Source organism: Bacteroidia bacterium, from assembly GCA_033391075.1.
GTDB lineage: Bacteria > Bacteroidota > Bacteroidia > J057 > J057 > JAWPMV01.
Genome location: JAWPMV010000001.1, coordinates 1613047 through 1843732 on the forward strand (window position 1 = coordinate 1613047; position 230686 = coordinate 1843732).

The 230686-nt window shown below is 42.1% G+C and carries 180 protein-coding genes and 1 tRNA gene (2 of these 181 running past the window's edge); 56 read left to right on the plus strand and 125 right to left on the minus strand.

The genetic code is table 11. The annotated features are described in order from the left end of the window. Positions 1 to 2, minus strand: partial view of a glycosyl hydrolase gene (locus tag R8P61_06455; GenBank protein ID MDW3646681.1) — a 2-nt sliver only. It extends 1381 nt beyond the left edge of the window; only 2 of the gene's 1383 nt are visible here; its start codon straddles the left edge of the window (only 2 of its three bases are visible, at positions 1 to 2); the stop codon falls past the left edge of the window. A gap of 97 nt (positions 3 to 99) precedes the next feature. Then, on the minus strand, positions 100 to 1182 hold the full coding sequence (locus R8P61_06460) for a LacI family DNA-binding transcriptional regulator (protein MDW3646682.1): 1083 nt from the start codon (positions 1180 to 1182) through the stop codon (positions 100 to 102). Between the two features lie 578 nt (positions 1183 to 1760). On the opposite strand from R8P61_06460, the gene R8P61_06465 reads away from it, so the two are divergent. Together R8P61_06465 and R8P61_06470 are read left to right on the plus strand one after the other, a co-directional pair. Then, on the plus strand, positions 1761 to 4799 hold the full coding sequence (locus R8P61_06465) for a TonB-dependent receptor (protein MDW3646683.1): 3039 nt from the start codon (positions 1761 to 1763) through the stop codon (positions 4797 to 4799). 11 nt (positions 4800 to 4810) lie between these two features. Then, positions 4811 to 6505 (plus strand): RagB/SusD family nutrient uptake outer membrane protein, encoded by a 1695-nt coding sequence (locus tag R8P61_06470; GenBank protein MDW3646684.1) that lies wholly within the window; start codon positions 4811 to 4813, stop codon positions 6503 to 6505. Between the two features lie 66 nt (positions 6506 to 6571). Here the strand turns inward: R8P61_06470 and R8P61_06475 are convergent, their stop codons facing one another. Next, on the minus strand, positions 6572 to 7966 hold the full coding sequence (locus R8P61_06475; GenBank protein ID MDW3646685.1) for an enolase C-terminal domain-like protein: 1395 nt from the start codon (positions 7964 to 7966) through the stop codon (positions 6572 to 6574). Positions 7967 to 8145: 179 nt separating this feature from the next. Here R8P61_06475 and R8P61_06480 point away from each other — a divergent pair, with 179 nt between their 5' ends. The 3 genes from R8P61_06480 to R8P61_06490 are packed head-to-tail and all read left to right on the plus strand — an operon-like array spanning position 8146 to position 13302. After that, on the plus strand, positions 8146 to 9537 hold the full coding sequence (locus tag R8P61_06480) for a Gfo/Idh/MocA family oxidoreductase (protein ID MDW3646686.1): 1392 nt from the start codon (positions 8146 to 8148) through the stop codon (positions 9535 to 9537). Between the two features lie 10 nt (positions 9538 to 9547). Beyond that, positions 9548 to 11833 carry a PSD1 and planctomycete cytochrome C domain-containing protein gene (locus R8P61_06485; GenBank protein ID MDW3646687.1) on the plus strand — a complete coding sequence of 762 codons (2286 nt, stop codon included), beginning with the start codon at positions 9548 to 9550 and terminating at the stop codon, positions 11831 to 11833. Beyond that, on the plus strand, positions 11830 to 13302 hold the full coding sequence (locus tag R8P61_06490) for a DUF1501 domain-containing protein (protein MDW3646688.1): 1473 nt from the start codon (positions 11830 to 11832) through the stop codon (positions 13300 to 13302). The genes R8P61_06485 and R8P61_06490 overlap by 4 nt, the downstream gene beginning before the upstream one ends. A gap of 226 nt (positions 13303 to 13528) precedes the next feature. Here R8P61_06490 and R8P61_06495 read toward each other — a convergent pair whose 3' ends face one another. Beyond that, a complete protein-coding gene (locus R8P61_06495) occupies positions 13529 to 14812 on the minus strand; it encodes a hydroxyacid-oxoacid transhydrogenase (GenBank protein ID MDW3646689.1) in 1284 nt (427 codons plus the stop codon). 5 nt (positions 14813 to 14817) lie between these two features. Then, a complete protein-coding gene (locus R8P61_06500) occupies positions 14818 to 16374 on the minus strand; it encodes a carbohydrate-binding family 9-like protein (GenBank protein ID MDW3646690.1) in 1557 nt (518 codons plus the stop codon). Positions 16375 to 16540: 166 nt separating this feature from the next. Between R8P61_06500 and R8P61_06505 the strand changes: the two genes are divergently transcribed. Continuing rightward, positions 16541 to 17347, plus strand: coding sequence for an SDR family oxidoreductase (locus R8P61_06505; GenBank protein ID MDW3646691.1), 807 nt, complete (start codon positions 16541 to 16543; stop codon positions 17345 to 17347). Here R8P61_06505 and R8P61_06510 read toward each other — a convergent pair. Next, the gene (locus R8P61_06510; GenBank protein ID MDW3646692.1) at positions 17344 to 17790 is read right to left on the minus strand and encodes a hypothetical protein; all 447 of its coding nucleotides are present in this window, start codon (positions 17788 to 17790) and stop codon (positions 17344 to 17346) included. The two genes, R8P61_06505 and R8P61_06510, sit on opposite strands and share 4 nt — an antisense overlap. Before the next feature lie 321 nt (positions 17791 to 18111). Between R8P61_06510 and R8P61_06515 the strand changes: the two genes are divergently transcribed. From R8P61_06515 to R8P61_06545, 7 genes are all read left to right on the plus strand, one after another. Then, entirely contained in the window at positions 18112 to 18438 is a 327-nt protein-coding gene (locus tag R8P61_06515; GenBank protein MDW3646693.1) for a hypothetical protein, read from the plus strand. A gap of 38 nt (positions 18439 to 18476) precedes the next feature. Then, positions 18477 to 19883, plus strand: coding sequence for a glucuronate isomerase (uxaC, locus tag R8P61_06520; GenBank protein ID MDW3646694.1), 1407 nt, complete (start codon positions 18477 to 18479; stop codon positions 19881 to 19883). A gap of 176 nt (positions 19884 to 20059) precedes the next feature. Further along, complete coding sequence (locus tag R8P61_06525; GenBank protein ID MDW3646695.1) at positions 20060 to 21058, plus strand: TRAP transporter substrate-binding protein; 999 nt, start codon at positions 20060 to 20062, stop codon at positions 21056 to 21058. 9 nt (positions 21059 to 21067) lie between these two features. Further along, positions 21068 to 22510 carry a sulfatase-like hydrolase/transferase gene (locus R8P61_06530; protein ID MDW3646696.1) on the plus strand — a complete coding sequence of 481 codons (1443 nt, stop codon included), beginning with the start codon at positions 21068 to 21070 and terminating at the stop codon, positions 22508 to 22510. A 4-nt stretch (positions 22511 to 22514) separates the two neighbouring features. Then, positions 22515 to 23972: a tagaturonate reductase gene (locus tag R8P61_06535; GenBank protein MDW3646697.1), complete on the plus strand. Its 1458-nt coding sequence runs from the start codon at positions 22515 to 22517 to the stop codon at positions 23970 to 23972. Positions 23973 to 23977: 5 nt separating this feature from the next. Continuing rightward, entirely contained in the window at positions 23978 to 25630 is a 1653-nt protein-coding gene (locus tag R8P61_06540) for an altronate dehydratase family protein (GenBank protein ID MDW3646698.1), read from the plus strand. A gap of 269 nt (positions 25631 to 25899) precedes the next feature. Then, positions 25900 to 27690, plus strand: a complete 1791-nt coding sequence (locus tag R8P61_06545; GenBank protein MDW3646699.1) for an arylsulfatase — start codon at positions 25900 to 25902, stop codon at positions 27688 to 27690. Between the two features lie 86 nt (positions 27691 to 27776). Here the strand turns inward: R8P61_06545 and R8P61_06550 are convergent, their stop codons facing one another. Together R8P61_06550 and R8P61_06555 are read right to left on the minus strand one after the other, a co-directional pair. Continuing rightward, positions 27777 to 28634, minus strand: coding sequence for a PIG-L deacetylase family protein (locus R8P61_06550; GenBank protein MDW3646700.1), 858 nt, complete (start codon positions 28632 to 28634; stop codon positions 27777 to 27779). Between the two features lie 21 nt (positions 28635 to 28655). Next, on the minus strand, positions 28656 to 29030 hold the full coding sequence (locus R8P61_06555; protein MDW3646701.1) for a hypothetical protein: 375 nt from the start codon (positions 29028 to 29030) through the stop codon (positions 28656 to 28658). A 135-nt stretch (positions 29031 to 29165) separates the two neighbouring features. Here R8P61_06555 and R8P61_06560 point away from each other — a divergent pair, with 135 nt between their 5' ends. Together R8P61_06560 and R8P61_06565 are read left to right on the plus strand one after the other, a co-directional pair. Next, complete coding sequence (locus R8P61_06560; protein ID MDW3646702.1) at positions 29166 to 29885, plus strand: hypothetical protein; 720 nt, start codon at positions 29166 to 29168, stop codon at positions 29883 to 29885. Between the two features lie 105 nt (positions 29886 to 29990). Beyond that, on the plus strand, positions 29991 to 31274 hold the full coding sequence (locus R8P61_06565; protein MDW3646703.1) for a Gfo/Idh/MocA family oxidoreductase: 1284 nt from the start codon (positions 29991 to 29993) through the stop codon (positions 31272 to 31274). A 74-nt stretch (positions 31275 to 31348) separates the two neighbouring features. Here the strand turns inward: R8P61_06565 and R8P61_06570 are convergent, their stop codons facing one another. From R8P61_06570 to nosZ, 8 genes are all read right to left on the minus strand, one after another. Then, positions 31349 to 33673, minus strand: coding sequence for a DNA topoisomerase 3 (locus tag R8P61_06570; GenBank protein ID MDW3646704.1), 2325 nt, complete (start codon positions 33671 to 33673; stop codon positions 31349 to 31351). An 81-nt stretch (positions 33674 to 33754) separates the two neighbouring features. Continuing rightward, positions 33755 to 34537, minus strand: a complete 783-nt coding sequence (locus R8P61_06575) for an ABC transporter permease (protein MDW3646705.1) — start codon at positions 34535 to 34537, stop codon at positions 33755 to 33757. Continuing rightward, positions 34534 to 35283 carry an ABC transporter ATP-binding protein gene (locus tag R8P61_06580; GenBank protein ID MDW3646706.1) on the minus strand — a complete coding sequence of 250 codons (750 nt, stop codon included), beginning with the start codon at positions 35281 to 35283 and terminating at the stop codon, positions 34534 to 34536. The genes R8P61_06575 and R8P61_06580 overlap by 4 nt, the downstream gene beginning before the upstream one ends. Positions 35284 to 35300: 17 nt before the next feature. After that, complete coding sequence (locus tag R8P61_06585) at positions 35301 to 36542, minus strand: nitrous oxide reductase family maturation protein NosD (protein ID MDW3646707.1); 1242 nt, start codon at positions 36540 to 36542, stop codon at positions 35301 to 35303. A gap of 25 nt (positions 36543 to 36567) precedes the next feature. Further along, complete coding sequence (locus R8P61_06590) at positions 36568 to 37137, minus strand: fasciclin domain-containing protein (protein MDW3646708.1); 570 nt, start codon at positions 37135 to 37137, stop codon at positions 36568 to 36570. 39 nt (positions 37138 to 37176) lie between these two features. Continuing rightward, positions 37177 to 37614: a nitrous oxide reductase accessory protein NosL gene (locus tag R8P61_06595; protein ID MDW3646709.1), complete on the minus strand. Its 438-nt coding sequence runs from the start codon at positions 37612 to 37614 to the stop codon at positions 37177 to 37179. Next, on the minus strand, positions 37607 to 38182 hold the full coding sequence (locus tag R8P61_06600; GenBank protein ID MDW3646710.1) for a hypothetical protein: 576 nt from the start codon (positions 38180 to 38182) through the stop codon (positions 37607 to 37609). Before R8P61_06600 ends, R8P61_06595 begins: the two co-directional genes overlap by 8 nt. Before the next feature lie 26 nt (positions 38183 to 38208). After that, on the minus strand, positions 38209 to 40203 hold the full coding sequence (gene nosZ, locus R8P61_06605) for a Sec-dependent nitrous-oxide reductase (GenBank protein ID MDW3646711.1): 1995 nt from the start codon (positions 40201 to 40203) through the stop codon (positions 38209 to 38211). Between the two features lie 274 nt (positions 40204 to 40477). Here nosZ and R8P61_06610 point away from each other — a divergent pair, with 274 nt between their 5' ends. The 4 genes from R8P61_06610 to R8P61_06625 all read left to right on the plus strand — a co-directional run bounded on the left by R8P61_06610 (position 40478) and on the right by R8P61_06625 (position 44921). Further along, the gene (locus R8P61_06610; protein MDW3646712.1) at positions 40478 to 40939 is read left to right on the plus strand and encodes a cytochrome c; all 462 of its coding nucleotides are present in this window, start codon (positions 40478 to 40480) and stop codon (positions 40937 to 40939) included. A 21-nt stretch (positions 40940 to 40960) separates the two neighbouring features. Further along, positions 40961 to 42211 carry a hypothetical protein gene (locus R8P61_06615; GenBank protein MDW3646713.1) on the plus strand — a complete coding sequence of 417 codons (1251 nt, stop codon included), beginning with the start codon at positions 40961 to 40963 and terminating at the stop codon, positions 42209 to 42211. 75 nt (positions 42212 to 42286) lie between these two features. Beyond that, on the plus strand, positions 42287 to 43861 hold the full coding sequence (locus R8P61_06620) for an arylsulfatase (GenBank protein MDW3646714.1): 1575 nt from the start codon (positions 42287 to 42289) through the stop codon (positions 43859 to 43861). Positions 43862 to 43952: 91 nt separating this feature from the next. Continuing rightward, positions 43953 to 44921 (plus strand): NUDIX hydrolase, encoded by a 969-nt coding sequence (locus tag R8P61_06625; GenBank protein ID MDW3646715.1) that lies wholly within the window; start codon positions 43953 to 43955, stop codon positions 44919 to 44921. A gap of 11 nt (positions 44922 to 44932) precedes the next feature. Here the strand turns inward: R8P61_06625 and R8P61_06630 are convergent, their stop codons facing one another. Then, positions 44933 to 45877 carry an ROK family protein gene (locus tag R8P61_06630; GenBank protein MDW3646716.1) on the minus strand — a complete coding sequence of 315 codons (945 nt, stop codon included), beginning with the start codon at positions 45875 to 45877 and terminating at the stop codon, positions 44933 to 44935. A gap of 69 nt (positions 45878 to 45946) precedes the next feature. Here R8P61_06630 and R8P61_06635 point away from each other — a divergent pair, with 69 nt between their 5' ends. Continuing rightward, positions 45947 to 47182, plus strand: coding sequence for a sugar MFS transporter (locus tag R8P61_06635; GenBank protein MDW3646717.1), 1236 nt, complete (start codon positions 45947 to 45949; stop codon positions 47180 to 47182). A gap of 176 nt (positions 47183 to 47358) precedes the next feature. On the opposite strand, the gene R8P61_06640 is transcribed toward R8P61_06635, so the two are convergent. Both R8P61_06640 and R8P61_06645 read right to left on the minus strand, forming a co-directional pair. After that, positions 47359 to 48696, minus strand: coding sequence for a cytochrome c peroxidase (locus R8P61_06640; GenBank protein MDW3646718.1), 1338 nt, complete (start codon positions 48694 to 48696; stop codon positions 47359 to 47361). Between the two features lie 98 nt (positions 48697 to 48794). Further along, a complete protein-coding gene (locus R8P61_06645) occupies positions 48795 to 49538 on the minus strand; it encodes a hypothetical protein (protein MDW3646719.1) in 744 nt (247 codons plus the stop codon). A 541-nt stretch (positions 49539 to 50079) separates the two neighbouring features. Here R8P61_06645 and R8P61_06650 point away from each other — a divergent pair. Beyond that, a complete protein-coding gene (locus R8P61_06650) occupies positions 50080 to 51087 on the plus strand; it encodes a polysaccharide deacetylase family protein (GenBank protein ID MDW3646720.1) in 1008 nt (335 codons plus the stop codon). Positions 51088 to 51090: 3 nt separating this feature from the next. On the opposite strand, the gene R8P61_06655 is transcribed toward R8P61_06650, so the two are convergent. The 3 genes from R8P61_06655 to R8P61_06665 form a co-directional block, all read right to left on the minus strand. After that, the gene (locus tag R8P61_06655) at positions 51091 to 52290 is read right to left on the minus strand and encodes an FAD-dependent oxidoreductase (GenBank protein MDW3646721.1); all 1200 of its coding nucleotides are present in this window, start codon (positions 52288 to 52290) and stop codon (positions 51091 to 51093) included. A gap of 18 nt (positions 52291 to 52308) precedes the next feature. Continuing rightward, a complete protein-coding gene (locus R8P61_06660) occupies positions 52309 to 52893 on the minus strand; it encodes a Uma2 family endonuclease (GenBank protein ID MDW3646722.1) in 585 nt (194 codons plus the stop codon). Positions 52894 to 53051: 158 nt separating this feature from the next. Continuing rightward, complete coding sequence (locus R8P61_06665) at positions 53052 to 53999, minus strand: L,D-transpeptidase (GenBank protein MDW3646723.1); 948 nt, start codon at positions 53997 to 53999, stop codon at positions 53052 to 53054. A 159-nt stretch (positions 54000 to 54158) separates the two neighbouring features. Here R8P61_06665 and R8P61_06670 point away from each other — a divergent pair, with 159 nt between their 5' ends. The 3 genes from R8P61_06670 (at position 54159) to R8P61_06680 (ending at position 60554) form a co-directional block, all read left to right on the plus strand. Continuing rightward, positions 54159 to 57419 (plus strand): DUF1553 domain-containing protein, encoded by a 3261-nt coding sequence (locus R8P61_06670; protein ID MDW3646724.1) that lies wholly within the window; start codon positions 54159 to 54161, stop codon positions 57417 to 57419. A gap of 18 nt (positions 57420 to 57437) precedes the next feature. After that, positions 57438 to 58931: a DUF1501 domain-containing protein gene (locus R8P61_06675; protein MDW3646725.1), complete on the plus strand. Its 1494-nt coding sequence runs from the start codon at positions 57438 to 57440 to the stop codon at positions 58929 to 58931. Positions 58932 to 59171: 240 nt separating this feature from the next. Next, a complete protein-coding gene (locus tag R8P61_06680; protein MDW3646726.1) occupies positions 59172 to 60554 on the plus strand; it encodes a sulfatase in 1383 nt (460 codons plus the stop codon). Positions 60555 to 60637: 83 nt separating this feature from the next. Here the strand turns inward: R8P61_06680 and R8P61_06685 are convergent, their stop codons facing one another. The 9 genes from R8P61_06685 to R8P61_06725 form a co-directional block, all read right to left on the minus strand. Next, positions 60638 to 61291 carry a hypothetical protein gene (locus R8P61_06685; GenBank protein ID MDW3646727.1) on the minus strand — a complete coding sequence of 218 codons (654 nt, stop codon included), beginning with the start codon at positions 61289 to 61291 and terminating at the stop codon, positions 60638 to 60640. A 150-nt stretch (positions 61292 to 61441) separates the two neighbouring features. Further along, positions 61442 to 62128, minus strand: coding sequence for a DUF1080 domain-containing protein (locus R8P61_06690; GenBank protein MDW3646728.1), 687 nt, complete (start codon positions 62126 to 62128; stop codon positions 61442 to 61444). A gap of 85 nt (positions 62129 to 62213) precedes the next feature. Then, positions 62214 to 63566: a DUF4407 domain-containing protein gene (locus R8P61_06695; GenBank protein ID MDW3646729.1), complete on the minus strand. Its 1353-nt coding sequence runs from the start codon at positions 63564 to 63566 to the stop codon at positions 62214 to 62216. A gap of 11 nt (positions 63567 to 63577) precedes the next feature. Next, a complete protein-coding gene (locus R8P61_06700; protein MDW3646730.1) occupies positions 63578 to 64345 on the minus strand; it encodes a hypothetical protein in 768 nt (255 codons plus the stop codon). 11 nt (positions 64346 to 64356) lie between these two features. Further along, positions 64357 to 64896: a hypothetical protein gene (locus tag R8P61_06705; GenBank protein MDW3646731.1), complete on the minus strand. Its 540-nt coding sequence runs from the start codon at positions 64894 to 64896 to the stop codon at positions 64357 to 64359. Between the two features lie 5 nt (positions 64897 to 64901). Then, positions 64902 to 70547, minus strand: a complete 5646-nt coding sequence (locus tag R8P61_06710) for a hypothetical protein (protein ID MDW3646732.1) — start codon at positions 70545 to 70547, stop codon at positions 64902 to 64904. 227 nt (positions 70548 to 70774) lie between these two features. Then, positions 70775 to 73588 (minus strand): hypothetical protein, encoded by a 2814-nt coding sequence (locus R8P61_06715; protein ID MDW3646733.1) that lies wholly within the window; start codon positions 73586 to 73588, stop codon positions 70775 to 70777. 27 nt (positions 73589 to 73615) lie between these two features. Continuing rightward, positions 73616 to 76723: a hypothetical protein gene (locus tag R8P61_06720; GenBank protein ID MDW3646734.1), complete on the minus strand. Its 3108-nt coding sequence runs from the start codon at positions 76721 to 76723 to the stop codon at positions 73616 to 73618. 159 nt (positions 76724 to 76882) lie between these two features. Further along, the gene (locus R8P61_06725) at positions 76883 to 77581 is read right to left on the minus strand and encodes a hypothetical protein (protein MDW3646735.1); all 699 of its coding nucleotides are present in this window, start codon (positions 77579 to 77581) and stop codon (positions 76883 to 76885) included. Between the two features lie 816 nt (positions 77582 to 78397). Here R8P61_06725 and R8P61_06730 point away from each other — a divergent pair. Beyond that, on the plus strand, positions 78398 to 78997 hold the full coding sequence (locus R8P61_06730; protein ID MDW3646736.1) for a hypothetical protein: 600 nt from the start codon (positions 78398 to 78400) through the stop codon (positions 78995 to 78997). 94 nt (positions 78998 to 79091) lie between these two features. Here R8P61_06730 and R8P61_06735 read toward each other — a convergent pair whose 3' ends face one another. Then, the gene (locus R8P61_06735; protein MDW3646737.1) at positions 79092 to 79550 is read right to left on the minus strand and encodes a hypothetical protein; all 459 of its coding nucleotides are present in this window, start codon (positions 79548 to 79550) and stop codon (positions 79092 to 79094) included. 240 nt (positions 79551 to 79790) lie between these two features. Here R8P61_06735 and R8P61_06740 point away from each other — a divergent pair, with 240 nt between their 5' ends. The 6 genes from R8P61_06740 (at position 79791) to R8P61_06765 (ending at position 88383) form a co-directional block, all read left to right on the plus strand. Continuing rightward, entirely contained in the window at positions 79791 to 80954 is a 1164-nt protein-coding gene (locus R8P61_06740) for an MFS transporter (GenBank protein ID MDW3646738.1), read from the plus strand. A 106-nt stretch (positions 80955 to 81060) separates the two neighbouring features. Further along, positions 81061 to 82611: a trehalase family glycosidase gene (locus tag R8P61_06745; GenBank protein ID MDW3646739.1), complete on the plus strand. Its 1551-nt coding sequence runs from the start codon at positions 81061 to 81063 to the stop codon at positions 82609 to 82611. A 216-nt stretch (positions 82612 to 82827) separates the two neighbouring features. Continuing rightward, the gene (locus R8P61_06750; GenBank protein ID MDW3646740.1) at positions 82828 to 86199 is read left to right on the plus strand and encodes a helix-turn-helix domain-containing protein; all 3372 of its coding nucleotides are present in this window, start codon (positions 82828 to 82830) and stop codon (positions 86197 to 86199) included. A 215-nt stretch (positions 86200 to 86414) separates the two neighbouring features. After that, the gene (locus R8P61_06755; GenBank protein MDW3646741.1) at positions 86415 to 86807 is read left to right on the plus strand and encodes a VOC family protein; all 393 of its coding nucleotides are present in this window, start codon (positions 86415 to 86417) and stop codon (positions 86805 to 86807) included. A gap of 133 nt (positions 86808 to 86940) precedes the next feature. Beyond that, on the plus strand, positions 86941 to 87462 hold the full coding sequence (locus R8P61_06760; GenBank protein MDW3646742.1) for a hypothetical protein: 522 nt from the start codon (positions 86941 to 86943) through the stop codon (positions 87460 to 87462). 111 nt (positions 87463 to 87573) lie between these two features. Next, the gene (locus R8P61_06765; GenBank protein ID MDW3646743.1) at positions 87574 to 88383 is read left to right on the plus strand and encodes a hypothetical protein; all 810 of its coding nucleotides are present in this window, start codon (positions 87574 to 87576) and stop codon (positions 88381 to 88383) included. Here R8P61_06765 and R8P61_06770 read toward each other — a convergent pair. The 19 genes from R8P61_06770 to R8P61_06860 form a co-directional block, all read right to left on the minus strand. Continuing rightward, entirely contained in the window at positions 88380 to 89294 is a 915-nt protein-coding gene (locus R8P61_06770; GenBank protein MDW3646744.1) for a GIY-YIG nuclease family protein, read from the minus strand. The genes R8P61_06765 and R8P61_06770 overlap by 4 nt on opposite strands. A gap of 25 nt (positions 89295 to 89319) precedes the next feature. Continuing rightward, positions 89320 to 90780, minus strand: coding sequence for an NAD-dependent succinate-semialdehyde dehydrogenase (locus tag R8P61_06775; protein ID MDW3646745.1), 1461 nt, complete (start codon positions 90778 to 90780; stop codon positions 89320 to 89322). Between the two features lie 103 nt (positions 90781 to 90883). Further along, the gene (locus tag R8P61_06780; protein ID MDW3646746.1) at positions 90884 to 92200 is read right to left on the minus strand and encodes a hypothetical protein; all 1317 of its coding nucleotides are present in this window, start codon (positions 92198 to 92200) and stop codon (positions 90884 to 90886) included. Positions 92201 to 92254: 54 nt separating this feature from the next. After that, positions 92255 to 93871 (minus strand): alkaline phosphatase D family protein, encoded by a 1617-nt coding sequence (locus R8P61_06785; protein ID MDW3646747.1) that lies wholly within the window; start codon positions 93869 to 93871, stop codon positions 92255 to 92257. A gap of 5 nt (positions 93872 to 93876) precedes the next feature. Continuing rightward, entirely contained in the window at positions 93877 to 95364 is a 1488-nt protein-coding gene (locus R8P61_06790; GenBank protein ID MDW3646748.1) for a sulfatase-like hydrolase/transferase, read from the minus strand. A 140-nt stretch (positions 95365 to 95504) separates the two neighbouring features. Next, a complete protein-coding gene (locus R8P61_06795) occupies positions 95505 to 96941 on the minus strand; it encodes an aldehyde dehydrogenase (protein ID MDW3646749.1) in 1437 nt (478 codons plus the stop codon). 358 nt (positions 96942 to 97299) lie between these two features. Continuing rightward, positions 97300 to 97743, minus strand: coding sequence for a RidA family protein (locus tag R8P61_06800; protein MDW3646750.1), 444 nt, complete (start codon positions 97741 to 97743; stop codon positions 97300 to 97302). A 26-nt stretch (positions 97744 to 97769) separates the two neighbouring features. Continuing rightward, entirely contained in the window at positions 97770 to 98531 is a 762-nt protein-coding gene (locus tag R8P61_06805; GenBank protein MDW3646751.1) for a cyclase family protein, read from the minus strand. Then, complete coding sequence (locus tag R8P61_06810) at positions 98528 to 99874, minus strand: NAD(P)/FAD-dependent oxidoreductase (GenBank protein MDW3646752.1); 1347 nt, start codon at positions 99872 to 99874, stop codon at positions 98528 to 98530. The genes R8P61_06805 and R8P61_06810 overlap by 4 nt, the downstream gene beginning before the upstream one ends. An 8-nt stretch (positions 99875 to 99882) precedes the next feature. After that, the gene (kynU, locus tag R8P61_06815) at positions 99883 to 101166 is read right to left on the minus strand and encodes a kynureninase (GenBank protein MDW3646753.1); all 1284 of its coding nucleotides are present in this window, start codon (positions 101164 to 101166) and stop codon (positions 99883 to 99885) included. Further along, positions 101167 to 102255, minus strand: a complete 1089-nt coding sequence (locus tag R8P61_06820; GenBank protein ID MDW3646754.1) for an amidohydrolase family protein — start codon at positions 102253 to 102255, stop codon at positions 101167 to 101169. 34 nt (positions 102256 to 102289) lie between these two features. Then, complete coding sequence (locus tag R8P61_06825; GenBank protein ID MDW3646755.1) at positions 102290 to 102805, minus strand: 3-hydroxyanthranilate 3,4-dioxygenase; 516 nt, start codon at positions 102803 to 102805, stop codon at positions 102290 to 102292. 38 nt (positions 102806 to 102843) lie between these two features. Continuing rightward, positions 102844 to 103947, minus strand: coding sequence for a tryptophan 2,3-dioxygenase family protein (locus tag R8P61_06830; protein ID MDW3646756.1), 1104 nt, complete (start codon positions 103945 to 103947; stop codon positions 102844 to 102846). A gap of 3 nt (positions 103948 to 103950) precedes the next feature. Next, on the minus strand, positions 103951 to 104727 hold the full coding sequence (locus tag R8P61_06835) for an IclR family transcriptional regulator (protein ID MDW3646757.1): 777 nt from the start codon (positions 104725 to 104727) through the stop codon (positions 103951 to 103953). A 297-nt stretch (positions 104728 to 105024) separates the two neighbouring features. Further along, on the minus strand, positions 105025 to 107190 hold the full coding sequence (locus tag R8P61_06840) for a molybdopterin cofactor-binding domain-containing protein (protein MDW3646758.1): 2166 nt from the start codon (positions 107188 to 107190) through the stop codon (positions 105025 to 105027). Positions 107191 to 107207: 17 nt separating this feature from the next. Next, positions 107208 to 107675, minus strand: coding sequence for a (2Fe-2S)-binding protein (locus tag R8P61_06845; protein MDW3646759.1), 468 nt, complete (start codon positions 107673 to 107675; stop codon positions 107208 to 107210). A gap of 31 nt (positions 107676 to 107706) precedes the next feature. Next, positions 107707 to 108324 (minus strand): hypothetical protein, encoded by a 618-nt coding sequence (locus R8P61_06850; GenBank protein MDW3646760.1) that lies wholly within the window; start codon positions 108322 to 108324, stop codon positions 107707 to 107709. Positions 108325 to 108383: 59 nt separating this feature from the next. Continuing rightward, positions 108384 to 108908, minus strand: a complete 525-nt coding sequence (locus tag R8P61_06855) for a helix-turn-helix domain-containing protein (GenBank protein ID MDW3646761.1) — start codon at positions 108906 to 108908, stop codon at positions 108384 to 108386. Between the two features lie 166 nt (positions 108909 to 109074). Further along, positions 109075 to 109701: a hypothetical protein gene (locus R8P61_06860; GenBank protein ID MDW3646762.1), complete on the minus strand. Its 627-nt coding sequence runs from the start codon at positions 109699 to 109701 to the stop codon at positions 109075 to 109077. 370 nt (positions 109702 to 110071) lie between these two features. Between R8P61_06860 and R8P61_06865 the strand changes: the two genes are divergently transcribed. The 5 genes from R8P61_06865 to R8P61_06885 all read left to right on the plus strand — a co-directional run bounded on the left by R8P61_06865 (position 110072) and on the right by R8P61_06885 (position 116635). Beyond that, positions 110072 to 111409 carry an NAD(P)-binding protein gene (locus R8P61_06865; GenBank protein MDW3646763.1) on the plus strand — a complete coding sequence of 446 codons (1338 nt, stop codon included), beginning with the start codon at positions 110072 to 110074 and terminating at the stop codon, positions 111407 to 111409. Between the two features lie 81 nt (positions 111410 to 111490). Then, entirely contained in the window at positions 111491 to 111973 is a 483-nt protein-coding gene (locus tag R8P61_06870) for a hypothetical protein (GenBank protein MDW3646764.1), read from the plus strand. Positions 111974 to 112062: 89 nt separating this feature from the next. Continuing rightward, positions 112063 to 113454, plus strand: a complete 1392-nt coding sequence (locus R8P61_06875; protein MDW3646765.1) for an alginate export family protein — start codon at positions 112063 to 112065, stop codon at positions 113452 to 113454. A 302-nt stretch (positions 113455 to 113756) separates the two neighbouring features. Continuing rightward, positions 113757 to 114092 carry a hypothetical protein gene (locus tag R8P61_06880; protein ID MDW3646766.1) on the plus strand — a complete coding sequence of 112 codons (336 nt, stop codon included), beginning with the start codon at positions 113757 to 113759 and terminating at the stop codon, positions 114090 to 114092. A gap of 101 nt (positions 114093 to 114193) precedes the next feature. Further along, positions 114194 to 116635 carry a TonB-dependent receptor gene (locus R8P61_06885; GenBank protein ID MDW3646767.1) on the plus strand — a complete coding sequence of 814 codons (2442 nt, stop codon included), beginning with the start codon at positions 114194 to 114196 and terminating at the stop codon, positions 116633 to 116635. 64 nt (positions 116636 to 116699) lie between these two features. On the opposite strand, the gene R8P61_06890 is transcribed toward R8P61_06885, so the two are convergent. The 11 genes from R8P61_06890 to R8P61_06940 form a co-directional block, all read right to left on the minus strand. Continuing rightward, positions 116700 to 117860 (minus strand): hypothetical protein, encoded by a 1161-nt coding sequence (locus R8P61_06890; protein MDW3646768.1) that lies wholly within the window; start codon positions 117858 to 117860, stop codon positions 116700 to 116702. A gap of 9 nt (positions 117861 to 117869) precedes the next feature. Continuing rightward, positions 117870 to 119018: a hypothetical protein gene (locus R8P61_06895; GenBank protein MDW3646769.1), complete on the minus strand. Its 1149-nt coding sequence runs from the start codon at positions 119016 to 119018 to the stop codon at positions 117870 to 117872. 3 nt (positions 119019 to 119021) lie between these two features. Then, positions 119022 to 120464 carry a hypothetical protein gene (locus R8P61_06900; GenBank protein MDW3646770.1) on the minus strand — a complete coding sequence of 481 codons (1443 nt, stop codon included), beginning with the start codon at positions 120462 to 120464 and terminating at the stop codon, positions 119022 to 119024. A gap of 35 nt (positions 120465 to 120499) precedes the next feature. After that, positions 120500 to 121804, minus strand: coding sequence for a glycosyltransferase family 4 protein (locus R8P61_06905; GenBank protein ID MDW3646771.1), 1305 nt, complete (start codon positions 121802 to 121804; stop codon positions 120500 to 120502). Beyond that, a complete protein-coding gene (locus R8P61_06910; GenBank protein ID MDW3646772.1) occupies positions 121797 to 122984 on the minus strand; it encodes a hypothetical protein in 1188 nt (395 codons plus the stop codon). The genes R8P61_06905 and R8P61_06910 overlap by 8 nt, the downstream gene beginning before the upstream one ends. Next, positions 122965 to 124113: a hypothetical protein gene (locus R8P61_06915; GenBank protein ID MDW3646773.1), complete on the minus strand. Its 1149-nt coding sequence runs from the start codon at positions 124111 to 124113 to the stop codon at positions 122965 to 122967. Before R8P61_06915 ends, R8P61_06910 begins: the two co-directional genes overlap by 20 nt. Next, positions 124101 to 125003 carry a polysaccharide pyruvyl transferase family protein gene (locus R8P61_06920; protein MDW3646774.1) on the minus strand — a complete coding sequence of 301 codons (903 nt, stop codon included), beginning with the start codon at positions 125001 to 125003 and terminating at the stop codon, positions 124101 to 124103. The genes R8P61_06915 and R8P61_06920 overlap by 13 nt, the downstream gene beginning before the upstream one ends. After that, positions 125000 to 126232, minus strand: coding sequence for a hypothetical protein (locus R8P61_06925; GenBank protein ID MDW3646775.1), 1233 nt, complete (start codon positions 126230 to 126232; stop codon positions 125000 to 125002). Before R8P61_06925 ends, R8P61_06920 begins: the two co-directional genes overlap by 4 nt. Beyond that, positions 126229 to 127992, minus strand: a complete 1764-nt coding sequence (locus R8P61_06930; protein ID MDW3646776.1) for an ABC transporter ATP-binding protein — start codon at positions 127990 to 127992, stop codon at positions 126229 to 126231. Before R8P61_06930 ends, R8P61_06925 begins: the two co-directional genes overlap by 4 nt. A gap of 14 nt (positions 127993 to 128006) precedes the next feature. Then, positions 128007 to 130574 (minus strand): glycosyltransferase, encoded by a 2568-nt coding sequence (locus tag R8P61_06935; protein ID MDW3646777.1) that lies wholly within the window; start codon positions 130572 to 130574, stop codon positions 128007 to 128009. A gap of 440 nt (positions 130575 to 131014) precedes the next feature. Next, positions 131015 to 131251 (minus strand): hypothetical protein, encoded by a 237-nt coding sequence (locus tag R8P61_06940; protein ID MDW3646778.1) that lies wholly within the window; start codon positions 131249 to 131251, stop codon positions 131015 to 131017. Positions 131252 to 131663: 412 nt separating this feature from the next. On the opposite strand from R8P61_06940, the gene nhaA reads away from it, so the two are divergent. The 3 genes from nhaA to R8P61_06955 all read left to right on the plus strand — a co-directional run bounded on the left by nhaA (position 131664) and on the right by R8P61_06955 (position 135684). Next, positions 131664 to 132968, plus strand: a complete 1305-nt coding sequence (nhaA, locus tag R8P61_06945) for a Na+/H+ antiporter NhaA (protein MDW3646779.1) — start codon at positions 131664 to 131666, stop codon at positions 132966 to 132968. 235 nt (positions 132969 to 133203) lie between these two features. Next, the gene (locus R8P61_06950) at positions 133204 to 134601 is read left to right on the plus strand and encodes a TIGR00341 family protein (GenBank protein ID MDW3646780.1); all 1398 of its coding nucleotides are present in this window, start codon (positions 133204 to 133206) and stop codon (positions 134599 to 134601) included. 96 nt (positions 134602 to 134697) lie between these two features. After that, the gene (locus tag R8P61_06955) at positions 134698 to 135684 is read left to right on the plus strand and encodes a 2-hydroxyacid dehydrogenase (GenBank protein ID MDW3646781.1); all 987 of its coding nucleotides are present in this window, start codon (positions 134698 to 134700) and stop codon (positions 135682 to 135684) included. A gap of 1 nt (position 135685) precedes the next feature. Here the strand turns inward: R8P61_06955 and R8P61_06960 are convergent, their stop codons facing one another. From R8P61_06960 to R8P61_06975, 4 genes are all read right to left on the minus strand, one after another. Then, the gene (locus tag R8P61_06960) at positions 135686 to 136144 is read right to left on the minus strand and encodes a cytochrome C (protein ID MDW3646782.1); all 459 of its coding nucleotides are present in this window, start codon (positions 136142 to 136144) and stop codon (positions 135686 to 135688) included. Positions 136145 to 136427: 283 nt separating this feature from the next. Further along, positions 136428 to 136649 (minus strand): universal stress protein, encoded by a 222-nt coding sequence (locus tag R8P61_06965; GenBank protein MDW3646783.1) that lies wholly within the window; start codon positions 136647 to 136649, stop codon positions 136428 to 136430. Positions 136650 to 136727: 78 nt separating this feature from the next. Beyond that, complete coding sequence (locus tag R8P61_06970; protein MDW3646784.1) at positions 136728 to 137579, minus strand: universal stress protein; 852 nt, start codon at positions 137577 to 137579, stop codon at positions 136728 to 136730. A gap of 130 nt (positions 137580 to 137709) precedes the next feature. Then, a complete protein-coding gene (locus R8P61_06975; GenBank protein MDW3646785.1) occupies positions 137710 to 139911 on the minus strand; it encodes a hypothetical protein in 2202 nt (733 codons plus the stop codon). A gap of 221 nt (positions 139912 to 140132) precedes the next feature. Between R8P61_06975 and R8P61_06980 the strand changes: the two genes are divergently transcribed. After that, positions 140133 to 140903, plus strand: coding sequence for an ATP-binding cassette domain-containing protein (locus R8P61_06980; GenBank protein ID MDW3646786.1), 771 nt, complete (start codon positions 140133 to 140135; stop codon positions 140901 to 140903). 164 nt (positions 140904 to 141067) lie between these two features. On the opposite strand, the gene R8P61_06985 is transcribed toward R8P61_06980, so the two are convergent. Further along, positions 141068 to 144034 carry an adenylate/guanylate cyclase domain-containing protein gene (locus tag R8P61_06985; protein MDW3646787.1) on the minus strand — a complete coding sequence of 989 codons (2967 nt, stop codon included), beginning with the start codon at positions 144032 to 144034 and terminating at the stop codon, positions 141068 to 141070. Between the two features lie 142 nt (positions 144035 to 144176). After that, complete coding sequence (locus R8P61_06990; GenBank protein MDW3646788.1) at positions 144177 to 145775, minus strand: serine hydrolase domain-containing protein; 1599 nt, start codon at positions 145773 to 145775, stop codon at positions 144177 to 144179. Positions 145776 to 145955: 180 nt separating this feature from the next. Between R8P61_06990 and R8P61_06995 the strand changes: the two genes are divergently transcribed. From R8P61_06995 to R8P61_07010, 4 genes are all read left to right on the plus strand, one after another. After that, positions 145956 to 146942 carry a histidine kinase gene (locus R8P61_06995; protein MDW3646789.1) on the plus strand — a complete coding sequence of 329 codons (987 nt, stop codon included), beginning with the start codon at positions 145956 to 145958 and terminating at the stop codon, positions 146940 to 146942. After that, positions 146939 to 147679: a LytTR family DNA-binding domain-containing protein gene (locus R8P61_07000; protein ID MDW3646790.1), complete on the plus strand. Its 741-nt coding sequence runs from the start codon at positions 146939 to 146941 to the stop codon at positions 147677 to 147679. The genes R8P61_06995 and R8P61_07000 overlap by 4 nt, the downstream gene beginning before the upstream one ends. 162 nt (positions 147680 to 147841) lie before the next feature. Then, positions 147842 to 149443 carry a M14 family metallopeptidase gene (locus R8P61_07005; GenBank protein MDW3646791.1) on the plus strand — a complete coding sequence of 534 codons (1602 nt, stop codon included), beginning with the start codon at positions 147842 to 147844 and terminating at the stop codon, positions 149441 to 149443. A 197-nt stretch (positions 149444 to 149640) separates the two neighbouring features. After that, positions 149641 to 150861 carry an alginate lyase family protein gene (locus R8P61_07010; protein MDW3646792.1) on the plus strand — a complete coding sequence of 407 codons (1221 nt, stop codon included), beginning with the start codon at positions 149641 to 149643 and terminating at the stop codon, positions 150859 to 150861. A 374-nt stretch (positions 150862 to 151235) separates the two neighbouring features. Here R8P61_07010 and R8P61_07015 read toward each other — a convergent pair. The 7 genes from R8P61_07015 to R8P61_07045 all read right to left on the minus strand — a co-directional run bounded on the left by R8P61_07015 (position 151236) and on the right by R8P61_07045 (position 160531). After that, positions 151236 to 151309, minus strand: a tRNA-Asp gene (locus R8P61_07015). A gap of 231 nt (positions 151310 to 151540) precedes the next feature. Continuing rightward, positions 151541 to 152503 (minus strand): hypothetical protein, encoded by a 963-nt coding sequence (locus R8P61_07020; protein MDW3646793.1) that lies wholly within the window; start codon positions 152501 to 152503, stop codon positions 151541 to 151543. Positions 152504 to 152508: 5 nt separating this feature from the next. Then, positions 152509 to 154215, minus strand: a complete 1707-nt coding sequence (locus R8P61_07025) for a SusD/RagB family nutrient-binding outer membrane lipoprotein (GenBank protein MDW3646794.1) — start codon at positions 154213 to 154215, stop codon at positions 152509 to 152511. Positions 154216 to 154226: 11 nt separating this feature from the next. Next, on the minus strand, positions 154227 to 154418 hold the full coding sequence (locus R8P61_07030; GenBank protein ID MDW3646795.1) for a hypothetical protein: 192 nt from the start codon (positions 154416 to 154418) through the stop codon (positions 154227 to 154229). A gap of 180 nt (positions 154419 to 154598) precedes the next feature. Further along, complete coding sequence (locus tag R8P61_07035) at positions 154599 to 155567, minus strand: hypothetical protein (protein MDW3646796.1); 969 nt, start codon at positions 155565 to 155567, stop codon at positions 154599 to 154601. A 43-nt stretch (positions 155568 to 155610) separates the two neighbouring features. Then, positions 155611 to 157329, minus strand: coding sequence for a SusD/RagB family nutrient-binding outer membrane lipoprotein (locus R8P61_07040; GenBank protein MDW3646797.1), 1719 nt, complete (start codon positions 157327 to 157329; stop codon positions 155611 to 155613). A gap of 22 nt (positions 157330 to 157351) precedes the next feature. Continuing rightward, positions 157352 to 160531 (minus strand): SusC/RagA family TonB-linked outer membrane protein, encoded by a 3180-nt coding sequence (locus R8P61_07045; GenBank protein MDW3646798.1) that lies wholly within the window; start codon positions 160529 to 160531, stop codon positions 157352 to 157354. 507 nt (positions 160532 to 161038) lie between these two features. On the opposite strand from R8P61_07045, the gene R8P61_07050 reads away from it, so the two are divergent. Then, positions 161039 to 162448 (plus strand): HD domain-containing protein, encoded by a 1410-nt coding sequence (locus R8P61_07050; GenBank protein ID MDW3646799.1) that lies wholly within the window; start codon positions 161039 to 161041, stop codon positions 162446 to 162448. Between the two features lie 55 nt (positions 162449 to 162503). After that, on the plus strand, positions 162504 to 163133 hold the full coding sequence (locus R8P61_07055) for a hypothetical protein (GenBank protein MDW3646800.1): 630 nt from the start codon (positions 162504 to 162506) through the stop codon (positions 163131 to 163133). A gap of 618 nt (positions 163134 to 163751) precedes the next feature. Here R8P61_07055 and R8P61_07060 read toward each other — a convergent pair. The 6 genes from R8P61_07060 to R8P61_07085 form a co-directional block, all read right to left on the minus strand. Further along, a complete protein-coding gene (locus R8P61_07060; protein MDW3646801.1) occupies positions 163752 to 164174 on the minus strand; it encodes a hypothetical protein in 423 nt (140 codons plus the stop codon). Positions 164175 to 164278: 104 nt separating this feature from the next. Then, on the minus strand, positions 164279 to 165193 hold the full coding sequence (locus R8P61_07065) for a nucleoside phosphorylase (protein ID MDW3646802.1): 915 nt from the start codon (positions 165191 to 165193) through the stop codon (positions 164279 to 164281). A 183-nt stretch (positions 165194 to 165376) separates the two neighbouring features. After that, the gene (locus R8P61_07070) at positions 165377 to 166414 is read right to left on the minus strand and encodes a hypothetical protein (protein MDW3646803.1); all 1038 of its coding nucleotides are present in this window, start codon (positions 166412 to 166414) and stop codon (positions 165377 to 165379) included. Positions 166415 to 166739: 325 nt separating this feature from the next. Further along, the gene (locus R8P61_07075) at positions 166740 to 169361 is read right to left on the minus strand and encodes a carboxypeptidase-like regulatory domain-containing protein (GenBank protein ID MDW3646804.1); all 2622 of its coding nucleotides are present in this window, start codon (positions 169359 to 169361) and stop codon (positions 166740 to 166742) included. Further along, positions 169352 to 170353, minus strand: coding sequence for a FecR domain-containing protein (locus R8P61_07080; protein ID MDW3646805.1), 1002 nt, complete (start codon positions 170351 to 170353; stop codon positions 169352 to 169354). Before R8P61_07080 ends, R8P61_07075 begins: the two co-directional genes overlap by 10 nt. A 64-nt stretch (positions 170354 to 170417) precedes the next feature. Then, positions 170418 to 170984, minus strand: coding sequence for an RNA polymerase sigma-70 factor (locus R8P61_07085; protein MDW3646806.1), 567 nt, complete (start codon positions 170982 to 170984; stop codon positions 170418 to 170420). 452 nt (positions 170985 to 171436) lie between these two features. On the opposite strand from R8P61_07085, the gene R8P61_07090 reads away from it, so the two are divergent. Continuing rightward, a complete protein-coding gene (locus tag R8P61_07090; protein ID MDW3646807.1) occupies positions 171437 to 172657 on the plus strand; it encodes a T9SS type A sorting domain-containing protein in 1221 nt (406 codons plus the stop codon). A 364-nt stretch (positions 172658 to 173021) separates the two neighbouring features. On the opposite strand, the gene R8P61_07095 is transcribed toward R8P61_07090, so the two are convergent. From R8P61_07095 to R8P61_07140, 10 genes are all read right to left on the minus strand, one after another. Then, positions 173022 to 173486 carry a GNAT family N-acetyltransferase gene (locus R8P61_07095; protein MDW3646808.1) on the minus strand — a complete coding sequence of 155 codons (465 nt, stop codon included), beginning with the start codon at positions 173484 to 173486 and terminating at the stop codon, positions 173022 to 173024. A 52-nt stretch (positions 173487 to 173538) separates the two neighbouring features. Continuing rightward, the gene (locus R8P61_07100; protein MDW3646809.1) at positions 173539 to 174195 is read right to left on the minus strand and encodes a hypothetical protein; all 657 of its coding nucleotides are present in this window, start codon (positions 174193 to 174195) and stop codon (positions 173539 to 173541) included. 123 nt (positions 174196 to 174318) lie between these two features. Next, complete coding sequence (locus tag R8P61_07105) at positions 174319 to 175926, minus strand: alanine/glycine:cation symporter family protein (protein MDW3646810.1); 1608 nt, start codon at positions 175924 to 175926, stop codon at positions 174319 to 174321. Between the two features lie 162 nt (positions 175927 to 176088). Next, positions 176089 to 177333, minus strand: coding sequence for a hypothetical protein (locus tag R8P61_07110; protein ID MDW3646811.1), 1245 nt, complete (start codon positions 177331 to 177333; stop codon positions 176089 to 176091). A 566-nt stretch (positions 177334 to 177899) separates the two neighbouring features. Beyond that, a complete protein-coding gene (locus R8P61_07115) occupies positions 177900 to 178646 on the minus strand; it encodes a hypothetical protein (protein MDW3646812.1) in 747 nt (248 codons plus the stop codon). A gap of 29 nt (positions 178647 to 178675) precedes the next feature. Beyond that, on the minus strand, positions 178676 to 179008 hold the full coding sequence (locus R8P61_07120) for a TfoX/Sxy family protein (GenBank protein MDW3646813.1): 333 nt from the start codon (positions 179006 to 179008) through the stop codon (positions 178676 to 178678). Positions 179009 to 179039: 31 nt separating this feature from the next. Then, positions 179040 to 180209, minus strand: coding sequence for an alanine--glyoxylate aminotransferase family protein (locus R8P61_07125; protein ID MDW3646814.1), 1170 nt, complete (start codon positions 180207 to 180209; stop codon positions 179040 to 179042). Between the two features lie 87 nt (positions 180210 to 180296). Next, positions 180297 to 181028 carry a L,D-transpeptidase family protein gene (locus R8P61_07130; GenBank protein ID MDW3646815.1) on the minus strand — a complete coding sequence of 244 codons (732 nt, stop codon included), beginning with the start codon at positions 181026 to 181028 and terminating at the stop codon, positions 180297 to 180299. Continuing rightward, positions 181012 to 181524 carry a DinB family protein gene (locus R8P61_07135; GenBank protein ID MDW3646816.1) on the minus strand — a complete coding sequence of 171 codons (513 nt, stop codon included), beginning with the start codon at positions 181522 to 181524 and terminating at the stop codon, positions 181012 to 181014. Before R8P61_07135 ends, R8P61_07130 begins: the two co-directional genes overlap by 17 nt. Positions 181525 to 181542: 18 nt before the next feature. Further along, positions 181543 to 182352: a GNAT family N-acetyltransferase gene (locus R8P61_07140; protein MDW3646817.1), complete on the minus strand. Its 810-nt coding sequence runs from the start codon at positions 182350 to 182352 to the stop codon at positions 181543 to 181545. 164 nt (positions 182353 to 182516) lie between these two features. On the opposite strand from R8P61_07140, the gene R8P61_07145 reads away from it, so the two are divergent. Next, positions 182517 to 183881 (plus strand): D-arabinono-1,4-lactone oxidase, encoded by a 1365-nt coding sequence (locus R8P61_07145; protein ID MDW3646818.1) that lies wholly within the window; start codon positions 182517 to 182519, stop codon positions 183879 to 183881. Between the two features lie 157 nt (positions 183882 to 184038). Here the strand turns inward: R8P61_07145 and R8P61_07150 are convergent, their stop codons facing one another. The 13 genes from R8P61_07150 to R8P61_07210 all read right to left on the minus strand — a co-directional run bounded on the left by R8P61_07150 (position 184039) and on the right by R8P61_07210 (position 195090). Beyond that, positions 184039 to 184509: a GAF domain-containing protein gene (locus R8P61_07150; protein ID MDW3646819.1), complete on the minus strand. Its 471-nt coding sequence runs from the start codon at positions 184507 to 184509 to the stop codon at positions 184039 to 184041. A 96-nt stretch (positions 184510 to 184605) separates the two neighbouring features. After that, a complete protein-coding gene (locus R8P61_07155) occupies positions 184606 to 184980 on the minus strand; it encodes a DUF2809 domain-containing protein (protein ID MDW3646820.1) in 375 nt (124 codons plus the stop codon). Positions 184981 to 185101: 121 nt separating this feature from the next. Beyond that, positions 185102 to 185818 (minus strand): LytTR family DNA-binding domain-containing protein, encoded by a 717-nt coding sequence (locus tag R8P61_07160; GenBank protein ID MDW3646821.1) that lies wholly within the window; start codon positions 185816 to 185818, stop codon positions 185102 to 185104. Beyond that, positions 185815 to 186831, minus strand: a complete 1017-nt coding sequence (locus R8P61_07165) for a histidine kinase (protein MDW3646822.1) — start codon at positions 186829 to 186831, stop codon at positions 185815 to 185817. Before R8P61_07165 ends, R8P61_07160 begins: the two co-directional genes overlap by 4 nt. 153 nt (positions 186832 to 186984) lie before the next feature. Then, entirely contained in the window at positions 186985 to 187662 is a 678-nt protein-coding gene (locus R8P61_07170; protein ID MDW3646823.1) for an SCO family protein, read from the minus strand. Next, positions 187649 to 188281 (minus strand): membrane-binding protein, encoded by a 633-nt coding sequence (locus R8P61_07175; protein ID MDW3646824.1) that lies wholly within the window; start codon positions 188279 to 188281, stop codon positions 187649 to 187651. Before R8P61_07175 ends, R8P61_07170 begins: the two co-directional genes overlap by 14 nt. Before the next feature lie 64 nt (positions 188282 to 188345). Then, positions 188346 to 189230: a YHYH protein gene (locus R8P61_07180; protein ID MDW3646825.1), complete on the minus strand. Its 885-nt coding sequence runs from the start codon at positions 189228 to 189230 to the stop codon at positions 188346 to 188348. Positions 189231 to 189286: 56 nt separating this feature from the next. Then, entirely contained in the window at positions 189287 to 190324 is a 1038-nt protein-coding gene (locus tag R8P61_07185) for a hypothetical protein (GenBank protein ID MDW3646826.1), read from the minus strand. Between the two features lie 215 nt (positions 190325 to 190539). Then, positions 190540 to 191400, minus strand: a complete 861-nt coding sequence (locus tag R8P61_07190) for a hypothetical protein (protein ID MDW3646827.1) — start codon at positions 191398 to 191400, stop codon at positions 190540 to 190542. Further along, on the minus strand, positions 191397 to 191930 hold the full coding sequence (locus R8P61_07195) for a DUF4199 domain-containing protein (protein ID MDW3646828.1): 534 nt from the start codon (positions 191928 to 191930) through the stop codon (positions 191397 to 191399). The genes R8P61_07190 and R8P61_07195 overlap by 4 nt, the downstream gene beginning before the upstream one ends. A 104-nt stretch (positions 191931 to 192034) precedes the next feature. Continuing rightward, positions 192035 to 192466 (minus strand): LuxR C-terminal-related transcriptional regulator, encoded by a 432-nt coding sequence (locus R8P61_07200; GenBank protein ID MDW3646829.1) that lies wholly within the window; start codon positions 192464 to 192466, stop codon positions 192035 to 192037. Positions 192467 to 192588: 122 nt separating this feature from the next. Next, positions 192589 to 193425, minus strand: coding sequence for an energy transducer TonB (locus tag R8P61_07205; GenBank protein MDW3646830.1), 837 nt, complete (start codon positions 193423 to 193425; stop codon positions 192589 to 192591). 108 nt (positions 193426 to 193533) lie between these two features. Next, on the minus strand, positions 193534 to 195090 hold the full coding sequence (locus R8P61_07210) for an FAD-binding protein (protein ID MDW3646831.1): 1557 nt from the start codon (positions 195088 to 195090) through the stop codon (positions 193534 to 193536). Positions 195091 to 195212: 122 nt separating this feature from the next. On the opposite strand from R8P61_07210, the gene R8P61_07215 reads away from it, so the two are divergent. The 6 genes from R8P61_07215 to R8P61_07240 all read left to right on the plus strand — a co-directional run bounded on the left by R8P61_07215 (position 195213) and on the right by R8P61_07240 (position 204080). Beyond that, a complete protein-coding gene (locus R8P61_07215) occupies positions 195213 to 195656 on the plus strand; it encodes a methylglyoxal synthase (protein ID MDW3646832.1) in 444 nt (147 codons plus the stop codon). Between the two features lie 139 nt (positions 195657 to 195795). Then, positions 195796 to 196926 (plus strand): acyl-CoA dehydrogenase family protein, encoded by a 1131-nt coding sequence (locus tag R8P61_07220; GenBank protein ID MDW3646833.1) that lies wholly within the window; start codon positions 195796 to 195798, stop codon positions 196924 to 196926. Between the two features lie 176 nt (positions 196927 to 197102). After that, positions 197103 to 197702, plus strand: a complete 600-nt coding sequence (locus R8P61_07225; protein MDW3646834.1) for a sigma-70 family RNA polymerase sigma factor — start codon at positions 197103 to 197105, stop codon at positions 197700 to 197702. A 135-nt stretch (positions 197703 to 197837) separates the two neighbouring features. Then, the gene (locus tag R8P61_07230; protein MDW3646835.1) at positions 197838 to 198869 is read left to right on the plus strand and encodes a FecR domain-containing protein; all 1032 of its coding nucleotides are present in this window, start codon (positions 197838 to 197840) and stop codon (positions 198867 to 198869) included. A 108-nt stretch (positions 198870 to 198977) separates the two neighbouring features. Continuing rightward, positions 198978 to 202283: a TonB-dependent receptor gene (locus R8P61_07235; GenBank protein ID MDW3646836.1), complete on the plus strand. Its 3306-nt coding sequence runs from the start codon at positions 198978 to 198980 to the stop codon at positions 202281 to 202283. Between the two features lie 105 nt (positions 202284 to 202388). Continuing rightward, positions 202389 to 204080, plus strand: coding sequence for a T9SS type A sorting domain-containing protein (locus R8P61_07240; GenBank protein ID MDW3646837.1), 1692 nt, complete (start codon positions 202389 to 202391; stop codon positions 204078 to 204080). Between the two features lie 185 nt (positions 204081 to 204265). On the opposite strand, the gene R8P61_07245 is transcribed toward R8P61_07240, so the two are convergent. The 3 genes from R8P61_07245 to R8P61_07255 form a co-directional block, all read right to left on the minus strand. Continuing rightward, a complete protein-coding gene (locus R8P61_07245; GenBank protein ID MDW3646838.1) occupies positions 204266 to 205144 on the minus strand; it encodes an SDR family NAD(P)-dependent oxidoreductase in 879 nt (292 codons plus the stop codon). A 57-nt stretch (positions 205145 to 205201) separates the two neighbouring features. After that, a complete protein-coding gene (locus tag R8P61_07250; protein MDW3646839.1) occupies positions 205202 to 205615 on the minus strand; it encodes a VOC family protein in 414 nt (137 codons plus the stop codon). Between the two features lie 62 nt (positions 205616 to 205677). Continuing rightward, positions 205678 to 207627 carry a sialate O-acetylesterase gene (locus R8P61_07255; protein ID MDW3646840.1) on the minus strand — a complete coding sequence of 650 codons (1950 nt, stop codon included), beginning with the start codon at positions 207625 to 207627 and terminating at the stop codon, positions 205678 to 205680. 170 nt (positions 207628 to 207797) lie between these two features. Between R8P61_07255 and R8P61_07260 the strand changes: the two genes are divergently transcribed. After that, positions 207798 to 208517 carry an alpha/beta hydrolase-fold protein gene (locus R8P61_07260; protein ID MDW3646841.1) on the plus strand — a complete coding sequence of 240 codons (720 nt, stop codon included), beginning with the start codon at positions 207798 to 207800 and terminating at the stop codon, positions 208515 to 208517. A 115-nt stretch (positions 208518 to 208632) separates the two neighbouring features. On the opposite strand, the gene R8P61_07265 is transcribed toward R8P61_07260, so the two are convergent. Both R8P61_07265 and R8P61_07270 read right to left on the minus strand, forming a co-directional pair. Next, on the minus strand, positions 208633 to 209709 hold the full coding sequence (locus tag R8P61_07265) for a DJ-1/PfpI family protein (GenBank protein MDW3646842.1): 1077 nt from the start codon (positions 209707 to 209709) through the stop codon (positions 208633 to 208635). 71 nt (positions 209710 to 209780) lie between these two features. Further along, positions 209781 to 210737 (minus strand): DJ-1/PfpI family protein, encoded by a 957-nt coding sequence (locus R8P61_07270; protein MDW3646843.1) that lies wholly within the window; start codon positions 210735 to 210737, stop codon positions 209781 to 209783. A gap of 74 nt (positions 210738 to 210811) precedes the next feature. Here R8P61_07270 and R8P61_07275 point away from each other — a divergent pair, with 74 nt between their 5' ends. Further along, complete coding sequence (locus R8P61_07275) at positions 210812 to 211579, plus strand: hypothetical protein (GenBank protein ID MDW3646844.1); 768 nt, start codon at positions 210812 to 210814, stop codon at positions 211577 to 211579. Here the strand turns inward: R8P61_07275 and R8P61_07280 are convergent. The 16 genes from R8P61_07280 to R8P61_07355 form a co-directional block, all read right to left on the minus strand. Next, complete coding sequence (locus R8P61_07280; GenBank protein ID MDW3646845.1) at positions 211576 to 213048, minus strand: DUF1501 domain-containing protein; 1473 nt, start codon at positions 213046 to 213048, stop codon at positions 211576 to 211578. The genes R8P61_07275 and R8P61_07280 overlap by 4 nt on opposite strands. Positions 213049 to 213052: 4 nt before the next feature. Beyond that, entirely contained in the window at positions 213053 to 215851 is a 2799-nt protein-coding gene (locus R8P61_07285) for a DUF1553 domain-containing protein (GenBank protein ID MDW3646846.1), read from the minus strand. 67 nt (positions 215852 to 215918) lie between these two features. Further along, positions 215919 to 217259 (minus strand): VOC family protein, encoded by a 1341-nt coding sequence (locus R8P61_07290; protein MDW3646847.1) that lies wholly within the window; start codon positions 217257 to 217259, stop codon positions 215919 to 215921. Positions 217260 to 217577: 318 nt separating this feature from the next. After that, positions 217578 to 218498 (minus strand): glycosyltransferase, encoded by a 921-nt coding sequence (locus R8P61_07295; GenBank protein MDW3646848.1) that lies wholly within the window; start codon positions 218496 to 218498, stop codon positions 217578 to 217580. A 10-nt stretch (positions 218499 to 218508) separates the two neighbouring features. Beyond that, positions 218509 to 220173: a S8 family serine peptidase gene (locus R8P61_07300; protein ID MDW3646849.1), complete on the minus strand. Its 1665-nt coding sequence runs from the start codon at positions 220171 to 220173 to the stop codon at positions 218509 to 218511. A 327-nt stretch (positions 220174 to 220500) separates the two neighbouring features. Then, complete coding sequence (locus R8P61_07305; GenBank protein ID MDW3646850.1) at positions 220501 to 221724, minus strand: hypothetical protein; 1224 nt, start codon at positions 221722 to 221724, stop codon at positions 220501 to 220503. Positions 221725 to 221745: 21 nt separating this feature from the next. Further along, positions 221746 to 222744: a hypothetical protein gene (locus tag R8P61_07310; protein ID MDW3646851.1), complete on the minus strand. Its 999-nt coding sequence runs from the start codon at positions 222742 to 222744 to the stop codon at positions 221746 to 221748. Then, the gene (locus tag R8P61_07315; GenBank protein ID MDW3646852.1) at positions 222744 to 223496 is read right to left on the minus strand and encodes a DUF4956 domain-containing protein; all 753 of its coding nucleotides are present in this window, start codon (positions 223494 to 223496) and stop codon (positions 222744 to 222746) included. Before R8P61_07315 ends, R8P61_07310 begins: the two co-directional genes overlap by 1 nt. Before the next feature lie 217 nt (positions 223497 to 223713). Continuing rightward, positions 223714 to 224823, minus strand: a complete 1110-nt coding sequence (locus R8P61_07320) for a serine hydrolase (GenBank protein MDW3646853.1) — start codon at positions 224821 to 224823, stop codon at positions 223714 to 223716. A 50-nt stretch (positions 224824 to 224873) separates the two neighbouring features. Next, positions 224874 to 225608, minus strand: a complete 735-nt coding sequence (locus R8P61_07325) for a hypothetical protein (GenBank protein MDW3646854.1) — start codon at positions 225606 to 225608, stop codon at positions 224874 to 224876. A 69-nt stretch (positions 225609 to 225677) separates the two neighbouring features. Next, the gene (locus R8P61_07330; protein MDW3646855.1) at positions 225678 to 226847 is read right to left on the minus strand and encodes an acyltransferase family protein; all 1170 of its coding nucleotides are present in this window, start codon (positions 226845 to 226847) and stop codon (positions 225678 to 225680) included. 112 nt (positions 226848 to 226959) lie between these two features. After that, the gene (locus R8P61_07335) at positions 226960 to 228126 is read right to left on the minus strand and encodes a helix-turn-helix domain-containing protein (protein ID MDW3646856.1); all 1167 of its coding nucleotides are present in this window, start codon (positions 228124 to 228126) and stop codon (positions 226960 to 226962) included. 100 nt (positions 228127 to 228226) lie between these two features. Further along, positions 228227 to 228925 carry an SDR family oxidoreductase gene (locus tag R8P61_07340; protein ID MDW3646857.1) on the minus strand — a complete coding sequence of 233 codons (699 nt, stop codon included), beginning with the start codon at positions 228923 to 228925 and terminating at the stop codon, positions 228227 to 228229. 364 nt (positions 228926 to 229289) lie between these two features. Continuing rightward, positions 229290 to 230039 carry a glucose 1-dehydrogenase gene (locus R8P61_07345; protein MDW3646858.1) on the minus strand — a complete coding sequence of 250 codons (750 nt, stop codon included), beginning with the start codon at positions 230037 to 230039 and terminating at the stop codon, positions 229290 to 229292. Between the two features lie 35 nt (positions 230040 to 230074). Continuing rightward, positions 230075 to 230527 carry an SRPBCC family protein gene (locus tag R8P61_07350; protein ID MDW3646859.1) on the minus strand — a complete coding sequence of 151 codons (453 nt, stop codon included), beginning with the start codon at positions 230525 to 230527 and terminating at the stop codon, positions 230075 to 230077. Between the two features lie 147 nt (positions 230528 to 230674). After that, positions 230675 to 230686, minus strand: partial view of a TetR family transcriptional regulator C-terminal domain-containing protein gene (locus tag R8P61_07355; GenBank protein ID MDW3646860.1) — the end only. It continues 570 nt past the right edge of the window; 12 of the gene's 582 nt are visible here — the last part of the coding sequence; its start codon lies beyond the right edge, outside the window — the gene reads right to left on this strand; the stop codon is at positions 230675 to 230677.

Genomic DNA, 230686 nt, shown 5'->3' on the forward strand with positions numbered 1-230686 from the left:
ATATAGTTAGACTTTCTTGCTTAGTAAGCTGTTAATTTACGGTATGGAATTGGCTAAATCTAATAGAAAAAACCGCATATAATTAAGCATTCAATCTACTCAGGGAGCCAAATGGCCATTCATGTAGAATTCCGCATTTTCCCTTACAATGATATCTATCGGAATATCAATATTAAGTTCGGTTTGATCTTGAGAAGTAAGAAATTTATATAAGCCCTTGACTGCTGCGTAGCCCTGATATTCTGGTTTTTGATTTATCAGGAATTGAATTTTCCCCGCATTCAGGTAAGCCAGATTTTGTTCGTTTAAGTCAAAGCCTACCAAATAGAGTTCAGGATCATCATAATTTGCCAGTAAGTCCAACAACCTGAATGAACGGGCATTCGTGACAAAAATGCCTTTAGGTTCTTGACGTTCAATAAGTTTAGGAATTACTTCTTGCAGGTCGACATGATCATCAAAGGGGAGATTGATGGTGTAAATTTCATCCTGACTATGCCTGGATTTTTTTTCGAAATAAGCTCGAAATCCCTGCTCCCTTTGCAGATTGTTTACCTGGATTCCTCTTTCATTCAATATATTGATGACGAAATAAAGTCCCTTTCCCTTTAACAAACCTTCTAACAATCTGCCTGCGACTTGGCCCGCTTTAAAAGAATCCTGGTTTATATAATTGGCCTTGAAATTTAACTCCTGCCTACTATCCAAAAAAACCACAGCTATCTCGAATTCTTCCAGTTTTTGTAAAAAGAGATCACTTTCACTTTTGAAAAATGGGACACTGATAATGGCATCATATTCCCTCTTCAAGATTTCATTGGACTGCTCCTCAAAACTGCTGGGGTCAAAGGAATTGAAATAATAATAACTGACGGAGATTCCCTGCTCCTTTAGCTCCTCAACGGCTTTATTTATGCCATACTGGGGAAGTTTCCAGTAGCTAAACTCATCTTTTATCTCAGGAATCAGGCAAGCGATTTGGATCTTACGGGTAGCTGCCAATTTAAGCCTGCTGGCCAAAATATTTTTCTTATAACCCGTCTTTTGAATGATTTTAAGAACCTTCTGTTTTGTTTTTTCTGATACCCCCGGTCTGTTATGAAGAACCCGATCAATAGTCCCTATAGATACACCAGCAAGTTTGGCGATCTCTTTGATTCCGGGGCTATTTTTATTTTTCAAATCGGGAAATTAAAATTTCTAAAAAAAAGTAAATTAAATAAAAATAATCTTTATCTTATTAATCGTTAACGTTAACGAAGAGCTTTTGGATGTTTTTACTCCCGGATATATGGAGGGTCAAAACATCAATTATTTTTGATACCGGACTGATTTTTAGCGGGATAGACTTCTACGGATAAGAAGCACATGAAAAGTCTGGAAAATGATCCTGGGGTATGAAATTTTGGATTCATACTTCAATGCAAGAGAACACAACGCACATTTCACTTGCTTTTGAATTTTACACGCTTACACGCAGCCAAACAAAAACTACTCAAAAGAAATCAAGCTATGGAAAGTACTACTACACTCCACTGGATTTCCTTACCTATTTTCTCGGACTGCCTCTACTAGGTCACGTCTGTCGTTTCGGACAGACATAGACTTCCAGGCAGCATAATTCCGGGAACTCCAAAACTAAATGATGCTTCGTCACGCCTATGTTTGGCTGACGAATGCACATGGCTTATGCTTTGGAAATTTTGCGTCCAATTATAAAGGACTCAGATATAATTCTCAATATCTAATTATTAACTACTATGAAGTACTTATTTAAGCCAAGATCCATATGGAAAAGCCTTATGATGCTTTGCACCTTGGCATTTTTCATGTGTACCGGATATACGGTCCATGCGCAATCCAGAACAGTCACAGGAACTGTAAGTGATGAAGCTGGAAACGGATTACAAGGGGCATCAGTAGCAGTACAGGGAACTACCGTTGGAACCTTAACTAATGCTGACGGAAATTTTAGCCTGGAAGTACCTGGCAATGATGCTGTATTGTTGATCTCTTATGTAGGCTACGCCCAACAACAGATTACAGTAGGTAGCACCAACAATTTCTCCATCTCTATGAAGGAAGATGTTACCCAACTTGACGAAGTTGTGGTAGTAGGTTACGGAACCCAAAAGAAAAGGGATGTAACAGGAGCTATTTCTACCATAGATGGGGAAAAGATTGGAAAAATCCCTGTAGCATCCAGTGTTCAATCCATGCAAGGGCAAGTAGCCGGTGTGGATATTCAGAGTGCTGGAGGACGTCCCGGACAGGCACCAACCATCAGGATAAGGGGACGTAGGTCTATTTCAGCTTCTAACGACCCATTATTTGTGATAGATGGTATTCCTCAAACCAGTGGTACTTTTGCCATAGTAGATATCAATCCTCAAGACATAGAATCAATGGAGGTATTGAAGGATGCCGCGGCAACTGCGATTTATGGGTCCAGAGGGGCAAATGGGGTAGTAATCATTACGACAAAAAGAGGCTATGTAGGAAAAACCACTGTCTCATATGATGGCTATGTGGGCATGACAGAAGCCATTACCAATATTGATATGATGAATGCGGATCAATGGTCAGCCATGAGAAGAGAAGCATTCAGAAATGGATTTGATGGTCAAATTCCTCCGGATAATGAAGTCTTTGATGTAATTCATGAGGAGGCTCGTGCAAATGGAGTTGATGTAGATTGGCAAGACCTGGTATTAGAAGATGGATGGCAAACAAACCATCAGATTGGAGTACGTGGTGGATCTGCAACTACCCAATTCAATCTATCCGTAGGTTATTTTAATGAAGATGGAATTATTGATGGAATGGATTACGAACGGGTAACTGGTCGTTTGAATCTGGATCATAAAATCAATGATATTTTCAAAGCAGGTGTTTCTTTTACCGTTTCTAGCTCTACTCAAAACTGGGGTTCAAGCGCAGTAATGGGAGAAGCTCTGGGTAATGTACCTTTAGCAATCGTTTATCAGGAAGATGGTGTAACTCCTCGTTTCCTGCCTACAAATGATGGTATTCGTACAAATCCATTGAATGAAATTCTTCCTAATGCTTATGTAGATGAAAGAAAAGCCACTCGTATCTTTTCTCCCGTTTACTTGCAAGTATCACCATTTGAAGGATTTACCTTTACTTCTACTTTTGGGCCGGACATCCGCTTCCGTCAGAGAGGAGAATTTAGAGGAAGCTTGACCAATGATAACAGAGGGGGTCCTGCTGATGCTGAGATTGAAAATAATATGGACGTAGGGTTTACTTTGGAAAACCTTGTCAACTATAAAAAAGATATAGGCAATAGTATCCTTGGTGTTACTTTCCTGCAAAGTATCCAGACCTTCCGGGCAGAAGATCATTATTCTTCAGTAGCTAACCTACCTTATGAGTCTCAGTTGTTCTACAATCTGGGAACTGGTGCTGTGAAAGGAAATATAGCATCTGATCTTACCGAATGGTCTCTGGCTTCTTTTATGGGCCGTGTAAATTATGACATTGCGGGTAAATACAATATCCAAGCTACTTTGAGGGCTGATGGTTCTTCCAGGCTTTCAGGAGACAAATGGCGTTACTTCCCCGGCCTTTCTGTAGGATGGCAAATCGGAGATGATCTCTTTAGTGGAGTTGATGCATTGAGCTCACTCAAACTGAGAGCTTCTTATGGAGAGGTAGGTAATACTTCCGTATCTCCTTATCAGACTGCAGGACGTTTGGCACGTACCGTTTATTCCTTCGGAGGATCAAATGCTTTTGGATTTGGACTTAATGAAATTCCGAATGCTGACCTGGACTGGGAGGTTTCTAAAACCATAGATGTAGGGCTTGACTATGACTTCATGAATGGTAGATTTAGAGGATCTTTGGATTGGTACAGAACCAATACAGAGGACATCCTCCTTGCACGTAACCTGCCACCAACTTCTGGATATAATAGCATTCTCCAGAATATCGGTTCTACCCGTTCTACAGGATTAGAATTTGCTTTGAGTGCGAATATTATTGAATCTCGCGACTTCAGCTGGTCGATTGACTGGAATATTTCTGGTTATAGAGAAGAAATTACGGAATTGGCCCTTACAGATGCAGATGGAAACCCAACGGATGATATCGGTAACAGATGGTTTATTGGTGAACCTATCAGAGTATGGTTCGACTATAATAATATAGGAATCTATGGTACCGCTGAAGCTGATTTAGCTGCTTCTGCCGAGCAAAAACTTCCCGGAGAAATTAAACTGGAAGACATTGATGGAGATGGAATTATTACTGCAAATGACCGTACGATCATAGGTACAGATGTACCTGACTTTTTAGGAGGTGTGACTACCAACTTTAGCTACAAAGGCTTTGATCTAAGTGCATTCTTCTTCTATCGTCAAGGTCAAACAATCTATTCAAATTTCCATGTGGGTAATAACTCTCTCTTTGCCCGTTATAACAACTTGAATGTTGATTATTGGACCGTTGACAACCAAAGTGGTACCTATCCAAGACCTAATCAGAACCAGGAAAGACCTAGAAATAATACCACTATGGGATATTTCGATGGTTCATACGTGAAACTGAGAAATGTTACACTGGGATACACCTTCCCATCAGCTGTAACAGAAAAACTTGCGATGAGTGGATTGAGAATCTATGTATCAGGTCAGAACCTATGGTTCATTACCAACTTCGATACCTTCGATCCAGAAGTTGATAACCCAACTACTAGTAGCAATCCTTCTTTGGGCTCAGGTACAACTCCGAGTTCTCGCTTGATCCTGGCCGGTCTTAAAATTGACTTTTAATTCTTACTGAAATGAAAAATAAATTATATATCATCCTGTTTTTTGTGCTGGCTATGGGAAGCCAGTCTTGTCAGGACTTCCTGACTGAAGAATTGGTGTCTGACGTTTCTGCTTCTTCTTACTATACCACAGCAGCTGGATTTGAAGATGCGGTAAAAGCCACCTATTGGTGGAATAAAAGGTTCTTTGGACCGGAGCGTGGATTTACCATGTCTGTTTTTGGTACCGATACCTATACCGAAGGTGCTGATGGTGGCCATAAAGTATTGAATCGATATGACGGGGGATTGAATCCTCAACAAGGTTTTGTCAGGCTTACCTGGAATGAATTCTATAGAGGAATCAATCAGGCCAATGCGGTGATAAATCGTTCTGAAGGCCTGGATATAGACGCAGGCCTCAAAACCCAACGCATTGCTGAGGTTCGTTTTCTTCGCGCCATGTTTTACTATATGTTGACCTCTCATTATGGAGATGTTCATTTGACATTGGAAGAAACGGAAGGGGTAGAAATTGAAGCCAATAGAACAGATATTGAGGAAGTATATAACCAGGCAATTATTCCTGACCTTGATTTCGCTATTGCTAACTTACCCGATTCAGATAGTGATTTTGGCCGTGCTATTAAGCCTGCTGCAGAATTTCTCAAAGCTAAAGTCATGCTGAGAAGAGCGCATCGCACCAATTCTACTGCAGATGCAGCTACTGCTGAAGGCCTATTGAACAATGTGATCAACAATTACGGCTATGCCCTTTTGGATGATTTTGCTGATCTATGGGAAATTGGTAATGAGGAGAACTCGGAAATCGTTTGGTCGATCCAAAACAGCAAATCTCAGGTGGATGAAGGACTTGATCCGGAAGGACACCGTGGACACCTCTACTTCCTCTTTGAATATGATGTACGTCCTGGCATGACCCGTGATATCAACAACGGTCGCCCATGGAAACGTTTCCGCCCAACGGACTTTCTCTTGAACCTCTGGGATGTAAGCGTTGATGCTCGTTATGACAAATCCTATAAGCATGCCTGGATTTCAAATAATCCTGGAACAATACCTACCTGGACTGCTGCAGATGCAGCTGCTGGGCGTGGGATTGAAGGAGAACCCAAATATGCATTGGGAGATACGGCTCTTCGTATGATTCATCCACAGAGAGAAGATGAGTGGACAGATGAAAGAATTGCTGATACTCGTTATGTGGTTTATACGCAAAGAAATGACTATTGCTTTAGTTGTGTAACTCACTTACGTGTATTCCCTTCTATGAATAAGTGGATCGATGATACTCGTCCGGATCGTCAAAAAACCCAGGGTCAAAGAGATTATGTTTTCATGCGTTTAGGAGATGCCTATCTTCTGAGAGCGGAAGCTCGACATCTGCAAGGAGATGACCAGGGGGCTGCCGATGACATCAATGTCATTCGTGAAAGAGGAGCCTATGATGGGCAGGAAGCTGCTATGGTAATTACAGCTGGTGATATTGATATCGATTTTATTCTGGATGAAAGAGCTCGTGAATTGGTCGGAGAAGGTCATCGCTGGATGGACTTAACCCGGACAGGAAAACTCGTAGAAAGAGTTCGCCTTCACAATCCGGTAGGAGGACCTAATATCCAGGATTTCCATACCTTGAGACCTATCCCACAGGATCAGATTGACCGTACACAAGGCGGTTATCCACAAAATCCGGGATACAACTAAGACCTGAAATCTCTATATATATTCAATAATTGCTGAGTGATGGCCGACTGCTTTTGCGGTTGGTCATCACTTCTTTAAAAGCTGTTCATAATAAGGGGAAGCTTGGAAAATTCCTCCGCTTTGGGAATAATACTCCTGATTTGTATGAAAAACGCCTTCCTTCGCCTGAATCCAATTCGCTTCTTTATCAGGCAGTTTTTCTCTCATTTTCTCCCAGTTCTTATAGTTTTGCCAGCCATTGCATTCCTGAAGACCCAGGCCAGGCATTTCCGGAAAAGCAGGTAAGCGAGCAGCAACCGCTTTATTCCATTCAATCAAAATAGGATTTACTGTAAGGTCCGCACAAAAACAGGGAACCTTATGTTCATAGGCTACTTTCGCTATTTTGAGGGTCATACTCAGGGTTTTTGCTACCGCTTTTACTGCGATGGAATTATAGCCTTGTTGGATTCTACTTAATGCATCCGCATCTGTATGGGCACTTTCATCTGCAGCTATTCGGGGCCCTCTTTCTGCCAATTCACTTACATCTTCCTGATTTCTTTCCCCAAAAGGCTCTTCTATCACGGCAATCTGAGCTAGTGCTCCTATCTCCTCTGCATAATCCATAAATCGGAGAAGTGTTTCTTTCTTTTCATATCGGCCATTCGCATCAAAGTAATAAGGGAGTTTTCCATCTTTGCTATGTGCTGTTTCTCTCTGCCCTATAGTTTGGTGGATATGCTTGAGGAATTCTTTATCTTTTTCCAACATTTCTTCCTGACTTCCCGGCGCACCAATCTTGATTTTAAGGATGAAAAATCCCTGATCTACCAAGGCTTGAATTTCATTCATACTGCTGCCATAACCCAGTGCGGGAATACTCACGACTTTGCGGTGTCTGGCCGAAAGCCCATCTCTGAAATCTTCAGGTATCAATTCGTCAAAATTTTTGATCCCATTTTGTTTTGCATAAAGGAGCCAGGCTGCATTATCCAGGGCCACCAGTGCATTCAATGCAAAGGTTTTCCGTAAATCCGGATTGGCTGTAATCTTTTTGCCATAAGACCAAACCTCCGGTAGAAGTTCAGACAACAATTGGATGGGATTTCCGAAAGAATTGCCATTGACTATTTGGAGGGCTCTTTCTCCCATAGCATACATAAGCGCATTTCCTCCATTTTCAGAATGCTGAGCAAAAACCTTCGAATCAGACCATAGCACATTTTGAGTACCCAAGCCTATACTGTATTGATCCCTGTCGTTTTGCAAAAATGCCATCGTTTGCCATACCTCAGTCATGGCACTTCCCTTAAATCCAAATGGCTTTTTAAGGACTTCCCGTTCAAAATTATGATTGACTTTTTTTATGTGAATAGGGCTTTTGCGGATACTCATAGACAAGGGATTAGGGTATGACAAACTGGAGCCAAGGCTTGCAGATGCCCAGGCCGTTTTTTGAAGGAAATCTCTTCTTTTCATGTGGATAAAGGATCAAAAGTACAGGCTATAGTCAAAAGAAGTAGTAGCTCGGTATAATTTGTTCATAATCAGCCAAAAATCCTTGGAAAATCTTCTGCAAATTCCTTGAAAATACATGCCATTTTAGGGAATTTGATGGTACCGTTTTGTATCTTTATTTGCTCGAATATAAAACTACTATGAACAGGAATCGAATGCACAGAAGGGGCTTTTTGAAAACCCTGGGAGTTGGCGCTGCGATTGGTGCTACTTCCCAACAGGAAATCCAGGCAAAATCCAAAGCTGCTGAAAAAAAAATCTCTCCTAATGACAAAGTTAGAATTGCCTCCATTGGGATGGGAATCATCGCCTTTGAAAATATGGGCGTACTGGCCCGTATGCCTGAGGCCGAATTTGTAGCAGCTGCTGATTGTTATACGGGTCGATTGCAAAGGACAAAAGAGGTCTTTGGGAAAGAGATTGCTACTACCCAGAATTATAAAGAGCTCCTCGAAAGAAAAGATATAGATGCTGTCGTTATCAATACCCCGGATCACTGGCATGGACAGATTGCTGTAGACGCTATGAAGGCGGGGAAAGCCGTTTACATTGAAAAACCGGTGATCCAGAAAATCGAAGATGGACACAGGATTATAAAGGTTGAGAAGGAAACCGGCCAGCCAACCATCGTCGGTTCCAAACAATTTCGCCAACCGCTTTACCAGAAAGCGCGAGAACTTATTGCCAAAGGAGAAATCGGGCAACTTACCGCAGTCGAAGCAGTAGTTAGCCGAAACAGTGGGATTGGTGCCTGGCAATATTCTATTCCAACAGACGCCAGCGAAAAAACCATTGACTGGAAGATGTTTTTAGGATCAGCTCCAGATCGACCCTTTGATGCAGATCGTTTCTTCCGCTGGAGGAAATACTGGGATTACGGGACAGGTGTTTCAGGTGATATGTTTGTGCACAGACTTTCAGCACTCCACTATATCCTCGACAGCAAAGGACCCACCCAAATCTCTGCGATGGGAGGCGTCCGATACTGGAATGACAATCGAGAAGCTCCGGATATACTGATGGCATTATTGGATTATCCGGCTACCACTTCACATCCTTCATTTACCCTGATTCTGAAAGCCAATTTTGCAGATGCCAGTGGGGGAGGACCTGGATATAGATTTATCGGGAGTGAGGGTGTCATGGAAATTGGCTGGAGAAGTTTGACGGTGAAAAGAAATCCAAGAGGAAAATCGACAGAACAACAAATCGTAGAAGGTTATAATTCTGTCAGAACTTTCTCCAAAGAACAACAAGACGAATTTGTAAAAGAATATCGCAAGTATAAGTCTCAATCCAAGATGGGAACCGAAACGCGAAACACCTATGAAATGGAGCACAAAGGACCTGAAGATTATGATTCCGGAACGGACCATTTCGGTAGATTCCTGGCTGCCGTAAAAGGAAATAATGATATTATTCAGGATGCGACCTATGGACTACGTGCAGCTGCTCCTTCCATTATCCCTAACTACTGCATGCGAGAAGGGAAAGTATATAATTGGGATCCTTATGCAATGAAAATCCTATAGCTTCTGAATTATGAAAAAATATCTGGGCATAGCGAGTCTTGGGCTCCTTCTGATTGTAGCGCTTTTCTGGATGATCTCTGCGCAAGAAGTCCCTGTAGATTTCAATGCAGAGGTGAGGCCCATTTTCAACAACAATTGTATCAGTTGTCATGGAGGGGTAAAGAAAAATGGGGATTTTAGCCTGCTTTTTCGTCATGAAGCCTTGGAGCCCGCAGAATCCGGACTTCGAGCTATCGTTCCCGGCCAACCGGATAGTAGTGAGTTGCTGCGGAGATTGACTCATCCTGATCCAGAGACTCGTATGCCATTGGATGCCGATCCTTTGGGCGAAGAGGAAATTGCCATCTTGAGGAAGTGGATCAAACAGGGAGCAAAATGGGAAGAACACTGGGCCTATATTCCTCCGAATCCTCAATTAGAAGCGCCCAAAATAAATGACTCCTGGGTGAAAAATGATATCGATCGTTTTGTGTTGGAGAAATTAGAAGAAAGGGAGTTGAAACCTTCAGAACAGGCAGAAAAGGAAGTTCTGTTGAGAAGAGCGAGTCTTGATTTGATCGGGATACCTCCGGATTTAGAAATGCTGGATGAGTTTTTAGCTGATGAAAGTCCGGATGCCTTTGAAAAAGTATTGGATCAGTTATTGGCCTCTCCTCATTTTGGGGAAAGATGGGCCACTATGTGGTTGGACCTGGCTCGTTATGGAGATTCTCAGGGCTACCAAAAGGATAAATTCAGAGATATCTGGAGATTTAGAGATTGGGTGATAGATGCATTTAATCAGGATATGCCATTCGATCAGTTTACCATCGAACAGCTAGCTGGGGATCTTTTACCAAAACCCGATACCCAACAATTATTAGCTACAGCCTTCCATCGAAATACCATGGCCAATGATGAAGGGGGGACCGATGATGAGGAATTTCGCGTGACAGCTGTCATAGATCGGGTGAATACAACCTTCGAGGTATGGCAGGGAGTAAGTATTGCCTGTGTGCAATGCCATTCGCATCCCTATGATCCTTTTTTACATAAAGAATTTTACCAGGCCTATGCTTTTTTCAACAATACAGCCGATCACGACAGATACGATGACTTTCCCCGCATTAAATTAAAATCCGCAGCTCAGGAACGAGAAATCGCAGAACTAAAATCCTGGTTATATGCACATGAGGGGGATAGCGATTATGAAGAAAAGTTGGCCGAATTGGAAAGCATCCGTGCAGGAAATACACCTGTCATGCAGGAATTACAAGGAGAAGAAAGACGAATTACCAGACTCTTTGAAAGAGGAAACTGGTTAGTGCATGGAGATACGGTCGAAGCTGCTGTTCCTTCCATTTTAAATGAAATGCCAGAAGCAGCTCCTGCCAATCGTTTAGGTCTAGCTCAATGGCTGGTAGATGCGAATAATCCCCTTACTGCCCGGGTGATTGTCAACCGATTTTGGGAACAAATTTTTGGGATAGGTCTGGTTGAAACCCTCGAAGATTTCGGTTCACAAGGTGCCAAGCCCTCCAATCAAAAATTGTTGGATCATTTGGCTTTGAGATTTATGCATGAGCATAAATGGAGTGTGAAAGCTTTGCTAAAAGAGATTTTGATGTCAGCGAGCTATCAGCAAAGTTCAAAAGTTAGTCCTGAACTACTGGAAATAGATCCTGCCAATCGATATCTCGCTCGCGGGCCTCGAATTAGGCTTTCTGCAGAACAAATTCGGGATCAGGCTTTGGCTGTGAGTGGATTGTTGAGCAAGAAAATGTTCGGCCCCAGTGTTATGCCTCCTCAACCGGAGGGTGTTTGGCAGGTCATTCGTAATGTCTTAAGATGGGTGCCGAGTGAAGGAGAAAATCGCTACCGTCGGGGCCTTTACACCTTTTGGAGGAGATCCAGTCCCTATCCCTCATTGATTGCATTTGATAGTCCGAGTAAAGAGTATTGTGTATCCCGAAGAATAAGAACCAATACCCCCATACAAGCCCTGGTTACCCTCAACGATTCTACATATCTCGAATCAGCCCTTGCTTTGGCCGAACAAATGATAGAATTGAATGAGGTAGAAACAAAGGAAAAACTTGCCTTCGGTTATAGAAGAGCCAGTATGAAATATGCAGATAAGGGAATCCTGAACAGCCTCAACGCATTCTATGAGGAATCAGAAACCTACTACGATCAGCATCCAGAAGAGCTTCGAAAATTTCTTCCCAAAGAAGAAGATCCGAAACCAGAAAAAGCCGCTTTAGTCCATGTTGCAAATGTGATCCTGAATTTGGACGAAATAATTACCAAGGAATGAAACTTTTCAAAGAAGCCCACGAGAAACATCAATCTTTACTCAAAAGAAGACAGTTCCTGAAAACCGCAGGGCTGGGATTGGGTTCACTAGCCTTTGGATCCATGATGGCTTGTGAACATCCGATGGCCAAAGGAGCCATAGATATGAGTAATCCCTTGCTTGCCAAGGCTTCCCATTTTGCACCAAAAGCAAAACGGATCATTTTCCTCCATATGGCAGGCGCTCCTTCTCAATTAGAGCTTTTCGACTACAAACCTCTTCTACATCAATTGGATGGGAAACCTTGTCCGGATTCTTTGTTACAGGGGAAAAGGTTTGCATTCATACAAGGTGTCCCGAATATGTTGGGACCGCAGGTTTCTTTCGGCCAACATGGACAATCTGGTGCCTGGGTATCTGAACTGTTTCCTCATTTTCAATCGGTAGTAGATGAGGTGGCATTTCTAAAGGCCGTCGAAACGGATGAATTTAATCATGCCCCGGCACAATTATTCATGCATACGGGTAGTCCTCGTCAGGGGAGACCAAGTATGGGTTCATGGGTTACCTATGGATTGGGTTCTGAAAATCAAAACTTACCAGGATTTGTCGTTCTCGTATCAGGTCAATCAGCACCCAGTGCAGGTAAAAGTGTTTGGGGATCAGGTTTCATCCCATCCGTTTATCAGGGAGTGCAATTGAGATCAAAAGGTGATCCTGTATTGTATGTTTCTGATCCGGAAGGCGTTCCCCGCGATCTGAGAAAGCAGGCAATAAATACCATCAATGATATCAATCGCCAACAGTATGAAGACTATGGCGATCCGGAAATTCTTTCTCGTATTTCTCAATACGAAATGGCTTTTAAAATGCAGATGACTGTTCCTGAAGCCATGGATATCAGCAAAGAATCAGCGGCTACTCATGAGATGTATGGAACCGAACCTGGCAAGACTTCCTTCGCCAATAATTGCCTCCTGGCAAGAAGATTAGCTGAAAGAGATGTCCGATTCATCCAACTTTTTCACCGAGGATGGGATTCTCATGGTAGCAATGAGTTTGAAGCCCTCGAAGGCGGTTTTTTGAAAAGATGCGAAGAAGTTGATCAGGCGATGACAGCCCTGATTACTGACCTGAAACAGAGAGGACTTTTGGAAGAAACCCTGGTTATTTGGGGAGGGGAATTCGGGCGAACGCCCATGAGAGAAAATCGCGGAGGAAAAATTGCCCCTTTTAATGGTCGTGATCACCATAGCGATGCCTTCACCATGTGGATGGCTGGTGGTGGGATAAAGCCGGGTATCACTTATGGAGAGACCGATGAAATTGGATACTATGGAGTTCGGGATCGGGTGCATGTCCACGATTTACAAGCGACAATCCTTCATACCCTGGGAATGGACCATGAAGCCTTGACTTATCGGTTTCAGGGACGAGATTTTCGTTTGACGGATGTGCATGGGCATGTGGTGCATGATATTTTGACTTAATCTTTTTTTATTTTTTGATTGTCTTTGTAAGGGTGTTTCCATCTTTTTTAGAAAAAGATGGAGTCAAAAATTGCAGAGCCCAAAGCCAGCCTCACAGGCCGCCCCGGCTCCCGATGGGCGCTGCAGGGCCATCGCGCTTGAGTAGGGACAGGAGCTTGCAGCAGCTTGATTTTTCATCTAAGGAAAAGAAAACAAGACTCAAATAAGAAATGACAAGAAAAAGGATTTACCACGCCACCATCGCATCCTGAAACAAAGCCGTCAAATCCTCGGCATCAGCCGGACGGGGAGAAAGTTTCGTAACCCTGTGTTGAGGTAATGTCCCCTCTACCAAAGCAGGTATATCTTCCGCGGTAAAACCGATAGCTGAAAGTCCGTTGGGTACGTCGAGATCCTTCATAATCTTGACAATCTCATTCGCCAACAATGGGCCTGCTTCTTCACGAGCATTCTTGACCTTACTGATATCTCCTCCCATAATCTCCACAGCTTTCAAATGCCTTTCCGGACATGCTTGCCCCGTAAAACGAAATACTGCCGGAGCATTCAAAACCACAGACATTCCATGCGGGATAATTGGATGTGGTGTATTGAGACCTTCAGGTATATATTCTCGAACCATGCCCGAAACGGGATAAGACATGCCATGACAGAGATGAACTCCTGCATTCCCAAAACCCATACCTGCCATACTTGAGGCTAGAATCATATTTGAACGGGCTTCCATATCGTCGGGATTTCGGTAGGCGCGAACGATGTATTTAGAAACGAGATCGACTGCCTTAAGAGACCAAATATCACTGATCGGATTATTGCCTTGATAAGCCGGACGCAATATGGGTCTGGCGGGAAGTGGTCTTTGGTTAAAATCCAGTGCGGTATAGGATTCCAGGGCATGACATAGTACATCCAGCCCAGAAGAGGCAGCTATTACCGGGGGCATGTCCCGAGTATTTTCTGGATCAACCAAAGCCAATGTTGGCTTGAGGTATCTATGAGCAATTCCGGTTTTTACGTGCCGATCACTAAGGTCAAAGATTGCGACTCCGGTTGTCTCGCTTCCGGTTCCTGCAGTGGTTGGTACAGCAATTAAGGGCTTCACCGGGCCGGGTATTGGTTTCCCTGCGCCGATGGGGGCATTTATATAAGCAAAGAAATCATCCGGATAGGTGGCATAAAGGTTAGCAGCTTTTGCCGTATCTATGGTTGAACCTCCTCCTACCGCCAAAAATGCCTCATATTTTCCTTCCTGAGCCACCTTTACTGCTTGTTTAAAAGATATATCAGTAGGTTCTACCCGAACTTCATCAAAAACATCATATTCTATCCCTTCAGATTCCAGGGCTTCCTTTGCTGTTTGAACCGGATAAGCCTCTTTGAGGTTTTGATCTGTGATAAGCAGGACACGTTTAATGCCCATATCTTTGAAGTCCATTCCTACTTCTCGGGTAACTCCGGGTCCGTACCTGAGATTGGAACTCCCCATTTGAATCGCGTAGTCTTTTTGCATTTGCTTTATCTAAAAATGATCTTTCCAAATTTTGTGGGCTGGTGAAAGCTTCCTTGAGTAGGGGACCAGGCCATGTACTTCATCTCACTTGCATCATCATTGATGCGGTAAAAATTGATGTCCCATTCGTAGCCTGATAGTTTGTCCGGGTGATAGTCTTCTACCAGTTCTTTTAAGGGAAGCGCAATCTCTACTGTCCAATACTGATCTTCATCTTTGCGCTTGTTGACAGTGCCGGCGACATGGACAGCTGTTTTGATACCCTTCATATTGTACTTGAGGGTTTCGTCTACATCAATATTTACCGGATCAACAATGTAGCTGTCGTAAATTACATTTCGAGCTGAAACTTCAAACTCAAAATAATCATTGGGGCTTTCATCCACATCAATAAATACTTCGACAGCTTCCTCTTTCCACAAATACTCATCTCTTTTACTGAAACTACTGTGAATATCTTTGTCCATACACTTGAAGCCGATATACAGGTATTCTTCATCATGAAAAACAGTCGCAGAACTAATATAATCCTGATCCAGATTTACCTTTCTATCCATGCTGTTTTTTAGGTAAACTTCATTGCCAGATTGATAAATCTTTTCGTCCAATCTACCATCAACAACTATAGACTCATCCACCTTTTCTGCTACAATTACCGGATTCGGATTGCCCAGCATAGGAAACATCATTTTTAACTCTTGTTCGGACGGTTGTTTGCCGTATTCGCAAACCTGGAAGGTTTCGGCATTTTCTATGCCCTTTGCTACTTCCTCTCCATACCATTTTGCCAGAGAAAGTTTTGTCGCATCATTCACGGATCTCCTCCAAACCTTTTGAAGCCAAAGTTTGCGCTCCTTTTTATCCTTGGGAACCTGATCGAATGCTTGATTGGTCCAGGGAAGCCACTCATAAAATTGAGATTCATGGGCATCCAAAGCATTGTATTTTTTCTCAATGACAGGATCAATATTCACAGCAATTTGTGGTTCGAAAGGATTGGGCTTTTGGAAACGATCCTGGCAGTATAGGAAGACTGGATTTTTCTCCAATGGAGGTGTGTCCGAGGCAACATTTGGAACGATCACCATATAGGCTGCATCTTGAACCACCAATCCACAATTTCTATGATCGGGATGGTAATCATTGGGGCGAGGGATGATGACGATATCAGCATTCCAACGTCTGATCCTACGGATTACCTGCAGACGTACATCGAGGCTAGGGAAAAGTTCTCCATCATGGTTGTCGAGCACTTCATATTCGACTATTCCCAGCCGCCTTGCCGATTCCTTTGCTTCTGCTCTTCTTCTTTTTGCCAAGGCTCCTCCTCCCATACTTTGATGTCCGGCATCTCCATTTGTCAGGGAAAGAAATTTTACCCTATGTCCCATACTAGCCCATTGAGCGGCTGTACCTCCCGCACAAAGATCAGCATCATCGGGATGAGCACCGATTACGATTACATTTAGTGGCTTAATTTGACTTAGGCCCAGAGAATGAAATATGAAAAAGGATAGCAAAAGGATGAATCCTTTTTTGAGGATAGTGTAGTAGTAATTCATAAGATTATCTTAGCATTTTCTACCCTAAGATACGATACTCTAAGAATGTTTTAAATTATTCCCAATTCCCCTAATCATTTTGTATTTTATTTAAGAGTCCTACTACTACCATAGATAAAAACAGACTCTCAATAATTGCTCGTTTTTTACACGCTAATACACTACAATGTCAGCACTTGCATCTAAAACTGCCATCGTCACCGGAGGAGCTGGTGTCCTGGGAGGAGCCATGGCCAACGGACTTGCCCTTGCTGGGGCTAAAGTCGGAATTCTGGGAAGAAATATTGAAAAAATTCAGGCTAAAGTTGGAGAGATTGAATCACTCGGAGGAAAAGCTTTAGGATTGAAAGCGGATGTACTGGATAGGAAGGAATTGGAGCAGGCGAGGGATAAGTTGCTCGATCATTGGGGTGGGGTAGATATTTTGGTAAATGCTGCGGGGGGAAATATGAAAGGAGCGACTATTATGCCTGAACAGGATATTTTCGACCTCTCAATGGATGACTTTAGCAGAGTTACAGACCTGAATTTAAAAGGAACACTCCTGCCGAGTTTAGTATTTGGGAAAAGTATGGCTGAAAAGAAAGCCGGTAGTATCGTAAACATCTCATCCATGGCTGCTCAACAAGCCTTGACCCGAGTTGTAGGATACTCTGCCTCCAAAGCAGCGATTGACAATTTGACCAAATGGATGGCTGTGGAAATGGCCCATAAGTTTGGCCCCAAACTCCGGGTAAATGCTATCGCACCAGGCTTTTTTATAGGGGAACAGAACCGAAAACTTTTATTGCAAGAAGATGGGAGCCTTACAGCCCGAGGAAAAAACATTATAGAGCAGACTCCTATGAGGCGATTTGGCGAGCCGGAAGAATTGATCAGTACCCTGGTTTGGTTATGTGATGATGCAACTTCTTTTGTGTCGGGAATTATCGTTCCGGTAGATGGGGGCTTTAGTGCCTTTTCCGGAGTCTAAAAAGTGAAATCCAAAAAGAATTTTTCCTTATAAATGGATTCATAAACGATTTCAACTTCGACCCCTTTATGCTTAAAATCTCGTACCCCCAGAATAAGCTTATTAGCACCGGGAGAAACCACACTGTTTTTTGAATAATTATAGCTGGCAGATATATCTTTCAATTGACCCATATCTTTAAGTAGATCATAGGCCCGGCCAAAGGATTTTCCGTCCTTGGAAAAGTTCATTTTTTTTATAATTGCTGGCCCCAGGCCTTCATTAGAAAAACTTATACTCCTTATGCTGTCATTTGTATAGATGTGAAAATCTAGTAGGGGTCTGACACTGAGCTTGTTATGTTCTTCCAAAGAACTCATTTGCCATACGGAAACAATGAGTGCTGAAAGTGCGATAATTACCACCCCATAATGGGACATTTTCTCAATTCTGCTTAGGGCCATTTTGCTATAATTTATCTTGAAAGTAAAAAAAGAATTTAGGGATTGAAGGCAGCGAAATTAATTCCTCTATTTTTGGTCAAATTTAAGCGAAAATATTTGAGTTTTAGGAGATTCAGCCTTAGTTTAAGTTAACGAAAATGAGCCTCAAAAATGCAATTCTATCCTATAAATAAGAGGATAGGTTCCGGACTAGTTTTGTGCCGACTTATACCATCCGCTTCTCGTCATTTTTTCGAGCTCCTTTCCTTTCTGGTGATCAGTGTACGATTGCCCAAACTATAGCTCGATAAAAAGCTAGGTCTCTAATCTAAGAATCAGAAGATGGCCAGATTCTCAAAACTACATTTGCTACAAGTTGCCCAAAATCAGGGCATGTTTCCCTTGTTTTATCATCCGGTTTCGCTCTATGGGCCGGGCTTTGTCAAAGCAATCATAGGTCCCCAGCCCAGGATACAGATTATACCCATGGGAGGAGTATCTCCAGACAGAGTAAACTTCAGTGCCTGGTTTGAAGCCAAACTAAGCTGTATGGGCATGGGCTCAAAACTTATCACCAAAAAAATTGTGAAAAACAGAGACTTTAGCCTTTTGGAAAAAAATACCCAAAGAACCCTGAACCTTATACAGGAAATCAGAAATGGCCGCTAGTAAACAAACCCATTTAGAAACCGCTCAAAGATTGGATCATGCATAAGATCAAACCTTTCCTCGACGAGAATTTTCTGCTGGAGAATGCAACAGCGGAGATTTTATATCACGAATTTGCCAAAGATCAACCCATCATTGATTATCACAATCATCTACCTCCGGGAGAGATTTTGCATAACAAAAGCTTTTCTACCTTGACAGAGGTTTGGTTAAAAGGAGATCATTATAAATGGCGAGCGATGCGGGCCAATGGAATCGGGGAGGAGTTCATCACCGGATCTATCTCTGATCGGGAAAAGTTCAGAAAGTGGGCAGAAACTGTGCCTTTTACCATGCGAAACCCCCTGTACCACTGGACGCATTTAGAACTCAAGCGATACTTCGGGATACATAGCTTACTCAATGCTAGCACGGCAGATGAGGTGTATGATCAGGCTACAGAACTATTACAGCAAGATGCTTTCTCAAGTAGAGGCTTACTTGAAAAAATGAATGTGAGCTTACTTTGCAGTACCGATGATCCGACTGACGATCTCAAATCGCATCAAGCCCTTAAAAAAGAAGGCTGGAAAATTCGACTGCTGCCAGGTTTCAGGCCGGACAAGTTTATCATGATCCAGACAACTGCTTTTCCGGATATGCTGGCAAAACTGGAGGCCTGCACGGCTAAGAACATAGAAACCTTTAGCAGCCTCATGGAAGCTCTTGAAGAAAGGATGGATTACTTCCATGGATTGGGATGTCGGCTTTCGGATCATGGATTGGAAAAGTTGTATGCAGAAGCCTATAAAGAGAAAGAAATCGAAGATATTTTCCGCAAAAGAATAGAAGGGAAAGACATTAGTTGCCTGGAAGCTCGAAAGTATCAGTCAGCTATTTTGTATCGTCTGGCACTCCTTTATCATAAAAAAAACTGGACCATGCAGTTTCATCTGGGAGCTATCAGGAATAATAATGATCGATTGATGAGGAGACTGGGGGCAGATGTGGGAGCGGATTCTATTGGTGATTTTGAACAGGCACGAGCGCTTTCAAGCTTTTTGAATCGATTGGACCGGGAGGAAAAACTGGCGCAAACAATCCTGTATAATCTCAATCCGGGAGACAATGAAGTCTTTGCGACTATGGCAGGGAATTACAATGATGGGAGTGTTCCGGGCAAAATACAATGGGGCTCAGCCTGGTGGTTCCTGGATCAAAAGGATGGGATGGAAAAGCAAATAGACGCTCTATCCAATATGGGTATGTTGTCGAGATTCATCGGCATGCTGACCGATAGCAGGAGCTTCCTTTCTTTCCCCCGCCATGAATATTTCCGAAGAATCCTCTGTAATCTGATCGGCAAAGATGTCCACAAAGGAGAACTCCCTCATGACATCCCCTGGTTGGGTAAGATGGTTGCAGATATTTGCTATGGAAATGCCAAACGCTATTTTGATTTCTAAGCTAAAAACCTAACTTAAAAGTTAACGCCCAAAACCATTGAAATTTCTACTCTTACAGGCGGCTATGTCTCTCAAAATTTGGCCTATGGGGCTGGAAAGAGATAGAACTTAGAGATTTGACGGTTTTTGTGCTGCTTTTTGCTGCCAGAAAGTAGCCAGGGACTAAAACTACTACAATGAAAAAACTCCTCTCAATTGCCATTCTCCTGTCTATCCTGAGCTGCTCAGAGATCAGTGGAGTTAAAAACCTCAAACTTGGGCATGGTCTCGATGTAAGTCATCCGGTTCATAAGGCCCTGGAATTTCTGGCAGAACGGGTCCAGGAAAAATCTGGCGGTAGCCTGGAAATCGAAATTTATCCCAGCCAACAATTAGGTACCGAAAGGCAATGCCTCGAATTATTGCAAATTGGGAGTTTAGCTATGACCAAAGTTTCCGGAGCCGTAATGGAAAGCTTTGCCCCCAATACCAAAGTGCTGAGTTTGCCCTATATATTCAGAGGAAAAGAGCATGCACATCAGGTTTTTGATTCTAAATTGGGAAAAGACCTCTTAATTCAAGGGGAAAGGTATTGGCTCAGAGGCCTTGCTTATCTCGATGCCGGTCAACGTTCCTTTTATACCAAAGAAAGACCAGTCAAATCACCCGCCGATCTGGAAGGCTTGAAAATACGTGTACAGGAAAGTGTATCTGCCATGAACCTGGTTCGTTCTCTGGGTGGTTCACCTACTCCCATTTCCTGGGGAGAATTATATACTGCTTTGCAGCAAGGAGTAGTAGATGGAGCCGAAAATAATCCTCCTTCCTTTTATACCTCAAGACATTATGAAGTCTGCAAGTATTACTCCCTCAATGAGCATACGGCAGTTCCTGATATCCTGGTCATAAGTACGGTATTTTGGAATCGACTTTCTGAGCAAGAACAAGCATGGTTGCAGGAAGCTTCCGATGAAGCCATCGTTTATCAAAGAGAACTTTGGGCCAAAGCGGAACAAGAGGCCTTAGATGCTGTTCAAAAAGCCGGAGTAGAAGTGATTCGTCCCAGCAAAGATGCTTTTATGGAGAAAACTAAAGGACTACTGGATGCTTTTCAAGAAGAACCTGAAGTGTATAAACTCATTCAGGATATCCAGCAAATAGGCCTAAAAGATGAGCAAATTGAAAATGCCGGATAATCCAGCCTGATGCGATTTCTTTCAATAGCTATTTCTCTGATTTTTCTTTTTTCCTGTTCTATGGGAAAGAAAGAAGTCAATACTTCCTTTCCTCAAAAACCAAATATCATCCTCATCATGGTGGATGATTTGGGCTGGGGCGATGTCGGTTTTAATGGAAATCAAAAAATAAAAACCCCAAATCTGGATAAGCTGGCTTCTAAAGGATTTCGCTTGTCTCGTTTCTATTCAGCAGCACCGGTTTGTTCGCCTACAAGAGCCTCCTGCCTCACAGGTCGCAACCCCAATCGCATGGGCATTCCCGGAGCCAATACGGGACATATGCTGAAAGAGGAAATCGGACTTGCTGAAGTCTTAAAAGCTATGGGGTATAGAACCGGCCATTTTGGGAAGTGGCATTTGGGTACCCTGACAACTCAAATGAAGGATGCTAATCGAGGCAAAGCGGGAGATTCGACACATTATTCTATCCCAAGTATGCATGGCTATGATGCCTATTTCTGTACGGAATCTAAAGTTCCGACTTATGATCCTCTCATTAAACCACTGGAATTTGATACTGCGAAGGGAGAATCTCTTCGATATGGTTGGGCAGCTGCGATTGAAGCGAAAAAGGAGGTTGAAGAATATGGTACCTGGTATTGGTCTGGAATTGAAGAAAGAGTGCTCAAAGAAATGGAGGGTGAGAATACCCGGATAATCATGGATCAAGTCCTCCAATTTTTAAAGAGAAATCAAAAAACTCCTTTTTTTACGACCATTTGGCCACATACTCCCCATTTACCCGTAGTAGCTGCTAAAAAGTACAGAGATATGTATGCAGGCCTTTCCCATGAAGAGCAATTGTATTACGGAAGTATTACTGCAATGGATGAGCAAATTGGTAGGCTATGGAACTATTTAGCGGAAAATGGGATAGCGGAAAATACCATGATCTGGTTTTGTAGTGATAATGGGCCTGAAAACCGCACTCCTGGTTCTGCTGCTCATTTCAGGGGGAGAAAGAGGAGTTTGTATGAAGGAGGGTTACGGGTTCCTGCATTTATGCTTTGGCCCGAAAAATTTGATCAGGGAAAAGAACTGGATTTCCCCATGTACACCAGTGATTACCTGCCTACGATTTTGGACTTCCTGGAGGTAGAGGAAAAAATTCATGACTATCCCCTTGATGGGATTAGTCTACGCGATGTTTTTGAAGGCAAAAAGAATAAGCGCCAGGCAGGAATGGGCTTTATGCACAGGAATGGGGCGAAATCCTGGGTACATCAGCAGTATAAATTGATTTCGCCTAAGAAAGATGCTGCTTTTGAACTCTATGATCTCCTTACTGATCCTTCAGAGGAAAATAATCTGGCCAGTCAATATCCCGCTATTTTATCTGAATTGAAAAGAGAGTTGGAGGAATGGTCAGCTTCTGTTGAAAGGAGTAATGAGGGAGCGGATTATCCCTAAAGCTATGGAAATACTCAGAAGAAATACAGCAGCCTTAAAACAGCAAAGACCCATTCGCGTCATGCAATTTGGAGCCGGGAATTTTCTCCGGGCTTTCAGTGATTGGATGATTGATATTCTCAATGAAAAGACCAATTTTGACGGAGATGTTTTGCTTGTAAAGCCCACAGAAAAAGGGGACTATGAAGAATTGAGAGCACAAGAGGGTTTATACCATGTCTTGCTCAATGGAGTAGAAAATGGAGAACTTAAGGAAGCCACGAGGCTTATTACTTGTGTTAGGCACATCATTCATCCCTATAAAGAATGGAGCGCCTATCTTGCTTCTGCCCAAAAGCCTGATCTCCGTTTCATCATTTCTAATACCACAGAATCGGGCATCGTCTATACTTCTGGAGAACCTAAAGCAGTAGATAATTGTCCCAAAGAATTCCCAGCCAAGCTTTGCTATTGGCTCTGGGCCCGCTACGAGCACTTTAAGGGGGCAGCTGATAAAGGATGTATTATTCTTCCGCTAGAACTGATAGAGGATAATGGAGCCAAATTAAAGGCAGCCATTTTATCCTATGCTAAAGATTGGGGGCTGGGACAGGATTTTGAAGCCTGGATTGATCAACACAATACCTTTTGCAATACCCTGGTTGACAGGATAGTTTCTGGATACCCCGAAAAGAAAGCCGCTGAAATACAGACCCATCTTCAGAAGGATGATAAGCTGCTGGTTGCGGGGGAAATTTACCATAGCTGGATCATAGAAGGGCCTGAATTTGTTCGGAATGAGCTCCCTTTTGATCAAACAGATCTCAATATTCAGTTGGTGAAAGAGCTGAATATTCATCGCCAGATAAAAGTTCGCATCCTCAATGGAGCACATACTTCGATTGTACCTATAGGTTTATTGGCGGGAGTGGAACTGGTTTCTGAAGCCATAGCACATCCTTTATTATCCCTTTACCTTCAAGCTCTATTAGAAAAAGAGGTGATTCCCAATATCGAATATGATAAGGCCTATTTAGAAGCTTTTGCCTCCGATGTAAAGGATCGTTTCAAAAACCCCCATATCAGACATCAATTGATCAGTATAGCCCTCAATTCCAGTTCGAAATTTGTCAGCCGTTTATTGCCGACTTTTAAAGACTATCTGAGAAAGAGGGAGGCTTTGCCCGTTCATATTTGTTTTGCCTGGGCAGCTTTGATTTGTTTGTATAAAGGGGAATGGAAAGGCAAACATTTCGCTCTGAAAGATGATGAAGAGAGGCTTGCTTTTTTTAAATCTTCCTGGGACAGGAATCCTAGGGCTTATGCTGAATTAGTTAGAACCATCCTCGCAAAAGAGGATATTTGGGGAGAGGACATGACAAATGTTCCGGAATTGAGCTCAGCTATTGCTGGATTTGTAGAACTCATAGATAGGCATGGGATGGAAGAAGCCCTGACCTACCTTTTACATGATATTTCCTGATAAATATGAAAAATACCTTCCTCAAAATACACCCTAAGGACAATCTCATAGTAGCTCTCCAGACCTTGACAAAGGGGACAAAAGTAGAGTTAGATGAAGGAATTCTGGAACTCCAGGAAGAAATTCCAGTCAAGCATAAATTTTCACAGGAGGATTTGCAAGAAGGAGAGGCTGTCTATATGTATGGAGTTTTGGTAGGGAGAGCGAGCAAGCCCATCAAAAAAGGGGGGCTGATCAATACGGAAAATCTTGTCCACGACACGGATGCCTATTCTACAGATCGGGCAAAACTGGATTGGACAGCTCCGGATATTTCGCGCTTTGAAGGCCGAAGTTGGCAAGGTTACCATCGTTCGGATGGGAGGGTCGGGACCGCAAATTACTGGCTGGTAATTCCCCTGGTATTTTGTGAGAATCGCAATGTTCGTGTGATGCAGGAATCATTGGTTGAAGCCCTGGGATATTCGACAGATAAGAGCCATAAAGTAGATATTGGCCCTCTCCTGGAAGCCTATAAAAACGGGGCTGATGCTGAAGGTTTGTTGGAACAAAAAATCCATCGGAGCCAGGAGGAAATTAGGCAGAGTAGACCCTTCTCCAATATTGACGGGATCAAATTTCTGACCCATGAAGGAGGTTGCGGAGGTACAAGAGAAGATTCTGAAACCCTTTGTAGGCTCTTTGCCAGCTATATCAATCATCCCAATGTCGGAGGAGCTACTGTCTTGAGTTTGGGATGCCAAAATGCTCAGATCAGGGTTCTACAAGAAGCTTTAGAAAGGGAAAACCCGAATTTCGACAAACCTCTTTATATCCTGGAACAACAAAAAAGCAAATCGGAACCGGACTTCCTCGAAGATGCGATAAAGCAGACTTTTGTTGGTTTGACTATTGCCAATCAGGTGAAAAGACAGGAAGCATCTTTGGATAAAATAAGCCTGGGACTGGAATGCGGGGGTTCGGATGGTTTCTCTGGTATTTCTGCCAACCCAGCTTTGGGCTATGCCTCTGATTTGCTGGTCGCCCTAAAAGGCCAGACTATTCTGGCTGAGTTCCCAGAACTTAATGGAGTGGAACAAGAGCTGATCAATCGTTGCGAAAACTCAGATATCGCTGAGAAGTTTTCTTATCTGATGAAGACCTATGCAGAAAGGGCCGAAGCTGTAGGTTCAGGTTTTGAAAACAATCCTTCTCCCGGAAATATAAAAGATGGCCTGATTACTGATGCTATTAAATCTGCAGGAGCAGCAAAAAAAGGGGGAACTTCACCTGTGAGGGATGTGCTCGATTATACCGAAATTGCACGAAAGCCGGGACTTCATCTTTTGTGTACCCCCGGAGGAGATGTTGAAAGCACTACAGGCCTGGCGAGTGCTGGCGCCAATGTAATTGTCTTTACCACTGGTTTGGGTACTCCTACAGGCAATCCTATAAGTCCTGTCCTCAAAATGTCCACCAATAATGCCCTCTATCAACGCATGCGTGATATCATCGACATCAATGCCGGAACCATCATCACAGGAGAGGACAGCATCCAAAGCAAAGGTGAAGAACTTCTTGAGCTCATCATTCAGGTAGCCAGTGGAGAATATGAAGCAGCAGCCGTCCGGCTCGGACAGGATGATTTTATTCCGTGGAAGCGCGGCGTGTCTCTTTGATACGTCCTCTATTTCTGTCCCAGAGACTCTACGCCTGTTAAGCGACTATCGGATAAAAATTGAGGCGAGAACAATACATAAAAAGAAGCTGTATACCGGGGATAGGATAGGCTTTTAAGTTATCCGCTTTAAAAATGAAGAAGTTCTTTCTGATATCTCCTCAGTTCGTATATATTTGGAATACTGGATCTAAGACTACAACAAAAGCAAAACTACCTCCTGCGATTCACCTCAAAGAGTCCGGGGGACTATATTCTAAATAACTCAACATGCGCTACCTAACTACTACTTTTATTTATCTGTTGATCGCTTTCTCACTCAAGGCTCAGGCTCCCAATGTTCTGCTCATTATCATTGATGATCAGGGCTATGGAGACTTATCTTGTCATGGGAATCCAGATCTTCCAACCCCTAATCTTGACGAATTACACCGAGTAAGTACTCGCCTGACCGATTTTCATGTGAGTCCCACCTGTTCTCCTACGCGAGCAGCTCTAATGACCGGGCATGTCAGCAATCGAACGGGGGTTTGGCATACCATAGCCGGTCGATCTTTATTGTATGAGGATGAAACTACACTTGCAGATGTATTTTCTATCAATGGGTATGCAAGTGGTATGTTTGGTAAATGGCACCTTGGGGATAATCACCCCTTCAGACCCATGGACAATGGTTTTGAACACGCGGTTTATCACGGAGGAGGAGGAGTTTTTCAAGGGCCTGATATTTGGGGCAATGATTATTTCGACGATAAATATTTTGTGAATGGAAAGGAAGAGGCTTTCTCTGGATACTGTACGGATGTGTGGTTTACGGAGGCGATGGATTTTATGGAGAAGAAGAGAAGAGAAGACAAGCCTTTCTTTACTTATCTGGCTACCAATTCTCCTCACGGACCCTTTTGGGTAGATCATCAATACAGTGCTCCCTTTGCCAATAATCCTCGTGTTCCTAATGCCAATTTTCACGGAATGATCTCAAATCTGGATGAAAATATGGGGCGGATGATGGCTTATCTGGACCGCTCCGGTTTGCGGGAAAACACGATTGTGATATTCATGACTGATAATGGAACGGCTCGTGGAGCTGAATTGGATAAAGTAAGCGGATTGGCGACCAAAGGATTCAATGCAGGTATGAGAGGTTTGAAAAATAGCCGATATGAAGGAGGGCATAGAGTACCATTCTTTATCAGTTGGCCAAAAGGAGGGATAGCTGAAGGTCGCAATATCGATGAACTGACAGCTCATGTAGATGTCTTGCCGACTTTGATTGATATGCTCGATCTAAAAGGTGCTGAAGGCTTGAATTTTGATGGAACAAGCCTCAAGGAAATTCTTTTAAATAAAGAGGCACATTTGGCAAAAAGAACCTTGATTACAGATACTCAGCGTCAGGAAAAGCTCGAAAAATGGCGCATGTGTGCCGTTATGCAGGATAAGTGGAGGTTGATCAATGGAGAGGAATTATATGATTTGAAAACAGATCCCGGACAACAAAAAGATATTGCTAAAAAGCATCCCCAGATTGTTTCAGAGCTAAGGGCAGAATATGAGAAATGGTGGGCAAGTCTGGAGGAAAGCGCCAATAAAATGGCGACTATTAGCCTTTGTTATGAAGGCGAACCTAATTTGATCTATGTCCATGATATGCATATGGACAAGGGCTATAATTCTGTTGCCTGGAATCAACGGATGATCCGTGCTGGTTTCAAAAGTGAAGGTTGGTTTGCGGTAGAGGCTCTGGAGACCGGCCGTTATAAATTCAGCCTGTATCGCTGGATTCCGGAACTAAATGTTCCGATAAAAGAAGGAATTCCCCCTCAACCTGGAGTGAAAGGAACCAGTGTGATTACCCTGGATGCTGGCAAAGCCCTTCCGATTCAAAAAGCGGGGATTTCTATTGGCGGGCAGAAAATGGAAAGTGAAGTTAGTGCAAATGATGTTGCTAAAAGCTTTGAAGTGGATTTGGAAAAAGGCAAACATCAGCTTCGCACCTGGTTTCAGGAAGCCGAAGGCAAAGCCTATGGTGCCTTTTACGTAAAGGTAGAGAAGCTGTAGGAGTTGTTGAACTCCAGGTTTGATTTGACAGATAAGAGAAAGGCTATGAGTTCCCTCCGCTTTGGTAACTATGCGTCAATCTTATCTCAGCCCCCTGCTTTTCTGAATCTCTCCACTATACGCCCATCTTCTAGCAATCCTCTTGCTCGAAATCCATCCCTGACTTGTTGGAAAACTTCCTCCGGCATCTCAGGGGTGTATTTTGTGACAGAAGGCTCAAACTGACTGACGTGAGCTGCACAGGCTTTGGCTTTCTGTTCATAAACATCCGTGATATCCACCTCATAATTGGGGGTTTGGGAATAATAGTAATACACTTCCTTTACTCCGAAAGCCTCCAATCCCTCGTCCAAATAATGCTGCGGATAGTATAAATGCCATTCCGCGGCAATAAAGGCATCCTGTGTAATATTTGCCGCCATCCGATGATCCGTTTTATGCCATTGGACATACTCTGTTCCCGGATCAGGACTTAATACGATATCAGGTTTATAAATTTTGATCAAACGAGCCACTTTCCCCCGTAAAACCCTGGGATCAGCATATTCCAAATCTCCATCTTCATAGCCGAGCCAATGAATATGTTCTTTCGGAATCCCCAAAATCTCACATGCTTTTTCTTCTTCTGCTCGTCTGATTCTGGCAAGCCTTTCCCGTGTCATCTCCAGGTCTTTGGAGCCTTTATTATCATTTGTGTAAATGACGATATGAATCGTATTTCCATTCTTTTGCAATTTGGCTAAGGTACCTGCGGAGGAAAAAGTTTCATCATCCGGGTGAGGCGTAAATACCAAAATGCTTTTATTGCGCTGATTTTCCAGACGATCCTCATCGGCAAGCTCTATCGGATCTGCCAATGGTTTTATCATAGGTTGTCCGAAAGCTGTAAAGCTGGAAGAAATAAAAACTCCAAGAGCTAAAAGGAAGTGAGTAGTAGTAGTCATGATTTCAATTGTTCAATGAAATCAATTTACATACTTAATCAATTTTGCCCTAATGCATAATCGATCTCCGACCTCTTCATTGCTACGATCCATCCACATATCATAAAAAATGATGGCATCTCCGCCTTTTCGTTTTCCAATATAGATCATCTCGGACTGAATTCGTTCTGCCGAATAGTTCAGGAATTTGTCGTGAACCATTTGGCCCATGGTCCGAAAATTTCGCTTTACATCAGCTTCATCATAAAATACTTCCAGGCTATCCACAGCTTCCCGACTTTCCCCCAGATATTCAACATTAGGAACATTGAAGTATATGCCCTTGCAGGAGCTGAAGCTGAGAGATAGAAGCAAGAATAAGGCAAGAGAGAATTGGGTAAAGATTCTTTTTGTCATGGTCTGAAATATTGAGGTTCGAAAAATGTGCTTCCTCTTTGGAAATTCAGACCCAGTCCCGATTTTTTAATGCTTAATCTGATGAAAGATTCTTAGAATTATCTTAATTTCAAAAGAAACTACTAGCTACTTATCATGCGTGTCAAATCCCGAGTTTTTGATCCCCAAAAAGATGACCAGAACTGGCAGGAATTATTCATTACTCACTTTCAGAATCTCCAATCATTAGGAGCCATATCCAGTACCTGGATCATGGGTTTTTCTAAGTTGGGCCTGGATAATAGCCAGAGACCTACAGCAACATACCTAACGGAAATTTCCCAGCGGTATACCGGCTATACCTTTATCCAGACAAGAGAGAATATCATTCTGCCACAGATTGACTGGTACACACATATCGCGAACTTTGAAATGCCCCTGACCAGTTTCGTTCGCAAACCAGAAGAACTGGACTATTGCGATGAGCCGGACATCTGGCATGATATCATGGGACATATTCCCTTCATGATGGAGGAAGACTATTCTGCCATGTATCAATTGCTGGCTCGCACCTATATTCGTGCATGGCATGATCAAAATGAACTGGTTTTGCAGAAGCTGGATTTCATCGGAGGAATGCTGATCGAGTTAGGGCTAATCCGAGAACCCTCAGGTATTAAAGCTTTTGGATCAACCTTTTATTCCTCTGGGGAAGTTTTCGAAGCCTACAAGCCCGAAAACCAAATTGACTTTAGCCCTGAAGCTCTTTTGTCCGGTGAATCTTATGACAGACATAGCTTTCAAGGGAAATATTACATTTTTGATTCCCTACAACAATTGACGGATATTATTTTGGGGATATCGGAGGAGATATAGAAGAATTGTGTTTTTGTGTTGTAGTTCAGGAGCTCTTTGCAATCTAAACTATAACACTACAAAACTACAACACTCCCACTTTTCAACACGTTCAAACCCATCACTATGCATCGACGAGAATTTATCAAAAACAGCAGCCTTGCCTTTTCAGCATTACCCTTATTGCCTGCACTCGGCAGAACTAAAAAATACCGCCTGGCCTTGATTGGATGTGGCTGGTGGGGAATGAACATTCTCAGGGAAGCGATGGCACATGGAGATTGTAAAGTAGTTGGGCTTTGTGATGTCGATCAGAATGCCTTGAATGCTGCTGCTAAGGATGTCAAGGATTTGGCGGGAGATAATCCGAAACTTTATAAAGATTATCGAGAACTATTAGCTGCTGAAGAAGTCGAGATTGCAATTATCGGAACGCCGGATCACTGGCATGCGCTGCCTACGATAGCAGCCATCAAAAAGGGGGCACATGTGTACCTGGAAAAACCTATCGGGCATACCATAGGAGAAGGGAAAGCCATCCTGAACGCTGCTCGAGAATATGATCGGATTGTGCAGGTAGGAACCCATAGGCGAGTTTCTCCACATAATATTTCAGGAATGAAGTTTCTCAAGGCGGGCAAAGCAGGTAAAATCAGTCAGGTGAAATGCTTTGTTAATTATGGGCAGGGAGCGGGCCAAGAAAGCAAGGACCTTGCTCCGCCGGATAGCCTGGATTGGGATATGTATGTTGGTCCTGCAGCTGAGACGGCTTTCAATCCGCGTATTCACCCAAAAGGCTTTAGAAATTTCCTCAATTTCGCCAATGGAACCATCGCGGACTGGGGCATTCACTGGTTCGATCAGGTGCTTTGGTGGACGGAAGAAAGGCATCCTAAAACGGTTTATTCTACAGGAGGGCGCTTTGTGAAGGAAGATAATACAGATGCGCCCGACACCCAATTGGCGGTGTATGAATTTGAAGATTTTACCCTCAATTGGGAACATAAACTCTGCGCACCCAATGCCTACAATAGCCACAATGTCGGCTGCTATTTCTATGGTTCAGAAGGAACCTTCCATATGGGTTGGCGAGATGGTTGGACATTTTATCCCAAAAACAAGAACAAAGAAATCATCAAAGTAGCTCCTCAACTACATGATCCTGATCATCAGAATATCAAGGAATTGTGGAAAGACTTTATGACTTCCATCGAGACCGATCTCAGACCGGTTTGCGACATCGAGCATGGATACTTGGCCACCAATATCAGCCTCCTAGGTATGCTGTCTTATAAACTAGGTCGAAGTGTGAAATGGGATGGTGAAAATTGTCGTATCCTCGATGATCCCGAGGCACAAGCGATGCTAAAGAGAGAGTATAGAGGAGAGTGGGAGTATCCTGAATTTTAGATCTGTTCTGGTGTTCATGTGTTCTGGAAGAAATTCAACTCTAGAACACGAGAATACATGAACACAAGAACACCTCATTCCCCTCTCAATATTCCCCAAACCAGCTCTTTACTCATGGGCTGGCCATTGGCTTTGGCTTTTACCTCGTCGAAGCTGACCCGAAAATCGCAGCCTGCTTTCCAGTTGCTGCAGCCAAAGGCAGATTTTCCTTTGAGGACGCTTCCTTTTTTGCATTTGGGGCAAGTGAGGGTGTCTGCTGCCTCTTTTTTGGAAGCTTTGGGTTCGAGCTGGAGGATAAATTCCTTGTCGAAGTTTAGCTTTCCGTTTATGCTACTTCCATTTTCTTTAAAGCCTTTGAGTTGGATGGTTGAGCCCTTTTCAATCAGACGAATGATCTGGCTTTCGGGTAGCTTTTTGTCTTTGTGAATAAATGGGATTCTGAAGTTGCAACCGTTTTTATAATTGCTGCAACCATAAGCAGATTTTCCTTTTAATAAGTTGCCGGATTTACATTTGGGGCAAGTGAGTTCAGTAGGTGAATTTGCTTTGTTCTTATTTCTACTTCTGCTGCGCTTCTTTTTGGGGGCTTCAGTTTCTTCTGTTGTATGGGAAAGGCGCACATAGCTTTGACTCATACGAACCTCATCCACCAAATGGCTCACCATTTTTTTCATACCTTTTACAAAAGCTCCTGCACTTACACTTCCTGCTTCGATGTCTCGTAGATGCTTTTCCCATTGCCCGGTCAGTTCTGGTGATTTGAGGAGTTCGTTTTGGATGATATCGATCAATTGAACTCCGATTTCCGTAGGATGGATTTGTTTTTTCTTTCGGCGAATGTATTTCCGTTTAAATAAGGTCTCAATGATATTCGCTCGAGTAGAAGGTCTTCCAATTCCATTGGCTTTCATCAAATCTCTCAACTCATCATCATCTACACTTTTTCCCGCTGTCTCCATGGCCCTTAGCAAAGTTGCTTCTGTATAGTATTTAGGGGGCTTGGTATGTTTTTCGATTAAGGAAGGATCATGAGGACCGGATTCACCGATTGTGAATGCAGGAAGGATTTTCTCCTCATTCTCTTTCTTTTCATCCTCTGATTTCTCTTCTTTTTTCTTTTTGGGGAATAAGACTCTCCATCCCAGATCTAGAATTTCCTTACCCGTAGCTTTAAATTTAATACCCGCAGATTCCCCGATTACTGTTGTATTGGCTACCAGACAATCCGGATAAAAGGCTGCAATGAATTGACGCGCTATTGCATCATAGACCTTTTGTTCATCCGGTGGCAATCCTCGTTCAACCCCTGTTGGGATGATCGCATGGTGATCGGTTACTTTTTTATCATTGAAAACTTTAGCCGATTTTCTAATCTTTTTCCCTAACAATGGCTGAACAAAAGGCGTGTATTGCGTTAGTTTTTCCAGAATACCCGGCACCTTTGGATAGAGATCATTGGGGAGGTAAGTCGTATCTACTCTGGGATAAGTGATCAGTTTTTGCTCGTATAATTTTTGAGCGATATTCAGACTCTTTTCCGCAGAAAAGCCAAATTTCTTATTGTTGTGGACCTGTAAGCTAGTAAGGTCAAAGAGGCGTGGAGGGAGTTCCTTGCCTTCTTTCTTTTCGGAGGAAATGATGGTGAAGGGCTGGCCATCAACCTGCTTGAGAATATCTTCTCCTTTTTCCTTTTCCTCAAATTTCCCTTTCTGACAATTGAATACAACCTCTCTATACAAGGTCTGCAATTCCCAATAGGTTTTGGGTACAAAATTCAGAATCTCATAGTGTCTTTGTACCAACATTGCCAGGGTAGGAGTTTGCACCCGACCGACAGAAAGTACCTGCTTGTAGCCTCCATATTTCAAGGTGTAGAGGCGAGTCGCATTCATTCCCAATAACCAATCTCCTATGGCCCTGGAGAAGCCGGCATGATAAAGCTTGTCAAATTCATTCCCTTCTTTCAGGTTTTCAAAACCTTCCCTAATCGCCTCGGCAGTCAAAGAAGAAATCCAAAGCCTTTGTACAGGACCTTTATATTTAGCTTCCTTCATCACCCATCTTTGGATGAGTTCTCCCTCCTGGCCCGCATCCCCGCAGTTGATGACCAACTCAGCTCCTTTGAAGAGTTCCTTGATGATCTTGAACTGTTTTTTTACTCCACTATTGCCGATCAACTTTGTTTCGAAAGTCGGAGGCAGCATAGGCAGGGTATTCAAATCCCATCTTTTCCAATGAGCTTGATAATCATCGGGCGTTTTGAGGGTGCAAAAATGCCCAAAGGTCCAGGTTACCTGATAGCCATTGCCTTCGAAATAGCCGTCCATGCGCTTTGTCGCTCCTATGATAGAAGCGATTTCACGTGCGACACTGGGTTTCTCGGCTATACAGACTTTCATCTTATCGTGCAAGTATATATTGGCAATTTACAATAAGATGTGAAATCTGAAAGAGCTATGAAAACAGGAATGCCGGGAAGCTTAAAAGTCTTTCCTCAGAGCCAGATGTCTGATTCCCCAGGCTGGGAGTATTACCCAAAGGCCCAGAACACTTATAGAAGCAAGTATTCCCCATCCATTTCCAAAGAATTTTTGAAATACAGCTCCCGTGTAGCCCATTAAAGCAGAGATGTCCAATTCCAATAATAAGAGTATTCTTGAGAGATCTATGGGATTAAAAAGGCTGGCAGCAATTGAAAATCCTTCGAGAGGATAATCTTCAAAAAGCAATAAGGAGAGCAAAAATATCCCATCATATACTACTGCAAAAAATAGCCAGATGCCTATGCTGATCGCAAAACCTTTGATTCGATTCTCATTTTTTAGGCCAATAAAAAAAGCCAAAGCAGAAAAAATGAAGGTGAGGAATACGGAAATGCTTAAGAGGGTGAAAAAACTTTTGGCTAAGGCTAGATCAAATACACTTGCAAAGAAAAACGGGATGCAGATACCGAGCAAAAGGCTTAAAGAAAGAGATAAAGCAAGGCCTAAATATTGTCCCCAGAATATATGGATCCGCTTTATGGGCTGAGCCAAAAGGAGGTTCGCAAAATCCTTTGAATTATAGTAATACATAATCCCAAATATGCTGGCAATCAGTGGACTCAGGATGAGGACAATATTCATCAAGGATAGAATAACCTTGGAAGGATTGGGATTGAGCAGTAATAGGGCAAAGGTGAATACAAAATAGAACCCAAAATAGGCATATATCCATTTGCTCCTCAGAAGCTCAAAAAAGGTATATTTTAGAATTTTTTTCATGCTAAATTTTCTAAGGGTTCAATTTTCTCAAGGAGCTTTTGGGATTGATTTCTTTTTAGGATGCAGGCAATCGCTTCTTCTGTACTTTGGGCCTGATGTTGTTTCTTCAGATTCTCTGTTTTTCCCTGGAAAAAGATTTCACCATCCAGAATAAATGCCACTTCATCAGCCAACTCATCCACCAAACTCATAATGTGAGTAGTAAAGAGGATAATCTTTCCTTTTTGTTTTTCCATCTGAATCAATTTCTTGAGAATTTGGATAGCTAAAGGATCCAAACCAGCTGTGGGTTCATCCAGTATCAGGATAGGGCTGTCATACATAAAGGCAAGGACCAGATTTACTTTTTGTCGTGTCCCTCCGGATAGATGCTTCAGTTTTTTGGAGAGAAAAGCTTCTAAATCAAATAGCTTAATTAATCGTTTGTCCTCCGCTTCTTTTTTTCGCAGATCTTTGATCATCGAGATCAATTCCTCTACCTTCAGGTTTTCCGGGAAACGGGCAATTTGTGGTAGATAGTTAAGCTGGTCTCTATAGGCCCATTGGTGTTTGATGTTTTGTCCCTCGATTTCGATTCTTCCTTTATCTGCCAGGACCATTCCGAGGATACTTTTAATCAGGGTAGTCTTACCTGATCCATTTGGGCCGAGTATGGCGGTGATATTGCCCGAGAGAAAGGAAACATCTATTCCTTTCAATACGATGTTTTTCCCAAAGGATTTATGAAGTCCAATAATGTTGATCATGATGAATGAATTTTATCCTAAAGCTTTCTTTTTAGATAGCGCATAGAAGGAGATTGGTCTTTGATAGCTTCCGGGGTAAAAGCCGGACTTACTTTTTCGGAAAAATTGATTAACTCAATAAAAAAGCTCCGCAAGAGGACCAGGGTTTCGGGACTTCGATTTACCAGGTAATTGTAAAGCTTTACCGGCCGGTAGGGGATATCTCCAATGCCATTCTTGTCGAGATCATAGCCATTGTAATCACTCCAGTAATTTCCATCAAAAGAGTTGCTCCCCGCTGCACTTTGCATTGAAAGGTCAAAGGTGTTGGCCAGGAAATTGTTTTGATTGATTCTATTGTCCAGACATCCTCCAGAAATCTTTATCGCCCAACCATTCTGGATAAAATCGTTTTTGAGGTAATTGACGCGGGTAGAGCCTTCCACGTAAATGCCAATGCTATTTTCCGTAAAAGAATTGTTCTGGATTTCGGCATCATAAATCTCTTTCAATAAAAGGCCATAGGATGCTCTTCCCCAATTGTGGTCAAACTCATTTTCCCACATATTGATGAACTTGGAAAACATCACAGCAACTCCGGCTCCATTTCTCCTGAACTGATTTTTGTAATAGTCATCCCGATTGGAAAACATGAAATGCAAGCCATAGCGAATATTGTCCTCGCTTATGTTGTACTTGATCTGACTATCATCTACAAATTCGAAATAGATTCCATCTCTGTGATGGCTGACCTGATTGTTCTCTACAAGGATTTTATTGCAATACCAAAGGTGAATAGCATTTCCGGATGACATTTCATTTTTTGCCTCGCCAACTATTTCATTGCAAGAGATTTCTCCTTCATCAGCATGTTCGAGATAAATACCAAAGAAGCAGTTCTTCAATACATTGTTGCGAATGAGAAAATGCCTGGATTTTTTTACGCGTATCCCTGCCCAATCACTGAGATAACTTGTGCCCACATTCTGGAGTTGGAAACCTTCAAAGGTGACGCTATCTGATATGATGGTTATAATTTCCCCTTCTCCCCTGGCATCAATAATTGGAAGACCTCTGCCTTTTAAGTGAACAGGCTTATCTATGATGATTTGTGATTCATAATAAATGCCTGCGCCTACCCATATTTCATCTCCAGCCTGGCTATGATTCAGGGCTTGTTTGATGCTCATGAACGCACAGTCCTGACAAACTTCTATTGTCTTGGCTGAAAGAGAAGTTGTTAGGATCAGCAGGAGGATTATATTTATTTTCTTTGCCATAATTTTGGAAGAAGGGGATGATGAATTACTGTTCAGGAGGTAAGAGAACTTTGTCTACGACATGTACGACTCCATTAGAGGCCTGTATGGTGGCCAGGATATTTGCACCTTCTATGGATACCTCCTCCTTGTTTTTGTTGACCTGGACATAGTGCCCACTGGCCTGAAAAAGCCGCATGCCATCCCGAAACAAATCCCCTTCATACTTTCCGGGAGATGCGTGGAATTTGATGATTTTAGCCAGGGTCTTTTTGTTCTCAGGTTTCAGGAGATCTTCGACAGTTCCTGGGGGCAATGCATCAAAAGCTGCATTGGTTGGAGCAAAGACAGTCAAGGGACCAGCATTGACAAGTACATTTTCCAATTCTGCTGCAGCAACGGCTGCTGCCAGGGTCGTATGATCTGCAGAAGAGGCCGCGATTTGAAGGATGTTTTTCGCTGAAAGCTCATCTACGACTGCGGCCTGACCTTTTTGAGAATTGTTTTCCGTTTCTGAGTATTGCGCTCTGCTTCTGGAGCTTTGTTCTTCTTCCTGACAGGAACTCAAAAATATAAGGCTGCAGCTGATTAAGATTATTTGAATTGTTCTATACATATTTCCGGGTGTTAATTCTTGGAGACAAATTGATCTGATTCATTTTTGATTCGATACATAATTCTTCAGTTCCTCCCAATCCATCAGCTCTCCTCCCTTGAGGCTTTTTTGCTGATTGGCGGCCTTTTCATCTACATAGGCTGAAAGGAATCCACCCATAGGACTAGGAATAGATTTGCTAAAGAGATAGTAGCTATTTCTTGCGTCGAGCATGTGCTCAGGATGTTGATAATTGGCAACTTGTAGGAAGGCATAGGAGCTGTGAGAATCTTTGTCCAGGTATCTGCCTAAACACTCAATCGCATCAAATTTGAAGACCTTGCCTTTATCCGTTACAGCTTCTGCTGCAAAGCGGGCGTCAACAATAGTCATCAGGCAGGAGACACATTTATCCTCCCCATATATGATTTCTTTGGGCTTGACGGTGCAAGCACAGAAGAAAGCGATTAACAAGATGAAGGAGATATTTCTATGCATGCTCTGTTCTTTTAAATACAAAGGCCAATGAACCGAAGAGAATGGAAGCTCCTACAAAATATCCTCCAATATGTGGGTAGGATTTTGCGAGAAAATTCAAGAGATATTGCTCTCCAAAAAGGGGCGGTTGGTATACCATGCCCGGGATTTTTATAGGAGCAGTATCACTGAGATTATGCCCATAATCATATTCCCATAAATAGAAATCATATAGGCCTGCAGCACAAAGAGCTACTAAAAGCAAGGTCCATAAGAGGTAGCCAGTTGCCTTTCCTCTAAGCGCCAGAACAATCCCAAGCGCTACCATTGACAAAACTATATAGGGGAAATACTGAAGTTCGGGTATGGTTTCCGGCTCTATGTATTTCATGCCGATATAATGGTTGAGAATATTGATATTCTGCAAAGTGCTGGGTGTATCTCCTCCAATTTTGTTGATCCAGATGTGCATATTGACACCATTTGGATATTGGGGAGCGATGAGGGTTATGCGCCACATGGGAAAGATGAACAGAGCCATCAGACCCAATGCGGCCATAAGCATGATCAGTTTATGATATTTCTTCATGAGAAGGTGTTCGGCTTAAGAAAAGCTTAAATAGCTTCTTCATCTTCTCCCAATCTCCAACTGAGTTTTATGTCTGAATTTCGAGGGGAAACTCGTATGTATCCCTGCATCTCCTGGTGTAGTGCAGAACAAAAATCTGTACAATAGAAAGGATATACCCCTTCCTCTTTGGGTTCCCAAAGCAGGGTTTCTGTCTGACCTCCCATTACCAGCAATTCTGCATTGTTTGCTCCCATAACAGCCAGACCGTGTGGTACATCCCAGTCCTGTTCAAGATTGGTAAGGTGGATATATACTTTATCACCTACTTTTACTCCTTCTATATTATCGGGCGCAAAGTGGCTACGGATGGAAGTCATATAGATATGCACATCCTTACCCGATCTTTCCACTCTGGAATCTTTCTCTCCGAGGGTACGATACGGATGCTTATTCTCCTCAATAGGGTAAAACTTTTTCACCCTTGGTAGAACCTTAGCAGCAGAAATTCCCTGCGCATAATGCGGCTCTCCCATGGTAGGAAAGTCTAAAAGGAGCTTCATCTTATCTCCTGAGATATCATATAATTGAGCGGAATGACAAAGTTCTGGGCCTGTCGGTAAGTACCTGTCTTTGGTGATTTTATTTAAGGCGACCAGGTATTTTCCTTCCGGTTTTTTGGAATCTCCTCCAGGTATCATCAAGTGTCCAATAGAATAGAAGGTTGAAGCTTTATCCAGTACTTCCCAGCTTCCTACTTTCCATTTTACTACTTCAGAAGTAATGAAAAAGGAAGTATAGGCATTTCCCTGACCATCAAATTCGGTGTGGAGGGGACCCAATCCCGCATCTTCAACTACTCCTCCTACTACTTCTTCAAACTTCAAGACGGGAATTCCGGCAATTTCTTTTTCAAAAGAACCCCTTTCAATCGCATCTATCATTTTTGTGAAAGAATGCACCGTTAGGTTCGCAGATAATTTGCCATTTCCTACGATATATTCTCCCGTAGGATCAACATCAACGCCATGTGGAGATTTCGGGGTAGGTAAGAAATAAACCAGACCCGGGCATTCGGATGGGATCAATACGCGGACTTTGTCTTTCATGGTAGAAGTAGCCATATGCGTATGTTCATCATAAACATTGTGGGCATATCTGGCAGGCATCTCTCTGAATTTTCCCTGAGCAATATATTCTTCCGCCTTTTTCCAATTGATAGCTGCTATAAAATCCTTGTCATTTTGAGAGGCAGCTACCTCTAGCATCGTTGTTTTTTGCTCAGTATTGTAAGTGGTAAAAAATGTCCAGCCATGAGATTTGCCTTTGCCGGAATGGGCGAGGTCATAATCAAAAGCAGGAAGTAATACCTGAAAGGCTACATCCATTTCCCCTTCTTCTCCTACGCTGATAAATGAAAGCGTTCCTTTGAAGTTTTCTTCATAGCTACTTATAGCTACATCTTGCTGGGGATAGGGTACACCAAAACGGGTACCTGCTACTACATACTCAGTATTTTCTGTCGCAAAAGGAGAACTGTGATTGCCCCCACTGTTTGGGATTTCTATGATCTCTGCTGTTTCAAATGTAGATAAATCGATTCGGGCAATACGCGGGGTATTGTTCCCATTGATAAATATCCATCTGCCGTCTGTCTCTCCATCGGTTTGAGAGAGTTCGGGGTGGTGGGCGTCATCCCAGGGTACAAAACCCTGTGAGGTATTTAGCATAGGCTTGGTTTCTTCATTGAATCCATAGCCTTTTTCGCCATCAACAGAAAAGACGGGAATAATTTTTAACAAACGACCGGAAGGTAATCCATGAACCCCTATTTGTCCGCTAAATCCGCCTGACATAAAGGCATAAAATTCATCGTATTCTCCCGGTCCTACATATACCTGAGAAGCAGCATTGTCTGCCAAAGCACCTCCTTGATTTTCCTCTACCGCATTAGATAGTTTGCCACATGCCGGTAGAAGAAGCAGTGCAATCAGCGACAGTAACATAGTGTGAATGTGTTTGAACTCGAATCTCTGATTCATATCATGAGTTTTTGGAGGTTAATAGAACCCCTTTTAGCCTGAAACAAAGAACGATCTTGAAAAATGGGCGAGGGTAAAAAGGGCGTGAACCCCAATGAATCAATTAAGCAGCATTGCATGAATGAGCATAGTCATCTCTTTGATTGATATAGCTCATGTATTGAGATAATAGAAGACAGGATATTGTGATTGCCTGATAGGGGCTGATAGTGAGGCGCTTAAGGAATGAGTTTTCCTAAGAAAAGGATTCCTAATTCTCCTAAAATCCAATATTATGAAACAATTACTCGTGATTTGTTATTTGTTTGTCTTTACACTTGCATGTAGCAATAGCACAAACAAGGAAGCTTCAAATGAAGCTGCTATGGATCAAAACAAAGTAGAGGAAGCTGTTAGTGAAAAAGGGGTAGGGGAGGTAAAAGAAGTGAAGCTAAATGATCCGCTAAATACAGAGATGATAGCATCGGGCAAAGGAATTTATGAGTTGAAGTGTGCAGCTTGTCATAAGCTAAGTGATAAAAGAGTAGTCGGACCAGGTTGGGCTGGAATCACAGAAAGAAGAACACCAGAATGGATCATGAATATGACCTTGAATGTAGAGGAAATGCTGGAGAAAGATCCGGCTGCCAGAGAAATGCTCAAGGAATGCCTGGTCAAGATGCCCAATCAGAATTTAAGCAGGGCTGATGCCAGAGATGTTTTGGAGTTTATGTATGAAAATGATGCGAAAGAATAAGAGGCTAGCTATCCCTGAGTAATGCAAAAACGTTTCTTTCTGATAAGCATCTTAAATTTCCTGTTTGCAGCAAGTCTGGGAGCTCTCCTTAGGTACGCCTTTGTCGGAAACCTGGATTGGATAGAATACAGGAATGTACTTCATGGCCACTCTCATGTGGCCATGTTGGGCTGGATTTATGTAGCTCTGTATATCTTATTGATCCAATATTTCTTGCCCGCAAGATCCCGTCAATCCGATACATTTTATACCTATTTGTTTTACTTGACCCAGCTGTCTGTCATAGGGATGATGATAGCTTTTCCTTTGGAGGGATATGGGCCATGGGCGATCAGCTTTTCAAGCTTACATGCCCTGTGCAGCTATGCATTTGCATATAGATTTTTGAAGGACCTCAAACAAGAAGATACAGCTGGTAAAGTGGCAATTCGTTTTGCCAAAATTTCTATTTATTTCATGCTGTTCTCCACGCTGGCATTATGGCTCATGCCTCCCCTTATGATTTTCCAGATGAAGGCAAGTGTGCTTTATTACTCAAATATCCAGTTTTACCTGCATTTTCAATTCAATGGATGGTTCATTTTCGCTTGTCAGGCTTTGTTCTTTAAACTCCTTGAGAGGAAAAATATCGAGTTTGATGAAGGAAATGCTATTCGTTTCATGAAGCTACTTGGGATTTCCTGTTTATTGAATTATAGCCTTCCCCTGATCTGGGCTAATCCTACGAACAGTTTATTCGCAATAAATGGAATAAGTGTGGTGCTCCAGTTAGGGGCCTTGATATTTTTTATCAGGCTGGTGAAAAATACCTATCCCGGATTGATCCATTCTGTAAGTCCTATAGTTTTATTCTTATTAAAAGTTGCCTTCACAAGTTTCTTATTAAAGGTGTTCATCCAAAGCATCACCCTTATTCCCGATATAGCAATTATGGCATTTAGTATCCGGAATTATGTGATAGGTTTTATGCATTTGCTAATGTTGGGAGCTATAAGCCACTTCTTGTTTGTAGCGGCTCATGAAGAAGGCTGTATTGAACTGGATAAAGAAAAAGGGAAATTCGGTATTTATATCCTAAGCTTTGGCTTTATCATTAGTGAGTTTCTCCTCTTTTTGCAGGGAAGTTTACTCTGGGCAAAATTAGGCTTCCTTCCCCGTTATCATGAACTCTTATTTTTTAGCTCTGTCCTTATTCCGTTGGGACTTCTACTTTTATTCATAAGTCTCCTGAGGGTAGCAGAAAAGGAAATTTTGAAGGTGGAGCAGCAATAAAAAATCTGCCCCAGATTCCGGTTTCTCTGTTAAGGATCTGTTCCTTAATTTGTAGGTAAAGCTAAAACTACTACTATGAGAGTTCATACCTACCTGCTTCTCATGCTACTGCTAAGCCTTTTCTGTTTTGCATGTAGTCCGCAACTAAAACAGAAAGAAGCTCCCAAAAAGCCCAATATTGTCCTTATTATGGGAGATGATATCGGTTATTCAGACATAGGAGCTTATGGTTCTGAAATCAAAACTCCAAATCTGGATCGTTTGGCCTATGGGGGAATACGCTTCAAGCAGTTTTACAATATGGCTAAATGCAATCCTACCCGATCCTCTTTGATGACAGGTTTGTACAAGGGAAATGAGCGGGCTATCTCCTTCGTTCCTCTTTTACGGGATGCTGGCTATTCGGCAGTGATTAGTGGCAAAGAGCATTTTGATAAATGGGTGCCTGAAGATGTTTATTTCGCCAATACCTTTGAAAAATCCTTAACCTTCTGGGCTACAACAGAATATTTTGTGCCTCCAGATGGGAGCTTTGAACGCCCATTTTATCTGCAAGGCAATGAAGTTGGAGCAGATGAATTAGAGGCTGAAATTTTGCCCAAATACAAGACTGATTTTATCACGGATTATGGATTGAAGTGGTTGGATGAAATGCTGGATAAAGAGGATCCCTTTTTCCTCTTTTTGCCTTATCATGTAGCCCATTATCCTTTGCAAGCCCGGCCGGAAGATATAGTCAAATACAGAGGTACCTATAAAATGGGCTGGGATGAATTGAGAAAAGAACGCTTTGCCCGAATGAAGGAAATGGGGTTGCTGGATGAAGAAACCAGGCTTTCTCACCCTGAAGGGAATAGCAATAAATTTCGGGGGCATCCTGCAAAATTCCCGGAGATTCGCAAAAAATTCCCGACCTATTATCCCTGGGATTCCATGACAGAAGAGGAACAGGATAAAAAGGACCTTGAAATGGCCGTCTTTGCCGCCATGATAGATCGAATGGACCAAAACATCGGCCGGGTGCTTGATAGATTGGAAGCAGCTGGTGAATTGGACAATACCCTGATTCTTTTCTTTACGGATAATGGTTCCTGTCCCTTCGATAGTAATAAAGATTTCAATGTGCCTCCGGGACCGACTGAGGGATATCGTTGCCTTTCTCCTGTTTGGGGGAATGTGGGGAATACACCCTTTCGCCTATACAAACAAAACGGACATGAAGGGGGAGCCAATACCCATTTTATTGCTCATTGGCCCGAGAGAATAAAAGCCGGACAAATAACTGATCAGGTGGGTCATGTAGTTGATCTTTTTCCTACTTTTTTGGATGTGGCAGGAATAGATTATCCCAGGCAATATGGTCAAAAGAAAACCCTGAATTTACATGGTAGTTCCTTATTGCCGGTTTTAGAGGGGAAAGAACGTGTGGAACCTGAATTTTTTATGTCTGGTTTTACGGAGCGTTTCCGCATGTTTCGATCGGGCGATTGGAAGATCGTGAGGGAGAATGGAGAAGATTGGGAGTTGTATAATATCCGGGAAGATCGGACTGAGTTGGATGATTTGGCGAAAGAAAAGCCGGAGGTTTTGAATGAGTTGGTGGAGAAATATGAGGCTTTTCAGGCGAAAGAACAGGAGATTTTAAAATAGCTTGATTCAAGTTTATTCCAATACTTTTATATTTCAAGATGATTAATCTACTCCTGAATATATTTAATGACATTCGTTTAATGAGCAAAACATGGAAAATCCTATAAAAGCAACAGTAGCAGGAATAATAACTAAAATGGAGTGTGGTAAAGAATGGGTTCTTTTAACAAAAAGGTCATCAGAAATGAAACTTTATAAAGATACTTGGTGTTTGCCTGGAGGCCACATTGATAGGAATGAATCTGCTGAAGATGCAATTATAAGAGAAATAAAAGAAGAAACAGGACTAAGTTTTACCGGAATATTTTTTAATTATTTTGATGAAATAATTCCTAACAAGAATATTCATTCCGCAGTTTTGGTATTCACAGGTTCAGCTATCGGTAAGCTTAAACATGACGAAAAGGAAGTTTCTGCGTGTGAATGGATCCCAATTGAAAAAGCAATGAAAAAAAAACTTGCTTTTAGACATGAAGAGGTTCTTGAAGCCTATATAAAGATGCCAAAACAAATCAAAAACCAAGAGGCCTACTTAACGGAATATGTTCAGTTGAGAAATGAAATCTTGAAACATATTGAGATTCGGAATAAAATTCTGCATTATTCCATGATATTGTTTGCGGGTTTTTTGGGGCTTGCTGAATTCTTTTCAGCTAATGAGGAGTATCTAATTATTTTACTATACTATCCAATTATAGCTACTTTTCTATCAGCTCATTGGACACATAGTGATTTAAGAATACATGACATTGCCGAGTATATCCGAGACAATATTGAATGCCATTTTCCAGGTTTGAATTGGGAAAGTAACTTGAGAAATACGTGGCGAAATAAAATTAATTCGACTACTTTTTTAGAAATTTCAATTCTCGGATTTTTCACTATCTCACAGATTGTCTCTCTTTTCTTAGTTTTAATTTCAAGATTAAATGGAGAAATTCTGACTATTTCTACTTTAATAAAGGATGAATTCTTGGTTTCACTTTTTGTTATAGATTCTGCCTGTATTATTCTAACGGGATATTGGTTAATGAAAAGGAGGAATAAATACAAAAAATAACTATGTCTAATTTAGGAATTATTTGATTTTGCCCTTTTTAGCGCGAAATAAGCTGCACCCATGCTGCCTGCCTTATTGCCTAGTTTTGCTGCCTCGATCTTTACTCCTCGACTACAGTCATCCATGGCATAGTGGAAAGCGGCACTTTGTACCAGCTCAATATATTCGGGGCCGGACTCAGATATACCTCCTCCGATAATGATCTTTTCGGGATTGAATATATTGATGAAGCCTGATATTCCATATCCGATGAGTCGGCAATGCTCAACGAAAATGCTTGTTGCCAGGGCTTCTCCTTTTTTGTACTGATCTAGGATGAATTTTCCATTTACCTCATGCGCAGCATGTGGGACATCTTCTTTCTCTAAATACTGCCTTACCATAGCTGAAGTTGAGGCAAAATCTTCCCAATATCCCTCTTTTCCCTCATAGTTCATCATAACAGCTCCCAGTTCATTCCCTGCGTGATTGAAACCTCTGTATAAATCGCCATCGATAAATATGGCTCCTCCTATACCTGTACCAATTGTAAAAAAGAGGAGCCTTCCTGCATCGGCACTTTCACCAAATGCATATTCCCCAAAGCCCATCAAATTTGCATCATTATCAACATAAACCGGAAGGTTCAGGGCGGAAGATAGTTCACTCGCGAGAGGAACCTGAACCCATTCGGCCAGATTATCAGCACCTCCCAGTACTATCCCCAGTTTGGTATTGACCAATCCGGGAGTTCCTACTCCAAGGGCTTGAATCTCTATGCCTGATTGAGCAGCTTTTTCTTGTGCCTCCTGCGCCGCTTCAATCAAATTCTGGATGATTTCCTGCTTACTGCTTTTTGCTTTACTGGCTCTTTTTCCTTCCCAAATCAATTCGCCATCTGAACGCATCAGTGCATATTTCAGAGAGCTTCCTCCCAGGTCTAATCCAATCGCAAAAGACTTTCCTTCCTGACTCATATTATTCGGAGTTTTTTGTATGCTTTATACAACTTATCTTTAGTCCAAACTACTACTAATCGCCTGGAAATGAAAAACCGCCATTTCATCCTTGGACTCATCCTCCTCATCTTTTTTGTCATCTCTTTCCTGACCAATATTCTGGGACCCTTGATTCCGGATATCATTGACAGCTTTGATCTCAGTTTGGGATTGGCTGGCTTTCTTCCATTTGCCTTTTTTGTGGCTTATGGAGTAATGTCTATTCCCTCAGGAATGCTGATTGAAAAGTATCGGGAGAAAAAGGTAATGCTTGCTGCTTTTGGATTAGCAGCTATAGGGGCTTTTCTTTTTGGGATTCTTCCAACTTTCCCGGTCGCAATGGTTTCCCTTTTTCTGATAGGCTCTGGCATGGCTATGCTTCAGGTTGCTATCAATCCTTTGTTAAGAGAAGCTGGTGGAGAGGAGCATTTCGCTTTTAATTCGGTCCTGGGACAATTGGCCTTTGGTTTAGCCTCATTTGTAAGTCCCATGATCTACACCTATTTGGTCTCCAATATGTTTAAGCGGGGGAACCCCAATAGCCTGATTTCTATGATGGAAGGATTGGTGCCTGAGGGACTTTCCTGGGTTTCTTTATACTGGGTCTTTGCGATCGTTTCTCTGCTTATGGTAGCGGTTATTTACTTTTCCAAATTACCAGAGGTAGAACTGAAAGAAGAGGAACGCGCAGGTTCCTGGCAAATACACAAAGAGCTCTTTAAGAATAAGACCGTCCTCTTATTTTTCTTTGGAATTTTCTGTTATGTAGGGCTAGAACAAGGCGTTGCTAACTGGATGTCTCAATACCTCTTTGAAACACATGGCTATGATCCTCAAAGCAGTGGCGCCAGTGCCGTTTCCTGGTTTTGGGGATTATTGACCCTGGGTTGTTTTTTGGGATTGGCCTTGCTGAAAATTATGGATGCACAAAAGGTTCTGATGTATTTTACATCTGCGGCAGCCCTTGCCCTAAGTATCGGATTATTTGGTCCACGTGAATGGGCATACTGGGGCTTTCCAATGGTAGGCTTTTTCGCATCTGTAATGTGGTCAGTTATTTTCTCTCTCGCCCTAAACTCTGTTAAAGAGCATCATGGCTCTTTTTCAGGTATCCTCTGCACGGGCATCATAGGCGGAGCCATTATGCCTTTGGTCGTAGGAACCCTTGGAGATCTTATTGGCTTAAGAGGAGGAATGGGCTTTCTGTATTTTCCCCTTGGATTTATTTTTAGTATCGGTATCTGGGCCGAACCTTTAGTCAAAAATAAGACGATTCATAATTGATTTTAAACCTTCATCCATTTGCTGTCATTTCAAGGAAATCGAATCATTCTCCTTGATCCTAAAACTTTTTCCATTCAAGGGGATTATTTCGGCTGAGATTTTGACTTAGGATGAGAAAGGGACTGATGCAAAAAAGGCACAGCATTATCGCTGCACCTTTTAAAAAACCTGTATCCCTACAAATCATCTACCGCTAAACCACTTGGAACTTTTTGAGGTGCTTTGGTGATCTGTTTTCTTGCACTTTCTTCAGTTAAAGCCTGCATAAAAGCCAGGAGGTCTCTAATTTCTTTTTCGTTTGCTTTCATTCTTGCATCAATTAATAAAGGGTCGATGCTTCCCTTGATCCTTTTCATTACTCCTTCATCATCCTGAAAGCTGATTTGTAATTCTGCCGGTAGACTTTGAACAGGATAGGTATCCAATGCTTTAGCGGGTTCCAGATGATGTCGGATGACTGCTTCCAGATCATCATAAGCTCCATTATGCATCCAGGGGCCTGTTAGTTCTACATTTCTCAATGGTGGAGTTCTAAAAGCGAAGAGATCTTCTTCTTTTCCACTCTCTACAATCTGCCCATAATCCAGGGGAACGTCTATATCCTTACCCGGACCAAATTGTGGGATCCCCAGATTGTGAGCCTTTTGATCGGTCATCAAATTTCCACTATGACAGCTTACACATGATCCTTCTTTATAGAAAAACATAGCGCCTCTTTTCTGTGATTCTGTCAGGGCACTTTCCTCACCAGCTAGATAATTATCCCAGGGACTATCCAGAAATGTAAAGGCTGATATCTCATAGGCTGCAATTGCATTCGCTGCCTGAACAAAGCTCAACTCTTCTGTAGGAATATCAGGAAAAGCCTGGGCAAAGAGTTCGACATACTCCGGGATGGAAATCAATCTTTGCATAAGCGTAAACCATATAGATTGAGGCATGGCAGGGCTGATAAGTGCGAGTTCATTTACTTCTCCATGAATATCCGTATCTCCAATTTCTCCTCGCATTTCATCTCTGGAAGTTACCGGGAACATAGCCTGAACGGCCAGAATATTGTCAAAGCCTTCCTGGGGAAACTTTTCATCTGCCGGTGTATACCATCCCTTTTTGCCTCTGTCCTGAACCCTGCTATCCCAAAACATAGTATGCCATTCGCTGGAACCTCTGTTGAAAATCTCAGGAGAATTTCTGGGAATGCGTTCTCTGTCTTCTCCCATAATTCTGGCTTTCCCCAATCCTTCCCCTCCGACACCAATAGATAGGGCAATCGCATCCCCACTATTTAATTTTGGATGATGACAAGAGGCACAAGAGATATCCTTATTGCCACTGAGAATCTTGTCATAAAAAAGCATGCGGCCCAGTTCGACTTTGGCAGGATCAAGCGCTACTTTTTCGGTATTCGCTTGAAGCTTATTTTTTATCAGGGATTGACGCAGTTGCTGGTCCAGGCTCAAATGTACAAAGCCAAAAAGCATACAGATAGTCAATAATAAGATCAGGCGTTTCATTTGTTTGTTGTTTGTTGTAAGGCGGTAAAAGGGAAGGCCTGAATTGACCTCCCACTTTCACCTATTAAATCCCAATTAGATCAATGCTTATGTTTTTCTTAGTTGTCTCCGCTGACTTCTTTTATCGGCTTAGCTGCATCGGGAAGGACTGCGAAAATCTGAACATGTGTTCCTAAACCAAAGGGACCTGGATCAGCATTGTAGGTCTTGTTATCGCTATGATAAGCAATGGCCACCAGGCTCATCAATTGTACTTCACCCAATTGGAGGCAGCGCTCGAATTTCTTTTCAATAATGGCGTTTCCATTTTCGTCGGTCATGAAGACGGAAGTTTCGCCATTTGGATCACCTAAAGGGAGGTCTATAGTACCTGCGAAAGGCTTGGTAGCGGTCTTTGCCATGAAGGCATGCCAAAGGGTGTATTTCGCATTAGGAACGAGGTTCTGGAAAGAAGCGTTAAAGGTTCCCCATCCTCCTTCGCATTGATAAGATGCTGTTCCTTTAGCTTCGAGCCATTCTCTCAGCGTCATTCCCATTTCTTCTCCTTTTTCAAAGGGGCCTGCGGTTGAGGGATCAAATGGATCGTGTTTGATTTTCTTGGTGCTCTTGTAAAGTGGAGCATCCATGTACTTTTGTTTTTCGGTAGGCAGGATGCGATAAACTTCATTGCTTCCAGCTTCTTTCTCTACAAAAATGTCTTGTTCAATAAGTCCGGCAGTCAGGTGATCAACAAATACCAATTGGATGTCCTGGGCCAATACCTGGGTGAGTGAAAACAAGCTTAATGCGATAGCGATGCTTGCTGCTTTCAAGATGCTTGTGTGATTGCTGTTAATGTTCATCTGTTTGTTGTTTTGATAAATAATGTTTCTGTGTCTGCAAGCAAGTAGCATCATAGCTCTGGATTTATTTCAGGCTTTTGAGTAGTTGGTAGGTCTTTATTAGTTTTTGGGGACTTGAGTTTAGTTGAGGAAAATTTATTGCTCCATTCTTTTGATCTATACACAGTAATTTCTTAATAAAGAGATTCAATTATCTCTCTTTTCTTTTTCCTTAGATGAAAAAGAAACAAAAAATCAAGCTGCTGCAAAGCCGCCCACAGTCCGGCCCCCGCACCCGATGCAGCAGCGTGGCCCCGTCGCTCAAAGGGGTGATTCCTTCGTTTTCTGCAATAATTACTAGCTCAGCGGCTTGGCCCTGCAGAGCCCATTGGGAAAAGGGGCGGCAATGCGAGGCTGGCTTTGGGCTCTGCGATTTTTGGCTCCACCTTTATTAAAAAAGGTGGAAAAGCTTCAAAAAGGACATGATGGATTTGGGATCAGTTAAGTATTGCTGGAAGAATCTCAATTCCTTTCTTAATTTGTATTAAACAAAAAAGAAACGATGAATACTGCTACTAAACTTGGAATCCTCATAATGCTGCTAAGCTTGGCTTCCTGCAACAATCCCAAAAGTTCCAATCAACAAGAATCAAAATCAGAAGAAATGAATGCTCGTACCACCTGGGCCGAAAAATTGGGCTATCCTTCCGATAAGCTTGTATTGATTTTGCATGCGGATGATATAGGTATGTGCCCGGAGGCAAATATTTCAGCTAAAAACTACCTGGAAAAAGGAGAGATCCAATCTGCGGCTGTTATGATGCCTTGTCCCAATGCAGAGGAATTCATTCTCTGGGCAAAAGATCACCCTGAAATGGACATAGGCCTTCATTTAACCCTAACCAGTGAATGGAAAACCTATCGTTGGCCATCGGTAACAGATCCTGCTGAGGTGCCTGGCTTGATAGATGATGAGGGAAACCTATATCATGAAGTAGTTCAGGTGGTTCAAAACGCAAGTGCGGAGGAAGTAGAAAAAGAGATACGTGCCCAAATCGAGAAATCCATTGCCTTGGGGCATCGCCCGGATCATATCGATACGCATATGGGAACGCTTTACGGTTCACCTGCATATACCGCCGCTTATACAAAGGTGGCGATGGAATACAATATCCCGGCCATGGTGCTAGACGTAGAAAATCCCTTGGTCATTGAGACATTTCGTTCTCAAGGCTATCCTATGGATGAAAATATGATCCAGACGATGAAGGATTACACACTTCCTAAATTGGACTTCTTCAGTTCTGCTCCCAATGGAAATACCTATGAAGAGAAGTGCGAGAACTTCTTTAAGTTGATCGAGTCCATACCTCCCGGTCTTACAGAAATCATTTTTCATCCTTCAGAACATACAGAGAACCTTAAAACGATTACCAATAGTTGGCAGCAGAGAAACTGGGAGGCTGAAATGTTTAAGGATGAAAAGGTGAAAAATTTCCTTTCGGAGAAAGGAGTGGTCTTTACCAATTGGCAGGAAATAATGGAGCGTTTTGAGAAAATGAATAAGTAAGTCTTATAATTTTCTGTCTTTCACAAAGCGAGATTCTTCTGTTTGGATAGTATCTGATTTCAATTCACGCCAAAGGTGGCGTTGAGAGAATCGGTGTATTTTTCCTTCAGCTATATCTGCGGTCATTTCCCCCAAAAGAGGAGCCATTTTCATTGCATGGCCACTTCCTCCAGAACTGACCGAAAAGCCCTTGATCTCAGGATGTCGATCTATCCAGAAATGTCCATCAAGTGTATCTGTATAAAGGCATCGGCGGGTATAGACCAAAGGAGCATCTACAAGCTGAGGGATCGAAGTTCTTAGAAAGTTTCGGCAGGCTTCAACCTCCTGATCAGTAATCCTTCTGTCATCTTTTTCAGGATGAAGATGGAGTCCTTCCTGGTGCCTGCCAATTTTAATGACTCCTTGTTTGGGATGCAAGGGGAATCCATACCAGCCTGTATTTGATATGTCTGCCATGAAAACACCAAGCTTGTCAGCTTGAAAAGGCTCTGGATCAATCGGCTTTAAATGAAAAACGGGATGGCCACTCGCTTTCATATAAGGCTGTAATTCCGGAACTAATAATGGAGTATGGCTACCTGCAGCAACTATGCAATGTCCAGCCGAAAAGTTGTCTCCTTCCCGAGTCTTTAAGGAAATGAATGTGTTTTTCTTGATAGTAAAAGTTTCGGCTGTCTGTCCCAGATGGATGTCTACCCCAAGTTCCTGTGCATATTCAGCAAGTGTTTTTAGAACTTCTGATGCTTCTACATAGCCAGCTGTCGGATTGAAATGAACTTCTTTGTAGCTGTCACGCTTGATTACGGGAAAGCGCTGAGGCATTTCCTCATAGCTGATCTCTTCTACTGGATAATTCTTCTCTAACAGATGATTGTAACTCTTTCTTTCATATTCCTGATTTCCACTTTTGAGTCTATCTCTACAAAGCATCAGCATTCCAACTTCATGGTACAGTTGCTTACCGAAGAAATCATTCCACTCTTTCCACCTTTGCATACAGATTTCAGCCATGTCAAAATACTCCCTGTCCGAACCGTATTCCATGCGAACAATCTTGCTGATATCTGTAGAGGCTGCTAATGGATGAGGAATTACATCTGGATTGAGGATGGCCACTGAATACTGTCTTTTCTTTAACTCAATAGCGCTTGTAAGGCCAAAAATACCTGCTCCGATGATCAAGAAATCGTAATTCTGCATGAAAGTGAAGAGAAAAGCTTATGCTTGATTGAGCAATCTTAGGTCAAATTCAAATTCAGGTAAAACTTCCTCTTCAGAAAGTTTATGGTTAAAACCTGCTAAGGTTTCAACTTCTTTTCCTGAACGATAAATATGAACCATCAATTCTAATGGATCGATCAACCACGCCAACTTAGATCCATTTTGAATCCATGCCTGCATTTTATTTTGTAGAATCGCTAATCTATCGGTCTTAGATCGGACTTCTACAACAAATTCAGGACAAAGAGGAAGAAACTTGGTTTTATCACTGTCCTTAAGGTTTTCCCATTTTTCTTTGCTTAAAAAAGCAACATCAGGGGCTCGCATGCTTCCATCCTCAAGAAGAAAACCGCCAGAAGAATCAAAGAGCTCTCCCAGCTTATTTTTTTTATTCCATATATACAATTCCCCATGAACGATAGAATTGCACTTACTACTAAATCCTCCAGATGGCGACATAAGAATGATATATCCCTTTTCATCCCGCTCTATCTTAAGCCCTTTATTGGCAGCGCAGAATTCAAAGAGCTCATCATTTGACCATGAGCGTGAGGAAGGAATATCGAGGGTGATTATGTCCATAACTCTAATATACGCTAAAATGGATAGATAGGCTAAGGAATCAAGGGGGTAAAAAATTGTGTTTTCAATAGGATTTCTAATTATTTGATCCTTCCTATTTGCTTAGACACGGATTTTATTCTCTATGTCAACATCTGAGTTCTAATTCTCCTGATTTTCTACTTTAATCCATAAATGTCTTCTAATCGGGTGAGTTCTCCTGCTTCATTTTCAATTTCAAGCTGGTATCGGATTTCTATGGGAGTTCCGATACGACTGTAAAAGTAGATGATCCATGCATCTCCTTCGCGGGTGCCAATACATCCATGAGAGTAAGCTTTCCCCAAAGTATTGGGATTGGTGGTAGGATGAATGAGTTGTCCATGGCAAATCCCATTTATCTCCGGTTCGAGAGTGGGGATCAAAGGCATCCTTGTTGTTTTTCCATCATCTCTTCGCGTGAATTCATAAACTTCTCCTGTATTAAAATTGGTGTATTCTGGAGTCAGGATAATATCAGCTATCTCGCCTTTGCCAATTTTAGTACGAAGGTCAAAATCCCTTCCTTCTGATTTGAGGAATTTTGTTCTATTCTGTCCTACTCGGACCAAAAAGTCGAATAACTCTACATTAGCTGATAATATTCGGAGCTTGAATTCTGGTAAGTTTATATCAATTCTGATACTTGCCAGAAAAGCTTCTATTTCTTCCGCTTCTTTTTTAGTTGGAATCCGTAAGCTGCTCCCTTTTTCGATGATTATCTGTTTCCGTTGATCGTATTGAAAATTGCCAGCTTCTTCCTGGAGATAATAATCGGAATTTCTAAATGCATCGATGATCCAGGGATTGTGATGTATCAACACTTTTGGTTTCAATTCATAGCCCAAAGCCTGCGTACTATCTTGGCTATAAAAAGCGCAAAGAGATGTTATCCAGGAGAAGTAAGACTCTATACTTATCTCATTCATCACCTCATGAATCTTTTCTGTGTTTTGCTCTTCTATATGTAGCTCTTCATTAACTTCTTCTTCCAGCATTTGAAGCTCTGGTTTGTGCTGGCAACTTTGAAGTAACAGCAAGCAAAAGAATAAGCTTTGAAGCGGAGGAAATGCTCGTATAGATTTCATACCCTAATTAGAAATCATATGCTGAATGGAAAGATGAGAAATATCATTCTTCCGAAAAGCTTATTTCATAAGAAGTATGAAAATGCCAGTCTTTGCTTCTTTCTCTCCAGAAAAGAAAAAGCTTATATTTGAGTATCCTGAACCTAAGCCTTTAGGGAAATGAAAACTCACTACTTACTACTACAAGGGATTGGTATCCTTTTGGGAGCTTGTAATTCTTCCTATTCGGACTACTCCCAACTCCCAGATAAAATAGATTTCAACTTTCATGTAAAGCCGATACTTTCTGATCGCTGTTATGCCTGTCATGGGCCGGATGCTCAGAAGCGAGAAGCGGATTTACGGCTGGATGAATATGAAAGTGCTTTTGCTTCTTTGAAAAGCGGAGCTGGTTTTGCGATTGTGGCCGGAGATGTGGATGAAAGTCAGCTAAGTCATCGCATCCTTTCTACTGATCCGGAATTTATGATGCCTCCTCCTGAGTCAAATCTGAGCTTGACTGAGAAAGAAAAGGCCATTATTCTGAAATGGATCGATCAGGGGGCGGAGTACAAAGATCACTGGGCATTTGCAAAGCCTGTAAAAACAGAAATTCCCGAAACAGCAAATGGCTGGGCAATCAATGAAATTGACCATTTTGTTGCGAACAAACTTGAGGCCCTGAATATCGAACCAGCCCCAGAAGCTGATAGAGAACAATTGATTCGCCGGGCTTTCTTTGATTTGACAGGTTTGCCTCCTCGTTTGGACGATTTGGATAAATGGATGGGGGATAGTCGTGAGGATTATTATGAACGTATGTTGGATAGTCTTTTGAGTTTGCCTGCTTTCGGGGAAAGGATGACTGCTCATTGGCTGGATGTGTCTCGCTTTGCAGATTCGGAAGGCTATCTGGATGATTTTCATCATACCTTTTGGCCCTATAGAGATTGGGTGATTGAGGCCTATAATAAAAACCTATCCTATGACAAATTTATCCTCTGGCAGGTCGGAGGAGACCAAATTCCGAATGCAAATAAAGAGCAGGTGCTTGCAACCGCTTTCAACCGAAACCACAAACAAAATTCCGAAGGCGGTATCATCCCCGAAGAATTTCGGGTCGATTATGTAGCAGACCGAACCAATACAGTCGGTGCTGCTTTTTTGGGACTTACTTTAGGATGCGCACGTTGCCATGATCATAAATATGATCCAATCAGCCAGAAGAACTATTATGAGTTATTTGGCTTTTTTAACTCAGTCAATGAAAGAGGTGATGGGATTTTTGCTTTAAATGGTCTGGAGTATGGTCAGGAAGTATCGAATTATTACTCGATGAATGCTGGACCTGTTCTTCCTTTAGCAGATGAAAAAGTAGCAGATATCCATAAATATTTGGTCAAGGAGGTGGAGGGGAAAAGAGAAACACTTTTAACAGGATACCTAAATAATCAAGATAGATTTGAAGCATGGCGAAAAAGACAAAAGAATGAGCAAGCCCTTACAAATGCCTTGAGCAAAACAACCTTAAGCTGGTTTGATTTTGATCGGGCGGGAAACGGAAAGGTGCCGGGTAAAACCCCAAGAACAGGAAATGCTACTTACAATGGGGAATTAAAAATAACGGAAGGGAAAAGTGGTAAAGGCCTGATGGCAGGAGCTCAGGGCTTTTTCCTTGCTGAAGGGGAACACATTGCTTTTGAGCGCTCAGACCCTTTTACCATTAGTTTCTGGATCAAAACCCCCAAGGAGTTTGAGGAGGCCCACATTCTCTATAATGGAAATGACAGAATTCAAGGGTATAGAGGTTGGGACATTATGTTGGATAGCACCCGTATTCATTTTCGTTTGAATCATGCACATCCTTATCAGTCGGTTGATATTCGGATTCCCGAAAAACTACCCTTGGACGAATGGGTACATTTCGTATGGAGTCATGATGGCTCGGGAAAAGCAAGAGGGATGAAGGTCTATCGGAACGGTGAACTAAGGGAGTCTGAAGTCATGAGAGACTATCTGTACCGTTCTACCAAACCCTACTTAAAAAGCGAAGCCGAGGCAACTATATATAGACCGTATAGAGGGATGATTGTTGGGAATCGGCATTATGATCAAGACTTTACGGGAGGAGTCCTGGATGATCTGCGGATTCTCAATAAACAATCCGGTGCCTTGATGGCTTTGGCCTTATATGATAAAGAGAAAGCTGGGCAAGTTTTCCGTGAAGGACTTTCTGAGAAAGAAGCTGAGCTTCATGAATTTTATAATCTGCATATAGATGAGGAACTTGAGTTGGAAAGAGAAGATCTTCGTCAGCTAAGAATGAAAGAAATCCAAACCATAGATACCGTACAGGAAATCATGGTGATGGGAGATCGGGAAAATGAAAGAGTAACCTATGTGTTGGATCGAGGGGTTTATGATGCACATGGTGAGGTAGTAGAAAAAAATGTCCCTGAGAGTTTGCTTCCCTGGCCGGAGGATTTACCCAAAAATCGATACGGATTGGGACAATGGTTGGTACATCCAGACCATCCCCTGACGGCCCGCGTCGCAGTAAATCAATTTTGGTACCTGATGTTCGGAAAAGGTATCGTAGAAACGGTTGAAGATTTTGGAAACCAGGGAGCTCTTCCGACGCATCCTGCTTTGCTGGATTATTTGGCCGTAGATTTTATAGAAAATGGCTGGGATGTAAAAGCTCTTTTGAAGAAGATGCTTCTTTCCGCTACTTATCGTCAATCTTCAAAAATTCGACCCGAGCTAATTGACATAGATCCAGAGAATGAGTTGCTGGCAAGAGGGCACAGATACAGAAGGTCAGCAGAAATGGTTCGGGATAATATCCTGGCTGCGAGTAATCTACTAGATCCATCAATCGGAGGCCCCTCGACTTTCCCCTATCAACCGGGAGGACTTTGGAAAGAGGTAATGACCCATCCCTTTTTTCCGGCTTATACAGTGGATTATGAACATGGGATTTATCGCAGAAGCATTTATACTTTCTGGAAACGCCTGATGCCACCCCCGGGCATGCTCATTTTTGATGCTGCCAGCCGCGTGGAATGCCAGGTGAGGCGTCAAAGAAGTAGTACTCCTCTACAGGCATTGATGCTGCTTAATGATGAACAAATGATAGAAGGGTGTCGGGCAATAGCCAGCAATATGTGGAAGGCATACCCATCGGATGTCAAAGCACTTACAAGGCAGACATTCAGGCTGCTTACGAGTCGTGAACCCAATGAAAAAGAACATGCAATCCTTCAGAAACAGTACCAGGAGGAACTGGCATATTTTGCGGATGATGAAAATCGCGCCAATGAATACCTTGAAATAGGTAAAATGAGATTGTCTGAGGAATTGCCAGCGGATGAATTGGCAGCATTGACACGTGTAACCAACACCATATTGAATACAACAGAGGCCTTTTATAAGAATTAATCCCTTTACAAAGATCAGATGTATCATAAAAACGATATAGAAAAAGCTTCTTACCTCAAAACCCGCAGGGAGTTTCTGAGAAAGACCACCAAAGGAATAGGAGCAATGGCCCTTGGATCATTATTGGTTCCAGATAGTCTTTCAGCCCAGTCACAAGGGCCTATGATGACAGACGATCTGATGATCCCCGGGAGTCGAGGAGGCATTCTAAATGCCTTACACCATGCCCCAAAAGCCAAACGAGTAATCTATCTGTTTCAAAGTGGAGGCCCCAGCCAGATTGAACTTTATGATTACAAACCAGAATTGCTCAAGCGTTGGGGGGAAGAGATTCCAGATAGTGTAAGAGGAGAGCAAAGGTTGACTGGAATGCTCGCGGCTCAATCTAGCTTTCCGCTTGTAGGGTCAAAGTTTGAGTTTATCCAGCACCCCAAGACCGGAGGCTATTTTAGTAGCCTTCTCCCTCATATTTCCTCTGTAGCGGAAGACATCTGTGTGATCAATTCTATGCAAACGGACGCTATAAATCATGAACCAGCTGTTGTATTTTTTCAAACCGGTTCACAGCAGGTAGGGCGTCCCAGTATTGGCTCCTGGATGAGTTATGGCCTGGGGAGTACCAACAAAAATATGCCGGCCTTCATCGTATTGTTGTCCAAGGCACTTCCCAATACTCAAAATATCAATCTGCAAGCTTGGGGAAGCGGCTTTTTGCCCTCCCACCATCAAGGAGTACAATTCCGATCAGGCTATGATCCTGTACTCTATCTATCTAACCCAAATGGGATAGACCGAAAGAGTCGGAGGCGAGAACTGGATTATTTGAGTGAGTTGGAGAAAGAACAAAAAGCGGTTTGGGGAGATAGCGAGATTGATTCCAAGATCAGCCAATATGAAATGGCTTTTCGCATGCAAACCAGTGTACCTGAAGTAACGGATCTTTCAGATGAGCCGGATTACATCTTTGATCTCTATGGAGAGGAGGCGCGCAAGCCTGGAACATTTGCCGCCAACTGCTTACTGGCAAGAAGACTGGCTGAAAGAGATGTGCCTTTCATTCAGCTCTACCATATGGGTTGGGATATGCATGGAAACCTTCCGAATGAAATACCCAAACTCACCCGATCTGCAGATCAGGCTTCAGCAGCTTTAGTTAAGGACCTTAAACAAAGAGGACTTCTGGATGATACCCTGGTCATTTGGGGTGGAGAATTTGGAAGGTCGAGTTTCTCACAGGGAATCCTGACGAAGGATAATTATGGACGCGATCACCATCCTCGCTGCTTTAGTATCTGGATGGCAGGTGCAGGCATTAAGCCTGGAACCACCTACGGAAGGACCGATGATTTTAGCTACAACATTGCAGAGAATCCGGTGCATGTTCATGATTTTCAAGCCACCTTGTTACACTTGCTAGGCGTAGATCATGAGCGCCTGACCTTTAAGCATCAGGGACGGAGATATCGCCTTACGGATGTTCATGGGAAAGTGGTTAAGGGCTTGTTAGCTTAAAGAAATATATAGAATATGTCATCCTGGGATCTCTAGCTCTCATTATGTAAGCAAGAGATCCCGGCTCTTGTTTAAGGACGGGATGACAGCATATTTTTGGAGGTCAGCTTCATCTTTAAAATCAATTCTGTGAAAAATTACTACTACTTAATCTTCCTTCTTCTCTCTGGCTGTTTCGCGGCCAATCCCCATCAGGATGATCCTTTGGTACTCGAAAGAAGTGGAGCAAAAGAAAACCCCATGAATGTGATCTTCATTTTGAGTGATGATCATCGATTTGATTTCATGGGCTTTACGGGCAAAGTTCCCTGGCTGGAAACCCCTAATATGGATCGCATGGCTAGGGAGGGAGCTCATGTGAAAAATGCTTTTGTCACTACCTCTCTTTGTTCTCCGAGTCGTGCCTCTATTTTGACGGGCCTTTTTTCCCACACTCATGGTATTATCGATAATCAGGCGCCGGATCCGGGAGATCTTACCTTCTTTCCCCAATACCTACAAAAGGCCGGATATCAAACCGGATTTTTTGGCAAATGGCATATGGGTTCAAATAAAGATGATCCTCGTCCTGGCTTTGATCATTGGGTAAGCTTCAAAGGGCAGGGAGTATACTATAATCCGACGTTGAATATCAATGGAGAAAAAGTCATCTATAAGGATTCTACCTATATCAGCGAACTCCTGACAGATCTGAATTTGGATTGGCTGGAAAAAAGGGACAAGGATAAACCTTTTTTCGCCTACCTCTCCCATAAAGCGGTACATGCCGGATTTAAACCTGCCAGAAAAGACCTCAGTGACTACGAGGAAGAGGAACTGATTTTTCCTCCCTCTTATAATATGACTAAGGATGATACCTATAAGAAACATGGGCTTCCAGAATGGGTAAAGCAGCAACGGTATAGTTGGCATGGTGTGGACTATATGTATCACGGAGGGCATAATTTTGAAACATTTTTTAAAGCCTATTGTGAAACCCTAAAGGGAATCGATGAAAGTATCGGTCGGGTGCTGGAGTATCTGGAGAATGAAGGACTCGCCGACAATACCATGGTCATTTACATGGGAGATAATGGTTTCTCATTTGGGGAACATGGATTGATAGATAAGCGACATGCCTATGAGGAATCGATGAAAGTACCTTTCCTCGTTTGGGCTCCGGGTATAATGAAGGAGAAAAGGGTAGTGGAGGCTATGGTGCAGAATATTGACGTAGCTCCTACAGTGCTAGAGATGGCGGGTTTAAAAGCTCCAGAGCATTTTCAGGGGAAATCATTTCTTCCTTTGTTGAAAGGGGAAGTTCCGGATGACTGGCGAAAGCGCATTTACTATGAGTACTATTGGGAATATACCTATCCGCAGACGCCTACTGTGCATGCAGTAAGAACTGATAAATATAAATACATCCGATATCATGGAGTTTGGGATAGCAATGAACTTTATGATATGATAAATGATCCCTACGAAATGAATAACCTGATTCGTGAGCCTGAACATCAGAATATGATCAAAGAATTACGTTCGGATATTGATAGCTGGCTGGAGGAAAGCGAAGGGATGTCAATTCCTTTAAAGCGCATGTACTATCCGAGAAGAGATCATAAGAACAAAGGATTATTTTAATCAGAAAAGCTCGCTATCCATCGATAGCGAGCTTATTCCAATAGGCTTCCAAATGATCATTTAGCTGCTTCTTTTAAGCGGGCTTAATTATCCCATTCCCATTCGATGCCCTCATCCAAATTATCTATAATCCGGTTGTATATAGCAGTATTATTATTGGGATCAATGAGGATGAGTCCATTCGCATCAACCGTAGCAGTTGCCAATTCCTGAATAGTCAGGCTTAGAAACCAGGCTGCGGGATTGATGGTGAAAGTAGCGCCAAAACTCATGGTGCTATCTACCTGGAAGTTTTCAAATTCCAGTTCGAGGTTGAATTGTTCCTGCACATCCAATTCTACATTGAAGGTGTTTTGAGCCGAATCACTAAGACTTCCTTTTAGAAAAAATACGGTTCCTCCGTCATCTGCTCCTTCAACATCAATCTCAAATTCTTCATAGAGACCTGCAGGAATCTGGACATTGGGAAGGGCTGGATTGGCTGTACCTGTCAAAAGATCCAAAACTGTTTCAATGGACGATTCGACTTCTATTTCCTGATCATTGGCCAATTCGCCTTCAAATTCGATCTCACTGATACGCATATACGCTTCATCGATCTGGATGTTTAAGGCGGAGTTGCTTGTAGAGTCGAGACGAACAGAAATACCCATACCATTGGGATCGATCTGTACATCCTCGCAGGACATAAAAAACAGGAGGGGAATACTTATCGCAATTAGAATTTTTTGGAACATAATATTGGTTTTTGTGGGTTTTTCCACAAAGATCATTCCCTGCCTGAAATCTTTCTTTTAGCTTATTATTCGCATGCTTTTCGTAAAAAATCATCCCAAATCAAGAAGACAATTCTCAATTTGGGATGGATTTTCGTCAATGGTATGTACTTAATCCAGAATTTTCAATCTGATATCTTTGTAGTGGGTCTCACTCTTGGGATCATGAGCTTGTAAACCAACCGTCCCTTCACCTATTCTTCGTTTCTTGCTCCAGTCCTCAGGCTGAGTCCAGTCAACGGTCGTCTCACCATTAACCTTGATTATGATGCGGTTATCCTTAACAAGGATGTGGTAATCAAACCATTCTTTATCAGTAGAAGGGGCCGCATCCTGGTAGACAAACACTTCCCGGTTTTTTCCCACTTTCACTACATAAGGCTCAACGTCTTTGGGTGCAAACATATTTACAACTCCATACAAGCTTCCGGTTTTGCGAGGATCAGAATGGGTAGAATTTACCTGTGCTTCAAAGCCCAGATCCGGCCATCCTTTTTTCTGGTATTTGGTATGGAAATATACCCCTGAATTTGAATTGGCAGTTGTCATGACTTTGAGCTTGAGTTCAAAGTTTTTGAAAGAGGTTTCTTCTCCATCGGGAGTATAGAAAATATGGGCACGGCCTCCTTTGCATATAAGGCTTCCGTCCTTTACCATAAATGAGCCATTGTTCTCTGTACTCGCGGTCCAGTTGTGAGTGGATTCTCCATTAAAGATAGAGATAAAGCCATCCTCCTCCTGTGCAGAGAGAAATAGTAGAGGGAATAGCAGAAATGAAAAAATTAGTAGTCGTTTCATATAGATCAATTTTTGAGTGTAAATAGACCGATTCAAGCCCAGGGCTTATTTCGGCTAATCATCTACAAATAAGAGAAAAATATTTCTACATGACGGGTTGACGGTCAAATTCTTCCATAAATTTCTCCACCTTAAATTCTTCTGATGCAATTGACTTGATTTTATCTTCCAATTGGCTAATCCGACTTTTCATTTCTCCTTTTTGGAACTCCCGGATCTGACTTTGGTCTTCAATCTCTTGTAGAGTCTCCGAATAGCGAGCCATGACTCTTTGCTCATATTCTCCACTGGAAGAAAGCATCTTCGAAACGATAGGCAAGGATTCTATACTGAGGAAAATGAATAGGATAAACCAGGAGGTATATTTTCTTTGGGGGTGTTCTTCATTATAGATATAGTCATCCAGACTATCAAGCTTACCGAAAAGATCATTGATAGATCGTTCGATAGTGGCTTTATTTTCCTGAGATTGTCGATTGATTTGCTGGATTTCCCGATCCTTTTTCCTCTCGCTTCGCTCTATGTTGTTTTCAACTTTATCCAGTTCATCATGCATCTCATCCAGAGAAAGGAAGATCAGTTCCTCTTCTGTAATTCCTTCGGCCAACAATTCTCTACGCATACGGGTCGTATCATTGCGGGCTTCTCGATTTCCATTTTCATAGGCCTGAATTCTGGATCGTCCTTGTTTGTTGAGCGATTTTCTAGGAGGGGAATAAGAAGAATCTACGCGGATGTAGCGTGTGTCAGAAAGGCTTTTGATTCGTGAGATCGCCTTATTATTAGCAGAAATCCGCCAAAGCTGCTTTTTCCTGGCTTGTTTGTATCGATCTATTTTTGCTGCCTTATCCAGTTCCAGTAATACTGCTTCTTTTTTTACCGAGTCTTTTCCCAATTGTTCATCCAGATAAGAAAGCTGTGAGGTTTCAATCAAACCTTCCTGAGATTTTTTCAATTCTTCTACGGCTGTGGTCATTCCTTCTTTAGCTATCTGGTCCTGAAAGAGCCAAAGCTCGAAAGGTTTGGTGATGATAAGCGAAATGAGGAGCGCTATTCCCAGCCTGAGGAGGATAAAAGAAAAGGACTTCATCTTTCGACTCAGAAATCCTGTTTTAGCGGCCGTTGCTGAACGATCTTCCTGCTGTTTTTTGATCCTGTTTTTTCGCTCGCTGGCAATAGAGGCAATCAAGAGCCGATCTATCGTAATGATAAGAAAGGCCCACACAATGCCTGCACCCAGGGGAAGCATCCAGCTATTCGGTCCTGCTTCAGGGCCGTTCATGATCAGCTTGGCAGTGAAGCTCCCCGTGATGAAAGCAAAAATTCCCGTAATCAAAACGAAAGTTCCGATGATGGAGTGCCAGATTCTTTCTGTTTTATCCTCAACTTCCTGGAGGACTTTTGAATCTGAGGTGGCTAAAAACCAAAGAAATTTCATGGGGCTATAGGTTAAGCAGTTTTACCGTAACATTTATCCAATTCTTCTATCAGACTCAATCCCAATTTGCATTTGGCGATAATGGATACTACCTGATCTGTTTCTCGAATTTTGAGGGCTTTGTTAAACTCTTGTAAGGCCAGGTCAAATCGATTTTCCCGGTATAGTTCCAGGCCCGTAGATACAGCGAGTTTAAATGCGACCCTTTCCTCTATTTCGCCTTCATAAGCATAGGTTTCCGGTGCATGTGTATGTGCAGGAGCTGGATTGGGAACTCTATGCGATGACTCAGTTGTTTCTTGCGAAAAATCTGGATAGGAGATCTCTCCTTCTTCAGCAAGGATTTTTCTGATCTGTAGCATTTGTGCCTGCATAAAGGCTCTCGCCTTATCCTTTATTTTGGGATTTTTGGGATAACGTTCGTAGGCACTACTTGCATTTTTGAGAAACTTCAGGCCCATTTCTTTATTCCCTTTGCCCAGCAGTTTCTTCCCTTCCAGTTGAAAATGAAGGAAAAGACTAAAATAAATTCGCTTGTCGGCTTCCATGATTTCTTCCGGCGTATGGCTGAGATCTTTGGCCGCCTCAAAAAAGGAAATAGCATGTGCAAGCTCTTTACTCGCATAAGCCAATTCTCCTCCTTTGAAATAGCTTGCTCTCAGCTTATTCCGTTCCCATAAACTATTGGGAATACTTCCCTTTAATTGACTAAGGGCTCGATCAAATGATTTGATCTGTAGGAAGTGTTCCGCTTTGTCTAGTGCCTGTTGAAAATTCATAAGCTTTTCTTCTATTTGAGATCTTTATCCTGATTGACCAATCCTACCAACATCTGGTAGGGAATACTGATACTTCTACTATTTCCTTTTCTCCGAATCTTGAGTTCGAATCCATAAACATCATCATCATAGGCAAGTTGCATATCCAGGTTTTCGCTCAGGAAGTCCTTGAATTTTCCTAAGTCCGGATAGGGATCTGCTGTCATCTTATTGAAGCAAGGGAGGTTGAAAGCAGATCTGGAGCTGTTTTCGTCCTCATCCAGATACACCCGCAAATAGCCCCAATGTGAACTCGTATCAATTTTGATAGAAGGATTCTTTATCTGACTTTTTTGAAGAAGTCTGAGATAGTAATCATACTTGATCTCACCATATTGCCGCTCATTCAGGACAGAGTCCTTTTTAATAGCTTGTTGGCTGAAACTATGATTGGAATTATGAGTTGGAACTGGATTTAACATAAAACCAAAGAGAGCTAGAGCAATAAGGATCAGAATGAAAAAAATGAGATCCTTTTTGAGTTCCTTGTGTATTTTTAGTCTTTGCTGCATGTTTTCTATTTAATGTGTTGCATTTGGTACCTGAATACCCCTGATTTTTCTACTGCACGAATCAGCTTTTGATTCAGGGCCGCATTATTTCCCCGACTATTGAAATAGGAAATATAGATCACAAAGAGAGGCTGGCTATCAGCATCTTCTATCTCGCGATAGGGATCATTGAGGTCTTCTTTGCTAATGATGAGCATGAGATGTCGATCATCAAATTTTGTTTTTTCTCCTTTGATAGTTCCCGTTTTTGCATAATAGTATAAGCGTTCCTGGCCTTTCTTCCTTTTGGTCAGCTGCTTGTAAGCCCGTGCCGTACCAGAGAGTAATACTTCCTCCAGACCCTGCATGGTATTGTCAGCATGGAAGCGGAGGTATTTGTCAAAATTCTCCCAGCTTTCCTGATCGTAATTGATTGCCTGGAAACTAAGGGTACCTGCAGTATCAAGCGTTGCGTTTATATTTCGGTTTAAACTGGCCATACGTGCGCCCATTTCTGCCATCTTCAAAGGCGTAACTTCTATCGGGAAGCCTCCTACCGTACTTTGCCTGATTCCATTGATGTCAAAGAGGTCTCCGCTTCTGTCAATCTGGTAAAAGTGAGACATCTCGGGATAGGACCAGATTTGATAGGAGGAACGGGAGTTTAATAGCTCTTCCTGTTGGATCATTTGAGGAGAAAAATTTGCATCCTTCATCCTCGACTGATCTATAGGCTTCTGGACCTGAAAATCGAAATTCTCGGAAAGGCCATTAGAAAGGACAGAATTCAAATCACTCATTATGCCACCGGAAGATGCTTGTGGCCAGTATTGTTTGTCTGGATTGAAAACATATTCGCGGCCATTTTTCCCAAATTTTATGCGGGGGAAATTATGCTCCAATTCGGGACTGATTGGTAAAAGGATATGGCCCAGTTTGCCAGGCTTGATTTGGGATTTGCCCCTTAATGCCATGAGATCATCCTTGCGATAAGATCCCAGGAACATAATGAGCGAATGATAAAGATTGCTGGACTTGCTTAGGTAACTGATGTTGTTATAGCTTTTATCCAAATCCTGAGGCCCCAGTCTCCATCGGCCTTGCATGCGATGGCCAGCATAGCGCTTGACATAAGGGGATTTTAGGTTCGCTTCTAACTCGTCTTTGCGATTGGGCCAGACAAATTCCATGGATTCCCAGGGATTGATATTTACCCCCGAAGTAACGGCCGTATACATGATGGGCTTGATGCTGGATCCAGGACCATTGTCCAGTCTCTGCAGGCATCGGTTTCCAAATATGGTTCGCTCACTTCCTCTATCACTTTCCAGATAAAACTTCTGAAAGAGTTCAGAGTATTCACGTGTATTATTTGGATTAAAGCGACTATCAGGATCTTTTTTGTAGTCTATCATAGAGCGAATCCTGCCCCGATGATCCATGGTAACCATACTCATATCCGTGTCTCCATGTTTCTGCATATAAGCTTCAACGATTTCATAAAGCTCTTCACTAAGAGAATAGTCAATGGAAACGTGGACGCTACTATCTCTGAGCTTTTCATCCCGGGATAAAGTCTGGGATAAAAGATTCGCATAATTGTACGACCATATTGATTTACTACCCAAGGGAAAGAGAAGCTCCTGTTTCCCATTTAACCAAAGGTTTTTTGCCAGATATCTGTTCTCCGAACTCACCATTTTGAGCTGAACAGGATTTTCCTGATGATCATATAGATTGATATAATCCTTTGATTCCAATCTATAAGCAAAGGAACGAGAAGGGTTATTTTTGCTGCTGATCCGGAACTGATCGTTGACAATAGAAAAGTTTCCTTTGTTCGAATTGAGGTCTCCCGATTCGATGCTAATGAGAACCAAAGGTTTGCCATCAAAGGTCCAGCTAGCCGGAAAAGAGGCAATGCTGATATTGTTGATGTCTTCATTAAGATAAGAAAGGTCGCTATCAGAATCTCTCAGGCCAGCTTTTTGGAATATGTTGTTCCTCAAGTTTCGGTTATCGACCTGAACAGAAGGCCTATCTGTTTGATTTCTGTAGATGATCTCATGCGTGTTACCGGTATTTCCAGAGAGCAATGATCCCTTCCATCTTTTTTCCAATTCTTCCGGAGCCCTTAGGAGGTAATAGTTATTGTTGACGGCGAACTCATAGTATTGAGATTCCGGTCTGCGCAAATGAAGGATTTGCTGAGGATCGTCCAGTTTGTCTTTGGCGGATTGCTGCACAAAATGATCCCAGACAGAGAGGGTAAATTCATCATCTCCTTGTCTGTTCTTTACTTCTGCATAAGAAGGAATTCCCTTTTCACTGGCCCATATTTCAAATGCCTTTATCAGAGAATCAGGTGCTTGAATATTGGCTCTTCTTTGGAATGTCTGGAAATCTACATTGAGCTTATTCATTTTCGACTGGGTATTCTCAAGGGTTTTCCCCAGCGTAAAACGATGTATATTTTCATCTCCTTTATTGCGCTTTCCTCCCTTGGCCAAAACAGGGGCGATGCAAATAAATATTAGAAGCAGCAGCCAGTTTTTAACCCGTAAGAAATTCTCATTCGGTCTTTTGGAGGCAAATCTTCCTGCACTTTCCTCTTTCAAAAAGAAAATAAGGGTAAGCAAGAGACTGAGGGTGAAAAACAGGGTCATCCGACTTTGCATACTGATGAGGGGAAAATCCTGCCCGAAGAAAGCAAAGCGATTACTTACGGTCATCCAGATAAAGAAACCTTGAATGCCCAATAGTAAAGGGATACCTGCCAGAGCGAGATTACTACCTGAGAAGATATTGTATCGGTAAATGATTCCGGCAAAAAGAAACCCAAATAAGAGCACCAATCCCAAAACAGTCAATTGGGAATGCTCAGCAATGATATAGCGGAGGATCACCAGATCCGTTGTTTGCGAGATATAAGAGGCACCTTTATTGAAGTGAGGTCGGAGGGTGAAGTATTTATCTGAATCCTTTTGAAGGAGTTGATCGATAAACCACTGGTTTTGTGAGGCTTCCAGCAATTTTCGACTTTGATAACTCTCGAAAGAAATCTCACTGGATATTTCCTCCAGACTCTTGTTGTGAATAGATGCCCGGTATTTGATATAGGTATATTCCTCAGAAACCTTTTTTCCCGGATTCTCCATAATCCCACTAGCTACCAGGCTTCCCAAGGCAAGTAAGCAAGTGCTTAGGGCTATCAGGCTGATTCCAGCGATTTTACTGCTTTGTGGATACTTTACCCTAAATCCATAGGCTTTATATCCCAGATAAGAGAGAAAAAGTAAAGCCGTGAAGATACCTATCCAAAAACTGATGGCCGCCTTGTCGATCAGGATGTCTATGAGATAAGTTGAGTAAAATATGGACAGCCCAATGCTAAAAAATACCAGGAGGGTAGCTATTCCCCTTTTCCAGGAAACTCGATTTCCTTTTACCGCACTTATCCCTAAACCAAATCCCAGACTTAAGGCTCCAAATAAAAGGAATACGATGGAAAAGCCTGCATCTTTCATGAGCAGCCAAATCCAGGTGCTACTTCCATTGAGGAGGCCTAACCAGAAAAGATTGTTCTCTAGCAGAGATGCCTGGTTTTGTCCTTTATTTTCTGTCCAGTATTTGAACAAAGGAATGCTCAATAGGAAGAATCCCAAAACCGGAAAAGCAATATTGGTAAATCGTTCCAATCTTTCCGGGAAAAAAAGCTCCGTACAAAAAATGAAGGTCCAGTTTGCTGCAAAAGCAATTAGCCAGACTTTATATTTTTCCCACCAAATTCGCAGCGGTGCTTCTTCTTCTAAGGGAGCATGCTGAAAGAAAGAGAAATTTTTTATTTTCTGTGCCAGGGGAATCCTTTCTACCCAGGTCTGAAAAATGAGGTATTGAGTGATAATGGCTACAAAGAAAAATCCTATGGCCATATAGGTATCTCGAAAATATACGGGTGAACGGAGCTTGCTAAATATTTTCAGGTCTATGTCTTCCAAGGGAAGAAAAGTGGCACTTCGCCAGAGCAAAAGCATGCGAACGGTCATGAAGCCCATAAGGAGTCCGTAGATGAGAATTTCCGCCTTACTAATCTCCTGTTCTTTTTTGATCAGGATGAGGATAAAGCTGAGCAAGGCGATCCAAAAGACCATGCCGAAGATGTGCGAAGTTTGAATGGGATTGCTGGCCCTCAGATCATTGAATCTGAACATCCATTGTGGAGTTTTTACGCTAATCTCCGGACTTAGCGAAGAAGAGGTACGCAAAACTTTGAGGGCAATGGAATCGGTTTCTCCCATAGAAGTCCGGAGATAGCGATATCCTTTTTCCTCTTTCAAATCAATGGCAGTTCTTTTTTCGCCAGCTTTGTTATAAGAAAACTCCCGAAAGCCTGTTGTGCTAAGGTATATGGTGTCTCCTGCCAAATAAGTATCCGGCAGAGGTTCGATGGTGTTTCTGAATTGATCAAGCACTGAAAAGGACAGGGAGTCATCCGCTTCCCCCAGAAAATACTTGAATACTCCATTGAAGTGGAGGAAATGCTCATCAGCTTCGAACTTTGGAAAATGATAGCCCGCATCATAATCGTTCTGCAGGATTTCCAGGGTTGAGGAAGAAATGAATAGGTGCTGCTCACTATCCCGAGGGCCATCCGATCTCAATTTTCGTCTTAGAGGAAATTCATGAAAAAGACTGATGCGAGCCCCTTCACGCGAAACTTTATAGGCATCTGTAGCTCTTGTACCACCTAGCCCCAGGAAAAAATGTTGGCTTTCTCCTAAGCGTATGAAATGACTTTGCTGAAAATCTTCACTCAGTAATTTGTTCCCTTCGAAGTCTTTGAAATAAAGACCGGGAGTTTGGCTCATATTCTCTCCAGGGAAGAGTCTTAAGGGAGAAAGATTGACCTCTTTGCGGTCGCGATAAAAACTGTTTCTCAGCAAATAGCTATCCTCTATGAGGCTAAGCAAAGTATCAGATAGATCGACCCGATAGGTGTTTCTGAGAATGCTTCGAAGCTCAAGTCCTATATTGAGTCTACGAGAGAAACGACTGTTATAAACCAGGCTATCAGATTCCCTGAAATAGGTGATCCTGTACGTACAACTATCCCGCAGACCTGGCTTGCTTTTCCCCAGGAGGCCCTTCATTTTATTTCCCCATTCAGCCTGAGAGCTTTGCTTTTCTTTGATTTCCAGTTTGAGCCAGGGTACTTCGATATTCAGAGAATCATTCCAAATTCCTAATTCAAATCCTTTGGAAATATCCAATCCAATTCCCGTATTGCCTAAATCAAAGGCCCCTGCCTGATGGCTACTTTCTGTGAAAATGGGCTCATGGAAATTGTAGGTTCTTAGCTCAAGCTTCTTTGCACTATCAGGATGTCTCCTTAGGATAAGTTGGCCTTTTTTACTATTGAGCATGGCCATTTCGGGGAAATACTCATTGGCCAGATAGAGAGAATCTTCAAACTGTATTCCCAATGCTTGCAAATTGTGGTAATCTGCATTGCTATAGATTTCAAAGTCAGGATTAACATAACGGCTGATGGTCCAGCAAGAAAGAATTCCTATGAGGCCAAGGGCGCACATATAGATTCGTTTCGATTTTTCTGCTTTGAGGAGAAAAGCCGATATGATAAGTATGGCAAATAATAGTGTGCTAAGGGTCATGAGGGGTTTTTTAGTTCAAATTCAAGTGCCAAGTGTAAATTCCTTTTGATTGAAAATTGATCTTTGACTCTATGATTGGGTTTTGTTGCAATTTTTTAGAAAAGTTGCAGATCCTTCGCTTCGCTCTGGATTGAAGAGTCGGAACGGACAAACCAAGGCCAACTCCTCCATCCATTTGCCCAGGTGCGTTCCATCTCCAACGCGCCTTTTTTGAGTCCATAAGGCTATTATTTAAGTACATCGGGACTGAGGTAAACGCCGTTTACGAGTACGCCATCCAACTCTTTAATGCCCAATTCTGTTGCGAGCTTGCGAATCACTTTGCTTGCCTGGGAAATATCAGGGGCAAAAGAAAATGCTTTATAAGATTTGGGATCAAGGTCTTTGACCGTCTGAGTTTTGCGAATGAGATGTACATTGAGCCTTTCTTCATGTATTTCAATAGAAGGCAAGGAACGATATCTCAAGTAATCGCAGCTGTGAAGGCCCAGATGAAAGAGCTCTGTATAAAAATCCACCTTTTCTTCTTCGCTGAGATGTAAGGGGTCCAGACGATCCAGTTTTTTGAGCATTTGCCCATAGCCTTTGTAGAGATTTTTGATATAATCTGCATCCAGATCGTTCTGCCCCTTGGACTGAATCACCTGTTTGTAGATGTCTATCATGGTCCCGAATTTTGCGACCCTTTCTGGTCCAATCCGATACTCAGACAAAGCCTTTTCTGTATTCAAACCCGGGATCAATTCGGTCAATACTTTATCCAGTTCTTCCAAACTGTTTTGGCTCTCTTCGCTGATGGCCAGGCGTATTTGTTGGTAGATCAGGCCATTGATGAGAGGTTTGACTACTTCTGGTCTGAAATTGAGCTTGTGAAGCCCGGATTCCTGATAAATACTTAGGTCTGTCAACAAAGCCAGCACCTGATCAACCAGAGAAATGAAGGCTAGTTTGACATCTTTGTCTTGCTTAAGGGATGTGCTGATTTTGTCAATTGTAATTTTCGTTGGCTGCGTCGCCTGCTCTATCAGCTGCGCATTTTTGAGATGCTTCTGAATTTCTCCTTTGCTATTCTTATCCAGCACCAGGATATGGATCAGTTTTTCCAGCTCTTGTATTTTATCCGAACCCTTATTCAGGTGTTTGCAGATATCTATCAGTTTTCCCAATGCTAGCTTGCTTTCCCCCTTGAGCTGAAGTTCGAAAGATTCATGGAGGCTCAGCTTATCTGATAATTTCGCCCAGGATTTTTGAAGCTCTGTTTTATGGTGGCTGTCCATATAGGAGACGAAACTCCCAATCACCTTACGGATATCAGCTCGAATATCGACTATGTCGAGTATACTTTGATCTACTCCATTTACCTGATCCAGCTTTTCTCCCAAAGGCTTTAATTCTTTTTCCGGGAGATTTAGGATTTCTCCTGAGTTCAGAAGGAAGCTCTTTAAATCATCTAATAGATTATCTATTTCGCTTCGGCTTATGATCAGGCATAGTTGACTAATAAAATTCTCATAACTAGTGAGTCTTTCTCCTCTAAGTTTCGATTCCTGATCCAAACCCAATTTTTCACCGAGTAAAGCCGAATACTTTTGATTAAGTAATTGGTAGGTCTTTTCCAATTCAAAACTTTTCTCCCGTTCGGTTTCCAATTGCTTATAGAGGAATTCTTCCTGTTTGTTGAATTGGGTTTGGAGAAAGTTTTTATAATCAGAACCCTGTCGTTCCAGTTCATGGCTCAATTTGCTTATCTCAGTATAGAGGCCGTTTTGGCCTTCTTTCTGTTGGAGCTTATCGAGAATTTCGTTGAGAATGCCCAACTGCTCTCCATTCGTTTCAGAAGAAGCTATTTGTGGAATTTGAACTTCTATTTTCTCTACCTGTCCATGGGTATGACTACTTCCATTGGGAAGCGCTAATTGAAATTTTTCAATCTTCTGTTGGAGAATTTGGCTTACTTCTTTGATCTCATGGGCGGCGACACGGCTATTTTCAGTAAGGATGAAACTTAGCTCTTTGCTATCTTTTGCACTCTCGATTTCGTGGACAAAAATTCGGGTGCGGTCGCCCAGTTTTCTGCTTCCGTTTGTTGAAGAGATTTGTACTTTCTCTATAGGTTTGGCTGTATCACCAATGGGGGTATTGGCTTTTTCCTTTGGTTCTTTTTTCTTTCTCAGTCTAAAAAAACTCAGACCAAGTGGAACGAACATCAAAGCTGAAAATAGGGGAAAGAACCAGGCTTGCCAGGGATTGCTTTGGCTTGGTACGTAGGTAGATGGAGTTTGAATTTCTGCCCGAAGGTTCTTATTCATATGGGCAAGCAATAAATCATTCGGGTTTTCCAGAGATTTTGTCTCCGCTACATCCTGAAATTCCCCTCCTTCCAGGTAAATTTCTTCTTTTTCTTTCAATAGAAAGGCAAGGGAGTTGATGATTACCTCCTGATAACTTGGCTTTTGTCTGGCATTGAGGAGGTTTTCCAATTCCGCTTCATCCGAAATTCCTAACTGATTCAAGATGAGGGCTATTTTTTGTTCCTTGCTGTTCCCGATTATGAAATCCGGTTTTGCTTCTGCAAGCATATCCTCATAATTCCTGAAAGAAGGAAAGATTACTTCATTGAAACTCCTTAAAAAAACTTTGTCCAGTTTGTCTTTGTTTTCCTGGGAAAAGCGATAATAGTCCAGATTAGAGGTCGCGGAAATCGGCCCTTTCTGAAGCGGAATATAGAGGCTCCCACTAGGGTAAGCGAAATAGAGGCTGTCCTTGCCTGGAGACATGTAAATCCGAACTACCCGACTTTGTTTAATCTGTATGAGTTTATTCCCCTGAATAAATCCATGTTTTTCTCCTGCTGGATTCTTTAATTGAAGGGCCTTCGCTCGCAGCTTTTCCAGGGTTTGGGCGGCTGGATCTTTTTGTGGATTTTCTCTGAATTCCAGTGAGGGAAAGAGAAAAATAAGCGAAAAGAATAAACCCAAGCCCAATAACAAAGCCATGATGCTATAGGAATAGAGGGGATCTCTCTTGATATGTTGATTCATTTTTTCCATTGTGTGGGTAGCTAAGGATTAAATACCGAGGATATCGCTGAGGTCATCTGGCTTATTCTTTTTCAATTTTTGAGGATCTCTAATCAAACCGATGCCGTCTCCTAAGCTTTCTTCTTCCTCATTTTCTTCTTCCTTGTGTTCTGTCCCATTTAGGGGAAGTATTTCCTCTGCTTTTTCTCCATTTATTCGCTTGCCAGTTTCATGATCCAGTCCCAATTGCTCGAAACTTTCTACGGGCACCAATTCAAGACTCTCCTCTTTGATTTCTTCATCAGGTCCTTCCAACTCCTCTGAAATCAGAATCGGATCTGCGGAGAATATGTCATCCATATTGGGCAATTCGGTATGTGCTCCCAGGTATTTTTCTGCCAGCTCACGGGCCAATTTATCGTGCTCTTCTTTTGCTTTTAGCGCCTGATGATCTATCACGGATATGGGTAACTTCGATCCTCCTAATTCGATGAAAGGGAAGACTGATTTGATGAGGAGGCCATCCTTCTGAGAAGTATCCTCCAATTGAAGACCGATTTTTCGGGTCTCCTTTATCCTGCCATCCTCATCCAGAATCCTGCAATAGAAATCTTCTCCTCCATAAAACAATTTGAAGTCATGTCCCTGCATCCATTTTTCAATATTGACCTTGTCGCCATTGATGAATACAGTGGAGCCACGAGGGATGATGTTGGAGCCAGAAAGGAAGAAATTGATGTCGACTTCTGAGATGTTACGGTTGTGCCATAGGCTGCTTCCCCTGCTCAAATGCACCACAAAATTTCTTTTAAACCAATCTCCAACGGGCTTCAACTGGTTCTGGAATTTGTTCAGGGCTTTTTTTCCATTCTGAAGCTTTGAAGTTGGCTCTGTAGATTCTCCATTAAGTTTTCCTTCTTTCTTTTCTCCATTGATATGGGGCCTGTTCTCTTCTATTTGATTTACGAATGGAATGCCTATTAAAGAAGAAAGATGATTGATCTCTTGTTGACCCAGGGCCCCATGCAGACAGACTTTTTTAGGATTGTTGGCCATGGTCATGAAATTGCTATCGGCCAGGCCTTCTGTTTCCCATACGAAATCACTCAGTTTCTCCTTCATTTTTTTGAGTAAATCCTGAAAGAGAAAGGACCTGCCTGCAAAAAGGATTTTTTTGAATTTCAGTCTTTTGCCATCCACTTTGAGAGAGGATAAATTTTGACAAAAGGTTTCGGCCATTTCTTCTACCTGCTGCTCAATGAATCCAAAGTCATCCTGAATTGAAAAGGAACGCTGAAAAGAATTTCTATCGTAGTTTTCAATTTTGAAGATGTTGATGATCCATTTATTCAGGGTTGCGAGTGGAGAATTGGATTCGTTCTTATCTACATAGTCTGTAAGAGAAATTTCTTCTCCATCTTCTCGCATATTGGATCGATAGGCTGGATCCAATACATATGCTTCTTTGATACGGGTCCTTATTTCATCTGCTTTGAGTTTCTGAGTTGCTGGATCATTAAAGGAAATTTTCAATTGCTCGATCAAGCTTAAAAATTCGATAATCTCATTTAGATTTGCGTCAGAAGAGTGGGAGAGGAGATAGGTTTCCATAAACTCTCGACGCTTGTTGGCATCTTCTGAATAAAAAATGGCTAATACAGTTTCTATAAAAGAATAACTGATGAGATTTCCTGCGCCAATAAAGCCATCTCGATAAATACTCGAATAGCTTTTGATGTCTCCTTCTTCATTCTCTTTGTCTACCCGAATAATGGAGATATCGGTTGTCCCCTTTCCTCCGTCAATGATTAGAAACTGATCCTGGTATTGAGGATCGAGCTCATTGAGCATCCCGAGAAAAGTCGCATCACTTTCAGATAAAATCTGGATCTCCAGACCAGCAAACTGATAACTTTCATATAAGTCTTTCTGCCAGTCTTTTAGCAAGCCTTCGATCAATTCATGGATCAGGGATTGACGATATACATTGGGTACCAGAAGCGTCAGGTGGACATAGGGAGAAATCCGCTCCCGTGTCGCTTTCCGGATGACTTTGAAAAGGGTATGTAAAAACTTATTGAGCGCTATGCGGTAAATCAGGTGGTTGAGTTGGGAAAAACTCACATCTTTGGAACCCATGGGATCGGGATTGTCCGCTTCTTTTTCAAACTGAATACGCTTATTGAAAAAATCTTTTAGTGCAGCGAGTTTGAGATTGGGGGCCAAAAATCTGTGTTTTGCCCATAAGTCCTCGATTTGTTTGCTGGTAAGAACGTTTACCAATTCTTCAGAATCCTCAACTCTTTGTGTCAGACTGAATCCTAATTCGGGATCAGAACCCGGCTGTCCCGGAGGATCATTGGGGCCTGATTTTCCGTGCTTATTTTTGATGAAGATATCTGATTTGAACAAGCTTTCATCTTCCAATTCCTGGTAGAACATTTTTCGCCCGTCCTTCCTGCGCAATTCCCCTTCCTTATATCCATAAAAATCTTCAGCGATGCGTGAAAGTATATCCACATCATCCTTTTTCCCGTGGGGATTGATAATCCGCATCTGCAGAGAATCAGAACCGAAATCAATGATTCCTCGATAAAGCGGATTTTGACGGTCCTTTTCTGTTATGATATGTATAATCAGGGTGCAGAGATAGCTTGGGCCTTTATGAGGTGCCTGAAATTCTATTTCCAGATAAATCCGATCCAGGTGTTTTTTGGGATCTTTAGCTTTATCTTTTTTCAGGATGAGTGAGCTTTGGCCAGCTACTGAAAAAAACAATTGATCGTCGGCCATTTTTAGGCTTTTACTCCCATTTTGCTCGCCTTTTTTTAAGAGGAGCCCGGAACCTGAATTGAGTTCGGGTTCGAACTTCAGTTTGATGAATGCCTGCTGTAAATCTGAGTTACCCGGAAGAATCCGATCTTTAGGGAAATCCTTTTGTTCACTGATCGTACAGATCGCTTTTTGTAAACTAAAATCAGCGGTACCGTTGAGGCTGACGAAATTTGTATCATCAAAAATCTTGAGGATTTCCTGATTGCCCTGGGATTCCTGAACGAAGAACTGATGAAAAGGGTCAGAACCTTCGTAGTATGATTTTTTCAGGTTGCATACGTGCATCCGTCTCCCATATAGTCTAAGGGGAAAAGCGTACATATCTATTGAATTTATGAGCTTTGTTTTTCGCTAGAATAAGGTGTAAATGATCGAGATTAATGATCTCTATGTGTGTTTACCATTAGGTAAAGCCATACCGGTCCATGCAACAAAAAGTTGCGCGAAATAACTTAAATATGTTATGTGAGGATTTTTATGTTAGTAAGCTGCTAAACCATAATTGATGTTTTGTTCTTGATGAGCCTTTATGTATCCATCAAAATCTCCAGCTTTCCCATTTATCTTCAGGTTCGGGTTCCGTTTGTTGAACTCTTTTTCTAAAGACTGCAAAAATTTCTCATCGTTTAAAGTTTTGCGAAAAAAGACGACATTTCTCCAATAGTGTCGATAGTTATATGCACCTGCATAGTGCTTGATAGCTACCTGGATATCGGTTTCGTCAGCTTTCCTCCTTCGCTTTCTAAAACAGCTCAACATGCGTCCGACTGCATCGAGGTTCAGAATGGGGTGAAAGCGATCATCGTGTTGTATGAGTTTCTTTCTATCATAATTATTCTTTTCAATCAGGTTTCTCAGCATTCTGCCGTGGGTCTTGGATTTCAGTAGATTAAAGCCTTTGTACGTCTTCAATCCAAAGTCTGAGGCTGTACTTCCCTGCATATGACAAATGCCAATTCCTCCATCATCCAGGCAATTGGGTAGCATATCTGCTCCTCCTGTTTCCTGTATGACCATAGCCAAAACCAGGTTTTTAGGGAGATCGTATTTCTTTTCTACTTTCTCCGAAATATTTTGAAATCTCAAGGCTCGCAATACACGGCCCATGTTTTTTGTCTTGGAATCTACGGCATCAACGCCGCAACGGCTGACCTTGCCGATCATACGCAGATTTTCCATGACGGGTTCCTTATGAATAACTTTGTAGGAGAAATTCTTACCAGGCTTGCTTTTTTTGCAAGTATTATTGGTAAGTCCCTGGACGGGAGCCTTCCTCTGAACAGCTAATTTGTTAACAGAGATCGGTCCGCTAATTAAGAACAGGATTAATGAGTAAGTAAGTACGCTATGCATTCTTTCTATCACTTAATAAGTTCAGATATCGGTATATCCGGATCGAACGAGTATTAAGAAAATTTTGATAGTTACTGTAGCACAGCTCCTGATGGGGAGGCCTTCTTCTACGTTTGTTATTTCTACAAGTATCACTCCTGATACCCTAAATTCTATCAAACAATTTGAAATTTTCTTAAAAATCAGTAAGCAGGTGTCATATCTATACACTTCTGAACGATCGCAGATGTATAATAGACCGTTGTTTTTTCCGAGGGTTGCAGGCATTCTTTTGACCCTTCCGCTGCGGCCCCGTTTCTCTCAGGAGAGAAAGAACGCGCATATGGCAGTTTGGGATGAAGAAAGATATAAGTACGATTGCAGGATATGTGGTCACTCCTTTGGATCGTAGAGTCAAGGGAGTGTGGGCCTGAGGTGGTGGGTTCTCTTTAAATCTGCAATCATGCAGCAAATTATTGGCATTAAATAGCTACTGCCATCTGGATTTCAGATGAATTACGGAAATTCACCAAAGCCAAAATTAGACGATTGGGGGTTTTGCGCTTTACCGTAAAAACTTAGAATGCCTTCTAAAAATCCGTTCCGAATCCTTGAACGATTGATGTTTGTTTGTAATACTACTCACATTAACACATCAAGATCATGCATTCTACCTCCTCCCTTAGATGCTTTATCAAGCAAAACCGCTCAGCCCTTTATTGCTTTTTCTTAAGTGGTCTTTTCTTTTTCCTTGCTTCATTGGATATGCAAGGCAGCAATTCAGGAAAACTTGTTTCCATCAGTCCGTTAATCGGACCGGAGATTGACCATGATGAATACTTTCGATACCGTTTTCAGGAAATCGAAGATGTTCATAAGAGAGATTTTCTTTCTGCCCGAGTTTTTCAATTGAAAGAAAACCTCTTCCTGTTGCAAATAGAATTAAAAGGCGGTAAAGAGCGCATAAAATCCTTCAAGAAGGATATCCTCACTCTTTTCCGTTTGAATGTTCAACGATATGGTAAAAAATTGCTGAGAAGTTATGATAGACTCGAATCTGAAATGGATGAAGGGCAACATCCTATTGTTCGGATTGAATTGACCAATGATATCAATATGATTGGGCAAGTGATATCTCTCGGAACAGATACTCTCAGCCTGAAGAGCAGCATCGGGGAATTTAAATTCTCTTTAGAGACAGTCAGGCTTATCACATTCGAGGAGCAGATCGATTCGAAAGATGGTATTGCCTTTGCCAAATAATAGGTGGGGCCTAAATAAGAGCTTACAAATTATGAGCGCTCCTTATGGGAAAAGCGCGATTGGAGCATCCTCGTCTGGGGGTGCTTCCTGTGCCTCAGGCAAACTCTGAAAATATTCTTTGCTGAAGGTCGTATTGGATTGCTGCCTGTCTTTCGATCATTTCTCGGGGAATATGGCAACTCAGACTTCTGGAAAATAATTCATCATTAAAATAGGGATCAAAAAGACTGATATAGTCTCTTTCGTATTGGGTGATACTTTCCCATTTCAGATTCAAGGCCAAAAAATGAACAGCATCGAAGGCTTTATTGGATTGATGAAAATTGCAGCGCGCCTGTATTCCTTTCATCGTAGCACCTACATAAACAACTGCTCCTTTAAGGGTAAGAAAATAGACTCCCTGCCTACGATTTTTAAAGGGACTGAGTCGCTTTGAAAAGTATTTGATCTTGCCCGGCCGGTAGATAGGAAAATGTATAGACGCATCAAAGAGAGCAATAAGCTCAGCCTGGGTGAATAGCGCATACAAGCCTTTGGCCTTGTTGGGAGTCATTTTTGCTTACGTATGGGTAATAGGCAAAGTAGAAAAAAATCAAGTTCGATTCAAGGTTTTGTATAAAGCATGGGTTCAAAATATTTGAACAGGTAGATTTTATGTGGGCCTGGTAGATTCCGAGGAATTGCTTTTAATAGGCAGTATTTTTGCTTTTTTGCCTATAAGAAGACAATTTATTTCATGGGAAATCGAGAAACTATTAACTCGTATTTTCCCTTCGAAAGCAACATCAAATTTATGCATCCCCCAAAAAGGATACTACCTATCATTGTAGGTGCTCAATTTCTTTGTACGTCTTTATGGTTTGCCGGAAATGCTGTAATGGAGGCCTTAATTGAAGATTTTGAGCTGGCCGAAACAGCCCTTAGCTATCTGACTTCTTCTGTCCAATTTGGATTTATCTGTGGAACGCTAGTCTTTGCTTTCCTGGCGATTGCTGATCGCTTTTCCCCATCTAGGGTTTTCTTTCTTAGTGCAATCTTGGGTGCGACTTTCAATTTAGGAACCATCTGGGAGGCAAACAGCTTATTGAGTTTGGTGTTTTTTCGATTTATGACGGGTTTCTTTCTGGCTGGTATTTATCCGGTAGGAATGAAAATAGCTGCTGATTATTTTAAAAAAGGGCTGGGCAAATCCCTGGGTTTTCTGGTAGGTGCTCTGGTATTTGGTACAGCTTTCCCTCACATCCTATCCGGTTTTTTTTCTACCGAAAACTGGACGCAGATTATCACTATTACTTCTTCTTTGGCAGTATTAGGAGGGGGCTTGATTTTCTTTTTGGTTCCCGATGGACCCCATAGAGTCCCAGGGAAAAAACTGGAATTGAAAGCCGCTGCGAACATTTTTCAATCCCGAGGATTCAGATCAGCTGCTTTTGGGTATTTCGGTCATATGTGGGAACTCTATGCTTTCTGGGCTTTTGTTCCTTTTATGCTCATTTATTTCCAATCGATTCATCCTTCATCATCTTTTGATATTTCACTCTGGTCATTTCTGATTATCGGGATTGGAGGATTGGCCTGTATGTTGGGAGGATATATAGCAAAAAAACAGGGTACAAAACTAACAGCTGCCAGGGCCTTATTGCTCTCATTGCTTTGTTGTATCCTCTGTATCTTCATGTTCAGGCTTTCTTCTCCCTACTTATTTCTGGCCTTCCTTCTTTTTTGGGGGGCGGTTGTTGTCGCAGATTCTCCCCTGTTTTCTACACTCGTAGCAGATAATGCCAATCCTGAATTAAAAGGTAGTGCATTGACTATCGTGAATTGCATCGGTTTTGCTATCAGTATTTTGAGTATTCAGTTGATAGGTTTTTTGGTGAATGTCATTCCAGTGGAATATGCCTTTATATTTTTGGCTATAGGCCCCCTTCTAGGGCTGATTGCGCTGAAAGACTCTTAGGTCCGCAGAGATCCAAGAGTTAATTCGCTTAGCTGAAAATCCATGCATTTTCTTGTAAATTGCAGCCATAGCGAATCAGCTAGCTAATTATTTGAAAGCAATTGACATGATAAAACGGAATCCAGGCGTATTTTTTCTACTCCTTATTATTTCTTTAAGCGCCTGCAAAACTACTACTACACAAGCCCCTAAGATATTATCTCCGGCGGCTTATTATGGCAGCGAACTTTACCACGATATTCAGCTTGCCCATTTGTATCCAGATAGCAAGACTTTTTCAGATGCAGTTCCCAAAAGAGCCCTCTCAGAAATTATCGATGCCTATGCATTGGTAAAAGATTCTGAGGGATTTGCTTTGAAAAGCTTTGTAGAAGCCAATTTTGAATTGCCCGGAGCTTTTCAGGAATCCTTTAAATCAGACCTTAACCGTAGCATGGAAGAGCATATAGCCGCTCTATGGTCCGAACTTACTCGAAATCCTGATCAGTTCAATCCCCATGCTTCCCTGCTCCCCTTACCCAAAAGATATATAGTGCCTGGAGGAAGATTTCGTGAGATCTATTATTGGGATAGCTATTTTACGATTGAAGGCTTACTCTTGCATGATCCTGTTTTGGCAGAGGAAATGCTTGATAACTTTGCCTTCCTGATTGATTCTTTAGGCTTTATTCCCAATGGAAATAGAAACTATTATCTGACTCGTTCCCAGCCTCCTTTCTTTGCCCTGATGGTAGGAGCTATCTCAAGGGAAAATGATGATAAGTTGCTGAAGTATGTTCCCCAATTACAAAAGGAATATGACTATTGGATGCTGGATAATAAAAAGGTGAATGTGAAGGGAATGACTTTGAATAAATACCATGACACAGGTATTACTCCTCGACCTGAAAGTTATAGAGAGGATTTCGAATTGGCAGAGGAATTGAACTCCGATGAAGCCAGACAAAAATTATATAGCAATCTGAGAAGCGGCGCCATGAGTGGTTGGGATTATAGTACGAGATGGTTTGCTGACAATCAAAATCTGGCAAGTATAGAGATCAATGATATTCTTCCGGTAGATCTGAATTGTCTCTTATATTATTTGGAAGATTTATTAGCTCAGGGATATGATTTGGCTGGAAATGAAGAAAAGCAATTATTCTTTGAAAAAGCTGCAAAACAACGCAAAGAAAATATCCAGCAATTGTTCTGGAATGAGGAAAGCGAATATTTTGAGGACTATCATGTTCTCAACGAAAAACATACCGGACGTAGAACGCTTGCAGGAGCCTTTCCAATCTTTATGAAAATAGCCAGTGAAGAGCAGGCTTCTGGAGTTAAAAACACCCTGGAATCTGAATTCCTGAAGCCCGGAGGATTTGTTACGTCCCTTCAAAATTCCGGTCAGCAATGGGACGCTCCCAACGGCTGGGCTCCCTTGCAATGGATCAGCATCAATGGCCTGAAAAACTATGGATATGAGGCTGTAGCTAATGAAGCGGCAAATCGATGGATAAATATCAATCGAAAAGTTTATCGGAATACGGGTAAAATGATGGAAAAATACAATGTAATGGATACTACTTTGACCGCAGGAGGAGGAGAATATCCCAATCAGGACGGTTTTGGGTGGACAAATGGAGTAGTTACAGCCTTACTGGATCAACAGAAATAAGGAGCGATTCTGATCGCTTTAAGTAAAAGCTGAACATTATCGATCGCTTTTGCGATTAATCATACTTTTTTAAAAAAGGCCTGATTAGGGGATATTGCTCTGATCAGGCTTTCAGTTTAGATGCCTGAAAATCATTCGGGTATGTGAAATGGGGATAAGATTTCGTATTTTGTTTATTATTGCCTAGGAAACCATTGTTAATTGCTTCACACCCGTATGCGTACCCTCGCAGCCATAATGTTTACTGACATTGCAGGTTATACTGCATTGATGCAGGAGGACGAGGAAAATGCCAGAGAAATTCGGAACGCTCATCGTTCGATCTTCAATCGGCACAGCAATACTTATCAGGGGCAAATTTTACAATATTATGGAGATGGGACCCTGAGTACCTTTAAATCTGTTTACCAGGCGGTTCGTTGCGGAATTGAATTGCAACAATCTTTCCAAGCGGAAGGAATACCCGTCAGGATCGGAATCCACCTGGGAGAGATCATATTTGATCAGGAAGAAATTATCGGAGATGCCGTAAATGTAGCCTCTCGAATAGAATCTTTGGCTGCAGTTGGAAGTGTATTGCTTTCCGGGAAAATTCAAGCTGAGTTAAGCAATCGTTCTGATATTGATCTTAGGTATTTAGGGGAATTTCAGTTTAAAAATGTCTCTCAGTCAATTGAGGTATTTGCAGTAGAAGCTGAGGGGCTTTATGTACCCCTTTCTCAGGACTTAGGTGGGAAGCTCGAGAACAAAAACAGGATTTTAGAATTACCTGCTTATTCAAATTCATTTATCGGAAGGAATCATCAAGTAAAATCCTTATGTGATTTACTGGATGATGAAAAAACTCGATTGATTACAATCCTGGGTCCGGGTGGGATGGGCAAAACTCGCCTGGCGAGTCGAGTAGGTGAGTTGAAAGCAGAAGATTTTAGTCATGGGGTATGCTTTGTCCCGCTTGACAGCCTAAATGATCCCACACAAGTACCCCTTCACATTGGCAATCAGTTGGGATTAAAAGAAAGTTTCCATGGGACCTGGTTGGAAGTGGTAATTGAGTTTCTACAAAACAAGCAGCTATTATTGATCCTGGATAATTTGGAGCAAATTCTGCAAGCAGGGCTTGCCATACAAAACATCGTACAAAGCTGCCCCGGAGTAAAAGTTCTTGTTACCAGTCGTGAAATCCTGGCTTTGTCAGAGGAAATTGAATTTACGCTGGGCAGTCTAAATCGCCCCAATCCCTTACTTTTTCCCGGTCCAAATGAATTACTTCAATTTGAAGCGATTCATCTATTTGTACAGCAAGCGCAACTTTCTGTTCCAAATTTTCAACTTACTCAAGAAAATGCCGAAGCAGTCGTCAAGATTTGCCATTTCCTAGAAGGACTTCCATTACCCATAGTGTTGGCCTCTGCTCGGCTAAAACTTTTTTCTCCCAGGGTAATATTTATGAAGCTGGAAGGTGACAATGCCCTTTTAAAAACCAAAACAAAAAATGTAAGTCCACGGCACCAAACCATAAAAAATACCGTCAGATGGAGCTATGATCTCTTAGATGCAGAGGAACAACTTATTTTCCAAAGGCTTTCTCTCTTTCAAGGAGGATTTACCCTTGATTCTCTGGAGGCTGTTTGTCCAGATGTCGATTCATTGGAGGTAGTCGAATCTTTTATCAATAAGAGTCTGATTGTAAAAGGAAAGGAAGTGGATCTTGTTCCTCGTTTTCGCATGCTAAAACTTATACGCGATTATGGATTGGAGCAATTAGAGACAAATCCTGAGGCGGCAAGCTATCAGAATGATTTTGCAAACTATTTCATGAAATTTACGGAGGAAGCTATCCAAAAGCTGGGAACAGAGCAGCAAATAAAGTGGACTTCTCTCATGGATGCCGAATATCAGAATCTCTCTGCAGCTCTGGAATGGCTGATCAAGCATCTACCTCTCGCAGCGGCACAAATGGGGGCTCAGCTTTGGCCCTTTCATATAAACAGGGGATACCTAAGAGAGGGCTTGAATATGGTTGAAGCTCTAATGTCTCTGGAAGTGGAAGAAGAAGCTACCAGGGCGAAGCTGCTTCAGGGAGCAGGTTCTCTTTCTCATAATCTGGGAGACTATTTGAAGGCGAAGGAATACTTTGAGCTCTCTCTCGAATTGACCCAAAGTTTGGGGAATAAAGAAGAGATTGCACGTGCAATGAATCATGTAGCCTGGGCTGGATGGAGAGTGGGGAATTATGCATCTACCCTCTCTTATGCAGAATCAGCAAATAAGATATTTGAAGAGCTCGGAGATGAGCTCGGACAGGCGGTTTCCCAAAATAATATCTCATGGATATCTCATTACCGAGGCTTTTTTGAAGAAGCAGAAAAAGGCCAAAGAAAAGTACTCGAAATACAAAAAAAGTATGACAACCGAAGAGGAGAAGCCTTTGCCAATGTTTGTTTAGCGAGGGTATGTCTGAAATTGGGGAAATACTTTGAGGCTGAAAATTTGATTGAACAAAGTATAGGGCTTTTTCAAGAACTTAAGAGCCAACAACTATTAGCCTTTACCCATTTAATAAAAGCTGAGCTTGCCCTTGAACAAAAGGAATATCGACAAGCAAGGAGTATCCTTATTGAGCATTGCCTGACACAATTCGAAAAGATTGGAGATGTATGGGGAGTAGCAAGCAGTAATCATTATTTAGGAAAGAGGAGTATAGCTTCGAAAGAATACAAGGAGGCTAATAATTATTTGAATCGAGGATTGGAACTCTTCCGCAAAGCCTCTGATAAATTTGGGGAAGCAAGCATTTACATTAGCCTGAGTCAATTGAACCAGGAGATCAATAAGGTGTCTGCTGTCATGGGATACTTGGATACCGCAATAGAACTGGCCAGACATATGCAAGCGCATGAATTGCTTATGCAGGCTTATCTGTGCAAAAGCCATCAATGTCTGAAAGAAGCCCCTGAAAAATCTCTGCAATATTTACTTCTGGCAGATTTTTATGCGGGAAAACTGGGCGAATTTCAATTCCAAAGCTTTCAATCTTCTATAGAATCCCATTTGCTGGAAATAAGCGGAGTTTTACCTGCAAAAATGGATAAGTCTGCCAGAGATCTTTGGGAGGAACATGAGTTTGAAGATTTATTCGGAGCTGCACATATAAACTCTAGATTGGAAAATTGGCTGCGAAAGCAATCCGAGGAACAAAAGCCAAGAGAAGATGCCTCTCCAATACTTCAGGAAGTAGGAAATGAAGAAGCTGAAGACTCCTTCGTGAAAAAGATTCGTCAGCTTGTCGAAGATAGATTGGTAGACCCTGACTTTTCTGTATCTGAACTCTGCAAAGATGCGGGCTATAGCCACTCTCAATTACACCGAAAACTCCACTCGGCATCTGGCAAATCAATCAGCAGCTTTATCCGTGATATCCGTTTAGCAAAAGCAAAACAACTACTCAAAGATCCACAATTGACGGTTGCTGCTGTTGCCTATGACAGCGGATTTAAGGATCCAGATTACTTCTATCGGGTCTTCAAGAAGAACTTTAAGATGACCCCTCGTGAATATCAAAAGCAGATGGGATATATCTCTTGAAGAAATCTTCTCTGAATGCCTGAGAAATGTGCCCTTCGCCTGGAAACTGGACAAATTCATCATTTTACTGGACGAGTATTGCAATTACTGGACGGGGATTGCATGTCCCTTGACCTATGTATCAGAAGTGGCAATATTGGGCCCAAGCTCGAGAAAAATGAAGCTTAAGGGCCAATGCCCACTTTTTATAAACTGTAATTATCACACCTATGGACATGCCAATCGAAATTAAAACACCCGGGGTACATCACGTTGCCATTAGAGTAAGTGATATGGCTCAATCAAAAAACTTTTACCTGAAAAAGCTGGGCTTTAAAGCTGCCCTGGATCAGCCTGAGTTGGTCATATTTTTTGCAGGAAATACAGCGATTGCTTTAAAAGGACCTGAAGGCAAGGTGGCGAAAGATGATTCTTTCAATCCTTTTCGGGTAGGTCTGGATCATATAGCGCTCGCTTGTGATGATCGGGATGAACTGGAAAGGGTTGCCCAGGCCCTCAAAGAGCATAGCATCGAGAATACAGGTATCAAACTCGATGAAACTCTTCAAAAAGATTATATCGCCTTCAAAGATCCGGATCGTATCTCCTGGGAATTTTATTCAATCTAGTACAAAAGGAGATTCCTAAATCTCAAACAAGGATTATTCAACTTACATAAGACCAGGCCCAATCCCACAAAGAGAAGCTCTTTGTAGCAGGGAATACTTATGCCAAATTTTTAGAAAATAATTTCAAAATCAAATGAACAAATTCATCATATTTTTAGCCCTCAGCCTTTGTTTCCAAATGGCCTGTACGCCTGTAGAAAAGATGGAAGCTCGCACAGATTCCCTCCCTTCAGTCGATTATGAAAACGAAAAAGCCGCAATATTAAAAGTTATCAATGAAGAATCTGCAGGATTCTGGGATAAGGATTTTGACCGATATGCCGACTGCTGGGTAAAGGGTTCTCATGTACGAACCATGGGCTGGTGGGAAGATGGAGGCGTAACAGTGGTAGAAGGCTGGGAAGAACGTGCCCAAAGAACCAAAGCTCATATGGTAGCAAGTCCGGAACCTAATCCAACAGCTACCGATGTCATCAGAAAGAACATGAACATTAGAATATTCAATGAAGTTGCCTGGCTTACTTTCGACCAATACGGAGAAGATACAGGCGATGAAAGTATGGATATGCCTGGCTTAAGCCGCGAAACGAGGATACTGGAGAAGGTCGACGGAAAGTGGAAGATTGCCTATGTCGGCTGGCTCCTTGAGGGGTAGGGAAAAGCTAAATAAATTGTTAGGAATAAGTTCCTAATTTTGACAGGCCTTATGCAATTGCATAAAGCCTGTTTTTTCTGGAACATTTTGGACCCAAGATAAACTCCTTAAATGAAAGCATTGATCCTACAAATGAGAGGGACAGATGATCCTAGTAGAGAGGTGGAGCGTGCTCAGTACCTGACTTATACGGGATTGAGTGAATCCGAAGTAGATTTCGTGGATTTGTATGAACATGCGGACCTTGATCCTTTGAGTTTGCTCAATTATGATGTGCTCTTCATAGGTGGGATTTCTAAAGATGAACCAGAGGAACTGAGTTGGCCAAAAGAAAAATTTCCTTTCATCCAGAACCTGCGAGCCAGCATGCAATTAGCTATCGATAAAAAGATACCTGCATTCTTGTCTTGTGGAGGCTTTGTCATTGCTGGTGATATGCTGGGGGGAGAAACCCTGGCTAAATTGGATAATCATGAATTGGGAGTAATTGGTATCCAAAAAGCTCCAGCAGCAGAGAAGGATATTTTGCTGGCACCCATTTCTTCGACTTTGCCTATCGTCTGTGGCCATATCAAATATTTTGAACAGCCTCCTCCGGGAACAGAACTTTTGTATTTCTCCGATACTTATGAAGCAGGTATTCCGCTGCAGGCCTTTAAGGTTAAGGGGGCACCTTTTTATGCCTTTCAGGGCCATCCGGAAATCTCCAGTTCAGATCTTTTCGATCGAATCAAACCCATGATGTATAGAAAGCACTACTTCCCGAAACGGAAAGGGCATCCGGAGGATGAAAAATACGGTTACAATCATCAGGCCTTCCTTGATGCATCAAGTATTAGAAATGATACCACAGAAGCCCAAAATTTGCTAAAGCGCTTTGTAGACTTGGTGCGGGTAGGAGCTTTTTCAAATGAAGACTAAGTCTTCAATTTTTTGACCTCTTTCAGCATATTTTTATCAGCGAAAAATTCGGTATAGCTATGCCCCTTGAATTCAACCGGAATTCGGGAATCAGCAAAGCGTTTTTTTATATAGGCTTCCAACCTCCCATAGGATTCTTTTTCGAAAACGACTTTGCTTCTTGCCGCCCTCTCTTCTCCAAAGTGATGCTTAATTACGGCTTTCAATTCCTGAAGGCGCTCCTTGGCTGTACGTGTAGTAATGCCAATCTTCCAGGCCGCTGTATCCTTCTTTTTTGACGGAATATGGATGCAGTACAAGCGGGCAGTAAGAAGCCTTGATTTGATGTTCTCAAAAACTTTCAGTCGTATAATATCAATAGCTTCTTTTCCTGTGCGGAGGAAATACTCGAAATCTTTGAGCTTTTGGGCCTGTAAGTCTGAAAACTCATTTACCGATAATAAACCCAATCCAATTTTGGCTTGCTGAGTAAAACGATGCCAATTTCCCCAGGCTTCCAGATGCCGGCTTTCAACTAATCGCTCCCATACCTTGTGAAGATTCAGTATGTCGTTTTGGAATAGCAGGTGAAAGGCAGAGTTTTTCTGCCCTTTGCGATGAAAAGGCTCTAAGGCAAATTGATCGTATAGGATTCTCAGGGCTCTCTTTTCTGTGTCACTAAGTGGGCTGGCATAAAAATCTGTGTAAAAGGGAATAGCAGGAACAATTTCATCCAGACCTCCTTTTTCAATGCTTTTGCATGTATGTCCTGTATGTGCGAAATGATGGGTCAGGATCTCTCCCTTTTTTGCAATGAGTTTGGCCTGACAAAAGGGACAAGACAAAAGAGAGCTGCCGCTTTCTACCTGAGAGATGTGAACGATTTGGTCATTATCATCCAGTCCGTAGGGGAGAAAAACTTCTGTTGCCATCTGACTTGTGTTTTAAAAGGAGTTTTTATTCAATTCCCCCCCAGCACATGTATTTCATGTTCACAAATTCATCAATGCCGTATTTAGAACCTTCTCTTCCGATGCCGCTTTCCTTTATTCCTCCGAAAGGGGCTACGGTCGTAGAAATCATACCTGTATTGATGCCAACCATACCGTATTCCAGGGCTTCTGCAACTCGCCAGATTCTTGCGTAATCTCTTCCATAAAAATAAGAAGCCAGGCCATATTGGGTATCATTGGCAAGTTTGATGACTTCTTCTTCTGTATCGAATGAAAAAACGGGAGCAATCGGACCAAAAATCTCCTCATTGAAGAGCATCATATCTTTCGATGGATGAGTAATGAGCGTAGGTTCGTAGAGGAGAGAATTATGGGGAGAGACTTTTCCTCCCGTCATAATGTTGGCTCCTCCGCTTTTGGCATCTTTTACGATCTTATCTACAAAATCCACAGCTTTATAGGTAATCATTGGTCCAATATTTACTCCTTCATCCAGTCCATTTCCCATCTTGAGTTTTGAGATAGCGGTGGATAGTTTTAGAATAAATTCATCGTAAATGCCAGCCTGGGCGAAGATCCGATTAGAACAAACGCAGGTCTGTCCGGCATTTCTGAATTTAGAAGCAATCGCACCTTCTACCGCTGCATCAATATCCGCATCCTCAAAGACAATGAAAGGAGCATTTCCTCCCAACTCCAGAGAGACCTTTTTTACAAAGTCGGCAGATTGTTTTAGAAGGATTTTCCCCACAGCTGTCGAGCCGGTAAAGGAGATTTTTTTGACTTTGGGATTGCTGGTCAATTCCTCCCCAATAGCAGGAGCGTCCAGGGTCGTAATGATATTCAAAACACCTGGAGGGAAACCTGCCTGTTCTCCTAATTCTGCCAAAGCAAGAGCCGATAGAGGGGTGAGCTCAGAAGGCTTTATCACCACCGTACAAGCTGCTGCCAAAGCCGGAGCGACTTTACGTGTGATCATGGCATTGGGGAAATTCCAGGGAGTAATAGCTCCCACTACCCCTACAGGCTGCTTGATAACAGTAATTCGCTTATCTCGGCCATGGCCCGGAATCACATCACCATAGATTCTTCTTGCTTCCTCAGCATACCATTCCACAAAGCTGGCCCCATAACGAATTTCACCTTTGGCTTCCGCTAGTGGTTTGCCCTGCTCAATGGTAAGGAGTTTTGCCAGATCATCCAGATTTTCCATTTGTAACTCATACCATCTTCTCAAAATTTGGGCTCGTTCTCCGGCTGCATATTCTTTCCAGACCTCAAAGGCCTTGTATGCAGCATCAATGGCTTGTTTACACTCGATCACTCCCAAATCCGGGACTTTCGCAATCAATTGTTGATCAAAGGGATTTGCTACCCCAAAAGTTCGACCCTTTCTGGCATTTACCCATTTTCCATCTATATAAGCCTGATTCTTAAAAAGGGAGTAATTTCTGAGTTCTAGCATAATGAGTTTGGAAATAGAATTAGTAGGTAAACCTCTTTGTAGGGTATGAATGCAGAACCAAAATAATGGATTTTGTCTTTAGTCTTGAGAAAATGTTAAATCCTCAATTGAAAAGTTGAATCACATAATAAATCCCAAAGCCAGACATAGCGGCTAATCCCACATAAGCCAGGACCATAAGCCATTGAGGAGCTTTATGAGAATCAGGAACTTCTTTGCTTTGAATGGCACGCAGGTTAAGAAAGGCTATTAGAGGAGCGGTGAGAAAGGATAGGGTAGTAGCAGCTTCCAAAATCGCGATCATGCCTCCCTGAAAAAGGGTAAATAATAGAAATCCTCCTAATCCTATCAGGATGATGAAAAAATTGTACATGCGGCTAATAAAGGCCTCGCCTTCTTCATCAGAAATCGGCTGCAAAATGCCCTCCGTTTCTTCAAACTTCAATTCATACTTGAAAGCTCGAAGTCCACGAGCAAAACTACGGGCGAAAGAATCCCAGGCTGTGATTAGGGTTCCATAGATGGTTCCAAATGCCGCAATAGCCATAATCGGATAGGCCCAATCTCCCAAATTTGCTGTAAAAACTGCCAATAATTGATTGGAGAACTGTGTAGAATTCCCTTCCAGCAATTGCCCGCTGCCATAAACGCTGAAGGCCCCAATCGTCAGGAACATCAAGGCAAGAATTACGGTGAACCCATAGCCCAGATTGAAATCGAAGAGAGCTTCTTTCAGGCTAGGTCGATAATTGGTGCTTCTGCTTTTATCCACCACCCAAATGCTGTTCATGGCTGAGGTTTCCATACCCGATGGCATCCAACCAATGAGACTCACCATCAAAAGGAGAGCTGCTCCTTCGAAGATGTGATTATTGGGCGTGAAATCCGGCGCTTTCTCTATGGGCCCCTTGAAAACTACGGCCAGAAATGCAGTTACTACGGTTACGAAAAGGACAATGGATACCAGCTTAATGAAATTATCAAGTGCAGTGTATCTTCCGATAAGCAGGAGAGCAGCGGTAAACACAAATATGCTCCCCATCAAAGCGGGGAGAGGAATCCCGGACATGCCATACATGGTACTCAAAATCCCTGCACTTACAGCTCCGACTGCACCTACAACCGCAAACATGCTCACGAATATCATTGCGAGGAAGATTAACACCGCCCATTTTCCCTGATCTTTATATCCTTTGAGTAAACTATAACCTGTTGCATTGGCATAGCGAGGACCAAATTCATAGAAAGGATATTTGAGGATAAGAGCAGCCAGAATGATCCAAATAAATATCAGACCATGATGAGCTCCTGCCCGTGTGGATAGAACTAAATGAGAAGTTCCAATGGCGGTACTGGCAAAAAGGAGACCGGGGCCCAGGCTTTTGAGGCGATTTTTCCAGTTGTTTTGAGTATCGTTCACGTTATTTAGCTTTTGTAGGTACGGATACTGAAAGGCAATATCTTCTTTTGGAAATTAAGTTGAAAGCTTTTGGAAAGCCTCCAGTTCCTTAATTTCATCCAGATCATCCCTGCTCCAAAGATATTTATACATATTCACCTGGACTTTCCGGCTGTCGATATCTACAATAGAGAATCCGTTTTCCTCGACATTCTCAAAGTCTTCTTCCATGTGGATCGAATTTGGGGTGGAGGCTTTGATTTTTCGGAAGGTAGAGGGAAAGACGGTACAACCTAAAGCGCCTGCAATAAGGGCGTGTATGGGATTGCTTTCGAAGTCAAGATCTCCATTTCTGTACATTCTGCCAGATGCGAAAGTGTGCAGATCCCCACTGATCGTTACGGGGCTTCTGAATTTGGCTTCATGCATAGCTGAAAGTATGCGATTGTGCTGATTCTGCCATCCTCTTTTCCACATAAATTTGGGTAAATCATCATGAAGAACTCCATCCTGCCCAAGTATATCCGGATACCATTCCAGCCATTTTCCTGCTGACCATCCATAGGGTGTGGAAGGCACATGTATGCAATGTTTGATGTCCTGGGATTGGGTTCTTTTGATTAGCCAGTTTTCTGCAGCTTCGGGAATGAAAATAGCTTTTGTTCCGTTTAGGTCTACAAATCTTCGGCAATCATACATCAAGAGTTCTGCCAGTTTTCCATATCGGAGGGTTCCAAAAGCTTCTGAACTCGCTTCCACGCGATCTTTGGCTCCTGAACCCGGCAAGTCCAAGGGACGATTTTCATCCGGCAAAAACTCGGGGAAATACATTTGCTGAACCATCCTTCCAAGGGCCAATTGGAAAGCTTTTGGAGGAAAAGTTATGATGGCATCATTGGCTTCATCATTTTCAAAATAATCGTGATCATCATTGAAAATAAATATAGGCGTAGATCGGCAAGCCGTTCCATAAAGATCAATGATTTGGGGACTAACTACTTTTTTCAATACCTCCTCATTCTCCGTTCCCAGGATTGGAAGGCTCTCATCAAATTTGCCCGCAAGCTCAATGGCTCTTGGGTCCTGCATAGTGCCTAATCGTTTCTTTCCATTGCCATTCAAATCCCAATAGACGGTATCTCCAATAATGATCAGGGCATCCGGTTTCAAACTCAGGCCTCGATGGAGGAGTTCGACTCTTTTTCGGGCGAAATGATCGGGAGATTCCTTTTCCTCATCAGGAACCGGAAGCATATCCTGAACTTTGGGATGGCCTCCAGCACAGGAATAGATCATCAATCGCAAGTGATCTGGATCGGCATCTGTTTTGGGAAAGGTTTTCAAGGGCCAACTATCACAAAGGGCCAGCCCCTGTTCGAATATCTGTAACTCATAAGTCCTTTCTGCTTCCAGTCCCTGACAATCAAAGGCCCAAAACAGGCCTTTGCTATCCCTCATTTGACCTTCGAATGACATATTTCCGACCTTCAATATGGGGGTCTTTACTACTCTCTTGAAAGAGGTAGAGATAAGCATTCGATTGTGGTTGAGGGTAGGGAGAATGTGCGCAAGATCTCCCGCATGCCAATTGCTTTCACCTGGGCCTGTATAGCTCTCCTCATTCAGGCAACCGATCAGGGAAATTCCTGTTCCTAGGACGAAGCTGGATTTGATAAAAGTGCTTCTCTTCATTTCAATTAATAAATAGCATGTGCTTTTGCAATGAGTCTGACGAGTTCTTTTTTTAGCTCTTCTATAAGAGGCCCTTTATCCTTCTGCTTTACAAGATTTTCTAATTCAAACGGATCATCTGCCAGATTGTAGAGCTCATTTTTCTCTGGATGCCGTATCCAGTGAATATATTTATAATCTCCCGAGCGTATGACCTTATAATCAGTATTGATCAGCCAGGGCATAGGATTCTCATAGCTATAGTATTCAACCAGAAAGGATGTTCTCCAATTTGCTTCATTTGGCTTTTGAAAAAGGGGAAGGAGAGATTTTCCCTGGATAGAAGCTTTTGCAGGCAGACCTGCCAGTTCTATAAAACTGGCTGCATAATCAATCGAAAGGACAAATTCATCGATGATGCTTCCCGCTTGAATGAGTTTGGGATAGCTTATGAGTAAAGGCGTCCGAATGGCCTCTTCATAGGGTAATCTTCGCTCGACGCTCAATCCATGTTCTCCATAAAAATATCCATTATCACTGGTAAATACCAGGAAGGTGTTTTCATAAAGATCATGATCCTTGAGGTATGTCAGGATTTTACCGAGGCCATCATCCACTGCCAGGAGCATTTCTGAACGTGCCTGGATTGTCGATTGTCTCGTAAAATCGTCCATCAAATTATCCCCTCTTCCAATGCGATTTTCGGCTTTTGTCTTTTGGACCAGCGTTCCACCTATTACCGTTTGACTATCAATGGCTGCATAATCATTTAAGGCATTTTTTCGCTTTTCAAAATTTTTACCTGCGTATTTCCCTTCATGTCTCGGAGCGGGAATAAACCTTGCCGGATAATTTGGGTCGGCTTTGCCATTGTCGAGCTGCCTCAAATCGGGATGTATAGCTTTGTGGCCGATGTACAAAAAGAAGGGATTTTCCTTATGATTGTCTATAAAGGAAAGGGCCTTATCTGTCATTACATCTGTGACATATCCACTTATCGTATCAAATGCCCCATTTTCATAAAAAATGGGATTCAGTGTTCTGCCCTGACCTGGAAGGCAGGACCAATAATCATATCCCGGTCTGGCAGTCGGATCATTTCCCATATGCCACTTTCCTATATGACCGGTGGTATATCCTGCCTTTTGTAAATCTTTAGCAAATAAGTTGAGTTGGTGACTTGCCTTGTTTCGGGCCACGTTGTCTATGATCCCATGGGTGGAGGGATATTGTCCGCTAAGCATACTCGCCCGATTGGGGGAGCATAAAGGTGAAACGTGATAGGCATGGGTAAATCTTGCGCCTTCTTTAGCTAGTTTGTCAATGTGAGGGGTTTGCAGATAGGGATGGCCGGCAGCCGAAAATTCATCCCATCGCATATCATCTACCACGATGAAAATAAAATTCGGCTTTTGCTCTTCGGATAGTTGGTTCTGACCCAGCAGTGAGCTATGAAAAATGAAAAAGCTCAGGACAAGGAAAAGACAAAGCTTAGCAAATGAAGAGGTATTCATTGTTTCGCAGTAGTAGAGTAGTATGTAGAGATCAGAAGATAAGCAATGTAGCTTCCTTTGACCAAAAAATGTGAAAAGATTGCCTCAATTCAAGGCATATTTATCTGCTTCTACCTTAAAAATCCCAAGGACAAGGCTACTTAAAACTGTATACATACATTTTTGGGTTCGGTGAAAAATCGGAGGGCTTCAAATCCTCCTTCGCGACCTATACCAGAATTCTTTACTCCCCCAAAGGGAGTCCTCAAGTCCCGCAGCAGCCAGCAATTGATCCAGACGATACCGGCATGTATGTTTTTGGCAATGCGATGAGCTCGGCTGAGATTTTCTGTCCAGATGGTACAGGATAAGCCATATTCTGTGCTATTGGCATAAAGCAGGGCTTCTTCTTCGGTCTCGAAAGGCATGATAGTAACTACCGGTCCAAAAATTTCTTCCTGATTCGTACGGCAATCCTGGGGCAATCCTTCGATGATAGTCGGGGAAATATACCATCCCTTTTCATAAGCTTCCGGGAAGACTGCTTCTCCTCCGGCCAAAATTTTTCCTCCTTCTTCCTTGGCCAGCCGAATGTACGAAAGCACTTTCTCATAATGTACTTTTGATACAAGGGCTCCTAAATTAGAAGAATCATCCGAGGGATGTCCCACTTTCAGTGCTTTAGTGCGTTCGACAAAATCCTTTTTGAATCTTTCGTATATCGACTTTTCAACCAGTATCCTCGATCCACACAGACAAATCTGCCCCTGATTGGCAAAAGAAGATCGAATAGTCGTATCCAGCATCTTTTCATAATTACAATCAGCAAAAATGAGGTTGGGGTTCTTTCCTCCCATTTCGAGTGAGACCTTCTTAAAAGCCGGAGCACATACTTTCGCAATTTCTGCTCCTACAGCTGTACTACCGGTAAAGGAAATGGCTTTGATCCTGGGATGTTTGCTGAGTTCTGCGCCTACACGGGGGCCGTCTCCATGCACGATATTGAGCACTCCTTTTGGGAGACCGGCTTCTATGCAAATTTCAGAGAGCAAATAAGCAGACATGGGAGTTACCTCTGAAGGTTTAGCAATCACAGTATTTCCTGCTGCCAGAGCCGGCGCTATTTTCCAGGTAAAGAGATAGAGGGGTAAATTCCAGGGAGATATGGTAGCAACTACTCCCAACGCCTGACGCAGGGTATAGTTGATGGCATCGCTCATTTCATGGGAATGAGTGGAAAACTGCGTGATGGCCTGGGCGAAGAAACGGAAGTTAGAGGAGGCACGAGGAATGTCCACTTTCTTTGCAAGCCAGATGGGTTTTCCATTGTCTAATGATTCTGCTTTTGCCAGTTGGTCAAGCTTTTCCTCAATCAGTTCAGCAATTCTGTAGAGGACTCGACTTCTTTCATCATTTGAACTTCCTGACCAGGCTGGGAAAGCTGCTTCAGCAGCTTCTAGGGCTTTCTCTACATCGGATATATCTGAATTTGGAACCCGGGCATATACCTCTCCACAAGAAGGATCGAAAAGATCCAGGTATTTTCCTTGTATGGGAGAAATTAGTTCTCCGTTTATGTAGTTACTGATTGATTTCATAAGGGTATTTTATTCTATTTCTGAAGGATTGTTTTCTTTTACCTTAGATGAGATCCTTCATTGATAATTCAGGACAGTCAGCACAAAAAATCAAGCTGCTGCAAAGCGCGCCATCCCGCTTTCCTGCCCCTCAGCCTGTGCAGCAGTGAGGCCCTGTCGCTCCAGGAGCTTACATTTTATTTCATGCAGCAGCAAAGTCCTGTCGCCACTTGGGTATATTTTTCAAAGCCTGCTGTCAGCCTGAGCGAAGAGGAAGGGTCTCAATTCTGTATCTTAGGTTCTCCTTTGAGTTGAGAAGAAAAGATGGGAAGAAATTGAGGTCCCTCAACGGGGCTCGGGATGACATTTTCTGTTGGATTTACTTCCCCGGATTCCAGATTACGTTTTGGTTCGAAGGCAAATATGCAACTGCCTTTATTTCAATCAGTAGATTGGGGTGGGGGAGCTGGTGAACGGCTACAGTAGTTCTTGCCGGGCCTGTCTCATGATCGAAGAAGCTTCCATACACTTCATTATAGCCTTTGAAATCTTCCATATCGACCAGGAAACTGGTTATATCTATAAGATGGCTTAGATCGGCTCCTTCGCTTTTGAGTACCTCTCCGATGTTTTCTATCACAGCTTTGGTTTGGGCGCGTATGTCCAATTGCCAATTCCCAGCTTCATCTTGCACGGCGCCAACATGGGTATTGTCTTTGCGGCGGCTACTGGTTCCAGATACATAGAGGAAGTCTCCTACACGTTTTACATGAGGATAATTGCCTAAGGGCTGGGCTTTGTCTTTGAGTACTTTTCCACTCATGGTATTTAGGGTTTGCTTAGCGGAAATTAGGACTTCTTATTGAGTTTGTAAAGGACGGGTTTGCTTGGAGCTGCATCCAGGGGCATGGATGGAAATTGCAGGTTTAGCAGATAGAGCCCATCTTCGATTTCATCCGGAACATAGATCAGTTCTGTAATGGTACAATCTGCCCGTGAATCGTCCAGGGCCTCGCGATGAAATACTTTCCAAAATACATGATGAGACAAGAGTTTGCCCTCATCACTTTCTCTATCTACAGAAGGAAGATCAATCAATAAATGTTTGACTTTATTTTCCACCAAAAACTTCATGGCTTCGTGGTGCAAATACGGAGGATTTTTGCCCGAATAATTTTTGTTCAGTTTTTCCTCAGAATTGGGCAAGGTTCTGATGATAATGGCTTCCTCTATTCTTTCAGGCAAAGCCGCCTGAAGCTTCTCTTTCGTAATTACTCGATCTCCCCCTTCTTTTTCTTCAAGGGAAATGCTGAGCACATTCGCAAAGAAATGAAATTGTTTCAGTTGGTCATTGAGGGATTGATGCTTGAGCGTAATGTGGCCGAGACATTCGGTATGTGTCCCATTTCCATGAGGATTCATTTCCACATCGAAAAAGTTTACCGGAGATCCCATTTTTACCGAACCCACAAAATCAATCGCCATAACCGGACTGATTTTAAAATCGTCAGCAAAAAAACATTTTACTTGCCCTAATGGAATCGAGATATCCAGGGGCTGATTAAGATCAGCCTCATAATTTTCGCCTGCATGTGTCAATTGAATTCTCATCCGTTAATACTCATTAGTTTTCGGTGGTAAACTTCGAGAGGAATTTGGTCGAAATCGTCTTGGCTACACAAATCCAATAAAAGTTGATCCTGCTTCCTCCCACGTATCATTGCCTTTTCATAAGGCAGCTCGGGTTGGAATGTTACCAGGGAATATTTGGAATAGTAATCCGGAAATTCCTGCTCTAATTGCATTTCGATCTTCCGCTTTCTCATGAAATTCAAATCATCTACATGATCTCTCATTTCATAGAAATTGTCAATGGCCAAATCTGCAATAGCATCGGTATTCTTTTTTCGTTTGTCCTGGAAAGTCGTGAATACTTTTTCCCAGTTTGCCCCCTCTTTCTCCAAAATTTCATCAAACACCCGCACATCTTCCAAAGATGCATTCATCCCCTGACCATAAAAGGGAACAATGGCATGAGAAGCATCTCCCATGATCAAGCCTTTGCCAAATGCCTGCCAGGGATAGCATTTGATGGTTCCAAGGGTTCCCACCGGATTCTCGGCAAACTCTTCCTGATAGTGGGGAATGTAGGGGAGTAAGCTTGGATAATATTCATGAAAGAAGGCTTCCAGTTTTTCGCTTGTATCTAATCCGTTAAATCCGATTTCAGTATCAAAAGGATGAAACATGGTCAGGGTAAAGCTGCCGTCGAGATTTGGCAAAGCAATGATCATGAAACTTCCTCTAGGCCAGATATGAAGGGCTTCTTTCTCAATCTTCCAGCTTCCACTGGCATCGGGATGGATGCTCAATTCCTTGTATCCATGTCTGAGAAAATCCTGTGAATAATTGAATAGCAATTCGGTAGTATGTCCCATCATGCTTCTTCTGACGATAGAACCCGCACCATCTGTCCCAATCACAATGGCTCCCTGATCTTCTTTTGTTCCTTCTGCACTCCGATAGGAAATGCGAGCTTCTCTCAAGTCTATGTTGAGTACTTTGGCGTCAAAATGAAGTTCTATATTTTCATAGCCTTCTGCTTCATTGAGCAAGGCAATATTTAAACCTGGACGAGATACCGAATTGATATAATCAGCCGATCTTCCACTATAGGGCGAAAGAAAAGGTGCTCCCTCTACGGGATGAATCATTCGTCCTTTCATAGGGATGCAGGTCTCGAGGATGCTTTCCTTTAAATTAGCTGAATCCAGGGCCATCAGACCGCGATTAGACAAGGCCAGATTTATGGACCTGCCGGCATCCAGCACCTCTCCCCGCATATCCGTTCTTTTCTCATAAAGGGCGACTTTATACCCTCTTTGTGCCATTCTTATGGCTAGTAAACTTCCACAGAGCCCTGCTCCAACTATGATGATTTTTTCTTTATTCATAAGTTCAATTACAAACGCTCAGCAATTGCAGATTTTAATATCGTATAAAAATGATGTACATCCTCATAAGAATTGTACATAGCCGTAGGAGCCACACGAATCACATCCGGCTCTCTCCAGTCAGCAATAACTCCCTTTTCACTGATTATGTTAAAGAGATCTTTGGTAGCATTTTTTACGCGAATAGAAAGTTGTGATCCCCTTTGGGTAGGATCTGCGGGAGTAATGATTTCCACGACATCCTCTCCCAAAGATTTTACCAGGTATTCCAGATATCCCGTAAGCTGAATGGCTTTTTTCCGCAAGCGATCCATGCCCACTTCCTCAAAGAGTTTCAAAGAAGACCAAACGGCAGCCATTGCCATGATAGGAGGATTGCTCAACTGCCAGGCTTCTGTGCTGGGAATGGGTTCAAAGGCATCTCTCATTTTGAAACGAGTATCCTTATTGTGTCCCCACCATCCTTCAAAGCGAGGAAGAGAATTGTTGTGATGATGTCGTTCATGCACAAAAACGCCCCCCATACCTCCGGGACCCGAATTGAGGTATTTATAATTGCACCAGACAGCAAAATCGCAGCCGGAATTATGGAGATCCAGAGGAAGATTGCCTGCTCCATGCGCACAGTCAAAGCCAACATAGCAACCCTGCGCATGTCCCCATTCGCTGATCTTTTTCATGTCGAAATACTGACCGGTATAGTAATTACTATTGCCCAGCATGATGAGAGAAATTTCTTCTCCCTGTTCCTGAATCAGAGCTTGAATATCCTCTTCTCTCAGGCAGTATTCTCCTTCTCGGGGTTTGAGTTCAATCAAACATTCTTTAGGCTCAAGTCCACGAAATCGAATTTGAGATTCGACGGCATATTTATCTGAGGGAAAAGCATCTGATTCTATGACTACTTTTCTCCGCTTTCCTTTGACCTGATAAAAGGAAACCATCATCAAGTGGAGGTTGACTGTAAGGGTATTCATGACCACCACTTCTTTGGGCTTTGCGCCTACAACTTTAGCCATGGCTGCAGTCAGGAATTCATGGTAGGGCATCCATGGGTTTTTTGCATGAAAATGCCCTTCGACTCCTAATTTCTTCCAATCCTTGAGCTCCTGCTGGAGAGCTTCTTCTGTCGATTTGGCCTGGAGGCCCAGAGAGTTTCCGCAGAAATAGATGTATTCCTCGCCATTTTCCTGAAGAGGCAAATGAAAGTGCGATCTATAGGACCTTAATTCGTCCTGCTCATCCAGTTTGCGCGCATAAGCAAGCTCTAATTGATGCGTCTTTACGGTCATTTAGCTTTGTAATGTATTCTGTGAAACCCTTTGTAAAAACTGATCTTTTTCATCTCCACATAGCCAACGAACTACATTGTCATACCATATTTCATGGTGCTGTTCCTGGGTGATCACTCCTTCTTCTACTGCCAGATCCAGCAATTTGCCCGGATAGGAAGATTGAGCTTCACTTTCCATTTCCCCTAAAGGATAAGGATCATCCAAACCTAGAATGATCTGGTCCGTACCTTTTTGCCGTCTAACCATGAGATCCAAAGAGAAGGTATCATGAACCAGGGTGTCGAAATAAATATTGGGATGTCCGATTGCTTTTCGGGGTCTTACCTGACCTTCAAACAAATCTGGACGTCCATCAAATCCCTGCGTCCTTCTTCCAATATTGAGGTGATTCAACTGACCTCCATGGGCGAAACATACCCGAATATTGGGATACTTATCATAAAGTCCGTCCAGGGTATAAAAGTGATAGGCATCTGCACATTGAGCAATCATCCAAATCAGGTGGAATCGCCAGGCTTTATTTTGGAGCTGGATGAACTTTTCTCCATCATAAGGATGAATTTCTATGGCAAGTTTGTATTTGTTTGCCAATTCCAGAATAGGAGCTGTTTCCTTATCAAAAATGCCTCTCCAGGTTCCAATCGAGTCCATATAATGGGTGGGCAAGCAAAGGACTTTTAATCCCAGTTCCTCTACACATCGCTCAATTTCCCAGCAAGCACCATCTATGAAACCTGCATGAACAACAAAACCACAAGTGAATTTTGTGGGATGGTCATGCTGGACCTGAGCGTTGAAATCATTCTGAAAGCGCAGGGCATATTTCATATCGCGAATGCGAAGCCCATTTCCGTACAATTGGGAAAGGTTCAGGACGACCGCATGGTCTATGCGGTTTTTTTCCATCCATTCCAGTTTTTCATTGAGAAAGAAACTGGAATCCGTTACCGGACGTTTCCAGCCTTTTTGAAGCATATATTCTCTGTCCTCGTCAATCCAGAAAATCTCTTTTTCCTTCAAATAGGAAGGGATTTGTTCCGGATAAGGCAGGAGATGGGAGTGACCATTGATGCGTAATTTGTTCATCGCTATTGGCTTGGAGGGGGCTAAGGTGAAAATTCTATTTGGGCGGTTCCATTTTTGCACCGCATGAATCACAGGTTCGCAAACCTTCATTGGAGTAATACTTGTCAAATAAGACAGGCATATCCGTCTCAATATTTTTTAGCATAAAGGGTTCCTCGTAGAGTTTGTTGTGGCAGTTTTCACAAAACCATGCAAGGCCATCTTCCATATCTTCTTCTCTTTTTTGCTCTATTACCAGCCCTACTGTATTGGGACCTCTTTGTGGAGAGTGAGGGATATTGGGGGGTAAATAAAAGACTTCTCCTTCGCGGATATGAATATCTCTGGCTTCTCCTTCTTCAATAACCTTTAGAATAATATCTCCTTCTACCTGGTAAAAGAACTCAGGCGTTTGATTCAGGTGATAGTCTTTGCGAGAATTGGGACCACCGACTACCATCACAATGTAATCTTCATTGTAGATGGCTTTGTTTCCAACGGGTGGTTTGAGAAGATGTCTGTTATCCTCTATCCAAGCTTTGAAATTGATTGCCGGAGCTAATTTTGCCATAGTTTTTTAAGGATTAAAGGTGAAAGAAAGCTGATGATTTATTTTGTGTTGAAATGGAAGTTCAGTTGTGCTAAAATCTCTTTGGGCAAAGCGGGTAATTCAGATCGAGGGATCAATAAGGTTGAGATGTTGTGAAAATCTGAAAAGATCTGATGTTCCTGGGCCGTTTTTGCCAGATATTCATGCCCGGATGAGCCTCCGGTTCCGATTTTATTTCCAATCATTCGCAATACCATTTGGGCATGACGAAATCTCCAGCTGGTCATTTGATTGTCGATATCAATGAGGCAACTGATAAATTGAAAAGGGAGTTGTAAAATGGGCTCATCGCGATAGAGATTGATGAAAAGCGCTCCTATAGTTGCCTCATAAGAGAGGCGTTTTTTTCCCTCCTTTAACAATTTTTCGTGTGTTTCTCTTTCTAGAATGGCTTGAAAGTAGGTGTCCATACTCCCCGTCATTTTCTTCCGCATCTCTTTCTCTTTATCCGTCAGGTATTCGGAAGAAAGGATTGCCTGGCTTTCTTTTTCCAGCATCTGATTTACTGACTGTTTGTAAATAGAAAGGAAATCAAAGCCATTTAAGTTTAGGAAAGGAACCCTTCCGAGCCAATCGTTAACCTTTTCCAATAAGGTGCCTCCCTCATATATGGAATCCAGTTGCGCTTGTTGTTCTTCTGGAAAAACAGAACTATATCTATGACCGTGATAGGTCATTCTTTGTTTTTCCGGCAAACCCAGTAAGCACTCGACGGCTCTGAATTGAAAACTTTGAAAGCCTGAGGCCGGAAAGAGATAATTTCTGAAATCCAGGAAATCCAAAGGCGTCATGCTTTCCATGATGGCGATTTGTTCGACTAGCAATTTCAGGATGCTTTCCACCCTTCTCATTCTTCCTATCGCTATACTCAGGTCGCGATCTTTTACTTCCTGCCCAGCAAACAATTCCAGAACAGAATTCAGTTCATGAATGATCTGCTTGAACCAGAGTTCATATACCTGATGCACAATGATGAAAAGCATTTCTTCATGGGCTGGTTCTTCCAGTTTAGCACTTCTCAAATCCTGGGCATTCAGAAGTTTGCCGAGTTGCAAGTACTCCTGGTAATGTATGGTCGTATATTTACCTTCTTTTGTTTTCATTCTTTAGGGTTTAAAATATCCGATTCTGTTTCGGATGGCGTCAGCCCCATTTTTCAGAGTAGCTACATAATCCGAGACCTTCTCTTCTTCGAATCTGTTGGATGGGCCTGAAGCACTCAGGCTGGCGACTACTTCATTTTTTTGATTGAAAATGGGAACAGCTACACAGATCAATCCTATTTCAAATTCTTCTCGATCAATCGCAAAGCCATTTCGCCTGATTTGTTTCAATTCTTTTAATAGAAGATCTTGTCGGGTAATTGTGTTTTGGGTAAAAGCTATAGGGCCTTTTCCGTTCATGATGGCTTTTATGCTTTGCTTCTGCAAATCTTCCTCTTGAAAAGCCAGAAGCATCTTTCCTAAAGAAGTAGCATAAGCCGGATTATAGCTTCCGATATGACTGCTGATTTTCAGGCCCTGAGGGCTCTCCACTTTGTCCACATAAAAAACCTGGTGATTTTTCAAGACAGCTATGTGCACGGTTTCTGTGATGCTGCCAGCAACTTTGATCAGCTCCGGATGGGTATTGTCCACAAAGGCTGTTTGCAAGTGGACCCGATTTCCCAATTCGAATAGTTTTAGACCTAAACTGTATTTCTCAGTGGAAGGATCTTTGTATAAAATTCCCAACTTGCCCATATCAGAAAGAAATCGATAAACAGTACTCTTGTTTGAACCGATAGCTTCTGCCAATTCCGTAACTCCCCACTCCGGTTTTTGAACCGTGAAGTACTCGAGGATTGCGAAGGTCTTTTGTACTGAACTCTTGAGCTCTTTCATGGGTAAAGAAAGATTTTGAGATCTTGGTCTTTGAATATAGTCGTTTTATATAATGAAACAGCGTTTTACTTAATGATTAAATATAAATCATATTCATGTGAAGTAAAAATTTGGGGGGTAAAAACTGGGTCCATCTCCGCTTTTTAAATGTTCTCCTTGAAGTCCTCCGTTTTGGTCAAGCTCCCTTTTTTTTTGCTCAGAAAAAGGGAGTGAGGGCATAATGCGGGGCGTACATAGCGAAAAAAAACCTCAAGTACCTACCAGCACCTGAGGTTTTTTCTTATTTGGAAAGATAGACTAAGACAGTTTCATGGGTAAATCAGTCAGCCGCTTTCCTGTGATCCTTTTCACTGCATTGGCAATGGCGGCTGCAATGGGGCCGAGTGGAGGTTCACCGACCGGTAGAGGCACATCTGCACCCTGGATCAAGTGAACATCAATCTCTTTAGGCGCATTACGCATGAGGGCCATATCATAGGGGCCATAAATGGTCGGGAAGAGTTTTCCGTCCTTCAATCCCATTTTTTCATGCATAGAGGCACTCATACCCATGATAATGGAACCTTCACACTGAGCCCTTACCTGATCGGGATTTACAGCAATTCCACAATCAAAGGCACAGACAACTTTGTGAACCTTGATTTGATTGTTTTCTACGGAAACCTCTACAACCTGAGCGCAGGGAGCATTCGCATCTATAGAGGCCGCAATGCCCATCGCACGATTCCCATTCGCAGTATCCTGGTAATTTCCTTTCTCAGCAGCCAGTTCGATTACCTTCTTGATCCGAAGAGCATTCCCATCATTTCCTAACATAGCCAGACGAAAATCAACCGGACTTTTACCTGCTTTTATCGCCATCTCGTCAATGAAACTTTCGATGGCAAAGGTATTGGCTAATAAGCCCAAACTTCTCCACCAACTCGTAGCAAAAGGGAGATCGCTATGCCATTGTACAGCTCTTCTGCTATCCAGATTGTCGTACATGATATTTCCTCCTCTCAGAGCACCTGCGTCTGCTCCCAAAACGGTGTGAAGGGCTGCTGGCATGATCACTGAATTGTAGGCCACGTCCCCACTTGCATAATGGTGTTCAAGGGACTTCATATTGCCATTCTCTGTCAGAGATCCACGCATGATATGATTCGTCGGGGGTCTGAATGTATCATGTTGAAATTCTTCTTTTCGGGTAAAGAAATATTTAACCGGCTTGCCAACTTCTTTGGACATGAGTGCAGCACGTACTGCATGTATGGTATTCAACCTTCGCCCAAATCCTCCTCCCAGATAAGTTCCAATTACATTCACATTTTCAAGCTCTAGCCCTAATGCCTCTGCGACTTGTTGTTGGGTAATACCAATGACCTGAGTGGATAGAATAACGCTAGCCTTTCCATCTGCTACAGAAGCTACGGCTCCATTGGGTTCTATTTGGGCATGGGCACCTATAGGACTATTAAATTCCATGGATAATGTGTTCTCGTCTTCAACATCGAGAGCTCCTCCATGTTTTTGGGTGATCATTTTATCTCCATTCCCCACTTTGATAACTGCTCTGAGATCTTCTTCAGTCCATTTCTTAGGAATGTCCCATTCGACTTTTAGCTTTCTTTTGGCTGCCAATGCCTGAGGATAGGACTCTGCTATTACTCCTACCCAGTCATCCTTACGGATAACTTTCACCACTCCCGGCATTTTTTCTGCCGCACTTGTGTCCACACTTTTCATGCTGGCCCCTACATGCTCAGGTCTGACCACAGCTGCATGAAGCATGTTTTCCATTTGGGCATCCATTCCGAAAATGGGTTCGCCCATGATTTTGGCTTTTAGGTCAATACGAGCTACAGGTTTTCCCACATATTTATAATCCTTCAAAGGTCTTAGTTCCGGTGTGTCTGGCAAGCTCCAATCGCTAACATCCGCTACTGCCTCTGCATAGGTCATGGTTTTTCCACCGCCTGAGACGATCCCTTCAGCTGTACTTAAAGCAGAGACTGATGTCCCCAGTTTAGCTGCCGCTTCCAGTTTGATTTTTTCCCTCATAGTTGCAGCCATTTCACGCAGGGGTTGGAAGAGTTGAGCAACAGATAAACTTCCTCCCGTACTCAGGCCATCTATGATCCCGGAAGCTGTTTCTGCAGCTTTTACAGTGATCTGGCTAATATTTACATCCAATTCATCCGCAAGTATCTGGGCGAAACTGGTGAAAGAGCCCTGGCCCATTTCTACTTTTGGAGAACGGAGAGTAATACTATTATCGCTTCCCACTTCAATCCAGAGATTCGCTTCTGTTCCGCTTCCTGTATAAGGAGCTACCAGGGTTTCTGATAATTCAATGATGCTTCTTCTTAGGGAATTTCTGAAAACATAGGTTCCCAGGGCAAGAACTCCCAGGGTTCCTAATCCTCCCCTAACGAGAAACTTCCTGCGTGAAGTCTTTTTTGATTTCTTTGTTTCTGACATGATTTAGGTATTTAGGATTAGGAATTAGCATTTTTCAATTCAGCGGCTTTGTGAATAGCTTTACGCATCCGGTAATAAGTCGCGCAACGGCAGACATTGACGATATTGGCATCTATGTCCTCATCTGTTGGATTTGGAATGCGTTCCAACATGGCAGCGGTAGCCATGATAAATCCTGGTTGACAATAGCCACATTGAGGAACTACTTCGTCTGCCCAGGCCTGCTGTGCAGGGTGTAAATTATCTCCATCACTTAGCCCCTCGATCGTGGTAACTTCCTTGCCGGCCACAGCTTGAATGGGGTAGGAGCAAGAACGAATGGCCTCGCCATTTACGTGCAGGGTACAAGCCCCACAGGCGGCCTTTCCACAGCCAAATTTTGTCCCTTTCAAATCCAGGACATCCCGAACTACCCAGAGTAGGGGAGTATGCCCATCTACCTCGACGGTTTGCGGGCTTCCATTTATGGTGAATGAAATCTTCATTGTATTCGAATTTATTAGATAGTGCGTTTGATTATTCTTCAGGAATGATGGCTCCTTGTGCAGCCCAATCTTTTACCGCTTTGATATAATCTTCTTTTGAAACTGGCGGCAATTCTCTGGGATTTCCTTCCGCATCCACGCCTGGTTCCCAGGCCCAAAGGACCAGTTCATGTTCGGTAAGGTGCTTTACGATTTCAGCCAGACTTCTATTCCCATTATTTGCACGGTCCATCATAGATTGGGCGATTTCTACCCGGCTTAATCCTTCCCACTGCATAGCCAAAGGAGCGAGGCTCCACTCAGGTGCTCCGGGTACGCCTGAAAAATCATTGTTTTCATGTTGGTGGCAACCTTCACAACGTAAGGCTGCTACTCCATGATTATCCGGACCCCTTTGCACGCCAAAGTTATGGGGGTGGCTATCCTCTCCCTGTCGGGGACGATCTCCAGAAGGGTGACAATTGACACAGCGTTTGTGAGTGAGGACTTTCATCATCAGGTCAAAAGGAGTGTCATCAGCCGCTTCTAGTATAGTAGTGCTAAGTGGATGGTTATCAGGTGTCTTTTCCTCGCTCAGGCTCGTAAAGCCTACGGTAGCCACTGCTATTAGGAAAAATAATAGAAAATAAAGATGAGTTTTTGTGGGCATAATGTATGTGATTAACTCAAATAATGAGTAAGTAATTACTTACAAATTAGGCAAAAAAATCATTCAAATCCATATTTCTTCAAAAGAAGATGCTTCATTCCCTCTTTATCCTGCAATGCCCCTCTAACAGCTGCGGCTGCCAGGCCATCCATCAAATGGATAATATAATCAGCTTCTAATTCCGGATTATTTTCCCCTAGTTCCTTAAAAGCATTCTCTAAGGCTATTCTTAGGGGTTTCATTTTTTCGTATGTGTCAACCTCTAGTTCCCATTTAAGCTTGAACTGCAATCTCCAAAAATCGAATTCAGTCTCTGGTATATTGAAATTCATTTCCAGGGTTTTTCTGATCAATTCTCTCGGATCGGTCTCCATGATTACGTCCATGTAGATCTTTTTTGCTTTATTCTCTCCATCTTTGAGAACTGCCTCTAATAAGCCCTCTTTATTACTAAAATGCCTAAAAATCAATGCTTCTGATACCTCAGCATTCTCTGCGATCTCCCTTGTGGAAGTCGAATGGTACCCTTTTTCGGCAAATAATTTAAGTGCGGACTGCAAGATCTTTCCCTGCTTTTCTGTCATGAGAGGATGCGGTAAGCAATATTAATGAGGACTTACTCACAAATATAGAGATAAAATTGGATTTGTGTATGACATACAAAAACCCCTTCACAGAGTGAAGGGGTAATGAACATAGACCTGATTAGCCAACATCTTTTGAGCATGTGGCCGTGGAATCGTATTCTCGCTAGAAATAAAATTGTAATCCAATGGAGAGGTCAATCTGATTGGTTCGGGTTTCTGTCGAAGAACTTATACCAGCTTCGGTGGTATTGAAATTACTTCTGGCATAATTGTACTTGGCTAAGGCCTCAATACCTAAAGATTGGGTAGAGAAAACCGTGATTCCAGGTCCAAAGCCTACCGCAAAAATATTGGACTTTACACTTCTACTTATTCCCGCTATTTCCTGGGTGTCAGAAGAACTTCCGAAGCCAAAATCTGATTGAAAAAAAAAGGCGATATTATTTTGAACCGGAAGATAGTAACGGAAAAATGGGCCAAAAAGCAGGTCACTGTCATTTACCTCATCTTCATTGGGTTCTTTCACCGAATTGAAGGTGTAATCAAGCCCGCCTCCCACTACAAAATTGTCAGCAATGAAATAGCCCACATTTGGAGCGATATTGATCTGGATGGCAGAAGGACCATCTCCTTCTTCATTCAAATCGGTACTTTCAACTTTTACCTTTGAGTCTGCTGTTGAAAATCCCAGGGTAGAACCGACAAGAAAATTTCCTTTACTGATGGATTGGGCAGATAGGTTTCCTAAAATAAAAACGACTGAGACCAGACTTACTAATAGCTTTTTCATAATTCATGTGTTTTGGGGACAATGTTTCTGTGTTTGTAAATAGGCTTGTCCCTTGTTTGACCTAATGTTTGTCTCTGGCAAGTAAAGGCCGCATTGTTTATAAAAAGCTGAGACAAGTAGGTCTATGAGTTGATTTTGGGCAGGAAGTGTGTTATCAGAATTTATCTATGATGCTGTCAAAAATCCTTGGAGTGTTTTTTTTTGGCCATCCATCCGAAATGATATTGCTGGTATGGGAACGAAGCTTAAGCTAAGTAGCTTCGCGTATTCCTAATCTAATGGAGAGTTCTCGACATCGGGCAATTTTTGATAAATTGAGAATTGTTGGGCTTCGAACTCCCTTTATTTTTCACCTACTTCAACCTACTACATGACTGCTACAACTACTCAAGAGAAAGAAACTGATTACCTCATTATCGGAGCTGGGGCTATGGGAATTGCTTTTGCCGACGAAATATTTAGTAGAAAGCCTCAGCTGAAAATCACCATCATTGACCGTAGGGAGAAGGCAGGTGGGCATTGGAATGATGCCTATCCCTTTGTTCGTTTACATCAACCCGCTGCCTTTTATGGGGTTAATTCTCTTGTCCTGGGAAATGGGAGTAATGATCTTTCCTCCAAAACAGAATTGCTTGCCTATTATGATAAGATAATGGAGAAGTTTTTGGCTAGTGGAAGGGTAGAATTTTTAGCGGAACATGATTACCTGGGAGATGGGAAGGTAGTGAGTCTCAAAAATCCAGCACAACGGTATACCTATAAGATCAACAAAAGCCTGGTGGATGGGACTTATATGAAAGTAGAAGTTCCTTCAACCCATGCTCCTAAATATAAGGTAGGTGCAGGGGTGCATTTGCTGCCGGTAAATGAACTGCTACATAGCCATGACAAATGGGAGAAATTTTATGTTGTGGGTAGTGGGAAAACCGGAATGGATGCTATTCTTTTTCTTCTTGATAAGGAGGTTCCTGTTGAAAATATTTTTTGGATCAGTCCTAATGATTCCTGGCTTTTCAATCGGGCGTTTATCCAAGAGGGTTCAGTCGCGGAAGAAGTGCTAAAACATGGGGATTGCATGAAAGTAGCTCAGAAGTCAGAGGAGATCTTTTTAGAAATGGAAAAGAAAGGAGGAATCCTGCGTTTGGATAAAAAAATATCTCCTGGCAAATGGCGCTGTGCTACCGTGAGCCCAGAGGAATTGGAAAAATTGCAGACAATCAGGCAGGTAATCCGTTTAGGTCGGGTAAAAAGTATAAGCCCTACAGATATTGAATTTGAAGAAGGAAAGTTGGCTTATTCGGGCAAAGCGCTTTTTGTACATTGCTCAGCCAATGGGTTAGCCAAACGGAAAAAGGTCCCGATTTTTTCTGACGGGAAAATCACTTTACAATCTATTCTATTTTGTCAGCAGGTGTTTAGCGCGGCCACTATTGCTCGCTTATCTTTGGCAAACATAAGTGAAAAGCGAAAAAATCAATTGACTCCGGTTCCACATCCGGAGTATAAAGAGGATTGGCCAAAGGCTTATTCTACCAGCATAAATAATTTACTATTGGTTCATAAGGTATTCCCGTTATGGATGTTTAGGTCCCGCCTGAATTTTATGAGCCATGAACCCATGCTTACCTATTTTGCTTATGCAGCTAAAGCCATGTTAATGGCTCCAGCATTAGAAAAAGCTGCCAAAAGAATGCCCGCCCTTCATTGATTGTTGATGTATTGCAATCAAGCGGATTTTCGGAACTCTTTTTCCTGGATTTACAAAAAACCTATTAAAACAGATACTACTATGACTATTACTACTGATCAAAGACGGATGGTCCAGAACGGTCTGGGCGTAATCCTGCTCGGTCTTATTGGAGGATTCTTCCTGGGCTGGAATGTAATCGGATTCATTTCTTTTCCTCCGCTACCGATTTCAATAGATTATCAGGTTCCGGGAACTACGGCTGCCTGGCGAGCTGTTCATACTGGAAATATTATGAATGGGATTATGGCTTTGGTCTTTGCCCTGGCTTTTAATTGGTGTGATTTGAGTAAAAAATTGTCCAAAAGAATTTCCTGGGCAGTGGTGGTGATTATCTGGGGAAATGCCATTTTTTACGTAGCTGCAGCTTTTGCCCCCAATCATGGTTTGTCATTCGGAGATAATGCCGCTGGAGCAGGAAATCTGGCCGGTATTATTGCTTATGTGCCTGCAATTGTTGCCGCCTATGCTTTGATTGTTGTGGTGATTATTTTGTTGAGAAATGTGAAAACGGCTACGGAATAAAAGATTTATGATTGCCTCAGCATGCTACATTTTTACTAAGTTGCCTGAGTTGGGAAAGAGGGAGTATTGATTACTGATTGCTGCTACTCATGAATTCTATTTACGCGACCTGTATTTTTCTTCTCCTCTTTAGCTTCAGGGCTTTTGCTCAACCTGGACCTTTTAAGATTTACAGGTGTTTCGATGATTTCTCTTATTTGTTGGGGAATGATACGCTGGAGAAAAAATACTATGAGCATTTGAAATACATGCCTCTTAGCAAAGACAAGCAGGCATCGATCTCTATCGGAGGGGAGCTAAGAGAGCAATATCAATTATTCAGAAATATCAATTTTGGGGATTTGCGGCCCGGGGTGGAAGAGGATAAAAACGGACATCTTTGGCATCGGTTTATGTTACATGCGGATGTACGTTTGGGAGAGCAATGGCGGCTTTTTACCCAGATCAATTCTACTTTCGCTTTCAATAAACCCGATCTTACTCCTCAAATTGATGAAGATCCCCTGGCCTTGCATCAGGCATTCATTCAGTGGAGGCCCAAAGGAACATCTGGCTTTTTTGCTCAACTCGGCAGGCAGGAAATTAGTTTTGCTTCCCCCTATATTGTTGCTGTTCGTGAGGTGCCTAACAATAGACTAAACTTTGATGCGATCATGTTGGGCCTGGAAAAAAAATCCTATAAGCTCTACTCTTTTTTGGCAACTCCCATTATTTCTCAGAATGGAGTGTTGGACAATAGCCGCATTCCGGAATATATCTGGTCTCTTTATGGGGTTTTTCCTTTAGGGAAAAGAACGCTGGACGCTTATTATGTGGGATTCTATTCAGAGAATAATGCTTATAATTTTCAGAGGGGCATAGAGAATCGCCAAACCCTTGGCATGCGAATGTATCAAAGAGCGAGAGAAGGCCTTGTTTATGATATGCTGGCTATGTATCAGTTTGGGAATTTTAATAGTGCTTCTATTTCTGCCTACTATTTGTCGGCGGATGCGGCTTTCCGAATTCCCCTGAAGGGCCATAGTTTTATACCCGGCTTTAGTCTCAAATATATAAGCGGAGATAAGTCTCCTACGGACAATGTCCTGAATACCTACAATATGTTGTTTTCGAAACCTTCTTTCGGTCTATCTATTCCGATAGGAGCCACGAATCTGGTCGATCTTGGCCCTTCTTTCGAATACAATCCTCCCGCTAATTTTCGGATCATCATGAGTAGCCATTTTATGTGGCGGCAAAATGAGAATGATGGTATTTATACCCCCGGTCGAGTTCAAACCCGCCCAAATGTAGCCCAGCTTTTTCAGTCAGATCAGAAGGATATTGGGCAAAAACTGAGTATGGAGCTTTGGTATCTGCCAGATTATACCTGGAATTTGTACTTCGAGCTTACTCATATATTGCCTGGAATGTTTGTGAAAGAAACAGGTCAGGGCCAGGCTATCTCCTATTTTTCCGGTAAATTCACCTTTAAGTTTTGAGTTGAATTATTATCAGACTACAGTAATCAATAGGCATGGTTAAAGCAGGTGAAACTGCATCAATAATTTCAGGATTAGAGGTTAATTTCTTTTTGCTTCAATTTTTGGGCATAAGCTTGTTCATAAGGCTATTTGCCTCGACTTCAAATGAATAAAAGTCTAATAATTACTTCCGGAGGCTTTTATTTTTTATATTGATCCATGTGAATGTCCATAATTCTGACAAGAAAACGACATCTATTGTAGCAGCTTGCAATCCCCTTTTAAATTTCTATCTACAGTACTTCCGGTAAGCCTAACCTATGCAAACAACTAGCTTAAATAAGATAGAGATAAACCAGCTTCTTTCCGCTGGAAAGTTTTGGCAAGTCTTGAAGAAATTAGAAGAATCTGAACATGCTAATTTATTCGAAGATCGTCTGAAGGGAGTTCAAGAAGATCTTTCTGCTTTTGATCAGGGGAAAAAGTCCCCTAATAAATTCCAAGAACAGCCTACACAAAACCAGCTATGTGATACCTTCAGAGCATTGATAAAGGATTTATGTAAGCCTGGAGAACATCAACTCAAAACTCTACCTATGAGGACAAAAAGGAAAAATATTCCATTAGAGTTTTTGAATTCTAGTCAGCAAAAATAGATTCTTTTCTTGCCCTTGTAAGTTTATCCAAATTACCTCCCTGCCGCAATTAATATCTTTTTGGCGTACTAATTGCGCATAAAGTCTTATACCTAAGAACTGTGAAAAGAAGTATTCTCATATTACTTCTCCTATTTACTTTAGCCGGAGAATTCATGGGGCAGAACCATTCCAGCCTAAAGGGATATGTTTCGGCCGATGGGATTCCAGAGATAAGTTACGCTAAGGTTCATCTCTACCTGATAGAAGATAGTAGTATCGTTGCCAGGACCTTAACAGATGAACAAGGGGAATTTTGGTTTAAAGCCTTAGCTGCGGATAACTATCAATTGAAAATCAGCTTCCCAGGATTCCTGCCTTTTGTATCGGGAGTTGTTTCTTTGGGAGCTGATGAACATCTGGACTCACTCAATATAGAGTTAGTAAAGGAGGCAGAATTCCTCGATAAAATCGATATAACTGCGCGCAGGAAGACAATAATTCTAAAGGCTGACAGAACTATATTCAATATATCCGGAACCATACATGATAATGGGCTCAACAGCCTGGAATTATTAAAGAAAGCACCTGGAGTCGTAGTTAATAGCCGAGAAGAAATCAGCCTTGCCGGCCTCCCCAATGTCCAGGTTCAGGTAAATGGTAAACAAGTCCCTTTATCTGGTTCTGATTTAGCAGCATTTTTAAAAACTATTCCTTCTTCAGAGGTCGAAAAAATTGAACTTATCAATAATCCTTCTGCAAGTTATGATGCTTCGGGAAGTGGGGGAATTATCAACATAATACTTAAGAAAAATAAATTACACGGTTCTAAAACCATCCTCAACCTTGGTTATTCCAAAGCTAGGGCTCCCTGGTATAACGGTGGAGTGAATTCCTATATTCGAAACAAAAAACTTAGTCTTTTTGGGAGCTATAACATTAATTCTGGGACCAACCTGAGCGAAGGAAGCAGTCTTCGTATTCAGGATGCATTTTCTATCAGTCAGGAGAATGAGATTCAGAGTAATTGGGATACCCATAGTTTTCGGACTGGGCTGGATATATTCCTTAACGAAAAATCAAGTTTGGGTTTTCAATTCCGGAAATTCAATACCCGTTATGAAAGGGAGGAGAATTCAGATGCTCCCATTTTCGGAAGTAGTCTGGAAAGAATAGATAGCATATTGATATCTACTTTCAGGAACCAGGGTAGGCGTAGTAATTTAACGGCCAACCTTAATTTTCGATCTCGTTTTTCCCGGGACCATAGCTTTTCAATTGATGCCGATTTTGGAAGCCTGCTAAATCCAAACTTTAGCCAGCAGCCCAATACTTACCTAAATGCTAACAGGTCGAGAAGCCTGAGTGAATTTAACTTTGAGAGTGAAAAGGAAACAGCCATTGATCTCTGGGTACTCAGGTCAGATATGGAACTGAATTTTGGCAAGAGTAAAATTCAGACAGGTGTAAAAGAAACTTATTCTAAAACTACCAATTCCTTTGATTTTTTTAATGTTAACCCTTTTAGGGTACTTGATTTTCAAAGAAGCCAGGATTTCGAGTACAGGGAGTTAATCTCTGCTCTATACGCAGATTTTCAACATTCATCTGAGAAGGTTAATGTTCAGGCTGGAGTCAGAGCCGAATATACTCAACTAGAAGGTGTTCTGCAGGCCATTCAAAATTCAGGCCCGGATACCTTTAAAAGATCCTATCTTGACCTTTTTCCGAGTGCAGGTATTTCTGTAAACCTGAATGACAAAAATAGCTTTCAGCTAAATTACAGTCGAAGAATAAATCGACCTTCCTATACGCATTTAAATCCTTTTCTCAACCAACTGGATGAGTTAAGCTTTGAGGAGGGGAATCCATCATTACTTCCTGAATATAGCAATCGCTTTCAGCTAACTCATGGTTTGAACTACCAGATTTTTACCAGCATAAGTTATAGTCACACACGAAATAAAATTGTTAGGGTCCGGGAAAGCAAGGGTATTTCATCCACGATATTTCGCTATAAAAATCTGGCCGAACAATTTAACCTGAGTATTTCTACCAGCATGAATTTTCAACTTGCTTCCTGGTGGAATATGTATAACAATTTTATGTTCTACCATTTGCGGAATCGTGCGGATTTTGGAACGGGGAAAATAGTAAATGATCAGGTATCGTCCTTTTATGTGTACAGTCAACAAAGCATTAGTCTTCCTGCTAACTTCAACTTTGAGCTATATGGTTGGTACAATTCTCCCGCTCTGTCTGGAGCAAATATGCGGGCTTCTTCGGTATGGAGCCTGGATGCAGGCATTAGCAAGAAGCTTTTGAATGAAAGAGCGAAATTAAACCTCACCATAAGTGATATCTTTTTCACCAATCGCTGGCAAAGTCAAGGGGTTTTCGACAACATAGAAATCTATTCACAGGGTTCTTGGGATAGCCGAAGGATCAACCTGTATTTTTCACTTGCACTTGGGAAGACCAGTGTGGGAGAATTAAAATTAAAGGATGGGCTAAAAGCCGAAGGCAATCGAATCGATTTGGAGCAGGAAGGGAAAAAATGGTGATGTTTTAGAGAGCAATGGCTCCGGTATGAACTCATAGAAAAGAACTTATTTTTTCTCAGATAGATCAGTATCCACAAATCCCCAGTATTTTTTGAAGTACTTTTTCTGCATGAAAATATTCAAAGGCTATTTCTTTGGCTGCCATTGCATGAATATGGGGATCTTTTTTTAGCATATTGAATGCATCCGCAGCTTCTCGAACGTCATTTACAGCCAATAAACCTTTACCGATAGGTAAATGGGATGAAAATCCTGTATCCTGGTGAATCACGGGCTTACCTGCCTGGAGGTAATAGGCCATTCGATCTCCTGTCCATGCATCCCAAAGTTGGGAATGGATCTGCTTGGCCACAGAGAATTCCCCCGCTGAGTTGGCCAGGTAGTTGAGGTAGGAATTCACACTTCGAGATACGTGATTTGCATCACGGATTTCCCATCCCTGGTTTTTGAGTTTTTTGGAAGGAATATCTTTTCCTGAAACCGCCATTTCCAGTTTTGCGTCTGTCCGGGAAGGAAGGTCGATAAATTTATAAAATGCCTCTGCTTTTTGTCCATAAACCTGGCCTTCGTACTCAAGGACTTTATTCGCCCGCCAATTCATCACGGTTGTAAAAGCTGCATCAGGATTTGAGTTAATCGGAATTCCTTCGAAAACACCCTGCAAAACTGGTGGAAAAAAGGGCTTCCAGTCGATGCCATCATCGGGGGCCAGGCTGGCAGCTGTACGAATATTCAGACCTGTGGTAATGTAGTGGTCAAATGATGGGATTTCCAAGGCCATTTCCCGCATTCTTTTGAAATTGATCTGAGACCATCCCGGTTCCCCATCTACGTAAATGCGCTTGCTGGGAAGCTGAGATTCTTCCTCCCATTCTCTCCATTCCAATTCAAAAAAAATATCAGCACTTTTAAACACGGATTCAATTTCAGCTTTGCTATGCCCATGATAATTTCCATGTACATCTACAAAACACCAGTTGTCTGAATTGATGCCGTACTTTTGAAAAAGCTCTTTTAAAACTTTAATCCCATAGCCTGGATCATTGGTCCAGCTGTCTTTTTCGAGGTCATGGCAACCGTATTCCCAATTCAGTTTTTCAACATAAAACACCTCATGACCCAGGCGTACCAGTCCCGCCAGAAAACTTAAGAAATATAGGCTCATCCCCCCCATAGGATAGCGGACCATTCTTCCATTCAGAATTATGCGTAATTTATTTTTCATAGGATGTACTTAGAATCCGTAATTGGAGAGCAGTTTTTTCATAAGCTTTTTTGCATCAAAATATTCGTGAGCTATTTCTTTGGCTGCTTTGGAATGATGACGATAATCCTTTCTGAGCCTGCTAATGGCATCTGCCGCTTCTTCAGCTGTCTTTACTGCCATCAGCCCCAATCCAGTAGGAAGATGGGCAGAAAACCCCGTATCCTGCTGTACGACGGGTTTTCCTAGCTGAAGGTAATAGGCCATTCTATCTCCTGTCCACCCTGTCCACAATTGGGAGTGGAATTGCTTGGCCACGGTAAACTCACCGAAGGAAGCTGCTATATACCGGAGGTAGGAATCAATGCTGGTAGCGATATCGTCTGCATTTCTGACCTGCCATTTATGAGATAATAATCTCTCTCTCGGTACATTTTTCCCTGAAACGGCTACTTCCATATTCGCCTCTGTCAATTCAGGTAATCGAATAAAGGTTTCAAATGCTTCTCCTTTTTGTCCATAGGTGATGCCTTTATGGTTGAGAATTTTGTTTGATCTCCAGTTCATAATGGTGGTAAAAGGAGCATTTTTCGTTGTATTCACCTCTATGTCATCGAAGACATCTAATAAGACAGGAGGCATGATGATGTCCCACTTGATACCGATATCCGGACTTTTGGTAGTTCGAAATCCGATATTTTGCCCCACGGTTACGTAATGATCAAAATGAGGAATGGTCATTTGGGCATCCCGCATTTTTTCCAGTTTGATTTGGAACCATCCCGGTTCACCATCAATAAATATTCTTTTAGGGACCATTTGGGATTCTTCTTCCCATTCGCCCCATTCCATTTCAATAAAAAGGTCTGCTGTTTTAAAAATCTCTTCAATAACAGTTTTATCAAGGCCCCAATATTGTCCCGCAACATCAACAAAGCACCATTTATCGGCCATTCCATATTCAGTAAGGACTTGCTGTATTATCCCTAAGCCATACGTAGGATCATCGCTCATAGAACGCTTGGCGACATCATAGCATCCGTATTCGTAATCGCATTTTTCTACAAAATAGACTTCATGTCCCAGGCTCATTAAGCCTTTTAGCCAGCTTAAATGCCATAAGGTCATCCCTCCAAGCGGATATTTAACGATCGTACCATTTACAATTATTCTAGCCATGACTTAAGGATTTAGCTTGATTTTCCATGCCTGTTCATCTTTTAGTTCCCATTCCCAGTCGGTATCTTTTCCATTAATTGAAACTTGAAGTCCCTTAAGTTTATCCAGCTTCCTGTCTATTATGGAAAGCCTGAAGGGAAGTTGCGGAAGTAGGTCCTTTCCTGATTGAAGCTTTATTTCTAATATTTCTTTTTTCGTTTCGGCTTCTATTTTTAACTGAAGGCGGGCAAGTAACTCCTGAAAATCTATGAATTCTCTACTGCCCGCTAGTTCCCAGCTTTGGAGAGAGCTTTCCAACCAAGGTATTCCCTCATTGATTAGATCGAAATCATGGAAGTATGCCACCACTGGCCAGGAACCCTTGAAAAAATCAGCATGAGCTTCGTCCAAATAGGGGGATTGTATCTGCTGACACCAACAAATACGGTTATCGATTCTTATACCCAGGTAATAACTGGCAATCAATTGATAACCTGCAGCAAGCACCCACATTTGGGCAAGTTCTGTAAAGACTTCTCCCGGGAATACAAAAGTCAAGGGAGGGGAATCAAAATACTCATTGATCAGGGCCGATGCTTTGTATTCGGGACGTTCATGTGCTGGGGACTTTTCCAAAATCCTACAGGCATCCTTGCTGTATTCTCTGTACCAGTTTACATTTTCATGCTTATCAGTAGCGGCATGCCAGGCCTTGAGGTCTGGATAGAGATGAGTATACCCATGAGCAGCTATGGACAAAAGCTCTTGGTCTTTCAAATGTTTCAATCCTCTAAATTCAGAGGGAGATTGAAGCGGTGAATGGTTAATTCCCGCTGAATCATCAACCCAGGCTGAAACATAAGCAATGCTCATACGTGCAGTTTTTTGGTCCAGAATTTCTCCCAGTTGCATCCATTCTTTTTCCTGCAGTTTTTTTGCCAGGTATTGATTGTGATGAAAGGGTTCAGAACTGCCTGGATCGTCCATACGCAATACCGTACTTCCCTGCCAATCCAAATGTATTTGAGGCCCCTTTAGGTGCTGACAAATTAACTTCCGGACTTGATCTGCGTAGGCTGGGTTTTCCGCTTGTTTATGCATCGGAGAAAAGGGAAATTCAAGCAATGTTCCGGATTTATAAATGCTGGCTGCAACTTGTTCTGCCTCTTCATTCCAGACAAGCAAACATCTTTCTACATGTTGTAGCCAGGACAAGAATAGCTTTTGTTGCTCCTTGGGATATTGCCCCCATTTCCCGCATAGGACTAACAGCCTGGGAGATTGGGCTTGTTTTGATTTATTTAGGAACCGAGTAGGACTTTGTATTTCTACTTCCCAACCCATAAAATGAAAAAACATAAAGTAATCCAGGCTTTCTCTTTCTTTAGCATCTATCCATCCCCCATGTCCCCACAGGGAGTGGCTGGGATTTACCAGCTGCTCCTCGCTCAGGATGCATACTTTCATCCCCTTAGCGTTTCGATATGGAGAATTAGGGTTTTTCATTTTCTTCTCAGATAGTTGGGAAATAGATTTTTGTGGGATAATACTTCTTCAAAACCCTTTGTCAGAGCCTTTCCTACAGCCTGAATGGAAAACTTGTCTTCGGCGATCTCCCGGACGAATGCTGACATTTTTCTTGCAGTATGAGGATTCTGTGCTTGTTCCTTCATTGCTAGATAAAGCGACTGGTCATCTCCTGCTTCAAAAATCCACCCGCTTTTTCCCGGAAGGACCAGTTCTCCAATTCCACCTACACTTGAGGAAATGACCGGGATGCCACAGGAAAAGGCTTCTCCAATTACCCCCGGAACTCCTTCCCTTGCCGAAGCCATAATAAGAACTTCCGAAGCGTTCAGGTAGTGGCATTTATCCTGATCCCCAGCGACCCATCCCAGAAAGTGGATTCTGTCTCCGGCTTCTTCTTTTGCCAAATACTTCAGATCAGATTCATCTTGCCCTTTACCCAAAACAAGCAGATCAATTTCATCGTATTCTTTGGTTATTTTGCCAAAAGCTTTGATTATGGATCCCAATCTTTTGAAGCGCTCGTTGAGTCTCCCGATGTATATGAAATACCTTCGATTTGGATCGAGTCCTGTTCGTCTGCAAGCTTCTTCTCGATCCATAGAGCGGTAGATGTCTGTATCGATGGGAGGGCGAATAATACTCATTTTACTCCTTGAGATCCTGTACCGCTGGTTTAGCATAGCCATTTCAGAATCTGCGGAGGGGAAAACCCAATCAGCTCTGGGCAGGGTAAATTTCCGGATCGACTTTCCTAAATATCCTTCTGGTGTACTCCCTGTGTGATAAGCCAGGAGAGGGATTCTCAAAACTCTGCTTAAGAGCCAGCATATGTCGTATTTCCCACTGCAATAGTCCTGAACCAAAATAGCATCCGGTTTTAGGCTGATGAGTTTTCTGAAAAATTGAAAACTCCAGGGGAGCAGATAAGATGAAATACCTGCATAAGCCCGGTAGTGGGCTTGCCATCTCCAGGCAAAGGAAGGAAGGTAAAAGGCTTTCCAAAGTAGGCGATGAAGGAAGGATGATTTAAGCATGATGACTTCTCCTCCTATGTATTGATGCCTATCCTCATTTAATTCTGGTTTTAGGGTGAATGCCATCCATTTTATCATCCCTACCTTTTCTTGAATGATTCGTAACCAGGCATGGCTACCTGTATTGTGCCAGCTGGTCGCAAAATCCTTTTGGTTAACTCCATAATGGGGATAAAAGTCTTCAAATACGTCGGGGTAGTCGAAGAAGGCAATCGTGGGTCTACGGAGCTTATTTTTAGCCATGTTTCATGCATCTTTCGAGTAAAGAGTCCAGAACTTTATCTGAATCAAAGTAGGTTTCAGCTATTGATCTTGCAGCATCAGCATGTCTATCAATATTAGAAGCAGTTTCTTCCAGGGCTTCAATTGCTTCTTCAGGATTGGAGAAACATAGCAGACCTTCTCCTGTTTTCATGTAATTTGAAAATCCTGTATCCTGGAGTATCACCGGCCTACCACTGGCCAGGTAACAGGCGCTCCTTTCACTAAACCAGCCGGACCAGCTTTTGACATACCCATCTTTGGCTACACTAAATTCTCCCAGAGAGTCTTGCAGAAAGGATTGATAATCCCATGGATATAGCGCTACTTCCAGGGGATTGGTGATTGTCCAACCCGCCTGTCGTAATTCCTTTCGTGGGGCCTTGGGACTGCCCATTGCTATCTTAAATTCCTGTTTGCATTTTTCTGGGATTTGGAAATAGGCTTGAAAGCTTTCTCTTTTCATGCCATAATGGACTCCTTTGTATTGCAAGTCCTTGTAGCTTCTCCATTGCATGATGGTTGTGAAGCTGCTGTTTTTATCTGGTTGCGAAGGTTTCCAGTTTGAAATGACTATGGGCTGCTTGCTTATTTGCCAGCTAAATCCATCATCAGGAATGCTGCAACCGCTAAGGTTTATATTGCCACCAAAGCTAAAGAAACGATTGTGTTGGGCACAGAGTTCTTTTCTTTTGGGCTCTGTAAGGTTTCTTATTTGGGTGAAAAGAGGGTCAGTGTCTATGAAAGCTCGATGAGGTATTTGCAGCCAAAAATCCCTCAAGACATTGGCACCTGATAAATTGAGAAGGAGATCAAATTCTCTGGTTTGATTTTTCAATTTTTCTCCCTGCGGACCGTAAAAAGTATCCGTCAGCCCATCATAATAGGCCCAGATTTCTTCCAGTTGAAAGCGTTTAAAGACTTTCGTCAAATACTTGATTCCGTAAGAAGGGTCCTGATTATTTTCACCACTAATGGGATTATAACAGGCATATTCGCTATCTCCACTGTCTTCAAAATAGTATACTTCATGCCCCAGCTTTTTTAGGCCCAATACGTATTGCAGGTGATGCCAGAACATTCCTCCCATGGGCCCCCTCAGAAGATAGCCCATCACCAGGATTTTTAAACCCTTTTTGTATTTAGGAGATCCCGAGTTCATGGCAAAATTCTTTGAGTACCCATTTTGCATCCAGAAGATCGCAGGCTATCTCTCGAGCTTTTTTAGAATGCTTAGCGTGATTTCCCCGGATTTCATCAATCGCAGTCAAAGCTTCATCTGAAGTAGTAAATGCGAACAAACCTTCTCCTACGGGTAAAAAATCTGAATAACCCGTATCCTGTAAGATTACAGGTCTTCCACTTGCTAGATAAGCGCTACTTCTGTCGCTGAACCAGCCCGTACGATTGGCTACAAAAACCTGTTTACAAACTGTCAGTTCTGCATAAGAATCCAGGATGTACCTTTTGAAGCGCTCATAGGAAAGGGTCATGGCTCTTCCGTCTTCGATTTGCCAGCCAAAACTTTTTAGGAGTTCCAGGGGAAGCTTTTTACCTGATACTGCTATTTCCAGAGGTGCGGAAGTTTGATTTGGGAGCTCAATTATTTTTTCGAACTCCAGGTCTTTTTGGCCAAAAGTTTTGCCTTTGTATTGGATAGGAGCATGGGAACGCCAATTCATGACCGTTGAGAAAGCCGCATTTTTCGGTGGAGGTTGTACTTCAAATAAGCCGGCATTGACGGGATGTAAGACATGCTTCCAGTTTTTAGATGCAGTAGGAGATGAACTTGCATCTGTACCCACAAGCATTCCGTTGGTAAAATAGTGATCATAGCCAGATAATTGTTCACCTGCTTCCAGTCTGTGGCTCATTTTGATCTGGGTAAAAGCAGGTTCTCCATCTATCAATACCCTCATTTGACAGCCTTCGGATTCTTCTGCCCAGCTACCATGAGATCCCATGTCAATGAAAAGGTCTGCAGTACGAAAAATTTCCTCAACTTTCGTTTTGCTTAGGCCGTGGTACAAATCTCCGTACTGTACAAAACACCAATTATTCTCTAATCCAAAGGGCTTCAATAATTCTTTCAGAACCTGTAGTCCATACGCGCAATCATTGCTCATTTCTTCTTTTATGGGATGATAACAGGCATTTTCGTATCCAAACTTTTCTACAAAGTAGATTTCATGCCCCAGTTTTTGAAAGCCTATGATGTATTGCAAAACCCAGGACAACATACCCCCTAATGGATATCGGACCATATATGAACCCAGAACTATCCGTGCCATAATTTTTCAGATAATAGGTAGCCTTGCAATTCCCCTTTCAGAGACTTTATTTTTTCTTTTGCATTTTTGCTAATCGTTTGGCTAAGTTTTCTGGTATTGCTTTCCAGACATTGGTCAAATGCCTGAGAAAGCCTCAGCGGGTCTATCTGGTCGGCATGAAATAGAATGGGCCATCCCAGTTCCATTACTTGTCGACTAATTTTGGCTCCTCCCCGAATTGGATCAATGGGTATGGGAGGCACCCCATTTTTCAAGCTTAAAACTGTGCCATGAAGTCGAGTCGTTAGGACCAGGTCCATACGCGCGATCAAATTCTCTACTTCTGCCGGAGTACGAAGGCCACCCGCATTATTTTCCAAAGCCGTGTCTATAGGGACAACCGCCATTTCACGTGACTGAATGAGTTTCTCGAAAGCTGAATTGGCGAATTCATGCAGGGCATTCTCTCCGTATTCTTTTTGCTTATGGGCTAAGATCAATCCTACCACGGGAACTTGTTGGATAGATGCCGCCAGAGTAAAATCGGGATTGGCCATACGAGAACTGTCTCGTTCCAACAAAAAATCAAATGGATTCCACTCGTCAAGAGATTGGAGCATCGTAAGGTTAAGACCAATGTGTTTGCATGCCTTGAATTTCTCGAGAAATTCGGTGATCGGCCATCCATTCCCATACGGACCACAAACAAATATCACATGAGAGTATTTCTCTGGGCTTGCTTCCTCCCATAAAATACCTTCACCAAAACTGGGTAGGCAGGCAAATTCGAATGGGATGTGTTTTTCATCCAACCAGCTACCCACCAAATCTCTCGCTATGAGATCACCTGCAGTTGCTCCCATTCCCTCGAAACTGAACCAACCACTAATCAGTACATTCAAATTGCTCATGGGTTTGAGATTAAGGTTGATTCGATGAGATGTTGTAAGACTTTGTTTGCATCGAAATAGCTCTGAGCAATATCCCGAGCTGTACGTGAATGTAACTCATACTTGCCTTCAACTTCTCGTATAGAAGCTTCGGCGGATTCCATATTGCTAAAACTAAGTACGCCCTCTCCGGTAGGAATAACGGCAGGAAATCCGGTATCCTGAACAACTACGGGTTTACCTGCTGCAAGGTAGCAAGCGGATCTGCAACTGAACCAGGCAGTAGGAGTATGGACATAGCCTCCTTTGGCAACACTCCATTCTGCTCTCGAGCTTTCAATGTACTTTCTGTACTGCCCAAAGTCCCTGCAGTGCAGCATGGGGTTCTTTAGTTTCCATCCGTGATTTTTTAACAATTCTCTGGGGCTTATTTCAGGTAAATTATCAGTCTGCAAACCTTCCAATTGGTGACTTTGCCAATTGCTATGAATCATTTCAGGCATTGCGATTTCAAGTGAGACTTCAGGCAACTTTTGGGGCAAGGCCAAATAGTGAAGTAATTCTACATCTTTCTGTCCCAGCTTGTATTTCCCAAAATGAATAGGAGGATAGCTAGTCCAGTTCATGATGGTGGTATAGGAAGAATGCGAAGGCTTACCTACTTCCCATTCTTCCATGCAGATAGGTGTCCGGGTAGGCTGCCAATAGAAAGGTTGGTTTTGAAACTCTTCCGACATCCTTTCACCAAAACTGAAGTGATGATCATGGACCTTTAATCGATCAGTGAATTCTTGTTCGCCTTTCAGGATTTTTACCTGGGTAAATGCCGGATCACTATCAATGTAGATCATTTGCTTTACCGATCGATAATGTTCCGGATGCATGAGGGTTCCGGAAACGTTTATAAGTAAGTCCGCGGATCGTATGACTTCGGTTCGTTTTCCTTCACTTAATCCATACCAACGATTTTGGGTTGGAAAATGATAGGCCCAGCGATCTGCCAGGTCATAAGCGGAAAAAAGCTGATTGAGGTGATCAATATTTGCCTTGCAATCTTTAGCTACCCAGTCATTTCCCGAAACTCCTCCGTCAAGCGTATAGGGCCATTCTCCTGAATCTTCAATGTAATACACTTCATGTCCCATGCGATGAAGTCCTAGCACATATTGCAGGTAATCCCAGCTAACGCCACCTAAATGATGGTGTTGAGCAATAAGGCCCGTAGTTATGATTCGCAAAGATGAATTCATGAATTTTCCTTATTGGTCAAGGCCTTTTTTGCCTCGAGTACATTGCCTTCCAGTTCCGTATTGAGCCTATGAAGTTGTCCATCTTTTAAATGGAGCAATACATCGCAATCTTTCAAGGTATCCAGTCGATGTGTGATTAGGAAGGTCGTCCGACCTTTCATTAGGTTTTCTACCACCTCCATAATTGCTGCTTCTGTTCCGATATCAACCGAGCTAGTTGGTTCATCAAGGATGAGAATCGGGGCATTCCTGATAAAGGCTCTCGCAAGAGAAATACGTTGTCTTTCACCTCCTGATAACTGCATCCCCCTTTCTCCAACCTGTGCATCATAAGCTTCCTTGTCCTGCATAATAAAGTCATGGGCCCTGGCCGCTTTGGCTGCCGCTATAATTTCTTCCCGGCTGGCATCTGGATTTCCATACGCTATATTTTCAGCGATGCTTGTAGAGAATAAAACAGGCTCCTGCAATACGATGGCAAATTGGCGACGATAATCTTCTAAAGCATATTCCCGAATGTCCATTCCATCAAGGGCAATTTTACCAGATTGAGGTTCATACAAACGTGTCAACAAACTGAGTAGGGTTGATTTGCCAGCTCCTGTAGTTCCTAATATGCCGACCTTTTGTCCTGCCTGGATTTGGATATTGATGTCTTGCAAAACAGGAGTATCTTCTTTATATCCGAAAGCCATTTTTTCAAATAAGATGTTTCCTTTTGCACGTTTCAATGAGACGGGATTTTCCGATTCTTTAACTTCCCGTTCCATATCAAGTAAGTCAAATACTCTTTGCGAACTTGCCAAAGAAGATTGTAGGCTGTTTATGTTTTTGCTGATGGTTTCCATAGGACCAAACATCTGGGCGAGGTAGGCCATGATTACGGTAAGGTCCCCCAAACTGATCGAGCCCTGGTTTACAAATAAAGCTCCCATGTAGAGAACAGAGGCCGTTGCAAGAGCCATGAGCATGCCCAGTAATAGGTCATAGATGCCTCCCATCCAGGCTACCTTCATTTGGCTTCGAATGGCAGCCCAGGATCGGTCTTTGAACCTTTGTGCTTCCTGGTCTTCTCTTCCAAATGCCTTGACAACCCGTAGGGCTCCCAGCGTCTCATGTACAACAGCCATGGCTGAGCTTTCTGATTTTTTCACCTTATCCCAATAAGTCCTGAGTCGGGTTGATGAATAGCGTGTCAGAAAGAATAGCAGAGGAACGAGGGTAAGAGCGACCAGAGTAAATTGCCATTGCATACTGGTCATTACATACAGCATACCCAGAAGGGTAAGACTGGCAGTAATAAAGGGGAAGAGATTGTTGATTAACAAGCCTCGCAAAGAATAAGCATCGTATTGAATCCTGTACAAAGATTCTGAGCTCCCTTTTTGGTCATGGTACTGGAGCGAGAGTCTCTGGACCTGGTTGAACATAAGGGTTCGAAGGTCAAGTACCAGTTTTTCCCCCGTCCAGGACTGCAATAGCCAGCTCCCCATTCCCTGAGAATACCTAAGCACAGCTGTCCCAATAATCAAGAGGGCTGCAAACATGGACACTCCTTCCCAGCTTTCCCAGCTTTCGGGCAACATTAAATCCAGCCAGGCAGGAATAGGCTCGCTCCCAAAGGCATAATCCAATACCAATTTTATGGGTATGGGATTTAGTAAGGCCAGGGGCATAGATATGAGGTTGAGAATAAATATTCCCAAGAGGTGCAGCCAATAAGGTTTGGCTATCTGGATTACACGTCTGGTGAGTTTCATCTAGGAGGCAAAGGTTAATGAGAAAACTCAATGGATTCGAGTTCGCTCTGGGCTTGTGCATGCGTAGAGCAACTATAAGCTGCAGACGCACATTCATTTAAGCTTCTTATCAGAACGGTTAGGAAAAGGCCTCCGAAGATTGCAAAAAATATCCACTCCTTTTCCCACACAGCCAAAGAAGCTAAACTCCCAAAAATGAATATGAGGATTTTTGAAAACTTAGTGAAAACGGCCTTTGATCGAAAACGAAGGTATTGTTTTCCTCCGGTATGATCTTCTCCTGCCATGATCATGAATGTTTTGCCAAAGTTTCCGCCCTGTATTTCTACATCCCATTCGTCCCAGTCACCTCCATTGTGAACGATAAAATTATCTGCTTTCATACCCTCAACAATGGCTCGCAAACGGAGGTCAAGACTTATCCAGGATTCGCACCATACAGATTGTGTTTTTTGGATGTTTAGTCTATAGTTTCTTTTTCCAAAACGGCGCCAGGGAGTGAGGTCAAAACGTATTCGTCCATGGAGGCGCGCCAATGGTTGCATGAGTCTTAGAACGAAAACTCGAAAGCGAAATTTCCAGCGGGAGATTCTGCCTTTGGCAAATCGTCTGGGCACCTGGATTTTGCTGACAGAACTTCCAATATGGATAAATAATAAAGAAAGGAAAAAAGCCAGAAGAGGTATGCTAAACAGTAAGCTTGACCAGCCAATAGATATTATTGCTAAAATAGCCAATCCTGCAAGTACCAGGTAAAATTCTGGCATACTGAGGATGGAGAAATATGGGTTGCCGGCTGTTTCATAAATTGATTGAAAAGGCGCTAGCCCCCAGGTTCCGTGATAAACTCTCCAGGATCGCATCCAGTTTTTGAGCAAATTTCCATTACCATAAATCCTACCTGACCAACTATGGTGTCCCAGGGAATTATATTTTTGTGGCCATTTCTTTTCAAGCATCGCTTCAGACCTGCCATATCCGGACTGTTGCCTCCAGAATTTGGATGCACTTGGCCTTCGATGATGCCAAACGATTGCCGAGGGGCTATAACCTATTTTGAATCCGCGTTCCTGCAACCTCCAACATACATCTACATCATCACCTGCAGTTACAAATTGCTCATCGAAACCACCAATTTCCTGCAAAAGCTCTTTTCGGAAAGCCATATTACACCCGGGGATGTGTTCAGCCAGTCGATCGGACAGCAGGATATGGGTGGGATTACCTGGAACATAGTCAATGCAAGTCTCCATAAAAGGAGCATTTTGCGGGACAAGATTAGGTCCCCCAAAGGCGCTAAAGTTTTTATCCTTAAATGACAGCGCTAAATAGTGCAGCCAGTCTTTTTCCGGAAATGCGTCATCATCCAGATAAACTACGATTTCTCCTTTAGCAAGGAATAGGCCGGTATTTCTGGCTTTTGAAAGGCCACTACTTTTTATGTTTATAAGTTTAACGGGATAGCTTGCAGCAATTTCTGCAGTTCTATCTGTTGAACCATCATTTATAACTAAAATCTCGTAGTTGGGATAGTTCAGATTTGTGAGGCCATCCAGGGCTTGTGAAATGGTTTTTTCACCATTGTAACTACAAAGAACTACTGACATCATAGGCCAATGATGTTCCTTTGGAAAAGGATATTTTTGAAAACTCGCCTGAACTTTCGCAAGCGAAGGTTTGGGGCTACGATCTTTCCTTGTCAAACCAAATTCCCAATCATGCACTTCCTCACCTCCTCTAAACCATTCATCTGTCCAGGAAAAAATAAATAATCCTACACACCCTGAATTGAAGGTGCTTTCTATTTGCCACTGGAGGAAATCTGCCTGTTTCTCTTCCCCATTTCGCATCGCGTCCAATCCCACCTCTCCCATAAGTAAGGGCCGGTCTCCGGCAAGATTTTGAAGCCTGCTGAGATAAATTTCAAAATCTTCTTTCTTTTCCAGATAAACGTTGAAACATAACATATCCAGAAAAGGAAGATCGATGTATTCGGTTGTTGGGTAATTTACATAGGTAACGATAGCATCAGGTGCTTCTTCTTTCACCCAGGTGTAGGCCTGTTTGAGGTAGGATTCTATTTTCTTTTTCCCGATCCATCGGGCCATAGAAGCAGGAATTTCATTTCCCAAACCAAAGCAAAGCAAAGCGGGATGATCTTTAAGGCTTCTAACTTTAGACTTAAACATCCCCTCCAGATCAGGGGCTTTGTGGTTGTCAATCAGGTATCCGACATATTGCTCCGCTGATAAACCTGCCATTACCCACAGTCCTTCCTCATAGGCTATATCCAGCAAATGAGGAGGTGGATTGGTATGGGGAATACGGACAGTATTGATGCCAGACGCTGCCATCTGTCGAAAATCCTGTCTTAGTTTATTTTTGTCCTGATATTCATTCCCTTCCTTATCAGGTTCGAAAGCCCCATAAGAAACTCCCTTTATGTAGAGTTTTTCATCTCCTACATAAATGAATTTGGAATAAATAAATGGCCTTGAGCGTGCATTGGAAGGGCGTAATACAGAATTAACCCCTTCGATTTTTGATTTTTTTTCCTCTAGAGAGAGGGATGCCATATCCATTAGTGAAAATTAGTGTGGTCATGTTGTGGGAAAAGCTTTATTCTTAGGATAGTAGACTATTATTCTTAAGTTAATTTTTTTTTTGAAATATTAAAATAATTCGATTTTTGAAAAGTTCGAAAATGAAAATTCCATTGGTTGATGAAAAAATGTGTGGGGGAGGGGTATTGGGGACTGTTAATGCTATTTACTAAAAAAATTTAATTAATAGAATACTTAGTTAAAGTTTAATATTGACTTTAACAGCTTGCTGAGCACAAATTTTGTTAATGTACTAAATCGCCAAGTCATCCCAGTTATCGGTATCCCGAGAAAGTTTAGTTGTTTAAATTTCTTTTTTTGTAGAAACTTCTTAGTGCTTAGTGGCAATTTTTAGTTTGATAGCATGCTTTCTCTGCTTTATTGCACATATAAAGACTATGTTTTTCAATAAATAATATTTAGTTCCTGTTAATTTCTATTTTCTCACTAAAACTTCCGGCGCTGGCATTGAGCAATAGACGTGAACTACTATCGGGAGTATTGGGGTTGCCAACCAGACTTACGCCCGCGACTGCTATATCAATATCTCCGTCTTCATCTACGTCTTCAGCATCGATGGCATTGCTACAATCATCGGCAAGGATGACTTCATTAAAACTGAGGTTTCTGTTTCCTGAATTAAAATAGATACGCAAGGTTTTTCCCTATTTCTTCTCCCTACAACAGTTATGTCTTTCCATCCATTGTCATCAAAGTAAGCCAGAGCTGCCATAATCGCGTCTTATCCGGAAAGAATGAGATGCTTAACATAGCTGCCATCATGTTACTGTTCAAACAGGCCAGTTCTCCAGCACCTGCAGCATTATCCGTAAGACGAATCAGATAGTCCTGGAGGAGCGAGGCCGCTGCTTTAAAGGCTTCCTCGTTTAATATTTGAGTTTGGTCTGTGCAAGATAGCTAGAGGCATACAGACTTATGCTGATAAGTAGAAGTAGGGGTTTTATCATGTTTTTGTGCTTGGCTTATGGCCTATTAAACATTTTTTCCTAAATATGATTTACGAAGGATGTCTACATCGCAAAACAAAAACATTCCCGATCCACTCAGATGAAGAAAATCAACTTTCTCAGTCCTTTTCAAAATTTTGTCAAAATCGAGAGTTTCAGTGGAATTCTCCTGTTTTCCGCTACCATCATCGCCTTGATTTGGGCAAATTCCCCTTTCGCCTATTTATATGAATCTCTCTGGCAATACAAAATAGGATTTCATATCGCTGATTTTGCTCTGGATAAACCCCTCCTATTGTGGGTAAATGATGGATTGATGGCCATATTTTTCTTCCTGATCGGACTCGAAATCAAACGAGAACTCTTGATTGGGGAGTTGAATACTGTCCGAAAGGCGGCTTTGCCTTTTTTTGCTGCGGTCGGAGGCATGATAGTTCCGGTATTATTTTTTCTGATGCTAAATTCAGATCCTAAGGCGACTATAGGCTGGGGGATTCCCATGGCGACCGATATTGCCTTTTCCCTGGCAATTTTGAAGCTGCTTGGAAAAAGGGTGCCTTTAAGTTTGAAAGTGTTCCTGACCGCCTTTGCCATAGTAGATGATTTGGGTGCCGTGATGATTATCGGGATTTTTTATAGTTCCGGTTTGAACTGGGGGCTACTTGCATGCGGACTGGTAATACTGGCCATATTTTACTGGCTGGCTTTTCGACAGATTTACCTCAAATACCTCTTGTTTATTGGGGCTGCTGTTGTTTGGGTTCTTTTCCTCAAGGCAGGACTTCATCCTACCCTTGCAGGTGTCTTGGCAGCCTTTGCGGTTCCCATTCGGCAAAAAATTGACAGCGCAACCTATTTAGGTATGTTGGATCAAATTGTCGATGCCTTTCGAAGTTCTCCCAATGCCTCCAAAGTCATATTATCCAAAGAGCAGCTTCAACAGCTCGATTACCTGGAAGATTGGACGGAACAAGTACAATCTCCTCTTCAAAACCTGGAACATAAGCTTCATAGTGTAGTGGCTTATTTTATCATGCCGGTTTTTGCTTTGGCCAATACCGGGATAGCCTTTGGAGGAGGGAGTGTGATTGAACAAGGATTGGTAATCACCCTTAGTTTGAGTCTGCTTTTCGGTAAATCCATTGGCGTAGTCCTGTTTACCTTTTTGGGAACCGGATTAAAGCTGGCAGAATTACCCGAGTCGGTGGGTAAATGGCAAATCCTGGGAGTTGGCTTATTGTCGGGGGTAGGATTTACTATGGCTATTTTTATTGCTACTCTTGCCTTCGATGGAATGCCGGAAATGGTTGATTCCGCGAAAATCGGGATATTGTTGGGTTCCTTACTCTCAGGTATTGCAGGCTATTTGGTTTTGCGCTTTAATTCACAAAAATCTGTAGCATAAGAAATAACAATTCCATCATTTTCGTAGATCTGACGTCCCTATAAAAACATAGGTTGAATCATTGGATTTGTTTAAAGATGAAAAAAAAATGGATGTAGTTCAGTCAAATAATTTTTATGTTCGCGCTGAGAAATGGAAATCCCGGAAGGCTTTTAGTCTTTGAAAGTAGTATAAAAAAGATTTGAACTCTTTCTTTTCCTCTTAGCCAATCAGAAAACGCACAATTAAAAATCACATGGCAGAATCAAATATTTCCATTGGACGCCTTTGGCAATACATTCGAATATTCCTGAAAGAGAGATTTGACCTGAATGAAGGAGAAGCCTCTGAAAAGCAAACCATAGAGGAGATAAAGAAAGGCGTCATTTTCAAAGGAGCTAATCTTTGGATCCTCATCTTTGCTATTATGGTCGCTTCGGTGGGTCTCAATATCAATAGTACTGCAGTCATTATCGGTGCGATGTTGATCTCTCCCCTTATGGGGCCGATCATGGGGATAGGATTGGGATTTGGGATTAATGACTTTGAGCTGATTGTGCGGGCTCTCAAAAACCTCGGAATTGCCGTTGCCATCAGTGTATTTACCTCTGCCCTCTATTTCTGGATTTCTCCTTTGAATGATGCTCAATCTGAATTACTGGCTCGTACTTCTCCAACCCTTATGGATGTATTTATTGGGCTCTTTGGAGGATTGGCAGGTATTGTAGCGGGTTCGAGAAAAGAAAAAAGTAATGCCATACCAGGAGTAGCTATTGCGACCGCCCTAATGCCTCCTTTGTGTACGGCTGGCTATGGTTTGGCGACCGCTCAGTGGAGCTATTTTTTCGGAGCCTTTTACCTCTTTTTCATTAATAGCGTCTTCATCAGCTTATCCACTTACCTCATAGTTCGAGCTTTAAGATATTCGCCTAAAGAATTTATGGACGAAGCCCGGGAACGGAAAGTAAAGCGTTACATCGCCCTACTGGCCATCCTTACGATCATCCCCAGTGTCTTTACGGGTTGGAACATGGTGAGACAAAGTATTTTCAAGCGGAATGCAAATGAGTTCATAAGCCAGGAATTGAATTTTGAAGGCTGCCAGATTATTTTCAGAAAACTGGATTTTGACCCGGACAGTTCCAGTATCGAAGTTACCCTTTATGGTAATCCAGTTTCAGAGGAGGAAATCGATGAAGCGGTGGATCGAATGCCGCAATATAATCTGGCCTATGCGAATCTCTATGTCAGGCAAGGATATATCGAAAATGATTCCATTGACAAGAATGAAATCGAATTGATGAATGAGCGTTTGCGTACAGGCATCATCGAAGATATTTACAAAAAGAATGAAGATCTTCTTAAGACCAAGGATGCGCAAATTCAACTTCTGGAAAATGAAATCTTGAAATTCAAAGCTGCTGAATTGCCCCTGAAGGACCTCGCTCAGGAGATCAAAGCAATCAATGCGAATGTAACCGCACTTTCAGTTTCTCCTACCTTGATGACCACTACAGATAGCCTTAAACAGGATACTGTCTTTCTGGCCTACGCAGGCTTTAGAAAACGTCCAACAAGAGCTGAGTTGAGGAAGTTGGATAAATGGTTGAAGGTTCGGGTAAAGACTGATAAGATTAAGTTGTTGACCCGATAGCAAGCTTATATTTTGTAGACTCAGGATGCGGGAAAGATGGAAGGAAACTGTAGCTTGGGCAGTAATAGCCTGGAACCCTAAATTTTGTGGAAGCATATGAAAGTAGCTGTATTTAGTACCAAATCCTTTGATCGAGAATACTTCAATCAATTCAATACAAGTGGCAAACATGAGCTGACCTATTTTGAAGCACCTTTAAACCAAAACACCACCAATCTGAGCCTGGGTTTTGATGCAGTTTGCGTATTTGTGAATGATAAACTTGATGCTACCGTCATTGAGCAATTGAAGGGGAATGGAGTTGGATTAATCGCTTTACGCTGTGCGGGTTTCAATAATGTGGACCTGGAAGCGGCCAAGGAACATGATATCAAAGTAGTACGGGTGCCGTCCTATTCGCCTCAGGCAGTGGCTGAGCATGCTGTTGCGCTTATTCTGACCCTCAATCGCAAAACGCATAAAGCCTACAACCGCATCCGGGAAAACAATTTTTCTTTAGAAAGGCTGACGGGATTTGATATTTATGGAAAAACAGTAGGTGTAATCGGGACCGGGCAAATTGGTCGGATTTTCGCCCGAATTATGCTAGGCTTTGGTTGTAAAGTGTTGGCTTTTGATCTGCAGCCCTCTGAAGATTTGATAAAAGCAGGTGTCATCTATGCCAGCTTTGAGGACTTGCTGACTGATTCTGATATTGTTTCCCTGCATTGTCCCCTAAATCCTAATACTCGCCATCTATTGGGGGAAAAAGAGTTTGAGAAAATGAAATCCGGTTCGATGCTCATCAATACCAGCAGGGGAGGTCTTATCAATACCACTGCTGCCATCCATGCCCTCAAGCACGGACAATTGGGGTATTTGGGGATTGATGTCTACGAACAGGAAGAGCACCTCTTTTTCCGTGATTTGTCGGAGAGCATCATTCAGGACGATGAAATTGCTCGTTTAATGACTTTCCCCAATGTCTTGATAACCGCGCATCAGGGTTTCTTTACACGGGAAGCTTTAGAGGAAATTACCCAAACCACCTTGCAGAACCTCAACGATTTTGAAGCGGGGAAAGAACTGCTAAATGCGGTCTAGCTCAAAAGGGAGGATAATAATTAGTAGGCGGTGGACTAAGCTTATATTCGGATTGGAGGAAAGTAACGATATCCACCAATTCCTGCACGCTCATCACTTCATTGTAAATCCGCATTTTTGAATTGCCGGCTTCGTCTGCTGTTGTTTCCTGGTAGCGTTTGGCAATTTTATGCGAAGGATTGATTACAGACGTAACAAGCTCTCCATAGGTCATTGCTGTTGGAGTTTCTCCTCCTAGGGAGATGTGCATATTTTCATCATTGCCTCCCCACTTGATCTCTCCTACGCTATGACATTCATTGCATGCCAGGCGAATAAATGTGGAATTGCCACTTTCTATGTCTCCCTGAGGCAAGGCAAAACCCTGGCCTTGCTGATTGCAAGCCGAGGTAAACATCAGCATAGCTAGGAACAAGCCTAAAGGGATCAAGCGTTGTTTTGGACGGATAGGTGTGGTCATAACAATTTAATTTTTACGGTCTAATCATTAACTAGCTACTCTTTATTTTCAATGCTTTTTCATCTGCAGGAATCGATAAAACCGGAACTTTCAGGGTTTCACTCACCATTTCGGCATTAGAGCCGGTAAGCATTCTTTGAAGCCTCTGGGGCATTTCGAACCCATTACCACCAAATCAATTTTATATTCCTCTATTAATTCCTCCGTATTTTGAAGCAAGTCTCCATCGGAATGTAAAGGATTTATCTGGATGCCAGCATCCGGAAAGCTGGTAAGCATATCTTCAAATTGCCCCTTCAATTCCTTGTCTCTTTTTTTTAGCGAGGGTATTGAAGCGTTTTTGTTCATCTGTTGCGGCATCCCAATTGGGGGGTAGATTGCTGCGATGGTAGAGGTATATCTGCCCCTTTATTTTTTGAGTGAATGTTACGGCCGCTTTTAAGGTCTGTCTCGAATTGTCAGAGAAATCCGTGGGGACAAGTATGTTTTTAAGCTTATAGGACATAAGCGAAAAATTAAAATGTGTGGAGTTAAGCCATCGGGTAAAACAATCTTCTAGCAGGGGAATTTCAGCCAATTCCTGCTAAGGCAAGACCTTTTCCTTCACTCCGTGATGAAAGACCAGTAAGGGCTTTTGCGTGATATATGCTTGCTGTTTGCTTGTACTTTTATTGAGCATTCGCTCCAGCCAAGTCTTCTCATGCATCGCCATTACTACCAAATCCGTTTGATTCAGTTTTACATAATTATTTATTCCCTCGTGGACACTTTTTTTGTTGAAAACCCTAAAGGAAATCTCCAGATTGGCAAGCCTTTCTTTCACTGCTTTTTTATACCAATCGTATACCTCTAAATCTGCTTTCGCCTCCTCATTGGAGATGTGAAGGATTTCAATTTTGGCACCAAAGAGAGCTGCAATTTTTGCTAACTGATCCAGGATGAATGAATTCGCTTTTTGGTAATCGGTAGCAAAAACGATTGAGTTTATGCCCTTAAATTCAGCTCCCTCTGGAATCGCAAATACGGGGCATTTAGCCTTTTCTATGACAGAAGCTGTGTTGGACCCCATGATGTACTTTTTAAGTCCACTGGCTCCCTGGGTTCCCATGAAGATCGCCTCGACATCCTCTTTTTCCGATAACTTCAAGAGGTTATTTACAAATGGTCCTCCGGAAGCTACGTACTCGCTGGATATGTCTGGATCCTTTTCAAGAATCATCTTCTGCCATATTCTGAGTTGGTCCTCGGCTTTCTTTTTTAGCTCCCGATTCATTTTAGGCAAATTGGTAGCTGGAGCCTCTACAAATGGGCGGGCATATTCGAAAGCATGGAATAGGATCAAATGTCCCTGGAGCTTTTTTACTAGCGGCAAGGTATAAGCAAAAGCGTTGAGGGAATTTTGGGAGAAATCGGTTGCAAAAATAAACTTCTTCATTGTGGGATTAATTAGGTGCATGATTAATCTCCCTGTTTTGTACTTGATATTTGATAAGAAAAATCAAGGCCTTGTATGATTTAACTCCATCTCTGCAAGAACAAAACGAATATTTCCTCGATAGACCTTACTACCCAATCAAGCCCAAATACCTTCCCATCCAATAGGGGAGTAGCCAAATATCGCCTGCGCTATATTCCCGATTCCCATTACCTCTTTCTCGGTCCAGATTGAAGGTGTTACCGTTATGTTTTTGGATGGGACGTTCGTAAGGAGAAAGGACCTCTTCAATGGGCTGGCCCCTGAAATTGTTGGGGAGAAATGCCAGATCTTTGCGATGGGAGTTTTTTATGTCCCAGTTGATCAGGTCCAGCGGATATTCTTGTAAATACCAGACTGCTTCTTCCAAATCATAATTTTCCCCGCCTAGCAGATGAGTCATGATATTCCATAGGGCCTCCTTTTCAGGTCTTTCTATTTCCCAATGCTCGATTATTGCTGCACGATACAGCTTTTTCAGGGAATCATTGAACGCATACCGATAAAGTCCCCAATAGCCCAGAAAATACATCTCATCATCCGAATGGTTCCAGCTTTCAGACAGCATTTTGCTCCAATCATCAGCTTTTTCAGGAGCTGGACCAATCTCCTTCATAGGACGCAGGAGGTTTTCCAGGTAGCCATGCTCTTCCATCAACTCAAAGGCTTTTTCTCGGTATTTTTCTTTTTGGGTGAAATGATATGCTGTTTGTAACATGCTGATGATATTGGAAGAATTGAGTTTCCGATCTCCGACCATGACAGGTCTCGCATTTACGTATTCGGGATTCCAGCGCCCCCAGGTAGTGGGTTTGCCATCATGATCGACCAGGTAGAGATCATTTTTCACAATATGGGACATAAGCGTATCCATCAATTGGATCGAAAGCTCTTTTATTTGTTGGTCAGGAATAAGTTCAGCTAAAACCCCAAATGCAAACATATGACCGATAGCTTCATCACTGCTAGTGGTAGATTTCCAGTCCCAGATCGAATCTCCTACAGCTAACCAGCGTTTTTTGTCCGAAAGTTTATTCATGTATCCGCTCCTCTCGAAAGAACGGGAAGGAAATCCCGGAACAGGATTGATGGTGTACAGACGCTCTAAAGCTGCCAAGGATTCGCGACAATTCTGCAAGGCTTCTTCCGATTGATCAACAGAGTATCTAAATGCCTGAGAGGCCAAATACATGCTCGTCCAGAGTCCATCATTGTCGGAATCTTTGAGCCTGCCACTTGATGGATTCCCTTTCTTCAAATCGACTCTTTCTGCATTAAAACCAAAACGAATATGTCTTTGGCGGACCTGTTTTTCAAAATAATCGGCTTTTTGAGTAAGGGTAAAGGGTTTGTAAATCAATTGAGCTAATCCTGTCTCTGAGAGGATAAGAATTGAGCTATCCGGCCCCTGACTAATATGCTTGACCTTATTATCTGCCAGCCAACGATTGCCATAATAATAATCAAAGCTCCCATCTTCCTTTAGCATAAATACTCCTCCCTCAGTGCCAAACCAATAATGTCCATGGATGAAAGATGCTGTTAAAATGGGACTGGAAGGAATAGCAGTAAAGGTTTCTGAGACCTCACCCTTCTCTACAAAAAAGAACTTATCAGATTGAGCAATAAGCAATTTCTCTCCCTGATTGCACATGCTGACAAAATTTCCCTTAAGGGAAAGCATGTTAAGCTTTTGACTTGCTGGTTTGAAGGTGTATATCCCAGAGGCTGTAAGAATATCGAAGAAGGCATCTGAGGGCTTGAAATGGAGCTCCAATACTTCCTGATCCAATTCTGTTTCCCAGAGGAGCGCTTCCCCCTTAAAAAAATAGAGCCTTTTCCCTTCAGCCAGTAATAGTGAATCCGCATTCCCAATGGAAAATTGCTCGGCATCGGGGATTGAGTTCATAAAATAATAGCTCCCTGCCTGATTATTGCTCGAAATTTCATCTTTCCCCAGAAAATAGAATTCCTGCTCCTTAACCAGGATATCACTAAGCCCGGCATCCTGGAAGTGTAAGTAGGATTGATCGAGATGAAGTTTGCCGGGGTATAACAATTGTCCCTCTGCAGCAGCCATCAGTCCTTCTGAGGATAAGACCTTAATGTTTCCATTTCGATTAGCATAAGCTTTCTGCAGACTTATTCCTTCTTCTGCATAAAACTTGATGCTATACCTTTGGACAAAGGGAGTATCTGTATGTTTGATTTTTTCCTGTGGCTGGCAAGCTATAAGGAATAAGTTTGATACTATAGAAAGGAGGCAGATGGAAAAGAGGAAAGAGCATTTCATAGGGCTTTGAATAAATCAAGGGATTCTGTTTATCCTAATCTAGCATTTCTTCCTTTGCCGAGTAGGGTAAATTTTAGCCTGGCTTAATGTGAAGGAAAATATCGAAGTCGGATATAGGTATGATTAAAATCAGTCCAAGGACTGAACTCACGTCATGAAAAAGGATGGATAAGCTGTTTGTTTAGAAGTGCGAGTAAAGGGATTCTTAACAAGCTGCAAGGATGGAACTCTATCAATCAAAAATAATTGCCCCACCTTCCAAACTAGAGAAGGTTATTGAAATCGCTCAGCTGAAAAAGGCCTTTGGAAGGAATGAAGTCCTTAAGGGCTTTGATATGGAATTGAATAAAGCCGAAAACCTGGTCATTCTGGGAAGGTCAGGCTCGGGGAAAACCGTTCTGACCAAATGCATTGTAGGATTACTCAGGCCTGATTCCGGGAAATTGGTAGTGCTGGGGAATGACATTTTCAGCCTTTCGACCCGAGAACTTGATCTACTTAGAAGGAAGATAGGATTTTTGTTCCAGGGAAGTGCTTTATACGATTCGATGACAGTAAGGGAAAACCTGGAGTTTCCGTTGAGGCATGTTCATCGCCAGATATCGGAAAGCGAAGTTGAGGAATTGGTGGAGGAAATGCTGGAAAGTGTAGGATTAAGTCAGGCCATAGATTTAATGCCTTCCGAATTGTCTGGAGGAATGAAGAAGAGGATCGCTCTTGCAAGAACCCTGATTTTGAAACCCGAGATTATCATTTACGATGAGCCTACAGGTGGATTGGATCCTATCACGACTAAAGAAATCAGTTATTTAATCCTCGAAATGCAGGAAAAGTATCAGACATCTTCGCTAATTATCTCCCACGATCTGGTTTGCACCGAAATTATAGCCAATAAAATAATCGTCCTCATAGATGGGATCAATTATGCATCCGGGACCTATCAGGAATTGTTTGCCCATGAAGATCCCATGGTGCGGGCCTTTTTTCATTGAGATTGCAGATTTCACCGATTTTCATTTTACTGTTATAGTGGGCTTGTGAATCACCTTGTCAAACAGGATGATAAATCTATTGGAATCGTGGTGGGGCATAGATAAGATTTACCGTTGGACAATTTTGTGCTGGAAGGAAATTTGGAGTCTGGAGTAATAGAAATTCAACTTTCCAAATAATCCTTGCACAACTTTATGGCTTGCTGTAAACTCAGGTTAAGGCTTTCATTTTTTGCTAATTGAAAAGCCTCACTGCCCAGCATTTCACTTAGATTACTTTGTAATTTTGCTCCAATTTCTTTTTCACTGTTGGGCACAGGCATATGTATAGAGCGCCTGAAAGCTTGAGCAATGTGGAACAATGTTGCGGCTAGAGAAAAATCCTTTCTGACTTCGGCAAGGCGGGCAGTAAACTCAAGGGCAAGACATGCTGTTAGGTAGGAGCTTTGGCTTTTATCGAGTTTAAGCAGCCTTAAAGTATAGAATTTAAGTTCCTCATATTTACCCAGGGCAAAGGATATATGGCATTTGGTCCTGTAGGTATTTATCTGCCACATTAACGGAAGGTCCTTTTTAGAAAAAACGGGAAGGTATTCCTCAATAATGGCTTCAGCTTCATCCGGAAGATTTTTGGATAGAGCTAATCGAGCACGTATATCTGAGAGGATAATAAGGGTTACCTCTGAGGGACTTAGTTGGTTCCACTCATGTGCCTCATCTACCAATTCCTGGCATTTTTCATATTCCCCCAATTCGAAATACGCCTGGCAAGACTGATTGATGGCGTGTTGAAGAACGGTCAATTCCCTGGCTTCTCTATGCCTTTTCAGAGAAAACTTTAAGAGATCTATGGCTTTCTGGTATTCCGCTTTGTAAATCAAGGGAAGGGACATATTGGAATAGTTATATCCCATCCATCTTTCATTGCCAAGTTCTTTTGCCATGGGAACAATCTTTTCAAAGGTAGTTACAGCCTGATCCAGTTCTCCCTTTAAAAAATGGAGAAAGCCCAGGTTGTTGTGAACTCCTATAGAAAATGGGTGAGTTCCCATGGTTTTGAGTGGAGCTTTCAGTCTCTCAAAGCTCTTTTCTGCTTGGGTCAAATTCCCGCTGTTGACCTGGACAAAAAAGAGATGATTCAGGGCCTCCAGACTTTTTTTATCATTTCCTTCTTTCGTAAAAAAGTCGAGGCAATCTTTGAAAATATCTTCCAGGCCCTTCATGTCAGCCAGATAGAAGCACATAACTCCAAAGGAGAGTTTTGCCTCGATTTGGTCTTTTTTGATTTCCTCGCTAACGGGAATAGCCAGGATTTTACTCAAGATCTGTATGCCTTCTTTGACGGAACCTTGATTGCTCCAAAAAGGCCGCATTGCCTGACCCAGGCGATAGGCTTTTTTCATTTCTCCCAACTCAATGGCATACTCTATGGCTGCTTTTAAATTGGTAAGTTCCAGATCCAGAATTGATGTCCACTTTTGGGCTTCTTCATGGCCGGAGCTCAGTTTTTTGGAAGCATTTTCAGCTAATTGCAGGTAATAGTCAATATGAGCCAGCTTATATATTTCGTCTTTAACGGCTAGTTTTAATTGATCTGAAGCAAATTCTCTAATGGTTTCTAACATATAGAAACGAGAGGCCCTTTCTTCTATTTTGATGAGGCTTTTATCTAGCAGATCTTCTATGCCTTCCTCAAAATCCCAGTCTGCCAGTCCGTTTTGAATACATACCGCATGAATGGCCTCAAAATCGGAGCCTCCCACAAAAACCGATAGACGATTCAATAACTCTTGTTCTTCCTTATCCAGGAGCTTGTAGCTCCAATTTATGGTCTGCCTCAAGGTCTGATGCCTTTCAGGCATCTGCACATCTCTGGTTTTCAGTACATCCAGGCTTTGCCCGAGTCGTTCGAGTAAAGTTTCTGGGGAAAATATTTTAGTTCTTGCAGCAGCCAGCTCAAGGGCTAAGGGCAATCCATCGAGACGTGTGCATATTTCAGCGATATAGCTGGAATTCTTGCTACTTAATTCAAAACTTCGCCTGGCTTGCTTAGCGCGTTGGCAAAAAAGGTCAATGGCTGGATTTGCCCTCAAAACATCCAGATCATTTATCTGTGAAGGTTTAGGCAAAGGAAGAGGTTCTACGGGGAACTCTACCTCGCCGGCAATATTCAAAATGATCCTACTGGTTACTATTATTTTTATTTCCGGACAATTAATGAGCAATTCGGCGAGCCATTGACTGGCAGATACAATTTGTTCAAAATTGTCCAGGATCAGGAGCATCTGTTTGCCTGCCAGGTACTGCATGAGATGGTCCGTCGCGTCGCGAATCCCGGGTTTCAAGCCCAGACTTTCTGTAATTGCAAAAGCCAGCATATCAGGATCCGTAATGGCAGCAAGAGAAATCCATCTTACGCCTTCTCGAAAATCGAATTGGATACTTTCAGCAACTTTTAGGGATAATCTGGTCTTTCCTGATCCTCCGGGCCCTGTTAAGGTTAGCAGAGGGTTGTTTCTGACCAATAACGCTATTTCCTCCTGTTCTCGTTCTCTTCCTACAAAACTGGTGAGAGATCTGGGGAGTTTGAAGGTATTTTCTTTTCGCCTCCCTTTTCCACTTAATTCATCGGGCGCAGGTACGATTATTCCCTCATGCTGGACAGCAAACAATTCCTTCGCTTTCTGGACATTCTTAAATTGGAAGGCACCCATTGAACGAAAGGAAAATTGTTGTTGATTTTTGACCTGCTCCACAATTTCGCCTGATACCAAAATACTCCCTGTCGCTGCGAAAGATTCAACGCGTGAAGCTACGTTTACTGCATCCCCGATTAGTTGGTCATTTTCAATCACTACATCCCCCAAATGTATGCCTATCCGGAGTGGTACTTCTATGGGTTCTTTCAATCGAAGTTGCATGTCAACGGCACATTGAATAGCCTCGACCACACTGGGGAAAATGCTTAGAGTACCGTCTCCAAAATACTGAATGATCTGACCATGAAATTCCTGATGAAGGTGATTGAATACTTCTCTATGGCGCTCTCGCTTTTTCCTTGCCAAGGCCTCATCTTGCTGCATCAGTGCTGTATATCCTACCATATCGGTAAACATAATGGCAGCTAGCATTCGCCGGGAGTTTTTTGGCGTCATGGAATTTTTCTTTGCGGTAGATTCCGAAAATAGCCAATTCTACTTCTAAACCAAAGAAAGCTCCTTCAGCCATCTGGCTTAATAAAATTCAAAATAGAATTAGTGTTATTCTTTCTCTTCATTCCGCCAACTTCATCTCAAACTCAGCTCCTGCTTGCGCAAAGCGCATTTTTTTCTCCGCAGGAATGAAGGTGATCAATAAGCCAATTTCCTCATTTGAGAATACATGATCTCCTTCAGCTGTAAGGGGAAAAGAAGGTTGACCGGTGCCCTGAGCGATAAGTTGGCCTGCCTCTTTGCGAAAGGTTATGTCCAGCGGTAATTGATCGGAGGTATAGGTTCCCAAATATTGATCGAGATCGACCTTCGAGGGTTTAGGAGAGCTAGCTGCTTGAGTAGCTTGTTTCATACTCAACTCAAAGGCCATTCCTTGTTGCTCAAAGTGCATCATTTTTTCCTCGGGAATGAATTTGATTTTGACCCCGTATTTCAAAATGGAAAATTTGTGATCTCCTTCCGCCTTGAGGACATCTGAGGCTTGTCCGGGAATCCCCAGGGAAAGGGTATTTCCCTCCTTGCTGACGGTCAAATCCATGGGGAGCTTATCGGACTCATAGGTTCCCACGTACTGGTCTAAATCCTCACTGCTCAATTCGATAAAATCGAAGGATGGCAATTCATAAGGCTTGTCAAAAACTTCTCTCAAGACCGCTATTGCGACATCATGACTTCCGTAGTTGGAGCCGTTGCAGATAAGGGCTATGGAGACATCACTTTCTTCAAAGTAAGTCAAACTTGAACTATATGCGTCGATAGCGCCAGTGTGCCCCCATCCTGTCATTTCATCAATCTTTGTTTCTTCAATACCAAATCCATAGGAAGCATCCGTTAGAGGTTTCATTTGTGCTAAACTTTGGGCGGAAATCAGCTTGCCATTAAATAGAGCTTTTGCAAAGCGACACAAATCTGTAGGTGTTGAAATAATGCCTCCTGCTCCTTGAGGAATGGACATATCTTCTTCGGAACTTAAGGTCCATGCATCCTTCATCCGATATGAACGCGCTTCACCTTTCGAAGAATTGATTTTCCCTCCATAAGTGGTATTTTCCAAAGCTAAAGGCTCTATGATGTATTGCTCAAGGATGTCTGAGTAGGATTTATCAAAGGTCCTTTCCAGCAGGAAGCTTAATAATACATAGTTTGAATTGCTGTAGACATGCTTAGCATCTGCTTCGAAGCCAATACCCTTACTAACAATGGTATCTAGCAGAGCAGCTTTCGTTATAGGTTCTAAGTGCCATGAGAAAAAACTCTTGTCTGTAAATGTGTTTATCCCGCTACGATGATTGAGTAGGTGGCGAATGGAGATTTTGTCAGCATTTTTGATTCTGGGGAAATACTTCTCAATGGTATCATCTAAATCAATTTTCCCCATTTCTACCGCTTTCATAATAAGTGTGGCAGTGAATGTTTTGCTGATGGATCCAATTCTGAATTTGGTTTCGCTTGTGTTAGGGATCTTTTTTTCTAAATCGGCATATCCGATTGCTTTCGTATAAATGATTTCGCCCCCCCGAGAAACAGCGACACTTCCAAAATATCGGTCATTCTCTTCTAGTGTGGTAAAGAATTTATCCAGTTTGGAAAATTGAGTGTTTTGTCCTAATCCAATTATAGAGACAAAAAGGCATGCGATAGTTGTGATAATATATTTCATGAATCTAGTATTAATGATTAGTTGATCTTCTGTTACAATCCCAATCTAGATCGATGAATCCGTCAAAAAATATATTAGTGATCTACCCTAAGCGAGCTGTGACCAGATAAGAAATAGCTGTGATTAAAGGCGTACGTCACAAAAAATAGAAAGGGCGGATATTCTTTCTTAGCTTTTGCTATGATTCGGTTTTTACAAAAACGATGGGTATATCATAGCTTAATTTGGACAAGCGCTTATTTTGCCCTGATACTGGTTAACTTTTATGAGGAAGGGGAAATCGAAAGCTTTTTCTTATTCATTAAAGAGCCGATCCTTTTTTTAATTCCCATTATCCTGACCACCTATTTGGCCTTTTGGGCAAAGGAGAAACTCTTCGACAGTCGCAGCTATTTACTCTACTTTCTGGCTGCAGCAGGAATTGTGTTTATTGGAGTCGCACTTAATGAATTTCTACAAGGCTTTGATCCAGTTATACATATAACTCGTTCTCAAAACATTGCCAATTTTATTTTTATACAGATCTTCGTTTTAGGACTTCAATATTTCAAGCGAGGGATTATCAATCAATACCAACTCCAGGAACTCAGATTCAAGACGGCCATGGCTGAGCTCAAAGCCCTCAAAGCGCAAATCAATCCGCACTTCCTCTTCAATACCTTGAATAACATCTATGGCATAAATCAACTCAATCCTGAACAGGGCTCTGAAATGATTATGGAATTATCAGATGTGATGCGCTATCATCTGGAGTTCTCCAAAGAAGCCAAGGTAAAACTGCAGGATGAAGTGGAGCTATTACAATCCTACATAAAGTTAGAACAGCTGAGGTTGAGAGAAACCTGCGAGCTGAAGATAGATTTTGAAGAGGCAGATAAAAGTCTCATGATTTCCCCTTTACTTTTCATCCCTTTTGTAGAAAATGCCTTTAAACATGGAACCCACCCCACAAAAGATTGCTTTGTCCATATCAATCTCAGTACAAATCCGGATGGCCTTCTCTTCAGGGTAAAGAATAGCCTCATTCCTAACCAGAAAGTGGTCAAAACGAATATTGGACTTCAGAATACCAAGAGAAGATTGGAATTGCTATTTCCTGAAAAACATAAGTTGGACATCATCAAAAAGGACAATTATCATCTCGTGGAATTACAGATTGAGCTATGACACACATAAAAATACTCATTGTAGATGATGAACCCCTTGCACATAAGGTGCTGGAAAATTATTGTCAGAATATTGATTATGTAGAAGTAGTCGGGCATTGTTATGATGGCATTTCTACCCTGAATTTTCTCAATAAAGAAGAGGTAGATGTAGTTCTATTGGACATTCAAATGCCGGAATTAACGGGCCTGGAATTGCTAGATACCCTGAAAAACAATGCACCCAAAATCATATTTACCACTGCCTATACAGAATATGCGATGCAGAGTTTTGACTATGATCAGGTCGTTGATTATTTACACAAACCTATACGTCTTACAAGATTTATTAAGGCCTTAGAAAGACTGAAGAGGGTTCTGTTGCTGGAAAGGGAATTTAAAGCTCAACCATCAGTACAAGAGAAAGAAAACACCCAGGTTTCGGAGGCAGATTTCATTAGCCTGAAAGACAATAAGATCATTTACCGAATCCCTTATGCCGACATTAATTACATTCAATCCTGGGGAAATTACCTCAAGTTTTTTTTGAAAGATCAGCAGATTAAACTGATACGCAAGACCATTAAAGCTCTCGAATCAGAACTCTCTTCCCGGCATTTTTTAAGGATCCATAAATCCTACATAGTCAATATCAATTGCGTGAAATCTATAGAAGGCAATCAGGTAAAACTGGAAGATCTCTACTTGCCTATTGGGAAAAGTTATTCGGTGAATGTGAAGAAGACTCTTGCGGGTTGAAAAGATTGCCTAACCTCAGTAAAATTGAGTTTTTGCCTTAGCTTTTTAGCCAGGAATATCTATGCTGAGGATCGGCTTAGTCCAATTTTTGAATTATATTTAGCATCCGTCCTGTATATGTGTTAAGAATCTGGACGGACTTATCATCTAAACTTGCGTCCTGTGAAATACACCCTCTTAGCCTGTTTATTGCTTCCCTTGAGTCTAGGTGCTCAAATCTCAGAAAAACTCATTACTAAAGCAGAAAAGACCTCCTACAAAGAAACTTCTTCCTCCCAGGAGGTTGTGGACTTTGTGGAAGCTGTGAAAGCAGAAAGTGAGCTTGTCCATGTCGAGTCCATGTTTAGCAGTAAAGGAGGAAAGACTTCGCCTGTGGTTGTCATGGCAAATCCAAAAATTAATAGCCCCCAAGCCGCAAAGGAAAGTGGAAAAATACTTGTCTACATACAGGGAAATATTCACGGAGGAGAGGTGGAAGGTAAAGAGGCCTTGCAAATCCTGATGCGAGAGATCCTTTTTGGAGAAAAACAGCATTTGCTTGATAATCAAATTCTCATATTTGCCCCTAATTACAATGTGGATGGGAACGATAAACTGGGCGAAAATCGACCTTCTCAAGATGGAAGTCCCATATTGACAGGTGAGCGAAGAAGTGGGGAAGATTTTGACTTGAATAGAGATGGAATGAAAATGGAAGCCATAGAAAGCCAGGGACTTTTTGCTAATGTAATCTTAAGATGGGATCCAGATGTTTTTGTGGATCTTCACACCACCAATGGTACCTGGCATGGCAATCAATTGACCTATGCACATTCTTATTTGTCTGCAGGGGATCCAGCTACCTCTACCTATACTGAAAATACCATGCTTCCAGCCATCAAAGAGAAGGTGCTCGAGGAATACGGCTTACATTTCGACATTTATGGTGGATACAGCTTGCGGCAAGCTTGGCCTCCCAAAAATCTCTATACCTACAACCACCATCCAAGATATTTGGTCAATCAGTTTGGGCTGAGAAATCGAATTGCGATTTTAAGTGAAACCTTTGCGCATTTAAAATTTTACGACAGAATCCATGCTGCACATACCTTTGCTACAGAGATTCTGGAATATACGCATACACATTCAGCTGAAATCCAGGCCATCAATAAAAAAAGTGAAGAGGCCAGTATACATCTCGTGAAAGAGCAAGGCGGGAAGGTGCAAAAAGGGGTGAGGTTTCAAATGGTTCCTACAGGAAAGCCCTTTACGCTAAGAACCTATGACCACTATTCCTATACAGATGAGGAAGGCAAAACGAAATATGTACGTAAACCCAATATCATAAACGTACCCAATGTCAATAATTACAGTGCATTCAAAGCAACTACTGAAGCGACTTTGCCCAAAGGATATTTGATTCCGGCTGAGTTCGTTGCTGTTGTTGAAAAACTGCGTGCACATGGGGTTAAAATAGAGCAACTGGAAAAGGCGCAAAGATTCAATGGGGAAGTGTTTATGATTGAAGAATATCAGCTATCCAAGCGACGCTTTGAGCATCATTATATGGCAACAGCCGTGGGGGAGTTTAAAGAAGAAAAGAAGCGTTTTCCCGCGGGTACCTACCATATAGACCTGGCTCAACCCCTTGCAAATCTCATTTTCTATTTATTGGAACCTCAGTCTGATGATGGACTTCTTAGCTGGAACTTTTTCGACGATTTTATGGGAAAGAGCGGAAAGCTGGAGCAAGCAGTTGCCTATCCCATATTTAAGTATTGGTAAGAGGAAGTGAAGCTAAGTAAAATAGATCATGGAGTTTACATTAAGGATAAAAGAAGGGGAGGTAATCTATATTAGCTTTTGGAAGATGCAAGGGAAGTTGGTGCTTAGTGTCTCTGGTGAAAATATTTACAGTGCTTTTTATGCACAGGAAGAAAACAGCAAGAAAGCTGTAAATAGGTAAAACAAAATCTTTTCTCATGTTTAGCAGCAAATTTAAATTACTGTCCGCATTATGCTTAGTCGGAATCTCGCTTTTTATTGGATGTCAGCTGGAAGAGAAAGGGAGCAAACCCCAGACTTCTGAATCACTTTATAATCGGGTACACGGTATTCTCAAGGATTCGGTCCTGCTGCTAGCTGAGGAAAATGTACTACGTAGTCCGCAGACCGTAACAGCATTTATTAGTCCGCGAAGTGCTGGGGGAAAACACGATTATTTTTCAGAAGGAGATTATTGGTGGCCCGATCCGGAAAATCCCGAAGGTCCCTACATGCGAAAAGACGGGAAAAGCAATCCCGACAATTTCAACTACCATCGCATGGCTTTGATCAGCTTTGGGGAAATTGTAGGTAATTTAACGTCTGCTTATTTGATCACAGAGGATAAGCGATATCTGGATGCCGCTCTCAAACATTGTCGAGCCTGGTTCATAGATGATTCTACCAAAATGAATCCTAACTTTTTGTATGCGCAGGCAATCCAGGGCAGGTATACGGGAAGGGGGATTGGAATTATTGATGCCATTCATTTTATGGAAATCGCTCAATCCCTATCTATCCTGGAAAAGCAGGGGCAGATTGATGCTGAAACTTTGGACGGAGCGAAGACATGGTTCAATGATTTTCTGAATTGGTTAACCCAACACCCTTACGGCCTTAAAGAAAAGATCCACCCTAATAATCATGGCAGCTGGTATAATGCACAGGTAGCTATGTTTGCCAAATTTGTAGCTAATGATAGTATACGGGCGGATTGTAAATCCAACTTTCTACAAAATCTCCTCCCCAATCAAATGGATGAAGATGGCAGCTTTCCCTTAGAACAGGAACGGACAAAACCCTATAGTTATTCCTTGTTTAATTTGGATGCGATGCTCATGAATGCTTTTCTGCTAGCCGAACCGCAAGAGGCAATTTGGGGGCATGAGGCTAATATTAGCCCCAACATTTATCAGGGCTTGAAATACATGCGTCCGTATGTGGAGGATAAGAAGACTTGGCCGCTGGGGCCTGATTTAATGTACTGGGAAGAATGGCCGGTCGCCCATATTTCTTTTTTGCTGGGGGCAGCAATTTTTGAAAAGGAAGAGTACTTCCAACTTTGGGCCAGGAATAAGCATTTTTTGGAAAATGAGGTAGATGAAGTAAGGCGGACCATTCCTATCAAAAATCCTCTTTTATGGATCTCTAAAGAATAGTTAATTCTTGCTATTTCTAAGGGAGCTGGCTCTGATCATTAACTCTGGCCTGAGCGTGATGAAAGAAGACTTTGGTGCTTTGCCAGTAAGCTTTTGGAAAAGTAGCAGGATGGTCTTTTCTCCCATTTTCAGCCTAAACTGTCCAACTGAAATAATTCCCGGAAGTTCGGTAAAAAATGCATTTGCAAAACCTACATTCAGATGTCTTCCGGACAGCGAAATCTCTTTTCCTTGGAAGGGGATGTGATTTTTTCTCAATTTGATCTTGGCAAAGCGTATTTCTCGACAACCACAATTTTTCAGAATTAAGCAAAAAAACAAAACCCCCTCAGATATTTCTGAGAGGGTTTCTTCGCTATTTTTTCAGTTTTTTGCGGTCCGGACGGGACTCGAACCCGCGGCCCCATGCGTGACAGGCATGTATTCTAACCAACTGAACTACCGGACCTGATTACCAATAGCGGATGCAAAGTTATGAGCTTTTTTTTAATATGCAACTATGGACAAAGGTTTTTGTAAAAAAAATGTAAACTTATTTTCACGCTCAATTTCCCGCCTTTATATCCAGCTTTCGTGGCCCAATTTCGCCTTCTAATCCGCCAAAATTTCCTGTCAATATAAATAGGTGTTTTTGGTGCCTGCGCTTGTCCTGGAGAGTGTATGAAGCCCAAATATATCTTTAGGGTAGTTTTGTGAATTTTACTTGAAATGGAAGGGCAGCTGCACCACAATCATTGTACATATCTAATTCCAGATTTAGATAAAACACTGAATCACTCGTCAGGTCAATTTCCGCTAAATCCTGCTGGCCCTGACCAATAAATATCGCCTCCCTACACCGCAAATTAGTATGAGAAGGAATACCATAAGACTTTCCACACCTAAATTCCAGATCTAAATCCATATGACAAGATGTAAGCTCACAAAGAACGGGTATGCCATAAATTCTTCTGACTGTTGGTTGATTTTCTACAGGGGAAAGCTCTATTTCCAAAGGAAGTGTCTGGGTAAATGGAGTACCGCCAAATAAGAAGGGAGGATCTCCTACATAGTCTATCGTATAGAGACCTGAATAGAATTCCGCAGATATGGGACAAAAAATTTTCGCATGGAAATCAAAAAAGTTCTTGAATGCAGAAGCTCGAAGGCTAATACTAGAGTTCTCTGAGGAGAATATTCGCCCATCTTTCAATATTATCTGACTCCTAAAATAGACTCCATCTGGCTGATTGATCTCTTCCAACTCCAGATTTAATACCTTAATAATTTCTGTCAATTCTAGGGACAATTCAAGTCCCCAATTTCCACTTTCCTGAATACTAAACTCACGCTTCCCAACTTGCTTGAGAAATTGAAAATCCTTGCTCTGATCTCTGTTTTGAGGACTTTGGTCCCTAAAGGCTACTTCAAGCCTATACTGCTCTACTAAGTTTCCCCTTTCACTATCTACAAATTCAAAACGAGGCTTGAGAATGGGAATTTCCGGCTGCTTAATGTCAAAATAGTCTTGTCCAAAATCGATTAAGCGTACATAGGCTCCTTTCTCCAGTTTCTCATAATCCCATAAAGCTTCCTGCTCTTTGTCCTTACAGGCAAAAAACAGGAGAATTAGGAATAGGATAGAGGGTGCCAGAGCTTTCATGATTCCTAGCGCTGAAAAATATTTCCATCATTTGTATCCCAAAAAACAGGAGTTGAAAGTGCTTTTTGATTCGCATTTTCATTCCGATTTACATGTACGGAGGGATAAAGAAGAGTCCTGGGGAATTCTCCAGCTGGAGGTGAAATAGCCGGTTGAATATTTAAAGGGAGCCCCGTTCTTCTATATAGATTGTAGGCATCGAGGGCATTGCCCCAAAGAGCGATAAGGTATTCTTTTGAAATAATATCAAGACGTTGTTCTTTATTAGTAGCAGCTTCAAAGCTTGTTTTTACGGCTTCAATATATGCTAATTGGGTTTCTGCATAGTTTGGAAAAAAAACCTCTCTCAGGGTCGCCCATATTTGGATCAAAGGGTTGTAATAATATTGCGAGGTGTCCAATTGGGCAATGAAAGGGTCCAGTTTCTGAAATGAATGTTCAATAGCCATTTCAAGCTGATTCCAGGCTGATTGGATGTCCTGCTTTTCTACAGCGAATTCAGCTAACTGAAAATAGGTAAAAGAGGAATTGTAAATAGGTGCTATCCCAGCCCCAAAGAGTCCCGGATCGGAGTTAAAAGCCAGAGACTCATATAAGCTTTTGTCGAAAGCTCCTCCTCCCGGATACATACCATACCCACTTCTAATATTTTCATCAGGAGGTATAGCAGAACCATTCATATGATCTCGCCCATAGTATCCGTATTGACTCGCAACACAATAAGGAAGATTTGAATCAATTTCTCTATAATGTCCGGGATAGGAATTGGCATCCGGAGGGCCGCTATTATAAACACAGCTATAAATGTTGGGATCAGCATTAAGGCTATTGGATTTTTGGCGGTAAAAGTAAAAACGAGTACGGGGATCCTGGATACCTTTTTCAGCCGCTACTAACCACATAAAATAGTTGCTCATATAAGGCAAATCATCCCGTCCATAAGTACTGGAGTAAAAGGGATGTTGGGTGTTCGGATTTTGTGAGTTATTTCCGTATCGGAAATTGAAGTCCTCAGCTTCTTCATCTATGATATCTCCTTCATCCAGGATTTCCTGAATTTTCTGCTTCGCACCTTCATCAACCCTAAACGTATTTAGGTAAGCGCGTAATTTCAAGGTCTTTGCGAGGGTGATCCACTTCATTTGGTCTCCCTGGTAAAAATTGTCTACACTTATTGCGATTGTACCCTCTTTCTCTAGAACAGTAATCGCCTCCTCTAATAAATCAATCGCTTTCTGGTAAATGATTTCTCCCTTTTCTGATGAAGGGGAAATAATATCCGTTCCCAATCCCGCATCTTTAAAGGGAACATCTCCAAAGATATCCACCAGGGCAAACATCGCATAGGCTTTCATCACTTGCGAAGAACCCAATTCAAAATAGGTTTCTTTCGAAACCGTCAAAGCTTCGATGGCATCTACATCCGGAAATAGACCGCTGTAGGCGAGCTTCCAGATTTGATCTCCAATTTGAGCAGGAAAAGCTTCCTCATACCTGAAATAAGAAGTATGTCCCATCCTGGATAGGGGAGCTAACTTCCAGCTTTCTTCAAAAATATCTTTAAAGGTTAGCTGGATGTTGTTGTAGAGAAATTTGACTTCTGCATCATTGGGTTGAGCTGCATTGGGGTTGTCATAAAGGTCCAATTCAGTATACTCGCAGGACGAAGCCAGGAGGAGAGTAGTAAGTAGTAGGAATAAATATCTTTTCATGGGAAAGGCTTTTAGCGGTTAAAGATAGATCCATCATTTGTATCCTGGAAAATGGGAGTATCGTCTGCTTTTTGACTCACATTAAATTGGAACTCAGTATTCCCGAGCATTGGGCCAACATGATCTGGGCCAGGCTTGGTGTTTTCGCAGGAAAGAATACTGACTAGTAATAGCAGTCCCATCAGATGGGAAAGAGTGTTCATGGTAATTAGATTAGACGTAGTTGTTAGATACGTGAATAGAGAACGTGTGTATAATGTCTAATCTAATAACGTGAGTATCAGTGAATAGGAGGGCTATATATAGGAGCGGATATAAAAAAACGGCTGCCTCTGATGAGGCAGCCGCTCTTAGTCTTATTTTTCAATCAAATGACTGAAAGATTATTGCTTTGTAAGCTTAACTGTGAACGGTACAGCACCAGCACCACAGTCATTTGTTACATCTAACTCCAGGTTCAAGGTGAACTCAGTGTCATCATCAAAGTTGAAAGCACCTACTGGAGCTGCTCCCTGAGAGATGAAGATGTTATCAACACAGCGTAGACCACCGTCAGATTCAAGAGCTACTGTTGCAGTACAAAGTAGGTCAAAGTTCTGAGTCATAGGTCCGTTACCAATTCCGAGGTCTCCAAGAAGAGTCATTCCTGCGAAAGTTCTTCTAGTTTGAGATCCGGAAATAGCAGCAACTTCAACTGTTATTGGCAGATCACCATAAGGCTTACCACCGAAGAGAGTAGGAGGAGTTCCTACATATTCTAGTGTATAAGTACCTACGAAACGATCTGTTGGAACAGGACAAGTTACGTTAGCGTTGAAGTTGAAGAATCCCTGGAAAGCAGAACCGTTTACAGCTGAAGAAGAATTCGCAGCTGTGAAAACCTGTCCGTCGTCCAAAGTAACACTTCCAGTGAATTTGAAAACATCAAGTGCTTTGATGTCATCAATATTCAAACCAAGTGCGCTAGCAACATCAGAAAGACCAATTGATATGCTCAATCCAACTTTACCATTTACACTAGTTCCGAAATCACTTTTTCCAAAGCTTAGGTATTGAGTAACACCTACACTGTTATCACCATTGTCGGCATTATTGTCTTCATACTCTACGTTGATAGAGTAGTTGTTTACCAATGCACCATTTTCCAGGTCAATAAACTCTGCATCAAATGCAAAAGCTGTTGATCCAGGTTGATTCAAGTCAAAAATGTCGTTTTTCAAATCAACCAAACGTACATAGGCACCTTTACCAGCCTTATCAAAGGTAATGATAGGACTTAGATCTTCGTCAGCACAGGAGCTCATCGCGAATCCAACCAGTGCTAAGACTACTATTTTAAGATATTTATTCATTTTTGGTTCTATTTAAGAATTATGCGAAATGAATTCGGCTTTCTTAACGGTTAAACTTACTAGGATCCTGAGTTGACCAGAATGGCAGCTCATCAGTAGTTTTCTGAGTTACGTTAGCATTTCTGTTAACGTGGTCAGATGGGTACAATAGCGTCTGGATGAAGTTTCCAGAAGAAGGATCGATAGTAGGCTGAATGTTTGTTGGCATTGCAGTTCTTCTATACAGGTTGTATCCTTCCATTCCATTACCCCATAGGGCAATCATGTACTCTTTTACAATGATGTCCAAGCGAGCGTTGTCATCAGGAGCAGTATCATAGTTCAACAGAACCAAATCAACGTAATCTTCAGTAGCCTGATCCAGTGGATCAAGAAGAGCTTCTCCAAGCAGGATCGGAGTTCCATCAGGAAGAGAACCGATTTGCTTGTTGCGGTCTAGCTGAGCTTCGTAAGAACGAACCTTAGCAATAGACTGACGGATACCTTCTTCTAGAAGAGCTTTAGCATCTCCACCAGTTCCAGCCATCAGAGCAGCTTCTGCCAATACAAAGTGAGTCCAAGAAGACAACCATACTGGGTTGATACCTTGTCCAAGAAGACCATCGGTACCATTGTTTTGAGTAAACTCAAACTGAGAGTCGTCAAAGTTACCACCTGCAGGATAGATACCGTATACAGAACGTACAGGACCGTCTGGAGGAATACCAGAACCGTTACCATGATCACGTCCATAATATCCATCATCTGTAGCTACACAGTAAGGTAGATTTGGATCTACTGCAGCATAGTGTGCAGGATAGAAAGCCACATCTGGAGCACCTTCATTGTAGATACAAGAATATGCGTTTGGATCAGCAGTCAAAGAGTTAGATCTCTGACGGTAGAAATAGAAGCGAGTACGAGGGTCGCGGATACCTTTTTCTTCAGCCAATAACCACATGAAGTAGTTAGGGATGTAAGCAGCATCACTTTGCTCGTATGCGTTGTTGTACCAAGGGTGGCGAGAGTTAGGGTTGTTTCTTTGGTTACCATACTTGAAAGTAAAGTCCTCGGAAGCAACGTCAATGATATCACCAGCAGAAACGATAGCGCTTATTTGGCTAGCAGCGTTGGCATCAACCATACGAGTGTTAGCATAAGCTCTCAGTTTCAAAGTGTTCGCCAATGTGATCCACTTGGTAGGATCTCCATCATAGAAAATATCAGTAGCAGGAGCACCAGCATTGGTACCTTCCAGGTTAGCAATACCTTCGTCCAAAAGAGCGATAGCAGCTTGATAAACACTAGCAGCATCATCAGCTTTAGGAGAAATGATGTCAGTACCTTGTCCAGCCTCTGAAAGAGGAACATTACCAAAAAGGTCAACAAGGGTGAACATTGCATAAGCCTTCATGATCTTGGCAGAACCAAGCTCAATGTCAGAACCTGCAGCTTCAGCAATTGGAATCAATGCATCGATGTCTGGAAGAAGTCCTGCATAGAAGCTAGACCATAGTCCATTTCCACGAGTCGCGGGTGCGGAGTTGTTATAGGTAAAGTTACCCATGTTGTTACCTCCGCGGTAGTAGCCGGAAAATCCGACTGTACCTCTCTGGAAACCATTGAAAGAAAGCTGGATGTTGTTATACAAGAACTCCAGTTCTGCTTGCTCTGGTCCAGGAGCGTTAGGGTTTTGCTGAAGATCCAGCTCAGTGAATTCACAGGAAGTAACTGTGAGTCCAGCTGCCAGGATAACAGCAAGTATTCTATTGAAAAATTTCATGATAATTCAGATGTAGTTCGTTTTAGAAAGTCAGGTTAAGAGTAGCACTATACCTTTTTGAAGTAGGTCCAGTGGTGAAGTCAAATCCTCTACCATTACCTACACCAAGACTCAATACTTCTGGGTCATAGTTTACACCTTCTGGGAAGTTGTAAGCTTTGTACCAAAGGTTCTCACCTGCAAGGATCAAAGAAATAGAACCAAGAGGAGTTTTGTCTAACCAAGCTTTAGGTACATCATAAGAAAGAGAAACCTCTCTTAGACGCAAGGTAGTTCCGTCAAAAACGGTTCCTTCATCAGCGAAGAAGTAAGAGCGGAAGAAGAAGTCTCCAATATATCCCTGGATATTGTTAGGAGTACTTTCGTCAGACGCCAAAACACCAGGCTGGATGATAGGCAAGAAACGATCAACATCAGTATCAACTGTATTACCACGAGCAAGCATAGTTGCTGTAGATACAGAGTAGATATCACCACCATCAACATAAGCCAACTGACCTCTTAAAGAGAATCCTTTGAAGCTGAAGTTAGTGATCAAGTTTGCTTGATAGTTCGGGTTAGGATTACCAATTGGAGCGATATCCTGTCCAGGTACGTAGTTACCATCAGCACCTACGAGCAATACACCATCGTCATTTCTTTGGAAAGGAATACCCTGCATGATTCCGTAGAATTCTCCAGGAATAGCGAAGTTACCCAAGTTAGAGAAACCAGCGATAGCAATTTGGTCAACACCGTCAGCAATCTTCAATACTTTGTTTCTGTTAACAGTGATGTTTGCATCAATACTCCAAGTGAAAGCACCCTGGAAAGGAACAAGGTTAATACCTGCCTCAATACCACGGTTTTCAACAGAAGCCGCGTTAACAGTAGTGTTTGTAAATCCAGTAGCTGGGTCAAGATCCAATCCGATGATCAGGTCATTAGACTCTTTGTCATACAAAGATACGTCAATACCGATACGGTTTTGGAAGAAACGACCTTCAATACCAACTTCAAGCTCAGTAATTGTTTCTGGCTCAAGGTTTCTGTTACCCAATACATTAGAAACAGAGTTTACGTTCAATACAGATCCGTCATCAGTTACGAAAGTGTTAGTTCCAGAAGAAAGTACACTTCTTGTCTGATAAGGAGCAGGATAACCAGCAGATGTTCCGTATCCGAAACGAAGTTTCAGGTAGTTAACAGTCTGGTTGTTCTGCAATCCAGCGATAGCCTCTGTAGGAATGAAAGAAACAGAAGCAGAAGGATAGAAGATAGAACGGTTTTCTTGTTCCAGTGTAGAAGTCCAGTCATTACGACCCTGGAAGTTTACATACAGGAAGCTTCTGTAAGAAAGAGTAGCTGTACCATAAGCACCAATAGTGTTCTCATCAGATAGGAAAGAATCACCTACGTGCTCCTGGAAGTTACCATGATCAAACAGATCGAAGATAAACTGCTGAGTAGAAGAAAGACTTGAGAATTGGAACTCATTTCTTCTGAGGTTCAAACCAACGATTCCGTCAAGAGCGAAATCTTCAGTCAATTTGAAGTCATAAGTAAGAGTAGCAACCTGGTCAGTAATACTGTTCTGACGCTCAGTAGTTCTCATTGCACCATCAGGAGAAGTAGATCCACCTTTGTTGATAGTACGGGTGTTACGCTGGTTGTACTGGTCAATACCGATACGGTAGTTGAAAGACAACCAATCAGTGAACTCATATCCTACGTTGAAGTTACCGAAGAAACGACGGATAGCTTCATTCTCGTTAGTGTGCTTAGAGGTCCAACGTGGGTTCTCAATCGCAGCACCACGACGATAGTATACCATAGAACCGTCTTTTGGAGATTCAAAAGGAAGGTTCATCAAGTCAATACTACGTGGAGTAAAGAATACATAACCGAAAAGGTTAGGGTTACCAGAACCACCACCAGGTCCAGAACCGAAAGCAGCACCTGTAGGAGGAGCGTCGCGGTCAGAATCAACAAAGTTGAAAGTAGACTGGATTGTGATACCATTTGCAAGCTGAGTACGTGCACCCAAACCTAAGTTGCTTCTTTCGTAAGTGTTAGACTTATCTGGCAAGAAACCACCATCATTCAGGTAAGAGTAGTTTGCACTAACAGAAGTTGTAGCATTGATGTTAGACTCGATGCTTACAGAAGTGTTTGTTAGCAAACCTTTTTCAAAGAAGTTCTCAACACCATCATAAGCTCTGTATGGATAGCGCTGACCGATGAATTCTGGGAAGTCATCATTGAACTGAGGCTGGTCATAAGGGTGAGCGATAGTACCGTTTTCGTCGATACCGTTACTTCCTCTTACGTTAAAGTTAGGACCCCAGTTAGAGAAGAACCATCCAAAGTTTCCGGAGAAACCATTACCGAAAGAGTTCTGGTAATTAGGAAGGTTGGAAATCTCAGTAATACCAACTTGCTGGCTTACTCTTACTTCCATCTTCTTGTTGATGTTGTTACCAACATTACCGTTTTTGGTTGTGATCAATACAACACCATTACGTCCGGCCTCACCATAAAGTACTGTCGCAGACAGACCTTTAAGGATAGATACCTCAGCAATGTTGTTAGGATCAAGATCCAAGAAACGGCTGGAAGCAGTAGCACCACCACCGTTGAATCCTCTGTCATTGTTAGTAGCGGTGTTAAAAGGTACACCGTCAACTACAAACAAAGGCTGGTTGTCACCTGTGATAGAAGAGTATCCACGGATAATTACGTTGGTACCACTACCTGCAAGACCTGAAGTCTGTGTGATATCCACACCAGTAGCTTTACCACGAAGAATCCTTGCGATGTCCGCTTCTGAGCGGTTTTCAATCGCAGAAGAAGAGATAGTTGATACCCCGTAGCCCAGGGCCTTTTTCTCCTTCTTGATACCCAGACCAGTCACAACCACCTCATCAAGGGTGAGGTCAGACTTAGCAAGGGTAATAGACATGCTGCCACCAGAGATGGGCACTTCTTGCTTTCTGAAACCAACATAAGTGATTACCAGAACGCTACCTCCTTCAGGAACTGAAAGAGAGAAAGCACCTTCACTATTGGTGAACATACCTGTCGTAGTTCCTTTTACGAGAACGCTAGCACCTTCCAAAGGCTCTCCCTCTGGACCGGTTACTGTCCCTCGCACGGTTTGCTGTGCCATCACCATAGATAGCGACATCAAACCTACTGCTAATAGTAAAAAGAGTTTTTTCATCAAAAAAGCGTTAGATTAGAATAATAAGACAGTAAGATGTAGATTATACAATTTGAAAATTGCCGAAATTAATTTGTGAAAAGAATGTATAGGGTATAAGGTGGGTATAACCAAAATTCTGATAGTTATTATTAAGTTAGATCAGTTTAGTTCCGTTAACATTTGCCCTTTTTGGCCTGGAATCTCACACTGGGATTCCCATCAATCGTCAAATATAAAGCATTTTACACTTTTTCAAAACATTCTTGCGAAGTTTTCGTATGTCGCTTTTCCTTATGCACTAAATAACGTCTAGCTCCAAAGAAGCGTTGTTTTGCCAGCTCTCGAAATATGTAGGTTGTGATATATCTGGCTGATTATCAGAGAAATTAGATGTCAGATTTTTTACATTTTTTTAATAAGTATTTAATCTCCCTCTAATTTATAGCACTTATTTAAGGAAATTTAAGCTATATCCGTTCACTAAATACTTTGTAATAAGTAAAAGATAGATACTATTTTTGGGGCGTGAAGATATTAGAAGCTATAAAAGCCCCGATCTTTGGGGTGCTTGCAGAGCAAAGTGAGCAGTTGGGGCTTCCCGCCTATGTGATTGGGGGCTATGTACGGGATCATTTCCTTAAACGGAATTCTAAGGATGTTGATATTGTTGTCGAAGGACGCGGGATTGAACTGGCAAGAGCTTTCGCCAGGGTGAGTAGATGCAGGGATGTAGTGGTGTACGAAAATTATGGTACAGCCATGGTAAGGCATCCGGATATGGAAGTTGAGTTCGTCGGGGCAAGGAAAGAGTCTTATCAAAGAAATTCTCGCAAACCTCTTGTAGAATCAGGAAGTCTGCACGATGACCAGCTCCGTAGAGACTTTAGTATAAATGCCATGTCCATATCTCTTAATAAAGAGAACTATGGAGAGCTGATAGATCCCTTTGGAGGAATTGATGATCTGGAGAAAAAAATCATACGCACCCCTACAGATCCCAATGTTACTTTTTCGGATGATCCCCTGCGGATGATGCGGGCCATTCGATTTGCAACCCAATTGGGTTTCTTTATAGAAGAGCAAACCTTTCAGGCAATAAAAAGAAATAGAAAGCGCATTGAGATTATTTCGAAAGAGAGGATCAAAGACGAACTAAATAAAATCATTCTTTCCCAAACTCCTTCTCGTGGATTTATCTTGCTGGATAAATGCGGCTTGCTGGACTTGATCTTTCCGGAACTGGCAGCAATGAAAGGAGTAGACTATGTAGATGGAAGGGGGCATAAGGACAATTTTTACCATACCTTAAAGGTACTGGACAACATCAGCGAGAAAAACAATGATCTTTGGATTAGATGGGTGGCTATTCTTCATGATATTGCTAAACCTCTAACCAAAAGATATTCTCCCAAAGGAGGCTGGACCTTCCACGGACATGAAGATAGAGGAGCGAGAATGGTTCCCAAAATCTTTCGGAGAATGAAGCTCCCCCTGAATGATAGAATGAATTATGTTCAGAAACTTGTCAAACTTCATCAAAGACCTATAGCACTGGTCAATGAAGAGGTGACAGATAGTGCGATTCGTCGCATAGTCGTAGATGCAGGAGACGATCTCAATGACCTCCTGGATTTCTGCCGGGCGGATATTACCTCAAAGAATGAAAATAAGGTCAAACGTTTCCTTAGAAATTATACGGAGCTTGAGAAACGTATCCATGAAGTGGAAGAGCGCGATAATTTGAGGAATTGGCAGCCTCCGGTGGGTGGAGATTTGATAATGAAGACATTCAATATAAAGCCCGGACGGATTGTAGGGCAGATCAAGAATGACATTCGGGAAGCAATCCTCGATGGAGTCATTCCCAATGATAAAGAAGCTGCAATCGCGTATATGAAAGAAATTGCCCCTAAATACATAGAGGAAAATCCCTGAGAATCTTTTATTGAAAGCTCTTAGTCCTGAGTTCCGGCCCAACAAATAAAAAAGAATGATCAAAAAGAGTTGCCTTTATATCCTGTTTCTCTTATCCCTTTCAGGATTGTTTGCCCAAAATGGCGTGGGATTTCGTTTTGCTACCAACATCAACACCTTTCCCAGATCACAGGAATACAGATTAGTGGAAAAGGGTTTCACAACTGGAGTATTTGGTATCTTCTATAGCTCCTATAAAGAGAAACATGGATTTGAATTGGGAGCCAACATCGTATATAAGGATAATGATGGCAAAGGATTTCCAAATTTGCCAGTAGTAATGAGAGATTTTGGGGATGATGTGCAGAATGTCGGCCTAACCAGTGTTGAAATAGATTTGAAAGTCGGACCTCGCTTTAAAGCCCTCAATCCCAAAATTGGATACATCCTTGGTTATCGCCTGCAGCAATCGGGTTTTCAAGTCGATGGGAGAGATGATCCTATCAATCCCTGGTACCTCATGCTGCCCTTTGGACTCTCTGTAAACCTTCCGACCAACTATGGATCAGTAGGTTTTGGAGGTTATTATAATGTAGGCATTTTCAATGTCCTGAAAAATCCGAACCCAGGCCAGGGAGGAGGACTCTTCGATGGTGGGCGACAGCGCTACCTTAACTTTGAGATTATGGTCAGTTTTGGGAACTAAAAGCTGAACAATAAAAGAATGCCTGGACTCAAAAAAAGTTCAGGCATCCTTTTATACTTTTTCATTATTTTTTTCTGATTAACTATCTCCTATTTCCTGCTAAAAGAAGCTGTAGCTCTTTGACCTAATTCCTTTGATATTCCAGAAATAATTCCAGGTATTTTTCTATAACTCTATTTTTATATCGATGTTTTTTTTGACGAAAGCAACCAGATGTGAATTGTAGTAGTTTGGTGTCGTGAAATTTATAACTCTTGGATTTAAAGAAGGGGATTCTGTTGGTTTAAATATTTTTTATAAATACGTATTGTTTTGAGGGGGAGAGCTTATTGAAAGAATAAAACATGTAATTCTGGGCTGCAGGCGACTTTTTTTGCATTTTTGCATAAAAATTGATTCTGCGAGCATGAACTTGAAAGGTCTTGAATATGGACTTGGGAATAGTTTGATGTTTTTATTGGAGAAATTTTCCTTTATTCGAAATAGCGGGTAAAATTGAGGCAGATAATTTTGTGTATTCATAATTATTTTGAATTTTTCATGGAAAATTTATTTTCATAAAACAAAAAGGACTGATCTTCGAAAAGATCAGTCCTGATACACGCAATGAATTCTTACTTATTTTTTTGCGGTGAATTGAACTCTGGTCCATCCTGGTACGATCCCGGTTGAAGGATTTCCGTAACGCAGGTAGCTGTAAGTTCCACGAATTTGTCCATTTACTACTGTACCAGTAATGGTGTAAACGCTCTTACTTCCATTTACCAAAACGGCGACAAAACGCTTGGCTCCTCCCTGACCTGACATGCGATTTGCAGACCACAAACCCTGACCAGAATCTCCCATAGTAACGGTAATGTCATTGCCGGTTTGAGTGATTTCAAGGGTAGAAGAACCACTTACCTGACGTACGGTTTGTGAGGAATTAGAGGATACTTGCTTTCCTTTGTATTCCAGCTTATAACTTCCTGCCAGATTCTGAGCTGACAGTCCTGTGATGCTGAAAACGAGGACCAGAAAAAATACCTGTAAACTTTTCATTTTAAAGTTTGTGTGTTATAAAAGTGAATGAAAATGAGCCCGATTGCTCATACATTCCTTAGTAAATCCTCCAACACAAAACGTAATATGAAAAGAAAAAAAAATCAGGCAAGCTTCTGCATGCTCTTCAGTCCAATCTGTATAGCTTGATGGATAGTTGCTTGATAATCAATAACATCCGCACTGCTGTTTGGGTTGCTAATGATTGGACAAATAGTTCCGGAAAAATATCCCAATTGTCTGCAAATATGAAAAAGTATGCTGGATTCCATCTCCATATTGATGATTCTCAATTCCCCCAGTTTCAGCTGGGCCAACTTCTGCTTTATCTGAGGAATGCTATTATTAAGGCCCTGAAGATATCGAGCAGAAGGACCATAAAATCCCGGCGTGCTCGCAGTAATTCCCCTTACAAAAGAAGCCCCTTCTTCTTCACAAGCCTCTATAAGCGCCTCTTCAACAATTTTGGAAGCCTTGGAAACATAGGGAAATATCTTCCCCTTAAATCGTGCTTGTTGTGTAAATCCCTGATTGATAATTTCTTGAGTTGCTTTTTCTATGTGCAAAGACTGCTCGTCCGCAATCGGATGATCATAATACAGGCCCGTATTATCCAGTCCCAATCCGTAAGAGGTAATTCCCATAGTTCCCACCGGTATATCTGCTTGCACCCCTCCGGAAGTTCCGATTCTGATGATAACTAAAGGAGAAAGCCCTGTTTCTCTTTCCATAGTTTGAGGATCAAACTCATAGAGACCATATAATTCTGCAAGGGCGATCTCAATATTATCTGTGCCCATGCCCGTCCCTATGACACTGAGCCTCTGCCCATTTCGTTTGCCAGTCAGGGTTACATATTCTCTATGTTTGATCTCAGATTCTATTTCATCGAAATATTCTGCCACGATATAAGCTCGGGCAGGATCTCCAACGAGGATGATATGACGGGCCATTTCTTCTCTTGAAAGTCCTAAATGATATACGCGAGTATCTCTAAAAACAAATTCCGATCTTTTCATCTGAGCTTAATTGATTTTGCCCTTTTGGGCCTTTACCGAAGATATTAGCTCTCTTTGGCAATGTCAAAGCTATTTCCAGAAGGAAGATCAAAAGCCAGTCCCCTTTATAGGACCGGCTTAGGCTCATAAAAAGCAGGAACACACATTTTTCTTGATTATTCCTGCTAACACACACAATTACTGTCAGTCTCCAAATACCTCATCCCAGCAAGAGACATAGAGATCACACAATTCCTCATCACTATTGACAGTCTGGGTAGATCCATCATTGAGGGTTACGGTGATCGGGAACACAAATTCCGGCCAGTCTTCACTGTTAGGATTGTTCTGGATCCAGGCTTCGATAGCTGCTTCTACTTCGTTTTCTGAATTCATGGATTGGGTGCTGCCATTCGGGAATCGAACATCCACAGGATAATCGATCTCAAAACACTCCAGCTCTTCTTCATCTTCCCAGTCAAAATCATCTCCTATGTCAAAGAATCCTTGACCATCAAAAGCTTCATCCAGACAATCGAATATGATCGCATAGAGTTCCTCATCTTCTGTGATGCTGAGGGTAGCAGAATCTGTTGTTACCTGGATGGGGTAGACGAAAGAAGGCCCTACCTCTGCATCAGGATTGTTATTCCACCAATCTTCACAGGCCTGCGCCAATTCCTGATTTGAGTTTACGGTACGAGTTGTGCTATCCGGAAATACAACATCTATCGGATAGACCAGATCAAAACATCCGAGGGAATCCAGGATAAAACCAAACTCTTCAAGGATGAAAAGACTGCCTAGTTCACTATATTCTTCTCCATAGCATTCGATGTGTAAATCACATAGTTCCTCATCATCGGCTACACTAATAATTGATCCATCTTCCAGGGTGACATTGATTGGAAAGGCAATTTCAGGCCAATCATTGCTATTGGGATTATTGTCAATCCAAAGATCGATAGCTGCTTCGAGTGCATCTTCTGTATTAAATGTTTGACTGCTGCCATCGGGAAAGTTTACATCGATAGGAAAATTGATCTCAAAACATTCTATTCCGTCTTCGCTTAAGCTGTCTTCCAGGGTGTTTTGGAGATCAAAAAATCCATTGGAATTATTCTGAATCTCATCTATTGCATGAGATTGAGGAGAGATTACTCCTTCCTCACATGCCTGAAAGGCAGGCGCCAGAAATGCGAGGGCCAAAAAGAAATAAAGCAATTTTCTGTAGGTCTTCATTTTACTTAGTTTGAATGTTATTTTTTATCGAATGTCTTTTTCCTCTGGCCAGATTAGAAAAATTTATTCAAGCTTGAACTAAAGACAGTAGCTATGGACTTATCCCCTATGCCTAGTTAAAAAATATTGTAAATAGCTGATTGTGAGAAAATTGTGATTGCTCTATTCCTTCTTCCGTATAGCTGATTTTGATTTTGATTTTGATTTTTCTTCCAACTAAGGAAAAAGGGAGTGTGTAAATCCCAAATTTTCCTGGCAGGCTATATTCCCAAACTGGCTTTGAACACGCTATAGTTCGGAGGAACAAAGGAGGGCGGGAATATGCTTAAAACTTCACAGTATAGGATAGAGAGGGGAGGAGGGGCAAAGAGTAAATAGGATTGCCTTCCCGAATGGAATTTTGAGAAAAAATCAATTCGTAATAGGCAACATTGTTTTGATTCAGCCCATTATAAAGCCCGGCTTTAAAGGCGTGATTGAATCTGCCGGTATTGAACTGATAAGAAGCTTGTATATCCAATCTACTATAGCTTTCCCCTCGGAAAAAGTTTTTCTTTCCGGCAGGATTTAAGTCTATTCCACGTAAGCCTTCTCCTCCGGGAGAAAATAGCAGATTGAGCCTGGGGCTGGGGGAGAAATACAGGAAGTCCACACTGAAATTCAGGTTTTTTCCGATTTTTTGGTAGGCGAAAAGTTTGAACTGATGTCGCGCATCGTATTCATGCGGATAACTCAAGCCCAGATTCTGATCATTGTACTGGCGTCTACTTCTTCCCAGGGTATAGGAAATCATTCCTCCTCGTTTAGCTTCTTCATAGCTTAGCATAAGTTCTATACCAAAAGCATTGCCTTTTCCCCATACCACGAAATCTTCCGGACTTCGATTGTCAAGGCTCTCAAGGAAACTGAATCCTTCAGGATAAGCATACAGATTATTCATATCCTTATAATAGATATCTGCTGAAAATCTGAGTTTATCATTCCAGACATAGCGCATACTTATTTCGCTTTGCCAGGATTCCTGAGGTTGAATATTTGCCGTAGAAGGTATCCAGAGATCTGTTGGTACTCGAATGGCTGAGTTGCTAATCAAATGCAGATACTGGATCATGCGATTGATGGATGCAGAAAACTGCAGTTTATCTGAATACTGATAACTTCCTCTCAATCGGGGTTCCAGTCTATAATGGGACCATCCATTGGTCCAGAATGCACTGCCTCGCAGGCCAGCCCTAAACTTCAACTTTGAATTCACCTGCCAGTCATCCTCAGCATAAAAATATCCCTCTCCGGTACTGTAAGTATTGCTATTAACCAGACTTTGCAGGATTTCTATACTTACGGAGTCCAATTCCTCAAATGCAACATATTGTTCATCAAAATAGGTCAGATCAGGGACGAACTCCCGGCTCGACAACCCAAATCCGAATCTGATATTATGTCTGAGGTTTGGGAGATAATCAAAATCCGTTTTGATTCCCCAGTCCCGATTGGTCGAAATGCTGTTGATGAAATTTAATTCCTCAAACTCTCCAAAATTAGTATCCGAGGAGGTAAATACCTGTTCAAGGCTGCTATAATCAAATCCATAACTACTACCAGTTATGGTCGTATTGGCAAAGAGTTTTGAATTGAAAAGGTGATTCCATCGGAGTGCCATAACCGAATTATGCCAGCCTGAATTTACTTCCGTGAACAAAATCGAATCCGGCAAGAATCCGGGTGATTTATGGAAATAATCAGAACCCGTAAATAAACTCAGATAGATCCTGTCCTTTTTGGAAAGCTTATAGTTAAACTTCAGATTTAAATCTCCGAAATAGGAACTGAAGTAGTCTTCTTCCGTTTGAAAATAGATCCTTTGTAAAGGAGCACTCAGTAGCTCTGCATTATGAGTAATGCGTCCACTCACCAGTAAAGATCCCTTACCCTTATTGATGGGGCCTTCTGCTAAAACTTTGGCAGTCAGTAAATTGCCTGATACTTCTGCCATCCATTTATTTCGGTTTCCTTCCCGCGTTCGTACATCAAAATAGGCTCCCAGGCGCCCTCCATATCGAGCAGAGAAATTTCCCTTTAGCAGCTTTGCTGATCGAATGGTGCTGTTGTTATAAATGGAATATGCTCCCAGCAAATGAAAAGGGATATACACTGGAACACCATCCAACATCATGAGGTTGTGTCCACTTTCTCCCCCCCGCACAAAAGTACCTCCCAGTCCATCCACGCCTCCCTGAACTCCGGGCAAAAGATGGGCAGCTCGTACCGGATCAGCTTCTCCTACCAGAGCAGGACTGATATTGATAAAGCCTCTGCCTAATTCCAGGCTTTGGTCTGGATTCTCATTTGCCAGAGAGCTGCTTGTGTAGGCCGGAGAAATAATTTGCTCCGGCAAACTGAGATTCGAACTAAGTTCCAGCCTTAAACGCTGATTTTTGTTGAGGTTTATCCGTCTTTTTTCAAGCTTGTAGCCTACATAATGAAATTCGAGATCGTAATTCCCTTCTTCCAGGCTCATGCTGAAGAAGCCATATTCATTACTATAAGTTCCAGCTTTTAGTTGGGGACAATAAATTCGGGCGGATATGAGTCGTTCCCGATTTTCTGCATCTTCCAGATATCCACTGATGCTGTATTTTTTTGCTTTTCTCCGGTGTAAAAGGATTTTGTTGCGACCTTCTTTGAACACAAGAGATGTTGGGGAAAGAATTTGGCTTAATACCTCTCTCAAGGGGACGTTTTTGAGTTCGAGGCTGATGCGCTCATCTTTGGGTAGATGATCAGGGCTATAAGAAATACGAATACCCTCTTCCTGCCTAAGCTGGATAAGGGCTTCATGCAAACTGAGTTCTTTGGCTGAAAAATCTATCTGTTTATCCAGTAGTTTTTGTCCGAAAGCATATTCAGTAAGCAGCAAACATATTCCCAATAGGAAAATTATTCGCATGGACCTCCTTTCAATGTATAGCTGGTTTCTGATACCTTTTCAAAGCTGATATCAAATATTTCTGAGATGCTTTCCAGTATATCCTGGATACTTTCATCCTCAAAACTTGCGGTCAGAGAACACTCGATGTCCTCAATTTCCGCTATGATTTCAATCCCATAATGATCCGAGATAATATCAAAAACATCTGAGAGTTTTGTGTCTTCAAACAAGAACTTTGCAGTTGCCCAACTCATTTCATTGGGATTGCTTGCTGATATCTCTTCGAAACTCTTTTCACTTTTGTCGAAAATACCTTTTTCACCAGCTTCTAAAATGAGCTTTCCCTCAACTCCATTGGCTTCAAAAGATACTTTACCACTTTCAACCTGAACAATGCTTTCTGTAGATCCGGGTAAGGCTTGCACCCTAAATTTTGTCCCCAAAACTTGTACTTTTTCACCCGGAGTACGGATAATAAAAGGACGACTTGCATTGTGCTCTACTTCGAAAAAAGCCTCTCCTTCCAATTGTACTTCTCTCAAATCTTCGGAAAATTGAGTAGGGTGTTTGAGCTTGCTATTCGGGCGAAGGGTGATTTGACTCCCATCTTCCAATTCTAGCTCCATATCGCTGTCTCGACTATTGACAATTTCTTTAAACTCCACGGTGGGGCTAAGGAAATCACTCAAAAGGAAAGCAGCTGCCAGTAAAAAGGTAATTGCCGCAGCTATTTGCATCCAACGGGATCTCATAGCGAGCTTCTTGCTTTTTCCCATTATGGGAATAGGAGCATCCATTTTGCTTTCCAATTCGAGGAAAGCCTGATCAAGGTCTACTTGGGGCTTTGCAGCCAAAGCGGGACTTTCTTCCCATGCAATGCGAATCTGCTCAGCGATAAGCTTATTTTCGGAAGATGCAGTTATCCACTTTTCCAGCTCATCAGCTTCTTCCGGCTCAATCTCTCCGCTCAGCTTTTTATAAAGTAATGATATGTAAAAGTCTTCCTTCATATAATGTTTTGTCCGTTCTGGTGGTGTTATTTCTGGATGATGACACAAGAAATTTCATATTCCCCTATGAGCTTTCCTGATTTTTGACAAAAGGTGCTATCCTCTTCTTGAGGGACTTCAGAGCTTTGGTCATTTGATTTTCAACAGTTTTAGGGGAAATATTCAACTTCTCGGCGATTTCTTTCTGCGAAAAGCCCTCCATACGTTTCATAACAAATATCAGCCTGCATCTTTCGGGCAGACTATTTAGACCGGCTTGAAGGGCAGCATGCAGGTCATCATGTTCCAATAGTTCCTGAGCGCTGCTTTGGCTGGAAGCAGTATCTTTTAATTCGTTTTCATCGATAAAATTCTTTTTGGAACGAATCCGATTGAGGGAGCGATTGATAGTAGATCGTTTCAAATAGGCTTCCAAAGAAGATTTAATCTCCAGATTTTCTCTGTTTTTCCAGATTTGCAAAAATACCTCCTGCACCACATCCTTTGCTGCATCTGGATCCTTGAGCATATTTATGCCTGTCCCCAGTAATAGCGAATAATGTCGATCAAAAATTTCCCTGAAGGCTTGTCTGTTACCTTTTTTGCTTTGATCCCAGAGTTGCTTATCGGTATGCTTTTTCCAACTATCCAAGTAAAAATATGTGTGTGATTTGTTTTCCTTAATACCCGAGCAAATGTACATCTTCCTAATCGGGTGCACAATATGAAAATGCCCCAAAGCTGATTTACCCTTCCACCTACGTCCATATTTTTACAAAAAAGCAGAAAAAATTAGGAGTTAAAAAAGGTAAAAAAATAGACCAATCGCGTAGTAGAAGCCCTCTGCTAAACCATAAAAACTAACAACTGGTGATAGGATTTCTACGGTTTGCTTGACTATTGGGAAATTATTGACAAATACTTTCAATCTTTGTTCAACTTCTCATCGAATGAGTCGCATCATACTCAAGGAAGCTCATTCATTTTTTACTCCACGACATTTCGGTATTGAAGCATTTGTTCATTTCGGACTTTTGAGCCTGCTCTACTTAACTGATTTCCAATGATTTCAGAGTAGTATTTAACGCGCAAAATAATAGTCCTATGTACCGACATTTATTCATCTTAATTGCCATCCTTCCCATTTTTGTAAGCAATGTATTTGCACAAAGAGCCGCTTTTTGTGGAATCACTACTGAAAATCCTGATGAAATTGCCATCGTTATGTTGGATGATTTCAAAGCAGGTGAAGTGATTTATATCAGCGATGAGGCATACAATGCATCTTTTAATGCTTTTTTCGGAGCAGTCCATGGATATGTAGTCCCCCTGGGAGGATTGGCCAAAGGAGAGGTAATCCGCATTACAGAACCCACAAACAATAATTTCACGCTATACCGGTCCAACAATGCAACGCCAGTAGGAACTTTCAACGCAAACATTACCGGAGGAGATGGACGCTTTAGCATCCACTCCGGAGAAAGTTTTTCCATATTCTCCGCCTCCGACCCAAGCAGCCCTGGGTCTTCTGTTACAGAAATATATATGCATCTGACCTTCAATGGGCAGCAAGATGGTGGAGACGAGCCCAGCACGGATCCCAATGCCCCTTTGAGCAGTGGATTTATTCGTCTGGACTTTAATGATGATGACATCCAGAGTGTAGAGTTTCGTCCTAATCAAAGAAACAATACTAGCATGGCTGATTTCATCAATACTGGAAAATGGACGGAGAGTGAAGTAGGGATCAATCAAAGTACAGTCCCATTCACAAACCTTCAGTTTGGAGGACCCGGTATATTTCCCGTAGAATGGCTCTCATTTAGCGGTAAGGAAATTGAAACGACGATCTCTCTTGAGTGGAGTACTGCAAATGAAGTAAACAATGATCACTTTATCATTGAGAAAAGTACAGATGGAAGCTTCTTCAATAAAATCGGAGAAGTAGATGCTGTCGGCAACAGTCAGGAAATCCAAAATTATCAATTCTCAGACCTCAGCCCTGGTCAGGGAATCCTATATTATCGCCTTAAACAAGTTGACATTGATGGTGCTTTCTCTTACTCAACTGTATTGGAATTGAGTGTAGAGGGAGCCCAGCAGGTCAGTCTTTATCCCAATCCTGTTTCGGACCGATTAGAGGTGCGAGGCAGTGGAAAGGAACTCATCGTCTACAGTATTTTGGGCCAAAAGCTAAAATATCAAAAACTACAGTCTGAGTTCGAACTCATAGACCTGAGTGATCTTCAGAAAGGTACCTATTTGATTCAGGTACTGGGAGAAAACCAGGAAATTCTGGAAGCAAAGAGAATTATGAAAATATAATTATTCCATTCTAAATCGATGCCTGGCTTAGCACATTGGCCAGGCATTTTCTTCCCTTGATTCTACCCAAACGCTATTGTAGGCGAGGTCAAATGGGCTCGCCTACATGTTTTTTATTGGATCGATCGTAAGCACAAACGTATCTCAAACTCCCTCGGCGCACAGGAGCCGAGTGTATTCCAGCATGGTCATCTCGAAGTTGGTGTATGTGCGGGCTTGAGTGTTGAGAGATCTTGTATTATAGTGACGAAAAAATACAAGTTCCCTCGGAGCGCAGGAGCCGAGCGCATCCAAGCCTATGGATGACACAGCTTAAGCACAGCTGACACCCTGACCGAAGTGGAAGGGCCTCCGATTCCCTAAACTAAAACTCCCTCTTCAATCGAATCATATGCTTGCATTGAATGCCATTTTCCCAGATCGGTTCGGCATAATTGAGCAAGAAATGATCCCTTCGAATTTCAGCCATCTCAAATCCCATCTTCTGATACAGAGCCAGCTGACCAATACTTGAATTACCAGTAGCTATCCATAGACTCTTTGCCTTCCTTTTCTTCGCCTCCTCAATCCCAAAGTTTAGCAGCACTTTCCCCCAACCTTTGCCTTGCTGCTTTTCTTCTATGGCTATGTTCATGATTTCTAGTTCATCATCCTTCAATTCTTTTAGCACCAAAACTCCCAGAATCTTTGCGGCTTCCTCCAAAACAAACAGCTTTGAATCAATTAAATAACTCTCCAATACCGCTTGATCCGGATCGGCGAGTCGAAGAAGGTCGAAGGGATAGTCTTCTCCTTCACCCAAAGCTTTGATGGTGAAAGTTGGTTTCATAAAAAAGGCTCCACCTGAAAACAGATGGAGCACAAATTCTTACTTGATCGTTCTACTGTCCAGCTGCTGCTGCGGCTGCTTCGAAGCGCATCAACAAGGAGAGTTGTGCACAATCCCTCAGAGCTTCCATGTCTGTAGAATTGATTTCTTCGTACTTCGTAGTCGCATCTGGACCAACGAAAGAAATCATAACTGCACCATCTGTTTTAGAAATGGCATCAAAGATACCTTTGTCTCTGTATTTGGTGTAGGAGTTGATTTCCCATCTTTGACCGCCTTTATCATTTACTTTTCTATGCTCGGTCTCATTTTTACGGTCAATGCCTTCGGTACTCATAGTCTTTCCGTCTATTTTGACATTAACTTTACTATGATTTAAACCGGCTCCGTAGTAGTTGCTAACCAGGCAATAGTATCCTGTTTTGTTTACGTCTGCTGTCAGCGTACGACGCTTTGGAGTTGTTTTGTTCCAGGCTTTGTGGGAGTAAAATCCACTGGCCTCGTCAAAGAAAAATTTGTCCTTCAATGCAGCTTTTTCTTCATCTGTAAAGCTGATACCTCCGGATTTTTTTTCAGTTGCCTCTTCTTTAGCAGGTTCTTCTTTAGTGGCAGCGGTTGAACCGGATCCGGAAGATCCACCGCAACTCATAAGTGTGAACATCACAAGTATCGCCATGAAAGAAGTAACTTGTGAAAATAGATTTCTCATAATTGGTAATGTTTTTTAGCCATCTTAACGTATCCAAATATACAAATAGATGGAATTTCTTTTCGCTTGGCAATTTACTACGAAAGCTATTTGAAGGCAATACTTGGGCCAAAGGAAGTTTTTCTATGCTTTTTTTGCTCCTTCTATCAATTTAAGGTACTTATTCAGTTCTCCTTTTACCTGGGGAAAGAGAAATAAAAGGCCGATCATATTCGGAAAAACAAGAGCCAGGATCATAGCATCCGAAAATTTAATGACAGCATCCAGGGTGACTGCAGAGCCCAGAACAGTGAAAAGCAGAAAGATACTTTTATAAACGAGATCTGCTCTTTTTCCCCGACCAAAAAGAAAAGCCCATGCCTGCGATCCATAGTAGGCCCAGGATAAAATGGTTGAAAAAGCAAAAAGAACTACGGCAAATGCCAGCACATAGGAAAATCCAGGGATGGCAGCGTCAAAGGCCATTGAGGTTAAATTTACTCCTCCTATTCTTTCTCCTGTTTCAATAAGAGCTGCCTGATTGTTTACGACATCTCCATAAACAAAAGCCGAATCCATATTGAAGATAATGATGACCAAAGCTGTCATGGTACAGATGATGACCGTATCGATAAAGGGTTCCAATAAGGCTACTAATCCTTCTGAAGCAGGATAATGGGTTTGTACAGCTGAGTGAGCAATGGCAGCAGAACCTGCTCCTGCTTCATTGGAAAAGGCTGCTCTGCGAAAGCCCTGCAGGATAACTCCGATAAATCCCCCCGTTATCGTAGCTTGGGGTGTGAAAGCCTCCTGAATGATCAGGGCAAAGGCATCATCCACCAAACTTGCATTGACAATGAGAACGAAAAGCGCAGCGAGCACATAGAGGGCGGCCATAAAAGGCACTACTTTCTCCGTAACTTTGGCTATACGTTTGATCCCTCCAATGATTACAATTCCCACCAAAATGGCGAATATGATACCGATAAGTGTACCTATAGCTTCTCCCCCCAAATCAAATCTTTGAATCAATTGAGCGGCTGCCTGATTGGTCTGAAAAGCATTTCCCCCACCAAAAGATGCGCCTACACATAAAAGCGCAAAAAGCACCGATAGGACTTTGCCCACTCCGGCTCTTCCCTGCGCTTTCAAACCTCTGGATAGATAATACATAGGTCCACCATAGACTTTCCCCTCTTTATCAATGTCTCGGTATTTGACACCCAGCGTACACTCTACAAATTTCGAAGACATGCCTAGCAATCCTGCCAGAATCATCCAAAAAGTGGCTCCCGGACCTCCGATGGAAATGGCTACAGCTACCATAGCGATATTTCCTAAACCAACTGTGCCGGATACAGCAGTTGTTAAGGCCTGAAAATGGTTGACCTCACCAGCTTCTGATTCTTTCTCAGGATGTTCCGGATCTACTCTTTCTATTTCATCATACTTTCCTCTTACCACACGCAGCGCCAGGGGAAATAGTCGGAGATTGGCAAAAGAGAAATAGACGGTAAAGAGACAAGCCCCAAATACCAGCAAAATGAGAACGATAGGAATGGAAAAGGGTCCGATGGGAATGGGTGTAAAAATGAAGGCTTCCCAGGATAGGGCAAATGGCATAAATGCATCATTGATGATTTCATCCAGGCCTTTGTCCTGTGCGGAAAGAGTCAGGGGAAGGAGCAGGATCAACCCAATCAAAGGAAGAATACGCCTGGATTTCCAGAGAAAATGCGTTTTGGGATTCATAGATATTTGCTTTTAGGCTGCAAGACATTTTGCAGAGGGGTCAAGCTGACCAAAAGCTATTTTTCATCTGTGAAAAGTCGGAAGAGATCTGAAAAAATCAGTAGGAAGACTTACAGACAAGATGGCTGGGAATGAGTGTCTGTAAATCTAAGTGGCTATAAATTAAGGGATTGTGGTTCCGCTCAGGCTGATATTTGGAGAGGGAAGCTTCAAGCGTATCTTTCGTTCCCGCTTCTCTGACATTTCAAACAAGGCCATTCGCAGAGGAGTTTCATGCAGGTTTTTCGTCCAGTTTCCCTTCCCAAATAGTCCATCCAGCAGCGCAATGATCAATCGTTTGATCTCATTATGGTCCTGGATATCATAGGCTTTCTCAGAACGGCTATCTGCTTTCGGTTTTATTTCCAGCCATTCTTTGCCTTCCTGTTTTCTTTGGGCGAAAAGAAGAAGGAGTTTATACAAAGTGGGGCTCAGTGGAATGACTTTTTCCGCTGAATTTCCTATTCCTTCCAACTTGACATGGAAATTGATTTTATCGGCCGAAAGGCGATCCTTGTAAAAAGAAAGGAACAGTCGATCGGAATCAGGGATGACATTCTCCGAAAGCTCCTTCACCCAACTCAAAGCCAAAGCAAAGAAGATCATCGTAAGGGAGGTTTTGAAGATGGCAGAGTACAGGGTCAAATCGAGACTGGACGAACTGAGTTTATAGAGCTGAGCCACAAATGTGATCAGGATACATATCAAGGAAAGCCAGGCGAGGATGATGAGCCTTCTTTTGGCGAAAGACTCCCAAAAGACATAGCCCAGAAATCCCAGGGTCAGGGTCGAATAATAAACATCCAGTTCGCTTACCAGACTGATGGATGAACCCGACAACATTTTGCTAATGGTGGGCAAAAGGGAAAAGAGGAATGGAAGCCCCACAATGAAGATCCAATAGTTGGATTTAATGATGGGTTCCAGTCGTTTGGGGAGATAGCGAAACCAGGGGAGAGCTAGCAGGATGAAAAGGCTGTTCAGCAGAGAGAGGATACTTCGCCATCCATCGAGTTTATAGGCATTAGCTTCCTGATAGGCTTTTACCTCTGCATAGGTGGAGGAAATAAGCTGAGAAGCATCAGCAGGAGCATGGCCTTCCAATTGTAAGGCTGTGAGTTCGTATAAAGGCTGTATCTGATCCAGATATTTTTGGGAGAAATACAGTTCGACACCACCTGAGAGGCTCCAGCAAAGGACAGATAAAGCCAGCCAAACCTGTCCGGTATCTTCATTTTTCCGCCCTATATGCCACCAAATCGCCATCAGGGCCAGAAAGGCGAAGGTGCAAATCGCCAATTGCCACCAGGCATAAAAGGAAAGTACCTGCGGTTCGAATAAGGCTTCTAATGTAGGGTTTGGCTTCATCGGGAGCAGCTTCAAAAGCTAAATATATGGGATTTTGGGGATATGTTATTTGGATGGATGATTTGCATTTTGGTTTTATAGCAGAAACATTCTTGACTTCATATTTTTCCTGATTTCAGAAAAGTAATCATTAGGCTTAATGTAATTAGGAGTTTTTATGGTCACTTTCTTCTTTTCCTTAGATGAAATCCTTCAGTATAATTCAGGACAGGCATCGCAAAAAATCAAGCTGCTGCAAATCCTAGGCGCAGGAAAAGGTGTTAGCGTATTGGGGTGTTAGAGTGTTAGAGTGTTAGGGTGTTAGCGTTGGAATGCTATGGTCTAGTCCTTAATCGCTTCTTATTGCCGTAATCGTTAATTGTTATCAACGGTCATGAAATCCTGAATCTACCCAGGCGCATAGGCCCTGCAGAGCCCATCGGGAAAAGGGGCGGCATGCGGGGCAGGTTCTGGGCTCTGCGATTTTTGACTCCATCTTTTTCTAAAAAAGATGGATATAATCCCTTACAAAAAGATGGATATAATCCCTTACAAAAAGTTGGAAATAAACCCTAAAACAACCAAGATCAATAAAAAATCTCATACACAGGCAAACCCGCACTTGTCATGGTCAAGGTGTCTTTGAATTCCTTTTCATACAAAGGATTTATCCAATCTCCTTCCGCATAGGCGATGATTCTATAGCTGATTTCTACCGCTAAATTGAGGGGTAAGCAAAATATGTTCCCTGTACCGTCAAAAAGTTCTAATTCAAAAGGAGTCCAACGCGTATAAAAATCTGGCTGATTCAATTCCCTTGCTTCAATTGTTCCCACAATGTTTTCGCTTCTCGGGCTGTTTGCTGTATCTCGAAATACAAATTGAAATACCTCACTTTCGTGCAAATTGAAATCCCATGTATCTGCTATGGGCAAAGCAGGAAAATCGGCCCTTCTATATTGAGGTAAAGCAGGATCGATGCTAAAATATTGGCATTCAGAGCTTCCACTTCCGGCATTGATACTTACTGAAATTTCGTCCTGCGCCAGGAGCGTATCTGCATCTGCTTCACTCATACCTCCATCAATGAAATATTGCCGCAAATCTTCTATTTCAAAACTGAATTTTCCTTGAGCGTCCGTTCTGATCTGACTTCGGACATTTCTACCCATCAAGGTATTTAAGACAATTCCACTTAGAGGACTTTGATCGCTAACATTTATGATGCTGCCTCTAATGCTAACATCCGGAGCAGGTTCCGGCATAGGCGCTTCTTCACAGCAAATAAGACTGAGCAATAGAAGGGAGATAAGTGATTTGAATATGTATTTCATGCTAGCTTGAAGAGGCTGTGAGAAAATGACTATTTCTTCTTAGCCCTAAGGGCAGCTTCATATGATTTTCTCGCCCATGCAGCCAATTGATCCCGATTTTCTATGACATCCTGAGGCACTTCCCAATAAGGCATACCCTTCTTTTTTCCTCCCATGCTAAAAGGCTTCATACCGCGTGCCTCATAATCCGCTTGATTGTATTCATCTACTTTGAGGCGTAAAACCAGGTCGCGATTGACCATAGCGATCATGTGGCCTTCGTGAAAGATGCCAGCTCCGCCAAACATTCGTTTGATGGTAATGGGGCCAAAAGCATCAAATTGTCCAGCAAGAAAGTCGAGATGTTCCTGAGGTATCCCCATTTTTATAAATGTTGAAATGAAGCCAAATTACCTAAACTGCCATCATCACTTGTTTGGCAGCTCGGCTACCGGCACTACTTTCATGTTTATATCCGCAAACTTCCAGGGCCGATTCTATAGCACCTACAGTAGCCAGGAGGTCATTTTGATTGACCGCTCCCATATGACCAACTCTGAAATATTCAGACTTTATTTCGCCCAACAATCCTCCAGCTACAATTACTCCTGCCTGAACGATGGCTGCACGAAATTTAGCTCCATCTACTCCTTCCGGATAGTAAGCAGCAGTCAGTGAATTTGCTGCAATTTCTGGTCTGATGGCAAGGGGTTTAATATTCAAGGCTTGCATTGCAGCTCTGAAGGCATCTGCTATTTTTTGGTGCCTGTCAAATCGTGCATCCATACCTTCTGCCAGAATTTGTTTCAGGCTTACTTCGAGTGCGATCACAAGGTTTACAGCCGGTGTACCAAAGTAGGAGGGCTTCCGGGCTTCATAGGCCTGCATAATAGGGAGCCAATTCGCCCAGTCCGCATAATAGTTGCTCACGGGGGTTTTTCTATTTTTCCAAACCTCCATAGCTCTTTGAGAAGCTACCAACAAGGCCAAACCCGGAGGTACAGCCACGGCCTTCTGCGAAGCGGTAAGAACTATGTCCAGCCCCCATTCCTCTTGCCTGATTTCTTCTGCAGCTACGGAACACACTCCATCAAGTACTGTCAGGGTATTATATTTTACGCCTAAAGCTCCTATCGCTTTCGGATCAATTCTCACCCCTGTAGAGGTATCTACATGGGTGAAAGTGAGTAATTTATAATCTTTGCTTGAAATAGCATTTTCTATGCGTTCCATAGAGACCACTTCTCCAGTGGTGGCTTCCAGCATATCTACCTCTGCTCCATATCTTTTGAGAAGATTGGCAAAGCGATCTCCAAAATATCCGCTGGAAATCACCAGGGCTTTATCTCCGGCTTCGATGAGATTGCAACCAGCCATGTCCATAGCCAAAGTACCGGTACCGGCAATGATAAATGGCTGACCGCCAGGACTGAGCCAAACCTCTCTGAGCATTTCGAGAGACCGACCAAAGGATTCGATAAAATTAGGGGCAACGTGGCTGGGAGTAGGTACACTCATCGCTGCCAAAACTTCCGGCTCAAATTCGATAGGACCGGGGATCATGAGTAGCTTTCTTCCTTTCATTGGGCTGAATGGTTTATCAATAGATTTGGTGAGACAAGTTAAAACCTTATCCCGATATTCTTATAACATTCGCTGAATAAAGCAGCCTCACTCGACCAGTTGGTAGTTTCCTTCGGCGCTAATCTGAAATTCGCTCAATTGTTTTTTGGATTCAAAGTCTTGATAGAGGGGAATGAGATTTTCCCAAAAGGCAGTATGTTGGGGAAATTGTTCGAATAGCTGCTGAGTAGTAGCTGATTCCATTTTCGCGGGAAAGATGTGAACCGAAATCCGTCTTTGCCCTTGTAGACTGGCTTGTTCAGCCAGGACAAAGAGTTCTTCTATACCCGGATCACCCAAAGGAATGCAGCCAATGGTAACACATTTTCCATGAATAAAAATATCGCTGCCGGGTTCCTGTGGATCTCCTTTGATGCGGTCTGATTTATTGGGATAGTTGAGGCCTAAAGAAAGGTGGAATTGGCTTTTGGGATTGAATCGATCGATGTGATACAGTCCTTCGGGGATTTGTTTATCTCCTTCCTTTCGCTTGGGCCCCAGACTTCCGGAACTTGTACAAAAATCATAGCTTTTGAGCAGGCGAAAACTTTCCTCCGAAAGCGATTTTATATATACCTCCAAAATCTCCTCCTGCTTGAATGCACGTATAAAGATTTCGTATCCTTTCTCAGCATCCAGGCCAAAGTCTTTCAGGTCGGATTTCCATTGCTCCCGAACCTCCTCATATACAAAGCGATCTGATTTCTCATTAGGAGAAGTACAATTGATCATTATGAGGGGCAGAAGCATAAATATGAGAAGTCTAATTTGTGTTTTCATCGGAACGTAAATCGGCTACTTGTTCAGAAGTCAGGCCATAGATCGGCGGACTTTCTATGCCTAACATAGCCAGATATACGTAAATCTGACCTCTATGGTGAATTTCATGTTCAAGCATGGCCCGTAACCACTTCCAAAGGGTAATTTCGATTCCGGCTGGGGTCTTGCATTTTTTGTGAAGGTCTTCTTCACTCAATTGTGAAAAAATAGCATAAGATTCTTCCTGCATCTTTTTATAGTAGGCAATTACAGCCTCATAGCCTTCTGCGAGTTCCGGTCCGCAACCATTATAACGACTAGGTCTGAAGCGAGCATTTTCCGCATACATATCTCTTTCTATACTGGCCAGATGTCGGATAAGATCACCAAAACTAAAACTCTTTTCTCCCCATTTCCATTCGATTTTGTCTGGAGGGATGTAGGGGAATAAACGGGAGGTCCGTCCTTTTACTCTCTGGTAGTATTTCAAAAATGTGTCCAGATCTGTGATTTGCATAGTTTCTTCTTTAAGGACTTAGATATCCATTATCATTTCATATTGATTGATATAGTTCTCAAATCCCAATTCTGCAAGGGTATCAATCAGTTTTACTCTTGAGGCATCTACATTCACCAAGCGGATGTTCTCACATAGCGGAGAGAGCTTGGAGATAAGTCCGGCAAATGCATCCTCGGGAAGCTCATAATGTACCAGCATTTTTGCCTCAGGCTTAACTATATAGTAGGAATTATCATATTGATCTAAAAGGTAACATTGAAAGCTAGTTTCATTTTTGGAAATTGCTTCATACGTAAAATCCCAGGAATAAAATTGCTCTTTTTGGCGAATAAGATCTTCGATGGAGGATAACTTTACTTCTTTCTGGCTAAGTGAAGATTCTCCAATTTTACAGTCTCCTCGAAAAGACAGCAGTGACTTAATTTTGCGAAAGCCAATCCTTTCATATACTCGAATGGCTCTGTCATTGGCTTGGATAACTTCCAATCTACAATTCTGAACGCCCCTTTCTGCCAAGTGTGGAAGTGCTTCTTGGTATATGCGATCTACAACTTTCTGACTTCTATAGGCCGGAATTACTCCTGTGCCTGTATTAAAGGCAGTTAGGGCTCCTTCTTGTGTATCGATGCCATTCATAATAAATCCTACTAATCGTTCCTCATCGAACATCCCAAAGGAAAGCTCATACTCAACCCTTGCCCCTCGAAACCTCTCCTCCCAATAGTCAATACTCTCTGGCATTTTGACAAAATATCCTTCAAAAGCTTCCAATAAACATGCGACTATATCGCTCAAATTTGTATCTGCAAGTGATTTGATTTTCATAGCCAAAATCTATCCTTTTTTAGGGAAAGCCTTTTCATTTTTCTGCAGGAAAGGAGGAATTTTCTCCCAAAAGTGAATTTTCTTAGGGAATTTCCTAGCTTGATAAGGACAACAGAGCTGCGGAGTGGGCCTTTAGGATGTGAAACCAGATTAAAACTACTATCATGGAAAGAAGAACTTTCCTTCAATCAACATCCGTCATAGTCGCCGGATCCTTATTTACCACCTTATTTGCCTGCAAAGACAAGATTATGGAAGAAGTTGCTGCGGCCCGGACCAATTGGGCTGGGAATCTGACCTATAGCACTGACAAACTGTATGAACCTTCAAATGAAGCTGAATTGCTGGAGCATTTGAAAAAAGTGGACCATAGCAAAGCTCTGGGTAGCTGCCACTCATTCAATAAAGTAGCGGATAGCAGGTACAGCCAAATTTCCCTGGAGAAGATGGGAAAAGTCATGGAGATCAATGCGGCTGAAAGTACTGTAAGAGTTTCTGCCGGAATTCGATATGGAGAATTGGCCAAACACCTGCATGAAAATGGCTTTGCCTTACACAATCTTGCTTCTCTACCGCATATTTCCATTGCGGGTGCCTGTGCTACGGCTACACATGGCTCAGGTGATTCCAATGGCAATCTCCCAAGTATCGTTCGTGAAGTTGAACTCATCAATGCTGCCGGAGAGAAAGTGATCCTGAAAAAAGGAATTGATCCCGATTTCGAAGGAGCAGTTGTGGGATTAGGTGCCCTGGGATTGATAACTCATCTGAAACTTGAGATTCAACCTGATTTTGAGGTAAGACAAGACATTTACCTGGATTTGCCGATTGCTAGCATGGAGGAGCATTTTGATGAGATTTATGCGATGGGATATAGTGTGAGTTTGTTTACAGATTGGGTAAATGGGACCGTAAATCAGGTCTGGCTCAAGAATCGAGTAGGGGATGGAGAGCTGAATCTACCGGATGATCTCTTTGGTGCAAAAGCCGCTGATCGGAATGTTCATCCGATTTTAGAGATTTCTCCTGAGAATTGTACGGATCAGATGGGAGTTGCAGGACCCTGGCATGAGCGTTTGCCTCATTTTAAAATGGATTTTACCCCGAGTAAGGGAGACGAACTACAGTCCGAGTTTTTTGTGCCAAGAATGTATGCGGTGGAGGCATTGAAGGCTGTTTATGCAATGGGAGAAAAGATATACCCTGTCTTGCTAATCTCAGAAATCAGGAGCATAGCAGCGGATGATCTTTGGATGAGTCCTTGCTACCAGGAGGCCTGCATAGCGCTCCATTTTACCTGGAAGCCTCAGACAAAAGAAGTCATGGAACTCCTGCCTCAGCTTGAAGATGCTTTGCGACCCTATCGGGTGCGACCACATTGGGGCAAATTGTTTACGGTTTCTAAAGAGTATCTGGAAGGTATTTATACTAAAATGCGGGACTTCCGTGCGCTTATTGATAAACATGATCCGGATCGGAAATTCAGCAATGAGTTTTTGGAGAAGTATGTGTATGGGAGAGAGGTTTAAAATAAACTGACAATTATCAATTGTCATCCAGACCCAAGTGGAGGGACCTCTATCATGCGCCTCTAATTCCCATTTAATAAGATAAGCGAAAAGCTAAGGAAAGTATTTTAGGCCCCTCGACGGCGCTCGTGCTGCCACTTGTAGTTTAAGGATTATCCTAAAAATAAGTCATCATTTCCTCCAAATATTTCTGATCCACTTCAGAAAAATCATCATATTCATCGCTATCTACGTCCAGAATGAGGGTGGTTTTTCCATCCACCACTTTAGGTACTACAATTTCTGACTTGGAAAGGCTGCTACAGGCAATATGACCCGGGAAAGCATTTACATCTGGTACAATGAGGGTTTTCTGTTGGGATGCGCAGGCTCCACAAACTCCTTTGCTCAGAGGAATACGGGTACAGGCTAAAGGTCCCTGAAAAGGCCCTAATACCAATTCTCCTTCCTGCATACGATAAAAGCCTACCCAAAAGAAATCAAAGGCTTCCTTTAGCATAGCACTCGCATTGGCCATATTGGCAATGGGATCACTTTCTACTTCAACTACAGCTTTGATTTGAGGGAGCAATTCCTGGTAACGTTCTTCACGCGTGAGGTTGGGAGTAAGGAGGATTGATTCTGCCATAAGCTGATTTAACGAAAGTGTCTTTTTTTAGTTGGGAGAGGATAGGGGAAAAGCTTGAATTGCAAGCTCGCCGACATCCATCACTTCCAGCTCGAATTACAAATTTGAGTTTTTCCTTTCTACTATCAAAACCAAAAGAATCCCCAGGGTATAGGCCACCATATCCCCCCAACTGAAGGCATGTCCAAGAATAAGTTTGGCTGCCAGGCTTTCCTCCATTCCCAGCCAGCTAATCAGGCCGAGGGCTTGACTGAATTCTAGCAAGTAGGAGAAGATAAGCGTGCCAAATGCGGCTTGTTTAACAGATAAGCTTGTGAAGCTTTTTAAGAAGGTATAAATGAGAATGACGGCCAAAAAGTCTCCTACATAGGGGCGAATAAAAGGATCGTTTAGAAAGGCGGCTATCAGTGCTTCTATGAGGAAAAGGAAACAAAAGGCAAGGAAATATTTCTTGTTGAATGATAGGGACATAAAAAAGGGGAAATCTGCGTTCCCTTTCCTAATTGCATATTTTATTTAAAAGCCCCAAATCATGATTCGCTTATCTCCTAAAGCCAATGCAAAGGTTTTCTGTCTTTCCTGCACACTGGATTTAATCCAGGAAATTTTTCCGTAAAAAATCCTGAAAAGCAGCTTGATACTGTTTGCTGACAGGAATGTAAATACTTCCCTCAAAAACGATGCGGTTTCGCTCAATGGTTTGTATCTGATCCTTTCGTACTATGTAAGACCTGTGAACCCGCATAAACTCATCAGCTGGGAGTTTCTCTTCCAGCTTCTTCATGGACATAAGAGACATGATAGCTTTACCTTCTCTTAGATGAAAACGGAGGTATTCTCGCATTCCCTCTACATAACGGATATCAGCATAATTGACCCTGATGATTTTGTATTCAGATTTGATGAGTAAGAAATTATCTCCCTGTGTTGAAGCTGAATTCTTTTGCTGCTTTAAACTAATAATGGAATTAGCCTTGCTAGCAGCTTTTAGAAACCCAGAATAGCTAATCGGTTTCAATAAATAGTCAAGGGCGTCCACTTTAAATCCTTCAATCGCATATTCACTATAAGCAGTAGTGAATATGACTTCTGGTCTTTGGGTCAGGGATTTTACAAAGTCCATTCCACTGAGGTCTGGCATATTTATATCCACAAACATCAAATCGACTTCCTTATCCTGTAGGTAATTGGCCGCATCAATTGCACTTTCGAAGCTTGCATCCAATTGAAGAAAGGAGGTTTTCTCAATATATGCTTCCATCTGCCTGAGCGCCAGAGGTTCATCGTCTATGGTAATACAGTGGATCATATGGGGATCAATAGATTTACGGTATAAATATCTTCATGATCATGTACATCCAGGATGTAATGCTTCGCATACAAAAGTTCGAGCCTTTTGCGTGTATTTTGTAAACCTATTCCCGAATAGTTTTCTTCTTGCGATTCCCGATGGTTGCTATTGCTAATCTCAAAGCTGAGGCTATTGGAGGTCCACTCCAGGCTAATGGAGATAAAGGAAGGATTTGAATAACTGATGCCGTATTTGAAGGCATTTTCAAGCATAGAGGTGAAAAGCAATGGAGGGATTTGTTTATCAGGGATTAGGTCTGGAATTTCAAGGAGGATATCCACTTTGCTGGGATAGCGAAGCTTCATCAGTTCCACATAGCTTTCGATAAATTCTACTTCCTTTCTAAGCGGTAAGAATTCCGCTTCAGAATCATAGAGCAAATGCCTCATCAGCCTGGATAATCGAATGATGGATTCCTTGGCTTCAGTCGTATCAATATCTATAAGGGCATGAATATTATTAAGGGTATTCATGAAGAAGTGTGGACTTACCTGATTCCTGAGAAAAGCCAGCTGATTACTCACATTTTCTCGTTTTAATAAAGAATGCTCGCGTTCTTCGCGGGAAAGTTTAATGAAGGAATTCAGTCCGGTATCTACCCCAATAATTAGTAAACACAAAAAGGAGGAGATTAGGTAACTAGGGAAGGGGCGATTGGGTCTTCCTGTTTGAAGAGGATTCCCAGGACCTTGTAATGGAGGAGGCCCAGGAGGACGTTCATTTATCGTTTCAAATGGAGGGGGATTTAAATGTGCAGAAGGGCTTAAGAGGGATGTACCAAATGCAATCAATACCACCAGCCCCAAAACAGCCAAAACATAAGACCATCTTCTTTGCTTAAAAAACAGTTTAGGCAAAAGAAGGAATCGATTGACCAGAAAGGCCAGAAAGAGCGAAATATTGGGCTTTGAAAGGGAAAGGGCTCTTTCCCAGCTAAGCCCCTCTTGAAAATCTGAAAATATAAAGGGCATAGAAAATATCCCTATCCAAAAAATAGCGATAATAACATTCTCAATGTACTGGAGTCTATGTAGTTTAAACAAAGCCATGCCTGCAAGCTAATATACGACTTCTAGCAGTCCGCGAAGTTTCCTGAGATGAGTATTGGGAAAATAGACAAAGACTTAGGACTCTTTTTTCAAAGTCTTTATATCAGCAATGAGCTGACGAAGAGAGGTCTTACTTAATCCATTGTAAATACCTCGAATGTATCTTTGCTTGTCAATAAGAACAAAGTTTTCTGTATGCAGGAACTCATGTTCGTCTTTTTGAATACCTAAATTTTCCTCTACAAAATATTCCTTTCTCCCCAGCCGGTATATTTCTTCTCGTTTCCCTGTAGCCAAATGCCATTTTTTAGAAAGTATTCCTTTTTCCTCTGCATATGCTTTAAGCACTTTAACGGAATCCTTCTCGGGAGTCACGGAATGAGAGAGTAATAAGATTTCATCATCATTGATAAAGGCTTCTTGAAGAAGAGACATATGGTTAGTCATTTTGGGACAAATGCCCGGACAAGTGGTAAAAAAGAAATCCGTTACATATATTTTTCCTTCAAAGGTCTTTTCGCTGATAGTTTCACCTTCCTGGTTGATAAGTTCAAAAGGAGAAATTTTGTGAAAAGTATCCAGCTTAGAGGATGCTGATAACAACCAGTGAGGTTGGTAAGTCGCCTCCTTATAATAGGGTAAAAAATCAACCCTGCTCGACAAAATTGAGCTGTGATCTTTCTTCACATTTTGTTTACATCCTCCCATAGCCATTAGGAAAAGGAAAAAGGGGAGAAAATTAATTGCCTTCATAATAGCTGATTTTTTCATCTTCCAATCTATAGCATAACATGGCGCGTTTCAGGCCAAAAGATCTTCCATTTCTCGCTTCGTAATTCGCGTATAGGGATCCATTTTCATTATAAGCCTTTTGCAACCCTACTTCCTTGCCCAAATCGTAGTTCATGTGCTTGAAAAGCTGACCGCTTTTATACCATTTTTTATAGGAACCATGAGGCTTGCCCAGGTAATAATTTCGGATAGCCAGCGGGGGATGTCCCTGATTGCCAAACCAATTATGAACCCTTCCATGTACAAGATTTTTATGATAAGGGGTAATGTGTTTCAAATGACCATCCGGATAATAGGCCCAGGATTTTCCTTGCTTTTTCCCTTGATAAAATCCAGTTTTCTTCTCCAACTTTCCATCAGGAAAGCGTTTGATTGAATAGCCTGAATAGGGAATTCCATGTAAACTCCAGCTTCCTGTACTCCGATTTAGTACCAAATCCTCTTCGGCTGTTTCTATTGCTGGTATTTCATAGGTGGGAAGCTCGGTAAGACCTGCTTTAGGCTGAGATGAAATTTGGATTCCAGCAGACCGATCACAAGCCCATACAGATAACAGGATAAGCAGGAAGTAGATTCTCATATTTTTAATGTTGGAGGGGAATATCTGCCATAAGCCATTCTTATGGCAGATATGTGGGTTTCGCTTAAAAATTTCCTTGAAGATTAACAGAGAAAAGTGCGATATAATCAGCGACCAAAAAATCATTTATGATGTGATAGTGATAAAAATTCTCTGCATCACTATGTTGGGTCGTACTTGTATGTCCGCCCGAGCTATCAAGGTCAGAAGGATAATCTCCCGTAGAATTGCATTTTCTTCCATATAGGAGGAATCCATCTATCATAATCCCTGCAAGCTTTTCATCATCAAAAGAAAGACCTAAATCTGAACTTCTGGCTTCTGTATGATAGTGGTATCCCGTAGGTCCTCCATGACCACCCCCACAATCAAGGGTATTAGATAGTAATTCATCCAGGGCCATATTGTTGCCTTCCCGGTCATTGTAGATAGGAGCTCCTGAAGTACAAAGACCAATGGTTCCGAGGCCTGTTTCTGTAGGACTGGCTGCTAAAGTAGGTGCTGCATCCACCGTAAAGGAAAAACTCATGGTCTCATCATCGATCGTATGAGGAGTCGGCATTGTAGAGGTCATACAAGCATCGTCTCCATTGTAAAGGGGATTGGTCGAGGCAAAGTAATAAGACTCATGATTGGGGTAGCCATTAGACTCAATCGAGATGGTGCTTCCATTAAAGGAAATGCTCACATTATCCGTATCAAACTCATCAAATGCGGAAGTAGGTGTCTCAGCTGCTCCGGATGTATTTCCGCTATCATCGGTATCCGAATTATCAGCTACATAGCCATCGGGTTGTTCACAGGCACTTTGGCTAACTCCTGGGTTTCCCAATCCATCGCCATCCGCATCCTCATACCAGCTGGTTTCGAGGCAGCTACTTTCTTCGCAAGCAGAAAATGCTACAAACAGCCCTAAAAGTATGGGCAAGGAAAATTTTAAATGCTTCATTGTTACTAAATTTTGTGTTTGAAATTTTGTTGAATAGAGTTCAAAGATTGGAAGTGCTACTGACAAGTCAGATCGCTCCAGTTTAGGCGATATACAGAGGCTAGACCATTTAGGGCTCCTTGAGAATCAGCGATGTATACATATTCCTGATTGCTATCAAGGTAAATTCCGTCCGCTTGTTGGATATCTACCTCATCCCCAATGGTTATGGTACAGATGAGGCTGCCATCGGTAGAATATTTGTAAATGTTTTGATTGACATTTCCCCCACCAAAAGCTACCATATAAAGACTACCATCACTCCCGCCAAACAAACCTGAGGGAGAACTGGCTACCTCAAAAGAGGATAAGCTTTCGACTTTTTGGAAATCCGCTTGATTTTCTTCGGTTGCTGATAGGTGGAGGTCAAGCTGATATATTCTCCTTTCTTCCTGAATACCTGCGAAAAAATATCCATCGTAATAAGTAAGAGCCTCTATTCCTCGATCAGCGCTTGTGCTAATACCTATGTCTGCTAAATTCCATTCGCGGCTCACAAGACCTGAAGTAAGGTCAAGTTCATAGATATAATTGTACTCATCACCGATATATAGCTTGTCTCCATCTTCTGCAAAACAAAGGGCTTCCATATCTACCTGCCGTCCGAGCGTCGAGGCATCAAAGGACCAGGCAGCAATAATTTCATCTGTAGCTAAGGATGCCTGAACGATGGATTTGGGATAATAAGACTCATAATCTCCCATATTTACAGGATGTACACCATTTACGGCAAAATAGGATTGAGAAGACTCATCAATAACCAGTCCACTGATCCTAAAAGAATTATCAATGCCGTTTCCGTCCCCCGCATCGATCTGATCTGCTAATGCATCTCCATAGGTTTGTACGCTACTACTTCCTGCATCATCTGTATCATTAGAATTGGAAACAAAGCCATCTGGCTGTTCACAAGCACTGATGCTATTATCTGGATTTCCCAGGCCGTCTCCATCCGCGTCTTCATACCAGTTGCTTTCCATACAAACACTTTCTCCTTCGCATGCAGCGAGGAGGGTGAATAAGGCCAGGAGTAATGGCAAGAAATACTTCATCATTGATTGATTTTTGGTTTAGTTGATCTTATCTGAATTCAAACTTATGGCAGATAAAGGCCTTCAAAAACAAAAATCAACGGAATACATAATTGTCTCAACAAATGGATAGAGTCTGTCAATGAATGGACTTCTATCCAGAAAAAACCAGAAAGCTGTAAACGAGAAAAGAGCCATTTCCAGTTATAGAAATGGCTCTTTCCTAGCAAATAAGTTGTTTACAACTCCCAAATCCTGATTCGCTTATCAGCTGAAGCCAATGCAAGCGTCTTTTCATCCGGCGACCAGGACAGGCCGTAATTTCCTTTGGCTTCGCTTGTCAGAAGCTGCTTTTCTTCCAGGCTTTCAGCATCCAGGATTATGACCGCTTTATCCGCAGTGATGGCGAGTTCGTTTCTAGTAGGAGCATAACACATACCCATGACTCCTTTGCGATTCAGCCGGTATTGCTTTTTTAGCTCCCAACTCTGGGCATCCACTTGAAATACTTCTCCACTATAGTCCAATATCCAAAGTTGATTTTTTGTTTCTATGACTCGGTTTATGGCTACTTGACCGATCTCCATTTCCTTGAGCAGATCAAAATCCGGCAGGGAAAATTTCCTGATTTTATTTCCAACTCCGGCGATGAGTATATAGCTATTATCTGGACTAATCACTTTGACACTTTGATGGCGGGCGTCGGCTTTCAATTCATTCAGGATTTCGCCTTCTGCATTTCTCAAAACCGCCATGCGTTTTTCGCCATAACTCAGGATAAACTGCTCATCATCACTCAACTTCAATCCATTGATCCCTTTTTTATGATCTTCATAGGTCTTGATCAGTTTCCCGCTTTCTTTTTCATACACATTGAGTTTCCCATCCAGAGCTCCACTCATAAGGCTATTTTCCAGTTCAAGCAATCCGTTTACGCTTTTGCTATGTCCATTCAAGTCTTGTAGATGACTCCAGTCGCTGCTGTTCCAAACTTTAAGTTCTCCTGAGAATCCAAAGGAATACAGTTTGCTGCCATCCTTGCTAAATGTTACTCCATTTACATGAGAGCTATGTCCGAGGATTATGTAATCTGCTTTCATGCCAATTTGCTTTCCAGGTTCTGTACCTTTTTGTTTTGGAGAATGAGAGAGGAGATAACTGTGATGATAAATCCAATCAGGAATACAGTCATAAACATGGTTACTGTTTGGCCCTCTACCGTCATCCAGAATCCATAGGCTTCTTTCATTTGGGCAACTTGTTCTGCCATTTCGGGACTCCCTGCTTCCAGGCCACTAGAGTAGGCCAGGTATTTTTCGGTGAAATCCGGATCAATAACCAAAACATAAAGAAGATTGTATAATCCAAATGCCAGACCTCCAAGAGCCGCTATAGCCGTTCCGATTTTCATCCCTTCTCCAAAACTCAATAGCCCTCCATTTTCTTCCTCTTTAAATGAACGGATAGCGAAGAAGATCAGGGCCATGGCAATTATTATGGTTGAATATCCTATTACCTCTCCGATTTGAAATGTTTCGGGTCCGGTTCCCATAAAGAAGATGCTCAGGAAAGGGATACCTACCATCAGGGCTGATCCTATTGCTGCGGTTTTTAAGATTCTTTTTTTCATGTCTATATATTTTTGTTGAACATGATCCCAAGGACAGGATTTAATCGCTAAGGGCATTCATACTTTCGTACCATTCTGCATAATCATACGAAAGTACTACTGCTTTATGCTATGATATTCAGCTCTTTAGCTTTTGAGACAGCTTGTGTTCTTCGCTTTACATTCAACTTCACAAAGAGGTTTGAAACATGGGTTTTGATGGTGCTTTCAGAAATAAAAAGTTTTTCAGCTATTTCCTGATTAGATAATCCTTCAGCTATTAAGGCCAAAACCTCCATCTCCCGCTTACTTACATCCAGTTTGCTGATCATCTCCAGGTCAATTTCCTGTCTGGCAGGAGCGGTTTGTACCACTTTGACGGGAGCCTTTTTAGAAAGCCAACCCAAATATCCGCCTAATCCCAGCAAAAGGAGGGCACCGAGAGACAAGATTAATTCTCCGGAAATTTCAGGTACAAAGGCAGAAGCTTTACTCAATTGAAAGAGGATGAGTAAAGCCAGAATGATCAGCGAGAATCGAAGTATAGTCTTTATCAAGGCTTAGGTATTGCAAAAGAATGAATTTAGAACTTTCAGGTTGTATCTGGCAATAAATATGGCAAAAAATAAAGGCTCGAAAGCTTTAAAAAGATTTCGAGCCTTTATTCTTATCTGGATGTTTACTTGCCTGAGAACTTGATAGGCAGGTTATAATAAACCGCTACCTCTTCTCCATTGTGCTTGCCGGGGATCCATTTGGGCATGCTTTTTACCAAAGATAAAGCCGCTTCATCACATCCATGGCCTAATCCTTTTGCAATCCGGGGACTTTGGATACTGCCATTTACTTCCACGATGAATTGGACTTGAACCGTTCCTTCCACCTTTTTGGCTTCCTCAGGCACACGTAAACTTTTCTTGATATATTTTTTCAGAGCTGAATAGCCACCCGGAAATTTGGGCATTTTTTCTGCTGAGAATAAAATGCTGGCGGAAGAAAGTTCGGGGTTCTTTTTCATCCCTGTCCTGTCAGAAACTTTCTCAGCCATCGGCCCGCGAGCGATATCATATTGAGATTCTGTAATTTCCTGAATGGGATTTCCCTGGATAGCTGCCTCTAACTCATTTAAGTTTATGGGATCTTCTCCTTCCTCAGCTTGCTTTGAGGTACCCATATCTTCGACTTGAACTTCTATGGGAAGCGTGTTAGAGTCCAGGATGGCAGGAATTTTCTCCTCCTTTTTGTTTTCGGTATTCTCTTCTGCTACCATTACAGAGCTTTCCTCTAGCTCATTTTTTTCTGCTTCAGGACCATTTCCGGATTCTCCTCCCAGATAGATAGGAAAAGAGTCTGGAATGGAATTACTCACTCCAAAAATGGAAAAATATACACTGACAAGTACCACAGAGCTGGCAGCTGCGATCAGCAATCTCTTCTTAAGGCGTTTGTTGCGCTCCGCCTTGAACTGCCGCAGATATTCTTCATGGTCAGATTTGTTCAGGTAGGGTCTTACCATATATTAGCTTTTAGCTTCTATTTATGAGCATGTATTATTCTAAAATACAGCTTCAACTGAATAAGAACTTTCTTTATATCTGTTAATTGTAAGGTAGTAAGGAATTCCTCAATTTTGTTTGATAAATTCTGAAAGAGCCTTCGCACAGCGCATACCATCAAGTGCTGCGGACATGATTCCTCCTGCATAACCGGCGCCTTCACCGCAGGGATATAAAGCATTGATTTGGGGATGCATCAGGCTTTGCTTGTCCCTGGGAATGCGTACCGGTGAGGAAGTTCTTGATTCTACTCCGAGGATGATGGCTTCATTGCTGAGGTAGCCTTTCATTTTCCTACCGAAAGAACGAAATGCTTCTTGTAATCTTTTAGATACAAATTGAGGTAAAATGTCTCTCAAATCGGCACTATTTGTTCCAGGTAGGTAAGAGCAATCGGGTAAATTTTGGGAAAACTTACCCTTGACGAAATCTCCCAATCTCTGAGAAGGAGCTACTTGTTTGCCTCCTCCTGCTGCAAAAGCACGTTGTTCTATGCTTTTCTGAAATTCAACCGCTGCTAAAGGACTTTGGTTGGGGAGGTCAGATAGAGATACTTCGACTACCATGCCCGAATTGGCAAAAAAGCCGTCGCGCTTTGAGGGAGACCATCCATTTACGACCAGTTCTCCTTCAGCTGTACTGGCAGGACAGATGATTCCTCCCGGGCACATGCAGAATGAATAAACGCCTTTTCCCTGTACCTGCTGAACCAGGCTATAAGCAGCCGCAGGAAGTTCAGGGTGACGCTTGTCTTCGCATCGGTATTGAATTTTATCAATGAGGGCTTGTGGGTGTTCTACCCGTACGCCCATGGCAAATGATTTTGCTTCGAAGCTGATTTTATGGCGATCCAATAAATGAAAGATATCACGCGCAGAATGACCCGTAGCGAGGATAAGTGCATGTATGGCGATCCATTCTGCATCATTTATCTGAATATGGGAAATTTTCCCTTCGCTGATCCGTAAATCTGTCAAGCGGGAGTCAAACTGGATTTCTCCTCCGCATTCTATGATGGATTCACGAATCTGCTGGATGATTTTCGGGAGTTTATTGGTACCAATATGAGGATGTGCATTGACGAGGATATCCGGATTAGCTCCGTACTCTACCAATATTTCGAGTACTTCTTTTATATGCCCTCTTTTCTTGGCCCGTGTATAAAGCTTGCCATCTGAAAAAGTTCCTGCTCCTCCTTCTCCAAAGCAATAATTACTTTCTGGATTGACCAGTCCTTCTTTATTCAGTTTTGCAAGATCTCTTCTCCTTTCCCTTACGGCTTTCCCTCTTTCAATAATGACCGGTTTGATTCCTTGCCTGATGAGTTCTAATGCTGCAAACATACCCGCAGGTCCCATGCCTATGATATGAGCCTCTTGTGCATGGGTTACATTTTGCAGGGGAAATTCCGGAAAGAGAGTCTCGGGCATTTCCTGATCTATAGCTACCTGCAGTTTTAAGACAAATTTTGGCTTGCCTTTGCGGGAATCAATAGACCTCCTCAGTATCTCCCATCCACTGATTTGAGCAGCTGGAACCCTCAGTTCCCGGGCCGCGATTTTTCTGATGCCGTCCTCTTTAGATAGGGCTTCCGGACTTATTTGTATAGTACATTCTCTGAGCACGCTGCGAAATTACGCTTTATTCCCTAAATAATCCCCACTGCTCTGATAATGCTAAGAAGTGCTGTTTTCAATCCTATGCCAGGCAAGTTTTCCATATCCTGGCCTTTTCTTACCTTTCTGCTATGGAAGAAAGAAAAACGATCGCATTGGTGGCTCATGACAATCGCAAGCGCGACCTCATGGACTGGGTAGGATACAATTGGGAGAAATTGATCAAACATAAAATTGTAGCCACAGGTACTACTGGTAGAATGCTTGAAGGAGTACTGCTATCTAAAAGTATGGATGAAAAGCAGGAAATAGAAGTACTGAAATTGAGATCGGGACCTTTAGGGGGAGACCAACAATTAGGAGCGCTGATCGCAGAAGGCAAGATCGATATGTTTATTTTTTTATGGGACACAATGCAGGCTCAGCCTCATGATGTGGATGTAAAAGCTTTGCTGCGCATAGCGACTATGTACAACATCCCAACAGCTACCAATCGTGCAACTGCTGATTTTATGATTTCTTCCCCTTTGTTTGAAACCGATTATCAGGCGGCCAGGCCTGACTTTTCCGCCTAGCAAAACCGAAAGCTTTGATTTTTACCACTAAAAATCTTCTACCGATTACTCAACTAAGTCCTCCAACCACTAGGAAAGCCTGCAATTAGTATAACTGTCGAATAGATTTGTCGCTATAACAAGCAGCAATTCTATCATTATGACAAAGAACACAGCAATCAATCATTTCATCCTCTACCGCGATCTGGTAGATCAATTGGGAGAGGCTTTTGAGAAAAGAGCTCGCTCCTATGACGAACAAGCCTTATTTGTAGATCAAAATTATAAGGAGTTAAAAAAGTATCGCTTCTTTTCCCTACTGGTTCCCCGTGAATTGGGAGGTCCGGGTCTGGCCTTCGAAGAGGTATCTTTGCTTCTGAGAAAAATGGCAGGCTATTGTCCCTCTACTGCTCTGGCTTTGTCAATGCATCAACACCTGATTGCCGCCAATGTATGGAAATACAAACAAGGCAAAGGAGGAGAAGAAATCCTGAGAAGGGTAGGGGAAGATCAGCTCATTTTGGTAAGTACAGGTGCAAAAGACTGGCTGGATTCCAATGGGAAATTGGAGAAAGTAGAAGGTGGGTATCTCATGAGTGGAAGTAAATATTTTGCAAGCCAATCAGCGGTAGGAGATATGCTGGTTACTTCGGCTCCTTTTGAAGATGAAAATCTGGGAACACAAGTATATCACTTTGCCATTCCATTTGCTTCCGAAGGCCTGAGTTTGCTCGATGATTGGGATACTCTGGGTATGCGTGGGACGGGATCTCAAACGGTAAAGCTGGATAAGGTCTTCATCCCGGAAGCGGCGATCAAATTGAGAAGAAAGCAGGGGGAATTTCATCCCGTGTGGAATGTAGTATTAGGTGTAGCCATGCCCTTGATCATGTCTGTCTACACGGGTATAGCAGAAAAGGCATTTAAGACCAGTTTGGAATTGGTAAAAAATGCTCCTCGTAGCAAGGCCTATACTTCTTCTTCCATCGGGGAAATGAGCAATCAATTGAGCCAGGTACAGATCATGTTGGAAGATATGCTTCGCATCAATAACAATTTTGATTTCCAACCCAATGATGAAATTGCTCACAAGATTCTAAGTAGAAAGACCTTGTTGGCAGAAGGAGCCATAGAATTGTTAAGACAAAGCATGGAAGTATGTGGAGGCCTGGCCTACCGTAAATCACTTGGCCTGGAACGCTTGTTTAGAGATGTACAGGCAGCGCGATATCATCCCCTTTCAAAAAGAGATCAGCATGCTTTCTCGGGAAGTTATTTGCTGAGGAAATAAAGAATTTGGACTTATGGTAAAGGCATTTCATTGAACAGTATATCACATTACATTTCAGTAGTGTGGGAACTTCATAATGTAGAGCATTCTTTTGCCATAAGTCTTTTATCTATCAGCATAATTCTCTGAGATTAGCCCTATTAGGAATTCTATAGCCTTTCCAATAGATTTAGTAAATGGAGGAGTGGAAAGACATAGAATTGTTTTCGGCAATTAAGGGTGGGGATAAAAAGGCATTATCTGTACTTTTTTTGAGACATTACGATTTTCTTAAGCATTATGGATTACGAATTTCTCCTTCTCCTGAAGTAGTTGAAGAATGCGTACAAGAGTTGTTTCTCTATATTTTCGAAGCCCATGATCGTTTGGGTGATGTAAAACAGCTAAAAGCCTATTTATTTAGTTCCCTCAGACGGCGAATACTTGAAAAACTGAGCAAGGAAAGAAAGCAGAAAGATGCAGGCCTGGAATTACCTGTTCTTACAGCTATTCAGTTTTCAGCGGATGACCTCCGTATGCAGGAAGCAAGCCAACAACATATTCAAGAAGCATTAACTCAAGCTTTGAATGAGTTACCCTGGCGTCAAAGAGAAGCCATATATTTGCGTTATTACAATGGCCTGCGTACCAAAGAAATTGCCGAAATCATGGGGGTAGCAAATCAGACCATCTTGAATACGCTCTACCAAGCCTTGAAAAAAATTCGAAAGAACAAGCAGCTAAAAAAATTCTTTGGGATCACCTCCTCATTATTAGTGATTCTGGGCCTGTCCTAGACGAATTTTCCCCACTCGATTAGTTTTCTCATTTTTTTTCCAAAAAACAATAGTATAAAAAGGGACCAAGTCCTTCTTATTAAATAACCCGTCTATCTAACACGGCGGGAATGACTATTGGCTGGATTAAAAAACATGAATTTAAACGAGGAGCAAAAAGTACTACTGGAACAATGGCTTGAAGACCAAAGCTTCATCAATTGGGCTTTGCAAAGAGACGAAAAAGACGCTTCAATGTGGGAACACTATTTCAATGATCATCCGCATCACTGGGAACTGGCAAAGGAAGGTAGAACCTTGGTATTGGGTATTCCTTTTAAAGACATTCAGGTTGATCCAAGCTCAGGTCAAGAAGCTTTGAACCGCTTAATAAATCGAATAGAAGATAGCCCTTCTGCACATATACAGCCTCTTAAACCCCAAACTGTCAGCTTATGGAAACCCTGGACATTGGTGGCCTCAATCAGCATTTTTATGCTTTTTTCTGGCCTTGCCTATTTCCAGTTTTTCCATCACACAGAAATCATGTTGGCTACGACATACGGCCAGCAATTGGAAACATACCTTCCTGATGGATCTAAGGTTACCCTTAATGCCAATTCCAGCCTGAGATACAATACGCGAAATCCCCGAAGAGTATGGTTGGAGGGAGAAGCCTTTTTTGAAGTAAAAAAAATTCCGGAAACCGATGAAGATTTTCAGGTACTGACAGAGGATTTGACCGTGAATGTGTTAGGAACTTCCTTTAATGTTAATACCCGAAATGACCAAACCAAAGTATTTCTAGAAGAAGGAAAGGTAAGGCTGAAAGTTGAGAATCCTGCTACAGATTTCATTGAAATGGATCCGGGTGATCTCATTGCCTATTCCAAGAAGCAAAATAAGCTCAAGGAGAACCAAAAAAATGCTTCTGTGCTTGAAAACGCTTACTGGAAGGAAGGTACGTTGATTTTCAATGATACGCCTTTACCCCATGCCTTATTCGAAATAGAAGACATATATGGAATCCAGTTTGTGTGGCAGTCTGAGGAGCTCAAAAAAGAGATTATTTCCGGAGGGGTTCCCATCAAAGATTTGGACGTAACTCTGCAAACCTTGAGTGAAGTCTATGGGATCAGGATAAGATCGGAAGGGAAAAGATATTTCATCGACAAAAAAGCTGAATAATACTTTTACGACTACTATTAAATAACACCTAGACGTATGGAGAAAAAACTACTACATCGGCGATTTTTTAAAAAATCATGGTTATTAGTATTCCTGTTTTGGATGTTAATGGTCCCCCTAGATGCCAAAACCATCAGGGCTCAGCTACAACCCTTAAGTGAAGTAATAGATCAGATCAGCGAAAAATACCAGGTGATCATAACGTATGATTCCAGGTTATTGTCCAAAATCAACATTCACTTTGAGTTTAGAGAGGGAGAAGAAATAGAGTCAGCTGTCAATCGCTCTTTAGAAAAAACAGGATTGAAGTACAAACAACTTACGGATAAATATTATATCGTCTTTAAAGAGGATCAAACAAGCCAGAAGAAAATAAGGAAAATAGCACGCAAATTTGAGCAAATCCAGAAAATCGAGGAGAGCGAGTCTCTTATTGTACAGAAAAGTACCAAAGATTCTATAGCTTATCTGAGTAAGGTAATTCTTCCAGCGAAAAAACAGGTTTCTGCGCGGACAATCTTTGGGGCAGTTAGCGCAGAATTGGGCAATATTACAGGAAGCGTTGTTGACAAAGTTTCCGGGGAAAATATTTCATTTGCAAATGTTCGATTGGAGGGAACAAGTCTTGGAGCATCTACGGATGTTGAAGGTGCATTCATTATTCAACGGGTTCCTGCTGGAGATTATAATTTGATTACCACATATATTGGTTATATAGATCAAAAAACACCCGTTACTGTTGTTGCAGGTACCCCACTAAAAATTAAGGTAGAATTAGAGTATGCCGGTGTTCAAACTGAAGAAGTTGAAATATCTGCCCAGGTTTCAGGCCAGATGAATGCTATCAACGAACAGTTGTCCTCAAATACGATCAAAAATGTGGTGTCATCAGATCGAATACGAGATGTTCCAGATCAGAATGCTGCAGAATCAGTATCAAGGTTGCCCGGATTATCTTTGATCAGAAATGGGGGAGAGGGCCAAAAGGTTGCCGTTCGGGGTATATCTCCCCAATATAATGTGACGATGGTAAATGGGGTGCGTATGCAGTCAACTGACCGCAATGATCGCAGTGTGGATTTGAATATGATCGCTCCCAATGTGCTTAGTGGGATTGAAGTTACCAAAGCCTTGACTGCGGATATGGATGCAGATGCAGTGGGGGGAACAGTTAACCTAAAAATTGCAAAAGCCAGAGATGGGGCACAAGGTAATATTTCTGTGCAAGCTGGCTATGGCTCGACGGGAGATACCTATGGGAATTATAGAGTAAGTGGTTTCCTAAGTAATCGATTTTTCAAGAAGAAATTTGGGATTCAGGTTAATGGTTATTTGGATAATTCCAATAGAAATTCAGATAACCTAAATGTCGGATATGCAATAAATGAAGAAGATTCCTTGGAAGCAGGTTTTATTCCGATCGACCTTAATCGAGTGAGCATAAGCGACCGCGTTACGGATAGACAAAGATTAGGAGGGGGATTGATTCTTGACTACCAATTTAAAAATGGCTCACTCCTTATGAATAATTTCATAAGCAATCTTTCTCAAGATCAGGTAGAACAATCAAATTCTCTTTCACTCATCGGTAATCAGTGGTCTGGATTTGCAGCAGTAAGAGAATTTAGCAATACGATGCTTAGCAATGCGATTCAGGGGGAATTTAAGTTTGCAAAGTTTAGCATGGATTTTTCTGTCTCAAATTCTATTTCCAAACAATATACGCCGGGTGATCTGCGCATGAATATTGGCATAGCTCAGAACGAAGCTGGATTTACAACTCCTTCATTGACTGATCCGCTTAAGGCATCACCCGGTGAGTTGCTAAATGCCGCTGTGATTATACCAGAACCTAATGCGAAGCGTGTGACCCGTTTTTACACCCTGGAACGGGATGTGGTTGAATCCGCTCAGGAAGCCGTTCTAAATTTCCAGGTTCCTTTTAGCTTTTCAAAAGCAGTTTCTGGTACATTAAAATTTGGGGGAAAGTATGTCCGCAACTCCAGAGACAATGATGAGACACAAAATTTTAGTCAGCCAGACAGGAACTTCCTGGGGGAAGAATTTGTACGAGTATTGAAAGATTCTCTTTGGACGGATTTGGGGCTTACAAATCTTGATCAGAACCTGGGCATCAGGGCCTTTTTGTTTGAACAACCCAGCTATGATGTTGGGGATTTTCTTTCTGGAAATGAGGGAATTAATAACTTCTTTTACAAAGCTGATATCCAGAAGATGAAGCGATATGAAGAATTAGCCATTTATAGTGGTTACTATCCCATTGACGGAAAAGAGTCCGCGCAGTATGATTATCTTTATGAAAGAGATTTGTTGGCATTTTATGGGATGGCAGAGATTAAAGTTGGTAAATATGTCACGCTTTTTCCCGGTATACGGTATGAAGATTTTGCCTTCCTTTACAATTCATTCTTTACAGAAAGGTTTGGCCCTAATCCAGAAGATTTTAGCAATGAAGCCTTAGAATCAAATGATATTAATGGCCAAAACTGGTTTCCGCAGCTTCATGTCCGTGTAAAACCTACAGATTGGCTGGATATCCGTTTGGCCAGGACCAAAAGTATTATATATCCAGATTACCGGGCCATTTCCCCTTATATATATTTTGATTCCTTCAGCAGCCCTGCCCTGGAATTAGGAAATCCTGAACTTGTACCGGCCCTATCACAAAATTATGATATTTATGCTTCGGTTTATAAAAATAAAATTGGATTATTTACAGCCGGATTTTTTTACAAGGAAATAGACAATCTGATTGTTAGATCAAGTTTTAGGAGCAAAGATTCTGAAACAGTCAATGATAGGTTCTCTTTGCCACAAACTCAGCAGACCGTCATTAACACCTGGATCAATTTGGATGCGACCTCTTCCGTAAGGGGCTTTGAGCTGGACTGGCAAACACATTTTTATTATCTGCCTTCTTTCCTCAAAGGCTTTGTGCTAAATGTGAATTATACACATATCAACTCTAAAACCAGCTATCCCTTTCAAACTTCCGTCAAACTTGGATCGGGTCCATTTGCACAAACCGTATTTGTTGATTCCACAAGAGCCGGCAGGATGCCCAATCAGCCGAATGATGTGTTTAATTTTACCTTAGGCTATGATGTGGGGGACTTCTCAGCACGCTTATCTTTCGTTTACCAGGATAATATTCTTACGGGGATAAATAGAACCTATGACGAACTAGATTCATATACGGCTGCATATAGGCGTTGGGATTTCACTGCCTACCAGAAACTACCCTGGCTTAACAAACGGCTGCAGCTGTTTGTCAATGCCAACAACATTACCAACACTGCTGACCGTTCATTTATTAGCACATTACAAAAAGTTTCTTCCGTACAATATTATGGTAGGACTGTGGATATTGGTATTCGTTATGGCTTTGATTAGCATAAAGTTTAAATACTAAACAGGTAATCAATGAAGTGAGATTGAGTGTCATACTTACCTCCCAAAAATAAAACTCCAAAACCTTAAACAATTAAAAAACTTATTATGAAAAAAATCACTACACTTTTCCTAGTGTTTATTGTTGGGCTGTTCACCGTTTCGACTGCACAAACAGCTCTGGATCCAGGGCAGACTGTAAACACTCAAATCATTGGCCCAGGTGTTTACACAGTAGAGGCTGGTAAATATTATGCTTTTGACGGCCGTATCGATTTGGACTTTGAGATAACGATCGAAGGACCTGACAACGGCTGGGTGATGGATGCCGATAGTCTTCCTGTATTGCTAAATACACCGGCAATGGATGGCTCAGCTAGAGATTTCTTTGAACTTAAAGCAGGAGGATCTATAACCTTCAGAAATGTTCTGCTTAGTGGAACAAACAGCTCTGGTGAAGTTAGCGGTACTTTCGTAGCAAATACTGGTGGGAGCAAAATGATCGCGGATAACTGTGTATTTACTGACTGGACGAATTTCGCCCTGAGGAACCAGTTCAAAGGCGATACCATTAGCATCACCAATTGTGTGTTCATTAATGGAGTTCGACTAAGTAATTCTCCCTGGGGCGGCTTCCCACTCCGTATGGATGTTGCTTGTTCTTCTGTAACAATTGAGAACAATTCGGTTGTCAACTCCGGGCGTTTGACGGGCAACAGTGGCCCCTGGCATAATGCTAATGTTCATGAGATGCATAACACCTACATAAATCAAACGGTAAATGGACATGAGCAGCGTGCAAATGAGATGATTACGGCAAATAATATTTACTATAACTACCACATACGAGGCCGTAAGAATGACAATTCAATGAATCCTAATAATACCTACGATTCCTATTTTACCACCTGGAATTATTTTGCCGATTCAAAAGATTCCCTGGATAAGATTTCTTTGTATTTAGGCCAAAACCTCTTTTTTCGTGAGCAGGAAATTCTGGATTGGTATACGGGTGTACCTGGTGATTCCATGTCTGCCAGTCTCTTGTGGGAACATCCTGACGTAGATTCATTTATCGTTGCTGATACAAACTACACCATAGGTACAAACTATGCAGATGTAGATCCCGAATTTACTATGCTACCCGGGAAGACCGATTCAATTCTAAAGTGGTTAAATTATCATTGGAACGTTAATGCTCCAGCTGAATGGCCTGATTGGCGGGTTCCACCACCCGTATCCTTTGATGGAGGGGGGCAGCCTTCACTGAGTTGGCCACCAGCAATTGATTTGACTTATGCAAATGTATATATGCAAACAGCCGGAACAGACGGTTTACCACTCGGCGATTTGAATTGGTTCTCGGATAAAAAAACAGAATTTTTAGCTAGCAGAGATGCGATTGTAGCAGCAATAAGAGATTCAATGGTAAATGCTATAGCTGTTTACGATCCTAATACTATGGATGCCACGCCAATGATTACCCCATGGACTACGTCTATTGAAGCAAAGCTTCCGGAGCAAATATTTGCGTTAAGCAACTATCCAAACCCATTTGATCAAACCACTAGCATCCAATTTGGCTTAGTTGATCCTTCGAGAATTACCTTGACGGTATCTAATACTTATGGGCAGAAAGTATTTGAGATGACAACTGAAAATATATTGGCTCCGGGGGAACATGAATATAAATTTGATGCTTCCAAGCTGAGCAGCGGTATATACATTTATACAATTACAGGAACAGCTACAAACGGACGAAGTTATGTTGCTTCTAAGCGAATGATTCTCTCAAAGTAATTAGAAATTATACGTCTTTAAATAAGTACTTTATTAGCTTTCCCATAATCTATGGGGAAGCTTTTTTAGAATTCGAGATTCTTAGGTCGGGAGAATTATTTTCGCAAATACTTTTTCTACATACAAACTTTTGAAAATTAACTTCCTTTGCGTTTGAACTTGAAGCTTGAATTTGCACTTCCTTCTTAGGAATAACTATGATCCTCCTGGTTCTTGTTTAGTTGAAGCCCAACCACTTCCTCTGTATGCTTCCAGATTCTGAGGGCAAAAATCTCATCGTAGCTGTCACGAGAAGTTTTTACTTCTTTGCATTCTTCATTCCAGTATTTACCATTTACTCCTTTTAGCTCACCAGAAGTAGCCAAATGCACCTGAACCTTGCTTGCAGCAGAGGCAGCTAGCTTTTTCTGGCTCCAGTCAAGCAGTCTCGAACCAAAGGAACGCTTCTTAATGCTGTCAGTAAGATTGGTCTTCGCATAACCGGGATGCAGGCAATTGATGCTTATGTGGGTATTTTCCAGTTTTTTGGCGAGTTGGTAGCTGGAGCTGATCATCGCCAATTTAGAATTGGCATATGCCAGCAAGGGATTGAAGTTCTTCTCACAGTTTATATCTGTGAGATCCAGTTTAGCCTGCCTGTGATCTTCCGAGGCTACATTGATGATCCGGGGTTCGGGGCTATTGCCCAAATGATCCGCGAGAAGGTGAGTCATGAGAAACCAGGAATAGTGATTGGTAGCAATGGTTTTTTCGTGTCCTTCCAAGGTATATTCGAGGGTAGGGCAAATCACACCTACATTATTGATCAGGACATCCAAACGATCGTAAAATTCACTAAAAGTTTCAACAACTCTCCGGACTTCACTCATCAGGGAAAGGTCTGCAGCAAGGTAATCTATATTGGGATTTTGTGTGCTTCTATTTAGTTCCTGTCGAACTTCGTGCAGTTTATGTTCACTTCTATCCAATAAAATAGTAGTTGCCCCCATCAAAGCAAGTTTGTGGGCGGTTGCATAACCGATGCCTGAAGCGGCACCGCTTATCATGACGATTTTATCTTTCATGTCTATTTCCTGAGCTATACCCCAAAGGGTTTTGACCAAATTCCGTCAAATATGTTCTTAGGAGCTCTTATAGCCTCCATCTACCAAGCGAGTGGAAATCCACCAATAGTTCCCAAAGGGATCCTGTACACCTCCTTGTCTGTCACCATAGGGCATATCCATGGGTTCAAATTCGGAGCTACACCCATGTTCCATGGCCCGATGATAAATCGCATCTGCATCTTTGACATACAGATAATAGGCTGTGGGCATATGGGTGAATTTATCCCGCGCCTGAGCCACCATAAAGCAGCTATCCCCAACTTTCAAGACGCAGTTTCTGATAACTCCTTCATCTTCAGTTCGACTCAATTCCTTAGCTTCAAACACCTTTTTTGCAAAGGCGATGAATGCTGGAGGATCTTCCATCATAAGGTAAGAGTTCAAGGTCCCAAAACCTTCAGGTATGAAGGTGTTATACATTTCTTGCATATAAGGAGCTTTGTTACAAATTATAGACATTTTGGGAGATGGACAAATAGATTGCAGATTCTTTAGTTCTTTTTATCCGTTCTAAATGGAGAAGCCGGCAATCCTTCGCTATTATAAAGGTTGGCATCATCCGGATTGTCTGCCCATCCATAGCGAACATGCCTGGGATCGGCAATTTCATCTGCCCAGACTTTCACCCGCCTGTCTTCTATCAGGGCTTTGGCCCATACAAACTTCCCATCTGCACCAGCAATGGCAAATCCCTTGAGATAGCCATATTTATCTTTCGCCCATAAAGCTGTACCGATATGATCAAAACTTAGATAAATCGCTCCTTCTTTTCTTTCCATGTCTTTATAAGCTGGACCTGAGTAAACCAGGTTTTCGCCATAGGCCATTTTCCGTGCGGCCAGGGAGAGTCGCAAGCCTACATCCTGTTTATTTCGAGGATGAATATCGTCTGCCTCTCCTATGTCAATGATCACAGCCTGTCCAACATTTTTTAGCTGTGTAGTTGCATCCTGAGATTCGCGCAGTAAAGCCCAGTTACTTTCCGAAGGTTGGTTTTTTGCAGGCATGAAATTGGCCAATTGTACAAAAAGGAAAGGAAACTCTCCGACACCCCATGAGGTCCGCCATTCTTCAATCATAGATTTAAACAAGCCGGCATAGGCAATCGCATCTTTCTCATTTCCTGCATTTGATTCTCCCTGGTACCAAAGGGCTCCCTTGATGGGAAAATTCAAGAGGGGATGAATCATCTTGTTATATAAAACACTGGGAATCTGGTTTACTGCAAAATTCCCTTTACGCATTTTTGTAACTGTCATTTTCCATTCTCCTGCCAGGGAAACATATTCTCCTCCCTTGATCAGATAGAGACCATCTGCACCTCCATGGATTCCACCCCCACCCCCTGTATCTTCGATTCGTATGGCAATGACATTTCTGCCGCTTTTTAGAAACTTTGCCGGAACCTGATAAACTCGATTCTTATTGTAGGATTGGTTCATTTTGCCCACTTCAAAGCCATTTACGAAAGACAAATCAGAATCATCAATTTTACCTAGCCCCAATTCCAAATCCTGTTTGGACTCTGCCTCTGTCAAGTTAAAATCTTTGCGATACCAAACCGTTCCATCCAATCCTTCATAGCCCTGTTCTTCCCATAAACCGGGGGCATGTATAGCTTGCCAGTTAGCCGTCGAAAGGCTGGGCTCTGACCAATTCTTTTCCGGACCTATGGGCTTTTTTCCCAGATGAGGAAACTTATCACTAAAGCGTTTCAGATTATCCTGATGCTCCCTTTCTGTTTTTTCTTTAAAGGCTGCAAAACTGCTTCCTTCATATCCCAATTCGGATAACTTTTGAGCACTCATCCAGGGTTCGAGTCTACTTCCTCCCCAGGAAGTGTTTAGCAACCCTATGGCTACATTCTGATGCTTTCTGATCTCGCGGGCAAAGAAATACCCTACTGCTGTAAATCTCCCAACAGTTTCCGGACTTGCTTGTTTCCAACTTCCACCTGCCAATTGAGACTCGGGACTTTCTGCATAGGTTCTGGGTACTTTGAAGTGGCGAATCAAAGGATCATTAGCTGTCGTAATTTCTTCTTCAAAATTATTGGAATTTTCTACCGTCCACTCCATATTGGATTGGCCCGAACAGATCCATACGTCTCCCAGCATGATATCCTTGATCTGAATGTTTTCTTTCTGTCCCTGTATTTCCATTTCATAGGGCCCGCCTGCTTCCTGGGCAGGAATCCTAAGCATCCATGTCCCATCATTTTCGGCTTTCCCTTTATAGGTTTCTCCTTTGAAACTAAGGCTGATCTTTTCTTTTGCATTGGCCCATCCCCAAACCCGTATTTCCTGTCCTCTTTGGATTACCATATGGTCTCCATAAAGCTTTGAGACTTTTAATTGTGCCAGAGAATTATTGGAAATGGAAAGGCAAAATAGTAAGAGTATTATGGCGGGAAAGTGTAGTCTGAAGCTTTGGGTCTGCATGGATAGTAGTCTTAAAAATTGTCGGAAATTCTTGATTATCACAATATAAACAATTCAAGGATTTGAGTCAGCTAGTGCTAACTCTCAGACTTTTGTCACATTTCCCCTATTCCTGTGTCAAATAAGAAAGCAAGATCCTCCAAAGCAGCTGGAACCTCTAATTTCAGCAAATGAAAACTACTTTTATATTTTTCTTTATGGCCATCCTAAACGGCTTTCTACCTGCCCAAAGCCTGGAAATAAAACTTTCGAGTAAAATTCTCGAGCGAGATATCGAAGTTTTTATCTATCGGGAAGAAGGTAAGCCGCTAGATGGCAGAATACATTATTTCACAGATGGGAGAAAGGTCATTGAAAATGGTGGCCTGCAAAAGATCAAGGACTTGATCCGAAGAAAAGCAATTCCCGCTTCCACCTATGTATTTGTGAGTAGCCAGGACCCCGAAAGCAAAAAAGATTTCAGAAACGAATACTTCTTCAATAATCCGGATTACATCCATTTCTTTCGGGATGAATTGATACCGGAAGTTGAGGCGCGTTTACAAAGAAATTTTGAAGCTACGATGAGAAGCCTGATCGGAATCTCTTTTGGGGGATTAAATGCTGCCTATTTCTCGGCAGAATCCCGACTATTCAAAAATTATGCACTGCTTTCGCCCGTTACCTATCCAAGACCTGCTTTATCCCAGTATATCGCCTTCTCCTCAAATAAAGATTTGAAGATCTTTATTTCTACAGGAAAGAATGATGCAGAAAGATATGTAGGACCTTTGAAGGAGCTGTATGAAAGCAAAAATTATGAGATTGAGCTAAAAAAGACGCAGGGAGGCCATGATTTTGACAATTGGAATCGACAATGGGGAAAATTGCTCAATTTTCTGTCTGACTGATGTCGCCTCATCAATGAGAGTCCTAATTAAGGGCGAGGCAATCTCTTTGAATGCATGTAATTTTTGAATTCAGAGAGATTGCTTCGGTGCCTACGGAATGTTAGAAGCATTTCCTTTAGTCCAACTTTTTATAGCTGTCATTCTCTGTGGCTAAAGAATACGAACTTACCTTTCCTGAGCCATCTCTTTTAAATATTATCAAGTCTCCCTGGAGATTACGGAATTGATCTTTTTCATCCTGAAAGAGGGGATAGTTCATTCCTTCGACTCTTGCAAAGAGGCCTCTTTCTTCTTTATCAGCAAATATTTCAATCTCGCTGCCTGCCAGATATTGATATTTCCCTTCATAATCAGAGAGTTCAGAAAGGGAAAGTAATCCCTCATAGGGATTGTCCGGACTTAGAATCAAGCCTTCTCCTGCCAGCCATTTGTCATATTCCATATGGTAAGCAATTTCGCGAGCTTTGTTTACTCCCTCCAGTTTGGCGACCAGATGCAAGGCTCCATCTATGCCTGCCGAAATTCCTGCGGTCGTTATCACTTTGCCATTGTCCACAAACCGAACATCTTTTCTCACATCAATACGGGGATAGTTTTCTTCCAGACTTTCGAGTGCATTGTGAAATGTTGTGGCTGTTTTTCCATCCAATAATCCACTTTCTGCCAGGGCAAAGGCACCCGTACATACAGAAAAATAGGTTTCGACCTCCTTTTGATTTTTTATCCAATTCTGAACGGCTGGCTCTCTCAGAGTAGGCCACGCATTTCCTCCGAAAAAAGCTAGAATATCTGCCTCCGGTGCATCTTCTACACTAAAATCCGGCTGTACTTTCAAAATACCCTGAGAGATGATAATCTCTTTTTTCTCTGAAACCGTAAATACTTCATAGCCTGCATAGGAAAATACTTCCATCGGTCCGGCGAAATCTAATACCTCAATGCCGGATTGTAGATAAAAGGCAATTCGCTTTTTGCTTTCCTGATTGAATCTTTTTAGCTCAGATTCCTTGATAAGTTCCATATTGCAATGGCTACAGTTTCCTGCTTCTGAAAAGGTGAGCTTATCACAATTGCTATTGCAAGGCGGACAAACATATAGTTCTGCTAATTTGGAATCCTGTCCTTGTGTCCTGTTTGGAAAACTAGATAGGATGAGGAGAAATACTCCGATAATCTGTGCATATTTGTTCATATGGCTCATTATTATGTATGCCACAAATTAGGCCCAATTGGGCAGGATGAGAAGGACAAGTAGGCGCAGGATCAGGACAAAAACAGATCGGTGGGAAGTATACCTTTATGTTTCTTCAATAGATTTCTTAACTGATTTTCACTTTTTAGGCCACATTTTTCTGCTACAAACGCTACCTTATTTCCCTCTGAAAGTAGCTTTACCGCTCTTTCCACCCTAAGCTTTTCTATATAAGCTCCTAAAGTGATACCAGTAGTCTTTTTGAATAAACGGGTCAGGTTTCGACTGCTGGTATGAGCAACCTCTGCTAATTCATTCAGTTGGGGAGCATTCGCCAATTCTTTGCGTAAATGATCCTGGACATCATGTATGCGTTTTTCGAGGTGATTTCGATATTGGAGGAAGATGCTGAGCTGGGGATCTGATTCACTTCTTCGAAAGTAGATGACCACTTCTTTCGCCAACTCCACCACAAGAGAGGAACCAAAGTTTTGTTCGAGTATATAGAGGGATAAATCAATTCCTGAAGACATGCCGGCACTGGTATAGATTCCTTCATTTTCGACAAATAGTCTATTTTTTTGTATAAGAATTTGAGGAAACTGATGAGCAAAATCATCCAGGTACTTCCAGTGAGTAGTACAGCTTTTGCCATTAAGGAGACCAGATTCTGCTAATAAAAATGCACCGGTACAAATAGAACAGATTTGCACTTCTTTTTTATGTTGCAGTTTCAACCAATCCAGAAAGTCTTTTACTTCTTCCAGAAAATTTTTCTCACGTAATAAGGTGTAATCCAGGCCAGGAATAAAGATCAGATCTCCTTTCTGTGGATGGCTTTGAAAGAATACCTGGAGTTTGGAAAAGTAGAGGCCGGCACTGCTCTCTATTTCAGTTGTTGTACCTAAACTCAGGAAATGCAAGTTGAGATCCGCACCATATTCCTTTGCTTCATAGAATATTTGGGCAGGCCCGGTAATATCCAGCATATGAAGCTGAGGCGGTATGACAAAGTAAATGTTTTTAATCTCTGATTTGCTTGCTTTATTGTAAGGATATCACTTTTCTCCCGACAAGTAGAACAAAGGAACGTAAATCCTCTATGTTAAAAAAGATTCTTATCTGGACAGCTGCTATTCTCCTTTTATTTTTGGGAGTTTTTGTCATCAGTTTACTCTCTCCAAGTTTGTTTTATTCCCATGCGCAGGCATATGGGCAAATTAGAATTTTGCACAATCAGGCACTTGAAGAAGGTTGGGAAAATCAAATCGATACAGCTTTGCAGGCTATAGAAAGTAGCGTTTTGTATGATCCCAATTTCCAGATAGAACTTTGTTTGCAAGATGGATCAAGCTATCCTCAATTTGTTGAGCTTGTTTTTGGGGAGGCTTTTGCTTTTGGCTTTGCGAGTAAAGCGGTATTGAATATGCCGGTACAGCCGGAATCAGGGTATATAGAGAAGAATGGAAAAAGGCGAGACCTGGCTGAATTGCTGGCTCATGAGTTTATCCATAATTTCCAATACCAGAAATACGGATTTGCCACCTTGAATTTCCCCTTCTGGAAATTGGAAGGATATGCAGAGTATATGATGCGAATGGAGAAAGATGACTTAGACCTTCGATATGCCATTTCCCATCTTCTGAAATATGAGGAGAAAGGTTCTTATAATTATGATTGGGTGGAATGGGAAAATGAAATTGGCACTCCACATATTTACCTCAAAAGCAATATCATGGTCCAATATCTCATGGAGATTGAAGGATTGACATATGATGAAATAGTCAAAGATCAGAGGAGTACTGAAGCTGTTTTTGAGGAGGTACTTGCCTGGTATGAAAAGAATCCCATGCCTGCACTCTTTCCCTAAGCCAGGATATCGTGGACCACTTTCCCAAATTGATCTGTCAAACGAAAATCCCTGCCTTGAAAATGATAGCTAAGTTTTTCATGGTCGAATCCCATTTGATGCAGGATGGTTGCCTGTAGATCGTGTACGTGAACCCGATCCTTTACTCCCGCATAGCCGATTTCATCTGTTTCCCCAAAGGACATGCCTCCTTTGATGCCTCCGCCCGCCATCCAAATGGTATAAGCTTCGGTTTGATGATCTCTACCAACAAAAGGATTTTGTTTCCCGCCCCGATTTTCCATCATAGGAGTCCTGCCAAATTCCCCTCCCCAAACGACCAGGGTTTCTTCCAGCAAACCTCTTTGTTTGAGGTCGGTCAGTAAGGCGGATACTGCTTTATCTGTCTCTTCACATCGCCTGATAAAGCCTCCATTTAATGCTTCACTTTCTCCAGCTCCATGTGCATCCCATCCCCAGTGAAAGAGCTGAATATAGCGGACATCTCTTTCTGCCAAACGCCGAGCTAACAGACAATTATTGGCGAAGGAAGTTTTGCCGGGCTCCGTTCCGTATAGTTCGTGGATGTAGTCGGGTTCGTCGGAAATATCCATGGCCTCTGGTACGGATACCTGCATTTTGAAAGCCAGTTCGTATTGGGAGATACGGGTTAAAATCTCCGGGTCCTGAAAAGTCTCGTATTGTTGCTTGTTGATTTCATTGATGGCATCGATTGAGTGTTTTCGTAGGTCGCGGCTCATTCCTTTAGGATCGGAAACATAGAGAACCGGATCTCCCTGAGACCGACATTGTACGCCCTGGTGAATAGAAGGAAGAAAACCACTTCCCCAAACACTTTTACCCGCATCCGGAGTCTTTCCCCCGGAAACCAGTACCACATAGCCCGGTAAATTCTCATTCATAGAACCCAAGCCATAACTGACCCAGGATCCCATACTGGGCCTACCCAGGCGACCGATACCCGTGTGGAGGAGAAGTTGAGCCGGAGCATGATTGAATTCATCGGTATGCATGGCTTTTAGGAAGCAGATATCGTCTGTCTGTTTAGCCAAATTGGGAAGGAGGTCCGAAACCCAGGCACCAGATTCTCCCCTTTGCTCAAATTTTGCCTGATGGCCGAGCATATTTGGAGTACCTGAGATAAAGGCAAAACGTTTGCCTTCCAGAAGAGAAGCCGGGCAGGGCTGTCCATGGAGTTTATTCAGGGCTGGTTTGTAGTCGAAAAGCTCCAATTGGGAGGGAGCTCCGGCCATGTGAAGGAAAATGACTCTTTTGGCTTTTGGGGCATAATGAGCTGCTTGTTTTCGGATGCTATCTTCAAGAGTTTTCTCTGAAAACAAATCTCCTGTCTGACAAGACAGCAAGGAAGCCAGGGCAATGCCTCCCAAACCTGTGGTGCAGCTTTTAAGAAAATGCCTGCGAGTATTGAACTCTACTTCTTTATATCGAGCTTCCTTGTGGATTTTCATATCTCTATTCTTTCATTAAAAAACCATCGAGATTCATGATGGCATTGGCAACTACGGTCATAGGTTCCTGCAGCTGGAATTCCTGATTCTTCTTCTGATCATTGACTGCGACAGCCACTTCCGATGAAGACTCAAGCGCTTTCTCTGCTTGCTGATACAAGTCTCGCAATACCTTCAGGCCTGCCTGATCGAGCTCCTTCGATAGTGCCAGGAAATAGCCATATTTTAGGGCTTCATCGAGCTCCCCCTTTCCTTTTGCTTCCATCCGTTTGGCCAGAGCTTTTGCTGCTTCCAGGTAAACCGGATCATTGAGGGTAACCAAAGCTTGTAAAGGAGTATTGGTTCTGATGCGCCTCGATACACAGTATTCCCTACTGGGAGAATCAAAACTCACCATAGAAGGGTAGGGGGAAGTTCGTTTCCAATAGGTATATAAGCCCCGACGGTATTTTTGATTGTCTTCCGGAGTGATCCATTGCTGATTATTATATACTACTGCCCAGACTCCATCGGGCTGTTGAGGCATCACGCTTTTTCCCCCGATGCTGTCATTTATCAAGCCACTCACTGCCAATGCCTGATCCCGAATCTGTTCAGCAGATAAGCGGAAGCGTGGACCTCGGGAGAGTAAGCGATTATAGGGGTCTTTCTCAAGTTTTTCAGGCGTAATTCTGGATGCTTGTCTATAGGTAGCGGAAAGCATTATTTCTTTAAGCAGAGATTTGACACTCCAATTATGTTTATGCATAAAACTCAAGGCCAGATAATCCAGAAGTTCCGGGTGAGAGGCTTCCAGGCTTTGTGTGCCGAAATCTTCCAATGACTCAATGATACCTGTTCCAAATATTTGCTCCCAGAATCTGTTTACAATTACTCGGGCTGTAAGGGGATTTTCTTTATTAACCAGCCATTGGGCAAATTCAAGTCTATTGTGGGCTTGCTTGTGATTTCCCAGTAAGGATTCGGGAACTTTCGCCTTCATTTCATCCGTCTGTACCAGCCAGTTCCCTCTTTCAAAGAAGCGGGTTTTTCGTCTAAAGGTAGAAGATTTCTCCTGCATGATAGGCGTTTCATCAGCTTTCGCCCTCAATCCAATTAAGTCTTTTTTCAACTCCCTCAGTTTAGTTGAAGAAGAATGTTTGTCTGTATACTGAAGCTCAATCAAGGAAATATTTAGCATGCCTTCGGGAATGCGTCCTGTGGTATTGATGAGTTTAAAAATGAGATCATGGGTACCCGATTTAGCTAAGACCGGGCTTTTTATGGATTTGAAATTGGACGCATTCCATCTGTTAAGTTTTACATTGGGGAAATCTGTTTTACTAATCTGTTGGCCGCCCACGCTATCCAGAAAAACTTCGATTCGGGCATCAGCTCCCTCTGTAGCAAAGCGATAGGAAATAGATTCCAGGCCTTCCATGGGGATGTCATCAAATTTTAGGTAGAATTTCCTCTCTCCGATAGATTGAAGGTTAGAGGTCCAATTTGAGACTACACCATTTCCACCAAAGGTTACGTGCAAAAAATCCTGGCTTTTATTGGGAAGCAATTGTGGGAAAATAGCCTCGGCTATCTGATCATCTATCCAGGAGTCCTGATTTACACGGGTATGTTTATCCAATTCCTCTATTTCAGCAATGATCTCTTTAATTCTGTTTTCATCTTCTGCCTGGTAATGATAGATGGTAGGATTTTCTGGGGTCAGATCGTGGTCCAGGCTGTGATTGAAGATATCCATGACCTGGTAGAATTCTTCATGACGGATAGGATCATAGGGGTGGCTATGACATTGTACACAACTAAGGGTTGTGGCTTGCCAAATCTCGAAGCTGGTGTTCATGCGATCCATGACAGTAGACAAGCGAAATTCCTCATCGCTCGTGCCCCCTTCGGTATTGGTCATGCTATTTCTATGAAAGGCAGTAGCAATCAGTTGCTCGCTGGTAGGGTTTGGAAGGAGATCTCCAGCCAGTTGCTCAATCGTAAATTGATCGAAAGGCAAGTCTTGATTAAAAGCCTTTATCACCCAATCCCTATAGCGCCAGATATTTCGATGGAAGTCGGCTTCATAGCCTTTCGAATCTGCATATCTGGCGAGATCCAGCCACATCGCAGCCCATCTCTCGCCATAATGCCGAGAGGCCAGTAATTGATCTATGGCTTTCTCAAAAGCTTCTGGTGATTCATCTTCCTGGAAAGCTTCCAAATCCTCTATTTTTGGAGGAAGACCTGTCAAGTCAAGACTGGCTCTTCGAAATAAGCTTGTTTTATCTGCTTCTGTTTCTGGCTGTAGGCCCGATGCTTCCAGTTTGTTGTAAATATAAAAATCGATGCCATTCTGCATCCATTCGCCACTGATTTTTGGCTCCCTCTCAAGTTTTGGAGAAATATAGGCCCAATGTTCTTCCCATTTTGCCCCTTCATTGATCCAGTCAGCAATGAGTTGTTTTTCAGTTTCAGAAAGTGGCTGTGCATCCTTGGGCATGCGAAGATCCAGGTCGTGATGGGTGATTCTTGTGTAGAGCTCGCTTTCCTCTGCTTTCCCGGGAATGATGGCCACTTTGCCAGACTCTGTGGGCTGAAAGGCTTCTTCTTCGAATAGTAAGCTAAACTCTCCCATCTGCCTCACTCCTCCATGACAAGCAAGACATTTCTTGTTAAGGATGGGACGAATATCTTTGTTATAGCTTATGCTTTGGCGACTGCTAGTACATTGGTTGATAAAGGGAAGGGAAATGAGTAAACAGCCACACAGGATGAGGAGACTTTTTTTTCGGGTAAGCGAAAGGATGGCCCTGGCCATAAGCAAGGAGTTTTTAGTAGTAGTATAGGTTTTATCAAGTTATCAAAAACTGACTAATATGGAAAGCCTAGTCCTCCTCAATGTATGTAAGCAATTTTTCATTGTCAGGATGCGGAAGGAATTTGTCAAATTCCATAAAATAGCCGGCTGGATCATAGCCTACAAAAGCATTGTATTTTTCTTCTGGTCCGGTTTCAAATTTCCCTGTTCTCAATTCAAAGACTTCCTGCTTTTTGACATATTCATACCAGCCTTTAACATCTTCCACTAAATAAGAAACGGTTACCGCCTTTTCTTCGCTAAAGTCATGCATGCCCCGGGCTTCGTCCACAAGTCCGATAAATCCATAATCACTTAGCTGATAGATTTTCGTCCAACCCTGATCTGCTACCAATTCAAGACCCAATACTTCTTCATAGAAATGCTGCATAGCCAGGACATCCTTATAATACAACCAGGTGATGCTTCCGTTGAATCCCAGACCGGAGGGGACATTTTCTGATTGTGCGGGAGCAGTTGTATTCTTTTTGAGCAAAGGGATGAACTTCTCATTTTCTGAATGCTGCTTGAATAACTCGAATTCCAGCAGGTAACCTTCCGGATCTATGGCCACGAAGCCATCATGCGGCCCTCCCTCTTTTGGTTTATAGGTATATTTTATTTCTACTCCGGATTTCTGCAAGTATTCCCACCACTGGCTGAGTTCATTTGTTAGCAAAGCCAGGGCTACAGTTTTTGGCTCATCTGCGCTATGCATACCTTTCTCCGCATCAACTAGGATCAAAAAAGAATCTCCAGCTATGCGGAAAATAGTAGCCATCTGGTAGTCTGCTAGCATTTCCAGTCCCAGGATTTCCTGATAGAATTTTGTGGCAGCTCTGAGGTCCTTGTAATACAAAAATACATTGCTTCCCTCTATCCCAAAATCTTTCAAGGTCCTGAAATTCGTATTGCTTGCCAGAAGTTTATTGATTCCTTGAGGGGTATAGCTCAATAAACGCCCAAAGCGTCTGGCGATCTCTTCTCTATTCTTTCCCTCATATTCTTTTTTCTCCAATAAAGCAGCTTTATCTGCTTTCAGCTGTTCATATTCCCTCAGAACAGTTCCCTGATATAGAAGTAATACATCTTTTCCGCTTGCAACATTTTCGGGGAAAAGTGAAGTGGTAATCAGCTCGGACTCCCTGTAAATCTGAACCCCATATTTTTCGGCTTCTTTTTGTGCTAAAGGCAGGAAGGAATCCATTTCCTCCGGAGACATAGGGCTACTTAAGGCCAAACGCTTTACGCCGGAATTTACCAGTTCAGCAAAACCCGAGACCGTGCCCAACTCATATTGATAGGGAGATTGAGAACAGGAAGAAAGCATAAAACAGACAATTGCGAAGAGTACTAGTTTTTGAGTCATGATAAAATAATGAATGCGCTCATGCAAGCTAAGGCCAAATGTTTACAGGATCAATACACCCGCAATAGAATGACTCAAAGGGATTATTTAAACCACTTCCTGAAGAATAGCCAGATTTGTTGTTGAATATCCAATATGAAAATGCTTCTGGACAAAGCCCAGAAGCATTTTTTGGATACAATAATTCTCGGAATAGCTCGAAGATTTCCTGAGCCTGGAATGAGGGGATTCCTAAGGAATCCATTATCTCAACTCATGGCAGTATTTTTTCCTGATTCCGACACTTGATGTATGCTTCAAATTTGATATTGAAGGCCATCAAGTGAAGTGAGAAATTACGGATGGTTTCCCCTGCAATTGAAAACTTTGAAAAAACCAATCATCATCTCTTACCCGCACTTGATTTAGGGCTTTTCGCATTTCAAATACATCACTTTTCTGAATGCGATCCATAACCTTCTTTAAGTGAGGATATGAAGCCAGTGTCTCCATGATTTTGTCAATACGCTTTTTGGAAAAATGAAAATTTATCAGCCTAAGAAAATTGTAGACTACATCTTCTTGTAGAACCTCAAAGCTGCGAGATTGACGAAAATAATGCTGGATGGTAATTTTGGGATCTACTAATACGGAGTATCCCAATACCCAACTTCTTAAGCAGATTTCTAAATCTTCAGATCCCCAACTCTCAAATCCATCATCATACTGTCCTATGTTGAAGAAAGTATCTTTCCTAAATGCCTGGCAGCCACCAGGAGTTAAGGCCATTTTATAGGGTTCATCAGCATCTATCGGAGTAAACCAGGTAAATCGCATGGCCTTATCGTTTACCCACATCATGCCACATCCTTTGGGTTCAGTAGCGTCTAATTTTGTAAATGTAGGTCCAACAACAGCTACTTCCCTTCTGTTCAAACTTGTGGCAAAACGATCCAGCCAATTGCTGGATACCTTGCAATGAGCATCTAAAAAAAGCAGATATTCTCCCTTTGCATGTTTGGCTCCTAAATTTCGTGCTTTTGCGACTCCCTGGTTTTTCGTTCTGATTAAGCTGATGTGCCTTTCATCAGCTTCATATCGATCACAACTGCCATCAGTAGAACCATCATCAACAATTATAATTTCAAATCCTGCAGGATAATCTGTATTACTCAATATGCTATCAACAGTCATATGTAGCATTTTGCCTTCATCCCTGGTCGGAATGACAATGCTGAAAAATTTAGCTTTGGTCTGCATATATCAGAAATTATAATGATTTAAGAATAGATTGTGAGAGTCCGACATAGTAGGATGCCTTTTCTTGACTTCCCACAATATTTGCTAATTCACTGAGGTCTTCTGAGGCAATTTCGTGCAAGTAATTCAGTTTGTTTGCCTCAAAAAGCCCCTGTACTTCCTTGAATTCATCAAACTTGTCGATTTGAATATCTGCAAGTTCAAATAGCTTGTTTTTGAAGCGAATAAAAGGAGTTACATCTGAAAAGACTGTAAAGGGAGTTAGGGGAGTAAAGGGAGTGAACCTGGTAAAAGGTGTTAATCTTGTAAACTGAGTGAAGGGAGTGAATTCAGTAAAATGTGTAAGTTCCGTGATAGAAGTAAATGCTGTGAAGAAGGTAAATGGGGTCAAAAAGCAGAAGGTATAAATTTCGATACAGGATACCGCTTGATAGGCATCGACTCTTCCATTGCCCCAGGAATTGTTGAAGGTTCCAGGACCTAATTTGACAGCAGTATCAATAAGACACTGGCGAATAGAACTGTTGCTAAGGAAAGATCTTCTGGACCACATCAAAGCGATTAGCCCAGTCACCAGCGGGCATGCCATTGAGGTACCACTATAAAACTCATATTCCAGATCACCTGCAGCTGTTACAGAATAGGTGGGAGTAGTTGACAAAATGGAGTTCCCAGGAGCTACGACTGTTATCTCAGGACCAATATTTGAAAAATTAGATACTGTATCATCTGAATCCGTAGAACCTACTGCGATGACTGCATCGAAATCCAGGGAGTAGGCTGCTGGAAATATTACATCTCCTCCAAAATCATTTCCGGCAGCAGCACATAGAATCATGCCATTGTCATCTGCATATTGACAAGCATTCATTTTCGTAACATTATCTCCACCACCAGCACTGTAGTTTATGACTACTTTTAGATTGTTGAGCAAGGCATAGTCAACAATTTCTTCTACAGCATCAGCAAAATCTGCAGAACTGCCATTTCCGTTAGCGTTTAGGGTCCGGCAAATGTAAGTGGGCGCTAGCCAGTTCATTCCCGTTACCCCTCTGCAATTATTACTTTCTGCCGCTGCAATTCCAGTTACATGTGTGCCATGTCCACGCAAATCTCTGGGGGTACCTCCATCAACAAAGTCAGTTCCCAGGATATATCTGGATGAATTCAGGTCTTCATGGTCCAGGGCATTATTGGTAATAGAAATTCCACTATCAATTATCCCTATCAATATTCGATCAGAAGTGCCGGTCGTGACGTCCCAGGCTCTTTCAGCATTTACCATTTCCAGGGCCCATTGCTCATTGTATCTTGAATCATTAGGTAGGATCAGCGCATCTTGGTCTACATAATCTAACTCTGCATATTCAACTTCCTCTCTCTTTGAGAGTTCTTTGGTGAGTTTCTCTAAATCAGCTTTTTGAGATACTTTGAATAATACTCGTCGAGAAGCTTCTGTTCTGGGATAGCGAAGTACTTGTCCTCTGGGGATGACCTCACATATTTTTTGGCAAAGCTCTTCGATATTCAGGCTTTCTGATTCTTCCGGTTTTTTTAGTCTGACGATGATGCGATCGGCAAAATATTTAACCTTTCTGCGTTTCTTATCCTTTTTATTCCGGACCGTAATTTCTTTAATGTTTGCTGAGTCTTTTTGTTGATCTTTTCTTAGCATGATTAAAAAGTTTGAGTTTGTTTGTAATTCAAAAAGGAGTAGAGGGATTTCTATCCCACCAGGGATTTTTTTCATTGATTTTAACCCTCATAAGAATCAATGAGGATATCGTAATCAATTTTATTTGTATACAAATTGATAGCAGGAGATAGCGGAAAACTATTCCTTTAGGAGAAGCAACTATTAGTGGGGAGGGAAATTTCTGAAATGTTTAAATTCCAATTTTATCAGCACCAAGACTAACACAATTGTTACAACTTGGGTATTATTCCTAAATGGAATTAATATATAAAACAAGAATGATATGTGGGGCCTATTTTACCTAAACTAGTTGAGCAAATAATCCATATAGGCATCCGTCCGAGTCAGTCCTATTTTTTGGAGGAGATCAATATAGGCTTCATAGATACTTTCCTCCATCTCAAGCATATCCAGTTTCCTATCCACCAACTGGGCTTTTCGGAAGAGCAAAAGTTCTGGATTTTTCCACTCTGGTTCCGGGCTGTTTTCCTCCAGTTTTTGAAAATTTGCTACATTTTCCTCGAGCAATTGGTTTGAAAATTCCCAGGTGCTGATTTTTTCGAGGAGTTCGGCAGCATTCTTCTCAATTTCCAGAACGAGAAGTTGACGCTTGCTTTTTGCCTCCTGCTCACTTTTCCATTTCTCAATATTGAGTTCCCGGATTTTTGTTTTGCGAGAGCCCGAACTGGGAATTTCTATTCCGAGGCCAATGGAAAGTCTCTCCTCCAACAAATCTTCCCTGGGTCCTTGATATCGGACTTGTAAGAAATCTATGATGCGATTTTTTTCTGCTTTTTCGAGCTGTATTTCAGCATCTATGATCTCTTGTTCCAGTTGGCTTTGTTCATCTTTCAGATAGGAAGATTTTTGGTCGATTAGTAAGGATACAGATTTGCCGATCTCCTTGATCAGGATAAGTTCATTCAATTGAGGAAGAGCGAGGCCTCCGCTCAGACGCTCCAGATTTTTCTCATCTTCAAAGATTCTAAGATTGAGTTTGAATAAATCATCTTCAATATCCATGAGTTTACGCGGATTGTAGTCAGGATCCTGAAGGAGTCTGCGTGCCAGGGTTTGCTGGTCTTCCAGGATGAGTTTGAGCTCTTCTTGAAGTTCGGTTTTTCTCTTTAGCTGCTGGATATCTACAAGCTCATCTAAAACCAGGTTTGCAATCTCCTCTTGCAATTCCTGTTGATAGAAATTGGCATCCGCCTGATTGAGCTGAATGATTCTCTTTTGAGCGCTCCGGATTGCAGGGGTAGCAGGGGTAATTCTGAAGAGGTATTCCTGGCGAGGTAAACTAAATTCATCAGTTTCAGTTCGGAGTTCCAACTTTTCAAACCAGGATGGCTTAAACTTACCTTCCAGCAGGCTTTGTTCAAAGGCGCTTGAAATGATGCTTTCTTTTTGAATAAGCCAATCCTTTAGCGAAGGCTCATCCTGAGCGCTGGCTATTTGCAGGGAAGTGAATAGGAGCAGAACCCCCAGGATTATACTTCGCCCGGAGAATTCTTGTGTAGAAAAAAACATCTGCTTATTGTTAATGGCCGCTTATTCAATGATTTCTAAGCCTACTTTTTCTTTTTGGAGGAAATTGTTATTTGAGGGAATGCTTACCAAAATTTCCCTGCCATAGGTTTTCAGGTCCGGGATTTTTCGGAGTCTTTCCGGGATTTCAACTATCCGGGATCCCAATCCATTTACTCTACCTTTGCAATAGATATCTTCATCCTTGGTCGAGCGGATGATCAGGGAATCCGCTAATCCTACTTCCAGAATTTGATCTTCGTGTATATAGCCCTTGACCTGCGTAGGATTGGGTTCGTAAAAAATCATCAAGGTCTTGAATGAAGGAATATGTTCGGCTCTTTTGCAATAAATATTCCCAATCACTCCCTTAGCGGGAGCCTTTAGTTCAACCTCAACTACTTTATTATTCTGCTCAAATACATGCTCGGCTTCCAATCGTCGAATTTCAACCTGGAAAGGATTCATGCCCAGCTTTATTTCTTCCTGGATATTTTTGATCTCCAGATCAATATTTTTAAGACTCAATTGTTTTTGCTTTTCCAGAGATTCGATTTTGTCAGAGATTGGAGTATAGGTCAAATTGCTACTATCAATGCTTTTTAGGTCTTTGTATAAGCCTTCTTTAAATCTACGTTCCTCTTCCAACTTATTGAGCTCTGTTTCAAACTCCAGGACTTTGAGTTTTCGTTTGCTTTCCAATAATGCCTGCTCACCCATTTTCTCTCTTTGCCACTGACGGGCTTTGGCAGAGAGTTCTTCAATTTGGAAATCATGATCCTCCATGCGCTCTTTGGGTTTTACCCGCTTTAGCTTGAGCAAAGGAGTTCCTATTTCCACCTCCTGGCCCGGGATCACCATGATTTCATCCACAACGACCGGATAATTGAAATTTATTTCCGTTTCCTTATTCTCTGCAAAGCCAAAGAAAAATACTGTCTCGCTGGTCATGAAATGGTTGAAGATGAAAATCCCTATTCCCATCACAAAAGCAACTACATAATATAGATTGAAGTATTTCATTATAGTTCAGGATTAGGAATGGAAAATCTTAAACGGGCGTTTTTTATACCTGGTAAGGCATAAATCATTTCCATTAATTTAGGAGCCTCTTGCTGATCTCTCATCCAGATATGATAGGTAATTTCCTTGTTGTGATTGATGATGAGACTGACAGGATTTAAAAGGGGAATATTTTCGTCATCCTCCTCAGCCTGTGATTGTTGCTCGCTTGAATTGATCCGAAACTGATCAATCTTGAAGCGTTTGCAAAATTGCTGTAACAATTTCTCTACTTCTTCTTCACTGGAGTCTTTCAGGTCCAGATTGATGCGGAGATTTCCCCTGAATTGCTCTGTCCCCCAAAAGGGAGAAATGTGAAGTAAGATGGCAGCCAGACAAAAGGTAAAGGTGCCTGCGAAAGCAATGGTAAAACCAAAAACGCCGCAGGATATACCCACAGCCAGGGAGGCAAACATATAAGTGATACTTACAGGATTGTCTAGATTGGTCCTGAATCGGATAATTGCGAGGGCTCCCAACATACCGAGGCCTCGCGCCAGCGAATCTCCCACGGCTTGCATGACAGTAGCCGCTACTATAGAAATCAGGGCCATCGCAATCATGAAATTGGCTGATTTCCCTTTGTTCCTATGGGTATATTCGTAGGTCAGGACGATCAGAGACGAAAGGAAAAAGGAACAGACTACCGCAATGATGATGCTTGTAGAAGTAGCTTGTTCTGAACTGTTTTGGGAGAAAATCGCGTCAAACATTCATTAGCTTATTCGTTCCTCTCCGCATAAATGAATTGAGGAATACCGGAACAATTTAGTATATGGGAGACAATTTCTATGCGGAAATCCCCCATTTGGGCAGAAAGTAAAACATTTTTTTTCTACTGAAAAAAGGAATTTGTTTTCTTACAAGACAAGTCTTTTATCTTCTGCCAGCTGAATAGACGATGAATCCTGTTAATTCCTTCGCCTGAGGCTAAAAAATTATGTTATTCAATTGCTCCCATATCTCTTCCTGGAATAATAAAGGAACCAGGGCATTCTCGGGATTGCCTCCCAGCCTTACCAGCACCAGACCTTCAGAAGGAACAATGCTAAGGTATTGGCTATTTTTTCCGATCGCAGAAATCATGTCCGCAGGTGCCCCCGGATGAAGGTTTCCATTGAATACTTGCTGGCTTTGGGGAAGCATGAAACTCCCTTTCCCATTTAACCACCACAAATAGCCATAACTGGGATTGATTTCCTGAGAGGGAGTCGTCATTTCCAGAAAATAGGTGTTATCTGTCATTATCGGAGTCTCTTCCCAACTGCCTTTATTCTGGATGAGTAGACCAAAGCGAGCCATGGATCTTGCTGAACTGAAATATACATGATTTCCATTCGTCCATAACCAGTTTCCATCCATGCCGATTTTATTCTTAAGAACTTTGTCAAAATAGCTATCAAAGTCTTCTCCTACAGCTGATTCTACCACTTGATCCAAAAGAGTATAAGGAGCATTGTGATAGGCCCATCTGCTACCCGCACTGCTTTTGAAAATAAGATCCTGAGATTCGAAACTGTTGCTATTGCTGACTCCATCATCCAGACCACTGGTCATAGTCAGCTGATTCCATATCTTAATCTCTGCCTCCTGACCTGAACTCAGACTCGTCCAGCCTTCTCCCAGATAATCAGAACTCTTATCCTGAATGTCCAGTAAGCCTTCTTCCTGAGCCATGCCTACCGTAAATGCCGTCAGGGTTTTGCCTGCAGATGCCCAATACCAAAGGGTATTTTTCTCGAAATCAGCTGTGTTGAGCAAGTTCCTTCCGAAATAAGCCTCAATGACTATCTTGCCATCCTTCAGTAATAGGAAAGCCCGACTATCATTGTCTTCAAGTAATTGTAAAAGCTTTGGAATCTCTTCCTCTTTCCATCCCAGTTCTGCAGGACTGATTGTTTCCCATTCTTCACTATTTACAGGAGGAAAGTATAAGTCGGGATTTAGAGAAGGAGGTTCAGGATCTGGATCAGGAATTTCCTTTCCTTCTTCACAAGCAAAAAAAGGAAGCAAGAGGAAAATTAGCAGGAGCTTTTTCATCGACGCGTATTTACTCCTTAGACTGAAGATTTACAAGAAAGTTTAATCCCTCAGTTTATTTCTTTCAACCATCTTAGCATTAAGTCCTGATTATCCGTCAAATTTCCTAAATAAAAAGCTTCTGAACTTCGGGCGGAATAGGATCTACTCATCAATTCCTTTTGTACCTCATCAGAAAAATAGTCGGAATGAATGAAGAACAATCGCTGATCCTTCCGAACAACAAAACCGACATGGTAGTCAAGGCCCAGGAGGTAAACTTCATCTTCTTCCTTCTCTTCCAGGTATTCAGTCATTTTATCAAAGTCGGTAAATCTTCGAATACTTTTGGGTTTACTCAATTGTTTTAGGATATCATAGGCAGCCATTTGAGCCAGGCGATAGCGATTGAGTTTTATCCCCATATGCTTCAGTGTAGTTGATACAAAATAACCACAGGCAATTTGCCCCGTTCTGGGAGTTTCTGTAATGCCATTGAAATCCCAATCTGTTCCATACCAATAGGGAAAAATAGAGTCTACCAATTGATGAAAAAACTGCTGTTTAATTTCACTTTGGCTAATTCCTGAAATTCGCTTGTTTAGCCTGGATTTCCTTTTGCTTATTCGTTTTCTCAAGGCTTCATACTCTTCTATATGCTGTTTGGGATCAAAGCGGGGCTCCAAGTCTGCCTCTGCTGCGACAAAGTGAATATCAGGAGGCGAATCTTGTTCAGGGCTTTGTCTTTGTTGATTGCAGGAGAAGAGGAGCAGGATCGGGATAAAGCTTAGCAGAATCTTTTGCATTTTCTACTTAAGTAGTTCCTTTATTCCGATCCTCCCAAGCTAGACTGTATGAAACTTCCTTTTCACTCCCTAAAGCTTGCTTGTCACTAAGTCTTTAGATTTTAGAGCCACGGGCTTTTGAGCCCTTTTTAGTCCGAATAATGGTCCAATAAAAGGTATCCTTCTAATCAAAAACTCATAGAGTAATAAGCTGATGCCAAAGGTTCCCAGACTCAGTATGAAAAATTTAGCGCCCAATCCCCAATCGAGATTCATGAGATAATAAGCTAAAACGACAGTAACTGTTTGATGCAAAATATAAAAGGGATAAACTGCCTGATTAGCGTAGCGGAGTATAGAACTTTTTTTATTGAGGTATTTAGCTCCATATCCCAAAATAGCGAGTATCCACATCCAGATATTCAGTACTTTGAAAAATGCTTCTGTGAAATGGACGAGAACACTATCCTCGATATTCCAATAGAAGATCATGATTCCGAATGTTAGTATTCCCATCCATAGGGCTTTGCGCTTAATCTGATCCACGGATTTCCAAAATGTATCCCCCAGAGAGATGAGGACAAAGCCTGAGAAAAACAAAAAGAGGGAAGAAGTAAAAGTAAACCAGTCATCTACCAGGGCATGAGTAACCGGGAAAAAGGGCTCAATAAAAGCTTCTGCCAGGTAAAGAGGTGCAATGAACAGCAATAAGCCCCAGGGTTTTTGGACAGTTCTTTTTATGAAACTCAGGAATTGATTTTCTGGAAGATCTCGGAGATACAAAAAAGCAGGAATGAGAATCAATGAAAAGATAAGTAGGTAGGGCAAAAACCATAGATGATGCCAGCTAAAGTTTCCTTCCGGGTAAATCCCCTTAAATATTTCTGCAGGGAAGAAGTCGAGATAAGAACCCAAAAACTGAGCCTTGGCGATGCGTTCGATATAAACCTGAGGAGGGACGATGAGAATCATGCCGACTGCCAGGGGAATGAAGAGTCTTTTGATTCGTTCCCAGGCGAAGGTTTTTCCACTACGAAAGGAAAGGGCATATCGAGTTCCCATACCTGAGATCACAAATAGAATGGGTAACCTCCATTGATTGACAAATAACATAGGCCAGGTCAACCAATCATAGATGACATTGTTTTTGATATGCCAGCCCCAGGGAACAAAGAACATCCCCACATGGTAGAAGATCAGGAGCGCAAAAACCAGCACTCTCAAGCTATCCAAATCGTGTCGTCGAATTTTTTGTGTCATTTTTTGTTGTATTAGGTGGACGACACAAAAGTGAAGGATAGAAGCGCTCAGGCCTAATTTTTCGAGTGTTTTGAAGTTCTGAATTGCAATTCAGAACCAGGAAGAGTGGGATTTAGCCTTTTTCTTTAACAAATGCTGCCGGAGTAGCGCCTGTATGTTTCTTAAAGGCTGTATAAAAGGCAGATTTTGAACGGAAGCCTACACTATTTCCAATTCCTTCAATGCTTAGGTGTTGGTAAGCAGGATCGAGTAGTCTGGTTTTTGCTTCTTCTATTCGGTGGCTATTGATAAACTCATTGAAGTTTTGTTTCAATTGGCTGTTGATACTTTGACTGAGGTAATTTGGGGCTAAGCCTAAAGCCTGAGCCAAACCAGATAAAGAGGCATCTTCTTGCAGGTGATATTTGTCTTCCTGTAAAAATTGGCGAATCCTTTCCAGGATTTGAATCTGATCCGTATTTAAGCCGGAGGTTTCATATTTCTCTGCAATCCATGACTTTTCAAATAGTCGAGACTCCGAAAGCATGAAGAAACTACTGCTGAAAATAGATAAGGATATCAGAATAATGATGAAGTGGTCCCCCAGATCATTTTCGTAATTCAAATAAACTGTCAGGATCAGGCTACCTGCTAATACAAAAAATAAGAAAGTGTTTCGAGTAATGAGGTATTTACTGCCAATTTTTTCGCTCGAAAAATTGGCTCCCAATTCCTTTCTGTATCGGTAGATGAGTTGGGTGGAAAGGATAAAATATAGGGCGAAACTCAGGAGGTTGAACCAACGATCATTGTCCCGGAAGAAGAAGAATTTCCATAAAACACTATACTCCAGTTCCAATCGCGGGAGTTCCGGATAATAGCTTCCAACATAAGCATTGAGTTTAAAGGCATCTGGCTGCAGCATAGCTGCCCATTGGAACAGAAAATAAATGGCTGGTAAAACAAAATGCGGCCAATCTCTTTTCCAGGAAATCTCCTTACGCTCAAGCAAACTTCGAATAAAAAAATAGATGAGTGGGCCTAGCAGTAAGACGATAAATTCTGTGCTGTCATTTAGAAATAGCACATATTTTATCAAGCCTGAATAGCATAGATAGACATCTGTAGAAAGGAGACTCAAACACAATGTCAACCAGCCCAAAATCCGGATTGAGTAATTTTGCCTACTGCTCCTGAGGGCAATGACCGAACACAAAAGATATCCCTGCACAATCCCTAATACCATGATAAAGGAAACCAGATTCTGGCGTATAGGAATTTGTGAGAGGATTTCGTCCATGGAAAAGGGTAGAAGTGTTTTAGTGTTGTAATGAGGAAGTTCTCTAAAGATAGAGAATTTGTTTAAGTCATCTACACTACAAAACTACAACACTTCTTCATTACTTCGCAGGAGGAATCGCCGGCCGTACTTCTACCTTGCTAGGCAAGGTTCGGGGATTCATATTCAGGAGATCAACAACCAGTTTGCCGATGTCTTCGGGTTGAATTTTCCAGGCATCAGCATCAGAAGGATTGTGGTTATTAAAATTGGTGGCAACGGAACCGGGCATAATGGTGCTTACCTTGATGCCATGTTCACGGAGATCCAGCATGATGGCCTGGCTAAATCCTACCAATCCAAATTTACTGGCATTGTAGGCAGAGCCGTATTTGAAAAAATTGGTGCCTGCCAGGCTGGCAATGGTGATAATGTAACCTTTAGATTCTTTGAGGGGAGGTATGCTGGCTTTTACACTGTGAAACACTCCAGTAAGGTTGACATCAATCACATCTTTCCACTGATCCACCGTCATATCTTCTATGGAAGTAAATATGCCAAGACCTGCATTGGCTACACAGAGATCCATACGTCCCCAGGTAGCCAGGACTTGCTGAACAGCTTCCTTTTCTTCCTCAAAATTCCGGACATCAGCTTGTATGGCCAGGACATTTTCGGACTTCAGTTCATTAACTGCTGTATCCAGGGCTGATTGATTTCTTCCCGTGATAGCAACCTTATATCCGATTCCTAAGAGTGATTTTGCGATTCCGAGGCCAATTCCTTTTGAGCCTCCCGTGATGTATGCGACTTTATTCATTAAGCGTAATTTTCTGAATTTGAGTAAATTATGAGTTTTGTGAAAACTTTGTTCTTGAGAAATCAAACTATGTACCAAAGTACAGACTGTGTCAGGTATAGCTAAATAGTCAAGAAATTTATGCTCTCTTTATTCTTCTTTCACAAGTAAACCGGCTTATTCGATAAATGTTGAAGATCTGCCAGTATCCTTATAAGAGAAGGAGGCACAGCTCAATGCTGTACCTCGCTGTGCATGTAGAATCCTAAAACTATTTTTTTGGGGATTTTGGAAGTGTTGTAGTGTTTTAGTTGGAAAGTTTGATTCATTTTCTAGCCTTAAATCACAACACTAAAACACCACACCACACCACAACACCTCTCCCTTAGACCTGCGTCATTCCTCCATCTACAGGAATCTCTGAACCTGTGATATAGGAAGCATCATCAGATACGAGAAACAGGGCGGTTCTTGCAATTTCAACTCCCTGTCCGAATCGACCCAAAGGAACCTGGCCGGAGACTCCTTCTGCAAAGCCACTGATTTCTTCCTGACTCAGATTGGTTTTCCCCCATAAAGGCGTTTCAATTGGGCCTGGACTAACGGCATTTACGCGGATGTTTTTCTCCGCGAGTTCTGTGGCAAGTGTTCTTACGATCGAACGCAAAGCAGCTTTACTTGAACCGTAGATAGAAACACCGGGCATTCCTTTTACATTGGAAGCAGAGGTGTTGAAGAGAATAGAAGCTCCTTCATTGAGGAAGGGTACGGCTTCATTTACGGTGAACAAAGGCCCCTTGACATTGATGTTATAGATTTCATCAAATGTTTCCTCTGAAAGCAAACCGATTGGTAAAGCTTTGAAAACTCCGGCATTTAGAAAAAGAATGTCGATTTTTCCATATTTCTCCACCGTGGTAGCGATAAGGGCCTTACTATCCACCAGGCTGGAAGCATCAGCTTTTACCAAAAGGTAATCTCCCTCCAGCTGATCCTTGAGTGCATCCAGTTTTGCTTGCGAGCGACCTGTGATTACTACTTTTGCTCCTTCTTGTAAAAAGAGTTTTGCTGTATCCAGTCCCATGCCACTGGTGGCTCCTGTGATGATAGCGGTTTTTCCTGCTAGTTTTGACATTGAATTTTGTAATTAAAAATGATAGCTATAATGAATTAGGCGAGACTGAGCTTTTTCTCTGCTGCCCAGAGCTTTTCCAATCCCCGCAAAATGCTGGGGGCGGCGAAAAAGCGGAACATGAGATACATCACAGGTGTGAGGAAGGCATACTTTGGCACCATGCTCATATCCATGAAAGCTTCCGTCTCGTTTGCTGAAATTTCTTTTACTCCCAGAGTAGCTCTGGCATTTTTGATAGGCATAGAGGTTTCGTATATATCTACTGTGTAGTGTGAACCCTCTTGCAGTCCTGTAACTTTTTCCTTGATATAGGTCCCGCCCTTAAAATCACATTGACGGGTGGTCCCCATTTGACAAGAACTCGCTCCTTCTATGTAAGAAGATCCATTGAGCAGGGGATGAAAGCGGTAGATGTTGTTGAAATCGGCCAAATATGCCCAGAGCTCATCTTTGGGTGCATTAATCTTTCTTGAAACCTTGATGTTCATGAGTTTTGAATTTTAAAGGTGTTTATGTGTGGGAGTTTTAGGGTGTTGGAGTTAATAGCTTTTGCTTAAAACCAGGACCTCAATACACATCAACTCCAACACTTCTTTAAATTAGACCGGTTTACTTATTTTGTGTGACAAAAAAAACTAAGTTTTTAT

Excerpts from the sequence above, each read along its gene's own strand:
- R8P61_06465 (MDW3646683.1), top strand. The coding sequence starts at position 1,761 with ATGAAGTACTTATTTAAGCCAAGATCCATATGGAAAAGCCTTATGATG.
- R8P61_06470 (MDW3646684.1), top strand. The coding sequence starts at position 4,811 with ATGAAAAATAAATTATATATCATCCTGTTTTTTGTGCTGGCTATGGGA.
- R8P61_06475 (MDW3646685.1), bottom strand. The coding sequence starts at position 7,966 with ATGAAAAGAAGAGATTTCCTTCAAAAAACGGCCTGGGCATCTGCAAGC.
- R8P61_06480 (MDW3646686.1), top strand. The coding sequence starts at position 8,146 with ATGAACAGGAATCGAATGCACAGAAGGGGCTTTTTGAAAACCCTGGGA.
- R8P61_06485 (MDW3646687.1), top strand. The coding sequence starts at position 9,548 with ATGAAAAAATATCTGGGCATAGCGAGTCTTGGGCTCCTTCTGATTGTA.
- R8P61_06490 (MDW3646688.1), top strand. The coding sequence starts at position 11,830 with ATGAAACTTTTCAAAGAAGCCCACGAGAAACATCAATCTTTACTCAAA.
- R8P61_06495 (MDW3646689.1), bottom strand. The coding sequence starts at position 14,812 with ATGCAAAAAGACTACGCGATTCAAATGGGGAGTTCCAATCTCAGGTAC.
- R8P61_06500 (MDW3646690.1), bottom strand. The coding sequence starts at position 16,374 with ATGAATTACTACTACACTATCCTCAAAAAAGGATTCATCCTTTTGCTA.
- R8P61_06505 (MDW3646691.1), top strand. The coding sequence starts at position 16,541 with ATGTCAGCACTTGCATCTAAAACTGCCATCGTCACCGGAGGAGCTGGT.
- R8P61_06510 (MDW3646692.1), bottom strand. The coding sequence starts at position 17,790 with ATGGCCCTAAGCAGAATTGAGAAAATGTCCCATTATGGGGTGGTAATT.
- R8P61_06515 (MDW3646693.1), top strand. The coding sequence starts at position 18,112 with ATGGCCAGATTCTCAAAACTACATTTGCTACAAGTTGCCCAAAATCAG.
- uxaC (MDW3646694.1), top strand. The coding sequence starts at position 18,477 with ATGCATAAGATCAAACCTTTCCTCGACGAGAATTTTCTGCTGGAGAAT.
- R8P61_06525 (MDW3646695.1), top strand. The coding sequence starts at position 20,060 with ATGAAAAAACTCCTCTCAATTGCCATTCTCCTGTCTATCCTGAGCTGC.
- R8P61_06530 (MDW3646696.1), top strand. The coding sequence starts at position 21,068 with ATGCGATTTCTTTCAATAGCTATTTCTCTGATTTTTCTTTTTTCCTGT.
- R8P61_06535 (MDW3646697.1), top strand. The coding sequence starts at position 22,515 with ATGGAAATACTCAGAAGAAATACAGCAGCCTTAAAACAGCAAAGACCC.
- R8P61_06540 (MDW3646698.1), top strand. The coding sequence starts at position 23,978 with ATGAAAAATACCTTCCTCAAAATACACCCTAAGGACAATCTCATAGTA.
- R8P61_06545 (MDW3646699.1), top strand. The coding sequence starts at position 25,900 with ATGCGCTACCTAACTACTACTTTTATTTATCTGTTGATCGCTTTCTCA.
- R8P61_06550 (MDW3646700.1), bottom strand. The coding sequence starts at position 28,634 with ATGACTACTACTACTCACTTCCTTTTAGCTCTTGGAGTTTTTATTTCT.
- R8P61_06555 (MDW3646701.1), bottom strand. The coding sequence starts at position 29,030 with ATGACAAAAAGAATCTTTACCCAATTCTCTCTTGCCTTATTCTTGCTT.
- R8P61_06560 (MDW3646702.1), top strand. The coding sequence starts at position 29,166 with ATGCGTGTCAAATCCCGAGTTTTTGATCCCCAAAAAGATGACCAGAAC.
- R8P61_06565 (MDW3646703.1), top strand. The coding sequence starts at position 29,991 with ATGCATCGACGAGAATTTATCAAAAACAGCAGCCTTGCCTTTTCAGCA.
- R8P61_06570 (MDW3646704.1), bottom strand. The coding sequence starts at position 33,673 with ATGAAAGTCTGTATAGCCGAGAAACCCAGTGTCGCACGTGAAATCGCT.
- R8P61_06575 (MDW3646705.1), bottom strand. The coding sequence starts at position 34,537 with ATGAAAAAAATTCTAAAATATACCTTTTTTGAGCTTCTGAGGAGCAAA.
- R8P61_06580 (MDW3646706.1), bottom strand. The coding sequence starts at position 35,283 with ATGATCAACATTATTGGACTTCATAAATCCTTTGGGAAAAACATCGTA.
- R8P61_06585 (MDW3646707.1), bottom strand. The coding sequence starts at position 36,542 with ATGGCAAAGAAAATAAATATAATCCTCCTGCTGATCCTAACAACTTCT.
- R8P61_06590 (MDW3646708.1), bottom strand. The coding sequence starts at position 37,137 with ATGTATAGAACAATTCAAATAATCTTAATCAGCTGCAGCCTTATATTT.
- R8P61_06595 (MDW3646709.1), bottom strand. The coding sequence starts at position 37,614 with ATGCATAGAAATATCTCCTTCATCTTGTTAATCGCTTTCTTCTGTGCT.
- R8P61_06600 (MDW3646710.1), bottom strand. The coding sequence starts at position 38,182 with ATGAAGAAATATCATAAACTGATCATGCTTATGGCCGCATTGGGTCTG.
- nosZ (MDW3646711.1), bottom strand. The coding sequence starts at position 40,203 with ATGAATCAGAGATTCGAGTTCAAACACATTCACACTATGTTACTGTCG.
- R8P61_06610 (MDW3646712.1), top strand. The coding sequence starts at position 40,478 with ATGAAACAATTACTCGTGATTTGTTATTTGTTTGTCTTTACACTTGCA.
- R8P61_06615 (MDW3646713.1), top strand. The coding sequence starts at position 40,961 with ATGCAAAAACGTTTCTTTCTGATAAGCATCTTAAATTTCCTGTTTGCA.
- R8P61_06620 (MDW3646714.1), top strand. The coding sequence starts at position 42,287 with ATGAGAGTTCATACCTACCTGCTTCTCATGCTACTGCTAAGCCTTTTC.
- R8P61_06625 (MDW3646715.1), top strand. The coding sequence starts at position 43,953 with ATGGAAAATCCTATAAAAGCAACAGTAGCAGGAATAATAACTAAAATG.
- R8P61_06630 (MDW3646716.1), bottom strand. The coding sequence starts at position 45,877 with ATGAGTCAGGAAGGAAAGTCTTTTGCGATTGGATTAGACCTGGGAGGA.
- R8P61_06635 (MDW3646717.1), top strand. The coding sequence starts at position 45,947 with ATGAAAAACCGCCATTTCATCCTTGGACTCATCCTCCTCATCTTTTTT.
- R8P61_06640 (MDW3646718.1), bottom strand. The coding sequence starts at position 48,696 with ATGAAACGCCTGATCTTATTATTGACTATCTGTATGCTTTTTGGCTTT.
- R8P61_06645 (MDW3646719.1), bottom strand. The coding sequence starts at position 49,538 with ATGAACATTAACAGCAATCACACAAGCATCTTGAAAGCAGCAAGCATC.
- R8P61_06650 (MDW3646720.1), top strand. The coding sequence starts at position 50,080 with ATGAATACTGCTACTAAACTTGGAATCCTCATAATGCTGCTAAGCTTG.
- R8P61_06655 (MDW3646721.1), bottom strand. The coding sequence starts at position 52,290 with ATGCAGAATTACGATTTCTTGATCATCGGAGCAGGTATTTTTGGCCTT.
- R8P61_06660 (MDW3646722.1), bottom strand. The coding sequence starts at position 52,893 with ATGGACATAATCACCCTCGATATTCCTTCCTCACGCTCATGGTCAAAT.
- R8P61_06665 (MDW3646723.1), bottom strand. The coding sequence starts at position 53,999 with ATGAAATCTATACGAGCATTTCCTCCGCTTCAAAGCTTATTCTTTTGC.
- R8P61_06670 (MDW3646724.1), top strand. The coding sequence starts at position 54,159 with ATGAAAACTCACTACTTACTACTACAAGGGATTGGTATCCTTTTGGGA.
- R8P61_06675 (MDW3646725.1), top strand. The coding sequence starts at position 57,438 with ATGTATCATAAAAACGATATAGAAAAAGCTTCTTACCTCAAAACCCGC.
- R8P61_06680 (MDW3646726.1), top strand. The coding sequence starts at position 59,172 with ATGAATGTGATCTTCATTTTGAGTGATGATCATCGATTTGATTTCATG.
- R8P61_06685 (MDW3646727.1), bottom strand. The coding sequence starts at position 61,291 with ATGTTCCAAAAAATTCTAATTGCGATAAGTATTCCCCTCCTGTTTTTT.
- R8P61_06690 (MDW3646728.1), bottom strand. The coding sequence starts at position 62,128 with ATGAAACGACTACTAATTTTTTCATTTCTGCTATTCCCTCTACTATTT.
- R8P61_06695 (MDW3646729.1), bottom strand. The coding sequence starts at position 63,566 with ATGAAATTTCTTTGGTTTTTAGCCACCTCAGATTCAAAAGTCCTCCAG.
- R8P61_06700 (MDW3646730.1), bottom strand. The coding sequence starts at position 64,345 with ATGAATTTTCAACAGGCACTAGACAAAGCGGAACACTTCCTACAGATC.
- R8P61_06705 (MDW3646731.1), bottom strand. The coding sequence starts at position 64,896 with ATGCAGCAAAGACTAAAAATACACAAGGAACTCAAAAAGGATCTCATT.
- R8P61_06710 (MDW3646732.1), bottom strand. The coding sequence starts at position 70,547 with ATGACCCTTAGCACACTATTATTTGCCATACTTATCATATCGGCTTTT.
- R8P61_06715 (MDW3646733.1), bottom strand. The coding sequence starts at position 73,588 with ATGAATCAACATATCAAGAGAGATCCCCTCTATTCCTATAGCATCATG.
- R8P61_06720 (MDW3646734.1), bottom strand. The coding sequence starts at position 76,723 with ATGTACGCTTTTCCCCTTAGACTATATGGGAGACGGATGCACGTATGC.
- R8P61_06725 (MDW3646735.1), bottom strand. The coding sequence starts at position 77,581 with ATGGAAAATCTGCGTATGATCGGCAAGGTCAGCCGTTGCGGCGTTGAT.
- R8P61_06730 (MDW3646736.1), top strand. The coding sequence starts at position 78,398 with ATGCATTCTACCTCCTCCCTTAGATGCTTTATCAAGCAAAACCGCTCA.
- R8P61_06735 (MDW3646737.1), bottom strand. The coding sequence starts at position 79,550 with ATGACTCCCAACAAGGCCAAAGGCTTGTATGCGCTATTCACCCAGGCT.
- R8P61_06740 (MDW3646738.1), top strand. The coding sequence starts at position 79,791 with ATGCATCCCCCAAAAAGGATACTACCTATCATTGTAGGTGCTCAATTT.
- R8P61_06745 (MDW3646739.1), top strand. The coding sequence starts at position 81,061 with ATGATAAAACGGAATCCAGGCGTATTTTTTCTACTCCTTATTATTTCT.
- R8P61_06750 (MDW3646740.1), top strand. The coding sequence starts at position 82,828 with ATGCGTACCCTCGCAGCCATAATGTTTACTGACATTGCAGGTTATACT.
- R8P61_06755 (MDW3646741.1), top strand. The coding sequence starts at position 86,415 with ATGCCAATCGAAATTAAAACACCCGGGGTACATCACGTTGCCATTAGA.
- R8P61_06760 (MDW3646742.1), top strand. The coding sequence starts at position 86,941 with ATGAACAAATTCATCATATTTTTAGCCCTCAGCCTTTGTTTCCAAATG.
- R8P61_06765 (MDW3646743.1), top strand. The coding sequence starts at position 87,574 with ATGAAAGCATTGATCCTACAAATGAGAGGGACAGATGATCCTAGTAGA.
- R8P61_06770 (MDW3646744.1), bottom strand. The coding sequence starts at position 89,294 with ATGGCAACAGAAGTTTTTCTCCCCTACGGACTGGATGATAATGACCAA.
- R8P61_06775 (MDW3646745.1), bottom strand. The coding sequence starts at position 90,780 with ATGCTAGAACTCAGAAATTACTCCCTTTTTAAGAATCAGGCTTATATA.
- R8P61_06785 (MDW3646747.1), bottom strand. The coding sequence starts at position 93,871 with ATGAAGAGAAGCACTTTTATCAAATCCAGCTTCGTCCTAGGAACAGGA.
- R8P61_06790 (MDW3646748.1), bottom strand. The coding sequence starts at position 95,364 with ATGAATACCTCTTCATTTGCTAAGCTTTGTCTTTTCCTTGTCCTGAGC.
- R8P61_06795 (MDW3646749.1), bottom strand. The coding sequence starts at position 96,941 with ATGAAATCAATCAGTAACTACATAAACGGAGAACTAATTTCTCCCATA.
- R8P61_06800 (MDW3646750.1), bottom strand. The coding sequence starts at position 97,743 with ATGAGTGGAAAAGTACTCAAAGACAAAGCCCAGCCCTTAGGCAATTAT.
- R8P61_06805 (MDW3646751.1), bottom strand. The coding sequence starts at position 98,531 with ATGAGAATTCAATTGACACATGCAGGCGAAAATTATGAGGCTGATCTT.
- R8P61_06810 (MDW3646752.1), bottom strand. The coding sequence starts at position 99,874 with ATGAATAAAGAAAAAATCATCATAGTTGGAGCAGGGCTCTGTGGAAGT.
- kynU (MDW3646753.1), bottom strand. The coding sequence starts at position 101,166 with ATGACCGTAAAGACGCATCAATTAGAGCTTGCTTATGCGCGCAAACTG.
- R8P61_06820 (MDW3646754.1), bottom strand. The coding sequence starts at position 102,255 with ATGAACAAATTACGCATCAATGGTCACTCCCATCTCCTGCCTTATCCG.
- R8P61_06825 (MDW3646755.1), bottom strand. The coding sequence starts at position 102,805 with ATGGCAAAATTAGCTCCGGCAATCAATTTCAAAGCTTGGATAGAGGAT.
- R8P61_06830 (MDW3646756.1), bottom strand. The coding sequence starts at position 103,947 with ATGAAAACAAAAGAAGGTAAATATACGACCATACATTACCAGGAGTAC.
- R8P61_06835 (MDW3646757.1), bottom strand. The coding sequence starts at position 104,727 with ATGAAAGAGCTCAAGAGTTCAGTACAAAAGACCTTCGCAATCCTCGAG.
- R8P61_06840 (MDW3646758.1), bottom strand. The coding sequence starts at position 107,190 with ATGTCAGAAACAAAGAAATCAAAAAAGACTTCACGCAGGAAGTTTCTC.
- R8P61_06845 (MDW3646759.1), bottom strand. The coding sequence starts at position 107,675 with ATGAAGATTTCATTCACCATAAATGGAAGCCCGCAAACCGTCGAGGTA.
- R8P61_06850 (MDW3646760.1), bottom strand. The coding sequence starts at position 108,324 with ATGCCCACAAAAACTCATCTTTATTTTCTATTATTTTTCCTAATAGCA.
- R8P61_06855 (MDW3646761.1), bottom strand. The coding sequence starts at position 108,908 with ATGACAGAAAAGCAGGGAAAGATCTTGCAGTCCGCACTTAAATTATTT.
- R8P61_06860 (MDW3646762.1), bottom strand. The coding sequence starts at position 109,701 with ATGAAAAAGCTATTAGTAAGTCTGGTCTCAGTCGTTTTTATTTTAGGA.
- R8P61_06865 (MDW3646763.1), top strand. The coding sequence starts at position 110,072 with ATGACTGCTACAACTACTCAAGAGAAAGAAACTGATTACCTCATTATC.
- R8P61_06870 (MDW3646764.1), top strand. The coding sequence starts at position 111,491 with ATGACTATTACTACTGATCAAAGACGGATGGTCCAGAACGGTCTGGGC.
- R8P61_06875 (MDW3646765.1), top strand. The coding sequence starts at position 112,063 with ATGAATTCTATTTACGCGACCTGTATTTTTCTTCTCCTCTTTAGCTTC.
- R8P61_06880 (MDW3646766.1), top strand. The coding sequence starts at position 113,757 with ATGCAAACAACTAGCTTAAATAAGATAGAGATAAACCAGCTTCTTTCC.
- R8P61_06890 (MDW3646768.1), bottom strand. The coding sequence starts at position 117,860 with ATGAAAAATAAATTACGCATAATTCTGAATGGAAGAATGGTCCGCTAT.
- R8P61_06895 (MDW3646769.1), bottom strand. The coding sequence starts at position 119,018 with ATGGCTAGAATAATTGTAAATGGTACGATCGTTAAATATCCGCTTGGA.
- R8P61_06900 (MDW3646770.1), bottom strand. The coding sequence starts at position 120,464 with ATGAAAGTATGCATCCTGAGCGAGGAGCAGCTGGTAAATCCCAGCCAC.
- R8P61_06905 (MDW3646771.1), bottom strand. The coding sequence starts at position 121,804 with ATGGCTAAAAATAAGCTCCGTAGACCCACGATTGCCTTCTTCGACTAC.
- R8P61_06910 (MDW3646772.1), bottom strand. The coding sequence starts at position 122,984 with ATGAACTCGGGATCTCCTAAATACAAAAAGGGTTTAAAAATCCTGGTG.
- R8P61_06915 (MDW3646773.1), bottom strand. The coding sequence starts at position 124,113 with ATGGCACGGATAGTTCTGGGTTCATATATGGTCCGATATCCATTAGGG.
- R8P61_06920 (MDW3646774.1), bottom strand. The coding sequence starts at position 125,003 with ATGAGCAATTTGAATGTACTGATTAGTGGTTGGTTCAGTTTCGAGGGA.
- R8P61_06925 (MDW3646775.1), bottom strand. The coding sequence starts at position 126,232 with ATGAATTCATCTTTGCGAATCATAACTACGGGCCTTATTGCTCAACAC.
- R8P61_06930 (MDW3646776.1), bottom strand. The coding sequence starts at position 127,992 with ATGAAACTCACCAGACGTGTAATCCAGATAGCCAAACCTTATTGGCTG.
- R8P61_06935 (MDW3646777.1), bottom strand. The coding sequence starts at position 130,574 with ATGGATATGGCATCCCTCTCTCTAGAGGAAAAAAAATCAAAAATCGAA.
- nhaA (MDW3646779.1), top strand. The coding sequence starts at position 131,664 with ATGAAGAAAATCAACTTTCTCAGTCCTTTTCAAAATTTTGTCAAAATC.
- R8P61_06950 (MDW3646780.1), top strand. The coding sequence starts at position 133,204 with ATGGCAGAATCAAATATTTCCATTGGACGCCTTTGGCAATACATTCGA.
- R8P61_06955 (MDW3646781.1), top strand. The coding sequence starts at position 134,698 with ATGAAAGTAGCTGTATTTAGTACCAAATCCTTTGATCGAGAATACTTC.
- R8P61_06960 (MDW3646782.1), bottom strand. The coding sequence starts at position 136,144 with ATGACCACACCTATCCGTCCAAAACAACGCTTGATCCCTTTAGGCTTG.
- R8P61_06965 (MDW3646783.1), bottom strand. The coding sequence starts at position 136,649 with ATGTCCTATAAGCTTAAAAACATACTTGTCCCCACGGATTTCTCTGAC.
- R8P61_06970 (MDW3646784.1), bottom strand. The coding sequence starts at position 137,579 with ATGAAGAAGTTTATTTTTGCAACCGATTTCTCCCAAAATTCCCTCAAC.
- R8P61_06975 (MDW3646785.1), bottom strand. The coding sequence starts at position 139,911 with ATGAAATGCTCTTTCCTCTTTTCCATCTGCCTCCTTTCTATAGTATCA.
- R8P61_06980 (MDW3646786.1), top strand. The coding sequence starts at position 140,133 with ATGGAACTCTATCAATCAAAAATAATTGCCCCACCTTCCAAACTAGAG.
- R8P61_06985 (MDW3646787.1), bottom strand. The coding sequence starts at position 144,034 with ATGCTAGCTGCCATTATGTTTACCGATATGGTAGGATATACAGCACTG.
- R8P61_06990 (MDW3646788.1), bottom strand. The coding sequence starts at position 145,775 with ATGAAATATATTATCACAACTATCGCATGCCTTTTTGTCTCTATAATT.
- R8P61_06995 (MDW3646789.1), top strand. The coding sequence starts at position 145,956 with ATGATTCGGTTTTTACAAAAACGATGGGTATATCATAGCTTAATTTGG.
- R8P61_07000 (MDW3646790.1), top strand. The coding sequence starts at position 146,939 with ATGACACACATAAAAATACTCATTGTAGATGATGAACCCCTTGCACAT.
- R8P61_07010 (MDW3646792.1), top strand. The coding sequence starts at position 149,641 with ATGTTTAGCAGCAAATTTAAATTACTGTCCGCATTATGCTTAGTCGGA.
- R8P61_07020 (MDW3646793.1), bottom strand. The coding sequence starts at position 152,503 with ATGAAAGCTCTGGCACCCTCTATCCTATTCCTAATTCTCCTGTTTTTT.
- R8P61_07025 (MDW3646794.1), bottom strand. The coding sequence starts at position 154,215 with ATGAAAAGATATTTATTCCTACTACTTACTACTCTCCTCCTGGCTTCG.
- R8P61_07030 (MDW3646795.1), bottom strand. The coding sequence starts at position 154,418 with ATGAACACTCTTTCCCATCTGATGGGACTGCTATTACTAGTCAGTATT.
- R8P61_07035 (MDW3646796.1), bottom strand. The coding sequence starts at position 155,567 with ATGAATAAATATCTTAAAATAGTAGTCTTAGCACTGGTTGGATTCGCG.
- R8P61_07040 (MDW3646797.1), bottom strand. The coding sequence starts at position 157,329 with ATGAAATTTTTCAATAGAATACTTGCTGTTATCCTGGCAGCTGGACTC.
- R8P61_07045 (MDW3646798.1), bottom strand. The coding sequence starts at position 160,531 with ATGAAAAAACTCTTTTTACTATTAGCAGTAGGTTTGATGTCGCTATCT.
- R8P61_07055 (MDW3646800.1), top strand. The coding sequence starts at position 162,504 with ATGATCAAAAAGAGTTGCCTTTATATCCTGTTTCTCTTATCCCTTTCA.
- R8P61_07060 (MDW3646801.1), bottom strand. The coding sequence starts at position 164,174 with ATGAAAAGTTTACAGGTATTTTTTCTGGTCCTCGTTTTCAGCATCACA.
- R8P61_07065 (MDW3646802.1), bottom strand. The coding sequence starts at position 165,193 with ATGAAAAGATCGGAATTTGTTTTTAGAGATACTCGCGTATATCATTTA.
- R8P61_07070 (MDW3646803.1), bottom strand. The coding sequence starts at position 166,414 with ATGAAGACCTACAGAAAATTGCTTTATTTCTTTTTGGCCCTCGCATTT.
- R8P61_07075 (MDW3646804.1), bottom strand. The coding sequence starts at position 169,361 with ATGCGAATAATTTTCCTATTGGGAATATGTTTGCTGCTTACTGAATAT.
- R8P61_07080 (MDW3646805.1), bottom strand. The coding sequence starts at position 170,353 with ATGAAGGAAGACTTTTACATATCATTACTTTATAAAAAGCTGAGCGGA.
- R8P61_07090 (MDW3646807.1), top strand. The coding sequence starts at position 171,437 with ATGTACCGACATTTATTCATCTTAATTGCCATCCTTCCCATTTTTGTA.
- R8P61_07095 (MDW3646808.1), bottom strand. The coding sequence starts at position 173,486 with ATGAAACCAACTTTCACCATCAAAGCTTTGGGTGAAGGAGAAGACTAT.
- R8P61_07100 (MDW3646809.1), bottom strand. The coding sequence starts at position 174,195 with ATGAGAAATCTATTTTCACAAGTTACTTCTTTCATGGCGATACTTGTG.
- R8P61_07105 (MDW3646810.1), bottom strand. The coding sequence starts at position 175,926 with ATGAATCCCAAAACGCATTTTCTCTGGAAATCCAGGCGTATTCTTCCT.
- R8P61_07110 (MDW3646811.1), bottom strand. The coding sequence starts at position 177,333 with ATGAAGCCAAACCCTACATTAGAAGCCTTATTCGAACCGCAGGTACTT.
- R8P61_07115 (MDW3646812.1), bottom strand. The coding sequence starts at position 178,646 with ATGAAATACATATTCAAATCACTTATCTCCCTTCTATTGCTCAGTCTT.
- R8P61_07120 (MDW3646813.1), bottom strand. The coding sequence starts at position 179,008 with ATGGGGATACCTCAGGAACATCTCGACTTTCTTGCTGGACAATTTGAT.
- R8P61_07125 (MDW3646814.1), bottom strand. The coding sequence starts at position 180,209 with ATGAAAGGAAGAAAGCTACTCATGATCCCCGGTCCTATCGAATTTGAG.
- R8P61_07130 (MDW3646815.1), bottom strand. The coding sequence starts at position 181,028 with ATGAAAACACAAATTAGACTTCTCATATTTATGCTTCTGCCCCTCATA.
- R8P61_07135 (MDW3646816.1), bottom strand. The coding sequence starts at position 181,524 with ATGCAAATCACAGATCTGGACACATTTTTGAAATACTACCAGAGAGTA.
- R8P61_07140 (MDW3646817.1), bottom strand. The coding sequence starts at position 182,352 with ATGAAAATCAAATCACTTGCAGATACAAATTTGAGCGATATAGTCGCA.
- R8P61_07145 (MDW3646818.1), top strand. The coding sequence starts at position 182,517 with ATGGAAAGAAGAACTTTCCTTCAATCAACATCCGTCATAGTCGCCGGA.
- R8P61_07150 (MDW3646819.1), bottom strand. The coding sequence starts at position 184,509 with ATGGCAGAATCAATCCTCCTTACTCCCAACCTCACGCGTGAAGAACGT.
- R8P61_07155 (MDW3646820.1), bottom strand. The coding sequence starts at position 184,980 with ATGTCCCTATCATTCAACAAGAAATATTTCCTTGCCTTTTGTTTCCTT.
- R8P61_07160 (MDW3646821.1), bottom strand. The coding sequence starts at position 185,818 with ATGATCCACTGTATTACCATAGACGATGAACCTCTGGCGCTCAGGCAG.
- R8P61_07165 (MDW3646822.1), bottom strand. The coding sequence starts at position 186,831 with ATGCCCTTTATATTTTCAGATTTTCAAGAGGGGCTTAGCTGGGAAAGA.
- R8P61_07170 (MDW3646823.1), bottom strand. The coding sequence starts at position 187,662 with ATGAAGGCAATTAATTTTCTCCCCTTTTTCCTTTTCCTAATGGCTATG.
- R8P61_07175 (MDW3646824.1), bottom strand. The coding sequence starts at position 188,281 with ATGAGAATCTACTTCCTGCTTATCCTGTTATCTGTATGGGCTTGTGAT.
- R8P61_07180 (MDW3646825.1), bottom strand. The coding sequence starts at position 189,230 with ATGAAGCATTTAAAATTTTCCTTGCCCATACTTTTAGGGCTGTTTGTA.
- R8P61_07185 (MDW3646826.1), bottom strand. The coding sequence starts at position 190,324 with ATGATGAAGTATTTCTTGCCATTACTCCTGGCCTTATTCACCCTCCTC.
- R8P61_07190 (MDW3646827.1), bottom strand. The coding sequence starts at position 191,400 with ATGAAAGCAGATTACATAATCCTCGGACATAGCTCTCATGTAAATGGA.
- R8P61_07195 (MDW3646828.1), bottom strand. The coding sequence starts at position 191,930 with ATGAAAAAAAGAATCTTAAAAACCGCAGCAATAGGATCAGCCCTGATG.
- R8P61_07205 (MDW3646830.1), bottom strand. The coding sequence starts at position 193,425 with ATGGTAAGACCCTACCTGAACAAATCTGACCATGAAGAATATCTGCGG.
- R8P61_07215 (MDW3646832.1), top strand. The coding sequence starts at position 195,213 with ATGGAAGAAAGAAAAACGATCGCATTGGTGGCTCATGACAATCGCAAG.
- R8P61_07220 (MDW3646833.1), top strand. The coding sequence starts at position 195,796 with ATGACAAAGAACACAGCAATCAATCATTTCATCCTCTACCGCGATCTG.
- R8P61_07225 (MDW3646834.1), top strand. The coding sequence starts at position 197,103 with ATGGAGGAGTGGAAAGACATAGAATTGTTTTCGGCAATTAAGGGTGGG.
- R8P61_07230 (MDW3646835.1), top strand. The coding sequence starts at position 197,838 with ATGAATTTAAACGAGGAGCAAAAAGTACTACTGGAACAATGGCTTGAA.
- R8P61_07235 (MDW3646836.1), top strand. The coding sequence starts at position 198,978 with ATGGTCCCCCTAGATGCCAAAACCATCAGGGCTCAGCTACAACCCTTA.
- R8P61_07240 (MDW3646837.1), top strand. The coding sequence starts at position 202,389 with ATGAAAAAAATCACTACACTTTTCCTAGTGTTTATTGTTGGGCTGTTC.
- R8P61_07245 (MDW3646838.1), bottom strand. The coding sequence starts at position 205,144 with ATGAAAGATAAAATCGTCATGATAAGCGGTGCCGCTTCAGGCATCGGT.
- R8P61_07250 (MDW3646839.1), bottom strand. The coding sequence starts at position 205,615 with ATGCAAGAAATGTATAACACCTTCATACCTGAAGGTTTTGGGACCTTG.
- R8P61_07255 (MDW3646840.1), bottom strand. The coding sequence starts at position 207,627 with ATGCAGACCCAAAGCTTCAGACTACACTTTCCCGCCATAATACTCTTA.
- R8P61_07260 (MDW3646841.1), top strand. The coding sequence starts at position 207,798 with ATGAAAACTACTTTTATATTTTTCTTTATGGCCATCCTAAACGGCTTT.
- R8P61_07265 (MDW3646842.1), bottom strand. The coding sequence starts at position 209,709 with ATGAACAAATATGCACAGATTATCGGAGTATTTCTCCTCATCCTATCT.
- R8P61_07275 (MDW3646844.1), top strand. The coding sequence starts at position 210,812 with ATGTTAAAAAAGATTCTTATCTGGACAGCTGCTATTCTCCTTTTATTT.
- R8P61_07280 (MDW3646845.1), bottom strand. The coding sequence starts at position 213,048 with ATGAAAATCCACAAGGAAGCTCGATATAAAGAAGTAGAGTTCAATACT.
- R8P61_07285 (MDW3646846.1), bottom strand. The coding sequence starts at position 215,851 with ATGGCCAGGGCCATCCTTTCGCTTACCCGAAAAAAAAGTCTCCTCATC.
- R8P61_07290 (MDW3646847.1), bottom strand. The coding sequence starts at position 217,259 with ATGACTCAAAAACTAGTACTCTTCGCAATTGTCTGTTTTATGCTTTCT.
- R8P61_07295 (MDW3646848.1), bottom strand. The coding sequence starts at position 218,498 with ATGCAGACCAAAGCTAAATTTTTCAGCATTGTCATTCCGACCAGGGAT.
- R8P61_07300 (MDW3646849.1), bottom strand. The coding sequence starts at position 220,173 with ATGCTAAGAAAAGATCAACAAAAAGACTCAGCAAACATTAAAGAAATT.
- R8P61_07305 (MDW3646850.1), bottom strand. The coding sequence starts at position 221,724 with ATGTTTTTTTCTACACAAGAATTCTCCGGGCGAAGTATAATCCTGGGG.
- R8P61_07310 (MDW3646851.1), bottom strand. The coding sequence starts at position 222,744 with ATGAAATACTTCAATCTATATTATGTAGTTGCTTTTGTGATGGGAATA.
- R8P61_07315 (MDW3646852.1), bottom strand. The coding sequence starts at position 223,496 with ATGTTTGACGCGATTTTCTCCCAAAACAGTTCAGAACAAGCTACTTCT.
- R8P61_07320 (MDW3646853.1), bottom strand. The coding sequence starts at position 224,823 with ATGAAAAAGCTCCTGCTAATTTTCCTCTTGCTTCCTTTTTTTGCTTGT.
- R8P61_07325 (MDW3646854.1), bottom strand. The coding sequence starts at position 225,608 with ATGCAAAAGATTCTGCTAAGCTTTATCCCGATCCTGCTCCTCTTCTCC.
- R8P61_07330 (MDW3646855.1), bottom strand. The coding sequence starts at position 226,847 with ATGACACAAAAAATTCGACGACACGATTTGGATAGCTTGAGAGTGCTG.
- R8P61_07335 (MDW3646856.1), bottom strand. The coding sequence starts at position 228,126 with ATGGACGAAATCCTCTCACAAATTCCTATACGCCAGAATCTGGTTTCC.
- R8P61_07340 (MDW3646857.1), bottom strand. The coding sequence starts at position 228,925 with ATGAATAAAGTCGCATACATCACGGGAGGCTCAAAAGGAATTGGCCTC.
- R8P61_07345 (MDW3646858.1), bottom strand. The coding sequence starts at position 230,039 with ATGTCAAAACTAGCAGGAAAAACCGCTATCATCACAGGAGCCACCAGT.
- R8P61_07350 (MDW3646859.1), bottom strand. The coding sequence starts at position 230,527 with ATGAACATCAAGGTTTCAAGAAAGATTAATGCACCCAAAGATGAGCTC.